Source organism: Pseudomonas sp. 11/12A (assembly GCF_000800055.1).
GTDB lineage: Bacteria > Pseudomonadota > Gammaproteobacteria > Pseudomonadales > Pseudomonadaceae > Aquipseudomonas > Aquipseudomonas mohnii.
This window is the reverse complement of the sequence record NZ_JUGV01000001.1, coordinates 4,358,198-4,585,544: the sequence shown is the minus strand read 5'-3', so window position 1 is coordinate 4,585,544 and position 227,347 is coordinate 4,358,198. Positions and strand designations below refer to the sequence as shown.

Below are 227,347 nucleotides of genomic sequence, written 5' to 3'. Positions count from 1 at the left end.
TGCGCCCTGGGTGTCGTGGCATTGCGTCGAGGCGAGGCGATCAACGCCTTGTGGATTGTGGTCGCTGCCGTGGCCATTTATCTGGTCGCGTATCGCTACTACAGTCTGTTCATCGCTAACAATGTGATGCAACTCGATGCGCGACGGGCCACTCCCGCCGTGCTCAATAACGACGGTCTGGATTACGTCCCCACCAATAAACATATCCTCTTCGGTCACCATTTCGCGGCCATTGCCGGCGCGGGTCCGCTGGTCGGACCGGTGCTGGCGGCGCAAATGGGCTACCTGCCCGGCACGCTATGGCTGATCGCCGGTGTGGTGCTGGCCGGTGCGGTGCAGGACTTCATGGTCCTGTTCATGTCCACCCGCCGCAACGGCCGCTCCCTGGGTGACATGGTCCGTGAAGAAATGGGTCGCATTCCCGGCACCATTGCGCTGTTCGGCTGCTTCCTGATCATGATCATCATCCTCGCGGTGCTGGCGCTGATCGTGGTCAAGGCCCTGGCCGAAAGTCCGTGGGGCATTTTCACGGTGATGGCGACCATCCCGATCGCGATGTTCATGGGCATCTACATGCGCTACATCCGCCCGGGCCGTATCGGTGAAATTTCGGTGATCGGCGTGGTATTGCTCCTGGGTTCGATCTGGCTGGGCGGGCAGATTGCCGCCGATCCAGTATGGGCCAAGGCCTTTTCCTTCACCGGTATCCAGATCACCTGGATGTTGATCGGCTATGGTTTCGTGGCGGCAGTTTTGCCGGTGTGGCTGATCCTGGCGCCGCGCGATTACCTGTCGACCTTCCTGAAAATCGGCACCATCGTCGCCCTGGCCATCGGCATCCTGATCACCATGCCCGAGCTGAAAATGCCGGCAGTGACCCAGTTCATCGACGGCACCGGGCCGGTGTGGAAGGGCGGGCTGTTCCCGTTCCTGTTCATCACCATCGCCTGTGGCGCGGTGTCCGGTTTCCACGCGCTGATCTCCTCCGGCACCACGCCGAAGCTGCTGGATAACGAAACCAACGCCCGCTATATCGGTTACGGCGGCATGCTGATGGAGTCTTTCGTGGCCATCATGGCCATGGTCGCTGCCTCGGTGATCGAGCCAGGCGTGTATTTCGCCATGAACAGCCCGGCCGCCGTGGTCGGCGGTGATGTCGTGGCCGTTGCACAAGCCGTCAGCAGCTGGGGCTTTGCCATTACTCCGGACGCCCTGCAAGCAGTGGCCAAGGACATCGGTGAAACCACCATCCTGGCCCGTGCCGGCGGTGCGCCGACCCTGGCGGTCGGTATCGCACAGATCCTGCACAGCGTGCTGCCGGGTGAAAACACCATGGCATTCTGGTACCACTTCGCGATCCTGTTCGAAGCGCTGTTCATCCTGACGGCGGTCGACGCTGGCACCCGCGCCGGTCGCTTCATGCTGCAGGATCTGCTGGGCTCCTTCGTGCCGGCGCTGCGCCGCACCGAGTCCTGGACCGCCAACCTGATCGCGACCGCCGGTTGCGTGGCAATGTGGGGCTGGCTGTTGTACCAGGGCGTGATCGATCCATTGGGTGGTATCAACACCTTGTGGCCGCTGTTCGGCATCTCCAACCAGATGCTGGCCGGTATCGCGCTGATGCTCGGCACCGTCGTGCTGATCAAGATGAAACGCCAGCGCTACATTTGGGTGACCTTGTTGCCTGCGGCCTGGCTGCTGGTCTGCACTACCACCGCCGGCTTCATCAAGCTGTTCGACGCCAACCCGGCGATCGGCTTCCTGTCCCTGGCTAAAAAATATAGCGATGCGCTGGCCAATGGTCAGATCCTCGCCCCGGCCAAGGACATCACGCAGATGCAGCACGTGATCTTCAACGCCTACACCAACGCAACGCTGACCGCGCTGTTCCTGTTCGTGGTGTTCAGTATCCTGTTCTATGCGCTCAAGGTCGGCATTGCCGCCTGGGGTAAAAAAGAACGTACGGATAAAGAATCGCCATTCCAGGCGCTGCCGGATGCTTGATCGAGGATTGCAGCATGTTCAATGACCTGAGTCGCCTCGGTAAATACCTCGGTCAGGCCGCGCGCCTGATGGTCGGCATGCCCGACTACGACAACTACGTCGAGCACATGCAAACCAAACACCCGGACAAACCGGTGATGAGCTACGAGGCGTTCTTCCGCGAACGCCAGGAAGCCCGTTACGGTGGCAAGGGTGGGCCGAAGTGCTGTTGATCCGGATGGCGGGTTAACGGCAAAACCTGTGGGAGCGAGCTTGCTCGCGATGGCGGACTGTCAATCAACAGTGATGTTGAATGTTAAGCCGCTATCGCGAGCAAGCTCGCTCTCACTTTTGTTTTGTGTTGTTTATCAGTTTTGTGAAACAGGAGATCAATTTTGTCCTCTCCCATCCCCGTCACGATCCTCAGCGGCTTCCTCGGCGCCGGCAAGACCACGCTGTTGCGCCACCTGCTCAAAGCCGAGCACGGTCTGAAAATCGCGGTGATCGAAAACGAATTCAGCGATGCCGGCATCGATACCCAGCTGTTGGGCGACGAGCCGGTACAAGTGATGACGCTGTCCAACGGCTGCGTCTGCTGCACGATTCACACTGACCTGACCAAAGCGTTGTATCTGCTGCTCGAACGCCTGGACAGCGGCGATATCACCTTCGACCGTCTGGTGATCGAATGCACGGGGCTGGCGGATCCGGCCCCGGTGGCGCAAACCTTCTTCATCGACGAAGAGCTGCGCGAGCGCTACATCCTCGATGGCATCATCACCCTGGTCGACGCGGCGCATGCCGAGCTGCACCTGACCCAGACCATTGCCCAGGCGCAGATCGGTTTCGCCGACCGTTTGCTGGTGAGCAAGCGCGACCTGGTGGACGAGCCGACGTTCACCGCGCTGAGCGAGCGCCTGACCCGGATCAATCGTCGCGCGCCGATTCGTGTGGTTGATCACGGCAAGATCGACCTGGCCGAATTGCTTGACGTGCGCGGTTTCAATCTCAATGCCGACCTCGGGGGGGGTGTGAGTTTGCGGCCCGTGACCAAGGCGCGGTCCATCGACCGCATTTCCAGCCTGGTGCTGCGTACCGACAAGCCGCTGGATATCGACAAGCTCAGCGAGTTCATGAATGAACTGCTGGAAGACCATGGCAAGCAATTGCTGCGCTACAAAGGCGTGTTGAACATCCTTGGCGAACCGCGACGCATGGTGTTTCAGGGCGTGCTGAAGCTTTACGGCTTCGACTGGGACACCGAATGGGCCGAGGGCGAATCGCGCGAGAGCGTGATCGTGTTTATTGCCGATGATTTGCCGGAAGAGAAAATCCGTGAAGGGTTTGCGAAGGTGGCGGCGCAGTAAGGGCTGCCATGTTCAGTGAGGCTGGTGTCGCTATCGCGAGCAGGCGCGCTCCCACGGAAGATTTGGGAGCGAGCTTGCTCGCGAAGGTGGTCTAACCGGCAACACGATTCTGGCGGGAAACCGGTTGCGGGTTCAGCAATGCCGCCTCCAAATGATCCAGATACTGGCTCAGCAAAAACTCGGCTTCCCGGGAGTCCCCGCGCTCAACGGTGTCCAGGATGTCTTCATGCGCCTGCCGCCCGCAATAACCTTCCAACTGCGCATCAAATTGCGCAATTGCCAGTGAGGTGAGCGGTATCAGGCTACCGAGAAAATGCGCCAGTGGCGCATTACCCGCCATTTCAGCCAACTGCAAATGAAACGTCCCGGACAGGCGAATCGTCGGGCCGCGCGCGGTGCAGTGGCGCTCGCTATCGACCAGCGCGTGCAGACGTTTCAGCTGTTCTGGCAGAGGCCGCTGACAGGCCAGTCTGACCAGCGTCAGCTCGGTCAGGCGCCGTGCGTGCAGCGTTTGCCGGGTCTGTTCGACATCGGGTGCGGCGACACGGGGGCGATGGTTGGCTCGCAGGATAATGACCTGCTGGTGGGACAGTCGCGTCAGCACGCTGCGAACTTCACTGCGTCGAGCGCCGAACATCTGGCCCAGGCTGTCCTCGGTAAAGCGGCTGCCGGGCAGGAGGCGCTGTTCGAGAATGGCGTCGAAGATCCGGGAGTAAAGATCCTCCGCCGACGGCTGCCCGAGATTTTTTCCAGGGAAGGGCAGGGCAACGAGTGTTTGCGGTGAAGCGAAGCTGTTCATGGCCTGTCTCCAGTTCGAAGCGGTTTCAGCTACCGAAGTTGTCTTCCGGGATGTTCAATTCGATGCCCATCCGCTGGCCCTCACGAAGAATGTGCCGACGCATCTCGGCGCTGGCCTGGGCGCTGTTCTTGCTGCGAATCGCGCGCACCACGGCTTCGTTCTCTTCGAGGCGCTCAGCCAGATGCTCCGGGGAATTGCGTAGCACTTCGGCGCTTTGCTTGAGTGCATTGCTGGTCTGTTGCACCACGCTCTGGAAGATCGGGTTGGACGTCAGCGTGAAGAGCTCTTCATGGAACGCGATGTAGGCGTTGACCCCGGCCTCGCTGTCGTTGGCTTCCAGGGCTTCGCGCATGTCCATCAGCGTCAGGCGCAATTGCCCGACTTCCTTGCTGCTGATCGATTGCGCCACGAGGCCTACGATGAACGGTTCAAGGGTGTAGCGCAGTTGCAGCACGTCTTCCAGGCTTGCCGCCGACACCGCGTTGTCATAACTCTGGCTGTCGCCGGGATTGGCCTCCAGCACCACCACGCCTTTGCCTGGCATGGAACGCACCAGGCCGAGGGTTTCCAGGACGATGACCGCCTCACGCAGGCTCGGACGACTGATACCCAGTTGTTCGGCCAGCTCACGTTGCCCCGGCAGCATTTCGCCGGAGCGCCATTGACCCCGGGCCAGCGCGGCCCGAAGTTTTTCCACGACTGAATTTACAACGGTCGACGAGGTAATCACTGTTCGCTCCCTGAGCATCGAAAGTAGTAGGGGCGTGCCGGCCAGCTGGAGCGGCACGCCGTTGATTCAGAATTCCTGCTGATGCGCCGAAGCGGCCGGTTTTCGCGGCTGGAAGGTATAACCCACCTGACCGGAAAGTACCTTGTTCGCCCGTTGCACATCGATGTCTTTTTCCCAGCGGGCAATGGCCACGGTCGCCACGCAGTTGCCAATCAGGTTGGTCAGCGCCCGGCCGATGCCCATGAACCAGTCCACCGCCAGAACCAGGACCAGGCCCACCACCGGTATGGCTGGAATAGCCGTCAGGGTGGCCGCCAGAATGACCAGTGCCGAACCTGGGATGCCGTGCGCGCCCTTGGACGTGATCAACGACACCAGCAGAATGGTCAGCAGGTCGGTCATGGCCAGCGGTGTGCCGGTGGCGTTGGCGATGAACACGATGGCCAGGGTCAGGTAGATCGAGAAACCGTCGAGATTGAATGAATAACCGGTAGGAATCACCAGCCCGACGGTCGAACTGCCAATGCCCAGGTGCTCAAGCTTGCGCATGATTTGCGGGAGCACGGCGTCTGACGAAGCGGTGCCCATGACGATCAGCAGTTCCTCGCGCAGGTATTTGAGCAGCGGCCACATTCTCAGGCCGGACAAGCGCATCACCAGGCCAAGAATCAACGCCACGAAAGCGGTGCACGTCAGGTAGAACAAACCGACCAGGCTGCCCAGGTGCTGCAGCGAATCGAGGCCATATTTGCTGGTGGTGAAGGCAATGGCGCCGAACACGCCAATCGGCGCCAGGCGCACGATCATGCCCATGATGCGAAAGATCACGTGGCTGAGTTCATTGATCAGCCGCGAAATGCCCGACGCCGCTTCGCCCACCAGATTCAATGCACTGCCGAACAGCACCGAAAACAGCAGGACTTGCAGAATGTTGTTGTCTGCAAAGGCCCCGATCACCGAGGTCGGAATCAGGTCCATCAAAAACTGCGTGGTGGTATGCATGTGCTGGCCGCGCTGGGCAATGTCACCCATGTCGGCAGCGGAAAGCTGATCCAGATGGATGTTCGCGCCGCTGCCGATGCCGGTGCTGAAGGCGAACACCAGGCCGATCACCAGGGCGATGGTGGTCAGCACTTCAAAGTAGATCACTGATTTGAGGCCGATGCGTCCGACCTTCTTCAGGTCGCCGGCACCGCTGATGCCGCTGACCACCACGCAAAACACGATCAGGCCAATGAGCATCTTGATCAGCTTGATAAACCCGTCACCGAGGGGCTTGAGCTGAGCGGAGTATTCAGGAAGGGCCAGCCCGCAGACGATGCCGAGCACCAGTCCGAGAACCACTTGGAGGAAGATTGAACGCGAGCACCATCTGAGCATGGGAGGAATCCTGGTCGGTGTCCTGGCAGTCGTCGCATCAGCGGATCGACGTCAGTACTTAATTATTGTGGTCTTACCGGTATGTCCAGTGCGGGGCCAGTCTAGGCACTGAATGCGGATGATCGCAAGTAAAAATTGAGCGATTGGCTTTACCGGTCTTACCAGTTGAGCGCGATGCCTTGGTTTTGAGCGGTTGGCAGAAAAAATCGGCAGTGGATGCCGATTTTTTCAGGGTGCGGCCGAGGTGACATCGTGTATCAGTGTCCAGACGCCTTCAGGGATGTCGCTTCAGAGGGTGTTTTTTCTGATATTGAAGGATATTTCAGGAACGGGTGTGAGGTACTTTTCTTTGAAGAATACTCAGAATGAAAGTTATCTTTGAGCGCTCTTCGGTTTTGCCAAGATAAACATAGGGCGAGCCATTTAGTTTGAGTCCGCCCAAGTAGTGTTTGTCTTTGATCTTGAGTGAAACTGCAGAGTGAGTGTTGCGTAGATTATCCAGTGTGACAGGTTGACCTTGTTGGTTGACAAGGGTAAAGGCTGTCGGGTCATCAGCGTCCGAGTCAATAACGGCAAAAGTATCCAACGCTTGTTCACTGATGATCTGATTGTAATATTCGCCGGTGTTTTTTATCGAGAGTATGTAGCCATCGGCCGTATGCCGGAAGTGCAGTGTGAGTGGCGCTACCTCACCGATCTGCTCGTTTGGTCGGATGCCAAGTCGCTGGGAGTGGTCGTGGGTCTGCGGCTTTCCAGTGAAGAAACCACCGCTGAAGTGTCTGATGGTGGCCAGCGCGGGTTTGCCATGGAGCTCTTCAAGTAGGTTTACTTTATGGTCAAACATTCTCAACGTTGCGATGAAAGATCTTTCTATATTGCTATTCATGATGTAACCCGTTTATTAAGTTTGTTGGGTGAAACGGGTTTTAGAGTAGGTAGTTTTTATTGGTTTTTGGGATTGCGTATGTTGCAAGGATTTAAATCGGGGGCGGTATTGGAGTGGGTGGCCGGAGTAACTTGTGGGTTGCTTTATTAAATGTGTGCGTTGCTCGTCTTTATTCTGGCAATAAAAAACCGGCCATCTCTGGCCGGTTCTTTTACTGCGGTCTAGCGGGGCTTATCAAGCACCGTATACCGGCAGCTTTTTGCAGATGGCTTTGACTTTCTCACGAACGGCGTCGATCACCGCTTCGTTGTTCAGGTCAGCCAGGATGTCGCAGATCCAGCCGGCCAGTTCCTTGCACTCTGCTTCCTTGAAGCCGCGAGTGGTCACGGCCGGAGTGCCGAAGCGCAGGCCGGAGGTGACGAACGGGGAGCGCGGATCGTTTGGCACGGAGTTCTTGTTCACGGTGATGAACGCCTTGCCCAGCGCGGCGTCAGCGTCTTTACCGGAGATTTCCTGCTTGATCAGCGACAACAGGAACAGGTGGTTTTCGGTACCGCCCGATACAACGTCGAAACCACGCTCGATGAACACACCGGCCATGGCCTTGGCGTTTTTCACCACTTGTTGCTGGTAAGCCTTGAACTCAGGCTGCAGCGCTTCCTTGAAGCAGATCGCCTTGGCTGCGATCACGTGCTCCAGCGGGCCACCCTGGGCGCCAGGGAACACGGCGGAGTTCAGCTTTTTCTCGATGTCGGCGTTGGCGCGAGCCAGGATCAGGCCGCCACGTGGACCGCGCAGGGTCTTGTGGGTGGTGGTGGTCACGACGTCAGCGAAAGGAACCGGGTTCGGGTAGACGCCAGCGGCGACCAGACCGGCCACGTGGGCCATGTCGACGAACAGGTAGGCGCCCACCTTGTCGGCGATTGCGCGGAAACGCGGGAAGTCCAGGATCTGCGAGTAGGCAGAGAAACCGGCCACGATCATTTTCGGCTTGTGCTCAACCGCCAGGCGCTCGACTTCGTCGTAGTCGATCAGGCCGTTGGCATCGATGCCGTACTGGATGGCGTTGTACAGCTTGCCGGAGGACGAAACGCTGGCACCGTGGGTCAGGTGACCACCATGGGCCAGGCTCATGCCCAGGATGGTGTCGCCAGCCGAGAGCAGGGCCAGGTAAACGGCGCTGTTGGCCTGGGAGCCAGCGTGTGGCTGGACGTTGGCGTAATCGGCGCCGAACAGCTCTTTTGCACGGTCGATGGCCAGTTGCTCGACCACATCGACGTACTCGCAGCCACCGTAGTAGCGCTTGCCCGGGTAGCCTTCGGCGTACTTGTTGGTCAGTACCGAGCCTTGAGCTTCCATCACCGCAGGGCTGGTGTAGTTTTCCGAAGCGATCAGCTCAATGTGCTCTTCCTGGCGCTGAGCTTCTTGCTCCATGGCGGCAAAGAGATCGGCGTCGTACTTGGCAATAGTCAAATCACGGCTGAACATGGCGGTCCTCAAGGATCGGGGGCGGAAAAGGGGGGCATTCTAACCCAACCGCTTTTAGAAGGGATATGAAACACAGTCAGGTTGTGGATAAGCGGGCTTCAAGCTGCAAGCAAAAGCCGATTCGCCCTTGCTTGCAGCTTGCAGCTCGCAACTGGTCTTCATGTTTGATTGATTGGAGCTTTGGGCTCCAATCAATCAAACATGAAGAGGGCATCATTGCTGAACTGCGCTGCAAACTTGTTGGCCGGCATCGGGCGGCCGAACAGGTAGCCTTGAACCTCATCGCAACCGTGTTCGCGCAGGAAGTCCAGTTGTTCCTGGGTTTCCACGCCCTCGGCGATCACTGCCAGGTTGAGACTGTGGGCCATAGCGATGATCGCGCGGGCAATCTGTGCATCCTGTTCACCCGAGGGCAGGCCGTCGACGAAGGTTCGGTCGATTTTCAGTACGTCGATCGGGAACTGCTTGAGGTAGTTGAGCGATGAATACCCGGTGCCGAAGTCGTCGACCGCAATGCTCAGGCCGAGGTTCTTCAGGCCGTCGAGGATCTGCATCGCCTCGCAGACTTCGCGCATCAGGATACTCTCGGTCAACTCCAGTTCCAGGCAGGCCGGCGGCAGGCCGGTTTCCTTGAGAATGGTGGCGATCCGCGTACCGAGCTGACCATCCGAGAACTGCCGGGCGGAAATGTTCACCGAGACCTTCGGCACGCGCACCTTGGTCTGGTGCCAGTTTTTCAGCTGGCGACAAGCCTCGCTGATCACCCAGTCGCCGACATCCACCACCAGGCCGAGTTCTTCGAGCACCGGAATGAAGTCCCCCGGCGGCACCAGGCCACGTCGTGGATGGCGCCAGCGCAGCAGGGCTTCGGCGCCGGTCAAGCGTTTGCCGTCGCCACTGAATTGTGGCTGGTAATACAGCACGAATTCGTTTTGCTCCAGGGCGTGGCGCAAGTCGCTTTCCAGCTCCAGACGCTCCAGGGCACTGGCGTTCATGTCCGCCTGGTAGAACTGGAAGTTGTTCTTGCCTCGTTCTTTGGCGTGGTACATCGCGGTGTCGGCGTTCTTCATCAACTGGCTGAGTTCGTTACCGTCCTGCGGGCTGAGGGCGATGCCGATACTGGCGGTCACGAAGAATTCGCGGCCTTCGAGCACAAAGGGCTTCACCAGGCTGGCGAGTATCTGCTCTGCCACATGAATCGCCCGGTTCAAGGCGATTTGGCGGTTGGCTCGCGGTTGCAGGAGCAAGGTGAACTCGTCGCCACCCATGCGCGCCACGGTGTCGTCATCGTCGACGCAGCCGAGCAGGCGCGTGGCCATGTCCTTGAGCATGCGATCGCCTGCGGCATGCCCCAGGGAGTCGTTGATCGGCTTGAAGCGGTCCAGGTCGAGGAACATCAGCACCACCCAGGACTTTTGCCGTTCCGCCGCTTGCAATGCGGTGTGCAGACGGTCCTGGAACAATGTGCGGTTGGGCAGGTGCGTCAGGGCGTCGTAATAGGCGAGGCGGTGAATCCGCTGTTCGCTGGCCTTGCGCTCGCTGATGTCGGTGAAGAAGCACACGTAACTGGCCAGATCGCCCTCATCATCCAGAACGGCGGTGATGCCGACCCAGGCCGGATAGTGCTCACCATTGCGGCGCTTGAGCCAGACTTCGCCTTCCCAGGTGCTGTGCTGGCTCAGTTGCTTGAGTACATAACGCAGATGGGCTTCCTGCTGCTCGTCGACGGTCAGCATGTTCGGCAACTGGTCGAGGACTTGCTCCACCGCATAACCACTGACGCGGCTGAACGCCTCGTTGGCCTGGACGATATAGCCGGCCGGGTCGGTGATCAGGATCGCCGAGGTCGAGTGTTCAAAAACCGTAGCCGCCATGCGCAGGTCTTTCTCGGCGCGGCGTTGCTGGCTGATATCGCGACCGACCCCCAACACGCCTTCAAACGCACCGTGTTCATCCCAGACCAGTACCAGCCGCAACTCGATGGGAATCTTGCGCCCGTCGGCCCGCAGGCAGTCGAACAGGAACAATTGGGTCTGCACCTGGCTGCGCAACAAGGCCAGTTGATCGGGTTTATCCAGCGCTTTGCTGACCCGGTCCATGAGGTGGAATATGCCGGTCAACTGCTGCGGGTTGGCGATGGTCGATTGCCAGCCATTGTGGAAAATCCACTCGACTTCGTAGCCCAGCACCGATTGCACCGACGGGCTGACGTAGTTGAGTGCCATTCGGCTATCGGTGGAGAAAATCACGTCGCTGATGCTTTCAGCGAGCATCCGGTAACGCTGTTCGCTGTCGCGCAGGGATTCACTGGCTTCGATCTGGTCGGTGATGTCCTTGGCCACGCCGATAATCCGCGTGACCTGGTCGTGCTTGTCCCTTGCCAGAGCCTGCTCGCGAATCTCGAAGCGCCGCCATCCGCCGTTGTGGTGACGAAAGCGCAACTGACACTGCATCAATTGCCGATAACCGGCTTGCCTCTGGGCCTGGCGCGAACGGTGATAGAAGTCGGCGTCTTCGGGGTGCAGGAGGATTTCCCAGAAATACTCGCCCATCTGTTGCAGTTCGGTGCGGTTGTATCCCAGCGTCTGGCCCAGATGGTGGTTGCTGAAGATCATTCGTTGGCTGATCACGTCCTGCACGTACAAGTGATCGGGCACGGTTCGCACCACGTCGGACCAGAATCCTTCGCGCTCCAGCAGAGACAGCTCGATGAGTTTACGGCTGGTGATGTCGGTGATGCTCAGGATCACCGCTTTATAGTCCTCGGGATCTTCCGGCAGGCGCAGCACCAGCCACAGATGCTGGTCCCGACCACTGGCGTTCTCCAGTTTGATTTCCAGTTCAAGCTGCTTTTGCTGGTTGAGGACCGCTTCGAGCACCTGATTGCCGATGGCACTGTCCCCAAGCGGGTTGCCGTCGATCAGCAACTTCCAGGCTTGAGCGGAGGTCGTGACGTTGAGCAGTTGCAGTGCAACCTGATTGACTTCGGTTATGCGCAATTCCTGCAACAATTGCCGGCGACTCTGCGGGACCGCCAGCCACGCTTGCAGTTGTTCGGTGTTCTGCAATTGAGCCTTGTCGAATGCGTTTTTAAGGCCGGATATGTTGAGCACGCACAGTGCGACGCCGGTGCCTTCGAAGATCTCCTGATAACGTCGACGCCCTTCATGCAACTGGCGCTGGCGGCGGCGCATGTTCAGCAGGACGATAAACGGCAGCATGGAAAAGGCCAGGCCCAGCAGGCACTTGCCAATGAAGGCCGGCAGCAGTTCTTCAAGTACACGTTGCCGATCGAACAATCCACGTAGTTGCCAGTCGCTGCTGCTCAAGGGCACGGTCAGCACGCTGTTGGCCACATCGTCCTGGGTCAGCGTGCCCGGGTTGACCAGGGGAAGGGCTTCATCGCGACTGATGATCTGGTGGTTGAAGCGGTTTTCCACCAGCCACTGCGGTCGGCCGGTCACGTCAGTCAGATTGGTCAGTGACGAAAGAAACGTCGGCTTCAGGCGCAAGGCCCAGTAGCCGCGGGTACTGCCGCTGGCCTGATGCAACAGCAGATGCACCGCCGAGCCGTCGATGGCATTGCTGAAGTAGTGACGCTGGGCACCGCTGCGACGGACCAGTTCGCTCAGGAAATCGGCGTCTTCGCTGTTGTCGGCGCTGTCATTGAGGATGACTCCGGACGGGCTGAGCAATGCCAGGCTGACCAGGTCGGGCAGGGACTTTTGCAGTTTGCGCAGCAGCTCCTGCTGTTCGTCGGGACTTTGCGGTTGTTCGACGATCGGTAGCAGGTTAAGGGCGATCTGCGCGTTGAGCGCCATGTTCAGGCTGACTTGTGCGGCCAGATCAGCGGTGTAGTCGATGGTGTACTGACGCTGGTTTTTCTGTGTTTCGCGCAACTGATCCAGCAGCTGCCAGAACAGCAACGCGAGCAGCAATAGTACAAGCGTCGCCAACGCGCCTATGAGCGTTCCGCGCAGGGGAGAGCCGGGCGCCGTTAATGGTGCGCTGGTGGTCAGGGGCGAAGGGACGTTGGACAAACTTTGATCCTGCGGTTTGGCTTGACTGGCGCGACGTGCACTATAAGCCGGACGCCCGAAGGGCGGCTAGCATGCCTTGAGTTGTGGCAAAGTGCCAGTCCCGCTCGGCTGGACGGCCATCTGTCATTCAGGTAGCTTTGCCGGTTACGCGGGAGCGTTCCAGCTCCCAGGGCTTTTTCAGCGCGCACCACCTTGAACGCTTTCAATCGGGCGACGCGCACGGCCTGGCCAGGCATCGCCTGAGCCCTGATCATTCATCTGTCACTGACCCTAGGTTCTCCATGGCTCAATACGTATTCACCATGCATCGGCTGGGCAAAGTTGTGCCGCCGAAGCGGGAAATCCTGAAAAACATCTCATTGTCCTTCTTCCCAGGCGCCAAGATCGGCGTGCTCGGCCTCAACGGTTCGGGTAAATCCACGCTGCTGAAAATCATGGCGGGCGTTGACACCGAGTTCGACGGCGAAGCCCGTCCGATGCCGGACCTCAACATCGGCTACCTGCCGCAAGAGCCGCAACTGGATCCGACCAAGACCGTGCGTGAAGTGGTCGAGGAAGCCGTCAGCGTGATCAAGGACGCGCAAGCGCGCCTGGACGAGGTCTACGCCGCCTATGCCGACCCGGATGCCGACTTCGACAAACTGGCTGCCGAACAGGCCAAGCTCGAAGCGATCCTGCAGGCCAGCGACGGTCATAACCTGGAACGCCAACTGGAAGTCGCCGCCGATGCACTGCGCCTGCCGGCCTGGGATGCCAAAGTCGAACACCTGTCCGGTGGTGAAAAGCGCCGTGTGGCGCTGTGCCGCCTGCTGCTGTCCGCCCCCGACATGCTGTTGCTCGACGAACCGACCAACCACCTGGACGCCGATTCCGTCGCCTGGCTGGAGCACTTCCTGCACGACTTCCCGGGCACCGTGGTAGCGATCACGCACGACCGTTACTTCCTGGACAACGTGGCCGGCTGGATCCTCGAGCTCGACCGTGGCGCGGGCATTCCTTACGAGGGCAACTATTCGGGTTGGCTGGAAGCCAAGTCCGATCGTCTGGCCCAGGAATCCAAGCAGCAGTCGGCCCATGAAAAGGCCATGAAGGAAGAACTGGAGTGGGTGCGCAAAGGCGCCAAGGCCCGCCAGTCGAAATCCAAGGCTCGTCTGCAACGCTTCGAGGAAATGCAATCGCAGGAATTCCAGAAGCGCAGCGAAACCAACGAGATCTACATCCCGGCCGGTCCGCGCCTGGGCGACAAGGTCATCGAGTTCAAGAACGTCACCAAGGGCTACGGCGATCGCGTGCTGATCGACAACCTGTCGTTCTCCATGCCTAAAGGCGCCATCGTCGGTGTAATCGGCGGTAACGGTGCCGGTAAGTCGACCCTGTTCCGCATGCTGATGGGCAAGGAAACGCCGGATTCGGGCACCATCGAAGTCGGTGAAACCGTGCAACTGGCGTGCGTCGATCAGAGCCGCGAAGACCTGGACGGCAGCAAGACCGTGTTCCAGCAGATTTCCGATGGCTCCGACCAGATCCGCATCGGCAACTACGAGATCCCGTCGCGTACCTACGTCGGTCGCTTCAACTTCAAGGGCGGCGATCAGCAGAAGTTCGTCAAGGACCTGTCCGGTGGTGAGCGCGGTCGCTTGCACCTGGCCCTGACCCTGAAAGAGGGCGGCAACGTCCTGCTGCTCGACGAACCGTCCAACGACCTCGACGTTGAAACCCTGCGTTCCCTGGAAGAAGCCCTGCTGGACTTCCCGGGCGCTGCCATTGTGATCTCTCACGATCGGTGGTTCCTTGACCGTGTCGCCACTCACATCCTGGCGTACGAAGACGACTCCCAAGCGGTGTTCTTCGAAGGCAACTACACCGAGTACGAAGCCGATCGCAAAAAACGCCTCGGCGAAGCCGCTGCCCAGCCGCATCGGGTACGCCACAAGAAACTGGCCTGATTTGGGTCGGTGGCATGAAAAAGCGGAGCCTTCGGGCTCCGTTTTTTTTTGCCCGGGTTTTTTTCAGGAGTGCCGAGGCGAATTCATCGCTAGCAGGCTATCTCCCACAGGTTTTTTTGGGATGTCCGGGATCAGTGTTCCACCGCCGTCCTCTGTGGGAGCTGGCCTGCCAGCGATAGCGGTGTAGCTGTTGGTGCATGATCTGGATCCTGTCTCCCCATTCAGGTGCAAAATCAGCTCAAAAATCAGTCTTATTTATATCATGCGCACCATTTAATTTCACAAATGCGACATTTTGCGCTGTTCTTGTGCGCGAATCGTTTGTTAAAGTCCGGCCCAAGCGCTTCCTACGACAAAAAATTTGCCGAGACTTTTCCATGATCGAATCCGTCGAATCCTTCCTTGCCCGCCTGAAAAAACGCGACCCGGATCAGCCTGAATTCCACCAGGCCGTTGAAGAAGTCCTGCGCAGTTTGTGGCCCTTTCTCGAAGCCAATCCGCACTATCTGACTTCCGGCATCCTGGAGCGCATGTGCGAGCCGGAGCGCGCGATCGTCTTTCGGGTTTCCTGGGTCGATGATCAGGGCAAGGTCCAGGTCAATCGCGGTTTCCGTATCCAGATGAACAGCGCCATCGGCCCGTACAAGGGCGGCTTGCGTTTCCACCCTTCGGTGAATCTCGGGGTGTTGAAGTTCCTGGCCTTCGAGCAGACCTTCAAGAACTCGCTGACGTCGTTGCCCATGGGTGGCGGCAAGGGGGGCTCGGACTTCGACCCGAAAGGCAAGAGCGACGCGGAGGTCATGCGCTTCTGCCAGGCCTTCATGAGCGAGCTGTACCGCCACATTGGTGCCGACGTTGATGTGCCGGCCGGTGATATCGGCGTCGGTGCCCGCGAGATCGGTTTCCTGTTCGGCCAGTACAAACGCCTGAGCAACCAGTTTACCAGCGTGCTGACCGGCAAGGGGCCGAGCTACGGCGGCAGCCTGATTCGCCCCGAGGCCACCGGTTTCGGTTGCGTGTACTTCGCCGAAGAAATGCTCAAGCGTCGCGGTCAAACCGTTGAAGGCAAACGCGTGGCGATTTCGGGGTCGGGCAACGTCGCGCAGTACGCTGCGCGCAAGGTCATGGATCTGGGCGGCAAGGTGATTTCGCTGTCCGATTCCGAAGGCACGCTGTATTGCGAAAGCGGTTTGACCGAAGCGCAATGGCAAGCGGTGCTTGAACTGAAAAACGTCCAGCGTGGACGCATCAGCGAATTGGCCGGCCGTTTTGGCCTGGAGTTCCTCGCCGGCCAGCACCCTTGGGGGCTGAGCTGCGACATCGCGCTGCCATGCGCCACGCAAAATGAACTGGATGCCGAGGCGGCCCGTGCGCTGTTGCGCAATGGCTGCACCTGTGTGGCGGAAGGGGCGAACATGCCAACCACCCTGGAGGCTGTGGACCTGTTTATCGAGGCGGGCATTTTGTTTGCACCGGGCAAGGCGTCGAACGCCGGTGGCGTCGCGGTGAGCGGGCTGGAGATGTCACAGAACGCCATGCGCCTGCTGTGGACCGGCGGTGAAGTGGACAGCAAGCTTCACGCGATCATGCAGTCGATTCACCATGCGTGCGTGCATTACGGGGAAGAGAACGGCCAGGTCAACTACGTCAAAGGCGCGAACATCGCCGGCTTCGTCAAAGTCGCCGACGCCATGCTCGCCCAAGGTGTGGTTTAAGCCGGTTGAATGCGGATGATCTCGATCAGTTGATCGCCGGCCGGGCGTTGCCACAGCACCTCATCGCCCAGTTGTGCCCCGAGCAACGCGCGGCCCAGCGGTGAAGCCCAGTTGATCAGGCCGACCGTCGCATCGGCCTGGTCCTCGCCCACTATTTGCACCGTTTGCTCGTGATTGTGTTCGTCCGCGAACGTCACCCGGCTGCCGATCTGCACTTTCTTCGTTGAGCTGGCAGGCGGTGCCACTTGAGCGCTTTGCAGGCGCTGGTTGAAATACCTCAAGTCGCGCTGAAGATCAGCTTCGCGCTGCTTGTCGGCCAGCTCACCCAGGGCGTTCAGTTCTCCCAGCAGGGTTTGCAGCTCCGCGACCTTCGCCTGCAACTGGGTCAGGCCTGAGGGCGTAACGTAATTGGGTTGCACACTGACCTGCCGTTCGACCGGCTGATCGGCTTGCGCGGCGGCATTATCTTCATTGACGAAGGCACGACTCATGGTTTTCTCCCGATATAGGGTTTGGGCCATGGTTGCAGGCTTTTAGTTTCGATGAATGTCTGTGAGCGACCTGTGGCGACTGACGGGCCCGGGCAGCACGCTCGTCCACAACGGGGTGGCGCGCTGCCTGTGAGCTAGTAGTGATACCACTTCACCTCAAGCATCACTTCGTTCTCGGGCGTGGCCAGGTGGCTGAATTCGCGCTGGGCGCTCAGGCGCAAGCCCAGGTTGCGCGACAGTTCCCACTGCTGGTTCAGGCTCAGGCCACGACGCACTTCGCCATTGGTGAAGTAATCGCCCTTGGCCTCCAGGCTTAAGTTGCCCAGCGGATTTTTCCACAACAGGCCCGTGTTGAAACCCGCCGCCGGGGCGATAAAACCGGCGAAGTCATTGTTGTGCTCGACCCGCACGGTGCCCAGGGCAAAACCCAGCAGGTCGTCGCCCAGTTGCCAGGTGCCACCGCCGCCGCCGTTGACGTGGCTGACCAGGGTTTCGTCGTCATGTTTGCCCGGGACCCGCTCCAGACCGCCTGTGACCTGCCACGACAGCGGTTGCAGCAACTCATTGCGCGGTGTCAGGGAGCGGATGGTCGCCAGATCCAGTTGCTGTAACTGCCAGTCATTGCCTTCGTACTGGCGCAATTTGAGCTGGAGGATTTCGATCTGCGCGCCGAGGGGGAAACTTTCGGCGTTGTCGTTGAGGTCGTGATAGGCCATGCGCAGGCCGTATTCACCAAACGCCTTGTCGCCCCGGGTGCCGAGACCGGCCTGCCAGGTGCGGGATTCGTGACCGTCCTCCGGCAGGCCGGGTTGCGGGATGTCCAGCTCCGGTGCCGGGTTCTGATTGATCGCCCGCAGCAGTTCGAAGCTGCGCTGGGCCCGTGCGGGATCGCGTTCCTGTCCATTGGCCCGGTAGCGCTCCAATCGATAAGCGGCGTCGATGATCAACGCCTGGCGGTCGCGGGGCTGTGCCTTGAACGCCGGGGCCTGCAATTGTTTCTGGTCGGCGCTGACCTTCAGCACCCACTGTTGCTCTTCATCGGTCAAGGGCGCGGCGCGGCTCAAAAGTTCTCGCTCGCGCGACGGTCGATATTGGATGGACTCCACCAGCCCGGCCTCTTTCACCGCTTTGACGGTGTCGGTGGGAATGGCCGTCAGGGGGAATTGTTCGGTCAGGCGCAGGCTCGGGCGAGCCACTTGCAGCAGCTCCAGCAGGCGATAGGAACAGTTTTCGTCGAAGAAAAAATAGTCGAACTTGATCTGTTTCAGTTCCCAGACGTGCTCGACCATGCGCGCCGTTTCTGCCTGGGTCAGGTTCAGCCGGTATTCCCACAGGTCACGGTTTTCCAGACTACGGTATTCCGAGAGTTTTTCCTGGTACGGCACCAGCGCAAAGAGGCCCGGATACCCGCCCATCAGGCCTTTCCAGGCATAGAGGATGCTGTTATCCGAGCCTTCGATGTAGGCGCCGAAGTTGATCGCGTAGCTGAGCAGTGAGGTCTTGTCGCTCTGTACGTCGGCCTGATCGATGCGCAACAGGGTGTGGCCGAACATCGAAGATGGACTGTTCAGGTAGGCAGCCGGGAAGATCATCACCGCGCTGTGGGGCGAAACATCCTTGAACCACTGCTTGAACTCAGCGCAGTCCTCGGTCGGCAGATCCGTCAGGTTGAGCTGCGCTTTCAGCCAGCGGGTGCGGGCCGGGTAAACGCATTGGGCATGCTGTTCGCCAGCACTGGCCGGGGCATACAGCGCTTGCACGGTGGCCGCCAGTTCGTGATCAGGGTGTTCATTGCCATCGGCGGCGAGGAAGAATTTTTTGTCACTGACGTAGCTGCGCCAGCCGCCGAGCTTGGCGGTTTCGTAATGACCCAGGGAAATCCAGAAAGGGTCGTTGGCCAGTTGCTGCAAACGTTGTGGATCGACTTGAGACGCGGCGGACAGCGGGGCGCAGATACTGAGCGCCAGCCAGGCAAGGCGTTTGAGCATAAGTGGCAACTTAATTCGAAAAAAAACAAAGACCCAAAGAGGGGCAGGTCCAAAAAACAAAACCCGCTTCCCTGAAGAAGCGGGGTGGAGTCGAGCTTAAGCTTGAGTGGCGTACTTGGCCAGACGAGGGTCGTTTTTCAGAACGGCCAGGGTGTTGGTATGAACATCTTCAGCGGTCACGTCAGCTTTGCTGAAGATCTGTTGGAAGTGCTCGTGAGTGACGGCGGCGAAGTGCGCACGGTCTTCCGGCGCCACGCCCAGTACCACGGCGTAAGTGGTCAGCGCTTCGCCCTGACCTTTAGCCATGTCTTCGGACAGCTCGTTCATCATGCCATTCATGGCGAACCAGGATTTGCCGCCATAGGTCAGCGAAGCGTTGGTCGCGCAACCGTTGGTCCCGGAAGTCATGCCGAAGGTTGCGTTACCGGAAGTGCCGTTGGTGGTGGATGCCAGGAAGTGAGCCGGAGTACCACGCTGACCTTCGAACAGCATGTTGCCCCAACCGCAATCCGGACCGCCTGGCGCTTGAGCCATGGCGTTGAGGGATGCAACGGTGAAGAGAGTACCGAGAAGAATCCGTTTCATAGCTTTGTTCTCTTTTAGATGCGTACCAATGGAAAAGGGGGTTTGGCCCGTTCCGGCGCCAGTTGGGCCGGTTATTAGTCCAGCCGCGCAGTTTGGAGTTTAGGCACGATCAAGCGGTTCCGTGATTTTTTGCAAAACATTCGTTGAAAACAGTGAATTGGCGCGGCTCTGTACAGGGGTTTCGAGTTCTCTATGCTTTGGTTAAGGCGCTCCTTGCCAGTCGGGCATGGGCAGCGCCAGAATGCCGCTATCTGCCCCGCCTGATGTAAGGAAGCCCGATGCCTGATCCTGTTGCTGCCAGCTTGCGTCTAGCGCCTGAAGCGCTGACCCGTCCGTTTTCCGCTGAACAGTTCAGCTTCTCTACCACTAATGATCTGGAGCCCTTCCGCGGTGTGCTTGGCCAGGAACGTGCGGTCGAAGCCTTGCAGTTCGGTGTGGCCATGCCACGCCCCGGTTACAACGTGTTCGTCATGGGTGAACCCGGCACCGGCCGGTTTTCGTTCGTCAAACGCTACCTGAAGGCCGAAGCCAAACGCCAGCAGACCCCGGCGGACTGGGTCTACGTCAATAATTTCGATGAGCCGCGCGAGCCCCGCGCACTGGAATTGCCGTCGGGCACCGCCGGCGCCTTCATCGGCGACATCAACGGCTTGATCGACAACCTGCTGGCCACTTTTCCAGCGGTGTTCGAGCACCCGTCCTATCAACAAAAGAAAAGTGCCATCGACCGCGCCTTCAACCAGCGCTACGACAAGGCGCTGGATATCATCGAGCGTCTGGCCCTGGAGAAGGATGTCGCGCTCTACCGAGACAGCAGCAACATCGCCTTCACCCCGATGGCCGAGGGCAAGGCGCTGGACGAGGCGGAGTTCGCCCAGTTGCCGGAAGCCGAGCGTGAACGCTTCCATGACGACATTTCCGCTCTGGAAGAGCGTCTGAACGAAGAGCTGGCCAGCCTGCCGCAATGGAAGCGCGAGTCGAGCAATCAGCTGCGCCACCTCAACGAAGAAACCATCACCCTGGCCTTGCAGCCGTTGCTTTCGCCGTTGTCGGAAAAGTACGCAGAGAACGCCGCCGTGTGCGGTTACCTGCAAGCCATGCAGGTGTACCTGCTCAAGACCGTGGTCGAGCAACTGGTGGACGACAGCAAGACTGACGCCGTCGCCCGCAAACTGCTGGAAGAACAGTACGCGCCGAGCCTGGTGGTCGGTCATGCCTCCAGTGGCGGTGCGCCCGTGGTGTTTGAGCCGCACCCGACTTACGAAAACCTGTTTGGCCGCATCGAATACAGCACTGACCAAGGCGCGCTGTACACGACCTATCGGCAGCTGCGGCCGGGGGCGTTGCATCGGGCCAACGGCGGCTTCCTGATCCTTGAAGCGGAAAAAATGCTCAGCGAGCCGTTTGTATGGGACGCGCTGAAACGCGCCCTGCAATCGCGCAAGCTGAAAATGGAATCGCCGCTGGGTGAACTGGGGCGCCTGGCCACCGTGACCCTGACCCCGCAAAACATTCCGTTGCAGGTCAAAGTCGTGATCATCGGCGCCCGTTCGCTCTACTACACGCTGCAGGACCTCGATCCGGACTTCCAGGAGATGTTCCGTGTCCTGGTGGATTTCGATGAAGATATCCCGATGGTCGACGAGAGCCTGGAGCAGTTCGCTCAGTTGCTCAAAACCCGCACTTCGGAAGAAGGCATGGCGCCGTTGACCGCCGATGCGGTGGCGCGGCTGGCGACTTACAGTGCTCGCCTGGCCGAGCATCAGGGGCGTTTGTCGGCACGCATTGGCGATCTGTTCCAACTGGTCAGCGAGGCGGATTTCATTCGTCATCTGGCGAGTGATGAAATGACCGATGCCGGTCACATCGAACGAGCGCTCAAGGCCAAGGCCACCCGTACCGGGCGTGTGTCGGCGCGGATTCTCGACGACATGCTGGCCGGGATCATCCTGATCGACACCGATGGCGCGGCCGTCGGCAAGTGCAACGGATTGACGGTGCTGGAAGTCGGCGATTCGGCCTTCGGTGTGCCGGCGCGGATTTCTGCCACGGTGTATCCGGGCGGCAGCGGTATCGTCGATATCGAACGTGAGGTCAACCTGGGTCAGCCGATTCACTCCAAAGGCGTGATGATCCTCACCGGCTATCTGGGCAGTCGTTATGCCCAGGAATTCCCATTGGCGATTTCCGCGAGTATTGCGCTGGAACAATCCTACGGTTATGTCGATGGCGACAGTGCGTCGCTGGGCGAGGCGTGCACGCTGATCTCGGCACTGTCGAAAACCCCACTCAAGCAGTGTTTTGCAATCACCGGTTCGATCAACCAGTTCGGTGAAGTGCAGGCGGTGGGTGGGGTCAACGAGAAGATCGAAGGGTTCTTCCGTCTCTGCGAAGCCCGTGGGCTGACCGGCGAGCAAGGGGCAATCATTCCCCATGCCAACGTCGCGACGCTGATGCTCGACGAAAAAGTGCTGGCGGCGGTGCGCGCAGGGCTGTTCCATGTCTACGCGGTGCGCCAGGCGGACGAGGCCTTGAGCTTGCTGGTAGGCGAGCCGGCGGGTGAGCCGGATGAGAATGGCGAGTTTCCTGAAGGCAGTGTCAACGCGCGGGTGGTTGAGCGCTTGCGGGTCATCGCGGAAATGATCAGCGAAGACGATCTGAAGGAAGCCGAGAAAGAGGCGGCGCAGGAGGCACTGGTCGAAGCCAAACCGGCCTGATACAAAACAATCCAGGGATTAAACCGTTCCACTGTGGGAGCGAGCCTGCTCGCGATGACGGATTAACATTCAGCATGTTTGTTGACTGTCAGTCTGTTATCGCGAGCAGGCTCGCTCCCACATTTGTTTGTGTGTATCCCAAAGTGCCATCACTCTGACGTCAATATTCACACAATGACCATTCGGCGCCTTCTGGTCTTGCCTGACGTGCTAGTCAGACTTTTCTTCTATTCTCTGCTCAAGGATATCGACAGTAATCACTGGATCGAGACAGCCTTCGCTTGGGGGCTGAATACCGGATCTAACGAGGGTCGCCGCCATGTCGCGCAACCTCTGCCTCACCCGTCAATGCCTGGGTCTTGTGACCCGTATCGAATGCGCCATCAAACCGTTGGCGGGCGATACGGGCATGTGGACCTTACTCTTCGCTGCCGGAATGGCGGGCGAACAACCTTCAGCCATCAAGGCTCAAGGCCCGTTTCATGGACCTTTTGTCGCTGAGTCGATACTCGACACTATTGTTGAAAGCCTGACCTTGCATGGTTATGAACTGGCCGATGACCCGCAGATCTGGTGCCTGCATCTGCAAGCCCAGTTGCGGGAAATCAACGGTGGTCGTTGCCGCAGCGTCGGTGGCTTCGAGTTCCGGCCCGAGCATTAAGCGCTATTGGACCAGATGGGACGTGTCGGCCTTGTCGAGCTTGACCTCGAAACCGTATTGCACGGTGGTGAGGTCAGTTCGCTGATAGGTTTCCAACTGCGTGGGTTGCCCGTAGAAGTAATGCACGGCAAATAATCCGGGGCCTTCTGCACTCGCATCATGGTTGACCGCCAGAATTTCCTTCAGGTAGTTGCCGCTGTCATCCTTGGCGAAAAAACGCCAGTCCTGATCGGGAAACACTTTCAGATCCACCACCAGTGCATTGCCCTTTAGCTCGAGCCCCTTGGGCAGTTGATGGGCGTCGAGGGGCTTTTTCTCGACCGTGGCCAGGAACAGCGGCATGGAGCCCACCACGTAAGCCGGTGTTTCCGGAAACAGGTTCAGGTCATAGGTGATGGTGCCGCGCAGTGGATCGACCTGGTAGGCCTCTGCGGGTAGTTCGATGGGCTCGTCGCGTTTGCCGCGACTGTCCTCGGTGAAGAAACTGACGGGGCTGTCGCCGGGGTTGAAGGACGAGCCGAGCAGTTCGTCATTGAAGCTCTTGAGGTGACTGAATTCGACCCTTGCAGCGCTGGGGTCATCGACCGATTGACTGATGTTGACCCCTTTCTTCAGTTGTTCCTCCGTCAATGCGGCGCCCTTGAGCCAGGTCGACGCCTGGTCGTCATACACCACCACAGGAAAGCTCAGTGGCTGGATGGTTTTCTCCGTGGTGTGACGGTCGAAGCGTCGGATCGGCAGGTTCAGGTCCTTGCGCGTTACGGTGGCTCCGGAAAAATCCAGCAGGCTGACTTCGAGGGTTTCGATCGGCCCGTTGAAGTACACCTTCGAGTAATGGTGGGTTTGTTGCTTTTCAAAGGCGCGCTGTTCTTCGTCGAGTTGTTTGCCGAACGCGTCGGTCCAGGTTTTCTGCTGCTGCATTTTTGCCAGCTGTTGTTGATAGAAGGCGATTTGCGAGGCGGTTTCGTTGATTGACCCCGAGCGCGTGAGAAATTGCCCGGTGGCGTCCCTGGCCTGGACGATCAGCGGGTTCAGTGGGGTTTCGTCAATCTCGGGTGCAAGCGGTGCGTTGTTGTTGAACTCTATTTCGGCGTAGTTGTGGGTCAGCTTGAGCAAGGTGACGCTGAGGTTGTCGTTGGTGCGAGTCTGGCCAACGTCCTTTTTCGTCAAGTCGAAGCTGTAGAGCCGGCGCGGTGCAATGACTTCCAGCTTGCCTTGCAGGCTCACCGGTTGTGGCTGGTTCTTGTGGTCGATGTCCAGGCCTTCGATGAACGGGTAGGTCACGGTCAGGTCATCCGGGCTGGTCAGGTTGGAGCTCGACGGGCTCAATTGAATGCCCGGATCGGTTTCCGACCATTCCGGCTGGAAAGCGATGACGCGTTTGTTGTTCAGGGTGACCGACTGCCATTCCAGTCCATGGGGAAACAGGAACGCGGCGGGAATGTTGAAATTGAAGGGGAACACCGGTTGCAGATCGATCAGGTAGTCGGAACTGGAGTCTTTGCGCAGCACGAACAGGCCGTTGATATAGGTATCGACCAGGGCCTGGGGCGTGGGGTAGTGCTTGAGTACGGCGAGGGCGTCGTCGCCGTACTCGGTTTCCACGGGTTTGCTGTCCAGCTTGAGCTGCGCGCGTTCCAGCAGCAACAGCGAGCCGCCCAGTTCAGCCACGGCTTCCTTGAGTTTAGGGTCGGTGATGGCGTCCAGGGATTTTTCGAACTGCGCGGTCTTTTCCTCGAGGCTGACCTGACGTTTCTCTTCGCCGGGTGAGCAGGCGCCCAGCAACAGGGCCAGGCAAACTCCAGCACTCGTTAACGTTAGTCGCACATCCATTTCCACTCTTCCTGTCCGATATCACGCGGCTGTCAATAGTTTGGACACTAGCAGAAAAAATTTGACACATACGCGCAGGTGGCGGATTTCTCAACGGTTTCTGGCGGCTTTTGGGCATACACAGGCGACTGTTATACTCGCGGCCATTTCAGACCACGTGTGAGATTCAATGGAACGCTTTATCGAAAATGCAATGTATGCATCCCGCTGGCTGCTGGCTCCGATCTATTTCGGGCTGTCCCTGGGACTGTTGGCGCTAGCACTGAAATTCTTCCAGGAAGTCTTCCACGTCATTCCCAACGTCTTTTCGATGGCCGAGTCGGACCTGATCCTGGTGCTGCTGTCGCTGATCGACATGGCACTGGTGGGCGGTTTGCTGGTGATGGTGATGATTTCCGGCTACGAGAACTTCGTTTCCCAACTGGATATCGACGAACACAAGGAAAAGCTCAATTGGCTGGGCACCATGGATTCGTCTTCATTGAAGATGAAGGTGGCGGCGTCCATCGTGGCCATTTCCTCCATCCACTTGCTGCGGATTTTCATGGACGCCAAAAACGTCGATCCCGAGCATTTGAAGTGGTACGTGATCATTCACATGACGTTCGTGGTGTCGGCGTTTGCCATGGGTTATCTGGATAAGCTGACCAAGCACTGACACCAGGCATGCTCCCTGCGGCGAGCAAGCTCGTTCGCCACAGGGGGTTTTGCCCAAACAGACGGGCGGCATCGTTTGTGGCTTGTGCTTTGACGCGCCGAGGCATATCCCTGTAGATGTCTTGGCTCGCCAATGCGTGAGGTGCGTTCATGAACCTGCAAGAGTTGAATGCCTATGCCGTCGCCGGGAAGGTCGATGAGCTGAACCTGATTTCCATGGAAGGCGGTATCTACCTGCTGGAAGCGCGGATGCATGGCGCGGCGTATCCGTTGAGCGATGCTCGCGGGCAGATGTTTCACGTGCGTTCAGTCGAGCACGCGCGTGAAGTGCTGCACTCCTTTCCCAAGTTGAATTTCAACCTCGTGCACACCTTGGTCCATGACGAGATGTGCGGGCTGGGTGACGTCGAAGAACACCTGAAGGTGCCGATCGACCTTGGTTATTCGCGACAGGGCTGACGTCCCTCATCAACCCGTGGCAACTGTGCTAGTCTGCTGGCCCTTTTGGTTCCGGGCGCTCCGGGACGCGCTGTGCACGCACGGCAAGTTCCAGGGCCGTCCGCACAGCGGAGCAGTGTCATGTCCGAAGTAAATCTGTCCACCGACGAAACCCGCGTCAGCTACGGTATTGGCCGTCAGTTGGGCGACCAGCTGCGTGATAACCCGCCACCGGGCGTTAGCCTGGACGCGATCCTTGCCGGTCTGACCGACGCATTCGCCGGTAAGCCGAGCCGTGTGGGCCAGGAAGAAATGTCCGCCAGCTTCAAGGTCATCCGCGAAATCATGCAAGCCGAAGCGGCAGCCAAGGCTGAAGCGGCTGCTGGCGAAGGCCTGGCCTTCCTGGCCGAGAACGCCAAGCGTGAAGGCATCACCACCCTGGCTTCCGGTCTGCAGTTCGAAGTGCTGACTGCCGGTGAAGGCGCCAAGCCATCCCGTGAAGACACCGTGCGTACCCACTACCACGGCACCCTGATCGACGGCACTGTATTCGACAGCTCCTATGAGCGTGGTCAGCCTGCAGAATTCCCGGTCGGCGGCGTGATCGCTGGCTGGACCGAAGCCCTGCAACTGATGAATGCCGGCAGCAAATGGCGTCTGTACGTGCCGAGCGAGCTGGCTTACGGCGCGCAAGGCGTTGGCAGCATTCCGCCGCACAGCGTACTGGTATTCGACGTCGAGCTGCTCGACGTTCTGTAAGACCTGCTGATTACCTGTAGGAGCGAGCCTGCTCGCGATGGGCGACAACGGTAGCGCGGCCATTCTCAATGAACGCGGTGTCTTTGAGTTTTTCGCGAGCAGGCTCGCTCCTACAGGGTCTTGCGGCGTTTTTCATAATTCGATTTTATGGTGCGGTTCAGTGTGCGGGCGTAAGGCCCGGGCATAGCAGAACAGAAACAGATTGCGCACCAGTTCCTTGAGCACCATCGGCTCGCAGGAGCTCAGGCCATTGACGTCCAGATCACCCTGATCCTGCAGTTCGCTCAAGGCTTCCTCTTCAAGCACCGCACAGACTTCCCCGGTTTCCCGATGCAGGATTCGCAGGTAAGGGTGTGGGCGGTCCAGCCAGGCATCGATCAAATAAGTCATGTGTCATCTCCATTGAAAAGGGTTTCAATGAGAATAATTCTTATTATCGGAATAGCAAGCGTCTATCGACGGATTGTGGCTTTAACGGGGTAAAGACTGCGCAAGGTCAAAACGGCTAGCGACTGGCTACTGCGAGAGAGGCGGGACGGGGGAGGGCGAAGCACCATCCCACGCTTGGCGCGGGATGGAATACAGCGGAATCAGACTTTTCTGACGAACTCGGATTTGAGTTTCATCGGGCCGATACCGTCGATCTTGCAGTCGATATCGTGATCGCCATCGCACAGGCGAATGTTCTTGACCTTGGTGCCGACCTTGACCACCAGGGATGTGCCCTTGACCTTTAGGTCCTTGATCACGGTGATGGTGTCGCCGTCCTGCAGGACATTGCCGACCGAATCCTTTTTAACGGTGTCATCGGACACGGCTTCGGCTTCACCGTTGGCGGACCACTCGTGGGCGCACTCGGGGCAAATCAGTTGGGCGCCATCTTCGTAGGTGTATTCGGAATTGCATTTCGGGCAGGGTGGCAACGTGCTCACTAAGGCTCCTTTGGATTCAGGATCGCTAAAAAGCGCACATTGTATAGGGTTTTAGGCGGGAGCGGGCACCGCGCAGGAAAACCTGTGGGGATCAAGCCTGTGAGAGCGAGCTTGCTCGCGATAGCGTCCTTTCAGGCAACAAGAATGTTGAATGTAAGTACCTAATCGCGAGCAAGCTCGCTCCGACATTGTTTTGCAGTGTTTGTCAGTGCGTGCGGGCGACCGCGAACTCGCTCAGCTCGACCAAGGCATCGCGGTATTCGCTGGCAGGCAGCGCCTCGAGGCATTTGATCGCGCGGGCCACGTAGTCGCGGGCCAGTTGCGCGGTGTAGTCCAGGGAACCCGAGGCTTCCACGGCTTCGCGGATGCTTTCCAGGTCTTCGATACCCCCTTTCTGGATCGCCTTGCGCACCAGTGCAGCTTGTTCCGGCGTGCCCTCGCGCATGGTGTAGATCAGCGGCAGGGTCGGCTTGCCTTCAGCCAGATCGTCACCGACGTTCTTGCCCAGGGTTTCTGCGTCGCCCTTGTAGTCCAGCAAGTCGTCGACCAACTGGAAGGCTACGCCCAGATGATCGCCGAACGTGCGCATGGCTTCAGCCTGCTCCGGCGTGGCTTCGCACAGGGCTGCGGCACTGTGGGTCGAGGCCTCGAAGAGCATCGCGGTCTTGCCGCGGATGACTTCCATATAGGTTTCTTCGGTGGTGCTGGCGTCACGGACCTTCGACAGCTGCAGCACTTCGCCTTCGGCGATGATGCGCGTGGCTTGCGAGAGGATCTTCATCACCGGCATGGAGCCGAGCTCGACCATCATTTCGAAGGAGCGCGAATACAGGAAGTCGCCCACCAGCACGCTGGGGGCGTTGCCCCACATCGCGTTGGCGGTCGAGCGACCACGGCGCATGCCGGACATGTCCACCACGTCATCGTGCAACAGGGTCGCTGTATGCAGGAATTCGATGGTGGCTGCCAGCAGGCGCAGGTCATCGCCTTCGCGACCCAGTGCCTTGCCGCACAACAAGACTAATAAAGGACGCAGGCGTTTGCCGCCGGCCGAGGTGATGTAATCGCCGATTTTCGATACCAGCGGCACTCGGGAAGTCAGCTGCTTCTTGATGATGCCGTCGACGGCGCTAAAATCGTCCGCCACCGCGCGGTAGAAAGCTTGGGGTTGCATCAGCGACAGTTGCTCCAGAAGGGTTGCGCGGCATGCTAGGACCCGCGTCGGCAGGTGTCAAGGCGCGATGGACGGCCTATTGCAAGGCGCTCGTGCCTTGCGTACAATCGCGCACCCTGAACTTCCTGGGCAGCACCTGCCTTACGCAATTGCAAGCGGGCCTTCCAGCCCCATGCAGCCATGCCAGCCAATACCTCTTCTTATAAAGAGCTGGGTGAGCAGGATTATCGGAGAAATACCATGTCTTATGCAGTAATCGTTACTGGCGGCAAGCAGTACAAAGTCGCCCCAGGTGAATACCTGAAGATCGAAAAACTGGAAGTCGCTACCGGCGAATCCGTTACCTTTGATCGCGTTCTGTTGGTTGCCAATGGTGACGACGTGAATATCGGTGCTCCAGTTGTTGCTGGCGCTACCGTTGTGGCTGAAGTGATCTCCCAAGGTCGTCACGATAAAGTCCGCATCATCAAGTTCCGTCGCCGTAAGCACCACATGAAGCGTATGGGCCACCGCCAGTGGTACACCGAGATCAAAATCACCGGTATTCAGGCTTAATTACAGCCTAATTCCTCACTAGGAGAATTGAACTCATGGCACACAAAAAAGCTGGTGGTAGTACCCGTAACGGTCGCGACTCAGAAGCCAAACGCCTTGGCGTGAAGATGTATGGCGGCCAGGCTATCAAAGCAGGCAACATCATCGTGCGTCAGCGCGGCACCCAATTCCACGCTGGCTACGGCGTTGGCATGGGTAAAGATCACACCCTCTTCGCTAAAGTCGAAGGCGTGATCAAGTTCGAAGTAAAAGGCGCCTTCGGTCGTCGTTATGTGAGCGTAGTCGCAGCTTAATTGCGCGATCGCTGGAAAAGCCCTGTCTCGCGACGGGGCTTTTTCGTTTGTGGGGTGAGTCTCTTGCAAAACTGTTTGTATGGGCTGTCGGCGCGCTGGATTGTGCGGTCGTTGATTGAGGTCGCTGCGCTCATTTTTGCAAGAGTCTTATGTCTTAGTGTTTTTCGGCTCGTCCGTATGGCGAGAGGCGTTGTGTTATGAAGTTTGTTGATGAAGTATCGATTCGAGTAAAGGCTGGCGACGGCGGTAACGGTTGCATGAGTTTCCGGCGCGAGAAATTCATCGAGAACGGTGGTCCGAACGGTGGTGATGGCGGTGATGGCGGCTCGGTCTACATGATCGCCGACGAAAACCTCAATACCCTGGTGGATTACCGTTACACCCGGCACTTCGATGCCGAGCGTGGCTCCAATGGTGGCAGCACCGACTGCACCGGCAAGAAGGGTGAGGATCTGGTTCTGCGCGTTCCGGTCGGCACCACCGTGATCGATTCCGCGACTCAGGAAGTGATCGGTGACCTGACCAAGGCTGGCCAGAAGCTGCTGGTGGCCCATGGCGGCTGGCACGGTCTGGGTAACACGCGTTTCAAATCCAGTACCAACCGTGCACCGCGCCAGACTACGCCGGGCAAGCCGGGCGAGCAGCGTGATCTCAAGCTGGAAATGAAAGTGCTGGCGGACGTGGGTCTGCTGGGCTTGCCGAACGCTGGCAAAAGTACCTTTATCCGTTCGGTATCGGCGGCCAAGCCGAAAGTTGCCGACTACCCGTTCACCACGCTGGTGCCAAACCTCGGCGTGGTCAGCGTCGATCGCTGGAAAAGCTTCGTGGTTGCGGACATTCCGGGCCTGATCGAAGGTGCTTCCGAAGGCGCGGGTCTGGGTATTCGCTTCCTCAAGCACTTGTCGCGTACCCGTCTGCTGCTGCACCTCGTCGACATGGCGCCGCTGGATGACACCAGTGCTCCGGACGCCGCAGAAGTCATCGTTAACGAATTGACCAAGTTCAGTCCGTCCCTGGCTGAGCGTGATCGTTGGTTGGTCCTGAACAAATGCGACCAGATTCTTGAAGAAGAGCATGATGCACGCGTCAAGGAAATCGTTGATCGCCTGGAGTGGACGGGTCCGGTCTATGTGATTTCGGCCATCGCCAAGCAGAACACCGAGCGCTTGTGCCACGACATCATGCGCTATCTGGAAGATCGTGCCGATCGTCTGGCCAATGATCCCGCCTACCGGGAGGAGCTGGCAGAGCTCGATCAGCGCATTGAGGATGAGGCGCGTGCCCAGCTGCAAGCGCTGGACGATCAGCGTGCCCTGCGTCGCAGCGGCGTGAAGTCGGTCCACGACATCGGCGACGATGATTGGGATGAAGAAGACGTGGATGACGAAGACGGTCCGGAAATCATTTACGTGCGTGACTGATTCGTTGCGATAAACTTAAGCGCCGCTCAATTGAGCGGCGTTTTGGTATCTGGAAATCGATCGTTGGTCACGAATAACCACGAATAACGTCACGGGCAGTGCTAGGTCGCGTTGCCCTCAAGCTAAGGTTGAAGATGATGCGGAGCAAGGTGACAGGTGCGCGGCGTTGGGTCGTGAAGATCGGCAGCGCTTTGCTGACGGCGGACGGCAAGGGCCTGGATCGCGCGGCAATGAGTGTCTGGGTTGAGCAGATGGTGGCTTTGCATGAGGCGGGCGTCGAGCTGGTGCTGGTGTCCTCCGGGGCGGTGGCGGCCGGCATGAGTCGTCTGGGCTGGACTGCGCGACCCAGTGCGATGCACGAGCTTCAGGCCGCCGCTGCAATCGGCCAGATGGGGCTGGTGCAGGCCTGGGAGTCGAGCTTTGCCGAGCACGGCCGGCACACGGCGCAGATTCTCCTGACTCACGACGACCTGTCCGACCGCAAGCGCTACCTGAATGCCCGCAGTACCTTGCGTGCGCTGGTGGAGCTGAAGGTTATTCCGGTGATCAACGAGAATGACACCGTGGTCACCGATGAAATCCGTTTCGGCGATAACGATACCCTGGCGGCATTGGTGGCCAACCTGGTCGAGGCTGATCTGCTGGTGATCCTGACCGATCGCGATGGCATGTTCGACGCCGACCCGCGCAACAATCCCGATGCCAAATTGATTTACGAAGCGCGTGCCGATGATCCGGCGCTCGATGCGGTAGCGGGTGGCACTGGTGGTGCGCTGGGGCGTGGCGGCATGCAGACCAAATTGCGCGCGGCGCGTCTGGCGGCGCGTTCGGGTGCTCATACGATCATCGTAGGTGGGCGCCTTGAGCGCGTGCTGGATCGCCTGAAGGCGGGCGAGCGCATCGGCACCTTGCTCTCGCCTGAGCGCGGCATGTTGGCGGCGCGCAAACAATGGCTGGCCGGGCATCTGCAAACCCGCGGCACATTGGTGCTGGATGCAGGGGCGGTGGTGGCGTTGTCCCAAGGTAACAAGAGCTTGCTGCCGGTCGGGGTCAAGCTGGTTCAGGGCAGCTTCCGTCGCGGTGAGATGGTGGTGTGCGTGGCGCCGGACGGTCGTGAAATCGCCCGTGGCCTGGCCAACTACAGTGCGCTGGAAGCACAAAAAATCATCGGTCAGTCGTCCGAGGCGATTGTCGGTCTATTGGGTTACATGGCGGAGCCGGAGCTGGTTCACCGCGATAACCTGATTCTGGTCTGAAGGAATATCTGAATGCGCGTGGCAAAAGGATTGTTGGGCTTGCTGTTGGCGATGCCCTTGCTGGCTTCGGCGGAAGAAATCGGTCAGGTCTCGACGGTGTTCAAGTTCGTCGGGCCAAATGACCGGATCGTGGTCGAGGCCTTTGATGATCCCAAGGTCGATGGCGTGACCTGCTATCTCTCACGCGCCAAGACCGGCGGTGTGAAGGGTGGTCTTGGATTGGCCGAGGATCGTGCCGAGGCGTCCATCGCTTGCCGGCAGGTCGGGCCGATCAGCTTCAAGGGTGAGCTCAAGGATGGCGACGAAGTATTCAAGGAGCGCACTTCGCTGGTTTTCAAGACCATGCAGGTGGTGCGTTTCCTCGACAAGAAGCGCAATACGCTGGTGTATCTGGTGTACAGCGACCGTTTGATCGAGGGTAGCCCGCAGAATGCCGTCACGGCGATTCCGATTCTTCCTTGGGCGAACACCCAATAATCTGACCCAATCAGAACTGTGGGGGTGAGCAGGCTCGCCCCCACAGTTTTTTGTGTGTTCATCAAATTGCAGGCAATAAAAAACCGACCCTGAGGTCGGTTTTTTAATGAGCGTGTCGCTTAGGCAGCAGCGGCAACGTTCAGGGCCTTGACGTGGCCATTCAGGCGGCTCTTATGGCGAGCGGCTTTGTTCTTGTGGATGATGCCTTTATCGGCCATACGGTCGATAACTGGCACGGCCAGAACGTAAGCAGCTTGAGCTTTTTCAGCGTCTTTTGCGTCGATTGCCTTAACTACATTCTTGATGTAGGTACGAACCATGGAACGCAGGCTGGCGTTGTGGCTGCGACGCTTCTCAGCCTGTTTTGCACGTTTTTTGGCGGAAGGTGAGTTGGCCACCGTCGAGCTCCTCGAAAGACTTTTAGGAAATAGCAATCAAAATAGGCCGCGAATCATGCCGATGAGTTGCAGTGTTGTCAAGGGCGGAGGAAACGTTCCGCTAAGTGGTAGGTCCCGACCCCTTGAAAACTACTGTGCTCGGCAATACAGCGTTGAAAACAGTCTCGAAATGCTCATTGACGTTCGTCAACTCCGCTTTCTCGCCTGTTTTCGCCTTGTCTTGCCTTCGCTCGTCACGTTTTCATGAGGTCGGTGGCACAGAATATTTCTTTCCGGCGTGCGACCTGTAAACTCGCGAGCTTTGGCTCTGTGCTGTTGCGGCGCGGAGTATCGCATAAGTAGGCGCTCAGTTCGCCTGCTGTTTATCGACAGGCACAAACTCTTTCAATGAATCTGCTCAAATCGTTGGCCGCCGTCAGCTCTATCACGATGCTTTCCCGGATCCTGGGCTTCGTTCGTGACACCCTCATTGCACGCATATTTGGTGCGGGAATGGCGACCGACGCGTTCTTCATCGCCTTCAAATTGCCCAATCTGTTGCGGCGTATCTTCGCGGAGGGCGCGTTCTCCCAGGCTTTTGTGCCGATTCTTGCCGAATACAAAAGCCAGAAGGGCGAGGAAGCGACGCGAACGTTTATTGCTTACGTCTCGGGTCTGCTGACGCTGGTGCTGGCCGTGGTGACTGCGCTGGGGATGATTGCCGCCCCCTGGGTCATCTGGGTGACGGCGCCGGGCTTTACCGATACGCCGGAAAAATTCGAGCTGACCTCCAGCCTGCTGCGGGTGACCTTTCCTTACATCCTGCTGATTTCCCTGTCCTCGCTGGCGGGCGCGATCCTCAACACCTGGAACCGCTTTTCGGTGCCAGCCTTTGTGCCGACCCTGTTGAACGTCAGCATGATCATTTTTGCGGTGTTCCTGACGCCGTACTTCGACCCGCCGGTGATGGCGCTTGGCTGGGCGGTTCTGGCCGGCGGCCTGGCGCAGCTGTTGTATCAGCTGCCACACCTGAAAAAGATCGGCATGCTGGTGCTGCCGCGCCTGAATCTGCGTGATACGGGGGTCTGGCGGGTCATGAAGCAGATGCTGCCGGCGATTCTCGGGGTGTCCGTGAGTCAGATCTCGCTGATCATCAACACTATTTTCGCTTCGTTCCTGGTCGCCGGTTCCGTGTCCTGGATGTACTACGCCGACCGTTTGATGGAGCTGCCGTCCGGCGTGCTGGGCGTGGCATTGGGCACGATCCTGTTGCCGACCCTGGCCAAGACCTACGCCAACAAGGATCGACATGAATATTCGCGAATCCTCGATTGGGGCCTGCGCCTGTGCTTCGTGCTGGTGTTGCCATGTTCCCTGGCGTTGGGGATTCTGGCCGAGCCGTTGACGGTTTCGCTGTTTCAGTACGGTCAATTCAATGCATTTGATGCGGCCATGACCCAGCGTGCGTTGATCGCCTATTCGGTCGGGTTGCTCGGGATCATCGTGATTAAAGTGCTAGCACCGGGCTTTTATGCGCAACAAAACATCCGCACGCCGGTAAAGATCGCAATTTTCACCTTGATCATCACCCAGCTGTTCAACCTCATGCTGATCGGTCCGCTGGCTCACGCTGGTTTGGCGCTCGCCATCAGTGGCGGTGCCTGTATCAACGCCGGGTTGCTCTTCTATCAACTGCGCAAGCAGCAGATGTACCAGCCACAACCGGGCTGGGGGGTATTCGGCTTGAAGCTGGTGATCGCGGTGACGGTGATGTCAGGCGTGTTGCTGGGTGCGATGCACTTTATGCCAGCCTGGGATCAAGGGCATATGCTTGAGCGGTTCCTGCGCCTGGGGGCATTGGTGGTCGCCGGTGTGGTGGCGTATTTCGGGATGTTAGTGTTGATGGGTTTTCGCTTGCGCGACTTTAATCGCAAGGCGTTGGGCTAAGGCCCGGGCCTCGATAAACACGGGTGGGCCGGCGTTTTTGTCGGCTCGATCACTTTGGGATACGGTGTTGCCTGTCGTCGGCCGCCGGGTGTGGTTATAATCGACCACTTTATGAGCAAGAAGCGCGTTATGCAGCTGGTTCGAGGCCTCCAAAATCTGCGCCCCCAGCATCGGGGCTGTGTCGCCACTATTGGCAACTTTGACGGTGTACACCGTGGCCACCAGGCTATCCTGGCGCGACTGCGTGAGCGTGCGCTTGAATTGGGCGTGCCCAGCTGCGTGGTGATTTTCGAGCCGCAGCCGCGTGAGTTTTTCGCGCCGGACACGGCACCGGCCCGTTTGGCGCGCCTGCGCGACAAGTTGCAGCTGCTCGCTGCCGAAGGCGTTGACCGGGTCTTGTGCCTCGCCTTCAACCAGCGTCTGAGCAAGCTCAGCGCCAGCGAGTTTGTAGACACCATTCTGGTGGATGGCCTGGGCGTGCAGCACCTTGAAGTCGGCGACGACTTCCGTTTCGGCTGTGACCGGGTAGGGGATTTCGATTTCCTGCAACAGGCCGGCGTCATGCAGGGCTTTACCGTTGAAGCGGCGCAGACTGTCGAACTCGACGGTATCCGGGTCAGCAGCACACAGGTGCGTAATGCGCTGGCGGCTGCTGACTTTGCCCTTGCCGAACGTCTGCTTGGCCGCCCGTACCGGATTGCCGGGCGGGTGTTGCATGGCCAGAAACTGGCGCGTCAGTTGGGTACGCCAACGGCCAACATTCAACTCAAGCGCCGTCGCGTGCCGTTTACCGGGGTTTACCTGGTCAGCGTTGACCTCGACGGCAAGACCTGGCCAGGCGTCGCCAATATCGGCGTTCGACCTACGGTCCAGGGAGATGGCAAAGCCCACCTCGAAGTCCATCTTTTAGATTTTGCCGGCGATCTGTATGACCGGCGTATGACGGTGGTTTTCCACCAAAAGCTGCGTGAAGAGCAGCGTTTCGCCTCTCTGGAGGCGCTTAAGACGGCGATCAATGCGGATGTCGCCGCCGCCCGTGCCCTGTCGCACCTAGCGCCAATCGCTAATGAAGAGCCTTAAATGACCGACTATAAAGCCACGCTAAACCTTCCGGACACCGCCTTCCCAATGAAGGCCGGCCTGCCACAGCGCGAACCGCAGATTCTGCAGCGCTGGGACAGTATTGGCCTGTACGGAAAGTTGCGCGAGATTGGCAAGGATCGTCCGAAGTTCGTACTGCACGACGGTCCTCCGTACGCCAACGGCACGATTCACATCGGTCATGCGCTGAACAAGATTCTCAAGGACATGATCATCCGCTCGAAGACCCTGTCGGGCTTTGACGCGCCTTATGTTCCGGGCTGGGACTGCCACGGTCTGCCGATCGAGCACAAAGTCGAAGTGACCCACGGCAAGAACCTGGGCGCGGACAAGACCCGTGAACTCTGCCGGGCGTATGCCACCGAGCAGATCGAAGGCCAGAAGTCCGAATTCATCCGTCTGGGCGTGTTGGGCGATTTCGCCAACCCCTACAAGACCATGGACTTCAAGAACGAGGCCGGTGAAATCCGCGCCCTGGCAGAAATCGTCAAGGGCGGTTTCGTGTTCAAGGGCCTCAAGCCTGTGAACTGGTGCTTCGATTGCGGCTCGGCCCTGGCCGAAGCGGAAGTCGAGTACGAGAACAAGAAGTCCTCGACCATCGACGTGGCCTTCCCGATTGCCGATGAAGCCAAGCTGGCTGCCGCATTCGGTCTGCCATCGCTGGCCAAACCGGCTTCGATCGTGATCTGGACCACGACCCCGTGGACCATCCCGGCCAACCAGGCGCTGAACGTTCACCCGGAATTCAACTACGCCCTGGTCGATGTCGGCGACAAATTGCTGGTGCTGGCTGAAGAGCTGGTCGAGTCGTGCCTGGCACGTTACTCGCTGGAAGGCTCGGTGATCGCCACTGCCACCGGTTCCGACCTGGAGCTGATCAACTTCCGTCACCCGTTCTACGACCGTCTGTCGCCGGTTTACCTGGCCGATTACGTCGAACTGGGCGCTGGTACTGGCGTGGTTCACTCTGCACCGGCCTACGGCGTCGACGACTTCGTGACCTGCAAGAAATACGGCATGGTCAACGACGACATCCTCAATCCGGTACAAAGCAACGGCGTTTATGTGCCATCGCTGGAATTCTTCGGCGGCCAGTTCATCTGGAAGGCCAACCCGGCCATCGTCGACAAGCTGACCGAAGTGGGTGCGCTGCTGCACACCACCATCATCGAGCACAGCTACATGCACTGCTGGCGCCACAAGACGCCACTGATCTACCGTGCCACCGCGCAGTGGTTCATCGGCATGGACAAGCAGCCAACCACCGGGGACACCCTGCGCCAGCGCTCGCTCAAAGCCATCGAAGAGACCAAGTTCGTGCCGGCCTGGGGCCAGGCGCGACTGCACTCGATGATCGCCAACCGTCCGGACTGGTGCATCTCCCGTCAGCGCAACTGGGGGGTACCGATCCCGTTCTTCCTGAATAAGGAAAGCGGCGAGCTGCACCCACGTACCGTCGAGCTGATGGAAGAAGTCGCCAAGCGCGTCGAAGTCGAAGGCATCGAAGCCTGGTTCAAGCTGGATGCCGCCGAGCTGCTCGGTGATGAAGCGCCACAGTACGACAAGATCAGCGACACCCTGGACGTCTGGTTCGACTCGGGCACCACGCATTGGCATGTCCTGCGCGGTTCGCACCCGATGGGCCACGAAACCGGGCCACGCGCCGACCTGTACCTGGAAGGCTCGGACCAGCACCGTGGCTGGTTCCACTCGTCGCTGCTGACCGGTTGCGCCATCGACAACCACGCGCCGTACCGCGAACTGCTGACCCACGGTTTTACCGTCGACGAGTCCGGCCGCAAGATGTCCAAGTCCTTGGGCAACGTCATTGCACCGCAGAAAGTCAACGACACCCTGGGCGCCGACATCATGCGTCTGTGGGTCGCGTCGACCGATTACTCGGGTGAAATGGCGGTTTCCGAGCAGATCCTGCAACGCAGTGCGGACGCCTACCGGCGTATCCGTAACACCGCGCGTTTCCTGCTCTCGAACCTGACCGGCTTCAACCCGGCCACCGACCTGCTGCCGGCCGAAGAAATGCTGGCACTGGACCGTTGGGCCGTGGATCGCACCTTGCTGCTGCAACGCGAGCTGCAAGAGCACTACGGTGAATACCGCTTCTGGAACGTCTACTCCAAGATCCACAACTTCTGCGTGCAGGAGTTGGGCGGTTTCTACCTGGACATCATCAAGGACCGCCAGTACACCACCGGCGCCGACAGCAAGGCCCGTCGTTCGTGCCAGACCGCGTTGTTCCACATCTCCGAAGCGCTGGTGCGCTGGATCGCGCCGATCCTGGCGTTCACCGCCGACGAGCTGTGGCAATACCTGCCGGGCGAGCGCAACGAATCGGTGATGCTCAACACCTGGTACGAAGGCCTGACAGAATTGCCGGAAGGTTTCGAACTCGGTCGCGCCTACTGGGATCGCATCATGGAAGTGAAGGTTGCGGTCAACAAAGAGATGGAAATCCAGCGCGCGGCGAAAGCCGTCGGTGGCAACCTGCAGGCTGAAGTGACGCTGTTCGCCGAAGACGCGCTGAGCGCCGACCTGGCCAAACTGAGCAACGAACTGCGTTTCGTGCTGATCACCTCCACCGCCAGCGTCGCACCTTTCGTGCAGGCGCCGGCCGATGCCGTGGTCACCGAAGTCAGCGGCCTGAAGTTGAAGATCGTCAAGTCGGCCTTCGCCAAGTGCGCCCGTTGCTGGCACTGCCGTGAAGACGTCGGCGTGAATCCGGAGCATCCGGAAATCTGCGGTCGTTGCGTCGACAACATCAGCGGCGCTGGCGAGGTTCGTCACTATGCCTAATGCCGTTGGCCGTTTCGGACGGCTGAGCTGGCTCTGGTTGAGTTTGCTGGTCCTGGTCATCGACCAGGCCAGCAAGTTCTACTTCGAAGGCAAGCTTGCGATGTACCAGCAAATCGTGGTGATCCCCGATTACTTCAGCTGGACCCTGGCCTACAACACTGGCGCGGCGTTCAGCTTCCTGGCTGACAGTTCCGGTTGGCAGCGCTGGCTGTTTGCACTGATCGCGGTGCTGGTCAGTGCGGTGCTGGTGGTCTGGCTCAAGCGCCTGGGGCGCAACGAAACCTGGCTGGCCATCGCCCTGGCGTTGGTGCTCGGTGGTGCGTTGGGCAATCTGTATGACCGCATTGCCTTGGGGCATGTGATCGATTTCATCCTGGTGCATTGGCAGAACCGCTGGTATTTCCCGGCGTTCAACTTTGCCGACAGTGCAATTACCGTCGGTGCCGTGATGTTGGCACTGGATATGTTCAAAAGTAAAAAGACCGGAGAAGCCGTTCATGACTGAACAGGTATTGGCTGAGCAACGCATTGGCCAGAACACGGAAGTCACCTTGCATTTCGCATTGCGCCTGGAGAATGGCGACACGGTGGACAGCACCTTCGACAAAGCCCCGGCGACCTTCAAGGTCGGTGACGGCAACCTGTTGCCAGGTTTCGAAGCGGCGTTGTTCGGTTTCAAGGCTGGCGACAAGCGTACTCTGAGCATCGAGCCGGAAAACGCCTTCGGCCAGCCCAACCCGCAAAATGTACAGATCATTCCGCGCTCTCAGTTCCAGGACATGGAGCTGTCGCCTGGTCTGTTGGTGATCTTCAATGATGCGGCCAATACTGAATTGCCAGGTGTGGTGAAAGAGTTCGATGATGCTCAAGTGACCATCGACTTCAACCACCCGCTGGCAGGCAAGACGCTGACCTTTGACGTGGAAATCATTTCCGTCACAGCGCTGTAACTGACCAAACCGGCCCGTTGTAGGCGCGAGCCCGCTCGCGAAGGACTCAAAGACACCGCTTTCATTCAGAATGATCGCATTGTCGTTGACGCCCATCGCGAGCGGGCTCGCTCCTACAGGGCAAGACACGAGGCACAGCATGCAAATCAAACTCGCCAACCCCCGTGGCTTCTGCGCCGGTGTGGACCGCGCGATCGAAATCGTCAACCGCGCCCTGGAAGTGTTCGGTCCTCCGATCTACGTACGCCACGAAGTGGTCCATAACAAATTCGTCGTCGAAGACCTGCGCGCGCGCGGGGCGATTTTCGTCGAGGAACTGGATCAGGTGCCGGACGATGTGATCGTGATCTTCAGTGCCCACGGTGTTTCCCAGGCCGTTCGCACTGAAGCTGCCGGGCGGGGCCTGAAAGTGTTCGACGCCACCTGCCCACTGGTGACCAAGGTGCACATCGAAGTGGCGCGCTACAGCCGCGACGGTCGCGAGTGCATTCTCATCGGCCACGCCGGTCACCCGGAAGTCGAAGGCACCATGGGCCAATACGACGCGAGCAATGGTGGTGCGATCTATCTGGTCGAGGACGAAAAAGACGTCGCCGAACTGCAAGTGCACAACCCCGAGAAACTGGCGTTCGTCACCCAGACCACCCTGTCCATGGACGACACCAGCCGTGTCATCGACGCCTTGCGTACGCGTTTCCCGGCCATCGGTGGTCCGCGCAAGGACGACATCTGCTACGCCACGCAAAACCGTCAGGATGCGGTCAAGCAACTGGCCGACGAATGCGATGTCGTGTTGGTGGTTGGCAGTCCGAACAGCTCCAACTCCAATCGCCTGCGTGAGCTCGCCGAGCGCATGGCGACCCCGGCCTACCTGATCGACGGTGCTGAAGACCTGCAAAAAAGCTGGTTCGACGGCGTCGAGCGCATCGGCATCACGGCAGGCGCTTCTGCACCGGAAGTCCTGGTGCGTGGCGTGATCCAGCAGTTGCAAGCCTGGGGCGCTACTGGTGCTGATGAACTGGCCGGCCGCGAGGAGAACATCACATTCTCCATGCCTAAAGAGTTGCGCGTTCGTTCCCTGCTCTGATTCCTTCCCCTCCTGCGCATAATGCCTGTTCAGCTTTTTCGCTGCGCAGGCTGACGCGACCGGTGGACGCCAGCACCACCTGGTGCCGGCTCACTGGTTCGCGGCTGGCGCAAACGTGTAGTGTCCCCGATTGAAGGCCTTTTTTCGCCGGTTCGCCCAAATGACTGAAGCGTACTGACGTCCTGACATGTTGATTGCCGAACACCGGCACTCGGTTTCCGCTGCGGTGCTCCATCAGTAGCGGATTGCTGATGTCCTCATGCCCCTTGCCGCTGACATCCAGGACGATTCGCCAGCCCTGGCTCCAGTCATCGTTTATGCCATGAATGACGACGGACTGGTTTCGTGTGATCGCGGCGACTCTTGCGCTACGCATTCCGCTGGCAAGTGACTTCGCTGTCTCCTCGCGATAGGTCGATTCTGACAGTGCCGCAAACGCCGGACTGACCAAGTGCAGAACAATCCCGACAATTGTCAGTCCCATGAGCAGTTCGATCAGGCTGAAACCGCGCTGATGCATGACATTTCCCTCCCTGAAGTTTTCTCGGCCGAGCAATCCATGCGCGGGCGATGGCAATGCAACCGGGATTTGGCGGTCGCATGTTCTGGCGAGCAACAGCAGGTATAGCCAACGGCAGCAAAGGGCACCGATGCAACATCGTTCAAATGGTTTCACGTTGCTGGAGTTGCTGGTGGCGATTGCGGTCTTTCTGGTCCTGATCACCCTGGCTGTACCGGCGCTTACGCGTTCGGCGCAAATCACCAGGGCCGATACCGAAATCGGTGATCTGCAACATGCTCTTAACTTCGCACGACTGGAGGCGATCAATCGCGGAGTGACGACCCGCGTGCGCCCGACGGCGGGTGGCAGCGCATGGACCGGGGAGTTGTCGGTGTATCACGGAACCAGTACGCCGGCGAATGTATTGCGGGTTGTGCCGGCGATGAGCAGTGGCGCGACGCTGACGCTAACCTCGGGTGTGTCGGCCATCGATTTCAACAATCTGGGAGGGTTGTCGTCACCGTCCACGGCGGTGGTGATCAGTTATGTATTGGGTGCGCAAAGCAGGACGTTGAACCTGTGTTTGAACGGACGAATTCTATTGGGTGGAAGTTGCGGATGAGGCAATGGCGCAAAGGTGCACAGGAGGGCATGACACTGATCGAAGTCCTGGTTGCATTGTTGATTCTGAGCGTGGGTCTGTTGGGGGCGGCGGCATTGCAGCTGAATGCACTCAAGTACACGGACAGTGCGCGCATGACCAGCCAGGCCAGTTTTATCGCCTACGACATGATGGACCGCATTCGCGCCAACGCGGCCGCCGACTACACCGTTACGCCACCGGCCTCGGGCAATCCGAACGTTGCCCGGGACCAGGATCTCTACGATTTCACCAGTAACATCATTGGTTTTGGCGGCCCCAGTGCGACCGGCAGCATCAGCCTCAATCAGCGCGTGTACACCATCACCATTTCCTGGGACGACTCGCGGGCCGCCAACAGCGCCGAATCCCGTCGCAGCTTTGTCCTGAGCAGCCGGGCCACTGTCGACCCGGTGGATACGCCATGAATCGATCCAGTCGAGGGTTTGGACTGATCGAATTGCTCATCGCCCTGGCGTTGAGCCTGGTAGTGGTGTTGGGCGTGGTGCAGGTGTTCATCGCCGCCAAAAACACTTACGTCAGTCAGAGCGCCGCCGCAGCCATGCAGGAAGATGCGCGTTTCGTGCTGAGCAAAATGATTCAGGAAATCCGTATGGTCGGCATGTTCGGCTGTCTGGAGACCATCACCGCGGAGGGTTCGGCGGGTGATTTCAATGCCAGTCGGATAACGCCGATCAGTTGGGACAATGCCCGCCAAAGCCTGACGCTGGTGACGGCGGATGTCGGCAGTAACGGTGGGACGCCGACATGGACCGTGATCTCCGATTGCCGGACCAGTGCGACGGCTTACAGTGAGTCGCGTACGCCTGGTCCCGGCCAACTGGCATTTCCGATCCGGCGGATAGCCTATGGCTTGAGAAAGGATCAGCTAACGATTGCCGTCGGCAATGGCGCACCGCTCCGGCAGCCGCTGGTGGATAACGTCAAAGCCTTCAACGTGAGCTTCGGCATTGCCAGCTCTGCCACGGATATCGCCGCGTCCAGCTATAGCAGCAATCCGTCTGACCCGGCACGCATTCGCAGCGTGCGGCTGAGCCTGACGCTCTTCGATCCTCACCATCGGGTGAGCGATCAAACCTTCAACGTGGTTGCCGCTCTGCGCAATCGCCTGCCATGAAGGGAAGGGCGATGAGTTATTCATCCGTGATTTCTTATCACCAGCGCGGGATGGCGTTGCTGGTCAGTCTGGTATTCCTGTTGTTGCTGACGCTGATCGGTATCTCTTCGATGCAGAACGCCACCCTGCAGGAAAAAATGGCCGGCAGCGTGAGCCTGCGCAATCAGTCGTTTCAAGGCGCCGAGGCTGCGTTGCGAGTGGGCGAAAGCGTGGTGCAACGGGGCGGTTTTGCGCTGCCGGATTGCAGCGGGCACCTTCAATGCGCTCCACCGGCCGAGTCGCTGACCATTACGTCTGCGGGTTTCAACGCTACCTCTGGAGTGATGTGGGTGGCGTCGGGCAAGGGCTTTTATGGCGTGCAAAACATCGGCGTCAGCCGCGACGCCGTGAATGTGCCGATCAATACACAGGCAACCTTGTACCGGATAACGGCGGTAGGCATCGCGGGCCATTCTCGCAGTGTGGTGGAGAGCATTTATGCCAAGTACTGAGCGGCCTGCCAGGTTCTGGCCGTTGCTGTGCGGTGTGATCGTCGCGCTGAACCTATCGGTGCCGGCCCAGGCCATCACGCCGCCGGATTCACCGGCGCTGGACCGGCGAGCCTGTCTGGCCAATGGCAACTGGTACGGTTTTTATCGCAACAATCATGGGCTGATACCCATCTGCCTCAAGCTGCCCGAAGCGATCAGCGCTAAGATGCTCGACAGCAACGACGATGGCGTGGTCGACGGCAACGATTTGCTTTCGAACGGCGTGACCTTCATCGGAGAGAACTCGCCCCGGGACGCCGATGACAATGGCGCGGAGGCGCACGAATCCATTGGCGACGATACCCCGGGGCTGGAAAAATCCGGCGGCAGCCGTCGCATCATGTGGCGACAAATTCAGTAAGTGAGAGTTGAGGCATGCACAGATCCAACCGCGGTTTTACCCTGATCGAAATCATGATCGTGATTGCAATCATCGGGATTGTCATGACCATTGCTGCCCCGAGCTTCACCGAATACCTGAACAAGGGCCGCCGTACCGAAGTGGCCAGTCTGCTTTCCGAGCAGGCGCAAATCCTTGAGCGCTTCTATTCGCAAAAAAATGTCTACACCGATGCCACCGGTCTGAGCGCCGGCAACGATTACTACACCATTACCCCGACTCTGACCGATCAGACGTTCCTGCTGACCGCCGTGCGCAAGCCGGGCACGAGCATGGCTGCGGACAAGTGCGGAGATTTCACTATGACCAATACCGGTGTCCGTGGCATGGTCAACGCCACGGCCGGCCTGACCGCCAAGGATTGCTGGGGTCGCTGAGTTTACTTTTCGGACGCCCCTTTGCGTCCACTGTCTATTTATCGGTTGGATCAGAACATGACCAGGCAACAGCAAGTGGTGATTGTCGGCGGCGGGGTAATCGGGCTGCTGACGGCATTCAATCTCGCGTCCGAGGTGCAGAGCGTTGTGCTGCTGGATCGCTCGAATGTGGGCCGGGAATCCTCCTGGGCAGGCGGCGGGATTGTTTCGCCGCTTTATCCATGGCGTTACAGCCCGGCGGTCACCGCATTGGCCCATTGGTCCCAGGATTTTTATCCACAGCTGGGTGAGCGCCTGTTTGCGGCCACCGGGGTTGATCCCGAGGTGCACATCACCGGTCTGTACTGGCTGGATCTGGATGACGAGGCCGAGGCGCTGGCGTGGGCTGCACGAGAGAGCCGTCCATTGCGGGCTGTGGATATCTCGGCGGCACACGATGCGGTGCCGGTGCTGGGCGGCGGTTTTTCCCGGGCGATCTACATGGCTGATGTGGCCAACGTGCGCAATCCACGGCTGGTGAAGTCGCTCAAGGCTGCGTTGTCGGCGCTGCCGAACGTGACGATCCACGAGCAGTGTGAAGTCAGCGGATTTCTCCGTGAAGGCGATAAAGTCGTTGGTGTGCACACCTCGACAGGGAGTGTCCATGCGGATCAGGTGGTCCTGACGGCGGGCGCCTGGAGCGGCGACTTGCTCAAGGGGCTGGGGCTGGAGTTGCCGGTCGAGCCGGTAAAAGGCCAGATGATTCTCTACAAGTGCGCCGCTGACTTTCTGCCGAGCATGGTGCTGGCCAAGGGGCGTTACGCGATTCCGCGGCGCGACGGACACATTCTGATTGGCAGTACCCTGGAGCATGAAGGCTATGACAAGACGCCGACCGAGTCGGCCCTGGAGAGCCTCAAGGCATCGGCGGTGGAGTTGATTCCGGCGCTGGCGGATGCAGAAGTGGTGGGGCATTGGGCCGGATTGCGCCCAGGTTCGCCGGAAGGCATTCCTTATATTGGTCGGGTGCCTGGATTTGATGGGTTGTGGCTCAACTGCGGGCACTACCGTAACGGTCTGGTACTGGCGCCGGCGTCGTGTCAGTTGTTCGCTGATGTGATGTTGGGGCGAGAACCTATTATTGATCCTGCACCCTATGCGCCGACCGGTCGGATCTGAGACAAGATCAAGAGCCGTTCAATCCAGGCCGAATTTCTTCAGCCTGTAGCGCATCGACCGGAACGACAAATTCAACCGCTGAGCCGCTGCCGTGCGGTTCCAGCGGGTTTCTTCCAGGGCCTGGAGAATGAGCTGGCGCTCGACGTTTTCCAGGTACGCTTCCAGGTTGTCGATCTGTGTCAGATCGAGCAAGCCCCCTTCAGCGGCGCAGTTGCCCTCGGCCAGACGCAGGTCGCTGGCCTCGATTTGTTTGTTTTCGCACAGGGTATGAGCCCGTTCGAGCATGTTCTCCAGTTCCCGCACATTGCCTGGAAAGCGGTAGCTTTTCAGGGCGTCGAGGGCGTGCGGGTGGAGTTTTGCCGCCGGTTGCCCGGTGTCGGCGGCCAGGCGCATGAGCACGTGGCTGGCCAGCGGTTCTATGTCGTCGCGGCGCTCGCGCAGCGGCGGAACCCGCAGCTCGATCACATTCAAGCGGTAGTACAAGTCCTGGCGAAAGCGTTCACTGGCGACTTCGGCATCGAGGTCTTTGTGGGTGGCGCAAAGGATGCGCACATCGACGACCTCTTCCTGTTGCCCGCCGACGCTGCGTACGGCTTTCTCCTGAATCGCGCGTAGCAGTTTGACCTGCATCGGCAGCGGCAGATCAGCCACTTCGTCAAGGAACAGGGTGCCGCCGTGCGCGGCCTGGAACAGTCCGGGTTTGTCTTCGATGGCACCGCTGAAGCTGCCTTTGCGATGGCCGAAAAACTCGCTTTCCATCAACTCCGATGGAATCGCTCCGCAGTTGACCGGCACGAAGGGGTGATTGGCCCGTGGTCCTCGCTCATGGATCAGGCGCGCAACCAGTTCCTTGCCGCTGCCGGACTCGCCGCTGATGTAAACCGGTGCCTGGCTGCGCGCCAGTTTGTCGATCTGTTTGCGCAGGTTGCGCATGGGCAATGAATCACCCAGCAGACGACGATCGATAGCGCTGCCGGGAACAGCAAGCAGCAGGGCGCTGGCGACCAGTTCCCGCAGGCGGCCAAGGTCCACCGGTTTGCTCAGGAAGTCGAAGGCGCCGGCCTTCAGTGCATTGATCGCCGTTTCGACATTGCCGTAGGCGGTGATCATGGCCACCGGAACTTGCGGGTAACGTTGCTGGATGTGCTGCACCAGCTCAAGGCCGTTGCCGTCCGGCAGGCGCATGTCGGTGAGGCACAGATCGAACGTTTCGCGCTTGAGCAGGCCCAGGGCCTCGCCCACATCGCGGGCACTGTAGGTGTCGAGTTTCATCCTTCCCAGGGTAATTTCCAGGAGTTCGCGGATGTCCGGTTCATCGTCGACGATCAGGACTTTTTGCCGTGATTTCTTGTTCAACCTTGTTTCCGTCCGTGAGCAAAGGTAATGCGAAAGCAGCCGCCATCCTGGCGTGGCTTGAAGTCCAGGCGAGCTTGATTGCTTTCGCACAGCTCACGGGACAGGTAGAGGCCCAGGCCAGTGCCGTGCTGACTGGTGGTGAAGAAGGGTTCGAATAGTTGCGCTTGATGGTCCGGGGGTACACCGGGACCGTCGTCGATTATTTCCAGGATCGGCAACTGGCTGTTTGGATCGATAAACAGGTCCAGCCAGACCTGCGCCTGCTCGCGGCGCAAGCCACTGTGGCGCCATGCGTTGCCTATCAGGTTGTCGAGAATCTGCCGCAATTGGTCGGGATCCATCAGGGTCTTGAAGTCTGCACCAGTGGTGTGCAAGTGAATCTGCTGGCGTGCGGTTGCCGCCTCGCGGGTTTCGCCCACGAATTGTTCCAGCCACGGTTTCAAGTCGAGTCGTTGCGGCACGGTTTGCTGGCGGCGGGACAGTTGCAGGACGTTTTCGATTACCCGATTCATTCGCTCAGAGTGGTCTTGAATGATCTGCGTCAGACGTCGATCCGCGCCGTTCAGTTCCTCCGATTCTCGTAATAGCTGCGCGGCATGACTGATGGCGCCCAGCGGATTGCGGATTTCATGGGCGATGCCGGCGGTCAGGCGACCCAGGGCCACCAGTTTCAATTGCTGCGCCTGTTGCGCGATCTGGGCGAGGTCCTCGAGAAAGACCAGGGTCTGGTGGTTCGGGCTGATGCCCAAGGCGATGAAGCTGGGTCGCAGTTCCAGGCCGCTGCCGGTGATCTTCAAGCTGTGGGGACGCAGCGTCGGATTCTTGCGCCAAAGGCCCAGGCGCTCGATCAGGGCAGGGCAGTGCTCGTCAATCACGAGGCCTTCGAGATGCTCGCAATCGAGCAGGGCCAGGGCGCTGTGGTTGGCGAGCTGCACTCGTCTGCACTCGTCGAGCACCAGTATGCCGGTGCGCATCCGTTGCAGGATCAGCGCATTGAGGGTTTCCAGGCCGATGACTTCGCTGGCCTTTTGCTCGGCCAGGGTTTCGCTGACCTCCAGGCGTCGGGTCAGGCCTTGCACCAATAACGCTGCGGCAAAACACAGGGTGCCAAGGGCTCCTGCCTGCAAGTAATCGTTGGGACTGGAAGGGTGGCTGAAGCTCAGCAGGAAACTCAAGCCGACGATGCCGAGCGCGCCGACAGCGGCAATCAACAGCCCGATGCGCCTTCGCAACAAGGTGTTGCCGATGGCTACCGATACGATCAACAGGTTGCCAACGGCGCTGGCCACGCCACCTGCGGCATAAAACAGGCCGCACAACAGCAGCACGTCAGCCAGCGCCAGGCTGAACAATTGCGCCGGCCGGCGTGTGTCCTCGAAGAACACAACCAGCAGAATGTTCAGTATCAGGTACAACCAGCTGCCACCACGCAGCAACGCGTCATTGCCGGACGTCAGCAACTGATTGTCCATGTCGCTGGAAATCAAAAGCACCAGGATGATGCCGACGCTCAAACGGTAGAGGTGATAAAGGCGCAGCAGTCGCTGGGCCTGTTTGCCGCCGGGACTTTGAGTCTCAGCGACCACTGGACCCTGGGCCTTGCTCGAGGTGAGCCTGGCTGCAATACCACTGTTGTTGAAGACTCAGCGCCCGGTCGCGGGGCAGGTGCACGCCGCAATGGGCGCATCGGACCATCGGTGCCGCTTCCAGCTCGGCGGTGGACTTGGGCACGGAAGCCTGGCCCTTGTATTTACGCCAGAACCACACCGCAGCGGCAATAACGGCGATCCAGAATATTAAACGAAGCATGGTGAGCTGCTTTTTGGTTGATGAAGCGCCAGTTTAGCCGGGGACATCGCAGCCGCACAGCGCAATGCTCCTTATAAAAAATGGCGCAATAAAAAAGGGAGACTCGAGAGTCTCCCTTTTGGGCCCGTGCGGGGTGTCAGTCGAACACACCGAACGTCATGTAGCTGAACCACGAGCGGTCGCTGTTGTTGCCTTCCGCTTCGTGATTTTCTTCTTCGATCACATCGCCGTTGGTGTCTTTTGGCTTGAGTTCGTTCGGAATCGCATCCTTGGCGTCCTGGAACTGCTTCTGCACGTCCTGGTTGGCGCGGGTTTCTCCCGGTGGCAGCGGAGGACGGGATTCGATCATGCCCAGGGTGGCCTTGCTCAGCCACGAACGGTTATCGGCTTCGGCCACCGACGGTACGAACTGACCGTCGACCAGGCTTGGGTGGTTCGGGTAGTTGAGCTTCAAGGTTTCGAGGCTGGTGGCGGCCAGCTCATCCAGGTGCAGGCGCTGGTAGGCTTCGGTCATCACCGCTAGGCCGTCGCCGACCGATGGGGTTTCCTGGAAGTTTTCCACCACGTAACGGCCACGGTTCGCGGCAGCCACATAGGCCTGACGGGTCAGGTAGTAGTCGGCAACGTGAATTTCATACGCCGCCAGCAGGTTGCGCAGGTAGATCATGCGCTGCTTGGCATCCGGCGCGTAACGGCTGTTCGGGAAGCGGCTGGTCAGCTGGGCGAACTCGTTGTAGGAGTCGCGGGCGGCGCCGGGGTCACGCTTGGTCATGTCCAGTGGCAGGAAGCGCGCCAGCAGTCCGACGTCCTGGTCGAACGACGTCAGGCCCTTGAGGTAGTAGGCGTAGTCGACGTTCGGATGCTGTGGATGCAGACGAATGAAGCGCTCGGCCGCGGCTTTTGCAGCCTCGGGCTCGGCGTTCTTGTAGTTGGCGTAGATGAGCTCGAGTTGGGCCTGATCGGCATAACGACCGAACGGATAACGCGATTCCAGAGCCTTCAGCTTGGCGGTGGCGCTGTTGTAGCTGTTGTTGTCCAGATCGGTCTGAGCCTGTTGGTACAACTCGACTTCACTCAGGTTTTCGTCTACGACTTCCTTCGATGAGCAAGCAGCGGTCAATGCGAGGATGGCGATCAGCAGCAGGTGTTTCACTTGCATGGCGGCTTGCGTCCCTATGACGGCCGCTGTCTTGGGCGTGGCCGTCCTGTTATGATGAGCGCCCCGTTGAATAGCCTCGGGGCAAAAGACGCCGTATTTAACCACAAGCGCGCAGCCGAAACCAAAGGCTGTGCCGACGCCTAGTCTGAGCATGTCCGATAAAATTGAACTTCGCGCAGAGGTGCCGTCCGAATTGGGCGGCCAACGCCTCGATCAAGTCGCCGCACAATTATTCGCTGAGCACTCGCGCTCGCGCCTTTCCGCCTGGATCAAAGACGGCCGCCTGACTGTGGATGGGGCGGTTATCCGCCCGCGAGACATCGTTCACGGTGGCGCCATTCTTGAACTCACTGCCGAGCAGGAAGCTCAGGGCGAATGGGTCGCTCAAGACATTGCCCTGGACATCGTCTATGAAGATGACGACATCCTGGTGATCAACAAGCCTGCGGGCCTGGTGGTGCATCCGGCTGCCGGTCACGCTGATGGCACCTTGCTCAACGCCTTGCTCCACCACGTGCCTGACATCGTCAACGTGCCGCGCGCCGGTATCGTGCACCGCCTGGACAAGGACACCACCGGTCTGATGGTGGTGGCCAAGACCATTCAGGCGCAGACGCAGTTGGTGACACAATTGCAGAGCCGCAGTGTCAGCCGGATCTACGAATGCATCGTGATCGGCGTGGTGACGGCTGGCGGCAAGATCAATGCGCCGATCGGTCGTCATGGTCAGCAGCGCCAGCGCATGGCGGTGATGGAGGGGGGCAAGCAAGCCGTCAGCCATTACCGCGTGCTCGAGCGTTTCCGTTCCCACACGCACGTGCGGGTGAAGCTCGAAACCGGTCGTACGCACCAGATTCGCGTGCATATGGCGCACATCAACTTCCCGTTGGTCGGAGATCCTGCCTACGGCGGTCGCTTCCGTATTCCGCCGGCAGCGAACCCGACGATGGTCGAATCGCTGAAAAACTTCCCGCGCCAGGCGCTGCACGCGCGTTTCCTGGAGCTGGATCATCCGACCACCGGTCAACGGATGAGCTGGGAGTCGCCGTTGCCGGAAGATTTCGTCTGGTTGCTGACCCTGCTCAAGCAAGATCGCGAGGCGTTCATCGGATGAGTGACTGGCTGATTCCTGACTGGCCCGCGCCGGCCGGGGTCAAAGCCTGTGTGACCACTCGTGCGGGCGGCGTCAGTCTGGCGCCGTTCGACAGCCTCAATCTGGGCGATCACGTCGACGACAGCCCTGAAGCTGTCGCCGAAAATCGCCGTCGCCTCACCGATCATTTCTCCATTCAACCGGCCTGGCTGCAGCAGGTCCACGGCATCGTCGTGGCCCATGCCGACCCAGGCCGAGTGGTCACTGCCGACGCCAGTTGGACGGCGACGCCGGGCATCGCTTGCGCGGCCATGACCGCCGACTGCCTGCCGGCGTTGTTTTGCGACCGTGCCGGCACTCGCGTCGCGGCGGCCCATGCGGGTTGGCGCGGGTTGGCGGCTGGCGTGCTGGAAGCCACTCTGGACAGCCTGGATGTGCCCGCTGCCGACACATTGGTATGGCTCGGCCCGGCCATTGGCCCGCAAGCCTTTGAAGTCGGCCCGGAAGTACGCGAAACCTTCGTGCAGCAACTGCCGCAAGCGGCTGAGGCCTTTGTGCCGAGCCACAACCCCGGCAAGTTCATGGCTGACATCTATAAGCTGGCGCGTCTGCGCCTGGCGGCTCGCGGTGTCACCGCCGTTTATGGTGGCGGTTTCTGCACCGTGACCGATCCGCGCTTCTTTTCTTACCGCCGCAGTCCGAAAACCGGCCGGTTTGCCTCCCTTATCTGGCTGTAGCGTCCTGTCTCACGAGTACTGTTACTCGCAAGAAAGGGCGCTAGCGCTAGACTTGTCTGATCTGCATCAACATCACGACGCTTGAATCTCCCAGAATCGACCGCATCTATTGTGCTATCTGGCAGGTTTCTTCATTCAGGATGTTTTATTGGTCCGACCTGCTCAAAAGGAAGGTGACCCATGCGTATAGATCGTTTAACAAGCAAATTGCAATTAGCCTTGTCCGATGCCCAGTCTCTGGCCGTCGGTCACGACCATCCGGCCATTGAGCCGGCGCATTTGATGCAGGCTCTGCTCGAACAGCAGGGTGGCTCGATCAAGCCTCTGCTGATGCAAACAGGCTTCGACATCAACAGCCTGCGTAAAGAGCTGACCAAAGAGCTCGACCAGCTGCCTAAAATCCAGAATCCGACCGGCGACGTCAACATGTCGCAGGATCTGGCGCGTCTGCTCAACCAGGCTGATCGCCTGGCCCAGCAGAAGGGCGACCAGTTCATCTCCAGCGAGCTGGTGTTGCTCGCCGCCATGGACGAGAACAGCAAGCTCGGCAAATTGTTGCTCGGTCAGGGCGTGAGTAAGAAAGCGCTGGAAAATGCGATCAACAACCTGCGCGGTGGCGAGGCGGTCAATGACCCTAACCACGAAGAGTCGCGCCAGGCGCTGGATAAATACACTGTCGATATGACCAAGCGCGCCGAAGAGGGCAAGCTCGACCCGGTGATCGGTCGTGACGACGAAATTCGCCGGACCATTCAGGTGTTGCAACGCCGCACCAAGAACAACCCGGTATTGATCGGTGAGCCTGGTGTCGGTAAGACCGCCATCGTTGAAGGCCTGGCCCAGCGCATCATCAACGGTGAAGTGCCGGATGGCCTCAAGGGCAAGCGTCTGCTGTCCCTCGACATGGGGGCGCTGATTGCCGGTGCCAAGTATCGCGGCGAATTCGAAGAGCGCCTCAAATCCTTGCTCAATGAACTGTCGAAGCAAGAAGGGCAGATCATTCTGTTCATCGACGAACTGCACACCATGGTCGGTGCCGGCAAGGGCGAAGGCTCGATGGATGCGGGCAACATGCTCAAGCCAGCATTGGCTCGCGGCGAGCTGCATTGCGTCGGCGCCACCACGCTCAATGAGTACCGCCAATATATAGAGAAGGACGCCGCCCTCGAGCGACGCTTCCAGAAAGTGTTGGTGGAGGAGCCGAGTGAAGAAGACACCATCGCGATCCTGCGGGGCCTGAAAGAACGCTACGAGGTTCACCACAAGGTGGCGATCACCGATGGTGCGATCATTGCCGCGGCCAAGCTCAGCCATCGCTATATCACTGATCGTCAGTTGCCGGACAAGGCCATCGACCTGATCGACGAAGCCGCCAGCCGTATCCGCATGGAGATCGACTCCAAGCCGGAAGTGCTGGACCGTCTGGAACGTCGCTTGATTCAGTTGAAGGTGGAATCCCAGGCGCTGAAGAAAGAGAGCGACGACGCAGCGAAGAAACGTCTGGAAAAACTCCAGGAAGAAATCGTGCGCCTTGAGCGTGAGTACTCGGATCTCGAAGAAATCTGGAACTCGGAAAAGGCCGAGGTACAGGGTTCAGCGCAGATTCAGCAGAAGATCGAGCAGTCCCGCCAGGAACTGGAAACCGCACGCCGTAAAGGCGATCTGAACCGCATGGCCGAGTTGCAGTATGGGGTGATCCCGGACCTGGAGCGCAGCTTGCAGATGGTCGACCAGCACGGCAAGAGCGAAAACCAGTTGCTGCGCAGCAAGGTGACTGAAGAAGAGATCGCGGAAGTCGTGTCGAAGTGGACCGGTATTCCCGTGTCGAAAATGCTCGAAGGCGAGCGCGACAAGCTGATGAAGATGGAAAGCCTGTTGCACCAGCGTGTGATCGGGCAGGACGAAGCGGTGGTGGCGGTTTCCAACGCCGTGCGGCGTTCCCGTGCCGGTTTGGCTGATCCGAACCGACCAAGCGGTTCGTTCATGTTCCTCGGCCCGACCGGTGTCGGTAAAACCGAGCTGTGCAAGGCGCTGGCGGAGTTCTTGTTCGACACCGAAGAAGCGATGGTGCGCATCGATATGTCCGAGTTCATGGAGAAACATTCCGTGGCTCGCCTGATTGGCGCACCACCGGGCTATGTAGGCTATGAAGAAGGCGGTTACCTGACCGAGGCCGTGCGTCGCAAGCCTTACTCGGTGATCCTGCTGGACGAGGTCGAGAAGGCGCACCCGGATGTGTTCAACATCCTGCTGCAAGTGCTGGAAGATGGCCGGTTGACCGACAGCCATGGCCGCACGGTGGACTTCAAAAATACCGTGATTGTCATGACGTCCAACCTCGGTTCGGTGCAGATCCAGGAGTTGGTCGGTGATCGCGAGGCCCAGCGTGCGGCAGTAATGGACGCGATTTCTTCGCACTTCCGGCCGGAGTTCATCAACCGGGTCGACGAAGTGGTGATCTTCGAGCCATTGGCACGGGATCAGATCGCCGGCATTACCGAGATCCAGTTGGGTCGTCTGCGCAGTCGTCTGACCGAGCGGGAGCTGAAGCTGGAACTCAGCCCTGAGGCCATGGATAAGCTGATCGCGGTAGGGTACGACCCGGTGTATGGCGCTCGGCCGCTGAAACGAGCGATCCAGCGCTGGATCGAAAACCCGCTGGCACAGCTGATTCTGTCGGGTCGTTTCATGCCCGGCGATACTGCCAAGGGCGTTGTGGAGAACGACGAAATCGTCTTCGTTTGATCCACTGTAGGAGCGAGCCTGCTCGCGATGGTCGTTAACGATAACGCGTGTTATCAGGCTAAACGCAGCGCTCAAGAGGTCTTCGCGAGGAAGCGAGCTCCTACAAAAATGTGTAGTTGAACAGGAGGCCTCGCATTGCGAGGCCTTTTTTTCGTTAGGCTGTTGAACTTAAAGGAAAAGGCTTGTAAAGTGCGCCCCGCAGTCAGTCACCCCCCAGGGTTTCCGCTCCCCAAGCAGGAATCCAAAATAAGTTGCAAATCATTAACTTGAAAGCAATTTAGGGGGTTGACAGAGGTGCTGAAGATTGTAGAATAGCGCGCCTCAGACACACGAACGCAGTGATGCGAACGGGTCGAAGAGAACGCAGTAAAGCTTCACCGTTGTAAATTGAAATATGTAGTTCCGTGATAGCTCAGTCGGTAGAGCAAATGACTGTTAATCATTGGGTCCCAGGTTCGAGTCCTGGTCACGGAGCCAATTTCAAACCGGGGTATAGCGCAGTCCGGTAGCGCGCCTGCTTTGGGAGCAGGATGTCAGGAGTTCGAATCCCCTTACCCCGACCATTTTAGGGTCGTTAGCTCAGTTGGTAGAGCAGTTGGCTTTTAACCAATTGGTCGTAGGTTCGAATCCCACACGACCCACCATTTTTGAAACCAGTTAACGCTGGAATCAAATCTTAAGATCAGACGCCAAAAGCGCTGTTCGCAAAAGGTACCTTTCAAAGGTGCCTTTTTTTTACCGGGGTATAGCGCAGTCCGGTAGCGCGCCTGCTTTGGGAGCAGGATGTCAGGAGTTCGAATCCCCTTACCCCGACCATATTAAAAACCCTCGTATCGAAAGATACGGGGATTTTTTTTGTCTGCAAAAAAACACTTCGCTTCAAGTCATCGTACAACTTGCCGATAACGAGCTGTCGGGGCACAGCCCCCGCTCAAGCCCACAACAAGAAAGGCACTCGTTATGTTTCTTCGACAGTTGAATATTGCCCCCCGTGCTGCGTTGGGTTTCGCCTTGATTGCGGTGCTTGTCGCGCTGCTCGGGATATTTGCACTGGGGCAAATGTCGAGCATCCGCGAGAGTGAAGTGGCGGTGGAAAAACAATGGCTACCGAGTATTCGTGGCGGTGACGAGATCCGCGAGATCATGCTGCGCATTCGCACGATTTCCCTGCGGATGGCCCTGGATCAGGACCCGAAGAACATTGCGCAATACCGCAGCCAAATGGATACCCGCGACAAGGAACTGAGCGAAAAGATTGCCGCCTACGACAAGCTGGTTACCACGGCTGAAGGCAAGGCGCTGTACGAGCAGTTCAAAAGTACCTTCGCGGCCTATCGCACTGGCATTGCCCAATCGTTCACCCTGGCTGAACAGGGGCGTCGCGACGAACTGACCAAATTGTTGCTGGTGGACATGAAGACCGTGGTCGACGGTTCCGGCAAACAGCTCAGTGATCTGGCTGAGCTGTTCGCCAAACAAGTCGCGGCGGAAAGCGACAAGTCCAAAGACCACTACGACACTTCACGCTCCATCGTGAGCGTATTCATCGCCCTCGCGGCATTGGCCACGGTTGGCCTGGCGATGTTGCTGACACGCAGCATCGTGCGTCCGTTGAGTGAAGCGGTGAGCGCTGCAGAGCATGTGGCTCAGGGTGATCTGACCCGTCCGATCGAAACCCATGGCAATGACGAAGTCAGTCGTTTGCTCAAAGCGTTGGCGACCATGCAGCAAAACCTGCGGGAAACCCTGCAGGGCATCAGCGGGTCGGCCACGCAATTGGCCACGGCGGCCGATGAATTGAGCGCCGTGACCCTCGATAGCACTCAGGGCCTGCAACAACAGAACAACGAGATTGAGCAAGCGGCCACGGCGGTCAATGAAATGACCATTGCCGTGGAAGAGGTCGCGCGCAACGCAGTCTCCACGTCCGATGCCACTCGCCAGTCCAGTGAGTCAGCGCATCAAGGGCAGGAGAGGGTCAGCGAAACCGCCAGTTCGATCAGTGCACTGGCCGACGACGTGCAGAGCACCGGTGAGCTGGTGCAATCGCTGGCCAACCAATCCCAGGATATCGGCAAGGTGCTGGATGTGATTCGCGCCATTGCCGAACAAACCAACTTGCTGGCGCTCAATGCTGCGATTGAAGCCGCGCGTGCGGGGGAGAGTGGTCGCGGGTTTGCGGTGGTGGCCGATGAAGTGCGCGCGCTGGCCTATCGCACGCAGCAATCGACCCAGGAAATCGAACAAATGGTGCAGGGTATGCGCAACGGTTCGAGCCTGGCCCTGGAGGCCATGAACGCCAGCACCTCCCGTGCCGCCAGCACGTTGTTGCTGGCCGAGAAGGCAGGTGAGGCGCTGCAAACCATCACGGCGTCGGTGCATCAGATTCACGAGCGAAACCTGGTGATCGCCAGTGCAGCCGAGGAACAGGCCCAAGTGGCGCGCGAGGTCGATCGCAACCTGGTGAATATCCGTGACCTGTCTGTGCGTTCGGCCGCCGGGGCCGATCAGACCAGTGCATCGAGCCATGAGCTGTCGCAGTTGGCGAATGCCCTGCAGGGGATGGTGCGGCGCTTCCGGGTGTAATGTTCTCGGATAAAACTGTGGGAGCGAGCCTGCTCGCTCCCACAGTGGTCGGGCGGTATCAGTGCAACTTGAGCCGTGGCTCGGTGCCACGCCCGATCTTACTGCCCAGCATCAACATTGCCGTGCGGAACGGCCCGTACAGCGCCATCTGGTGCATGCGGTACAGCGACACGTAAAACATCCGCGCCAGCCAACCTTCGAGCATCACGCTGCCAGTGAGGTTGCCCATCAAGTTACCCACAGCAGAAAAACGCGACAGCGAGATCAGCGAGCCGTAGTCGGTGTATTTGTATTCAGGCAATGCCTTGCCTTCAATCCGAAGTTTCAGCGACTTGGCCAGCAATGAGGCCTGTTGATGCGCGGCTTGTGCGCGCGGCGGCACGTTGCGATCGGTACCCGGTTGCGGGCAGGCCGCGCAGTCACCGAAGGCGAAGATATTTTCGTCACGGGTGGTTTGCAGGGTCGGCAGCACTTGCAGCTGATTGATGCGGTTGGTTTCCAGGCCATCGATGTCCTTGAGGAAACCCGGTGCGCGAATCCCTGCGGCCCAGACTTTCAGGCTGGCCTTGATCACGTTGCCATCGGTGGTGATCAGGCTGTCTGCCGTCACTTCGCTGACCGCTGCGTTGGTCATGACATTGACCCCGAGTTTCTCCAGGGTTTTATGCACAGGCCCGCCGATTCGCTCTGGCAGCGCAGGCAGAACCCGTGGTCCCGCTTCGATCAGGGTGATGTGCATGTTTTCCGGCTTGATCCGGTCCAGGCCATAGGCTGCCAGTTCGTGGGCGGCATTGTGCAGTTCGGCGGCCAGTTCGACCCCGGTGGCACCGGCGCCGACGATGGCAACGCTGATCTGTTCAACCTTGTCGGTCTGCCCGGCATGGGCACGCAGGTAGTGGTTGAGCAATTGCTGGTGGAAGCGCTCGGCCTGTTTGCGGGTGTCGAGGAACAGGCAATGCTGGGCTGCACCCTGGGTACCGAAATCGTTGGTGGTGCTGCCGACGGAAATCACCAGCGAGTCGTAAGCCACTTCCCGCGCCGGAACCAGCTCAAGGCCGGCCTCGTCATAAGTGGCGGCCAACTGGATTTTCTTTTGTGCGCGATCGAGCCCGCTCATGCGTCCCAGCTGGAACTCGAAGTGGTTCCATTTGGCCTGGGCAACATAGTTGAGTTCATCTTCGGAGGAGTTCAGGGAACCGGCCGCCACCTCGTGCAACAGCGGTTTCCAGATGTGGGTCAGGTTCGCGTCGACCAGCATTACACTGGCGATGCCGCGTTTACCCAGAGTCTTACCCAGACGGGTAGCCAACTCCAGACCGCCGGCGCCGCCGCCAGCGATGACAATACGATGAGTCATGGGGATATCTCACAAGGCTAAAAGAAATCGGTGCAGTCGCGAAGCGGCTCATAGCGTCAGGTAACTGATAAGTCGGCTCAAAAGGCCAAGACCAATGGTCACTGCCAACACCAGCACAAGGAGCATCCACGGCCGGAAGGGCCGGCGCTCGACTCGGTGCTGGGACAGATGCAGGTACTCTTCGACATGCTTCTGGTCGTCGGGGTTCAGGCGGCTGGTCATATCGGGCCTCGTCAGGGGTAGACGTTGCTGATTGCGGAGAGGTTACAAGTCGATTTAACGAACGTTGAACGGAGCATAGCCGCTGTCCGGAATGGGCTCGACGCTCACCGTATCGTCCAGGCGAATGATTCCACTTTGTAACACTCGGGCGGTGATTCCGCCATGTCCGCGAACGGCTTGAAAGGTCCCGGGGCCGAGGTTGTTTTGCAGGCGTGCGCAAGGCTGGCACCAGCCAGTGGTTTCGAAAATCGCCTGGCCAATTCTGAAGCGACGCCCCTTGAGGCTGAACAGGTTGATACCGCTGATAACGAGATTGCGCCGTAACTCATCAGGCAGCACCGGTTTATCGTGCGGGCGGCCCATCAGCGAACTGATCACCGCCAGATGCTCCCATTGGATCAACGTCACTTGCCGCGCATTGCGTACGCCTGGCCGGGCTCGATCACCGGTCAAGCCAGCCTCCAGTCGCGCTTCCACGGCTTCCAGTTCGATCATCGGCACATGAGGTTGCGGGCGCACGCCAATCCAGCGTACGCGACCGATTTGCGGGACATCAGCTATCAGTTCCTGCAATGGGCTCACAGACTGATACCGACGTCGAAAACGATGCTGCGCCCCAGGTTGCTGCGCAGGAAGTCCGGTGCATCCGGATGCGCGAAGAGCACGCGGGCGAAAGTCGGGCCGACCAATGACAACGAGCGCCAGCCTTGGCGCAGGTATTCGGTAGGCGGCGGGAAATGGCTGTTGAGGTCCAGCACTTCGCGCTTGAGGCTGGCGAAGGCGATGATGTCCAGGTCGCCGAGATCCATGCCGCGTTCTTTGTAGTTATGCGCTTTTTTGCGCAAGGTCGGCGCCAGTCGCAGCAAGAATTCGTTGGCCGGGATGCGCCGCGGCTTGGCCTCGCGCCGGACCAGTTGGCTCAGGGAGAATGCGCTGCGGCGGCGTTGCAGCTCATCGCGCCATTCGTCGTTGAGGCGCCGGCCTTCGTCGAGGACGAAGAACACCTCGAAGCTGGCATCGCGAAACAACACGTCCGGCGGTTCGCCGGCCGGGGCGAATTCGTCGGCACGATAAGGAATGTTCAAGCCTTGAAGCAGGCGCTGGCAGACCCAACGCTCACGCTCCCATTTGCGGGCATTGGACAGGAACGCGTTGGCTTGCTCGGCCGCGATGGTCAGCAAGCGTAAGTAATCTGAGTCATCCATAGGCCCAAGCTTAGCGTTCAATTGCGACAAGCAGAAAGCGTTAAGCGGTAAACAGTGTCACTGGGCACCGGGAAGCGCCGGTGTAAACTGCTGGCCACTACCCATGCGATTGAGCGAGGAATTGAACGTGAAGTATTGGTCAGTGTTACTGCTCGGGCTTTTGCCACTGTGGGCCCATGCGCTGGAAGTGGGTGAGCGATTGGCGCCATGGACGCTGCTCGATCAGTTCGATCAGGCCTTTACCCTCGACAATCGCACTCAGACGCTGCTGGTGGCGCGCAGCATGGAAGGCGCCAAGTTGGTCAATGCTGCGTTGCAGGGCCAGCCCAAAGGCTATCTGGAGGCCCGTCATGCAGTATTTCTCGCGGATATCCAGCGCATGCCACGGCTGATCGCCAAAATGTTCGCCGTGCCGGCCATGCGCGATTATTCCTACCGGGTCATGCTGGATCGCGATGGCCGCGTTGCACCGAAGTATCCCGGTGCTGTGGATAGCGTGCTGTGGTTACAGCTCAAGGACGGCCAGTTGGTGGCGCAGCGCGAGTACGCCACGGCTGCGCAGTTGCGTGAGGCGCTGGAGACGTCTCGCCCATGATCGGTGCCGAGCTGCTGTCATCTCAGAGTCTGACAGTCGGCTGGCTGATTTATGTGCCGGTGTTGCTCTGGGCGATCTGGCGTGCGCCGTGGGTTGAGCTGTTCACCGATAGCCGTCGCCAGCATTTACTGTTCGGCACGGTGTTCGCGCTGTTTATGTTGTGGTTGGTGCGGCGGGATTTCGATACCGGCGTGTCCTATCACTTCATTGGCATGACAGCGGTAACGCTGTTGCTGGATTGGCCGCTGGCGATCATCGGCGGACTGGTGGCGCAGTTGGGGCTGGTGTCGCTCGGGCGGCAGGATTTGATGGCGGTCGGGGTCAACGGCGCGTTGTTGATTCTGTTGCCGGTGCTGGTGACCGAATGCTGCGCGATCCTGGTGGAACGCGCGCAGCCACGAAATCCCTTTGTGTATATCTTCGTTTCCGGATTTTTTGCCGCGGCACTGTCGGCGTTGCTGTGTCTGCTGCTGGCGCTTTGGCTGTTGTGGTTCGACGAGCGTTTTGAGATGCCGTACTGGCTGGAGGATTTTGTCGGTTACCTGTGGTTGCTGATTTTTCCCGAGGCCTTTATCAACGGCATGGTGGTCAGTGCTCTGGTGGTGTTCTGCCCGGAATGGCTGGAGACCTTCAACCGCACGCGCTACCTTTCGGCGCCCTGGAAGGACGACGATCCGAAGCCTTGATTCACATCAAACCCTGAAAGCGCTGGTGATCCCATGCTCGGCAAAACCTTCAGGAGTTTCGTCATGAGTGTTTATGAGTGGGCAAGGCAGGAATTGCGCCAGAGTCTGGATTCGGCGCAAGCGGAAGGATTTGATCCTGGGTTGAGCCTGCGCGCCTTGCTCAGTGCCGTGGTGCAGCAGAGCAAGGCCGTACGCAGTGCGGAGGATCTGGCCGACGAGTTGCATTTCCTGGCGGAAAACCTCGACGACGGTCAGGACTACGGCTTCATGCGGCCCTGACGACGGGCATCAGTGACGCGGATCGAAGTCGCCGCTGAACAACTCATCCTCGGCATCGGGAGCCACGGGAATCTTGTGTTCTTCCGACGCCCAGGCCCCCAGGTCGATCAGTTTGCAACGGTCCGAACAGAACGGGCGGAATTTGCTTTCGGGACTCCATTCGACAGGGGCTCCGCAAGTCGGGCATTCGACGGTTGGGGTTTGGCTCATGACTGGCCTCCACGCAAAGTAAGGTAAAAGTGATGCAGGCGTTCAACCTCGCTGTGCAGCCAGGCGAGGTCGCGGTCGTTGACCACCACGTCGTTGGCATGTCTCAGGCGATCCTGGCGGCTGGATTGGGCCTTGAGGATCGCCTGGACCTGCTGTTCGCTAGTCTGGTCACGCAGCAGCGTGCGTTCGATCTGTAGCTGTTCGGGGGCATCGATCACCAGCACCCGTTGGGTCATGGCGTACTGCCCGGACTCGATCAGCAGCGGCGAAACCAGAATCGCATAAGGCGATTTTGCCAGCGCCAGATGTCGAGCGATTTCCTCGGCGATCAGCGGATGCAGTAACGCTTCGAGCCAGCGACGTTCTTCCGGCACCTCGAAGATCCGTTTGCGCAGCGCGGCGCGGTCCAGTTGCCCGTCGGCGAGTAACACATCCGGTCCGAAGTGTTCGACGATCTTCGCCAGCGCCGGCCGCCCCGGTTCGACCACCCAACGGGCGGCATGATCGGCGTCGACCACATGTACGCCGAGGTCGATGAAATGTTGGGCCGCCGCGCTTTTTCCGCTGCCGATGCCGCCGGTGAGGCCGAGAATCCAGGGTTTTTCCACAGGGGTATTCATTTCAAACCGACAAACTGCCAATAGAAGTCGGTTATTTGAACACCCCAGAGCAAGGCAATCCAGCCAGCAATGGCCAGATAGGGCCCGAAGGGGATCGGGGTCGAGGTTTTTGCCTTGCGCAGGCGCAGGATAATCAAGCCAATCACGGCACCCGCCAGGGAGGAGAGGAGGATGGTCAGCGGTAATATTTGCCAGCCACCCCAGGCGCCAAACATCGCCAGCAATTTGAAATCGCCATGGCCCATGCCTTCCTTGCCGGTGATCAGTTTGAACAACCAAAACACCGACCACAGCGCCATATAGCCGGTGATCGCGCCCCACAATGCATCCTGCAACGGCACGAACAGGCCGAGGCTGTTGACGATCAGCCCCAGCCACATCAGCGGCAGCACCAGCACGTCCGGCAACAATTGATGTTCAACGTCGATCAGGCTCATGGCCAGCAGGCCCCACGTCAGTAGCAGGGTCATGCCGGCTGGCCAGCCGAAACCGAAGTGCCAGGCAATGAACGCCGACAACAGGCCGCAGGCGAGTTCGGTCAATGGGTATCGTTTGCTGATCGGTGTCGTGCAAGACGAGCAGCGTCCGCGCAGCAGCAGGAAGCTGAGCAGCGGAATATTTTCCCAGGCCCGAATCCGGTGACCGCAGTTCGGGCACTGGGAATGGGGCAGCAGCAGGTTGTAGGTCGGCAGCGGTGTTTCGCCGGGCAGCCCGAGAGTGTCATGGGCCTGCAGGCGCCACTCGCGCTCGAGCATTTTCGGCAGGCGCCAGATCAGCACGTTAAGAAAGCTGCCGACCAGCAGGCCGATCACCCCGGTGATGACGACAAAGGCTAGCGGGTAGTGGGTGAGAATTTCGTTCAAGGGCATATCAGATCGCTGAGCCGAGTTGGAAGATGGGCAGGTACATCGCGACGACCAGGCCACCGACGATAACACCCAGCACCACCATGATGAACGGTTCCATCAGGCTGGTCAGATTATCGACCATGTTATCGACTTCGTCTTCGTAGAAACCCGCGACCTTGTCGAGCATGCCGTCCAGCGCGCCGGACTCCTCGCCAATGGCGGTCATCTGGATGGCCATGTTCGGAAAGATGCCCGAGGTGCGCATGGCGAAATTCAGCTGCATACCCGTCGAAACATCCTGCTTGATCCGCTGCACTGCGCGCTTGAACACAATGTTGCCGGTCGCGCCCGCCACTGACTCAAGAGCTTCCACCAGCGGCACACCGGCGGCGAACGTGGTCGCCAGCGTACGGGCGAAACGGGCCACGGCGGATTTGTACATCAAGGTGCCCACCAGCGGCAGTTTCAACAACCCGGTGTCCATTCGGTCGCGAAAAGCCTGGGACGTCCTGAAGGCATGGCGCATGGCGAACGACCCTGCGACCAGCACCCCGAGCATCATCCACCACGTGTCTTGCATGAACCGCGACAAGCCAATGACCATCACAGTGAAAGCGGGTAACTCGGCTCCGAATCCCTGGAATACCGACTGGAATTGCGGCACCACTTTGACCAGAAGAATCCCGGTGACGATGATCGCGACAAACACCACCACCAGCGGGTAGGTCATGGCTTTCTTGATCTTGGCCTTGAGGCTTTCGCTCTTTTCCTTATAAGTCGCCACCCGTTCCAGCAGCGTATCCAGCGCCCCGGCCTGTTCGCCGGCGTCCACCAGATTGCAGTACAGCTCATCGAAATACCGGGGCTTTTTGCGCAGGGCCGCGGCAAAGCTGTTGCCCGCCGCGACGTCCTGTTTCACCTCGTCCACCAGCGTGCGCATGGCCGGGTTATCGAAGCCTTCGCCGATGATGTCGAACGACTGCAGTAGCGGCACCCCGGCTTTCATCATGGTTGCCATTTGTCGGGTGAACAGGGCAATGTCCCGGGCCTTGATGTGGTTGCCCAGGTTGAGCAGCGAGGGGGTTTTCTTGCGAACCTTGCCGGGGGTGATGCCTTGCTTGCGTAATTGCGCCTTGATCAGTGCCGGGTTATGTCCGCTCAGCTCGCCGGTTATTCGGGTGCCTTGGCGATCAGTGCCTTCCCAGGCATACACACTGATTTTTGCTGCTTTGACCGCCATGTTCTGTCCTTGGTGACCTGGTTGAATTCTTCAAGGCTGGGGATGCAGTGTTGGCACCCCCGGGCTCATAGATCGTGGATATGCCGATGTGTTCCTCGCAGATACCTCTCATTGGCTGGGCCCCGCGGGGAGTCTGCGCCGCTCAGGGCCCATTGTTTGGCCTGGCTGTTGGAGGCGATGCCATGCCTCGGAGTGCCGGACACACGACTCATAGCCTAGTCAAACGGAGGGACCAAGCCGCCAAGGAGGAGGTGACAAAAACTGTCAGATAGTGCGGATTCTGGGGGTAGGAAAGGGTGTTGTGGCGGTCGTGCACCCCGCCAACAGGGCGCGCGGGGCCTGGCATGGGCTGTGCTGCGACAGCTTCAGATCATGAGATTTCGACTCATGCACGGAGGCTGTCAATGCACAAACAAAGAGGCTTTACCCTGATCGAGCTACTGATAGTGGTCGCAATCATCGGGATTCTGGCGACGTTCGCCATTCCTGCGTACTCCAAATACCAGGCGCGGGCCAAAGTGACGGCGGGGCTGGCTGAGATTTCGGCCTTGAAGGTGCCGTTCGAAGACGTCATCAATCAAGGCGACGATCCGGATCTGGCTAAGGTAACCGGGACACCGGTCACCTCTAACTGCACAATGACAGCGACCGGTAACGCTGCGGAGGGTGCTGGCACTATTGTCTGCACCCTTGTGAATGCACCGGGCCCCGTGCTGAATAAGACCATCACCTTGTCGCGAACGCTGACGGGGTGGACGTGCGCCACCACAGTCGATCAGGACTACGCGCCCAAAGGTTGCACGGGCGTTGCCCCGAAAGTCTGATCCATGAGCTGATTGCCAATACCCCGCCGTTCGCGGGGTATTTTTTTGTCCGGCTTCACAGCAAATGAGGCTTGAAGAAAAACTGCGTTAATTCATGGCCTTAGGCCTGCGGCAAAACCCGCAACTTGCATGTAGAGATTTTCAAAGTCATGCATTTTGCATGATTCCGGAATATGGCAAATTTTATAAGTAATTGATTTATATCGGTTTATTGTCTGTTTCAAAGTTGGCATAGCGTTCGCACTCTCTCTGGTAACCCTGCTGAAAAGAAATCCAGCAGACTTTCCAGAAAAACAGGAGTTACTCGTATGAAGAAGTTCGCTATCGCTGCCGCCACTGTTACCGCGCTGACCCTGACCATGGCCAATGCTGCATTTGCACAGACTCAAGCCACCCAGGCACCCATGATGCTGGCGGCCGGTGAGATGACCAAAGCCGAGGAAGCTACTTCCGATACCTGGATTACTACCAAAGTCAAAAGTGACCTGCTCACCGAAAAAGGCATCCCTGGCACCGACATCAAAGTTGAAACCAATAAGGGTGTCGTGTCTCTGTCATCCACCGTTGCGGTGACTGACGCTCAGAAAGCCACTGCCGTGGCGATCACCAAAAAAATCAAAGGCGTCAAAGCGGTCTCCGCTGACGGCCTGAAAGCCGAATAAGGCACGACTTCTCGCCTGGACTGGGAGAAGGCGCGGCAGGCGGGCCGAGCTATACGCCTGTCGCCTCTGAGGAGTTCATGCGAACGGCCATACGGATGTGGCCATTACAGGCCCCGGCACTCGTGTCGGGGCCTGTTCTATTGTGGCGTCGCAAACGAACGGGAGATCGGTTCTTGCGTTGTCTTTGCTTCACTCGGCGTCCAGATGCAGTGGCGTAACGACCTTGCCGTCCTTTTCTGCTTCGCCCAGTTGGGCATCGATAAAGTACACGCGGTCATCGGCGAGTTGACCCTTGTCGACCAGATAATCCTTGATGCTGCTGGCGCGATCCTGCCCCAGCTGACGCAATAGCACGTCGCTGGTACTCCAGAATTTGATCACGTCGGCGCGCATCTTCGCCGTGCGTTCCTCCTTGCCCAGATCCTTCCATTCGGCGGGTGGCTGGGTCTTCAGGCGGGTGCGGTAGATCCCTTCCAGCAGCGGGCCCTTCTCGTTGTCCGGCACCACCAGCATCGAAGCCTGGGCGGGCACTTTGTCGCCGCGGCGCTGGAGCATTTTGTAGTAGTTGTACTGGTATTCCCGTTCCAGGCGTTGTTCGGCGATCAATGGGCCGTCGCTGCTTTGCGCCGCCGTGCCTTCGATCTCCAGACGCAGGGCCGGACGCTCCTTGAGCGCGTTGGACAGTTTGACCAACGCCGCTTCAGCGTCCTTGCCCAGGTCGCTTGAGCCAGGTGCAAAAGACACACTACCCAGGTCTTCCGAGCCACCGCCGCTGACCAGCCCGCCAATCAGTTTGAAGGGAGCCGCCGCCGCTTTCACGATCAGGTTGCGCAAGGTCTGCCAGACGATTGGCATGACGCTGAACTGCGGATTATTGAGGTCGCCGGTGACCGGCAGTTCGATAGAAATCTTGCCGTCGACGTCCTTGAGCAAGGCAATCGCCAGTTTCAGCGGCAGGCTCACGGCGTCGGGGCTGTCGACTTTTTCGCCCAGTTGCAGTTGTTCGACCACCACTTTGTTCTCGGCTTTTAGCTGGCCTTTGGTGATCAGGTAATGCAGGTCAAGATTGAGTCGGCCCTTGCGGATACGGTAACCGGCGAACTTGCCGGAGTAGGGCGTCAGCGTGGTCAGTTCCACGCGTTTGAAGCTGGTGGCGATGTCGAGGCTGGCCATCGGGTCGAACGGATTGACCGCTCCCTTGATGGTCACCGGTGCATAGCGGTCGACCTTGCCCTTGACGTCGACACTGGCGGGTTTGGCCTGGCGGCTGTCGATGGTGCCGATTTGCCCGTTGAGTTGTTGAACGGCGGTTGCAAAGTTTGGTGTCAGGCTGAAGTCGGCGAAATTGGCCGAACCGTCATTGATGGCAATCCCGCCGATATGAATACCCAGTGGCTTGTCCTTGCTGGCGGCGGGTTTGGCGGCAGCAGTCCTGGCGCCGGAATCGGCCGGTTGCGGGATCAGCAGATCATCGATGTTGGTGGTGCGGTCATCGTTGATCATGAATCGCACATAGGGCTGCATCAGGTTGATTCTGTCGATCGAGAGGCTATCACCGTGTTGATAGTTCAGGCCTTCGACCATGACCTGCTGCCATTTGAGAAAGTCGCGGGTTTTCAGGGTGTCGAGCGTATGCAGCTGATCAACCTGGGCGCGCCCGGTTACGCTGAAGGCCAAGGGTTCGGTGCTTTTCAGGTTGACCGCCAGATCGCTGCCGAGCATGCCGCTGCGCAGTTCCAGGCGTATGAATGGCGTGATGTAGGACTGGGCGACCCGTAGGTCGATGTCCTTGGTCTGGACATTGAGTCTGGCGCTGATCGGGGCCAGATTGACCTCCCCGTCTGCCAAAAGCTTGCCTTGTTTGCCAACGCCAGTATCGAGTTTGAGCGTAAAAGGCGAGCCATTGAGACTGTCGAACTTCTGAAGGTCGAGATTCAATGGTCCCAATTCCAGCGCGACGGGAGGTTGTGCCTTGCGGTCGGCCAGATGCACCTGATAGTCACGCAGTTGCACGTCGTTGAGCAGGACCTGCCACGGTTTGCTCGCTGGAGCAGGGGCGGGCTTGGGTGAATCGGCTGCTGCCGGCGTGCTGGCCGGTTCGGCCTTGGCCTTGGCGGCGGGTTTGGATGGCTGGCTGGCGAACAGCTTCTGCCAATCGAGTTGGCCATCAGCCTCCAGTGCCGCCCAGGTTTCCAGTTTACGGCTGCGGATCTTGCCGACCACCACCTGCTGTTTGGCCAGGTCCACGGTGGTATCGCTGATGTCCAGTCGCTCAAGCTTCACCAGTGGCCGTCCATCCGGCGCCTTGATGGAGAAGGGCGCAACGCTGACCGCGACATTGCTCAGCAGCAACTCGGTCTGCTTGGACAGGTTGAGTTTGTAGTCGGTGCTGATATTGACCACACCGCTTTCCAGGTCCAGGGGCACTGCGTCGCGCACGTAGGGCCAGAAGGATTTCATCTTGCCGTCAGTGATTTTCAGCTTACCTTCGGAGGCAATCGGGATCAGGCTGAAGTTACCCGTCCAGTCGACCTGTCCGCCGCCCGGGCCGATGGCGACCAATGTCATGTCGGCACTGTCTTCGGGCCGGGTACTGAGGTTTTTCAGCTCGAAATCGAGTTTGTCGTAGATAAATTCGATGGGTTCGCTGGGGCGCTCATCCTTGAAGTGCACGACACCACCGGCCAGATTGATCCGGTCTATGCGTAGCGGGAACGGTTTTGCATCGGGATCGGCGGGCGTCGGTTCGCTCTGTGGCAGTTTGAACAACCCGAGCAGGTTGAGTTTGCCGTCCTTGCCGAAGAGGATCTCGGTCTTGGATTTTTCCAGTTCGATATCGGACAGATGCAGCGTCTTGGTCCAGAGGCTATCGAGTTGCAGGTTGGCGTACAGGCGTTCGAAGCCGATCTGCTCCTTGCCGGGCTCGCCGATACTCAAGCCCCAAAGTGTCACTTCAAGGCTGAACGGGTTGAGTTCGATCCGCTGGAGAGTGGCGGGCATCGTGGCGTAGTTGGCCAGTTGCTGGTTGGCAATACGCAGGGCGATGCCCGGTAAAATCAGAAACCCCAGCAGACTGTAGAGCGCCAGAGCAGTCAACAAGGCGCCAATGGCGCGAATCAATCCTTTGTACATGTGTGGCTTCATCTGTCTGAATCGGAGTGCCTTGGAGTATGGCACGCGATTCCGGTTCCGAAGCAAACAGCCTGCTCAGGATTTTTCAGATTTGTCTGACACGGATCAAAGCTGCAGGATCAGGGTTTTCAGTGGCGGTTGCTGATCCATCGACGGGAAATCGGCCCCGGGTTTCATCACCGTCCACTCTCGCACCGGCCGCCCGGCTTTCTCGGCACAACGTAAAACCTGTTCACGCCAGTCGTCCATGCTGACTTTTGCCAGGTTGTTGCAGCAGATCAGCACGCCATTGTCGGCGGTGGTCAACAGGGCGGGTTTGAGCAGGCTCTGGTAGTCGCGCAGCAGGTCGACGGTGCCGAAAGCACTCTTGGCCCAGGCCGGTGGATCGAGCAATACCAGATCATATTGGCGCTGTTCCAGGCGCTGATAGCTTGGCAGTTTCTGCCCGCGTCGCTGGCTGATCGGCAGGCCGGCCAATTGGCGGATGGCCGGGAAGTAATCGGACTGAATGAACGTCATGGTCGGCAATTGCGGGTTGAGCAGGCCATTTTCACGACCGACTGCTAGATTGCCTTCGGCGAAGTCCAGGTTGCACACCTCGCTGGCGCCACCGGCCGCGGCACTGAGGCCGACCCCACAGGTGTAGGCGAACAGGTTCAGCACACTTTTGTTTTTGCTGTGGTCCTTGACCCAGCCGCGCGTGTTGCGCAAGTCGAGGAACAGCAAAGGGTCTTGCCCGGCGTGGCGTCCGCGGACCCGGTAATTGAGCCCCCACTCGTGGCCGACCAGATCTTGCAGGGCCGCTTCGTCGGCGCGGTAGACGGTGTCTTCGCGATCGATACGCGAGTTGCCACGGGAGCGGTCGTTGTAGACCAGCAGCAAGTCGAGGCCCAGATGCTGGCTGACGATTTCATGCAGTTGCAGCAGCGCCTCGCGTTCCAGCGACTGGTGGAAGCTTTGCACCAACAGTTGCGGGCCGTAGCGGTCAATCGTCAGGCCCCCGGCGCCTTCCTGGCTGCCATGGAACAGGCGATAGCAGTCGGTGCCTTGCTGGTGCAGTTCGGCCAGCAGGTCCTGGCGATGTTCAAGGGCGGCGCGCAGCGCCTGATTCAAGGAAGACATGCTGGGCGCCTTGCAGGAGAGAATTTGGCGCGGGAGTTTAGCAGTTACTGAGGTTGAAGCTTCAAGCTTCAAGCTTCAAGTTTGCGGCTTGCAGCTTGCAGCTTGCAGCTTGCGGCTTGCAGCTCTGAGCATCAGGTCAATAACCCCATCCGTCGCTTGGCACGTTGCACCGAGCCATTGCGCACCGCCCAACGCAGCATCGGTGCGCTGCGATTGACGCTGGCGCGGATCAGCTTGCGTTGCAACGGGCTCTGGCTGACGCCGAGCAGGTCACTGGCCCAGTCCGGTAGCAGATCGATCCCGGCCTGCATCATCATCCCCCCGAAAGGCTTGGCCAAACGGCTGGGAGAGGGGGCGTTCAAGAGCAGCCGCAAGACTTCGCGACTGCGTTCGTCGCACAACAGTTGCGGGCGGATTTGCTCCAGATACTCGGCCACGGCCCGCCGGGAACGGGGCACATCGCGGGCCCCCAGGCGTTCGGCGACCAGGGCGATTTCAGCGTAGTAGCTATCCTGATCGGCTGGAGAAAGGTGCGGGTTGCGATAGCGCAGGTGCGCGGCGAGGAAGTTGCTGACTTCGGCCACATGCACCCAGGTCAGCAGGTCGGGGTCGCTGGCGGCATAGGGGCGCCCATCGGGCGCCGTGCCGGTCACTTGCAGATGAATGGTGCGGACCTTCTCGATCAGCCAGTCAGCGTCCTGTCGCGAACCGAAGGTGGTGCCGGAAATAAACTGTCCGGTGCGGCGCAGGCGACCGAGCATGTCCTCGCGAAAATTCGAATGGTCCCACACTCCGGCCAGTGCCAGCGGATGCAAGGCTTGCAGCATCAGGGCGCTAATACCGCCGATGAGCATGCTGCTGAAGTCGCCGTGAACCTGCCAACTCACCGAGTCAGGCCCGAACAGGCCCGGATCGCCTTTGGGGTTTTCCAGGTCGAGCTTGCCCAGGGACAGACCGGTCAGGCTCATGATTTGGCTTTCGATACGGCTGCGGATGAATTCCATGGGGGCTCAGTAAGTTTCTGTAGGAGCGAGCTTGCTCCTACAAAGGTTCGTTATGGGTTCAGGCGTTTGTCGATCAAGCCCTGCACTACGCTTGGGTCGGCCAGGGTCGAGGTATCCCCCAGGCTGTCCAGTTCGTTGCAGGCGATCTTGCGCAGGATACGCCGCATGATCTTGCCCGAACGGGTTTTCGGCAAGGCTGGCGCCCACTGAATCAGGTCCGGCTTGGCGAAGCTGCCGATTTCCTTGCTGACATGGGCCAGTAATTCCTTTCTCAGTTCTTCGTCAGGCGTAATGCCGTCCATGGGGGTGACGAAGGCATAGATGCCTTGGCCCTTGACGTCATGGGGATAACCGACCACCGCGGCCTCGGCAATGCTGTCGTGCAGCACCAACGCGCTTTCCACCTCGGCGGTGCCGATACGATGCCCGGAAACGTTGATCACGTCGTCAATTCGCCCGGTAATCCAATAGTCGCCATCTTCGTCGCGGCGTGCGCCGTCACCGGTGAAGTAATAGCCGGGGTAGGGCTTGAAGTAGGTGTCGACCATTCGTTGCGGGTCGCGGTAGACGCTGCGGATCTGCGCTGGCCAACTCGATTTTATGGCCAGGACACCGCTGCCGGCGCCTTTGATTTCCTTGCCGTGCTCGTCGAGCAGCACCGGCTGCACGCCGAACATCGGTTGGGTGGCGCAGCCGGGTTTGATCCGTTGCGCGCTGACCAAGGGGCTGAGCATGATGCCGCCGGTTTCGGTCTGCCACCAGGTGTCGACGATCGGGCAACGCTCTTCGCCGACCACATGGAAGTACCACTCCCACGCTTCCGGGTTGATCGGCTCACCGACGCTGCCCAGCAGTCTGAGGCTTGCCCGCGAAGTGTCCTGCAACGGCCCGGCGCCTTCACGCATCAGTGCGCGCAGGGCCGTGGGGGCGGTGTAGAAGATGTTGACCTTGTGTTTATCGATCACTTGCCAGAAGCGCGAAGTGCTCGGGTAGCTCGGCACGCCTTCGAATATCAGTGTGGTCGCGCCATTGGCCAGCGGGCCATAGACGATGTAGCTGTGTCCGGTCACCCAGCCGACATCGGCGGTGCACCAGAACACTTCGCCATCGCGGTAGTCCAGCACGTATTTGAAGGTCATCGCTGCTTGCAGCAGATACCCACCGGTGGTGTGCAACACCCCCTTGGGTTTGCCGGTGCTGCCAGAGGTGTAGAGGATGAACAGTGGATCTTCGGCGTCCATCGGTTCGGGTGGGCAGTCGTCCGTGACATCGCGCAACGCCTGGTGGTACCAGATATCCCGGCCTTCGACCCAGTTCACCTGATTCTGTGTGCGCTCGACCACGATCACTGTGCTGACGCCAGGGCAACTTTGCAGCGCCTTGTCGACATTCTGTTTGAGTGGCACGAACTTGCCGCCGCGCACGCCTTCATCGGCGGTGATCACGGTGCGGCAGTCGGCGTCGAGAATCCGGTCGCGCAATGAATCGGGGGAGAAACCGCCGAACACGACGGAGTGCACCGCGCCGATGCGGGTACAGGCGAGCATGGCGAACGCCGCTTCGGGAATCATCGGCATGTAGATGCACACCCGGTCGCCTTTTTTTACGCCACGGCTTTTGAGCACGTTGGCCAGGCGACAGACGTTGTGATGCAATTTTTTGTAGGTGATCTGTGTGGATTCGGCGGGGTCGTCGCCTTCCCAGATAATCGCGGTTTGATCGCCGCGCTTTTCCAGATGACGGTCGATGCAGTTGTAACTGACGTTCAACTGGCCGCCGGCAAACCAACTGGCCTCACCGGTTTTCAGGTCATAGCGCTGGACGGTCTGCCAGGGTGCGCTCCAGTCGAGAAAACGGTTGGCCTGTTCGGCCCAGAAGGTACTGGGGTGTTCAATGGATTCGCGGTAAAGACGATGGTATTCGTCCTGACTCAACTGTGCAGCCCGGCGGACGGCATCGGCCTTGGGAAACGTGCTGATATCGAACATGACGGTTCCTCATTCTTGTTTTTGCGACAAGAGGGGAGCTGCGCGACCCTCGTAGAAGCTGGCAAGCCAGCTCCTACAAGGTTAGTACCACATGCAGGAATAGCGTCAAATCAGCCGCGGTGACGACCACGGAAGTAGTTGATCAAGCCTTGTGTGGACGCGTCGTCAGCCGGCGCTTCTTCGCTGCCAACCAGACGGTTGTAGACGCCCTTGCCCAACTCCTTGCCCAGCTCCACGCCCCACTGGTCGAAGGCGTTGATGCCCCAGATCACGCTTTGTACAAAGACCTTGTGCTCGTACATCGCCACCAGTGCGCCGAGGCGGCGCGGGCTGATGCGCTCGACCACCAGGGTGTTGCTCGGACGGTTGCCCGGGATCACTTTGTGTGGCGCGAGTCGTTGCACTTCGGCTTCGCTCATGCCCTTGTCACGCAGCTCGGCTTGCGCCTCGGCGAGGGTTTTGCCCAGCATCAGCGCCTGGCTTTGCGACAGGCAGTTGGCGTACAGCCACTGGTGGTGGTCGGCCACCGGGTTGAAGCTGACGATCGGCACAATGAAGTCGGCCGGAATCAATTGGGTGCCCTGGTGCAGCAACTGGTGGTAAGCGTGCTGACCGTTGCAACCCACGCCGCCCCAGATCACCGGGCCGGTATCGGTAGAAACGGCGGTGCCATCCTGGCGCACGCTCTTGCCGTTGGATTCCATGTCCAGCTGTTGCAAGTGCTTGGTGATGTTGCGCAGGTAGTGGTCGTACGGCAGGATCGCGTGGCTCTGGGCACCCCAAAAATTGCCATACCACACGCCGAGCAAGGCCAGCAGCACGGGCATGTTCTGTTCGAACGGCGCGGTCAGGAAGTGCTGGTCCATAGTGTAGGCACCGGACAGCAGTTCCTTGAAGTTCGACATGCCGATGGCCAGGGCAATCGGCAGACCAATGGCCGACCACAGCGAGTAACGCCCGCCCACCCAGTCCCACATCGGGAAGATGTTCTCTTCGCGGATACCGAAGGCCACGGCGGCAGCGTTGTTGCTTGAAACCGCGATGAAGTGACGATGCAGCTCGGCTTCCGAACCACCCTGGGCCAGGTACCAGGCGCGGGCGGCCTGGGCGTTTTTCAGGGTTTCGAGGGTGTTGAAGGATTTCGACGAGACGATGAACAGCGTGGTCTCGGCGCGCAATTTCATGGCCAGTTCGTGGAACTCGCTGCCGTCGATGTTTGCGAGGTAGTGGCAACGCACGCCTTTCTGGGCGTAGGCCAGCAGTGCCTCTGACACCAGTTCAGGGCCGAGGAACGAGCCACCGATGCCGATGTTCACCACATCGGTGATCGGTTTTTCGGTGTAACCGCGCCACAGACCGTCGTGGATGCGGCCGACGAGGTCAGTGATCTGGTTCAGCACCTTGTGCACTTCCGGCATCACGTTGACGCCGTTGACCGACAGCTTGTCGCCAACCGGGCGACGCAGGGCGGTGTGCAGGGCAGGGCGGCCTTCGGAGGCATTGACGATTTCGCCGTCGAACAGCGACTTGATCGCGCCCTTGAGGTCGACTTCGTTGGCCAGGCCAACCAGCAGCTTGCGGGTCTCGGCGTTGATCAGGTTTTTCGAATAATCGAGAAACAGGCCGCAGCTGCTGAGGGTGAATTGGGTAAAGCGCTGCGGGTCGGCATTGAAGGCCTCGCGCATGCTGAAATCCTGCATGGCCTGGCGGTGGTCATTCAACGCTTGCCAGGCAGGCAGAGCGGTAACGTCATGAGGGGTGCGGTAGTACGCCATCGCTGCGGGTTTCCTTTTTACTTGAACGGCTTTTATGACACTGAAAGTCCCGGAATGTCTCGGCCACATTGTGGACGAAGTCCGGTCAGCCTGCGTGCACACGATTAAATAGCGCAGACCGGTAACAGTAAACCTCGCGGGTTGATCTGTCTTGGCTTTGTCTGACCTGCGACCGGTACTTTTTTATACCGGTACGGCAGGCGAGGACAATAGAGAGGGGTCCGGGGTGGAGAATGGCGGGTTCGATCAGGCGACCTGAACCGGAATGGCGTTGCTGGTGTGGCTCAGTTCATTGCCTGGCGCCATGTAGAGCATGCGCGGCTTGAAATTGAGCAATTCGGCTTCGCTGTAATGGGCGTAAGCGCAGATGATCACGCGATCGCCGACCTTGGCCTTGTGCGCGGCGGCACCGTTAACCGAGATCATGCGCGAACCTTCTTCGCCACGGATGGCGTAGGTGGTGAAGCGCTCGCCGTTGTCGACGTTGTAAATCTGGATCTGTTCGTACTCACGAATGCCGGACAAATCCAGCCATTCGCCGTCGATGGCGCAGGAGCCTTCGTAATCGAGTACCGCATGGGTGACTTCGGCGCGGTGCAGCTTGGCTTTGAGCATGATGGCGTGCATGAGTGTTTCCCGGGTCGGAATCGAACGGCGGGCAGTTTGCCCGATGGCGTTGGGGGCGACAATACAGCTTGGAATTCAATTGACGGAGCAGTCGGAAACTCTGTGGGAGGGGGCCTGCTCGCGATGCCTGACCGTCAGCCAACACAGCTGTTGAATGTCAGTCCGTTATCGCGAGCAAGCTCGCTCCCACAGCAATGGAGGTGCTCGGAATTATGCGTCGAGATTCAGGTGCAGGTTGTCGATCAACCGCGTCGTGCCCAGGAATGCCGCGACCAGAATCACCAGATCGCGGTCCTCGGGCGTTGCCGGACGCAAGGTCAACGCATGGCGAATTTCCAGGTAATCCGGACGCAGGCCTGCCGTTTCGAGCTTTTGCAGTTGTGCGCGGATCAGGGTCGGATAATCGCGTTCACCCTGCTTGATCGACTCGGCGATCTCGCTCAGTGTGCGATACACCACCGGCGCAACGGCCCGCTGGTCTTCGTTGAGGAAACCGTTGCGCGACGACAGGGCCAGGCCGTCGGCCGCACGAACGGTCGGCTCGCCGATGATCTGGATCGGCATGTTCAGGTCATGGGCCAGCGCACGAATCACCGCCAGTTGCTGGAAGTCTTTCTGACCGAAGATCGCCAGGTCCGGCTGGACCATGTTGAACAGCTTGCTGACCACTGTCGCCACGCCCTCGAAATGCCCCGGACGACTGGCGCCGCACAGGCCTTCGGACAGTTGTGGGACGCTGACGCGGGTCTGGCCCGCCATGCCGTCGGGGTACATCTCTTCAACGGTGGGTGCGAACAGCAAGTGGCAGCCGGCCTGGAGCAGTTTCTCCTGATCGGCGGCGAGGGTGCGCGGGTACTTGTCGAGGTCTTCGCCGGCACCGAACTGCAACGGGTTGACGAAAATGCTCGCGACCACGAAATCCGCTCGTTGCGAGGCTTTGGTCACCAGTGCGATATGACCACTGTGCAGGTTGCCCATGGTCGGCACGAAGGCGATGCGCTTGCCTTCGCTGCGGGCGCGAGCCACGGCGGCTCGCAGTTCGCGTACGGTTTTTACGGTGTTCATGCAGAGAATCCGTGTTCGATGCCGGGGAATGTTGCTGCTTTGACTTCAGTGACGTAGGCACTCAAGGCTGCATGGATGCTCTCTTGGCCGGCCATGAAGTTCTTCACGAATTTGGGGACGCGGCCAGTCATGGACAGGCCCAGCATGTCGTGCAGGACCAGTACCTGACCGTCGGTGCGATGGCCGGCGCCGATGCCGATCACCGGAATCTTTACCGCCTGGGTGATTTCCTCGGCCAGTTCGCTGGGAACGCACTCGAGCAGCAGCATTGCCGCGCCGGCCTGTTCCAGCGAAATCGCATCGGCACGCATCTGCCGCGCCTGGTTTTCGTTACGGCCCTGGACTTTGTAGCCGCCGAGGATGTTCACCGATTGTGGCGTCAGGCCCATGTGCGCGCACACCGGGATGCCGCGTTCGGCGAGCAGACGGATCGAATCCGCCAACCACAACGCGCCTTCGACCTTGACCATGTGCGCGCCAGCCTGCATCAACAGGGCGCTGTTGGTCATGGCCTGTTCGGTGGTGGCATAGGCCATGAATGGCAGGTCGGCGAGGATCAACGCATCGGTGTTACCGCGTTTGACCGCGGCCACATGGTAAGCCATTTCGGCGGTCGTGACCGGCAGGGTGCTGTCGTGACCTTGCAAAACCATGCCGAGGGAGTCGCCCACCAGCAAAACTTCAACGCCAGCCTGATTGCAGGCGTGGGCGAAGGTCGCGTCATAGCAGGTCAGCATGGTGATTTTTTCACCTTTTTGCTTGAGACCTTGCAGCGTGGTCAGGGTGATGGCTGGCATGAAAAGTTCCTCATTCAGGCGCTGTGGAAACTACTGCGAGTAACGCGCGTGATTCTTCGTTAAATACAGGCGCACGTTCTTTTGTCGTGCTTGTAAGGCCTGGATTGCGCCCTTCAACGCCGTGTTGACGGCAACGGGACGCCTATAGTCGTGAGGAGAACTCGGGAAGTCAATTGGGTGTGTTACCGCCTTGTTACGTCTGGGGTGTTACCGGGGTTACTGATGCGATTCAGCAAGTTCTGTAGGACTGACACCGCACCAATGTAGGAACGAGCTCGCTCCCACAGGGGTATTGGGGTCAATTTGGGGGCAGGCGTTCCAGGCCGACGAACGGGCATGCGGCGAGCAGTTCGCTGAGGCAGCGACCATCGGCCAAACGCAGATCGGCTGGCGCCAACTCCGCCAGCGGATACAGGACAAAGGCTCGTTCCTGCATATGGTAGTGCGGCACCTTCAGGCGAGGCTCATCGATCAGCCGATCACCGAACAGCACGATATCGAGATCCAGGGTGCGTGGCCCCCAGCGTTCAAGGCGTTCGCGGCCTTGCTCGTTCTCGATGGCTTGCAGCGCATCCAGCAGCTCCAGCGGTGCCAGGGCACTGTCGAGGGCGGCGACCGCGTTGGTGTAGCGCGGTTGTCCAGGAAGCAGCGAGTCGCTTTGATAAAACCCGGAAACACCGACCAGTACCGATCGCGGCAGCCGGGCCAGTGCGGCGACGGCACTGCGCAACTGTTCGGCGGGGGCCGCCAGATTGCTGCCCATGCCGATGTAGATGCGTTCCATGGATTATTCGCCCGTGTTGCTCGAGGCGCCCGCGGCGCGCTTGCGCTTGGAGCCACCACTGCGGCGACGCTTGCGCGGTGCGCCGGTGCCGTCATCCTTGCCGCTGAGGTCGCGGATCATGTCGCGACGCTCGCTTTCATTGGCATCCTGATAATCCGTCCACCATTCGCCCAGGCCATCAGTCTGCTCGCCCGCGCTTTCGCGTAGCAGCAGGAAGTCGTAACCGGCACGGAATCGTGGGTTGTCCAGCAGCAGGTCGGCACGTTTACCGCTGCGACGGGGCAGACGCTCCTGCATGTCCCAGATTTCGCGGATCGGCATGGTGAAGCGTTTTGGAATGGCGATGCGCTGGCATTGTTCGGCAATCAACTCGTGGGCCGCTTCCTGCATCGCCGGAATCGGCGGCATGCCACGTTCCTGCAGGCGCAACACGCGCGCAGGCAGCGCAGGCCAGAGCAGCGCGGCAAACAGGAACGCCGGCGTCACCGGTTTGTTCTGCTTGATACGCAGATCAGTATTGATCAGCGCTTCGCTGATCAATGTGTGGGTGTAGGTCGGATTGTATTCCAGCGCTTCGGCACTGGCCGGGAACAGGGGGTCGAACAATTGCAGGTCGACCAGCATCTCGAAGGTGTCCGCAGCATGGCCGGAGAGGAACAGCTTGAGCACTTCTTCGAACAGGCGGGCTGACGGAATTTCGCGCAGCATCGGTGCCAGATCGCGGATGGGCACGGCGCTGTGTTTCTCGATGCCGAAATTCAACTTCGCTGCAAAACGCACGGCCCGCAGCATACGGACCGGGTCTTCCTGGTAGCGTTGCTTCGGATCGCCGATCAGGCGGATCAGATGATTGCGAATGTCGTGTACGCCATTGGCGTAGTCGAGGATGCGTTCGCTGACCGGATCGTAGTAAAGGGCATTGATGGTGAAGTCGCGGCGTTGTGCGTCTTCTTCCAGGGTGCCGTAGACGTTGTCGCGCAGGATGCGCCCGCTTTCGTTGCGGGAAGACTGATTGCTGTCTTCCTCTTCGTCGTTTTGCGGGTGATTGGCGCGGAAGGTCGCGACTTCGATGATTTCGCGGCCGAAGTGGATGTGCACCAATTTGAACCGACGCCCGATGATCCGCGCATTGCGGAATTCGGCCCGTACCTGTTCAGGGGTGGCGCTGGTGGCGACATCGAAGTCTTTCGGCGTGATGCCTAGCAGCATGTCGCGCACACAGCCGCCGACCAGGTATGCCTGGTAGCCGGCGCCCTGCAGGCGTTCGACGATATTCACCGCGTAACGGCTGAATTGCGCCTTTTGCAGCGAGTGTTGGCCGCTGTTAAGCACTTCAGGTGTGCTGCGGATGTGTTGCGTACGACGCAGGGGAGTACGGAATGACTGGAACAGCTTCTTCAGCATGGGATGCACTGTTTGAAGGAATGTTCGGCCAAAAACGAAGAATGACCGCATGATGGGCCGGGATTCTAGCATTTAGTCGGGGGATGGTGTAGGAAGCTGCAAAAGCGCTTGAAGGAGATGTCGTTGTCTGGGCTGAACGCCAGAAACTACAAGGGGAGCCGAAGCTCCCCAAGAAGTAGTTGCATGCTCTGTTTTTATTATTGGTTTCGGGCTTTTTGTTTTTGTTAAGTGCCCTCGCCATGAAGTTTTCCTTCATGACCCTCCCAATCGGGAGCCAAGAGCAAACGGATTGCTTTGGTCGCTGTGTTGCGTTGATCTTGCGATCCAACCAGTACAGGCTCTGTCTTAAGACAGTTTTTTGTTGTTCTCGGCCTGGTCGTGGGGCAAGCCCCAAATACAACGCCTCTCCAAAAGAATCAGTTAGCTGCGCCTCTCGCCGTCTTGTTTTTATTGTGCGTGAGTCGATTCGTCTTATTTTTATTGTCTTGTGCATTGCTTGTTATTGTTCTTGTACCAAACATATAGCAGGGTGCGTGCCAACTTTTACAAACCCCAGTAAAACAAGGGCTTGCCTGTACTGGTGGGGTGGCTGAAGGCCAAAAAAAGCCGGGGCTTCGTTACCGTAAGCCCCGGCTTCTGTTACGTGAAAAACCTGAGGTAACAGTTTCTTCACAAAATCATGTGTTACCCGCACATGAGACAGGTGGGGTTCAGCTTTCGCTGGCAACCCCGGTCTTGCGCCGTGGGATGCCCAGGCGCTGACGGCGTTCCCACAGGCATTTGCGGCTTACCCCGAGTTTGCGTGCCAGCTCGGTTTCGGTCATGTGGTCCTGATGTTCAAGGACGAAGTGCTGGAAGTAGTCTTCCAGGGACAGGTCTTCGGTCGGCTCGTGGCTGTTGTTGGCGGCACTGTTGCCTTGTTGCGGTGCCAGGCCGATGAATTCGTCGTCTTCCAGATCACTCAGCTCAATGTCGATGCCCAGCAGCTCGGCGGATATTTCCGGGCTCTCGCTCAGGATGACCGCGCGCTCGACGGCGTTTTCCAGTTCTCGAACGTTACCGGGCCATGAGTAATGGCGAATGGCTTGCTCGGCATCCGGGGCAAACTTCAGGTCGGTGCGGTTGATCCGCGCGCTCTGCCGCGCCAGGAATGCATTGGCGATTTCGTTGACGTCGGCACCGCGCTCACGCAGGGCCGGCAGTTTCAGCGCGATCACGTGGAGGCGGTAATACAAGTCTTCACGGAACTGGCCGACTTTCGCCAGGCTCTTGAGGTCGCGGTGAGTCGCGGCGATCAGGCGCACATCGACTTTCTGCGACTGTACCGAGCCCACCCGGCGAATTTCGCCTTCCTGCAGTACGCGCAGCAGGCGGGCCTGTGCTTCAAGTGGCAGTTCGCCGATTTCATCGAGGAACAGGGTGCCGCCGTCCGCCGCTTCCACCAGGCCGGCACGCCCGGCGCTCGCACCGGTGAACGCACCTTTTTCGTGACCGAACAGTTCGGACTCGATCAGGCTTTCCGGAATGGCCGCGCAGTTCACCGAGATCATCGGCGCCTTGGCGCGTTTCGACAGGTTGTGCAGGGCGCGCGCCACCAGCTCTTTACCGGTGCCGGACTCGCCCTGGATCAGGACATTGGAATCGGTCGGCGCCACTTTGCGGATCTTGCCATACAGGTCCTGCATCGGCGGGCAGGAGCCGATGATGCCGATTTCGCCGTTGCTGTTGTCGGTACCCGGTTTTGCCGCGCCGTTGGCGACTTTACCGGCAACCGGTTCACCGCTGGCAGGCGTCGATTGCCGGTCACGCAGGATGCGTGCGACGGCCTGGAGCATTTCGTCGTGATCGAAAGGCTTGGCGATGTAGTCCACCGCGCCCATCTTCATCGAGTCGACCGCCGAGCGCAGGCTGGCGTAGCTGGTCATGATCAGCACCGGAGTGCCTTGGCCGAGTTTGATCAGCTCGGTGCCCGGTGCGCCAGGCAAGCGCAAGTCACTGACGATCAGGTCGAACGTGGGAATGGTGAAGCGTTCTTGTGCTTCCTGCACTGAACCGGCTTCGCTGACCTGATACTGGTTGCGTTCCAGCAGGCGGCGCAAGGCGGAGCGGATAATCGTTTCGTCTTCGACGATCAAAATGTGCGGCATTGATTCGATACTCTCGACGGTCTCAGTTCACAGCGGACGTCGCTTCGACATGACGCGGTAATGTCACCCGAATACGGGTGCCGCGTTGGCTCTGAACATCAGCCGGGCTGTCGATGGTGATTTGTCCATAATGCTCTTCAACGATGGAATAGACCAGTGCAAGGCCCAGGCCGGTACCTTCACCCGGGTCCTTGGTGGTGAAGAAAGGTTCGAACAATCGGTCCATGATGCTCGAAGGTATTCCGCTGCCTTCGTCTTCCACGATCAGGTCGACCGTGTGCTCGCCGGCTTCGCTTTTGACGCGCACCGCGCTGCCGGGAGGCGAGGCGTCGCGGGCGTTTGAGAGCAGATTGATCAACACCTGTGCCAGACGCTGCGGGTCGCCTTCGACCCAGTGGTCCGGATCGCACAGGTTGTAGAACTGCACTTCGAAATTGCGTCGGTTCAATGCCAGCAGGCCAATGGCGTCCTGGGCGACTTCGGCCAGGCAGACGGGCTCGTCGCTGTGCTGATGGCTGCCGGCATGGGCGAAGCTCATCAGCGACTGGACAATGCGCGATACGCGTTTGGTCTGCTCGAGGATCTGACCACTGATTTCCTTGAGTTCGCCATCTTCTTCGCGCTCTTCGCGCAGGTTCTGCGCCAGGCAGGCGATCCCGGTGATCGGGTTGCCGATTTCATGGGCCACGCCAGCCGCGAGGCGACCGATGCTGGCCAGGCGCTCCGAGTGCACCAGTTTGTCTTCGAGCATCTGGGTTTCGGTCAGGTCTTCCACCAGTAACACCAGGCCACTGTTACCCGGTGCAAGCGGTTCGTCGATCGCCGCCTTGTGCAGGTTCAGCCAGCGGGTTTGACCGTCGAGGGCCAGATGCTGCTTGTGCAAGTGTTCGTCCGGTACGTTGATGAAGCCCTGCAGCAGTTCTTTCCACGGGGCCGCAATGGTGCTCAAGCGCGAACCGACCACGCGTTGCGCGGCGATCCCGGTCAACTCCTCCATGGCTTTGTTCCACATGAGGATTTCCTGGTCCTTGGCCAGGGAGCAGACGCCCATCGGCAATTCCTGCAGGGTCTGTCGGTGATAGCGGCGCAGCGCATCGAGCTCGGCGGCCAGGCCGGTCAGGCGAGAGTGGTAGTCCTCGAGGCGGCTTTCGATGAAGTGGATGTCTTCGGTGACGTAGTTTTCACCGCCCGCCTTATAAGGCAGGAACGTCTCGACCATGTCCTGGGCCACGCTCGGTCCCATCAGGCCCGAGAGGTTGGCTTCGATCCGGTCGCGCAAGCGGCGCAAGGCGTAAGGCCGACGCTCGTCGAATGGCAGGTAGAGGTCACGCAGGGCTTGCTCGACCTCTTTCTGCGCGGCCTTGGCGCCCAAGGGCTTGGCCAGTTGCGTGGCGAATTCCTGGGGGGAGGCGGCGTGCAGTTCACGGCGCTGCGGGCGACGCACGTTGTCTACGGCGCAGGCTTCGGCGGCGCTGGCCTCTTCGGTGCTGGCGTTGGTGAACAGCGAGATCAGGGTGAACATCAGTACGTTGGCCGCCAGCGAGGCGATTGCGGCCATGTGCCAGCTCGTATCGTCCAGCACATAGATCATGTTCAGCAGCGGAATGTAGAAGCCCTGCAGGTTGCCGACCAGCGGCAGCAGCATGGTCACCAGCCATACCAGAATCCCCGCCAGCAACCCGGCGATGAAACCGCGGCGGTTGGCAGTCGGCCAGTACAGGACCGAGAGTACGCCCGGCAAGAACTGCAAGGTGGCCACAAAGGCGACGATGCCGAGGTTGGCCAGGTCTTGTTCGGCGCCCAGCAGCAGGTAGAAGCCATAGCCAGCCATGATGATCGCGACGATCAGCGCCCGGCGCGTCCATTTCAGCCAGCGGTAGATGTTGCCTTCGGCCGGAGGCTGGTACAGCGGCAATACCAGATGGTTCAGGGCCATCCCCGACAGCGCCAGGGTGGTAACGATGATCAGGCCGCTGGCGGCGGACAATCCGCCGATATAGGCCAGCAGCGCCAGGGCCTTGCTGTTGGCGGCGATGCCGATACCCAGCGTGAAGTATTCCGGGTTGGTGGTGGCGCCAAGTTTCAGGCCGGCCCAGAGAATCAGCGGAACTGCCAGGCTCATCAGCAACAGGAACAGCGGCAGGCCCCAGCTTGCGCTGACCAGCGAGCGCGGGTTGAGGTTTTCGGTGAAGGTCATGTGGTACATGTGCGGCATCACGATCGCCGAAGCGAAGAACACCAGCAGCAGCGTACGCCACGGGCCTTCCTGCAGCGGTGTATGCAAGGCGGCGAGGGCGGTCTGGTTTTGCAGCAGCCACAGTTCGAGCTGTTGCGGACCGTCGAATACGCCATAAAGCGCATACAGACCAACGCCGCCGATGGCGATCAGCTTGATCACCGATTCGAAGGCAATCGCGAACACCAGGCCTTCGTGCTTCTCGCGAGTGGCAATGTGCCGGGAGCCGAAGAAAATCGTGAACAGGGTGATCAGGGCGCAGAAACTCAGGGCCACGCGATGTTGCACCGGTTCGCGAGTGAGGATCCCGATGGAGTCGGCTACCGCCTGAATCTGCAGCGCCAGCAATGGCAGCACGCCGATCAGCATGAAAATCGTGGTCAGCGCGCCGGCCCAGGTGCTGCGGAAGCGAAACGCGAACAGGTCCGCGAGGGACGACAGCTGATAGGTGCGAGTGATTTTCAGGATCGGATACAGCAACACCGGCGCCAGCAGGAATGCCCCGGACACACCGAGGTAGCTGGACAGGAATCCGTATCCGTACTGATAGGCCAGGCCCACGGTGCCGTAAAACGCCCAGGCGCTGGCATAGACGCCCAGCGACAGGGTGTAGGTGAGCGGGTGGCGAATGATCGCCCGCGGGATCATGCCCCGTTCGCTGATCCAGGCTACGCCAAACAGCACCGCCAGGTATGCGGCACTGATCAGGATCATCTGGGTCAGGCTAAAGCTCATCGGCATCTTTTTGGCTCTGCAGGATGAAGGTCACGACGATCAGGATCAGCCAGAGCAAATAAGGCCGGTACCAGGCGCCAGTGGCGTCGATCCACCAATCCATGATGGCCGGGGAAAACAGGTAAATCCCCACTACCAGGAGCAGGACCAAGCGATAGATGTACATCCCGGCCTCTCTTTTTTATGCGCGTGCCCGAAAACGTGCGGCGATGGTAACGGATGGGTGCGCCACTGCAAGCAAGATCACTGTAGCTGTGCCTCGGGCAGGCTCAGTGTGCGCGGGATCAACATGGCATCCCAGTGGGCGATGCCCCAGTTCAGCACTTCCCGTGGCGTGGCGTAAGCCAGTTCGTTGCCGGGGTTCTGCCCGAGTGCGCGCAAGGCACGCAGCAGCAACGGCGTGGCCTGGTCTGCGGTGAGCGGTGGAGAGCGATAGGATTTGCCGAGTTTGTTGCCATCGGGCTGGGTGATCAGCGGGATGTGCAGGTAACGCGGTTGCCGCAGGCCGAGCAACTCCTGCAGATAGAGCTGGCGCGGGGTGGAGTCGAGCAGGTCGGCGCCACGCACGATGTCAGTGATGCCTTGCCAGGCATCGTCCAGCACCACGGCCAGTTGATAAGCGTATAGCCCGTCGCGGCGACGGATCACAAAATCACCGACATCCCGGCCCAGGTACTGGTGGAATTCTCCCTGCACCCGGTCGATGAAGTGGTAGTCCAGTTCAGGTACGCGAATCCGAATCGCCGCATCTTCGGTGCCGTGCCCAGCATTGCGGCACAGTCCCGGATAGATGCCGTGGTAGTGCTCCAATTGTTTGCGCGAGCAGGTGCAAGCGTAGGCCAGGCCCTGACTGAACAGGCGATTGAGTACTTCGGCGTAGGCATCGTGGCGGTCGCTCTGGCGGACCATCTCGCCATCCCACTCGAACCCGTAACTCTCCAGAGCCTTGAGAATCGCCGCCTGAGCGCCGGGTTCTTCACGGGGAGGGTCGAGATCTTCCATGCGCATCAGCCAGCGGCCGCCGACCGAGCGCGCATCGAGATACGAGGCCAGCGCCGCGACCAGCGAACCGAAATGCAAGTGGCCACTGGGCGTGGGGGCAAAGCGCCCGATGTAGGTGGGGGAGGTGATGACGGTCATATGGGCGATGTTATTTGGTCGGGAGAGGCGCATATCAAGCTGCAGGAGTGAGCTTGCTCGCGAAAAAACGTCTGTACACCGCGAGTCGTCAAGCGGCGCGCGTTATCGTTGTCGTCCATTGCGAGCAAGCTCGCTCCTGTACAGAAACAAAAACGGAGCGTTCGCACGCTCCGTTTTTCGTTCAAGTCGCAATTACTTGCCGACTTGCTTTTCCTTGATTTCCGCCAGTGTCTTGCAGTCGATGCACAAGTCAGCGGTAGGGCGTGCCTCAAGGCGCTTGACGCCGATCTCGATGCCGCAGGATTCACACCAGCCGTACTCTTCGTCTTCGATCAGTTGCAGCGTCTTGTCGATCTTCTTGATCAACTTGCGCTCACGATCGCGGGCTCGAAGCTCGAGAGCGAACTCTTCTTCCTGGCTGGCACGGTCTGCCGGGTCAGGGAAGTTGGCCGCTTCGTCCTTCATGTGGTCCACAGTCTTGTCGACACCTTCCATCAGCTCTTTTTTCCACTGGTTCAGAACCTTGATGAAGTGCTTGCGCATGGGCTCGCCCATGTACTCTTCGCCAGCTTTCTGAACATAGGGCTCGAAGCCGCTGATCGCCTGATTCGCTTGTTGCTTTGCTTGGGTGGACATGAAATAGACCGCCTCTACTCTTGTAATCCATCTGCGCAGGATTGCTCCATCACCGACACCTGCCGGCCCTGCGGCTGCAAGCGGGCGAACTTACCAGATCAAATCAGACCGCGCTACTCCCGGATGTCGAGCCTGCGGCCCGTGGGGCTTGCAAAGGCCGGCAAAGCGCGGTCTGGTGGTTCTGGAGCGCTGCTCAAGTAATGATTTTAGTCAAACCCTGGGGGCTCGTATGAGTTGTTTTTGGCCTGGTTGTATGGCGTGTGACCGCTTTAGGTTCTCGCTCGTTCCTGTGCTTGGGTAGAATCGGTTCTTTTCCCCGTTGAAGGAAGGCCAATGGCTCAGTCCTACAGTGCCCGCAGTCGTGCGATCGAACCTTTCCATGTCATGGCGTTGCTGGCGCGTGCCAATGAATTGCAAGCGGCCGGTCATGATGTGATTCACCTGGAAATCGGTGAGCCGGACTTCACCACCGCCGAGCCGATCATTCGCGCCGGCCAGGCAGCGCTGACAGCGGGGAAGACCCGTTACACCGCCGCACGCGGCATTCCCGAATTGCGTGAGGCCATTTCGGGCTTTTATCAGCAGCGTTATGGCCTGAACATCGACCCGCGGCGGATCCTCATCACGCCCGGCGGCTCTGGTGCGTTGTTGCTGGCCAGTGCGTTGCTGGTCGACCCGGGCAAGCATTGGCTGCTGGCGGACCCGGGTTACCCGTGCAACCGGCATTTCCTGCGCTTGGTGGAAGGCGCCGCGCAGCTTGTTCCAGTCGGCCCTGAGGTGCGTTATCAACTGACCCCGGGTCTGGTCGAGCGGCATTGGGATCATGACAGTGTCGGCGCGCTGGTAGCGTCACCGGCCAACCCGACCGGGACTATTTTGACCCGCGACGAGTTGGCCGCGCTGTCGACCTCGATCAAGGAGCGTCACGGTCATCTGGTGGTGGACGAGATCTATCACGGCCTGACCTATGGCACCGATGCGGCCAGTGTGCTGGAAGTCGATGACAGTGCCTTTGTCCTTAATAGTTTTTCGAAATATTTCGGCATGACCGGTTGGCGTCTCGGCTGGCTGGTCGCGCCGGATGCCGCCGTCGGTGAGCTGGAAAAACTCGCCCAGAACCTCTACATCAGTGCTCCGAGCATGGCGCAGCACGCTGCGCTGGCATGCTTCGAGCCTGCAACCATTGAGATTCTGGAAGAACGCCGCGCCGAGTTTGGTCGTCGTCGGGATTTCCTGCTTCCCGCCCTGCGGGAACTCGGCTTCGGGATTGCCGTTGAGCCGGAAGGGGCGTTCTATTTGTATGCCGATATCAGCAAGTTCGGCGGTGATGCCTTCGCGTTCTGTCGCCACTTCCTCGAAACCGAACATGTTGCGTTTACTCCGGGGCTGGATTTCGGTCGTTACCAAGCCGGGCATCATGTGCGATTCGCCTACACACAAAATCTTGAGCGTTTGCACGAGGCGGTCCAACGGATTGCTCGCGGTTTGCGGAGCTGGCAAGGCTGATGCGTTTCCATCCGCCACTCGAAGAAGGTCGACTGATTCGTCGTTACAAGCGTTTTCTCGCCGATATCGAAACCGTTAGCGGCGAGTTGTTGACCATTCATTGTCCGAACACGGGTTCGATGCTCAATTGTCAGGTCGAAGGCGGGCAGGTCTGGTTCAGCCGCTCCAATGATCCCAAACGCAAGTTGCCGGGAACATGGGAAGTGGGCGAAACCCCACACGGACGGCTGTTTTGCGTGAATACCGCGCGGGCCAACGGACTGGTGGAGGAGGCGCTTCGCGGCGGAGTCATCGCTGAGCTGGACGGCTTCACCGGTCTTAAGCGCGAGGTTGCCTACGGCCAGGAAAACAGCCGGATCGACTTTCGTCTTGATTACCCGGGTGGACCGGCCTTTGTGGAAGTCAAAAGTGTCACGCTGGGTTTCGACGGCTCATCGGTAGCCGCGTTTCCCGATGCAGTGACGCAGCGAGGGGCCAAGCATTTGCGTGAATTGGCGCATTTGGCCCGAGACGGAGTTCGGGCTGTGCAGTTGTACTGCGTGAACTTGACCGGTATCGATGCTGTACGTCCGGCTGAAGAAATCGATTCTGCTTACGCCGCGGCGCTGCGTGAGGCCGTGGCGTGCGGGGTCGAGGTGCTGGCGTACGGTGTGCGATTGACTCACGAGGAAATGAGGGTTGATCGGCGTCTGGAGGTGTTGCTCGGTGATTAAAGGCTGATCCAGAGGCCTTGTGCGTCCTCGCGGCAATCGATGCGCTTCAGCGATTGTCCCGCACAAGGCCCGGCCACGCATTCGCCGTTCTCGATCAGAAACAGGGCGCCATGAGTGGCACACTGGATCAAGCTGTTGCTGGGGTCGAGAAACTGGTCCGGGGTCCATTCCAGCCCGACGCCGCGGTGCGGGCAGCGATTGACATAGACGTATACCTGGCCGGCCCGGCGTACGGCGAAGAGCTTCTGGCCATCGATTTCGAACCCGCGGCTGGAGGCATCGGCCAGCTCGGTACTGGCACAAAGAAATTTCATGTCCATCCTCAGGTTTTGTCGCTCATGTGCAGATAGACCCGAGCCGACGTTCAAAAATGCAAACAACTGATCAAGTGGCGCATGTCTATGCCTGATGCAGTGGCTTGCTGCCTAGGATACTGGGTAGCTCCTGCTTTCTCCCAGGCAAAAAAAGACCCGGCATGAGCCGGGTCAAATAACCGTGATTAGCCTGATGAGGAGATAATCTGAGAGTCCGAACCAAGGGCTGTCCAGAATATCGACCAGTCTCGCGACCAGTTGCGTTAATAATATCGATTATCATTATCAAGTCAACCGGTCATTTCTCATTTGTTTGAATCCTGTCGATTGCCTGCTGTAAATCCCGATAAACGTTCAGCTTTAATGTGGCGTTTTCAGCGCGCTCAACTGTGCGACCTGCTTGTTAAGCAGGTCGATTCGTCGGGCCATGCTGTTGATCAGGCTGCTGGCGATTTTTGGATTGCTCTGGGCCAGGCTCATGAACTGATCCTTGGGAATACGCATGATGGTGCTCGGCTCACTGGTGACAACGCTGGCGTTGCGCCTCTCACCGGTGAATACCGCCATGGCACCGAAAATTTCTTCCTTGGGCACTTCGCCGACTTTCAGTCCGTCGACAAACGCTTCGGCATGCCCCTCAATGATCACGAGGACGTGGTCCGCCTCGTCGCCTTGCCGGATCAATGCTTCGCCACTGGCGACACGCTGGAAACCATGAGTGCTGCGAAACTCCGGCTGTTTCAGGCGTGCGACTGCGTCGGACAGCAAAGCGGTCTGCCCTGCCATGTATTGCAAGAACAATTCCGAGCGCCGGGGATCGGCATAGATGTGCTGGAACACCGCGGATCGCAAGTAGGGCGTCAGCACCAGCGGGTTATCACTGCGCAAACGACAGCGCGGCAATTCCATATCCTGACGCAGGCCGATGAGATCCCCCTCGTGAAGATAGAACAGGGCGCGATGGTTGATGCATCCATGCAGTAGCCCGTTCTCCAGCATGAACAGCTGATCGCTGGGTAAGGCGGCGCCAAGGTCTTCGACAGCGGAAAATTCCAGGGAAGGACCGCAAGGAGCCAAGCCTTCCAGTAGCCGAGCAGGAATGTTTTGCAGTCGATTGATCAGTGCGTCGGCGTAGGCCGGTTGTTCCCCGAGTAGGTACATGGCGAGCGGGCTCGTTCAGTTTTTGTGGCGTGACGAGATAGCTTCCAACTGTTTGTTCAGGGCTTCCTTGCGTTCGGCGGGAATGTCGTTCCAATGCACGTCCATCAGGGCGCCTTCGATTGCATATAACAACACCTTCGACGCCCGGAACCCCCGCGTACGCACGGCCCGATAAGCGTCCACCGCCCCCAGGCGACGCAAGTCCGAGGCGCTGTGGATGCCCACGGCATGCAGCCACTGCGCCGACGTCTTGCCAAGATTCTTCAGGTGTTGCAATTCATCATTCATCAAGCCTCCTTGCGATGGCCGAATGGTGCGTAGGTAAGCTTCTGAGGAGTGTAGCCATCAGCAGGAAAAGCGTTATTGTTTGGTCGTTTTCGACGCAAACGCTTCTAAGCGGCAGATAGCTGCAAGGCAGGCATTTGAGTGAGTTCGTCGGGAAAAGACGCGGAACAGGCAGGATTTTCGGTCAATAAACCCACAGTCCAGCGCGAAGCGGGGGCGCTGGACTTGTCAATTTATACGGGCGATCAGCGAGTGCGATAACGCAAGCGTGTGCCGAAATTCATAGACATCAAAATCTCGTCAGCACTCAGTTCTGCCGGAAAGTAAGTCCCGGAGATCTGCGCGTGGGCCAGGCTTGCGCCTTCAAGCGAAGCGTTGCGAAAGTCGATGCCGCGCAAGTCGGCGGAGCGGAAATATGCATCGGTAAAGTCGACGCCGTCGGCGTTCAACTCACGCAGGTCCAACCCTCGGAAATCACCGCCTACCATGTCGATAGGTCCATCCTTGGGGCGCTCTTTGTTGAAGCCCGTGATGTCATCTTTGTGCAGTAAGGCATAAAGCGGGGTGTCGAGAAGTTTGGGATGGCTCATGTCATATCACCTGTTGGTTTTATGACGCCAGTATAGTGCCAGTATTTGACAGCCGTGAAGCCGGCGATGGCTTCACGGCTCAAATACTTCCCTACAGGCCCGGCAAGCGTTGACGAATCTGCTCCACCACGGTGTCCAGGGTTCCGCTTTCATTGGTCTGGACGCGTTTGCTGCAGAGAATTTCTGCCGGCGTCAGTGCTTCGCGACTGGCTTGCTGGGCTTCGATCACGGCCAGCGTAGCGTCAGACGGGTCCTTGTTATCCGCCTGGCGCAGGGCCAGCCAACTTTCGATCACTGCCTGCGGAGCGTTGCAGTCGAGGATCAGAAACGGAGTGCCAGTGGCCTCGGCGACCTTCGCCGCGCTTTCGCGCTGTGCACGCTTGAGGTAAGTGGCATCGATCACTACCGGGAAGCCCGCGTGCAGGATCACGCGGGCAATTTCGTGCAGGCGGCTGTAGGTCGCTGCGCTGGCATCAGCACTATAAATACCGGCCTGCACGTCATTCTGAACGGTCTGCTCGCCGAACAGACGTTTGCGTTCGACGTCCGAACGCAAGCGAATCGCCCCCAGTGCTTCCACCAGGCGCATGGCCACGTGACTTTTGCCGACAGCGGAAACGCCGTGGGTGATGGCCATGAAGCGCGAAGGAATGGTGCTGTAGCTTTCCGCCAGGTTGGCGTAGTTACGGTACTGGCGCAGCGTGGTGGCACGCTGTACCGCAGTGGCGTCGGCCGGCATGCTGAACAGGGCGACCTTGGCGCGAACCAATGCACGGTAGGCTTTATAGAAGTTCAGCAGTTCCAGGCCCTGGTAATCGCCTGTCAGCTCCAGGTATTGGCTGATGAATCGCCGTGCCAGGCTTTTCAGGCCACGGTCCTCGAGGTCCATCGCCAGGAAGCCGGTGTCGGCATACACGTCCGTGAAGCGGAACGGCTCGTTGAATTCGATGCAGTCAAAGATCACGACCTTGCCGTCGATCACCGTGGCGTTGCCCAAGTGGATGTCGCCGTGGCATTCACGGATGAACCCTTCAGCCTTGCGCTGGGCAAACAGCGGCTTGAGGCGTTCGAAGCTGGTTTCAGCCCAGGCTTGCAAAGCTTCCAACTGCTGGAGGTCGGCCTTGTCGCTGAGGAATGGGCGAATTTGTTCGAAGTTTTGTCGTACTGGCGCCATGACGCTGTCCGGTGTGCCTGCGTCGTGTTCGGCAGGGACTTTCGGCGCGTTGAGGTGGAAGCGGGCGATCTGCTCAGCCATTGCATCGATGTGCGCTGGCGTCAGTTCGCCATTGGCTTGCAGGGTGCTGAGCAACTGGCTCTGCGGGAACTGGCGCATCTTCAGGGCGTATTCGACGACCGGACCGTCGCCGCCCAGTTGCGGGGCCTCGGCGCTGCCGGTAATCGGCAACACTTCGAGGTAAAGATCCTGAGTCAGGCGCTGGTTGAGGCGCAGTTCTTCACCACAGAAATGCTTGCGGGCCTCAAGGCTGGTGAAATCGAGGAAGCCGAAGTTCACCGGCTTCTTCACCTTATAGGCATAAGGGCCGGTAAGCAGAACCCAGGAAATGTGGGTCTCGATAAGCTGGAACCCCTCTACAGGATGCGGATAGAGGGCCGGGTTTTGCAGGGCGGCGATCAGGGACTGGCTCACTGGCGATCCTTCAGAGTCTGGAAAAATACAGGCCGTCATTATGGCGGCTGGCCAGCCTAACGCAATCTCGGAGGGCTCCTGTTGAGTATGAATAAAGTGCGTATAATCCGCCGCCATGACTCGTACTCGATCTCCCCGTACCCCTAAAAAACCACCTTCCAGAGGCCTGCGCCCCTGGCTGGGCTGGGCCCTTAAACTCAGTCTGGTCGGCCTGGTGGTGCTGGCCGGGTTCGCGGTTTACCTCGATGCCATTGTGCAGGAGAAGTTTTCCGGCAAGCGCTGGACCATTCCGGCCAAGGTATACGCGCGTCCACTTGAGCTGTTCGTCGGACAAAAGCTGAGCCGGGATGACTTTCTCACCGAACTCGACGCCTTGGGTTATCGCCGTGAAAGCGTGGCCAATGGCCCCGGTGCGGCCTCGGTCAATGGCAACACCGTTGATCTGAATACCCGTGGCTTCCAGTTCTATGAAGGCATGGAGCAGGCGCAACCGGTACGTGTACGTTTTTCCGGCGACTACGTCGCTGAATTGTCGGCGACCAGCGGTGCGAAGCTGTCGGTAGTGCGCCTTGAGCCGTTGCTGATTGGTGGCTTGTACCCGAAAAACCTCGAAGACCGGATTCTGATCAAGATCGATCAGGTGCCGCCGTACTTGCTCGACACCCTGGTGGCCGTTGAGGACCGTGACTTCTATCACCACTTTGGTGTGTCGCCGAAGTCGATTGCCCGTGCAATCTGGGTCAATGGCTCGTCAGGCCGGATGCGCCAGGGCGGCAGTACCCTGACGCAACAATTGGTCAAAAACTTCTACCTGACCAACGAACGCAGCCTGAGCCGAAAACTCACCGAGGCCATGATGGCTTTGCTGCTGGAGCTGCATTACGACAAGCGTGAAATCCTCGAGGCTTATCTGAACGAGGTGTTCATCGGTCAGGACGGCCAGCGTGCGGTGCATGGTTTCGGTCTGGCCAGCCAGTTCTTCTTCAGCCAGCCATTGTCCGAGCTCAAACTGCATCAGGTTGCATTGCTGGTGGGCATGGTCAAGGGGCCTTCGTCCTACAATCCGCGGCGGTACCCGGAGCGCGCGCTCGAGCGACGCAATCTCGTGCTCGATGTCTTGCAGGAGCAGGGAGTCGCCACCGCCGAGCAGGTCGAAGCCGCGAAGAAGATGCCGCTGGGCGTGACCAAGCGTGGCAGCCTTGCGGACAGCTCGTTCCCCGGCTTCCTCGACCTGGTCAAGCGTCAGCTGCGTGAAGACTATCGTGACGAAGACTTGACGGAAGAAGGTCTGCGCATCTTCACCAGTTTCGATCCGATCCTGCAGATGAAAGCCGAAGCCTCGGTCAATGACACCTTCAAACGTCTGGCAGGGCGCAAAGGTTCTGATGATGTCGAGGCGGCCATGGTCGTCACCAATCCGGAAACCGGCGAAGTCCAGGCCATGATTGGCAGTCGTCAGGCCAGTTTCGCCGGGTTCAACCGTGCTCTGGATGCTGTGCGGCCGATTGGCTCGTTGATCAAGCCGGCGGTTTATCTGACAGCGCTGGAGAAGCCGAGCCAGTACACGTTGACCAGTTGGCTGTCGGACGAATCCTTCTCGGTCAAAGGTGCGGACGGTCAGGTCTGGAAACCACAGAACTACGATCGACGGTCTCATGGCACGGTTTTCCTTTATCAGGGGTTGGCGCATTCCTACAACCTGTCGACCGCACGTCTGGGGCTGGCGGTGGGTGTACCCAATGTTCTGAAGACGCTGGGGCGCTTGGGTGTCAGTCGCGAGTTTCCGGCATTCCCGTCCATGCTACTGGGCGCGGGAGGCATGACGCCGATCGAAGTGGCAACCATGTATCAGACCCTGGCCAACGGTGGTTTCAACACGCCGATGCGCGGGATCCGCAGTGTTCTGACCGCCGAAGGCGAACCGCTCAAGCGTTACCCGTTCCAGATTCAGCAGCGTTTCGATCCGGCTTCCATTTACCTGATCCAGAGCGCCATGCAGCGTGTCATGCGTGAAGGCACCGGCAGCTCGGTCTACAACGTGTTGCCGAAAACCTTGACCCTTGCAGGCAAGACCGGCACCAGTAACGATTCGCGGGACAGTTGGTTTGCCGGTTTCAGCCAGGACTTGCTCGCGGTGGTGTGGCTGGGGCGCGATGACAATGGCAAAACGCCGTTTACCGGCGCTACCGGTGCCTTGCAGGTCTGGACCAGCTTTATGCGCAAGGCCGATCCACTCCCACTGGACATGCCGCAGCCGGACAATATCGTTCAGGCCTGGGTCGATTCGCGCACGGGACAGGGCTCTGATGCCAACTGCCCAGGCGCTGTACAGATGCCGTATATTCGCGGCAGCGAACCGCCTCCCGGCGCCGCTTGCGGTGGCGAAAGCCCCGCTTCCGGCGAAACGGTGATGGATTGGGTCAAGGGCTGGATGAATTAAGCAAAGAGGGTATCAAGTGAACAAGTGGTTGATTCCAGCGGTTGCCGCCGTGGCTTTGCTCAGCGGTTGCTCCACCGTACAACGTGGCTCGATTCCGGTAGAAGACGCCGGTACCGCCGTCTCCAACAGCGAGCGAATCTCGAACAATGGCGGTTTCCGTCAGACGACGGTGAAGCGCCCGGCGCAAACCCGCCCGCAGGAAATTCCGCAAGGTGATACCGGTGTTGTCGTGATGGTGCCAGGTGGCGGTGCAACGACTTCAACGCCGATCAGCACCACGCCGATTACGCCAGGCCCGATTACACCGGGCCCGATCGATACCGCACCGGTTCAGTCCGCGCCGATCAATCAAGGCAGCTACAGCATGCCATCGGCGCCGAGCGGGATTCCTTCGGCCAGCGCCGGTGGTCTGTCCGCCGACGAGCAACTGGACGGTCCGGTTCTGGCGCTGTTGACGACTGCGCAGCAACAACAGTCCAGCGGTGATCTCAATGGTGCTTCGTCGAGCCTCGAGCGCGCCCAGCGTGTCGCACCCCGTGAGCCACAAGTGCTTTATCGCCTGGCGCAAGTGCGCATGGCTCAAGGTGATGCGCCGCAGGCCGAGCAATTCGCTCGTCGTGGCCTGACCTTCGCCAACGGTCGCCCGGCACTGCAAGCAAACCTTTGGGAGCTGATCGCTCAGGCGCGTGAGAAGCAGGGTGACTCTGCCGGCGCAGCGCTGGCCCGTCAGAAGGCCAAGGTAACGTCGTGATGGACGAGCGCTTTAACAAAGTTGCCGATCAGTTGCTGTTGATCGAACGTGAACTGCGGATTCAGGGCTGGTGGGACGACGTCATGCCAAGCGCAGAGGCGCTTTCCAGTGTCGAGCCATTTTCGGTCGATACACTGGATTTCGAGCAGTGGTTGCAATGGATCTTCTTGCCACGCATGAAAATGATTCTGGAGCAGGATCTGCCTTTGCCCAGTGCATCGGGGATTCAGGAGATGGCCGAAATGGTCTTCGCTGGCCGTAATGTCCAGGGAAAAGATCGGCAGTTGCAAATGTTGCTCAAAGAGTTCGATGTGCTGATCACAGCTTCTCGCTGAGTTCGATCCCTTGTAGCAACCGGGCTTGTTCGCGATGAGCGCATGCCCGGTTCCTGCATGCCTACTGGTGGTTGTTCGCTATTCGTATCTGCGTCTCACTGGTGCGGCTCCTGCCGTTGAACGTCATCCAGTCGCCGCATCGCTCCCTGTACTTCCTCTCTCCGTTGCGGATTGTCCAATTCCTTGTCTCGGGTTGCGCAATTGAAGCTAACACTCATGCAGTTTCACGGTTTTTTCTTGCTTTCTCATGTGCTTAGTTCAATAAAGCACATAGACGACTTGACTTGCAGGGGACGAAACAGAAGAATCCAAAGTCCGCTGTAGAGGGACTGCCAGAAGCAGACCCACTCAGCAGATCATGAGGCGCACATCCGCGCCGACCTGTTACACCCGCAACGCGTTACCTCGCGCTGGGTGGGAAAGGCCCGCAACACTTGGGACGATCCCAATACTTGCTCAGTCAGTGCTGACGTAGTCGGCGACCACCGTCGCTCATGCTCTGCTGGGAAGTAAACCTATTAAGACCCGTCCCCTTATATGTGGGCGGTATTCTGGCGTTTTAGAGGTGAACAACGTGGAGCTTTTATCTGGCGGTGAAATGATCGTCCGCTTTTTGCGTGACGAGGGCGTTAAGTATATCTATGGGTACCCGGGTGGTGCCGCACTGCATATCTACGATGCACTGTTCAAAGAACCATCCGTTCAGCACATTCTCGTCCGTCATGAGCAGGCTGCCACTCACATGGCTGACGGTTATGCGCGCGCCACTGGCAAGGCCGGTGTCGTACTGGTGACATCCGGACCGGGTGCGACTAACGTCATTACCGGTATCGCCACTGCGTACATGGACTCGATCCCGATGGTGATTCTGACCGCCCAGGTGCCGAGCACCATGGTCGGCACGGATGCATTCCAGGAAACCGACATGATCGGTATCTCCCGGCCGATCGTGAAGCACAGCTTCATGATCAAGCACCCATCGGAAATCCCGGAAGTCATGAAGAAGGCTTTCTACCTGGCGCAATCCGGTCGTCCGGGCCCGGTAGTGGTCGATATCCCGAAAGACATGACCAATCCGGCCGAGAAGTTCGAATACGTCTTCCCGAAAAAAGCCAAGCTGCGTTCCTACAGCCCTGCAGTGCGTGGCCATTCGGGCCAGATCCGCAAAGCCGTGGAAATGCTGTTGGCGGCCAAGCGGCCAATCATCTATGCCGGTGGCGGCGTCATCATGGGCAACGGTTCCGCGCCGTTGACCGAGTTGGCGCAACTGCTGAACGCACCGGTCACCAATACCTTGATGGGCCTTGGCGCCTATCCGGGTAACGACCGCCAGTTCGTCGGCATGCTCGGTATGCATGGCAGCTACACCGCCAACCTGACGATGCACCATGCCGATGTGATCCTTGCAGTCGGCGCGCGCTTCGACGATCGCGTTATCAATGGTGCGTCGAAGTTTTGCCCGAATGCCAAGATCATTCATGTCGACATCGACCCGGCTTCGATCTCCAAGACCATCAAGGCCGACGTTCCTATCGTAGGTCCGGTGGAAAGCGTACTGACCGAAATGGTCGCTACCTTCAAGGAAATCGGCGAGGCCCCGAACAAGGAAGCTGTAGCCACCTGGTGGAAGCAGATTGAAGAGTGGCGTGGTGATCGCGACATGTTCCCTTACAACAAGGGTGATGGCAGCATTATCAAGCCTCAGACTGTGATCGAGACGCTGAGCGAAGTGACCCATGGCGATGCCTATGTGTCCTCCGACGTGGGTCAACATCAGATGTACGCGGCCCAGTACTACCGTTTCAACAAGCCGAATCGCTGGATCAATTCCGGCGGCCTGGGCACGATGGGCTTCGGTTTGCCGGCTGCGATGGGCGTGAAACTGAACTTCCCGGATGCTGAAGTCGCCTGTGTGACCGGCGAGGGCAGCATTCAGATGAACATTCAGGAGTTGTCGACCTGTCTGCAACATGGCTTGCCACTGAAGATCATTCTGCTCAACAACGGCGTGCTCGGCATGGTCCGCCAATGGCAGGACATGAGCTACGGTGCGCGTCACTCGCATTCCTACATGGAATCGTTGCCGGACTTCGTCAAGTTGGCTGAAGCCTATGGTCACGTTGGCATGCGCATCACCGACTTGAAGGATTTGAAGCCGATGATGGAGGAAGCGTTCGCGATGAAGGATCGCCTGGTGTTCCTTGACATCAAGGTCGACGCCAACGAGCACGTCTACCCGATGCAGATCAAAGACGGCTCCATGCGCGATATGTGGCTGAGCAAGACGGAGCGTACTTAATCATGCGGCACATTATTTCCTTGCTTCTGGAAAACGAACCCGGCGCTTTGTCTCGCGTAGTCGGCCTGTTCTCGCAGCGCAACTACAACATCGAAAGCCTGACTGTGGCGCCAACCGAAGACCCGACCCTGTCGCGTCTGACGCTGACCACTGTCGGCCATGATGAGATCATCGAGCAGATCACCAAAAACCTGAACAAGCTGATCGAAGTGGTAAAACTGGTCGACCTGTCGGAGAGTGCTCACATCGAGCGCGAACTGATGCTGGTCAAGGTCAAAGCCACCGGCGCCCAACGCGCCGAGATCAAGCGCACCACCGATATTTACCGTGGGCAGATCGTCGATGTCAGCGCCAGCGTGTATACCGTTCAATTGACCGGTACCAGCGACAAGCTCGACAGCTTCATTCAGTCCATCGGCACCGCCTCGATCCTGGAAACTGTACGCAGTGGCGTCACCGGGATTGCGCGCGGCGACAAAGTACTCAGCATCTAAACCAAATTAGCGAATGGCCTGAACGGCCTGGATATATAGGGGAAATTCATGAAAGTTTTCTACGATAAAGACTGCGACCTGTCGATCATCCAGGGCAAGAAAGTTGCCATCATCGGTTACGGTTCCCAGGGCCACGCCCAAGCGTGCAACCTGAAAGACTCTGGCGTTGACGTTACCGTTGGTCTGCGTAAAGGTTCGGCCACCGTTGCCAAAGCCGAAGCTCACGGCCTGAAAGTGACCGACGTTGCTTCCGCTGTTGCAGCGGCCGACCTGGTCATGATCCTGACCCCGGACGAGTTCCAGTCCTCGCTGTACAAGAACGAAATCGAGCCGAACATCAAGAAAGGCGCCACCCTGGCCTTCTCCCACGGCTTCGCGATCCACTACAACCAGGTAGTGCCGCGCGCTGACCTCGACGTGATCATGATCGCGCCGAAAGCTCCAGGCCACACCGTACGTTCCGAGTTCGTGAAGGGCGGCGGTATCCCTGACCTGATCGCGATCTACCAGGACGCGTCGGGCAACGCCAAGAACGTTGCTCTGTCCTACGCTGCCGGTGTTGGCGGTGGTCGTACCGGCATCATCGAAACCACCTTCAAGGACGAGACTGAAACCGACCTGTTCGGCGAACAAGCCGTTCTGTGCGGCGGTACCGTTGAACTGGTTAAAGCTGGTTTCGAAACGCTGGTTGAAGCTGGCTATGCGCCAGAGATGGCCTACTTCGAATGCCTGCACGAACTGAAGCTGATCGTTGACCTCATGTACGAAGGCGGTATCGCCAACATGAACTACTCGATCTCCAACAACGCCGAATACGGCGAGTACGTGACCGGCCCGGAAGTGATCAACGCCGAATCCCGTCAGGCCATGCGCAACGCCCTGAAACGTATTCAGGACGGCGAATACGCCAAGATGTTCATCAGCGAAGGGGCTACCGGCTATCCTTCGATGACCGCCAAGCGTCGCAACAACGCCGCTCACGGTATCGAAATCATCGGCGAGCAACTGCGCTCCATGATGCCGTGGATCGGTGCCAACAAGATCGTCGACAAAGCCAAAAACTAAGTCACGCCCTTGTACGAAAAACGCGGCCCAGGCCGCGTTTTTTCGTTTGGCGGGCCGGTTCTGGTATAAAGCTGCATCGTTTGCGGTGCGAACCGTTGCCGCAGACATCTGTCGAAACTTTCCACCCCGTTGCAAGGTATTGTCCATGAGCGAACGTCCCGAAGAGCCAAACCAGGCTTCTGACGCCGAAAGCCTGCTGCCCATCGATGAGCATGTTGAAGAAGGGCATGACGCTGAAGGCCGTAAAGTCCGGCATCGTGGTATCTATCTTCTGCCGAATCTGTTCACCACTGCGAATCTGTTCGCAGGGTTTTACTCCATCATTAACTCCATGAGCGCACAGAGCGCCCTGAGTGCGGGTGATTCGATTGGCGCGAGCAAGTATTTTGCTTTCGCAGCCATCGCGATTTTCGTCGCCATGGTGCTCGACGGTCTCGATGGCCGTGTCGCGCGCATGACCAATACCCAGAGTGCCTTCGGTGCCGAGTACGACTCGCTGTCGGACATGGTTGCCTTCGGTGTTGCACCTGCCTTGCTGGCATTTGGTTGGGCGCTGGGCGACATGGGCAAGGTCGGCTGGATGGTGGCTTTCATCTATGTAGCGGGCGCGGCGTTGCGGCTGGCGCGTTTTAACACCCAGGTCGGCACCGCCGATAAGCGCTACTTCATTGGCCTGGCCAGTCCGGCTGCTGCTGGCGTCGTGGCAGGGATTGTCTGGGCGTTCAGTGACTACGGTATCCAGGGATCCAAGATGTCCTTCCTGGTGGCGTTAATGGTCGCGGCTGCGGGCATGCTCATGGTCAGCAACATCAAGTACAACAGCTTCAAGGAGCTGGACCTCAAGGGGCGTGTGCCTTTCGTGGCAATCCTGGCCGTGGTGCTGGTCTTCGCCGTAGTGTTCAGCGATCCTCCGCGCATCCTGCTGCTGGTTTTCCTCGCCTACGCGGCTTCCGGTCCGGTGCAGTACTTGTTACATCTTCGTCGGCGCAAAAGCGTCGAGTGATGTAATTTCCCTCATACTCCGCAGTCTGTTGGTGCATCTGTTCTCCAATGCTGCGGAGTAGCCATGCTGATCAAAATCCCCAAGGCGTCTGACTGTCATGAGTCGGACGTCACGCCTGAATCCTGTTATCTCTCTCGACGTCATGTATTGGGCGCTGCCGTTGGCGGCTTGGCGCTGAGCGGGCTGCCTCGCTGGGCTAGCGCCAATGAGGTGGGGCGTTATTCGGATGTTGAACCTGGCAAGGCGCCTTCCTGGTTCAGCGAAAAACTTCCTTCCGCCCGTTGGGATGCAGTCACCGTGAAGGATGAGGCGATCACGCCTTTCAAGGATGCTACCCATTACAACAACTTCTATGAGTTTGGCACCGACAAAGGTGATCCTGCAGCCAATGCCGGCGCGTTAAAGACTGAGCCCTGGACTGTGGTGGTGGATGGCGAAGTGGGTAAGCCGGGACGCTATGCACTCGAAGACTTCATGAGGCCTTATCAGTTGGAAGAGCGAATCTACCGCCTTCGCTGTGTGGAGGCTTGGTCGATGGTCATTCCATGGATCGGTTTTCCCGTCTCGGCGTTACTCAAGCAAGTAGAGCCAACGTCAAAAGCCAAATTCATTCGTTTTGAAACGCTGCAGGATCCCAAGAACATGCCGGGGCAGCGATCCGAATTCGCCTTGATCGACTGGCCCTATGTAGAAGGGTTGCGCATGGATGAGGCGATGAACCCGTTGGCGATTCTGGCGGTTGGGATGTATGGGCGTGAGTTGCCGAATCAGAACGGGGCGCCGTTGCGTCTGGTAGTGCCATGGAAGTACGGCTTCAAAAGCATCAAGTCCATTGTGCGGATCAGTCTGGTCGATGAGCAGCCCAAAACGACCTGGCAGAGTATTGCCCCGGACGAATATGGCTTCTATGCGAATGTGAATCCCGCGGTTGATCATCCACGCTGGACGCAGGCTCGTGAGCGGCGCTTGCCGAGTGGTCTTTTCAAGCCCAACGTGCGTGATACGCAGATGTTCAATGGCTACGCTGATGAAGTGGCGTCTCTATATAGCGGGCTCGATTTGCGGAAGAATTACTGATGCGGTACCCGCTTTGGCGTGTCGGTGTCTTTATTGTCGCGTTGGTGTGGCCCTTGTTCTGGTTGTATCAAGCCTGGACTGATGCGCTTGGCCCGGACCCGGGGAAAGTATTGGTCGACCGTTTGGGCTTGGGGACCCTTGTTCTTCTGCTCATCACATTAAGCATGACGCCTCTGCAAAAGTTCACCGGTTGGGCGGGGTGGATTGCGGTCAGGCGGCAATTGGGTTTGTGGTGTTTTGCTTATGTAGTTCTGCACCTGAGCGCTTATCTGGCGTTTATCCTCGGATTTGATGGGTCGCAGCTGGGTGTCGAGTTACGCAAACGCCCGTACATTATTGTCGGAGCGCTGGGTGTTTTTTGTTTGCTGGTATTGGCAATGACCTCCAATCGATACAGTCAGCGACGTCTGGGTGTGCACTGGAAGAAATTGCATCGCCTGGTTTATGTGGTTTTGGTGCTTGGATTGCTGCATATGCTCTGGATTGTGCGCGCCGATCTGAGAGAGTGGGCTATATATGCCGCTGTGGGGGCGTTGCTATTAGTATTGCGGCTACCGCCTGTAACCCGGCGAATCCCGCGTTTGATGATGAAAAAGGCCTCTTCTGCCAAAAAAGCGTAATTAGTGGTTGACGGCAGATTCTGGAAGCCTATAATTCGCCCCACTTCCGGCGCAGTCGAAACGGAAAACTCCTTGATAAACAATGAGTTACGCAGTTTTCGGCAGCAGGTTGCTTCAGGTCATCGAAGTCGAAAGGAAGTTGAAAAAGAGGTGTTGACAGCAGCGAGTAACGCTGTAGAATTCGCCTCCCGCTGACGAGAGATCGAAGGCGCAAGTGGTTGAAGTTGTTAAGGAATCCTTGAAAACTTCTGAAAATAATCACTTGACAGCAAATGAGGCTGCTGTAGAATTCGCGCCTCGGTTGAGACGAAAGATCTTAACCAACCGCTCTTTAACAACTGAATCAAGCAATTCGTGTGGGTGCTTGTGGAGTCAGACTGCTAGTCAACAGATTATCAGCATCACAAGTTACTCCGCGAGAAATCAAAGATGTAACCAACGATTGCTGAGCCAAGTTTAGGGTTTTCTCAAAACCCAAAGATGTTTGAACTGAAGAGTTTGATCATGGCTCAGATTGAACGCTGGCGGCAGGCCTAACACATGCAAGTCGAGCGGATGAAGGGAGCTTGCTCCCTGATTCAGCGGCGGACGGGTGAGTAATGCCTAGGAATCTGCCTGGTAGTGGGGGACAACGTCTCGAAAGGGACGCTAATACCGCATACGTCCTACGGGAGAAAGCAGGGGACCTTCGGGCCTTGCGCTATCAGATGAGCCTAGGTCGGATTAGCTAGTTGGTGAGGTAATGGCTCACCAAGGCGACGATCCGTAACTGGTCTGAGAGGATGATCAGTCACACTGGAACTGAGACACGGTCCAGACTCCTACGGGAGGCAGCAGTGGGGAATATTGGACAATGGGCGAAAGCCTGATCCAGCCATGCCGCGTGTGTGAAGAAGGTCTTCGGATTGTAAAGCACTTTAAGTTGGGAGGAAGGGTTGTAGATTAATACTCTGCAATTTTGACGTTACCGACAGAATAAGCACCGGCTAACTCTGTGCCAGCAGCCGCGGTAATACAGAGGGTGCAAGCGTTAATCGGAATTACTGGGCGTAAAGCGCGCGTAGGTGGTTTGTTAAGTTGGATGTGAAAGCCCCGGGCTCAACCTGGGAACTGCATTCAAAACTGACAAGCTAGAGTATGGTAGAGGGTGGTGGAATTTCCTGTGTAGCGGTGAAATGCGTAGATATAGGAAGGAACACCAGTGGCGAAGGCGACCACCTGGACTGATACTGACACTGAGGTGCGAAAGCGTGGGGAGCAAACAGGATTAGATACCCTGGTAGTCCACGCCGTAAACGATGTCAACTAGCCGTTGGGAGCCTTGAGCTCTTAGTGGCGCAGCTAACGCATTAAGTTGACCGCCTGGGGAGTACGGCCGCAAGGTTAAAACTCAAATGAATTGACGGGGGCCCGCACAAGCGGTGGAGCATGTGGTTTAATTCGAAGCAACGCGAAGAACCTTACCAGGCCTTGACATCCAATGAACTTTCCAGAGATGGATTGGTGCCTTCGGGAACATTGAGACAGGTGCTGCATGGCTGTCGTCAGCTCGTGTCGTGAGATGTTGGGTTAAGTCCCGTAACGAGCGCAACCCTTGTCCTTAGTTACCAGCACGTAATGGTGGGCACTCTAAGGAGACTGCCGGTGACAAACCGGAGGAAGGTGGGGATGACGTCAAGTCATCATGGCCCTTACGGCCTGGGCTACACACGTGCTACAATGGTCGGTACAGAGGGTTGCCAAGCCGCGAGGTGGAGCTAATCCCACAAAACCGATCGTAGTCCGGATCGCAGTCTGCAACTCGACTGCGTGAAGTCGGAATCGCTAGTAATCGCGAATCAGAATGTCGCGGTGAATACGTTCCCGGGCCTTGTACACACCGCCCGTCACACCATGGGAGTGGGTTGCACCAGAAGTAGCTAGTCTAACCTTCGGGAGGACGGTTACCACGGTGTGATTCATGACTGGGGTGAAGTCGTAACAAGGTAGCCGTAGGGGAACCTGCGGCTGGATCACCTCCTTAATCGACGACTCAGCTGCTCCATAAGTTCCCACACGAATTGCTTGATTCATTGAAGAAGACGATAGAAGCAGCCCGAAATTGGGTCTGTAGCTCAGTTGGTTAGAGCGCACCCCTGATAAGGGTGAGGTCGGCAGTTCGAATCTGCCCAGACCCACCAATTTTGTGTGGGACACCTGTAGAGATACGGGGCCATAGCTCAGCTGGGAGAGCGCCTGCCTTGCACGCAGGAGGTCAACGGTTCGATCCCGTTTGGCTCCACCACTACTGCTTCTGAAGTTTGAAAGCTTAGAAATGAACATTCCATCGATGGATGGTGAATGTTGATTTCTAGTCTTTGGCTAGATCGTTCTTTAAAAATTTGGGTATGTGATAGAAAGATAGACTGAACGTTACTTTCACTGGTAACGGATCAGGCTAAGGTAAAATTTGTGAGTTGCTCTTAATTGAGTAGCGCGAATTTTCGGCGAATGTCGTCTTCACAGTATAACCAGATTGCTTGGGGTTATATGGTCAAGTGAAGAAGCGCATACGGTGGATGCCTTGGCAGTCAGAGGCGATGAAAGACGTGGTAGCCTGCGAAAAGCTTCGGGGAGTCGGCAAACAGACTTTGATCCGGAGATGTCTGAATGGGGGAACCCAGCCATCATAAGATGGTTATCTTAAGCTGAATACATAGGCTTAAGAGGCGAACCAGGGGAACTGAAACATCTAAGTACCCTGAGGAAAAGAAATCAACCGAGATTCCCTTAGTAGTGGCGAGCGAACGGGGACTAGCCCTTAAGTGGCTTTGAGATTAGCGGAACGCTCTGGAAAGTGCGGCCATAGTGGGTGATAGCCCTGTACGCGAAAATCTCTTGGTCATGAAATCGAGTAGGACGGAGCACGAGAAACTTTGTCTGAATATGGGGGGACCATCCTCCAAGGCTAAATACTACTGACTGACCGATAGTGAACTAGTACCGTGAGGGAAAGGCGAAAAGAACCCCGGAGAGGGGAGTGAAATAGATCCTGAAACCGTATGCGTACAAGCAGTGGGAGCAGACTTTGTTCTGTGACTGCGTACCTTTTGTATAATGGGTCAGCGACTTATTTTCAGTGGCGAGCTTAACCGAATAGGGGAGGCGTAGCGAAAGCGAGTCTTAATAGGGCGTCTAGTCGCTGGGAATAGACCCGAAACCGGGCGATCTATCCATGGGCAGGTTGAAGGTTAGGTAACACTGACTGGAGGACCGAACCGACTACCGTTGAAAAGTTAGCGGATGACCTGTGGATCGGAGTGAAAGGCTAATCAAGCTCGGAGATAGCTGGTTCTCCTCGAAAGCTATTTAGGTAGCGCCTCATGTATCACTGTAGGGGGTAGAGCACTGTTTCGGCTAGGGGGTCATCCCGACTTACCAAACCGATGCAAACTCCGAATACCTACAAGTGCCGAGCATGGGAGACACACGGCGGGTGCTAACGTCCGTCGTGAAAAGGGAAACAACCCAGACCGTCAGCTAAGGTCCCAAAGTTATGGTTAAGTGGGAAACGATGTGGGAAGGCTTAGACAGCTAGGAGGTTGGCTTAGAAGCAGCCACCCTTTAAAGAAAGCGTAATAGCTCACTAGTCGAGTCGGCCTGCGCGGAAGATGTAACGGGGCTCAAACCATACACCGAAGCTACGGGTATCACTTAGGTGATGCGGTAGAGGAGCGTTCTGTAAGCCTGTGAAGGTGAGTTGAGAAGCTTGCTGGAGGTATCAGAAGTGCGAATGCTGACATGAGTAACGACAATGGGTGTGAAAAACACCCACGCCGAAAGACCAAGGTTTCCTGCGCAACGTTAATCGACGCAGGGTTAGTCGGTCCCTAAGGCGAGGCTGAAAAGCGTAGTCGATGGAAAACAGGTTAATATTCCTGTACTTCTGGTTATTGCGATGGAGGGACGGAGAAGGCTAGGCCAGCTTGGCGTTGGTTGTCCAAGTTTAAGGTGGTAGGCTGGAATCTTAGGTAAATCCGGGATTCTAAGGCCGAGAGCTGATGACGAGTGTTCTTTTAGAACACGAAGTGGTTGATGCCATGCTTCCAAGAAAAGCTTCTAAGCTTCAGGTAACCAGGAACCGTACCCCAAACCGACACAGGTGGTTGGGTAGAGAATACCAAGGCGCTTGAGAGAACTCGGGTGAAGGAACTAGGCAAAATGGCACCGTAACTTCGGGAGAAGGTGCGCCGGTGAGGGTGAAGCACTTGCTGCGTAAGCCCACGCCGGTCGAAGATACCAGGCCGCTGCGACTGTTTATTAAAAACACAGCACTCTGCAAACACGAAAGTGGACGTATAGGGTGTGACGCCTGCCCGGTGCCGGAAGGTTAATTGATGGGGTTAGCTAACGCGAAGCTCTTGATCGAAGCCCCGGTAAACGGCGGCCGTAACTATAACGGTCCTAAGGTAGCGAAATTCCTTGTCGGGTAAGTTCCGACCTGCACGAATGGCGTAACGATGGCGGCGCTGTCTCCACCCGAGACTCAGTGAAATTGAAATCGCTGTGAAGATGCAGTGTATCCGCGGCTAGACGGAAAGACCCCGTGAACCTTTACTATAGCTTTGCACTGGACTTTGAATTTGCTTGTGTAGGATAGGTGGGAGGCTTTGAAGCGTGGACGCCAGTTCGCGTGGAGCCATCCTTGAAATACCACCCTGGCAACTTTGAGGTTCTAACTCAGGTCCGTTATCCGGATCGAGGACAGTGTATGGTGGGTAGTTTGACTGGGGCGGTCTCCTCCTAAAGAGTAACGGAGGAGTACGAAGGTGCGCTCAGACCGGTCGGAAATCGGTCGTAGAGTATAAAGGCAAAAGCGCGCTTGACTGCGAGACAGACACGTCGAGCAGGTACGAAAGTAGGTCTTAGTGATCCGGTGGTTCTGTATGGAAGGGCCATCGCTCAACGGATAAAAGGTACTCCGGGGATAACAGGCTGATACCGCCCAAGAGTTCATATCGACGGCGGTGTTTGGCACCTCGATGTCGGCTCATCACATCCTGGGGCTGAAGCCGGTCCCAAGGGTATGGCTGTTCGCCATTTAAAGTGGTACGCGAGCTGGGTTTAGAACGTCGTGAGACAGTTCGGTCCCTATCTGCCGTGGACGTTTGAGATTTGAGAGGGGCTGCTCCTAGTACGAGAGGACCGGAGTGGACGAACCTCTGGTGTTCCGGTTGTCACGCCAGTGGCATTGCCGGGTAGCTATGTTCGGAATAGATAACCGCTGAAAGCATCTAAGCGGGAAACTAGCCTCAAGATGAGATCTCACTGGGACCTTGAGTCCCCTGAAGGGCCGTCGAAGACTACGACGTTGATAGGTTGGGTGTGTAAGCGCTGTGAGGCGTTGAGCTAACCAATACTAATTGCCCGTGAGGCTTGACCATATAACACCCAAGCAATTTGCGTCGAAAGGCCAGATTGCGGTGTGTGAAGACGCAATGAACCGAAAGTTCGCAACGATTCACAAAAGCCGCACAAACTATCGCATACCCAATTTGCTGAAGCGTCGAAAGACGGTTCGGTACCCGAATTTCTTGACGACCATAGAGCATTGGAACCACCTGATCCCATCCCGAACTCAGCAGTGAAACGATGCATCGCCGATGGTAGTGTGGGGTTTCCCCATGTGAGAGTAGGTCATCGTCAAGATTAAATTCCAAAACCCCTATCTGCGTATGCAGGTAGGGGTTTTGTTTTTGGCGCAAGAAAAGCACGATTAATCACCGCAGAAATTTGAACAGTTATTTTTGATTCAGGGCACTAGAATAGGTCCAACTTTTTCGGAGCCAGAGCCCTTATGCCAGATCCGGTTGACGCCTCCGGGCTGTCAGATTTACCACTGGGCGATTTGGTGGCGTGTCATGAATGCGACTTGCTGATGCGCAAGCCCAAGCTTGCCCATGGCGAGAAAGCCCTGTGCCCGCGATGTGGGTACGAGCTATACGCCTATCGACACAACGTGGTGCACCGCAGCCTGGCTTTGGTCATCGCGGCGCTTTTGTTATACGTCCCCGCGAACTTTTTACCCATCATGCAGCTCAATCTACTCGGGCAGTCATCGCAAGATACTGTCTGGAGCGGTGTTTTGGGCTTGTTCAATTCGGGTATGCAAGGCGTTGCCGTGATTGTGTTCCTGTGCAGCATGGGTATACCGCTGCTCAAGCTGCTGTGCCAGCTGACGGTATTACTGAGCATTCATTTTGATGTCGGCCGCAGTTACGGTTTGCTGCTTTACCGTATTTATCACCATTTGAGAGATTGGGGGATGCTCGAGGTTTACCTCATGGGTGTACTCGTCGCCATCGTAAAACTGGCAGATATGGCAGCAATGACGATAGGTATCGGGCTGGCCTGCTTCGTTGCTTTGCTGTTGGTTCAAGTCTGGCTGGAGGTTGTAATGTCGCCTCACCAGATCTGGCAGGCTTTATCAGGAGAGGATGCCCATGCGGGCGATTGATGCAGGCATTCTGATTTGCGCCGAATGCCATGAGTTGAACAAGCAGGAAGCTGATGCCGATGAGCAGGTGTGTACTCGCTGTGGTGCCATAGTGCATGCCCGCCGTCCGAATAGCCTGATGCGCACTTGGGCGTTGCTGATTACTGCTGCCATTCTCTATATACCTGCCAATGTGCTGCCGATCATGACCGTGAGTTCGCTGGGCAAGGGTGACCCCAGCACTATCATGTCCGGCGTGATCCAATTGGTTCAGCACGGCATGATCCCTATTGCCGCCGTGGTTTTTATCGCCAGTATCCTGGTACCCACGTTCAAACTGGTGGGCATTGCACTGCTGCTGTATTCCGTACAGCGTCGTCAGCCACTTTCAGCCCGCCAACGTATATGGATGTACCGCTTCATCGAGTTCATCGGCCGCTGGTCGATGCTCGATATTTTTGTGATCGCCATTCTGGTGGCGGTCGTGAACTTCGGGCGACTGGCCAGCGTCGAAGCCGATCTTGGTGCCATAGCCTTTGCCAGTGTGGTCATCCTGACCATGCTGGCTGCAGTAACTTTCGATCCCCGACTGATTTGGGATAACACGGAGTCGGACGACGACCATGACTGATTTGCCAACAGCGAAAACCCGACCGGCCTCGAACTGGTCAGCCATTTGGGTACTCCCCCTGATCGCCCTGATCATCGGTAGCTGGCTTGGCTGGCGTGCTTATTCCGAGACTGGCATCGAGGTCCAGGTGCGCTTTGAAAGCGGCGAAGGCATTCAGGCCAACAAGACTGAAGTCGTCTACAAAGGCATGCCGGTCGGCAAGGTGAAAACGCTCAAACTCGATGATGAAGGAGCCTCCAAGGGCGTAATTGCCACCGTCGAAATGAATAAGGACGTGGAGCAATACCTGCGGACCAGCACGCGATTCTGGTTGGTCAAGCCGAGCGTAACCCTGGCCGGGATCACTGGCCTGGAGACCCTGGTTTCGGGCAATTACGTCGCGATCAGTCCCGGGGAAGGTGAGCCCGCGCGCAAATTCAAGGCCCTGGCCCAAGAGCCGCCGCTATCCGACGCCCAGCCCGGGCTGCACCTGACGATCAAGGCAGATCGCCTGGGCTCGTTGAACCGCGGTAGCCCGGTGTTCTACAAACAAATAAAGGTCGGCCAGATCAAAAGTTACGTGCTGTCCGAAGATCAGAGCACTGTTGAGCTCAAGGTCTTCATTGAGCCGACCTACGCCAAATTGGTGCGTAAACACACGCGTTTCTGGAACGCCAGCGGCATCAGCATCGATGCCAATCTGTCGGGCGTGAAGGTGCGCAGCGAGTCTCTCGCCAGCATTGTCGCGGGTGGCATTGCGTTCGCCACTCCGGAAAATCGCAGGGACAGCCCGCCCACGGATCCGAGTCTGCCATTCCGTCTCTATGAGGACTTCGATGCCGCTGCGGCCGGTATCAAGGTCAAGGTCAAACTCAGTGACTTCGAAGGTCTGCAGGCCGGTCGTACGCCGGTCATGTACAAGGGCATTCAGGTTGGCACACTCAAGGCGCTCAAGGTTGACGCTGATTTGGCGGCTGCGAGCGCCGAACTGACGCTGGATCCGTTGGCTGAAGACTACCTCGTCGATGGCACTCAGTTCTGGGTGGTCAAGCCGTCGATCTCGCTCGCCGGCATCACGGGGCTTGAGGCGCTGGTCAAAGGTAACTACATCGCCGTGCGTCCCGGGGATAAAGGCGCCGCGCCGCAACGCGAGTTCGTCGCGAGGCCCAAGGCGCCGCCGCTGGATTTGCGTTCGCCGGGTCTGCACCTGGTGTTGTTCACCGAGAACCTTGGTTCGCTGGAAGTCGGCAGCCCTGTTCTGTACAAGCAGGTCAAGGTTGGCTCGGTACAGAGCTATCAGTTTTCACGCAAGAAAAACCAACTGGTGATCGGTGTCCACATCGAGAAGGAATACGAAAACCTGGTCAACGCGTCGACCCGATTCTGGAATGCCAGCGGCATTACCCTGACGGGTGGGCTGACCGGAGGTATTCAAGTCAAAAGTGAGTCGTTGCAAAGCTTGATGGCGGGCGGCATTGCCTTTGAAACGCCGCAGGCCAAGGCGCCTTTGCAAAAGCGGATTCCGCGTTTCCGGTTGTTTGCCAGTCATGATGAGGCTACGCAAAAAGGCGAGGTGATCACGATCAGGGTCGATCGCGCCGATGGCTTGCGCGCCGGTACACCGATTCGTTTCAAAGGGCTGGATGTCGGCAAGATTGAAGGCGTCGACCTCACGGATGACCTGCAATCGGTGCTTATCACCGCGCGACTCACTGAAGTGCCTGAGCGCATCGCCCGCGTCGGTAGCCAATTCTGGGTGGTCAAGCCCGAGCTGGGCTTGATCAAGACCTCTAACCTGGAGACCTTGGTCACCGGGCAATACATCGAGGTCCAGCCAGCACCAAAGAACCTTGGTCCGCAGAAAAACTTCACAGCCCTGGCCAGCCCCCCCGAGAGCGCCAAGGTCGAAGCCGGGTTGAGCCTGGTATTGAGCGCTGCGCGGCGTGGTTCACTGAAAGCCGGTGTGCCGGTGACGTACCGTGAAATCACGGTCGGCAAAGTGACCGGGTATGAACTGGGTCAGACCGCAGACCGCGTGTTGATCCACATTCTGATCGAGCCGAAATACGCGCCATTGGTTCGCAGCGGCACTCGCTTCTGGAACACCAGTGGTTTTGGTCTTGATGTCGGGCTGTTCAAGGGGGCGACTCTTCGTACCGAATCGCTGGAGACCATGATTCAGGGTGGGGTTGCATTTGCCACTCCGGATGGCGAACGCATGGGCACCCCGGCGCGGGCGGAGCAGACGTTCCCGCTGTTCGACAAGTTCGAAGAGGAATGGCTGACCTGGGCGCCGAAGATCTCTCTCGGTAAGTAGTCTGGATCTGCCTTAACCCTGTGCCCGAATGAAAAGGCCGCGATCCTGAGGATCGCGGCCTTTTTGTTGCCATCAATTCAAACGTCAGACCGCATCCAGCTCCGGCTCGTCCGCTTCAGCATTGATGGTCGCCTTCACCTGATCATGACGACGGATGTACTTCCAGTCCGCCTCGTCGATGTAGATGCCAGCGGGGCCGCTGCCGCCTTCCAGGTCGATAGCGACACTGGCGCAGACCTGCGGCTTCACGCTCGCCAGGATCGGTACGAAGCCCAGTTGCAGGCTGGTTTCCAGCAACGCTGCCTGGTTCTTCTCGTCGATGTCCGCCGCCTCGTCGAGGTAGTACGGCAAGCGCACACGGCCGGCCAGGTCGCGGTCCATCAAGTGCAGCAACAAGTACATGTTGGTCAGCGCCTTGATGGTCATCGTGGTGCCGTTGGACGCGGCGCCGTCGATGTCGGTGTGGATCACCGGTTGACCGTTGACCTTGGTGATCTCGAACGCCAGTTCGAACAAGTCCTTGAGGCCGAGCTGGTTGTGGTTCGCCGCCACCAGGCGTGCCAAGTATTCCTTGGCCTCTTCGTTCTTGTTGTCCTGTTCTGCGCTCTGGCTCAGATCGAACACCGACAGGGTTTCGCCTTCTTCGTATTGACCGGCGCTATGGATGATCTGGTCGATGTGCTTGAGCGCTTCCTTGTTCGGCGCGAGCACGATGCGGAAGCTCTGCAGGTTCGACACCTGGCGTTTGTTGATCTCGCGGTTGAACAACGCCAACTGGTGCTCGAGGCTGTCGTAGTCGCTGCGGATGTTGCGCAGGGTGCGGGCGATGTCGGTAACAGCGGCGCGACGTGCCTTGCCCAGGGTCAGGGCTTCGTCGGTGCGGTGCGCGTAAGCGTTGATCAACAATTGCAGGCGCCGCTCCATATCGTCTTCGCTGTCGAACTTGGCTACGCCCTTGAGACGCACCTGCGCGTACAGCGCTTCGATCTGGCCGTCGGCGCGAAGCAGACCTTGCCAACTGTCCTGATAATCGTTGAGCAGCGGCAACAGGTTATCCATGGAATCGTCGACCGGGTCCATGAACGGCGTGCCGAAAGGCAGGTCCGCCGGCAGCAACTGACGGCGGCGCAGGGCGTCATCGAGCGTGCGTTGCTTGGCTTCCATGTCGGCGATCTGCCGGCCGACCAGTTGCAGCTTGGCCGACAGTTGCTGGACGCGTTCGGTAAAGGCATCGCTGGAGCGCTTCAATTCGTCCTGCGCGGCTTCCATTTGAGCCAGCTGCTCAAGCTTGTCGCCTTCTTCGGCGCTCAGGGTTTGCGCGCGACGGAAGTCTTCCAGGGCCTTCTGCGCATCCAGCACTTGCTGGTACAGCGCTTCGGTCTGGGTCTTGCTCGCGGCGCGGTCAGCGGCCACGGCTTGCTGGGTTTTCAGTTGCTTGAGTTCTTTGTCCAGGCGCTCTTTCTGGTCGCGCAGTGCCGCACGGTCAGCCAGGGCCTGCAAGGCCGGCGGCTCGATGTGGGAGATGTCGATGGACAGCCCGGGCACTTCGAAACGCTCGCCTTTGAAGCCGTCGAGGATCAGTTCTACGGATTTGACCCAGTCGCCGTTGTCGTCCAGCGCAATGCCGTGCTCGCCCAGGGGCAGGCTGAACAGCGCGCTGTTGAACAGGCGCATCAAGCGTTCGACGTCCTGCTGCGAGAACTCTTCGCGCAAGCGGGCGTAGCTGTTGTTGTCGGCGTGATCGAGTTGCTGCTTGACCGACTTCAGACGTTTTTCCAGATCCCGCAGACGCTCTTCCAGATCCTCGGCGCTGAATTGTCGCGACTGCGCCAGCGCACCGGCCAGTTCATCGTGGGCGTCCTTGGCCGCGAGCAATTGCTGCTCCAGCACCTTGACGTCATCGACCAGGGCAAAGCGATGCTTGAGCACCGACAGCTCGCCGAGCCAGCGCTGGATGCCGGTAATTTCCCGCTCCAGACGCATCAGTTCCTGAGTGCCGCCGCGTTGATCGTTTTGCAGTTCGTCCTGCTCGCGACGGTAGTGTTCGGCCTGGATCGTCAGCTCTTCCTTGCGTGCGCCAGCGTAGTCTGACCAAGTGCCGAGCAAAGAGTCGAGCAAAGGCGAAATCCGGTGCAGTTTGCCACGCAGGATGTCGCGCTGTTTCACGCCGTTGGCCAAGGCTTCGACCAATGGGCCGGCGGCGACCAGCGAGTTGTAGTCCTGCTCCATGCGTCGTACATCGCGGAAGGCTTCTTCGCACGCCGCAATGTAATCCACGCTACCGGAACGCAGGCTGTGTTCGAAGGCATCCAGGAACAATTGCTTGAGCTTGGCCGCTGTGATTTCACGCATGTGCAGCAAGTTGATGAACAGGGCGCGGAAGGTCTTCAGGCTCTGCTCGCTGGTGGAGCGCAGAGGGATCAGCGTCAAGTCCAGGGGGATCGAGGTATGGCCACCGACCAGCAAGCGACGCAATTCATCCGGCTTGAGCTCGTAGGCTTTCAGGCCCTCGCGTTCAAGGTTGGTGAACAGTTCCTTCTGACGCAGGCAGGTATCGTTTTTCTGATAATGGGCCAGGTCCAGTTTGCCGGCATAGGCGAAGAACTGGTGACCGAAACCGCCGCCCGGACCACGACCGACCACGCCGATCACGTGCGGACCGTGGGGCAGGTTCACTTCGACGAGGATGTAACTGGTGTCCGAAGCAAAATAGAAGCGCCGGGATTGTTCCAGGCTGTACTTGCCGAAACTCATGTCCGACATGCGCGCCAGGATCGGGAACTGCAAGGCGTTGATCGAGGCGGATTTGCCCAGGTTGTTCGCGCCGTAGACCGACAGCGGTTCTTCCAGCGGGAACAGCCCGAGGCTGTAGCCGGCGGTGTTCAGTAGGGCAAAGCGGCGGATGCCGTAGCGTTCCTTGCTCATGCGTCGAGCTCCTGTTCTTCGGCGATGGCACGGGCCAGTGCGTCTTCTTCGCTTTCACCATCGAATTCGCTCAAATCGAGCGGGTCGTCGGTCTGCAGCAGCTTTTCATCGCTGTCTTCGTCGATCAGCACCGGCGCCGGCAGTGGCAGCACGCTGTGCAGGCTGGCCGCCAGATCACGGTCCTGTTGAACCGACAGGCACACATCGAGGAAGCGGTGCATCGGCGGCAGGAAGCGGTAGACGCCGTTTTCTTCACTGGCGAAGCCGAGCTGGGTCATGCGGCGCATGATTTTTTCTTCCAGTTCGTCCTGGGTCTGCACTTCAGCCTGGATGAACAGGTCGCGATACTTCTCGAGCAACGATGGCAGTTCATCACGGCCGAGGCTGCCGCCGTCGAGCACGGCGATCGGGTCGCGGCCCTGGTCGGCCAGGTGCTCGACGAGGATGAAGGTGAACAGTGCCAGGCGCTGGGCCGTCTTGTTCACCGCCGCCGCAGCGAGGTCCGGCACGAAGTAGTAGAAACCACGGGTGTCGCAGATCAGTTCAAAGCCCAGCGCCTTGAACAGCGTGCGGTACTGGTCCTGAAAATTCGACAACTGCGCGTACAGCTCTGGATCGCGACGGCTGACGTGGTAGCCCTTGAACAGCTCGCGAAAGATCGGCGCCAGCTGAGACAGTTCGGATAGATCAAGTTGCATGGGGAGTACTGGCATGGAGGGTGCTCGCAGAATTCTCGGAGGCATCAGGACCGGCCGAGAGCAGGGCGAAGGAGCGCAGGCTGACCTGGTGCTCGTGTGTGAAGTAATCGCGGCGTTCCAGACGTTCGCGCTTGAAGCGTTTTTCCCGCGACAGGCGCGAGAACCAATACAGCAGCTCGTCGGTGGCGCCGTCCGGTTCCTGCTCCAGCAGCCAGGTCATCAGGTCCGGCATCGGCAGGGCGTCTTCGCACCGGTCGAGCATCTCCCGGACCGTGCGTGGCGCACGCGGGGCATCGCCGCCCTTGTGGGTCTTGTGTGCCTTGGGGAAACGCGCCGGTTTCGGCTCGAAACGGGCCAGGGCGTAAACATAGGCCTCGACCTGACTGGCGCTGCCGAGGAATGTGCTTTGCGGCCGGGTGAACATCGGCATCGCGGCTTGTGGCACGGCGTCGATACCCTTGCGGCGAATCATCGACAGGGCCAGCGCCGCACCACGGGTCACGGCGTTGTGACGGCGGGCTTCTTCACGCAGCGGCAGCAGCAGTTCGCGGGCGTGACGCAGGGTCAGTTGCGCACTGGTCTGCATTTCGAGGATTCGCGCGTGGGTGCGCAGCAGCATGTCGTCATCAACCAGATGGCCGAGGCGTTGCTGCTCGGTGAGCATGCGCAGCAGCACGTTTTCGACCTTGCGCACACCCTGTTCGAAGGCGCCGTCGGCGTTGACCAACTGAATCATCGGCTCGACGTATTCGTCCCAGGTCGCCAGGACTTCAGCGTAACGCTGGCGCAGCGGGATCTGCCGGTCGCTGGTCTTGGCCCGCTCGGCAACGGCCACCAGGGCCTGTTCGTCGTTGGCGAGCTTTTTCAATACATCGCGTACGCGCATGTCCAGCAGACGCAGTTGGCGCGCCAGATCATTGCCGTCGCGGATGTCGAAGGCGTCCTGGATGTAGCCGGCCAGGCGTTCGAGATGACGCAAATAGGCTTCGATCTCCAGACACAGGCCCAGACGGTGTTCACGGCGCAGGTAAGCGAGGAAGTCGTGGATCTGCGCGTTGAGCTCGAACCGGTTCGGGCTTTTCGCCACGGGAACCAGAATGTCGAGGCGAATCCACACGTCCAGCAGACTGGTGATGTCCTGCGGCGTACTGTCGAGTTGCTGGGCGGCCAGCTGTGAACGCAGTTCGTTGAGGCTCAGTGTGCCTTGGTCGAAGTGCTCGCACAGTGGCTCCAGAAGTGCCCAGTGTTCAGCGAGGGCGCGCAAGACGCGCTTGGGTTCGATCATCGGAATGGCCGGCTGGTTGGCGATTAAAAGCCGAGATTGTACTGCATCGGGACCGATGCGATTCACTCTCGGGACGGACTGTCGCTTTTCTAACGATCAACTGCGGGCGATCTTGAGCGAAGGGCGGTAGAATCACCGCACTTTAGTTATCCACAAGTGGCCGACCTTTGCTTATCGAGTCTCGCCGCCGCGCCTATTTGAACGCCATGCAGGTGGTCAATTGGCTGCCGCGCACCGAATTGCCCTTTGCTGCGCCGTCGCGGCCCGAACTGCTGGAGCTGCCCGAGCCGTTGCCCGTCGCCCCGGCAGTGCCGGCATCTGCGGCCCAGGCGCCTGTGGAACCGCAGGCCAAACCGGCCGAGCGGGTGAAAATCGAAGTACCACGGCCATCGTTGGCAAGCACGCGCACCGGGGCCAAACCGGTGGAAGAAGTCGTAGAAGCGCCGGTCGTCACCAGGGTCGCCCCCGTACCGCCACCTCGTTTTGCCCTGCAGTTGCTGCGGGCAGGGCGTTGCCTGCTGCTGGTGGAGTTACCCACAGGCGAGGCGTTCCAGGCCCGCGATCCCGCTTATCTGTTGCTCAAGGACATGTTGCGCGCAGCCGGCCTGCCGGACAGCCCGCAGATCATCGGCGAGCCGGTGCGCTGGCCGCTGCTGGCCCGAGGCACCATGGATCAGGGCCCGGAAGCGGCCCGTGACTTCGTGCAGGGCTTTATCTCGGCCCGGCTGGAAGACGCGCCGTGCGTCTGTCTATGGCTGATCGGCCTGCCTGCCGTGCGTTTTGCCGGTGAGGCCAATGCCGAATCCTTCAATCGCGAACTCCAGGTCGAAGGCCTGGGCTCGGTCTGGGCCTTGCCTGGCCTGGAATTATTAATGGAAGAGCCACAGCGTAAGGCTGATGTCTGGCAAGCCATGCGTCGGCTGATGGCGCGCTGGAAAGAATCGAATGAGTGACGCTGTATCGTTCCGCCCGATGACCGAGGCGGACCTGGAAGCTGTACTGAAAATCGAATACGCGGCCTACAGCCATCCCTGGACCCGCGGGATTTTTCTCGATGGCCTGGGCAAGTACCAGATCTGGGTGATGTTCGAAGGGCAGCAGCAGGTGGGCCACGGTGTGGTGCAGATCATTCTCGATGAGGCGCACCTGCTGAACATCACCGTCAAACCGGAAAACCAGGGCCGTGGCCTGGGTTTGACGCTGCTGGAGCATTTGATGTCGATTGCCTACAAGGCCCATGCCCGGGAATGTTTCCTGGAGGTGCGTGACAGCAACACGGCGGCGTTCAAGTTGTATGAGCGGTATGGCTTCAACGAGATCGGACGTCGGCGGGATTACTACCCGGCGGTGGGCGGACGCGAAGATGCGGTGGTCATGGCCTGTACGCTGGTAGATTGAACATCTTTGTTACAACTTAAATGCCGATTGCTGGGCAGGAGCCGCCGCAGGCTCCTGTCCAGGATCGATCAACGCTTGTGGTCCAGCGGATCGCGCCGGGCCATTTCCTCTTCATCCAGCCCATTGCCCCCGCCGATGTCGTCCTCATCGACAATGCTCAAGTCCCAATCAGCCTGATCCCCTTTACCCGCTTCATGGGCATCCCGGGCGCCGTCTTCGCGGATCAGGGTTTCCGGACTCAAGTCATCATCCGTGGGCTCGTGGTCAGCGGTCGATGCACCGGTCATGCCGGCTTCGCGCACGCGCCGACGGGACATCAGTTGCGCTCGCTCGCTGTCCGGCAACTCGTCGCCGATCCTGGCATCGGGTTCTTCGTCGTCGAAATCCAGCTCATGCATCGATCCCATGCGATCTTCGTTATCATCAATAGGTTCTGGTTGCACCGCATCATACGGACGTCGTGGATCAGTCATGGCAATTCCTCATACTGTGGGCCTTACTTAGGGTGGACCCACTGGGTTACCGAGAATTCCACCGGCATGGAGCGCCATTTACGAGCTTGCGGTGGCATGTGCATAAAGCGCGTGACCTCGACGGGCGGTTGTCTGTCAAAGCAGCGCATCATTCTCGAGGCTTCATTGCATGAACGAACTACAAGATCTGATCGACAACAACGAGCGCTGGGCTGACGCGATCACCAAAGAAGATCCTGACTTCTTCGCCAAGCTGGCTCGCCAACAGACTCCCGAGTACCTGTGGATCGGCTGTTCCGATGCCCGGGTGCCGGCCAACGAGATCGTCGGCATGCTGCCGGGCGATTTGTTCGTACACCGCAACGTGGCCAACGTGGTGCTGCACACCGACCTCAACTGCCTGTCGGTGATTCAATACGCGGTTGACGTACTCAAGGTCAAACACATTCTGGTCACCGGCCACTATGGTTGCGGTGGTGTTCGAGCCTCGATGCAGGATCGCCAGTTCGGCCTGATCGACGGCTGGCTGCGTTCAATTCGCGATCTTTACTACGAGAAGCGCGAAGAGCTCGCCAAACTGGCCACCGAAGAGGAGCAGGTCGACCGCCTCTGCGAACTCAACGTGATTCAGCAAGTGGCCAACGTCGCCCATACCAGCATCGTGCAAAACGCCTGGCACCGTGGACAGAGCCTGTCGATCCACGGTTGCATCTACGGCATCAAGGACGGTCGATGGAAAAGCCTGAACACTACGATCAGTGGCTTCGAGCAATTGCCGCCGCAGTACCGCCTGCGTCCGGTCGAAGCGCAGTAACGCATTCAGTCGAACAGATGCCGACGCCAGCGCTGTAAAAAGGCCTGGCCGTCGGCGTTTGGCGATTCATTGTAGCCGGTGATCCAGCCGCGACATTTGTACGAACCGCATTGACAGGCGAACTGACGCAACAGTTTGTCTTCGGTGGCGGCGTAGTCGATCGTCAGCCAGTCACCTTTCTGTATGTCCTTCAGCGCCCAAAGCCATAGTTCGCTCATGTCGAGAAAAACATTCGGGTCGCAAGCGTGTTGCAGCAATCCACAGAAGCGTGGGTCGAAGACGTGCACGCCGGGAGCGAGTTGCCGGGTATATCGGCAGCGATAGGGTAGTAGTTGCCCCGATGTCCTGCAGATTCGACTGATACGGGGAAACTCGCGCAAGGCAGCTATGGCAATCGCTGTGCCTTGGTCGTTGGCGATGATCTCGAAGTCTGCCCGGGAGGGGAATCCCAGGCGAGTCGGCAGCTGCGCATAGGGATAGACACCGGCGGGCGGCGCGGCGAGAGAGTTGCGAGGGGCATTGGCTTTCATAACGATCCTTGTTGGCTGGATGCTGCGACTTCCTTCATCTGACGATCCTGTCAGCGCTGCAACATGGTTTCGCCCAAGCCTCTCGCAGATGAGTCGGCGGGTCTACTGTCATAACTGACAGCGAGACCGACCGTTCATCGGTTCTTTGATCTAAAACGCTGGAGCGGGAAGTGCGGTTTCCGGTGCAGGCGCCTTGAGTTGTTTGAGCTGGGCCTGGATCGTTGCCGACGCGCATTTGCCTGCGGCTTGTTGAGGCGTCAGATTGCGGATCGAGGTGTAGAACAGCTCGCAGGTTTTATCTTTCTGGGCCACTTGCCAGGTTTGCGTGCAACTTCTGAGCTCAATATCAGCATTGCTGTCAGTCTCGCGGCCCATGGCGGCCTGCCAGCACGCGGCGCTCAGGTCCTGTCCCATGACTTTCAGTCCCGCTGCATCGGCTTTGGCCTTGGCATCGGTGCCGGTGTAGTTTGCCGGGTCGGCGGCGTACCAAATGTAGCTCGGGTGGTTGGCACCCAGAACGGGTACTTTCAGCCCTTCGTTCGGGCTGATATTCACCAGGCCCAGTACATTCACTGTCGGCCCGTACTGCTGTTTGATCCAGTCACGCACCGGTGAACCAAACGCAACCATCGGCACGGCCTCGCCGCTGGCATTTCGGCTGAGGTTCTTGACCATGGTGGTCTGGTAGTCCTTGAAATAATCGTAGACACCTTCCAGGTCCTTGCCGGCGTTGGACGGCGCGGCAATCGGAGCGATGTCGATGATCGTCTGGTAGCTCGGCGTCTGCTCGGCCGGGACGCCATTGATCGTCAGTAATGAGGCCCAGCGATCCGTCGTGGCTGACTTGAGGTAATCCTGGGCCTGGGTCAATGAATAGTCGGGCGGGAAATGCAGCAGTTGGACGCTTCTGCGGTGTTCCAGGGCCATGCCCAGCGGCAGGAAAAAATACCAGTTATAGGCCCACTTGCCGTCGGCATTCAGTTTGCTGGCGCCGGTGTAAGCTAGATCGCCGGCGTCGAGTAGCGCCGTCAAGGGTTTTTGATAGTCGGCGGGTACGCCGCTGATGACAGTGAAGAGCTGACCATTATCGGTTTTGACCAGAACCTTCGCGGTGCCGTAGCCATCGCGCTGCACGCTTTGGGTCAGGTAATGCTCGACCGTTTGCTCGAGTGTCCAGTTGCGAAAGCAAATCACGTTGCAGTTGTTGGGATAAGCAAAAAGACGCGTGAGGCGTTCGGTGCTGCCCAGGTTCAGGGTCACATCGGCGTGGGCGGCGGCGCTCAGGGTGAGTGCCGCGAGAGTCAGTCCTGCGAGTTTGATCATGCTCAGATCCTTTTTAGCCTATGGGTCCGTTGGCGGGTACAGCATGCGGCTCATGACACCTCTCAAATGTGGGAGCTGCACCGCCTCCCACAAAAGTTCCAGCGGTCTACGGCATTACCGGCGGCGTATACGCCAGCGTCGTTCCCAGCGCCCAGAGCAACAGCAACACCAACGGCGTGTGCACCAGCAGTTGCACGAACGAAAATCCGATCAGGTCCCGCGCCTTCAGCCCGAGCACGCCCAGCAGCGGCAGCATGTAGAACGGGTTGATCAGGTTGGGCAGGGCTTCGGCGGCGTTGTAGATCTGCACGGCCCAACCCAGGTGGTAGTTCAGATCCGTGGCGACTTGCATCACATACGGCGCCTCGATGATCCACTTGCCGCCACCGGACGGAATGAAGAAGCCGAGGATCGCCGAGTACACGCCCATCAGCAGCGCATAGGTATCGTGGGAAGCGATGCTGACGAAGAAGGTCGAGATGTGATGGGCCAGGGTCTGGGCATCAGCGCCTTTGACCGTGGTCATCAACGCGGCGATCGAGCCGTACAGGGGGAACTGGATCAGCACGCCGGTGGTGGTCGGTACCGCACGGGCCACGGCGTCGAGGAAGCTGCGCGGGCGCCAGTGCAGCAGCGCACCGAGCATGATGAACAGGAAGTTGTAAGTGTTAAGGCCGGAGATCGCACTGATCGCCGGTTTGGTCGAAAACTCATGGAACAGCCATCCGGCGGCCAGCAGCACCAAAAGTATGATGAGCAGCGGACTGTGCTCCAGCCATTCGCCGGGACGGGTGCGTGGTTGCAGGGGCGGTAGATTGAAACTCGGGTCGACCCCGCAGGCTTTGGCGTCACGTGCCGAATTAGGGCCGGGGGCGGTCGCGTAGGCGATGATGATCGAGACGACGACCAGCGCCAGCAACATCACACCCGACTGCCAGAGAAAGATGGTCTGGGTGAAGGGAATGACCCCGGTGATCGACAGAATCGACGGCGGCAGACTGGCCGGGTTGGCCTGCAATTGCGCCGCGGACGATGACAAGCCCAAGGCCCACACCGCGCCAAGGCCCAGGTATGCTGCGGCTCCGGCGGCGCGATAGTCCATCTTCAGGTCGGTACGGCGGGCGAGGGCGCGCACCAGCAAGCCGCCGAACACCAGCGACAGGCCCCAGTTCAGCAGCGATGCAACCATGGAGATCAGCGCCACCCAGGCCACGGCGGAGCGGCCGTTTTTCGGGATTTTCGCCAGACGGTCGATCAGCTTGACTGCCGGTGGCGAGCTGGCGACCACATACCCGCCGATCACCACGAAAGCCATTTGCATGGTGAACGGGATCAGGCTCCAGAAACCGTCGCCGAACGCCATGGCCGCGTCGGTGGGTTTGGCGCCCATGGCCATGGTGGCGAGGGCGACGATAATCACGGCCAGCGCGGCAAACACCCAGGAATCGGGGAACCAGCGTTCGGCAAAACTTGAGCAGCGCAGGGCAAAGCGGGCGGAGCGGCTATCTTCGATATCAGCGGCCACGGGAGTACCTCGAATTATTATGTTTATTGTGGTCTTCGGGGCGGTAGCGGCCCGTTCGGACAGACATCGACATTAATTCACCCGAAAGTTTTGTGCGGGGCTGTTTTGCGACTATGCGACTTTAGTCTAGCGGGTTGTCCGCTGGCGCGTTTGCGTAGACCATGGGCGCCTTGGTTTTTGCCTGCACCAGAGTTCTTTTCATGACTGCCAACACCGATTCACCCCCGACGCCCTTCAACCGCTCGGACTACAAAACCTTGGGGCTTGCCGCCCTCGGCGGCGCGCTGGAAATCTACGATTTCATCATCTTCGTATTTTTCGCGCTGACCCTGAGCCAGTTGTTCTTCCCGCCGGAAATGCCTGAATGGCTGCGCTTGCTGCAAAGCTTCGGCATCTTCGTCACCGGCTATCTGGCACGTCCTCTGGGCGGGATCCTGATGGCACATTTCGCCGACCGTTTGGGCCGCAAAAGAGTCTTCAGCCTGAGCATCCTGATGATGGCGTTGCCCTGTCTGCTGATCGGAATCATGCCGACCTACGCGCAAATCGGCTATTTCGCCCCGCTGTTGCTGTTGCTCCTGAGAGTGTTTCAAGGGGCGGCCGTGGGCGGTGAAGTGCCGAGCGCCTGGGTGTTCGTCGCCGAGCATGCGCCTGCGGGCCATCGGGGCTATGCCCTGGGTTTTTTGCAGGCAGGACTGACCTTCGGTTATCTGCTCGGTGCCTTGACGGCCACCTTCCTGGCGCAGGCCTTCACCCCGGGCGAAATCCTCGATTACGCCTGGCGTTACCCGTTTCTGCTGGGCGGCGTGTTTGGTGTGATCGGCGTCTGGCTGCGCCGCTGGCTCAGTGAAACGCCGGTGTTCATGGCCATGCAGGGGCGGCGCGAGCAAACCGTGGAGCTGCCGCTGCGCAGTGTCCTGCGTGAACATCGCCTGGCCATGCTGCCGGCAATGATCCTCACCTGTGTGTTGACGTCGGCGGTGGTGGTGTTCGTGGTCATCACGCCAACCATGATGCAGAAAACCTTCGGCATGACCGCCAGTCACACCTTCGCCCTGAGCGCATTGGGCATTGTTTTTTTGAACATTGGCTGCGTGCTCGCCGGGTTACTGGTCGATCGCATCGGCGCCTGGCGCACGGTGATGTTGTATAGCCTGCTGCTGCCGTTGGGTATCGGCGTGCTTTACACCTGTCTGATCAGCGGCGGCGACTGGGTCGGTCTGGCCTACGCGGTGGCGGGGCTCGGTTGCGGAGTGGTCGGTGCGGTGCCCTCGGTGATGGTCAGCCTGTTCCCGGCGCGGATTCGTGTGTCGGGCATCTCGTTCACCTACAACATTGCCTACGCGGCCTGGGCCAGTATCACACCGCTGCTGTTGATCGGTCTGATGCCGTGGAGTCCGTGGATCTGTGTGATTTTCTGCGCTGTGATGGGGGCGGTGGGCGTAAGCAGCGCGGCATACTTCGGTACGCGGATGCCGAAAATCGCAAGTTGTTCGACCGTTGGCGCTGCGTGAATCAACAACACGATGGGGGTGCCTGAACTATTTTTGTAGGACAAAGCTGAAACACTCTTCAGAAAAGATCCGCAAGGCCGATGGTTAGGCTGTAAATCGCTTTCTACCCCAGTCCATCGGTGCATCCCCATGTTCAATAAACGCTTGAAGCAGGAGCTATCGGCTCTTCGCGAAGAACTCTCCAGCCTTCAGCAAGTGAAGGAAAGCCTGGAAAGCGAGATGCTTGTGTTGACCCTCGATACAGATGGGCGGGTCCAATCGGTCAATCAGAATTTCCTCAGCGAAATGCATTACAAGAGCGACGAGCTGATTGGCCGGCGCATCGAAGAAATCGTTCCCGAGCATGTGAGAAACGACGAATTCCAGTTGCGTTTCAAGGCTGCGATGAGCCGTGGCGAGCACTTTGCCGGCGCGGTGCGCCTGTTGCGGGGCACCGGCCAGGAAGCATGGTTGCGTTCGATCCTGCAGCCAGTGCGCTCGGCCAATGGCCAGATCAAGCATTTTTCGATTTTCTCCAGCGACCTGACCCGCACCATCGAGACCTCCCGTGAACACGAAAACCTGATCGGCGCGCTGATGCGTTCGACGGCGGTGATCGAGTTCGATCTCAATGGTAATGTGTTGACCGCCAACGACCGCTTTCTCAGCGGCATGGGTTACAGCCTGGCGCAGATCAAGGGCAAGCATCACCGCATGTTTTGCCTGCCGGAAGAGGCCAACAGTGCCGAGTATCAGGACTTCTGGCGTCGACTGAACGCGGGTGAGTATGTGGTTGATCGCTTCAAGCGCGTCGATAGCCATGGTCGTACGGTATGGCTGGAGGCCTCTTACAATCCGGTGGTCGATGCCAATAACAAACTTTACAAAGTGGTGAAGTTCGCCACGGTGGTCACCGATCAGGTCAATCAGGAGCAAGCCGTCGCCGAAGCAGCGAACATCGCCTACAGCACCTCGCAGCAAACCGATCAGAGCGCCCAGCGAGGCAGTACCGTGGTCAATCAGGCGGTGGAAGTGATGCGTGATCTGGCCAAGCACATGCAAACCGCAGGTGATGGCATTGAGGCGCTCAATGAGCAGTCGCTGGTGATTGGCACTATCGTCAAAACCATCAGCGGCATCGCCGAACAAACCAACCTGCTGGCGCTCAACGCGGCCATCGAAGCGGCACGCGCCGGTGAGCAGGGCCGCGGGTTTGCCGTGGTGGCGGATGAGGTCCGGCAACTGGCTTCGCGGACCAGCCAGGCCACCGACGAAATTGTTGTGGTGGTGCGACAGAACCAGGATATGGCGCGCAACGCCGTGGCCCTGGTCACCGACGGCAAGCTGCAGGCCGAGCACGGGCTGACGCTGGCGGCGGAAGCCGGCACGGTGATTGTCGAGATCCAGGACGGTGCGCAGAAAGTGGTGAATGCCGTGGGGCAGTTTGCCAATCAGTTGGCGACCTGATCCGTTAAAAGATCGCTGCTTTCGGGTTCACATCCGGTGTCGACGCGGAGCAGGCTCTGATCCTTACACCTGATCAAGCCAGCTCTCGCCAGATGTCGTTACAATCGGCTCTTTCCCCCAGGAGCAGACATCCATGAGCGTTTCTCACCGTCGTCCGGTCCCGTTGTCCAAAGCCTACCGTCTGCTCAATCATGGGCCCACCGTTCTGGTTAGCGCGGCCCATGACGGTCAGCGCAATATCATGGCGGCGGCCTGGGCCATGCCGCTGGATTTCGAACCGCCGAAAATCGCTGTGGTGCTGGACAAGTCCACCTGGACCCGACAGCTGCTGGAAGCCTCCGGGACCTTCGTACTGAACGTTCCTTGCGCAGCCCAGGCCGATATCGTCCAAACCGTTGGCTCGACGTCTGGCCTGGAGCTGACGCGGGAGCAAGGGCGCGACAAATTCCAGATCTATGACTTGCCGACGTTCGACGCCGAACTGATCGACGCGCCGATGCTCGAAGGCTGCGTTGCCTGGCTTGAATGCCGGCTGCTGCCGGAGCCCGACAATCATCAGCAGTACGATCTGTTTCTGGCGCAGGTGATTGCCGCTCAGGCCGACGAGCGCGTGTTCAGTGACGGACGTTGGCACTTTGAGGGCCAGGACGCGTTGCGCACCCTGCACCACGTCGCCGGTGGGCACTTTCTGACCATCGGCAACCCGGTGGATGGCAAAACCTTACAGCCCTGAGTGGGCTGCTACCCTAGCCATAAAGAGATTCACGAAGAGGTCAGGCAATGAGCAAGTTGCGGGTAGGGATTGTTTTCGGGGGCCGGTCGGCAGAGCACGAAGTGTCGTTGCAGTCGGCGAAAAACATCGTCGATGCGCTGGATCGTTCGCGCTTCGAACCGGTGTTGATCGGTATCGATAAACAAGGCCACTGGCACCTTAATGACCCGTCGAATTTCCTGCTGAATCAGGAAAACCCGGCGCTGATCGCCCTCAATCAGTCCAATCGCGAATTGGCCGTCGTGCCGGGCAAGGTCAGCCAGCAATTGGTTGAAACCTCCAGTCAGGAATTGTTGGGCCATGTCGATGTGATCTTCCCGATTGTCCACGGGACCCTCGGTGAAGACGGCTGCCTGCAAGGGCTGTTGCGCATGGCCGACCTGCCGTTTGTCGGCTCCGATGTGCTCGGTTCGGCGGTGTGCATGGACAAGGACATCAGCAAACGTCTGCTGCGCGATGCCGGGCTGGCGGTCACGCCCTTCGTGACCCTGACCCGAGCTACCGTGGCGCGCAACGGATTCGCCGAGGTGGCGGACAAGCTCGGTTTGCCGTTGTTCGTCAAACCGGCAAACCAGGGCTCTTCCGTGGGGGTGAGCAAAGTCAACGACGAAGCCGAATACACCGCGGCCGTCGAGCTGGCATTGAGTTTCGATGCCAAAGTGCTGGTCGAGTCTGCCGTCAGTGGTCGCGAGATCGAATGCGCGGTGCTCGGTAACGAAGACGCCATCGCCAGCGGTTGTGGCGAAATCGTGGTGCACAGCGGGTTTTATTCCTACGACAGCAAGTACATCGATGACAAGGCCGCTGAAGTGGTGGTGCCGGCCAGCATCAGTCACGAGGCCAGCGAACGTATTCGTGCCATGGCCGTCGAAGCGTTCCACGTCCTGGGCTGTTCCGGGCTGGCGCGGGTCGATGTGTTTCTGACCGACAGCGGTGAAGTGCTGATCAACGAAATCAATTCGCTGCCCGGATTCACCCGCATCAGCATGTACCCGAAACTGTGGCAGGCCGCTGGCATGACCTACAGTGAACTGGTCACGCGGTTGATCGAACTGGCGCTGGAGAAACACCGGAGTCGGCAGGCACTGAAAATCAGTCGATAAGCCGGCGTGACGGCGGTGATCAAGGGTTCGCCTGTCATTCCGGGTGTGGCCAGCCTGATCTCAAGTTGCAAACAAGGGCCCAGCTCTCGGTAGGCCCTTTCTCATCTGTGCGCAAGGCTCAATCCCCCAGCGCTTCTCCCTCACGCCGTGGGTCGGCTCCACCGGTCAGCGATACTTTGCCCTGTGCATCCCAGGCCCGAACAATCGCCTGGGTGCCGCTGGTCATGTCGATTTCATTCACCTCGTGCCCTTTGGCTTTCAACGCCTGAATCAACGCCGGGCTGAACTGCCCGCGTTCCAGCTCGGTGGGGCCATTGCGGCTGCCGAAGTTGGGCAGGTTGATGGCTTGCTGCGCATCGAGGTTCCAGTCGAGCAGGCCGATGGTGGACTTGGCGACGTATTCGATGATTTGAGAACCACCGGGTGAGCCGATGGTGGCGAGGAATTCACCGCTCTGGCGGTCGAAGATCAAGGTCGGGGCCATGGACGAGCGTGGGCGCTTGCCGGGTTCGACACGGTTGGCGACTTTTTGTCCGTTCTCTTCGGGGATGAACGAGAAGTCTGTCATCTCATTGTTGAGCAGGAATCCTTGAACCATCAGGTGCGAACCAAAGGCAGACTCGATGGTGGTGGTCATGGACACAGCGCCGCCTTCGTCGTCGACGGCGACCACCTGAGAGGTGGAGATGCGCAACGGCGACCGGTCCGGCGCGTAGGCAACCTGAATGCCTGGAGGCGTGCCCGGTTCAGCCGTGCCCATGCTGCGCTCACCGATCAGGGCGGCGCGGCTGGCCAGATAACCCGGGTCTACCAGGCCCTTGACCGGAACCGGCACGAAGTCCGTATCCGCCACGTACTGCGCGCGATCGGCATAGGTCAGGCGCTCGGCTTCGGAAATCAGGTGCACGGCTTGCGGGTCGGGTTCAATCCCCGCCGGCGCGTTGGTTTTTAGCGGTTTCAACGGCGCCAGGGCGTAGTGTTTGTCGCGTGCCTCCAAGGCTTGCAGCGTACCGAGGATCTGCGCCACGGCGATGCCGCCCGACGACGGTGGCGGCATGCCGCAGACCTGCCAGCGCTGATAGTCGGTGCACAGTGGCGCACGCTCCTTGGCGGTATAGCCCTTGAGGTCGTTCAGTGACAGGCTGCCGGGGTTGGCGTGGCCCTGAACCTTTCTCACGATCTCCTGCGCGACGACACCCCGGTACAGCGCATCCGGCCCTTCGTTGGCGATGCGTTGCAGTACGGCGGCCAATGCCGGGTTTTTCAGGCGGGTGCCAATGGCTTTCGGGCTGCCATCGGCATTCAGGAAGTAGGCCACCATGTCGGGCGAACTGCGCAGCGACGAATCCGACGCGATCAACTGGTGCAGGCGTGGCGAAATGGCGAAGCCATGCTCCGCCAGTTTGATCGCCGGTTCGAACAGCTGCGCCCAAGGCAAGCGACCGTGTTTTTCGTGGGCCAGTTCAAGAGCGCGCAACACGCCTGGCGTCCCCACGGAGCGACCGCCAATCTGCGCCCGGGTGAAAGGCATGGGAGTACCATCGGCTTGCAGGAAAAGCCTTTCCGTGGCGCCGGCCGGTGCCGTTTCTCGTCCGTCATAAGTGCGCACGTTTTTGCCGTCCCACAGCATGATCAACGCGCCACCGCCAATGCCGGAAGATTGCGGCTCGACCAGCGTCAATACCGCTTGCATCGCAATTGCTGCATCGATGGCCGAACCGCCAAGACGCAGCATCTCCCGCCCGGCCTCGGCCGCCAGCGGGTTGGCGGCCGCTGCCATGTGCCTGGAGGCGTGCCGGGCTTGCAGGTCGGTGCGATAACCGGACGCGCTTTCCGGCGCGACGGGCAGCGTCGAGACCGATGGCGCGTTGCAGGCGGTCAGGGCTAAAGCCGCAGTGATCAGCGGCAACGCTGACAGGCGCATGCGCCTCAAGTGGAAGGCTGAGAACACGCGGGGCACTCCGTCCGTGGGATAAAGGGTTGGTGGACTTTATCGGCCACCACCCGGTGACGCAAACGTGTCCCACGGCCAGGACGCTTTTATCCTTCATCATTGGATGGATTTTCTGTAGGGTCGATGCCACCACGCAGGCCAGAAGATCAACAAGAGGCAGACATGCAGACCGAGTTCCCGTCCCAGCCAAGCTACCGCTCCCAGCGTGAACAATTCCTCGCGGCGGCCACCACGGCCGGGGCGACGCTGACCGAGTATCCACACCCGCTCACAGGCCCCTTCGGCGAGGCCTTGGGTACCGATGTAGCGGTCCTCGGCGATCCCGGCGCCAAGCGTCTGCTGATCGCGCTCAGCGGCACCCATGGGGTCGAAGGCTTCTATGGCTCGGGGTGTCAGATCAAGTGGCTGCAGGAGCTCGGCAAGCGTTCGCTGCCGGCCGATGTCGCTGTGGTGATGATCCATCTGATCAACCCCTGGGGGACGGCGTGGCTGCGTCGGGTCAACGAAGACAACATCGACCTGAACCGCAATCACCTGAACTTCGAACGACCGCTGCCGGATAACCAGGCGTATGAGGGGTTGCACGAAATCTACGCCTGCACCCAGTTGCAAGGTCCCGAGCGTGAGCGCACGGACGCCTTGCTGGATGCGCAGATTCGCGAACACGGCTGGCCGGCGGTCATGTCGATTGTCGAAGGCGGGCAGCATGCGCATCCCGATGGGTTGTTCTATGGCGGGCTCGCGCCGAGCTGGTCGAATCGCACGTTGCACCAGATCATCCAGAAGCATGTCGCCCATGCCGATGTCGCCATGTGTTTCGACTTGCACACCGGTGCCGGCGAATACGGTCATCCGATGCTGCTGACGATTACCGAAGCAGCCTATCCGGCGCTGGCCGATGCGCAGGCGCTTTATGGTCCGTGGCTCTACACCCTGCACACCGGTGCCGACACCCTGAGTGAAACCGGTGTGGCGGCCACCGCGACTGGCTACACCTCGCAGGCATTGATCAATGCCCTGCCGCAGGTGCGGTTGATGCCATTCGTCATTGAGTGCGGAACGTATCCGGGGCCGCAGGTGCATCGTCATCTGCGGGACGATCACTGGCTTCATCTGCACGGCAATCCCGCCGATGCGGTGGGGCGGCAGATCAAATTGAATCTGCTGGAGCAGTTCTATCCGGCCGACAACGACTGGCAGGCGATGGTGTGGCTGCGCACCTGGCAGATATGGGAGCGGGCGTTGTCGGCGTTGGCGACGGTTCGAGTCTGAGGCCGCTGTTTTATGTAGGAGCGAGCCTGCTCGCGATGAATCCAAAGACGCTGCGGGGTATCAGGCTCGCCGCGTCATCGTTGACGACCATCGCGAGCAAGCTCGCTCCTACGGCAGGCATAAAAAGCAGGCATAAAAAAACGGCTTACCTTGCGGTAAGCCGTTTTTAGTACTTGGTGGCTACACAGGGACTTGAACCCCGGACCCCAGCATTATGAATGCTATGCTCTAACCAACTGAGCTATGTAGCCAAGTGGCGCGCATTATTCACCGGTAACGGGGATGCGTCAAGCATAAATCTAAAATATTTCTCTACGCTTTCAACCGCTTATCCTCCTGACCCGAAAAAACGGGTCAGGGGAGGGCATCATTTGAGCTGAAATCTGCCGGTATTGGCGCTCAAAGCCTTGCTGCCCTGGCTCAAGGTGTCTGCCGCAAGGTTCACGGCCCGAGCGCCTTCGAGCAAGCGGACCGCCGCCTGATCGACTTGCTGGATGTTGCCGCTGACTTCATCGGCGGTGCTCGCTTGCTCATCGACCGCCGTGGCGATCTGCGCCAGGGTGTCGGTGACCCCCTGAACGGCGCTGGCAATTTCCCCCAATCGTTCGCCGAGGCGGGTGACGGCTTGCGCATCGGTCTGAGCTTGCCCGCAAGCCGCTTCCATGAGACTGACGGCTTCGTTCACGGTGCTGCGCAGGCTGTCGACGGTGCCGGCGATTTGCGCAGTCGAAGACTGGGTGCGCTGCGACAGGCTGCGCACTTCATCGGCCACCACGGCGAAACCGCGTCCCTGTTCGCCGGCGCGAGCCGCTTCGATGGCGGCATTGAGCGCCAGCAGGTTGGTCTGTTCGGCGACGCCGCGAATGGTATCGACCACCAGTTGAATCTGTTGCCCCTGCTCACTGACCCGCCCCAGCGCCGCCGCCGTGTCATTCAGGCGTTGATTGAGTTGTTGGATGCTGGCCGTCGTGCGTTGGCTGTCACGGCTGCTGTCGGCGGCGATACGCTGAGTTTGCTGGGCACTGCCGGACGCTCGTTCGCAGCTGTTGGAGACCCCTTGGGAGGTCGCGGCCAGTTGTGTCGCCGCCGCCGCAATCTGGCTGATTTGCAGTTGCTGGGTTTCGACCTCGCCCAAGGCGTCGGCGGAGTGATGGTTGAGGGTTTGCACGGCGTTGCTCAGTTGCAGGGTTTCGTGATCGACCCCCAGCAGGCTGGCGCGCAACTGCACCACCGCAACGTTGAGGGCGGTGCTGATGGCTGCCAGTTCGTCGCGGCCGTGCACTGGCACTTGCAAGCTCAGGTTGCCATCGCGCAAGGCCTCGGCCAGCAAGGTGATACCGCTGGCGCTGCGACGGATCGACGCCTGCAAACAGATAAACAGGTACAGCGCTGCCAGCAGCAGGCAGCCCAATATGCTCGCCGCCACAATGAACTGGCGTATGGCCGAACCCTGGTAGTCATCCAGGCGATGATCCAGTGAAACCAACGATTGCTGGCGCAATGCGGCGAGGTCGGAAAGCAGCGCATCGAGGCTGCGTTCGAAGTCTTCGGGCTTGAGGGTGATGCTGCCACCGAACACACCGTCGTCCAGGACTTTCAGGCCGGCGTCGAGATGCTTGAGGCTGTCATGGTATTGCCCGGTCCAGGCTTGCAGGGCGCTGGGCAGCCGCGCTTCAAGTAAACCTGCCGTCTTGACCAGTTGTTCCCGGGCATCGCCAATGCGGCTGCGCAAGTCGCGCAGTTGCAGGCGACTTTGCAGCGTGAATTGCCCGGACACCACCGAGGCCTGACCGACACTGGCCAGGCGGCCGACGCGTTCGATCAGGTCGGGCGCGTGCTGGGTGGAGATCTGCGTCAGCAGGTAGGTTTCCAGCCAGGGGGCCAGCGTCAGGCGATTATCCATGGCGATCTGTTCGCGCAAGGCTTGCAGGGCGCTCAGGGCGTTGGTGAAGCGATCATAGCCATCCGGCCACCATCCGACACTGCTCAGGCTCTTCGAGTCCAGGCCGTTGAGGGCATTTTGCAGCGCTTGAAAACGGGTCAGGGTTTCGCCTTCCGCGCCCTCCTTTTGCAGGGCGCTGTTCAGTGCTGAGGTGGCTTGGGCGACAGCAGGCTGGACCGCGTCGAATGCGGCCATGGCGCTGAGGGTTGCCGGCGTTGGCTGGCGATTGGTTTCGGTGGCGCGCCAGCGAGCGGCACGGTCACGCTGGGCCTCCAGCAAGTTATCGAGCGCATCGAGGGCGAGTAACTGGCGAACCCCGGCCCGTTCGCCGGAGATCAGGTTCAGTTTGTCTCGGTAGTCCAGACCAATCATCCATAGACTGCCGGCCAGCGGCAGGATAAACAGCAGAAACAACAGCTGAAATTTGCGTGCGAAGCCAAAGCGCCCCAGCAGCCTGATCCCCGGTGATAAAAAAGCCTGCATGCCCCATGACTCCTTCGGACACCACGCGCCATCGGCGTGTATCGAGGTCTTTGCGACCGCGACCTGTGTCCCCGTAAACGGCCTCGAAAGTTCACCTTTGCCAGCTGTGTAAGCCAACTCTGTGGTGAAACTTCCCATTCTCGGTCCCCTTTGTAAGGGGCCGCGTTGAAGCGCAAGAGCGAGGCAAGATTCAGACCATGGCGTTGGGCTATCACCGTCTTTCCGATGAATATAAAAGTCGTTAGCAGGCTAAGGGGATGGCGCTGTCGCACCGAAAAATGGCACATTGACGCACCTGCCTGTGCGCACTTACTTGTTGTCCGGAAATTCTCATGGCTATCAGCAATGTTCAGTCCGCCGCTGCATCGGCGCCTGCTCCTTCACAAAGCAGTCCTCTGGTCATGCGAGTCATCGGCGCAGTCGCGCTGGCGCACCTGATCAATGACCTGATCCAGTCGGTATTGCCGTCGATTTATCCAATGCTCAAGGCCAATTACGGCCTGACGTTCACCCAGGTCGGCTTGATCACCCTGACGTTTCAACTGACCGCTTCGCTATTGCAGCCTTGGGTCGGTTATCACACCGATCGCCATCCCAAGCCATGGCTATTGCCCGCCGGCACTGTCTGCACCCTGGTCGGGATTCTGATGATGTCGGTGGTCGGCAGCTTTCCGTTGATTCTGCTGGCGGCGGGGCTGATCGGTATCGGTTCCTCGACCTTTCACCCGGAGGCTTCGCGCGTGGCGCGACTGGCCTCGGGCGGGCGGTTCGGGCTGGCGCAATCGACCTTTCAGGTCGGCGGCAACGCAGGCTCGGCCTTCGGTCCCTTGCTGGCGGCAGCGATCATCATTCCCTATGGCCAGGGGCACGTGGCCTGGTTCGGTCTGTTCGCCGTGTTTGCGCTGTTCGTGCTCTACCGGATCAGCCGCTGGTACGCCAATCACTTGAGTCTGTTCAAGCTCAAACAGGGTCAGGCCGCGACGCATGGCTTGTCCAGGGGCAGGGTAATCAGTGCGTTGGTGGTGCTGGGTCTGCTGGTGTTCTCCAAGTATTTCTACATGGCCAGTTTCACCAGTTACTTCACCTTCTACCTGATCGAAAAGTTCGATCTGTCGGTGGCCAGCTCGCAACTGCACCTGTTCCTGTTTCTCGGTGCGGTCGCGGCGGGGACCTTCTTCGGTGGGCCGATCGGCGACAAGATCGGGCGCAAGGCGGTGATCTGGGTTTCGATCCTGGGTGTCGCGCCGTTCACCCTGGTTTTGCCGCACGTCGATCTGTTCTGGACCAGCATTCTCAGCGTGGTCATCGGTTTCATTCTGGCTTCGGCGTTCTCGGCCATCGTGGTATACGCCCAGGAACTGGTCCCGGGTAATGTCGGGATGATTGCCGGGGTGTTCTTCGGTCTGATGTTCGGGTTTGGTGGTATTGGTGCGGCATTACTGGGCCATCTGGCGGATATTCGCGGTATCGAATACGTGTATTGGCTGTGTTCGTTCCTGCCGCTATTGGGTGTCCTGGCGATTTTTTTGCCGCGAACCAAAAAGGCCTGATACAACCTGATCCGCCGGGCAAACAGGTCGGTATTTCATGTCCAGTCGTGAAACAGGTTTACACCGGTTTCATCCTGACGCCCGATGCGGTGCATCGGGCGTCGTGCATTTCAAGGGCTGTTGCGTTGCGCTCGACAGGCCGCACTCGCCAGGGTGGCAACGTTCAACACACGTCTATTCGCTGGACGGGAGCTCACCATAGCTTCCATGTGTAATCGACGTTTACCCGTAGCTCATTGTCATCCCTGTGACTGGCCCGCGCGGCGAAATCATTGCGGTACCACGCGTTGCGCACGCGCAGAGCCAGGCCTTTGAGGGGGGTGCCCTGCAGCACGTAGTTGACCTCGATATCCTTCTCACTCTCTTTCAGATTGGAGCCTCCCAGCTTGGGCAGCTCGATATTGTCGCCACTCACATAGCGCAGCATGCCGTTGAGCCCGGGCAAGCCAATGGCTATGAAGTTGTAGTCATAGCGCACCTGCCAGCTGCGCTCCTTGGGGTTAAGAAACTCGGAGCTCAGCGTGCCTTCGGTGATGACTAACGGCTCGGTGCCGAACAGGTAGGGCATTGCGGTCTTGCCGGTCAGTTGCATGTAGCCGGCACCGAATTTGTGGGCACCCAAGGCATAGGTCAGCATCAGTGCCGCATTGCGGTTGTCCACGGGGCCCGCCTTGGCCGCGCCGTCCTCGCCAGTGACGAACAGGCGGAAGTCGCTTTTCAGGCTGCCGGGGCCGATCGGACGATTGTCGACGAAGCCGAAGAAGTCCTTGCGGTAAAGGTCAGCCAGTTCGGCGTGGTAGTACTTCAACGTCAGTTGCGGCGACCAGGCATAGTCGCCGCCGAGGAAGGTAAAACGGTCGGATTCGGCAGCGCCATTGAAGCGGCCGTTAGGCGAGGCTACCGACATTTTCTGGTAGTTGGTGGAATCGCGCAGGTTGATGCGATCGAGCCAGCCGGCATGCAGGGTCAGGTTGTCGATTTCCTGGGACTTGAGGTACGTGCCTCGGAAGGTCTGCGGCAGCAAGCGGGTAGGGCTGGCAAAGGCGATAGGCAGAAACGTGCTGATGGTACCCAGTTGCAACTCACTCTTCGACGCCCGGGCCTTGGCAGTCAGGCCCAGCTCCGAATATTCGCTGGCCGGCTCGCGGGTGGTGGGGTCGTACGGCAGCAGGCCGGTCCCGGTACGGTCAGGCGATGAGTCCAGGCGCACCCCCAGCAATCCCTGGGCGTCCAGGCCGAAGCCGACAGGCCCTTCGGTATAACCCGACCGCATGTTGAGAATGAAGCCCTGCGCCCACTCGCGAGCAGCCGCCTGAGGCGTGGCGTTGATGTAATTGCGATCGAAGTAATAGTTGCGCATCACCAGATCGGCATGGCTGTCGTCGACAAAACCGGCGGCGCAAGCCTGGCCAATGGACAAAACGCAGGTGCAGGCGCTGAAGGCCCGAAGAAAATTCCTGAGCATGGCAGTGTTCACTTTTATTGTTGTAGGGATAACGCCCCGCGCCATCGAGGCGCGGGGGGAAGAGAGCGGATGAGTCAGTCAGCGGGGGAGCGGTTGCGGCGTACTGACAGGTAAAACACCGCCAGCGCCGCCATGACGATGCCCGGTGCCGAGGCCATCATCACGCCGGTAGTGCCAGTGCCCAGTGCCAGCATTTTGCCGGCCACCAGCGGGCCGCTCATCGCGCCCAGCCGGCCGATGGCGACGGCGCTGCCGACACCCGTGGCGCGAATTGACGGACGATAGAAATGCGGTGCCAAGGCATACAGCACACATTGCCCGCCCGTGGCGAAGAAACCGGCGACGAAGCCGGCCACCAGCATGCTTTGCAATTGACTGACCATGCCCAGGGCGGTCAGGGACGCGAGAATGCCGAGGTAAATCAACGCCGACAATGCCCAGGCCGGCAGACGATCCATGACCCAGCCCAGCAACAACGTGCCTGCCGCCGCGCCAAATTGCAGCGCCAGCATCACCCAGCTTGCTTGAACCCCACTGAAGCCCTGGCCGATCAACAGGCTCGGCAGCCAGTTGATCAGGATGTAAACCACCATGAGCGTAAAGAAATAGCTGACCCAGATCATCACGGTCGGCAATGCCGCGCCGTTGCGGAACAGGCCGCTGACCACGCCGACCGGAGCGGCGTCGCGGACGCTGCGAAACGCCGCTGATTCCGGCAGATAAAGTCCCAGCAGTGGCACGATCAGCAACGGCACGACGCCGCCGACGTAGAACACCACTTGCCAGCCACCGGCCAGTTGGGCAATGCCAATGCTTGCAGCCAGCGCTGCGCCCAGGGGCACGCCGCAATACATCAGGCTCACGGCCGTGCCACGCAGGCGCGGGCCAGCCACTTCACTGCTCAGCGCGATCAGGTTAGGCAATGCGGCGCCCAGGCCGACGCCCGTGAGGCAGCGGGCAACCAATAGGCTGTTGAAGTCCCAGGCCATGGTCGTGACCAGCGAGAACAGTCCGAACAGGGCGACCGACGCCATCAGCACACGTTTACGGCCAATGCGATCGGCCAGCAAACCGCCGAGAAATGCACCGGGCAGCAGGCCGAAAATGCCCGCGCTGAAGACCCAGCCCATGTGTAATTTATCCAGTTGGAAAGCCGCCGCCATACCTTGGGCGGCGATCCCCGAGGCCTGCAGGTCCAGGCCTTCCATCAGGGCAACGAGGAAACACAGACCGATGGTCCGTGCCATGTATAACGGTGTCAGGGCGTTAAGCGATGTCATGGGAAATACCCGTTTTATTGTTGTAATGGGCAAAGCAAGCCCTTCCGGCCGCTGCGTGGGCGGCCAGTCGGGGTTGAAGCAGGGTTCAGCGCTTGAGCAAATCCAGCGCCACGTCGACGATCATGTCTTCCTGGCCTCCGACCATCCGGCGCTTGCCCAGCTCGACGAGGATGTCGAGGGTCTTGAGGCCGTACTTCGCCGCGGCGATTTCGGCGTGGCGCAGGAAGCTCGAATAGACCCCGGCATAACCCAGGGCCAGGGTTTCGCGGTCGACCCGCACCGGCCGATCCTGCAACGGGCGCACGATGTCGTCCGCGGCGTCCATCAGCGTGTACAGGTCGGTGCCGTGGTTCCAGCCCAGGCGCTCGGCGGCGGCGATGAACACTTCCAGCGGCGCGTTGCCGGCCCCCGCCCCCATGCCGGCAAGACTGGCGTCGATGCGGTCGCAGCCTTCCTCGACGGCCGTGATCGAGTTGGCCACGCCGAGCGACAGGTTGTGGTGCGCGTGCATGCCGGTTTCGGTTTCCGGTTTGAGCACGGCTTTAAAGGCACGGAAGCGATCACGGATGTCCTGCATGTTCATCGCGCCGCCCGAGTCGGCCATGTACACGCAGGTCGCGCCGTAGCTTTCCATCAACTTGGCCTGGGCGGCGAGCTGCTCGGCCGGGATCATGTGGCTCATCATCAGGAAACCGACGGTGTCCATGCCCAGCTCGCGGGCGTATTCGATGTGCTGTTTCGACACGTCGGCTTCGGTGCAATGGGTGGCGATGCGCACCACTCGGGCTCCGGCGTTGTAGGCCGCCTTCAGGTCATGCACCGTGCCGATGCCAGGCAGCAGCAACGTCGTGATTTTCGCGTGACTGATCACATCGGCCGCCGCTTCGATCCATTCCAGATCGGTGTGCGCGGCGAAGCCATAGTTGAAGCTCGACCCTTGCAGGCCATCGCCGTGGGCGACTTCGATCGAGTCGACTTTCGCCTTGTCCAGGGCGCGCGCAATGTCCTGCACGTTTTGCAGGGAATACTGATGACGCACCGCATGGCTGCCGTCGCGCAGGGTCACGTCGGAGATGTAGATTTTCTTACCGTTCATGTCGCTCTCCTCAGGCCTGTTGCATCGACTGCGCCATGCGCTCGGCGGTGGCCAAGGCAGCGGAGGTCATGATGTCGAGATTACCGGCGTAGGCCGGCAGGTAATGGGCGGCGCCTTCGACTTCGAGGAACACCGAGGTCTTCAGGCCGGAGAATGTTCCGAGGCCGGGGATGTTCAACGGTGCGTCGTCGGGAATCACGTCGAACTGCACTTTTTGCTTGAGGCGATAACCCGGCACGTAGGCCTGCACGGCGGCCGCCATTTCGACGATGGACGCTTCGACCAGTGCCTGATCCGCTGCTTCGGACAACACGAACACCGTGTCGCGCATGATCAGCGGCGGCTCGGCCGGGTTCATCACGATGATCGCCTTGCCCTTGGCCGCGCCGCCGATGACTTCGATGGCCTTGGAGGTGGTTTCGGTGAATTCGTCGATGTTGGCGCGGGTGCCGGGACCGGCGGATTTGCTGGCGATCGAGGCGACGATTTCGGCGTAATGCACCTTGGCCACCCGCGACACCGCCGCGACCATCGGGATGGTCGCCTGGCCGCCGCAGGTGACCATGTTGACGTTGAGCTGATCCAGATTCTGCTCCAGATTGACCACCGGCACGCAGTACGGGCCGATGGCGGCGGGCGTCAGGTCAATCAGGCGAATGCCGGGGTTGATCGAGCGCAGGAACGCGTCGTTCTTCACGTGGGCACCGGCCGAGGTGGCATCGAAGACGAAGTCGATGTCCTTGAACACGTCCATGCGGGTCAGGCCTTCGACGCCTTCGTGGGTGGTGGCCACGCCCATGCGCTGGGCGCGGGCCAAACCGTCGGAGGCCGGGTCGATGCCGACCATCACCGCCATTTCCAGGTGCTTGGCGTTACGCAGGATCTTGATCATCAGGTCGGTGCCGATGTTGCCGGAGCCGATGATGGCGACTTTGAGTTTGTTCATTATTGTTGCCTCATGTGCACGCAAGTCGCCGATCACTCGGCGCGACTGTCTACCGAGAAATTCACACCGACCCGGCCGATGCCTTCGATCTCGGCCTCGAACCGATCACCGGCGGCTACTGCGACCATCGGCCCCAGCGCACCGGTGAGAATGATGTCGCCCGCCCGTAGCGGATCGTCCAGGCGAGCCATGGTGCAGGCCAGCCAGACGGCCGCATTGAGCGGATGGCCGAGGCATTCGGCACCGCTGCCGCTGGACACGTCTTCACCATTGCGGGTCATGCGCATGCTGGCCTGGCGCAGGTCGAGCCCATCGATACGTCGAGCCGGCCCACCCAGGACGAAGCAGCCGCTGGAGGCGTTGTCAGCCACGGTATCGACGAAGCGGATGTTCCAGCCCTGGACCCGACTGCCGACGATTTCCAGCGCCGGGACGACCCAGCCTGTGGCCGCCATCACGTCGGCAAAGGTGGTGTCGGCGCGGGGCAGATCGTGTTCGAGGATCAGGGCGATTTCAGCCTCGATCTTTGGTTGCAGCACGCGGCCCACTGGCACGGTTTCATTGTCGCCGTAGCACATGTCAGCGAAGAGCGTACCGAAGTCTGGCTGGCCCACGCCCAGCTGGGCCTGGACCTTGGGATTGGTCAGGCCGATCTTGCGGCCAACCACGCGGCGCCCGTTGGCCACGCCGTGGTCGACGTTGAGGCGCTGGATGGCATACGCGGCTTCGGCGTTGTCTTCACCGATCTGCTCGCGCAGCGGCCCGATGGCTTCGCCATGGGCTTCGGCCTGGCGCAGATCAGCGGCGAGTTGTTGCAGTGTGTCTTGAGTCAGATTCATTTCAGCCTCGATGATCAGTGGGTCAGGAAGTCCAGGACCATACGGTTGAACTTCTCGGCGTGTTCCCACTGCGCCCAGTGGCCGCAACGGTTGAATACATGCAACTGCGCCTTGGGCAGGCCGGCCAGCAGGCGCAAGCCAGTGTCCATGGGCACGAAGCGGTCCTCGCGGCCCCAGACAAGCAGAGTGTCGGCGCTGATTTCGTGCAGGCGGTGGCTGAAATCCGGAAATTGCTTGGGGTTGATCGTGCTGCTCTTGACGAAGTTTTCCAGGTGATCGCGGCGCGACAGAATGTTGTCCAGGCGGGTCTGGAACAGTTCGTCGGTCAGGCCGCTGGCATCGAAAACGAAGACGTTCATCATCTTCTTCAAGTTCTCGATGGTCGGATCGCGGTACAGCGCGCCGATCAGTTTGATGCCTTCGGTGGGCTGGGGAACGAAGGCGCTCGGGCCGCCGGTGCCGCCGCCCATCAGGATCAGTTTGCCGATCCGCTCAGGGTATTCCAGGGCGAAGGCCACGGTGCTGTGGGCGCCCATCGAGTTGCCGATGATGTGCACGCGGTCCAGGTCCAGCACATCGAGCAGGCCCTTGAGCGCTTGTGCATTGAGGTTCGAGCGCGAGCCTTCACTGATGATCGTGTCGCTTTTGCTCCAGCCCGGGCAGTCCATCAGGATCACGCGGAAACCGGCATTCACCAGCGGCTCGATATTGCGATTGAAGTTGGCCCAGCCGCTGGCGCCCGGCCCGGAGCCGTGCAGCATGACCACGGTTTCGGCACCTTCGCCAAGGTCGTTGTAGTGCAGTTGCAGGTCCAGGTCGCCTTCCTTGATACGGGCAAAGCGGCTGGTGGAAGCTTCACTGAATGCAGTGGCTGTCATGGCAGTGTTCCTTGAATTCATTAGTGATTGTTCAGCGGCTGTGCGCCAAGGGCACCGAAGCCTGCAATCCACTCGGGAATCGGGCGGTAGTAGCGGCCTTCGGTCTGATAGGGGCCGAAAGCACTGAGGGCGCAGAAGGCGGCGACCCAGGTTTTCACTTCGTGGGTAGACTTGCCGGCCAGCGCCGACAATTCGTCATTGCTCAGGCTGTCGAGGTCGCTCATACGGCCCTGTTCGAGGGTGTCGAGAAACTGCTGATCCCACGTCGGGTTCAGGGGGTGCAGGCTGTGCGGGTCTTCGACGAAGTCTCGGGCGGCTTGAATGACCCGGTTCTGGCGTGCCTGTCGTTCATCGGCGGGTAGCTGACGCCCGCTGCCCATCAGACGGTCAGCCATACGCGCATCGACCTTGGCCAGTTCCGGTACCGGTGGCTGATGGGACAGGCCGCCGGAGGCCAGAAACAGCACGCGCTTATTCAACGACTTCGCCCATTGGCCAATCGCCTCACCCAGCATTCGGGCGCGATTGAAGCCAGGCAGGGGCACGGCCACGGAGTTGATAAACACCGGAATCACCGGACAGCCCTGCAAGCCGCCGAGCAACAGTTCCAGCGGCTGCGCGAAGGCATGGTCGACCTGCATGCGATAAGACACCGCAGCGTCGACACCGGCATCCAGCACAGCCTTGGCGCAAGATTCAGCCAGCGCTTTAGGCACGTCCAGGGGGCCGGCGGCGGTGTCGAAATCACCGATGGCGTCGGCCGCCATGCCGATGCAAAAGGCCGGCATCACGTCGTAGAAAAAGCCGTTGTAATGGTCCGGTCCGAACAACACCACCAGCTGCGGGTCGAAGCGGGCGATGCGTTCGCGAGCATCGCTGATCACGGCATCGACTTCGGCCAACACGTGCGGTTCAGGATCGACGTAGCCCACCAATGGCGTGTGAGACAAACAATGCAGATAGGCGCTCATCTCAAGCGACCTTGCTGACAACAGCGTTCGCAGCGGTTTGTGGCAGGACTTTGAGCGCCCGGGCCAATTCATCGCAGGCCTGGCCAACGGTTTGGGGGATGGCCACTCCGGCGACGAAGCGGTCGGGGCGTACCAGGGCGATGGACGAATTGCCGCGAGCGAACCATTCTCTCAACCGGCCGCTGCTGTCACCCACGCGGATCACGTCGTCGCCGGCATCGCTCGGAGCTCTGAGCTGGACGTCCGGCAACACTTGAATAAAGCGCGTGCCCAGGTTTTTCCATTGCGTAATTTGCGCTGCCGTCAGGCCCCAGGTCGGATCGCAGCCCCAGGCGATAATCGCAAAGTTTTCGCCGATCACTTCATCCAGCAACACCGTGGTGCCGGCGTCGGTCAACACCTGCGGTTGAATGAACATCTTGCCTGTTGGCGAGCCCTTTTCACTCGGCACGATCAAGGCGCCCCGGGTGTATTGCGGCATTGGTTTGAAGCGCATTTCCAGGAAGTAACGTTTGACCGGCGGCACGTAATTGAGCAGCCAGGACACACCATCGCGCAGGGTGCCTTGCCAGCGTTTCGGCGGCGCCAGCACATGGCCGGCGAGCACCGAAAGGTCGATCATCGCCTTGGCATGGTCGCGGCGTTCCTGTTCGTAGCTGTCGAGCAGGCTGTCGGCGGCCAGGCCCTTGATCACCAGCGACAGTTTCCACGCCAGGTTGGACGCGTCGCGCATGCCGCTGTTGTAACCCTGGCCTTGCCATACCGGCATGATGTGCGCGGCATCGCCGGCCAGCAGCACCCGGCCCTGACGGAACCGACCGGCCAGACGAGCGTTATGGGTATAGACGCGGCTGCGGATCAGTTCGATGTTGTCCGGGTTCGGCAGCACCTTGCCCAGCAGCTTGCGCATGTTTTCCGGTTTGCTCAGCTCGGCTTCGGTTTCACCGGGCATGACCATGAACTCGAAACGACGCACGCCATGGGGCAGGGCGGCGGAAACGTAAGGGCGCACCGGGTCGCAGCACAGATAAACGTGGGGTGTGCTCAACGGGTCATTGGCAATGTCGACGACGATCCATTGATTCGGCGCGGTCTTGCCTTCGAAGCTGATGTCCAGGCTGCGCCGCACCAGGCTGTTACCGCCGTCGCAACCGATCAGGTAACGGGCATTCAGGCGTTCGTTGCGGCCGTTCTGATCCGTGAGGTTGAGCACCACCGCGCTGTCGCTTTGCTCAAAACTGCTGAGCTCACGGCTGAACAGTACCTTGACGTTGTTGAAACGCTGCAGGCCTTCGAACAGTACCCGGTCGGCCAAGGGTTGAATGAACGCGTTGCGCCGAGACCAGCCGAACTCGTCGGTTTTAGGTTGAATATCGGCAAAGCAGCGACCCTTGGGCGTCAGGAAACGCATGGCGTGCCAGGGCGTGGTATGCGGCAGCACCTTGTCGGCCAGACTGACGGACTGGAAAGAACGCAGGCTTTCATCGTCCAGGCCGATGGCACGGGGGTAGTCGATCAGGCTGTCGAGCTTTTCCACCAATGTGACGTTCACGCCACATTGCCCCAGGTAATTGGCAATCATCAGGCCGACAGGGCCGGCGCCGACGATGGCAACGTCGGTGCTCAGCTCCACCGTGGAAGGAGTGGGTGCAAGACTCATGGGTATCTCCGTACAGCGCTTTTGGATTTCTTGTTGGGCGCAGTATGGAAATCAGGTAGCTGGTGGACAACGAAAACCCTTGCTAGTGTGCACCAGGTGCACAGCCTTGATTGATAGAAAAATGGAGCCTCCATGAGCGAAACAGAATACAAGGCCGTTCGTGGGCTAATGCGCGGTTTGGCCCTGATCAATGGCTTGAATCGTTTCGATGGCGGGGCTACTACGGCGCAGTTGGCCGAGCAAAGCGGGCTACATCGCACCACGGTTCGTCGATTGCTGGAGACCTTGCAAACCGAGGGTTACGTGCGACGCAGTGAGTCGGATGACAGCTATCGCCTGACGTTGAAAGTCCGCGAGCTGAGCGAGGGATTTCGCGACGAGCAATGGATCTCTTCGATTGCCGCACCGCTGCTTGGCGAGCTGCTGCAACAAGTTGTCTGGCCAACCGACCTGTGCACGCTGGACGGCGACGCCATGGTGATTCGCGAGACCACTCATCGATTCAGTCGCCTGTCATTTCACCGCTCCATGGTCGGTCGGCGCTTACCGTTGCTCATGACGGCCACTGGGCGTGCGTACTTTGCGTTCTGCCCCCCGGCTGAGCGCGAAGAGCTGATTGAGTTGATGATCAGCCGCGAAGATGAGCAGTCGGCGCTGGCGGCGGATCGTGGCTTTGTCGACCGGTTGGTGGAGCACACTCTCGGCAAGGGCTATGGCGAAAACAATTCCCACTGGGGCCAGGAACGCAAAATTGCTGCCATCGCGATTCCGGTTGAGCACGAGGAGCGGGTGATGGGTTGCCTGAATCTGGTTTATATCGCCAAGGCGATGTCGGTTGAGGAAGCCGCCCGCCGGTATCTGCCGGCGATGCAAGGCGTGGTGCAAAAAATCAGGGCTCAATTGGCGTAGTGTGGGGGCGCTCTGCGTGCTCTGCGGTGCTGCTCGATTCAGCCCTTACAAGACGCAAAAATCCCCGTATCAGCGAGTGATTACGGGGATTTTTCGTCTATCGAGTTCCGTGGATATCCACGGCACCCATTACACGTTGAAGCGGAAGTGCATCACGTCGCCGTCCTTGACGATGTAGTCCTTGCCTTCCAGGCGCCATTTACCAGCTTCCTTGGCACCGGCCTCACCCTTGTACTGGATGAAGTCGTTGTAGGCGATGACTTCGGCACGGATGAAGCCTTTTTCGAAGTCGGTGTGGATCACGCCAGCCGCTTGCGGAGCGGTGGCACCGACGCGGACGGTCCAGGCGCGGACTTCTTCGACACCGGCGGTGAAGTAGGTCTGCAGGTGCAGCATCTCGTAGCCAGCGCGGATCACGCGGTTCAGGCCTGGCTCTTCGAGGCCCAGGGCTTCGAGGAACATGTCTTTCTCTTCACCGTCTTCAAGTTCGGCGATTTCTGCTTCGATCTTGTTGCAGACCGGTACAACCATGGCGCCTTCTTCTTCGGCAATGGCTTTCACCACGTCCAGGTGCGGGTTGTTTTCGAAACCGTCTTCAGCAACGTTGGCGATGTACATGACCGGCTTGGTGGTCAGCAGGTGGAAGCCCTTGATGACCGCCTTTTCGTCGGTGCTCATGTTCTTCATCAGGCTGCGCGCAGGCTTGCCCAGGGTGAAGTGAGCGATCAATTGCTCCAGCAGGCCTTTCTGGACCACAGCGTCCTTGTCACCACCCTTGGCGTTGCGCGCGACTTTCTGCAGTTGCTTCTCGCAGCTGTCGAGGTCGGCGAAGATCAGTTCCAGGTCGATGATTTCGATGTCGCGTTTCGGGTCGACGCTGTTGGAGACGTGAATCACGTTCTCGTCTTCGAAGCAGCGGACCACGTGGGCGATGGCATCGGTTTCGCGGATGTTGGCCAGGAATTTGTTGCCCAGGCCTTCACCTTTCGACGCACCAGCCACCAGGCCGGCGATATCGACGAATTCCATGGTGGTCGGCAGGATGCGCTTCGGATTGACGATCGCGGCCAGGGCTTCCAGGCGCGGGTCAGGCATCGGCACGATACCGCTGTTGGGCTCGATGGTGCAGAAGGGGAAGTTCTCGGCCGCGATACCGGATTTGGTCAGGGCGTTGAACAGGGTGGACTTGCCGACGTTAGGCAGGCCGACGATGCCGCAATTGAATCCCATGGTGTTTCCCCTCGGATAAGAGTCAGGCCTTCTGGCTGTGCAGGTTTTTCATCGCGCGGTTCCATTCACCGGCGAGGATATCCGGCAGCACGCCGAGGGCAAAGTCGATGCTGGCATCGAGTTTTTCCTGTTCGGCGCGTGGCGCACGACCCAGGACGAAATTTGAAACCATACTGGCAACGCCCGGGTGGCCAATGCCAAGCCGCAAGCGGTGAAAGGTATTCTGATTGCCCAGTTGCGCGATGATGTCGCGCAACCCGTTGTGACCGCCATGGCCGCCGCCCTGTTTGAGCTTGGCGACGCCCGGAGGCAGGTCGAGTTCGTCGTGCGCCACCAGGATCTCTTCGGGCTTGATGCGGAAGAATCCGGCGAGTGCCGCTACGGCCTGGCCGCTACGGTTCATGTAGGTGGTGGGAATCAGCAGACGAACATCCTGACCCTGGTGCGTATAGCGCCCGGTCAGGCCGAAATATTTGCGATCGGCCACAAGGTTTACGCCTTGTGCGTTCGCGATGCGCTCAACAAAAAGGGCCCCTGCGTTATGCCGGGTCTGTTCGTATTCTGCGCCTGGATTTCCCAAGCCAACGATCAGTTTAATGGCAGTCACGATAGGGGCCCTTCCTAGGAGTGGTGGATAACATCGCCGCAAGTGGAGAGCGCGGCGAAAGTGGACGAAAGTTGCTCATTTACCATTATGTAAACTCCGCGTTCTCGCCCGCTTTCTCGCTACGTTCCAGTCCGCGATGTTTCCGTCACTCCGGCGAACAGAGTGAAATTACTCTGCTGCGCCTTCTTCGGTAGCTTCTGGAGCAACACGTGGAGCGTGAACGTTGGCAACAGCCAGGTCGTTACCGTGAGCCAGAGCAACGAACTCAACGCCTTTAGGAGCGCTGATGTCGGACAGGTGAATGATCGAGCCGACTTCGGCGTTAGCCAGGTCAACTTCGATGAATTCAGGCAGGTCTTTTGGCAGGCAGGACACTTCGATTTCAGCAACAACGTGCGAAATCTCGCCGCCTTTCTTCACCGGGGCAGCTTCGTTGATGAAGTGCACTGGAACGACAGCAGTCAGCTTCTGGCCGGCCACTACGCGTACGAAGTCAGCGTGCATCACGTGGCCTTTGGCCGGGTGACGCTGCAGAGCCTTGATGATTACGTTTTGCTTGGTGCCACCAACGTTCAGCTCGATGATGTGGCTGTAAGCCGCTTCGTTTTCGAGCAGTTTGGCAACTTCTTTAGCCAGCATGCTGATGGATTCAGGGGCTTTTTCGCCACCGTAAACTACAGCTGGAACCAGGCTTGCGAGACGACGCAGGCGGCGGCTCGCACCTTTCCCCAGGTCGGAACGCACTTCAGCATTCAGAGTAAAATCGTTCATGTTGTATCTCCAAAATAACCACATTCGCCCCAGCGTTTGCGACCAGCGCTAAAGGCGATATGGGCAAAAAAGCCCCGCCCCGACAGGAATGCCGGGGCGGGGCGCTTTTCGTCAACGAGATGTTCGAGAAGGGCAGGGCCCTTAGCGGAACATCGCGCTGATCGATTCTTCATTGCTGATGCGGCGTACCGCCTCGGCAACTACCGGTGCGATATCCAGTTGACGGATACGCGCACAGGCTTGTGCTGCAGCGGACAGCGGAATGGTGTTGGTCACCACCAGCTCGTCCAGCACGGAATTTTCAATGTTTTCGATCGCCCGACCCGACAGCACAGGGTGCGTGCAGTAGGCGAAAACCTTGGCAGCGCCATGCTCTTTCAGGGCCTTGGCCGCGTGGCACAGGGTGCCGGCGGTATCGACCATGTCATCGACCAGAATACAGGTACGCCCTTCGACATCACCGATGATATGCATCACTTCAGAGTGATTGGCTTTCTCACGGCGTTTGTCGATGATTCCGAGATCCACGCCCAGGGATTTGGCAACGGCACGTGCACGCACGACGCCACCAATGTCCGGGGACACGATCATCAGGTTTTCGAAGCGCTGATCTTCAATGTCATCCACCAGAACCGGGGAGCCGTAGATGTTATCTACCGGAATATCGAAGAAACCCTGGATTTGGTCAGCATGCAGATCAACCGTGAGAACACGGTCGATGCCGACTACGGTAAGCATGTCAGCGACGACTTTCGCGCTGATAGCCACACGTGCGGAACGCGGACGGCGATCCTGACGGGCATAACCAAAGTAAGGAATAACAGCAGTGATACGAGTAGCCGAGGAGCGGCGGAAGGCATCAGCCATCACTACCAGTTCCATCAGGTTATCGTTGGTCGGAGCGCAAGTCGGCTGAATAATGAAAACGTCTTTACCGCGGACGTTTTCATTGATCTCGGCTGTAATTTCGCCGTCGGAAAATTTACCGACAGAGATGTCACCGAGAGGGATATGCAGCTGACGTACGACACGCCGAGCCAGATCGGGGTTAGCGTTCCCCGTAAAGACCATCATCTTGGACACGCGCAGTACCTGAAGGCTGAGGGTAACCTGGATGAGTATAGGAAAATGGCAGGGGCGGCTGGATTCGAACCAACGCATGGCAGGATCAAAACCTGCTGCCTTACCGCTTGGCGACGCCCCTGTATCTGTTGCAACGATTACCCAGTAATCGATTCCTTTAGAGCAGACTTTGCAGCTTGCGATGCAACATCGAAACGTTGCTTCCTTTTGCTACAAACCCTGTAAGGGTCTCTGTAAGAAGGGCCGAGACTTTATCAGCTTCAGCTTTGCTTGGGAAGCCCCCAAACACACAACTTCCAGTTCCGGTGAGTTTTGCTTCGGTAAAATTACCTAACAAATTCAATGCGTTACGTACCTCTGGATAACGCCTTGCTACTACCGGCAAGCAGTCATTTCGACTGTTTCCCTTGGGAACGGGGCGCACTTTAATGGGCGGCGAGTTACGTGTCAACAACGGATCGGAAAAAATTTCTGCCGTACTTACAGATACTTGCGGCACCAGCACCAGATACCACGGTTCTTCCGGGTCTACCGGGGTCAGTTTCTCCCCCACGCCTTCGGCGAAAGCCGCGTGGCCGCGCACGAAAACCGGGACATCGGCGCCCAGTGTCAGGCCCAGTGCGGCCAGCCGATCTTCATCCCAGCCCAATTGCCAGAGATGATTGAGGCCAAGCAAGGTCGTCGCGGCATTCGAACTGCCGCCACCGATTCCACCGCCCATGGGCAAAACTTTGTCGATCCAGATATCAATGCCGAGCGTGCAACCGGATTGCTCCTGAAGTTTTTTCGCCGCTTTGACGATCAGGTTGCTGTCATGGGGGACACCTTCGAACGCGGTGTGCAAATGAATGACGCCGTCATCGCGCACGGCGAAGGTGATTTCATCGCCATAGTCGAGAAACTGAAACAGCGTCTGCAACTCGTGGTAGCCGTCTTCGCGGCGACCGAGAATGTGCAACATCAGGTTGAGCTTGGCCGGGGAGGGCAGGGTCAGGCGACTGGCAGGCATGTCATTGCCCCAGCTTGCGTGGTTGCCAGGCCTTGATCACCAGCGTGACATCGAGGTCGGTGCCGTGCAGCTTGATGCGCTCGGGCAGCCAGTAGCCGTTTTGCTCGGTGTAGGCGGTGTACTCGACCTGCCAGCCATCTTGTTCAAGACTGGCCAGGCGGCTGTCGCCATCCAGGGTCAGGCGGCTCTTGCTGTCCGGAGCCGGAAGCCCGCGAACCCACCAGGCCAGATTGGACACCGGCAACTTCCAGCCCAGCTGTTCTTCAAGCAGGACTTCCGGGCTTGGCGCTTCATAGCGACCCTGGTTGGCAACTTCCAGAGAAACCTTGCCGGGCCGCCCGGTCAGGCGTGCCGCACCGCGACCCAGGGGGCCGGAAAGGCGGATGTCGTAATAGTCCTGGCGCTGCAGCCAGAACAGCGTGCCGCTACCCGAATCTTTTGGCGCGCGAATGCCGATCTTGCCGTCGATCTGCCAGCCATCCAGGGCGGCAAGCTGCTGTTTGTGCTCGCGCCATTGGGCGGGGTTACCGTGGCCCTCGACGGATTCGCGGGCACCGAAGCCCGCGCAACCGGCGAGCAGGGCGATGAAACTGAAAACGATGATGTGGCGCAAAAACATAATCTTAAAGAGTCTCTGATCCGGTCAGGCGCTTGATGGTACCGCGCAGTGTTGGGCTGTCAGGCTGTTCCTTGAGGAACTTGCCCCATATTTGCCTGGCTTCGCGCTGTTTGCCATTGGCCCACAGGACTTCACCCAGGTGTGCGGCGACTTCCTGATCGGGGAAGCGTTGCAATGCCTGGCGCAGCAGGCGTTCGGCTTCGTCGAGGTTGCCCATGCGGAAATTCACCCAGCCGAGGCTGTCGAGCACCGCCGGGTCTTCCGGATTGATCTGGTGAGCCTGTTCGATCAGGGCCTTGGCTTCGGCGTAACGTGTCGTGCGGTCGGACAGGGTGTAGCCCAGGGCGTTGAGCGCCATGGCATTGGCCGGGTCGTGCTTGATGATCAGTCGCAGGTCTTTTTCCATCTGCGCCAGGTCATTGCGTTTTTCCGCCAGCATGGCACGGGTGTAAAGCAGGTTCAGGTCGTCGGGGTATTGCTGCAGGGCTTTTTCCAGCACATTCCAGGCTTTGTCGCCCTGTTTGTTGGCGGACAGGGTTTCCGCCTCGATCAGGTACAGCTGGATCGCGTAGTCCGGTTGCTCGTCGCGTTCCGTCGCCAGGCGGGATTGGGCTTCGGCGGTCCTGCCGTTGTTCATCAGAATATCGGCCTGACGCAATTGTGCCGGCAGGTAATCGTTGCCCGGACCCACCTGGGCGTACTCGATCAACGCGCCCTGCGGGTCATTGCGTTCTTCGGCGATCCGGCCGAGGTTCAGGTGTGCCGAATCGACATGGCTTTCCCGGGCGATCAAGTCTTCCAGATAGCCCTTGGCCTCGTTCCAGGCCTTGGCTTCCAGGCAAACCAGCGCCAGGGAGTAACGCAATTCGTCGTCTTCGGGATATTGCTGGACCAGGCTCGAGAACTCGGCTTTGGCGTCGTCCATCCGGTCCTGTTCAACCAGCATGCGCGCATAAGTCAGGCGCAGGCGTTTGTCGTCCGGATATTTCTTGATGCTTTTTTGTAGCAGCGGCAAGGCCTCGTCACCGCGATCGAGGGTTTGCAGCAGGCGTGCGCGCAGCAGAATCGGGGCAATTTCGCCGTCGTCGGGCGGATTGTCTTCGAGCAGGGTCAGCGCACCTTTGGCGTCGCCGTCCTGTTGCATCAGCAAGGCCTTGCCGAAAATCAGCTGACTATTGTGCGGATGGCGCTGCAATAAACGGTCGAAACTCTTCATCAAACCGTTGCGCGTATCCTGGTCGGTGTCGGACGCGGACAAGGCCAGGAAGTCGAAGTGGGTGTCGCCCTTGCCTTGCAGGACTTTCTCCATATAGACCATGGAGTCGTCGTAGCGCCCGGCGCGGGCCAGTTGTACGGCGGCGGCCCGTTGCGCCTCGAGGTCGTCCGGGGCGTTCCTGGCCCAGATCAGTGCGGTGTCCAGGGCGGCCTGATCGGCGCCCAGGTACTCGGCGATGCGGAATGCCCGCTCGGAAATGCCCGGATCCTGGGTATTGATGGCCTGGGTCACATAGTTGTCCAGGGCAATGTCGAAACGATTGCGCTGGCCAGCCAGTTCGGCGCTCAGCAGGCTGAAGACCGTGTCTTCGCTGAATGAGCTGTAAACCTTGGGCTTTTCAGGCGCCGGAGTGCTGTCTTCGGCCGGCGACGTACTGTCCGACGATACGGGTGCCAAGGCCTGGCAGCCGCTGAGGAAGACAAAAGCGAGGAGCAACGCGGAGGATCTATTCATATAGGAAGAGGACGACTAACCTGCGGTCGGATCATCATGACACAAGCCTTGGGTCAAACATAACCGGCCTGCCATTTTCGCATGCGCACACCTGTAAACGAGAATGTCTCGCAGTACGGACAGATGCCCGCCATGGCAATAGATATCGAATAGTTGTTCTGATTCCGTCGAAGTAGGACAATTGCCGGCTTCACGTCACCATCAGCGACTTTGAATGGCCTTCCTTGCACTCGGTATTAACCATAAGACTGCTTCAGTAGACGTCCGCGAGCGCGTGGCCTTTACCCCTGAGCAGCTGGTGGAGGCCTTGCAGCAGCTCTGCCGACTCACCGACAGCCGCGAAGCTGCGATCCTCTCCACCTGCAATCGCAGTGAGCTCTATATAGAACAGGATCACCTGTCGGCGGATATCGTCCTGCGCTGGCTGGCCGAATACCATCATTTGAGCCTCGAGGAACTGCGCGCGAGCGCCTATGTGCACGAAGATGATGCGGCAGTTCGTCACATGATGCGGGTGGCCTCCGGGCTCGATTCGCTGGTGTTGGGCGAACCGCAGATTCTCGGCCAGATGAAATCGGCCTACGCCGTGGCTCGGGAGGCCGGCACCATAGGCCCGTTGCTCGGACGCCTGTTCCAGGCCACGTTCAATGCCGCCAAGCAGGTGCGCACCGACACCGCCATCGGTGAAAACCCGGTGTCCGTGGCGTTCGCCGCGGTCAGCCTGGCGAAACAGATTTTCAGCGACTTGCAACGCAGTCAGGCCTTGCTGATCGGCGCTGGCGAGACCATCACCCTGGTCGCCCGCCATCTGCATGACCTCGGCGTAAAGCGAATCGTGGTCGCCAATCGCACGCTGGAGCGGGCGAGCCTGCTGGCCGAGCAGTTCGGTGCCCATGCGGTGTTGCTGTCGGACATCCCCGCGGAACTGGTGTGCAGCGACATCGTCATCAGTTCCACCGCCAGCCAATTGCCGATCCTCGGCAAGGGCGCCGTGGAAAGTGCCCTGAAACTGCGCAAGCACAAACCCATTTTCATGGTGGATATCGCCGTTCCGCGGGATATCGAACCAGAAGTCGGCGAGTTGGACGACGTTTACCTGTATAGCGTCGACGATCTGCATGAGGTGGTCGCCGAGAACCTCAAGAGCCGGCAAGGCGCTGCGCAAGCGGCTGAAGAGATGGTGTCGGTCGGTGCCGAAGATTTCATGGTCCGCCTGCGCGAATTGGCGGCGGTGGACGTGCTCAAGGCCTATCGTCAACAAAGCGAACGCTTGCGCGACGAAGAATTGCAAAAAGCCCAGCGTCTGCTGGCCAACGGTGCCAGTGCCGAAGATGTGCTGCTGCAACTGGCCCGTGGCCTGACCAACAAATTGATGCACGCACCCAGCGTGCAGTTGAAAAAGCTCTCTGCCGAAGGTCGCCTCGATGCGCTGGCGATGGCCCAGGAACTCTTTGCCCTCGGTGAGGGCTCATCGGAAAGCTTTTCGGATAAGAAACCGCAATGAAAGCGTCACTGCTCAATAAGCTGGACATCCTCCAGGACCGTTTCGAGGAATTGACCGCCTTGCTTGGCGATGGCGAGGTCATTTCCGATCAGAACAAATTCCGCACCTATTCCAAGGAATACGCGGAAGTCGAGCCGATCGTCGAGACCTATAAACAGTTGCTCAAAGTGCAGGGCGACCTGGAAGGCGCCCAGGCATTGCTCAAGGACAGCGACCCGGACATGCGCGAAATGGCCGTGGAAGAAGTCCGCGAAGCCAAGGAGCGCCTGGTCGAACTGGAAGCCAGCCTGCAACGCATGCTGCTGCCCAAGGACCCGAATGACGGGCGTAACGTGTTTCTGGAAATCCGGGCGGGTACGGGCGGTGACGAGGCGGCGATTTTCTCCGGCGACCTGTTCCGCATGTATTCGCGTTACGCCGAGCGTCGCGGCTGGCGGGTGGAAATCCTCTCCGAGAACGAGGGTGAGCACGGCGGCTATAAAGAAGTGATTGCGCGCGTGGAAGGCGACAACGTCTACGGCAAGCTGAAATTCGAGTCCGGTGCGCACCGCGTGCAGCGGGTTCCGGCCACCGAATCTCAAGGGCGCATCCATACCTCGGCCTGCACAGTGGCCGTATTGCCCGAGCCGGATGAGCAGGAAGCGATCGAGATCAACCCGGCGGACCTGCGGATCGACACTTATCGTTCCTCCGGTGCCGGCGGTCAGCACGTCAACAAGACCGACTCGGCGATCCGTATCACCCACTTGCCGTCGGGCATCGTGGTCGAGTGCCAGGAAGAACGTTCCCAGCACAAGAACCGTGCGCGGGCGATGTCCTGGCTGTCGGCCAAGCTCAACGATCAGCAGACCAGTGCCGCCGCCAATGCCATTGCCAGCGAACGTAAATTGCTGGTGGGCTCGGGTGATCGCTCCGAACGCATTCGCACCTACAACTTCGCCCAGGGCCGGGTCACCGATCACCGGGTCAACCTGACGCTGTATTCCCTCGACGAAATCCTCGCCGGCGGCGTCGATGCGGTGATCGAGCCGTTGCTGGCCGAGTATCAGGCCGATCAACTGGCGGCGATAGGTGAGTAAATGACGATCATCGCCAGTTTGTTGCGCGCTGCCGATCTGCCCGATTCGCCCACGGCGCGTTTGGATGCCGAATTGTTGCTGGCGGCGGCGTTGGGCAAGTCCCGCAGTTTTCTGCACACCTGGCCGGAGCGCATCGTTCCGAGCGAAGCGGTGCTGACGTTCACTGAATACCTTCAGCGCCGCCGCAGCGGTGAGCCGGTGGCCTACATTCTGGGTCAGCAGGGTTTCTGGAAGCTCGACCTGGAAGTGGCGCCGCACACGCTGATCCCGCGTCCGGACACCGAGCTGTTGGTGGAAGCCGCGCTCGAACTGTTGCCGGCCACACCGTGCACAGTCCTCGACCTTGGCACCGGCAGCGGTGCCATTGCCCTGGCCCTGGCCAGTGAGCGTCCGGTGTGGAAGGTCACTGCCGTCGATCGCGTGCCGGAGGCCGTGGCTCTGGCCGAACGCAATCGCCAGCGTCTGAACCTGAACAACGCCACAGTGTTGAGCAGTCATTGGTTCAGCGCTCTGGAAGGTCAGCGTTTTCAGTTGATCATCAGCAATCCGCCCTACATCGCGGCAGCCGATCCGCACCTGGTGGAAGGCGATGTGCGCTTCGAGCCGGCCAGTGCCCTGGTGGCCGGTGTCGACGGGCTCGACGATCTGCGTTTGATCGTCGCCCAGGCGCCGGAGCATCTGGACGCCGGTGGCTGGCTGATGCTTGAACACGGTTACGACCAGGCCGAGGCGGTGCGTGATTTGCTGCTGACCCGTGGCTTTGAAGAAGTCCACAGCCGCACCGATCTGGGCGGTCATCAACGCATCAGTCTGGGGCGCCTGCCATGCTGAATGATCAGGAATTGCTGCGCTACAGCCGGCAAATTCTGTTGCACCACATCGATATCGACGGCCAGTTGCGCTTGAAAGAAAGCCGCGTGCTGATTGTCGGCCTCGGTGGGTTGGGTGCGCCGGTGGCGTTGTATCTGGCCGCGGCGGGTGTCGGCGAGTTGCATCTGGCGGACTTCGATACAGTCGACCTGACCAACCTGCAGCGCCAGATCATTCATGACACCGACAGTGTCGGCATGAGCAAGGTCGATTCGGCGATCCAGCGTCTGACGGCAATCAATCCCGAGGTTCAACTGGTCGCCCACCGCACGGCGCTGGATGAAGATTCCCTGGCGGCTGCGGTGGCGGGTGTGGACCTGGTTCTCGACTGTTCGGACAATTTCTCCACCCGTGAAGCGGTCAATGCCGCTTGCGTGGCCGCCGCAAAGCCGCTGGTCAGTGGCGCGGCGATTCGCCTTGAAGGGCAGTTGTCGGTGTTCGACCCGCGTCGTCCTGAAAGTCCGTGCTACCACTGTTTATACGGACACGGCAGCGAGGCCGAACTGACCTGCAGCGAGGCCGGGGTGGTCGGTCCGCTGGTGGGCCTGGTCGGCAGCCTGCAAGCCCTTGAAGCGCTGAAGCTGCTGGCGGGTTTCGGCGAGCCGCTGGTAGGGCGCCTGTTGTTGATCGATGCCTTGGGCTCACGCTTTCGTGAATTGCGAGTCAAGCGGGACCCGGGTTGCAGCGTTTGTGGGCCAAAGCATGCGTGAAGCGCCGATTGGCGTGTTCGACTCTGGCGTCGGTGGGCTGTCGGTGCTGGCCGAGATCCAGCGTTTGTTGCCCAACGAGTCACTGCTGTACGTCGCCGATTGCGGCAATATTCCCTACGGCGAGAAAACCCCGGAATTCATCCAGCAGCGTTGTCGCGTCATGGCCGGTTTCTTTCAACAGCAGGGCGCCAAGGCCCTGGTGCTGGCCTGCAACACTGCCACCGTAGCGGGCGTTGCCGACCTGCGACGCGATTACCCGCAATGGCCTATCGTCGGCATGGAGCCGGCGGTCAAGCCGGCCGCTGCCGCGACCCGCAGTGGCGTGGTCGGCGTGCTGGCCACGACGGGTACATTGCAGAGTGCCAAGTTCGCGGCATTGCTCGATCGTTTCGCCACGGATGTGCGCGTGATCACCCAGCCTTGTCCAGGGCTGGTGGAGCTGATTGAAAAGGGTGACCTGCACAGTCCCGCACTGCGTCAGTTGTTGGCCGGTTACGTCGAGCCCCTGCTTGCCGAAGGTGCTGACACCATCATCCTGGGCTGCACCCATTACCCTTTCCTCAAGCCGATGCTCAAGCAGATGATCCCCGATGACATCAGCTTGATTGACACCGGCGCCGCTGTTGCGCGCCAACTTCAGCGTCTGCTGGCCGAGCGCAATTTGCTCGCTCGAGGCCCTGCTCGTGCGGCGCAATTCTGGACCAGTGCCGATCCCCTACACTTCGCAAATATTTTGCCGATACTGTGGAATACCGCTGGCGTTGTGCAAAGCTTCAACGAGTAAGAAGGTTGTGGGGCAAGCGAATAATTGGGGTGAACTTCTGATAAATCGCCGACTTCTATAGCTGTGCGTGTCGAGCAACAAAAAAAACCAAACGTAATCGTTCGGAAAAGGAAGTTTCTAATGAAGCGACTATTCTGCTTGGCCGCGATTGCGGCCGCACTGATGGGGCACAGTTTTACCGCACAAGCGGCAGGTGTGGAATTCGGGATCGGCCAGACCAGTGACTCGACCATGACTTATCGATTGGGGATGCAGTTCGATTGGGACAAGAGTTGGTGGCAGAGCGATGTTGGCCACCTGACCGGTTACTGGAGTGGCGCCTACACCTACTGGAAAGGCGACAAGAGTGCCAGTAACAACAGTCTTTCGTTCTCGCCAGTGTTCGTTTACGAGTTTGCCGGCCAGAGCGTCAAACCGTACGTGGAACTGGGGGTAGGCGTGGCGTTGTTCTCCAACACCCAGGTCGAAGACAATCACCTGGGCAGCGCCTTCCAGTTTGAGGACCGCTTGGGTTTTGGTCTGCGTTTTGCCGGCGGGCATGAAGTCGGTATTCGGGCCACGCATTATTCCAACGCAGGGATGACCAACCCGAACGACGGCACAGAGAGTTACGCGTTGCACTATACGATGCCGTTGTAACGATCACGGCCTGGACAATTTGTCGTGGCCCTCTGTGGGAGCCAACTGGCCCCCACAGAGCGCACATTCAGCGATACGCCGTGGAAATGCCCTGGCGCTCATCGATGCATTCAGGCGCGCCCATCTCGAATTCCCGGCAGATCAGCGGGCGCTTTTCGTAGATGGTGCACATCATCGTGTTGCGATCCAGCGCGGCGCACCAGCCGTCGTCCAGGCGCAGCATGACTTCCCCACCCCAGTCATCGGTATCGATAAACCGCTCGGGCACGCCTGTGTCGGTGATCAGCATGACTTCGAGCTGGCAGCAGCAGGCTGCACAGGTCGAGCACGTGACGGCCGGTTCGGCGATTTGCGTGTGAGGTATGGTTTTCATGGCGCGCAGTGTAAGTCAGTCGCCCGCCGCTGTGTGAACACTCAGACGGGACGCCCAGTCATCAAGCATCGAAGCGACCCAACAGCGGCGCCGTGATTGCCGAAGGCTTGGCCAGCAGCAGTTGCGCGGTGCCAATGGTGCGCTCCATAAAGCCGCCTTCGCAGTAGCACAGGTAAAACTCCCACAGTCGCAGGAAATAGTCGTCGTAACCCAGCTCACTCAAGCGACCCTGGGCGCGGCGAAAATTCTCACGCCACATGCGTAGGGTCCGGGCGTAATGCAGGCCGAAGTCCTCCATGTGCAGCAGGTTCATGTCGGTGTCGCGACTCACGATCTCCAGCATCTTCTGGACACAGGGCAAGGCGCCACCGGGGAAGATGTAGCGTTGAATGAAATCGACGCTGTTCTTGGCCTGTTCATAGCGCTGCTCGCGGATGGTGATGGCTTGCAACAGCATCAGACCGTTGCTCTTGAGCAGCTGAGCGCACTGCTTGAAGTAGGTCGGCAGGAAGCGATGGCCGACAGCCTCGATCATCTCGATCGACACCAGTTTGTCGTATTGGCCGGTGAGGTCGCGGTAGTCCTTGAGCAGCAACGTGACCTGATCTTGCAGTCCGAGGGCATCGATACGTTGTGCGGTGAAGGCATATTGCTCTTTGGACAAGGTGGTGGTGGTGACTTTGCAGCCATAGTGTTGGGCCGCGTACAGCGCCATGCTGCCCCAGCCGGTGCCGATCTCCAGCAAGTGATCCGTTGGTTTGAGGGCAAGCTTCTGGCAAATCCGCTGCAGTTTGTTCAACTGCGCCTGTTCAAGGCTGTCCTCATCGGTCAAAAACTGCGCCGCCGAATACATCATTGTCGGGTCGAGAAACTGTTCAAACAGGTCGTTGCCCAAGTCGTAGTGGGCGGCGATGTTTTTCTGCGAGCCCTTGCGAGTGTTGCGATTAAGCCAGTGCAGGCCCTGAATCAGCGGCCGACCGAGTTTCGCCAGGCCACCTTCGAGGCCATCGAGCACTTCAAGATTGCTAACGAACACCCGCACCACCGAGGTCAGGTCCGGCGAACTCCAGTAGCCATGGATAAACGCTTCGCCCGCGCCAATCGAACCGTTGCTCGCCACCATTCCCCAGGCCGCGGCATCGAGGATATGGATCTCCCCCAGCAATTCATGGCTGGAACTGCCGAACACATGGCGTACGCCGTCTTCGATCAGCACCAACTGTCCGTGTTTGAGTTGCGTCAATTGCCGAAGCACGCCGCGACGCAGCAGCGATCCGGTCAGGCCCTGGGTGTTTAACAAGTTAGCTTTGGCCGAGAAGCTAGAGGCTTTCATGGTGGCGATCCTTGGGCAGGGTGGTGGCGATCTGAACGTTGCCGTCGGCCTTCTGATGAGCAAACAACGGTACGCGCTTGAGCAACAGGCGCAGGGCTTGCCAATAGATGGCCAGGGCAGTTTTCGCGGTCATCCATGGAAAGCGCCGCAAGTAACGGTGCAGGCTGGCGCGATCGAGGGGTTCGCGTTCGAGCGTGAGCGTGGCGTCGAACAGTTTTTCTTCGCCCTGCCAGTCGGCCAAGTGCACGCCAAGTCGCTTGGCCACCGGACTGAAGCTCATGCGGTACTGGATATCGCGCGGCAGGAAGGGCGATACGTGAAAAGCCTTGGGCACGGCAAAGTGTTGATGGAAATCCAACAGGTCCTGCGGTGCCTTGGCAGGCAGCACGTAGTGATAGCGCTCGCGCCAAGGCGTGTTGCTGACTTCGCAGACGATTGCCGCCAGTTGCCCATCGGCTTCATGGCAATAGAAAAAACTCACCGGATTGAACGACAAGCCCCAACTGCGCGGTTGGGTCAGCAGGCAGATCGAGCCTTGTGGCACATGGCCGATGGCTTCGCTGACCAGTTGGCGTACGGCGTCGATCAGGCGCATGCCGTTGCCGGTGTACGCCTTGAGGTAATCGCGTTCACGAAATGAAAACGGCGCAAAACGGCTGACCCCCGCCAATCCTGACAGGCCGAGCACCGCATCCTGTTCATCGAGGTCCAGGTACAGCAGGCCGATCCGATAGCGGAAGGCGTGGTGCCGAGGGGCAAAGCGCCGATGGGCGATCCAGCCGCTGTAAAGGGCGCTGTTCACAGGTGTTCTCCAAAGGCGCGGGCCACATGCAGGGCGCTGACCACGCCGTCTTCATGGAAACCGTTGGCCCAGTACGCGCCGCAGTACCAGGTGTGCTGCTGCCCGTCCAATTCTCCCCGGCGCGCCTGGGCCGCCACCGCCGCCAGGCTGTATTGCGGGTGGGCGTAGGTGTATTTGGCGAGCACTTTGAACGGGTTGATGGCGGCGCTCTGGTTGAGGCTGACGCAGAACGTCGTGTCGCTCTGGATGCCTTGCAGGATATTCATGTCATAGGTGACGGCGGCAGGTGTATGGCCAGGGCCGCCGAGACGAAAGTTCCAACTGGCCCAGGCGAGTTTTCGCTGTGGAAGCAGGCGCGTGTCCGTGTGCAACACCACCTCATTGTCGGCATAGGGCAGGGCGCCGAGGATCGATTGTTCGGCTTCGCTGGGCGCTGCCAGCAGGTGCAAGGCCTGATCGCTGTGGCAGGCGAACACCACCTTGTCAAAGCGCTCGCTCCCGGCGTGGCTGTGGATAACGACACCATCCGCATCGCGTTCGACCCGTGTCACTGGGCAGTTGAGGCGGATTTTCTCGCGGAAACTGGCGGTCAATGGCGCGATGTAGGCGCTTGAACCGCCTTCGATGACCTGCCATTGCGGGCGATTGCTCACGGACAGCAAGCCGTGATTCTTGAAAAACCTGACGAACGATTGCAGCGGGAAGGCCAGCATGTCAGCCATGGGCATCGACCAGATCGCCGAGCCCATCGGCACGATGTAGTGCAGGATGAAACGCTCGCCGTAGCCGCCGGCTTTCAAGTAGTCGTCCAGTGTGGTATCGGGCTTGATCCGCTGTTCTTCCAGGTCACGCAGGGCTTGTTTGTTGAAGCGCAGGATATCGCGCAGCATGCCCCAGAACCCCGGCGACAGCAGGTTGCGGCGCTGGGCGAACAGGCTGTTGAGGTTGTTGCCGTTGTATTCCAGGCCGCTGTCGGGGTCAGTGACCGAGAAGCTCATTTCGGTGGGCTTGAAGCCCACGCCGATCTGGCCCAGCAGACGAATGAAATTCGGATAGGTCCAGTCATTGAAGACGATGAAACCGGTGTCTACGGCATAGCGGTGGCCATCGACGGTCACGTCCACCGTGTGGGTGTGGCCGCCGATCCAGTCGCTGGCCTCGAACAGGGTGATCTCGTGACTGCGATTGAGTAGATACGCACAGGTCAGCCCCGAGATACCGCTGCCGATAATGGCAATGTTCACGGCTCGTCCTTGATCGGTGGATGGCTGCGAACCATGCGTTTGCCGATCGCCAACTTCACTCGGCCGGGCAACTTCGACAAGGGCCAGAGGGCGGCCATGAACAACCCTGGAAACGCGATTTCCAGCGGTCGATCCTTGAGTTTGGCGAAAATGTGCCGCGCGGCTTTATCCGCCGGCCAGCTGAGGGGCATGGGAAAATCGTTTTTTGCGGTCAGGGGGGTGTCGACGAATCCGGGGCTGACCACGGTGACTGCGATGCCTTCCGGTGCCAGATCGATACGCAGCGATTCGAACAAATAACGCATCCCGGCCTTTGAGGCGCCGTAGGCTTCGGCCCGGGGCAACGGCAGGTAGGTCACGGAACTGGCCACGCCCACCAGGTGCGGCGCAGTACCCGCCCGCAACAGTGGCAGCGCGGCTTCGATGCAATAGCTGCTGGCAAGCAGGTTGGTGCGCACCACATGTTCGATGATCGAGGCATCGAACTGCCGGGCATCCACGTACTCGCAGGTGCCGGCGTTGAGGATCACCGTATCCAGCGAGCCCCAGTCCTCGGCAATCTGTTCGCCGATTTCACGCACGGTCTGGCTGTTGGTCAGGTCTCCCGCCACCACCAGCACTTGTCCCGGATAACGTTGGGACAAGACTTTCAACGGGGCCACCGAGCGTGAGCTGACCGCCAGGTGGGCGCCGGTCTTGAGGATTTCTTCGGCCAACGCGGCGCCAATACCGCTGCTGGCGCCGGTCAGCCAGTATCTTCGTGGAGGTGTAATGCTCATCCCATTCTCCTTTTCAGCCAGGCAATCGCCCGGCCCAATACCGGTAGATGTTCATAAAGCAGTGCCCCGGCATCGAAGTAATCCCGGTGGCAATAAACCTTGTCGCGCCAGCGCAGGTGCGAACAACCGTCGACCCGGATCAGCCGGCCGCCCGCCAGGCGCGGATGGCGGTAACTCATGACCCAGCGTAAATAGCCTTCGCCTTCAGCGATCTGGTCGAAACCATGAAAGTCGAAGCGCAGCTCGCTGACGTTGGCGTAAAGCTCGGCGAAGTAGCCGCGCAGTTGCCCGAGACCCTGCACTTCGTGCAGCGGATCGGTGAAGCGCACGTCGTCGGTGTACAACTCGCCGAGGCGTTGCAGATTGTCTTTATCCAATTGCGCAAACCGCTGGGCGAACTGGCGCAGGAAGCTACTCATCCTGACCTCCGGCGTTCTGGCGCGACGGCAGGTTCTTGAATGCCGCCAGTGCGCGAGCACGGGACGCGCTCAGGTCGACGATCGGGGACGGATAATCCGCCACGCCGAACAAGCCGCCGAGTTTCGCCGGGTTGTGCACTTCCTTTTTGTTCAGCCCGGCCAGTTCCGGCAACCAGTGCTTGATGAACACGCCTTCGGCGTCGAATTTTTCCGACTGGCTCAGCGGGTTGAAAATCCGGAAGTAGGGCGCCGAATCGGTGCCGGTCGATGAACTCCATTGCCAGCCGCCGTTGTTCGCGGCCAGGTCACCATCGATCAGGTGACGCATGAAAAAGCGTTCGCCCTCGCGCCAGTCGATCAACAGGTTCTTGGTCAGGAACATCGCCACCACCATGCGCAGGCGGTTGTGCATCCATCCGGTTTCCAGCAATTGGCGCATGGCCGCGTCGATGATGGGTACGCCGGTACGCGCTTCTTGCCAGGCCGCCAGTTCTTCTGGAGCGTCGCGCCAGGCCAGGGCTTCGGTTTCCGGGCGGAAGGCGCGGTGACGGGAGACCCGTGGGTAGCCCACCAGAATGTGTTTGTAGAACTCGCGCCACAGCAGCTCATTGATCCAGGTGACAGCGCCGACCTTGCCGCTTTCGAATTCGCCCTGATTGCTTTGCAGCGCCGCGTGCAGGCACTGGCGAGGGGAAATCACCCCGGCGGCGAGGTACGCCGAGAGTTGGCTGGTGCCGGGTTTTGCCGGGAAGTCACGCTCGCTCTGGTAGTAGTCGATCTGGGCATCGGCGAAGGTGTCGAGGCGGCGGCGGGCTTCGATTTCACCGGCCGGCCACAGTGTGCGCAGGCGTTCGCCGGGTGTATCGAAACCCTGGATCTGTGCCGGGATCGCGTCGCTGATGATGTTCAGCGGCGCTTGGGCCATTGGTGCGCTGACCAGGCGGGGCAATGATCGATGCAGGCGTTCGTAGCACACCTTGCGGAATTGGCTGAAGACCTGGAAGTAGCTGCCCGTCTTGGTCAGTACGCTGCCTGGCTTGAACAGCAGTTGATCCAGGTAACGGCGGGCGTCGATGCCTTGGGCCTTGAGCCGATCGGCCACCGCGGCATCGCGGCGGGTTTCATGCAGGCCGTACTCTTCGTTGAAGTGCACGGCGTCGACGTTCAACTGCCGGCACAGGTCCAGCAGCACCTGGGGTGCATCGTCCCAGCGCGGGGCGTTGCGGATCAGCAGTGGAATGTTCAGTTCGCCCAAAGCCTGGCTCAGCGTCTTCAGGTTACGTAACCAGAAGTCGACTTTGCACGGCGCGTCATCGTGTTCCAGCCATTGCTCCGGGCTCGGCAGATATACCGCCACGCAGGGGCCAGCCGCAGCGGCGGCCGAAAGTGCGGTGTTGTCGTTCACGCGCAAGTCACTGCGCAACCAGATCAATTGCATGGGAGTGCCCGCATTAAATAAGCCCGCGCTGAACCAGTACTTGATGAGCTGCCAAAGGATCTTCAGCCACGTACAGATCAGCGATCTCTGATGTTTTTACGGACAACTCGGCGTGGTGGATGCATACCGTTGGTCCGGCGATTATTTTTGGGCAACTGACGCCATTGAAAAGTTTCGGCAACTGCGAAGGGTTTATGGCTTTGCTGGAATACAGCAGGACGCCACGGGGTTGCAGATGATCGACCGCCAGCGCCAGTTCGCCGGCGGGTAGGGGCCAGTCGAACACTTCCACCGGGCAATCGGCACTGCTGATCAGCCACGCGGTCAGCCACAGGTGAGGTTCCAGGGGCAGGTCCGAGTGGTTGATCAACATCAACGGCGCGGTGTGTAGCTGACGATTGTTATGGTAGATGCGCGCGCCGAATTTGCTGCGCAGCCAGGAATAAACAAACACTCGCTCCATTTGCGCACCGAACTGGCCTTGCCAGCGTTGCTCCAGCTCGGTGAGCAATGGCATCAGCAGTTGCTCGCACAAGGTCCGCGGTGGATACAGGGCCATGACCTGGTTGACGGTGTCATCCAGTGTGCGCTCGGACAACGTCGCAACGGCTTGCAACAAGGTCTGGCGAAGACGCTGCCAATCGTTCTCCGCGGACTCGCTGAAGTCTTGCGGGGTGTCGAGCAATTGCTTGACCTGGCTGACGGCTACGCCGCGATTGAGCCAGGTGAGGATGGTCAGGATGCGTTGCACATGTTCGGTCGAGAACAGTCGATGCCCCTTGGGCGTGCGTTGCGGCACGATCAGGCCATAGCGTCGCTCCCAGGCGCGCAAGGTGATGGCGTTAACCCCGGTTTGCCGGGCCACTTCGCGGATCGGCAGCCAGCCCTCATCCAGGGCTTTCTTGAAATCGGCGCCAAGGTCTTCGCTGGCGCTACTGTCGAGTGGGGCTTTCATCAGATGGCGTTTCGCAGGCTGAGGTTTTCCGGGTGCGGTTGCAGGTAAACCTGCTGCGCGATGTACGGGTCCGGGTGCTGGCGAAAGTAGTGCTTGAGCAGCGTCAGCGGCACCACCAATGGCACGATGCCGTGGCGGTACTGGCCAATGACGTGTTGCACTTCCTGTTTATCCTCGGCGCTGATTGCCTGTTTCAAGTAACCGCTGATGTGATGCAGAACGTTGGTGTGGGTGCGGCGGGTCGCGCATTTTTTCAGGGCCGCCATCAACTCGCTGAAATAGCGCGGGCCAAGCACCTTCGGGTCGGTGCGGCCCATGCTGCCCAGCAGATTGCCCAGGGTTTTGTATTGCACCGGGTTGTGGGCCATCAGCAGGTATTTGTAGCGCGAGTGGAAGTCTGTGAGACCGCGTCGAGTCAGGCCTTCTTTCAGCAATTGCTGCCATTCGCTGTAGGCGAATACACGGGTGAGAAAGTTTTCGCGCAGCACCGGGTCGTTGAGTCGGCCGTCTTCTTCCACCGGCAAATCCGGATGCAAAGCGCAAAACGCCTGGGCATAGATGCCTTGGCCGCCACCGTCCTGCGGTGCGCCATTGGCGCGGTAGACCTTGACCCGCTCCAGTCCGCAGGACGGCGATTTCTGCATAAAGATGTAGCCACAGATATCGCTCAGCTCTGCTGCCATCGTCCGGCCGTAATCGGCCAGCGGTCGGGTGACATTGATCTCGCGGTTGATCGTGCCGACGGCTTCGGGTTGATTCGGATCACCCACCAGCCGGATCGGTTCCCGGGGAATGCCCAGGCCAATCGCGACTTCCGGGCAGACCGGCACGAAATCGAAGTAGTCGGTGAGGACACGGCTGCACAGTCGCGATTCCTTGTGCCCGCCGTTGTAGCGCACTTCTGCGCCCATCAGGCAGGCGCTGATGGCGATTTTTGGTTTGGCAGGAGATGGGAGCATTGGAGCACCTCAAAATCAAAACCTATACAGACGTCGCGATCTGTACAACATAGGTTCATCATAGATTCAAAGGTGTACAAGTCAAACAATTTGCACAAGTTTTTCCGAGGAGTGCCTACAACCAGCCGAACTTCCAGTGATCCTTATCGCAAAGGGCCTGCCATTTGAGCTGTTCGCTGCGTTTGGTCAACACCGCTTGCAACTCGACCTCCAGCACCTCCCCTTCGTCGTTGCGGATCAGCTCGGTCACCAGAAAGTGTTTCTCGCGGTTTTGCGGATGGGCTGCTGTCCATTTCGACAGCAGCAACTTGTTTGGGTTGATGCGGTTCACTGGAGGTGCTCATGCAAGCGGCGGGCGGCTTCCTGACCGCTGAGCCAGGCGCCTTCCACGCGTCCGGACAGGCACCAGTCGCCACACGCATACAGGCCCAGGTCGGCATCGGCCAGGGTGCCCCACTCATGGCTGCTCGCGGGACGGGCATAGAGCCAGCGGTGGGCGAGGCTGAAGCTCGGGGCGGGCATGGCACTGTGCAGCAGCTCGGCGAAGGCGCCGTGCAGTTGTTCGATCACGGCTTCTTTCGGCAGGTCGATGTGTTGGCGACTCCAGGCGCTGGTGGCATGCAACACCCAGGTATCGAGGGTGTTGTCGCGGCCCGGTTTACTGCGGTTGCGTGCCAGCCAGTCCAGCGGACTGTCCTGCACGAAACAGCCTTCCATGGGGGTGTCCAGCGGGGTTTCGAACGCCAGTGCGACCGCCCAGGTAGGGTCCATTTTGACCCCGGCGGCGGCACCGGCAAGCTTCGGCGCGGAGGCCAGCAACGCGGTTGCCTGAGGCGCCGGCGTGGCGATTACCACATGGCTGAAGGGGCCATGGGTGAAGCCTTCGGCGTCTTGCAGGTGCCAGTGTTCTTCGCCGCGATAGACCTCGGTGATGCGACAGGCGAAATGCACTTCCAGGTCGCCGAGCAAAGCGCGGGTTATGGCGCTCATGCGCGGCGTACCGACCCAACGGGTCTGTTCGTCCGGGGACAGGTTGAGCTGGCCGCCATGAAAGGTGTACAGCTGCGGCGTCCATTCGGCGACCCAGCCGTTGGCTTGCCAGCGCTGCACTTCGGTGACGAAGCGGCGATCGCGAGCGGTGAAATATTGTGCGCCCATGTCCAGGGCGCCCGCGTCGCTACGCTTGCTCGACATGCGTCCGCCACTGCCGCGGCTTTTATCGAAAAGTTGAACGACATGCCCTGCATCCGTCAGGGCTTGTGCGGCGGATAATCCGGCAATGCCGGTGCCGATGATCGCGATAGGTACAGTCATAAGGGCCTCGTTTACCTTTCTGTACAGACTACGCCGGGGTTTAAACCTGTACAATATTGTTTTTTGGTATAACTTTTAGCGTTCTCGTTCTGACAGCTTGGCCTATTGTTAAACACAGAGCCTGCCCGATACCAAAAGATCCCTTGCTTATAAAAATAGACTAGTGATCAGGGTAAAACGCCACGTGAGGAAGATGTCATGCACATATTGCTGACCGGCGGTACTGGTTTGATAGGACGTCAGCTCTGCCGACACTGGTCGAGTCAGGGGCATCGCCTGACAGTCTGGAGCCGGACGCCTGAAAAAGTCGCGAAAATCTGTGGCGATCAAGTGCGTGGAATCGCGCGGCTCGAAGACCTGGGCGCCGCCCCCGTCGATGCCGTGGTGAACCTCGCCGGTGCACCGATCGCGGACCGTCCATGGACTCACAAACGCAAAGCCTTGTTGTGGAGCAGCCGTATCACCCTCACTGAAACCTTGCTGACCTGGCTTGAAGGCCGTGAGCACAAGCCACAGGTATTGATTTCCGGGTCGGCGGTCGGCTGGTACGGTGATGGTGGCGAGCGCGAGCTGACCGAGGAATCGCCACCGGTCAACGAAGATTTCGCCAGTCAGTTGTGCATCGCCTGGGAGGAAACCGCGCAGCGCGCCGAGGCTTTGGGGATTCGTGTGATCCTTATACGCACCGGGCTGGTGTTGTCGGCCGAAGGCGGCTTTTTGTCGCGGCTGTTGTTGCCATTCAAATCAGGGTTGGGCGGCCCGATTGGCAATGGTCGCCAGTGGATGCCATGGATCCATATCAACGACCAAATCGCCCTGATTGATTTTCTTCTGCATCGCAATGAAGCCAGCGGTCCATATAATGCCTGCGCACCGAAGCCGGTGCGCAATCGCGAATTTGCCAAAACGTTGGGCAGCGTCCTCCACCGCCCGGCGTTCATGCCGTTGCCGGCCTTTGTATTGAAGATCGGCCTGGGCGAGTTGTCATTGTTACTGCTGGGCGGTCAGCGAGCCACTCCGGTTCGTTTGCTACAGGCGGGTTTCACTTTCCAGTTCACTGATTTGCGCGCGGCCCTGGACGATCTGTCCGGCCGCCTCTGAAATAGGATGTTGCATGACGGATCACGCATTGCTTCTGGTCAACCTGGGCTCGCCAGCCTCCACCTCGGTGGCGGATGTACGCAGCTACCTCAATCAGTTTTTGATGGACCCGTATGTGATCGACCTGCCATGGCCGGTTCGGCGCTTGTTGGTGTCGCTGATCCTGATCAAGCGCCCCGAGCAATCGGCCCATGCCTATGCCTCGATCTGGTGGGAGGAGGGCTCGCCACTGGTGGTGCTCAGCCGTCGCCTGCAACAGGCCGTGACTGCCCACTGGAAGCATGGCCCGGTGGAGCTGGCGATGCGTTATGGCGAACCGTCCATTGAGTCGTCGCTGCTGCGTCTGGTGGCGGCGGGAATCAAGCGAATCACCCTGGCGCCGCTTTATCCACAGTTCGCCGACAGCACCACCACCACTGTGATCGAAGAAGCCAGGCGGGTGGTGCGCGAGAAGAAACTCGATGTGCAACTGTCGGTGCTCCAGCCGTTTTACGATCAGCCGGAATACCTCGACGCCCTGGTGGCCAGCGCCAAACCTTATCTGCAACAGGACTACGATCACCTGTTGTTGAGCTTTCACGGATTGCCTGAGCGCCACCTGACCAAGCTCGATCCGACCGGCCAGCATTGCTTCAAGAATGACGATTGCTGCAGGAATGCTTCGCCGGCCTCCCTGACGACCTGTTACCGCGCCCAATGCCTGCGCAGCGCGGCTGAATTTGCCAAGCGCATGGGCTTGCCGGACGGCAAGTGGTCGGTGTCATTTCAATCGCGACTGGGCCGTGCGAAATGGATTGAACCCTACACCGAAGCGCGCCTCGACGAACTGGCCAAGAGTGGCGTGAAAAAGGTGCTGGTGATGTGCCCGGCGTTCGTCGCTGACTGCATCGAGACACTGGAGGAGATCGGTGATCGCGGACGGGAGCAATTCCTCGAAGCGGGCGGTGAGGAGTTGGTATTGGTGCCGTGCCTCAACGATGACCCGCAGTGGGCGCGGGCGTTGAGTACGTTGTGCGAGCGAGCGCCGTTGGCGCTGTAGGAACACAACCTGTGGCGAGGGAGCGAGCGCCCTCGCCACAGGGGATCATCTGTTACAGCAGCGGCTCATCCGCCTTCTTGTGCTTCCAGCTGTCATTGCCCGGCAGAATCAGGTTCAGCGCAATCGCCACCACCGCGCACAGCGCGATGCCTTTGAGGCCGAAGTCATCGGGGCCAGTGCCGGTGCCGACCAGTACGCCGCCAATCCCGAACACTAGGGTCACCGACACGATCACCAGGTTGCGTGCTTCGCCCAGGTCGATCTTGTGGCGAATCAGCGTGTTCATGCCCACGGCCGCGATCGAGCCGAACAACAGGCAGAGAATCCCGCCCATCACCGGCACCGGAATGCTTTGCAGCAGTGCGCCGAACTTGCCGATGAACGCCAGGCTGATGGCGAAGATTGCCGCCCAGGTCATGATTTTCGGGTTGTAGTTCTTGGTCAGCATCACGGCGCCGGTGACTTCGGCGTAGGTGGTGTTCGGTGGACCGCCGAACAGGCCGGCAGCAGTGGTGGCAATGCCATCGCCGAGCAGGGTGCGATGCAGGCCGGGTTTTTTCAGGTAATCGCGACCGGTCACGCTACCCACGGCAATCACACCGCCAATGTGCTCGATGGCCGGAGCCAGCGCCACGGGAACGATGAACAGGATCGCCTGCCAGTTGAATTCCGGCGCAGTGAAGTGCGGGATGGCGAACCAGGGTGCGGCGGCAATTTTCGCGGTATCGACCACGCCAAAGTAGAACGCCATGGCAAACCCCACCAGCACGCCGGAAATGATCGGCACCAGGCGGAAAATGCCTTTGCCGAACACCGCGACGATCAGGGTGGTCAGCAACGCTGGCATCGAGATCATCATCGCCGTCTGGTAATGAATCAGCTCAGTGCCGTCACCGGCCTTGCCCATCGCCATGTTGGCGGCAATCGGCGCCATGGCCAGGCCAATGGAGATGATCACCGGGCCGATGACCACGGGCGGCAGCAAACGGTCGATGAAACCGGTGCCTTTGATCTTCACGGCCAGGCCGAGGAAGGTGTAGACGAAACCGGCCGCCATCACGCCGCCCATGGTCGCGGCCAGGCCGAACTGGCCTTTGGCGAGGATGATCGGGGTGATGAAGGCAAAGCTCGAGGCCAGGAACACCGGCACCTGACGCCCGGTGACGATCTGGAACAGAATCGTCCCCAGGCCGGCGGTAAACAGCGCCACGTTCGGGTCCAGGCCGGTGATCAGCGGCATCAGCACCAAGGCGCCGAAGGCCACGAACAGCATCTGTGCACCGGACAGTACCGTGCGCCAGAGCGGATCGTTGAACTCATCCTGCATGGTCAAGCGTCCTTCTGCTTGGTGCCGAAGATCTTGTCACCGGCATCGCCCAGGCCCGGGATGATATAACCGTGCTCGTTCAATTTTTCATCGATGGAAGCGGTGTAGATGGTCACGTCCGGGTGAGCTTTCTCGACCACGGCGATGCCTTCCGGCGCGGCCACCAGCACCATGGCGCGGATGTCCTTGCAGCCCGCTTTCTTGAGCAGGTCGATGGTGGCGACCATCGAGCCGCCGGTGGCGAGCATCGGGTCGATGATCATCGCGAGCCGTTCGTCGATTTCAGGTACGAGTTTTTCCAGATAGGTGTGGGCTTCGAGGGTTTCCTCGTTGCGGGCCACGCCCACGGCGCTGACTTTGGCGCCCGGGATCAGGCTCAGCACGCCTTCGAGCATGCCGATGCCGGCGCGCAGGATCGGTACTACAGTAATTTTCTTGCCGGCGATTTTCTCGACCGACACGGTGCCGCACCAACCTTCGATATCGTAGGTTTCCAGCGGCAGGTCTTTGGTGGCTTCATAGGTCAGCAGGGCGCCGACTTCCTGAGCGAGCTCACGGAAATTCTTGGTGCTGATGTCTGCGCGGCGCATCAGGCCAAGTTTATGACGGATCAGCGGATGGCGGATCTCGAGGATGGGCATGGGAAAGGCTCCGGCGGCGGGCAAAAAAACCGGCCTAGATTAATCTATCCGAGGGTGTTGTCCTATAGACATTCAGTACGTTAGTCCACAAACGCTTGATCTGGCCTCGCTTGATGCGTACCTTTGCCCGCTTTTCCCGAATCCGTCACCCCCTGGAGAGCACCATGTCCGCTGATCTCGAGCATATCCGTCAAATCATGCGAGAGGCTGACTGCCTGTACACCGAAGCTGAAGTCGAGGCGGCCATCGCTCGCGTCGGTGCGCACATCAACGAACAACTGGCAGACAGCAATCCGGTGGTGTTCTGTGTGATGAACGGCGGGCTGATTTTCGCCGGCAAACTGCTGACCCATCTGCATTTCCCGCTAGAAGCCTCCTACCTGCACGCCACCCGCTATCGCAACGAAACCAGCGGCGGCGAGCTGTTCTGGAAGGCCAAGCCGGAAGTGTCGTTCATCGACCGCGACGTGCTGATCATCGATGACATCCTCGACGAAGGTCACACCCTGGGCGCGATCATCGACTTCTGCAAACACGCCGGCGCGCGCAAAGTGCACACCGCCGTGCTGATCGACAAGGACCATGACCGCAAGGCGCGTCCGGATCTCAAGGCCGATTTCGTGGGGCTGCCATGCATCGACCGTTACATCTTCGGCTACGGCATGGACTACAAAGGCTACTGGCGCAACGCCAATGGGATTTTTGCCGTTAAAGGTATGTAAGACCATGACCAACGCGAGCTTTCTTGATCAAACGCTGTTCGCTGAACTGGCCGAGAAAGCCGCGGCTAATCCTCGCGGGCGCCAACATCACAATTTCCACCAGATGGAAGAGGCTTGTCACCGCATGGCGGTGGGTTTGCAGCCCACCACCTATATCCCGCCTCACCGGCACCTGGGGGAAACAAGGCTGAAACCTTGCTGGTGCTCAAGGGGAAGCTGGGCTTGTTGATCTTCGACGAATCCGGTGCAGTGCTGAGCAGGTCGGTCCTGCAGGCCGGTGGTGATTGCGTTGGCGTGGACCTGCCAGCTGGCGTGTTCCATGGTCTGGTGGCGCTGGAGGCCGACAGCCTGATGTTCGAATGCAAGGCCGGTCCTTACCGCCCGGTGGGTGAAGGCGAGCAGGCCCACTGGGCACCGCGTGAAGGTGAACCGGGTGTCGCGGAGTATCACGCCTGGATGCGCGCGCAGTTCGACTGAACCATGACCTGCAGGAGCGAGCCTGCAAGAGATGTGTTCACCCCTCCAGTCCTGTTAGCTCATGCTAGAGTGCTCAGCCCCGATTCCGGAGCCTGTCATGAGCCGTTCGATCCGCTGCTGCGCCGCCCTGTTGCTGACCCTCAGCCTTCCCCTGGCCGCCGCCCCGGCGTCGATGCATGCGCAGTTCCTGCCACCGGATGACCTGACCCTGCGCGATGCCGCGCCTGAGCAGCAACAACTGATGCAGGTCACCGACTATTCAGTGGTGGTTGGTGCGCAACGCCAATCCAACCAGCAACCGATTCCGGTCACCTCGCCGCTGTCGATCCGCCTCAAGGGCAAATCCTTGAACAAGGGCGCCACGATCAATCAGGTGCTGGTCAACTTCGACGGCGAAAGCAAAAGCCTGAAAAAACCGGCCTACGACGACAAGAGCAAGACCCTGACGCTCTATTACCCCCTGGCTCATTACCGGGTGGTGATGGACTTGCTGCGCAATGACACGGTGTATTGCCAGTTCCTCAGTTATGCCAATGGCCATATCTGGGCCGATCTTCACACTGGCAGTGTTCGTCCGCGTTGAGTGCCGGGCCCGCGCAGGGGTAAACTGCCCGCCCCGTGAAATGTCTGCGAGCTGGAGTCGGCAATGCGTAAAGATAAGAAACAAGTGATTGGTGACGAGATCGGCGATGAGCAGATCAAGTTGTTCCTCGATTTCGAACCGGTCGACGCCACTTCGCCTTCGTTGCACAAACTGATCAAGGCTTATCGTGGCCTGCGTATCGATGATTTCGAGCGTTTTCTGACGTTCTTCGTCGAGGCCGGTCTGGACCTGAACGGCAAGGACGAGCACGGCAATGATTTTGTCGCCCTGATCAAGGATCAGCGCAACGCAGCGGATTACATCGAGCTGATCGAGAAAGCGCGCGGCTGATTTGTAGCGAGGGAGCAAGCTCCGTCGCTACAACGATAGGTTGACCGCCCATAAAAAAAACGCCCCGCTCTCAATGAGAACGGGGCGTTTTTTGTGTGGCTCAATCAAGCGTAGCTTTCGGTTTCGCTGCTTGCTTCAACCAGTTCCAGCGCGACGTTGTTCTGCGCGTTGATCTTGCGATACAGCGCAGCGTCGGTTTCCAGGACTTTCTCACGGGCCGGGAAGATTTCTGCCAGTTTGGCAGCCCATTCGCCCTTGGCTTTGCCCGGGAAGCATTTTTCGATCAGCTCGATCATGATCGAAACGGTCACCGAGGCACCCGGCGAAGCGCCGAGCAGCGCGGCCAGGGAACCGTCCTTGGCGGCGACCAGTTCGGTGCCGAATTGCAGGACGCCACCTTTCTTCGGGTCTTTCTTGATGATCTGTACCCGTTGGCCAGCCACTTCCAGGCGCCAGTCTTCGGCTTTCGCCTCCGGGTAGAAGCGGCGCAGGGATTCCAGACGCTGTTCCATCGATTGCATCACTTCGCTGACCAGGTACTTGGTCAGGTCCATGTTGTTTTTCGCCACGGCGAGCATCGGGCCGATGTTGCCGGCGCGAACCGACATCGGCAGGTCCATGAAGGAACCGTGCTTGAGGAACTTGGTGGTGAAACCGGCATAAGGTCCGAACAGCAGGGACTTCTTGCCATCGACGACCCGGGTGTCCAGGTGCGGTACGGACATCGGTGGCGAACCCACGGCAGCCTGGCTGTAGACCTTGGCCTGGTGATGCTTGACCACTTCCGGGTTGTCGCAACGCAGCCATTGGCCACTGATCGGGAAGCCGCCGAAGCCTTTGCTCTCTTCGATGCCCGAAGCTTGCAGCAGTGGCAACGCCGCGCCGCCAGCACCGAGGAAAACGAATTTGGCATCGACATCACGGGAACTGCCGCTGTTGACGTCCTTGATGCTGACGGTCCAGCCGCCGTTATTGCGCTTCAGGCCGGTCACACGCTTGCAGTACTTGACCTGGGCATCGGGTGCGCTGGTCAGGTGCTTGAGCAACTGGTTGGTCAGGGCGCCGAAGTTGACGTCGGTGCCATTGATCACGCGGGTGGCGGCGAGGGTTTCGCCAGGGTCGCGGCCAGGCATCATCAATGGCATCCACTCTGCCATTTTAGCCTTGTCTTCGGTGTACTCCATGCTGGAGAAGGCGTGGTGCTTGCTCAGCACCTTGAAGCGTTCCTTGAGGAACGACACACCACTTTCACCCTGCACGAAGCTCAGGTGTGGAACCGGGCTGATGAATGATTTGCATGAGCCGAACGTGCCTTTCTTGGTCAGGTACGACCAGAATTGCTTCGACACCTCGAACTGGGTGTTGATGTGCACGGCCTTCTTGATGTCGACGGTGCCATCGGCAGCCTGCGGCGTGTAGTTCAACTCGCACAGGCCAGCGTGACCGGTGCCGGCGTTGTTCCAAGGGTTTGAACTTTCCGCAGCACCGGAATCCATCAGCTCGACGACTTCCAGCTTGATCGCGGGGTCGAGCTCTTTGAGCAGTACCGCGAGGGTGGCACTCATGATGCCGGCCCCAACCAGTACTACGTCGACTGCTTCGTTATGCGCCATTTAACGCGTCTCCAAAATCTGCAGCACCAAATTGACGGCATGGCTGCCAGGCGTTCCGGGGCGTGTCAGTGATGCCCCAGGTACTCATGGCCAGGATTGCCATGTCCGAATCTTCGCAATTTTTCGCAACTTCGACGGACGCTACCTGCCGGGCCTATGAGCCATATGAACTCATTTCAGCGCGCGGGAGGCAATTCGACTTATGGTCGATACTTCCGTTTGTGCAACCAAATCCGTAGCGGACAGGCTTCAGGCTCCGGTGTTCGAGGAGTACTCGATCCTGTGTCGTTGGGCTGTTGTAGACGCTAATGGTGCATGTTCAGACGCAAAACTATTCATTTGCTCGCCACACTCTTGTGAAGTTGTGAAAACCCGTTTTTTTCACGCTCTTTTGAAGACGTGAACCTCAAAAAAGGGCTGTCCCAGCCTGGCACCGTGCCCGGATGGCTTGCCGCCAGGGAAACCATGGCAGGCAAAACGGGCAAACAGCTCAGTGACCGAGCGTAATGACAGCTCTACAGATTCGCGGTAAGTGGAGGTTTTGCCGAAGAAAACAGCAAGCGCGCCAGCTTCACTCGATCTGTGTGGGCGGCTCTCTGTGGGCGGTGCGGGGTGCCAATACCTGGGCATTGACGATGCTGCGAGGCCCGATCAGGAGACGTCCTTATAATCGGGGGGAGATTGTATCTAAGAAATGCAGGGAAATGGTCGTGTTTAATGACTTTTATTAGGCGTCTGGTCAGGTCGTTAGCAGATGTTGCACCCGCGAACGGGATTGATGCTGACTGATGCGGGCGCCAGCGGGCAGAGGTCGGTGCAACCAGTTGAGGCGAATTTCTTCGATTTCGACCCAGCCATCGCCCATCGGTTGAAGGCTGCATTGCTTGAATGCCTGGCAATGGCCCTTGCTGTCGAGCAGGGCAAAGCTGCGGTGGCGCGGACGTGGGGTGAACAGCGAAACGAGAAAACGCATGGCGGATTACCTTTTGGGTGGTTACCGACAAAGTTGACAGCCAGTCGTGACACGCAAGTGAATGGCGGATGAAAAATGTGTGACAGGAACCGCGTGGGCGAGGGTGTGTCAGAGATTTCAGTAATCGTTGCATGACCCTAGTTAGCCGCAGTGGCGCACCGCTATACTGCCGGCCTGTTTGTGCCTGATTCTGGAGAGAAGAGCATGTTGCAACGCCTGTTGTTCGGTTTGATCACTGTGACCAGCTTGACGCTGGTCGGCTGCGCCCACAGTCCGCAACAACTGAGCCCGGAACCCAAGCTCACCGCTCAACTGGCGCCGGTAGGCCACGGTCAGCCGGTGGTGGTGCGTGTGGTGGACGGCCGTCCGTCGCCGACCCTGGGCACCCGTGGTGGCCTGTACCCGGAAACCAGCGCGATTACCGTGCAAGGCCAGCAGATCCTGCCGAAGTTGCAGGCTCAAGCCGAAGCCGCCGTGCGCCTGCTGGGCTTCACCCCGACAACCAACGCGATGAATGCGCCACAACTGACCGTGACCCTGACCGAGCTGAAGTATCAGTCGCCTAAAGAAGGCATGTATGTGACCGAGGCAACCATCGGCGCGACCTTCCGCTCCGATGTGCAGAACGCCAATCGTCGCTACAGCGGTCGTTATGGTTCATCCCTGGACCAGCGTTTCGGCATGGCGCCGAACCAGGAAACCAACACCAAGCTGGTCAGCGACGTGTTGAGCGATGCCTTGACCCGACTGTTCAAGGATCCGACCGTGGGGCAGATTCTCGGCGAGTAATGCGAGCCCCTGTAGGAGCGAGCCTGCTCGCGATGGACTTGAGGACGCCGCGGGGCATCAGATACCCCGCGTAATCGTTAACGACCATCGCGAGCAGGCTCGCTCCTACAGGGGGACGTGGTATCAAGCTGCTTGCGAGTAAAAATCCAGCACACTGACGCCTGTCAGCAAATCCGCTTCGGGCAAGTCCGCATGTTGATGGCCGCCCAGCGCGCAATACACCAGCCAATGGCGGTCCTGAACGTTGAAAGCGAGGCTGCCGACGAGGGCTTGTTGTTCGTCGCTGTGATTGATGAGGTAGAGGCGATCCTGGTTTTCTGCGTGCAACATGACACGGTCCCTGTCGGTTTCGAGGGGCGACAGACTGACCGATACAGATGACGGTGTCGTGACGCAGGACAACCGTTGGTCAAATGCTTGTTATTTGTCGGAAAGAGCGGGCAGACGCCCAGGCTTTCGGTAGAATTCGCGCGCGGTCGTCGGTTCGGCGTCTGCCACATCTGTTTCCCCCGAGGCCCATGATGTCGCTGCATTTGATGACGCTGTTTACCTCCCATCCCGCCAAATTGATCAATCTGCTGGCCTTGCTCTTTGCTTGCCCCGGCGGATGGCTGCTGCACGCGACCCGCCGCCGCGAGCAGCGCGCGATGGCCAGCCTCGAGGCGCAGAGCCAGAGTCGTCGCATCGATGAGCCCATGTTGTTTCTTGATGGCGCGACCGTGCGCATGAACCGGTTTTTCTACAGCTTCGGTTTTGCCTGCCTGGGGTTGGCGTTGCTGGTGTCGTGGATCAGCACGCGGGTCTGAAGTTGACCTGAACCCTGTGTGGGTTGATCAGAAAAAACAAACGGCGCCCAAAGGCGCCGTTGTCGTATCCGCGAACAGCTTTACAGCGGCAATCCTGCCTTCACACGGTACTGATTGCGTACCGGCGTCGCATATTGCACCACCAGGAAGGGGCGGTGCTCCTCGGGGCAGGCGTCCAGGCGCTGTTGCCATTGCTCCTGGGCCTTGGCCAGTTCGTCGGCCGGGAATATCTTGGCGGCGCTCGGTACCTGCAATTGCGGGTCGGCGTCCTTCCATTGCGCATAGGCGAGGTAGTGCACCGGGAACAGGCGATAGCCGCCGAGGATTTGCTTGTCCATTTCGACGGCCAGTTGCTTGGTGTCTTCGAACAGCTCGGTGATCGGTGCGGCAAAGTTCACATGGACCCGACCCTTGTAGCCGGTAATGCCCTTGGCGATGCTGACGTCGTCCTCGCCCGGCACTTTGGTGTAGCTGCCGGTGGTGGCTCGGATATACAGCTCACGGGCCTTGGCCAGGTCGCACGGGTCGTATTCGTAGCTGATCGACACCGGAGTGAGGTTCAGCGAGCGAATGACTTCGCCAAATGGCTCGTCCTTGCGGCTCATGTGGAACATCTTGAGGATGGCCGACTCGGTACGGTCGTCGCCGTCCTTGGCCCGGCCCTCGGCCTGGGCGATCCAGATCGAGGCGCAATCGTTGCGGATCGAATGATTGATGTACGCGGAGAGCAGTTGGTACGCCGCCATCTTCTCGCGGCGACCGCTGATCGAGCGGTGCACGATGAAGCTTTTGTTCAGGCGCATCAGGTCGCTGACGAAGGGCTTTTGCAGCAGGTTGTCGCCAATGGCGATGCGTGGGGTCGGCAGGCCGGCGTGGTACACGGCGTAGTTGACGAAAGCCGGGTCCATCACGATGTCGCGGTGGTTGGCGATGAACACGTAGGCGCTGCCGGACTTGAACTGCTCGACGCCGGTGTACGTCACACCGTCCGTGGCCCTCTCGATGGTGTGGTCGACATACACCTCGACTTTGTCCTGCAACGAGGCGACCGAATTGACGCCGGCGAACTCACGACGCAGCCGATGAGCTATAAGAGGTTTGAGCGCCCAGCCTAAAGCGCCAGCGAAACGCGGGAAGCGGAAGTGGGTGAGGATATCTAGAAACGCCTTGTCGCCGAGCAACCGTGCCAGCACCGCTGGGACTTCGCTGTCGTCGTAAGGTCGGATGGCATCGAATTCGCCCATCATGCTCTCTTGTTGGAAACGGCTAGGGTAAGTAAAGGTTTTGATCGAAAACCGACGGGGCACGGTCTGAAAAGTAGTCAGACAAAAATAGCCCTGCAAATAGACCGGCGATTATACGCACAAGTCACCTGGGAGACCGCGATGCTGGAAACCGAGCATTATCAATGTCCGTATTGTGGTGAAGTTTGCGAGGCGGTTCTGGACTTGTCTGGCGGTGATCAGCAGTACATTGAGGACTGTCCAGTGTGTTGTCGGCCGATTGTGTTCACGCTGCAAACCGATGGTCAGGAATGGATGCTCGACGTGCATGGCGAAAACGAGTGAGAACCCTTTATGCAGCGCATCTACGAACCGGAAAACCTGATGGAAGGCGAGTTGCTGCAAAGCATGCTGGCCAGTGAGGGCATCGCGGCGCATCTGGTCGGTCGGGATCTGGTGGGCGGCACCGGCGAACTGCCGATCTTCGGCCTGCTGGGATTGGCGGTGGAGAACGATCAGGCGCAATACGCCCGGGAGCTGATCACCGCGTACAATGCCGCGCTGCCGCTGTCCGGCGATGAACCGGAAAGTTTTCCAGGCACGCTGGTCTGTTAGGCTGGCGTTCGTTTGATCAAGAGTCGTGTTGCCCCATGTGTGGACGTTATGCCCTGTTTCGCTGGAATCCCGCCTTCGCGGCCCTGCCCGGTTTTCCCGCCGATCAGCAGGCGCAGTGGAACATTTCCCCCAATGATTCGGTGTTGATGCTGCGTGCCGGTGCGGACGGTCAGCGCGAGTTGGCCCGTGCCCGTTGGGGCCTGACGCCGCCCTGGCTGACCGATCTGTCGCGCACTCCGGCCCACGCCCGCGCCGAAACCGTTGCCGAACAACCGATGTTTCGCCAGGCCTTGCGCGAACGCCGCTGCCTGTTGCCGGCCAACGGTTTCTACGAATGGCGCGGCACCACGCGCAAGCGCCCGTACTGGTTGACGCCTGGGGAGGGCTCATCGTTGTTTTTCGCGGCCATCTGGGAGGCGTATCCGGTGCAGGAGCAGGTGTGGTTGAGCACGGCCGTGATTACCCAACCAGCCGCCAGTCAGCGCCGACCGTTGATTCTCGATGCGGCGGCGCAGGACATCTGGCTCGACCCCGAAACGCCGTTGCATGCCTTGCAGGCATTGCTGGCCAGCGAGCCCGCAGCCTTGCGCGAACGGGTACTGGCGAACATGGTCAATGATCCGAAGCTCAATGGGCCGGAGTGTTTGACGCCGGGTTGAGTTCTTTGGCGACTGGACCGGCCCCGTCGCTGGCAAGCCAGCTCCCACAGTGGATTTGTGAACACCACAGGTCTGTGTGGGAGCTGGCTTGCCAGCGATGAGGGCCCTCGAATCAAACCCTGAACTGATTGATCAACCGCCGCTGCTGTTCGGCCAGCTTGGTCAGATCCGCACTGGCCGCGCTCGATTCATCCGCGCCGCCGGCCACTTCATTGGCCACTTGGCCGATGTTGATCACGTTCCGGTTGATGTCGTCGGCCACCGCACTTTGCTCCTCGGCGGCGCTGGCGATCTGGGTGTTCATGTCATTGATTACCGACACCGCTTTGGTGATGGTTTCCAGCGCCTCCGCCGCTTTTGCCGCGTGTTGCACGCTTTCGTCCGTGCGATTCTGGCTATCTTCCATGACCCGCACCACATCCCGCGTGCCTTGTTGCAACTGCTGGATCATGGTCTGGATTTCTTCCGTGGCTTTCTGGGTCTTCTGCGCCAGATTGCGCACTTCGTCAGCCACCACCGCGAAACCGCGCCCCTGTTCACCGGCCCGTGCCGCCTCAATGGCGGCGTTCAAGGCCAGCAGGTTGGTCTGCTCGGCGATCCCGCGAATGGCGGTGAGGATTGCGTTGATGTTCTCGCTGTCCTTGGCCAGGGTCTGTACGACACCGACCGCGCGCCCGATTTCCAGCGCAAGTGCGCCGATGGAGGTCGAGGTGTCGCGGACGATTTGCATGCCTTGGCTGGCAGCCTGATCCGCGTGGCTGGCGGCTTGCGCAGCCTGGGTCGCATTGCGCGCCACGTCTTGGGCGGTGGCGGTCATTTCGTGCACCGCCGTGGCAACCTGGTCGATCTCGGCCATCTGCTTGTGCACCCCGGTGTTGGTGCGAATGGCGATGTCGGCGGTGTGTTCCGACGAGTCGCTGACGCTCTGCACCGACGCCACCACCTGTGTGATCATCGCCTGCAACTTGGCCAGGAAGGTGTTGAAGCCTTTGGCAATCGAACCCAGTTCGTCGGCACGGTCGCTGGTCAGGCGGCGGGTCAGGTCGCCTTCGCCCTGGGCGATGTCGTCGAGCATGGCGACCATTTGCTTGAGTGGGCGAGCAATGCCGTGGCCCACCAGCCAGATCACCAGCAAACCGATACCGGCAATCAACAGGCCGACCATGGCCATGCCGAAGGTGTCGGATTTGCGTTGGGTATTGAGGTCAGCCTGAAGCTTTTGTAGATCGGCCATCACCGCGTCCAGCGGTAGTTGCAGCATCAGGGTCCAGCGCGCGTCGGTCTGGCCGATGCCGAAGGGCAGGTACAGCTCGATCCGGCCCTGGTTTTTGTCGACGGTATAGGTGACTTCGCCGCGCTTGAGATTGGCCATGTTGGCGATCTGCTTGCTGTCGAGGATGTCGCTGACCTTTTCGCCGAACTTGGTCGAGTCCTTGGTATAGGCGACGATCCGGCCGTTGCCGCCGATCAGGGCCATTTCACCAGCACCGCTGTAGAGCTTCTGGTTGGCGCCCAGAAGCATCTCCTGAATGAAGTTCACCGACAGGTCAGCGCCGACGATACCCTGGAACGCACCGTTGAGCATGATCGGTTCGATAAAGGAGGCGAGCATGACGATCTTGTCGCCGACCTTGTAGGGCGCCGGATCAATCACGCAGGATTTTTTGGTTTCCTTCGAGCACAGGTAGTACTCGCTGGCGCGCACGCCGGTGGACAGGGTTTTCTGGTCGTCGACATCCACCAGTTTGTCGAGGCCGAGGCTGCCGTCCTCGTTGCGGAACCACCACGGCAGGAAGCGCCCGTTGGCGGGGTCGATGCCGACGACTTTGGTCCCGATGTAGGCCGCATCGTTGTGATCCAGTGCGTCCTTTTCCCAGCCGATGTAGGTGCCGAGGATTTTCGGGTTCCTGGCGACGTTTTCCTTGATCAAGCCGATCAACTGCTCACGGCTGAGGCTCAGTGAAGGCTGGCCATCGGCACCCGGCGTACCGATGAGTGCATTGACCCGCACCAGTCCGCCTGCGATCAGCAGTGGCGCTTCGAGTTCGCGCTGAATCTGGCTGACCTGGGTCTGCGCCAGTGAGGTCAGGCGTTGTTCGATCACCTGCTCGAATTGCGCCTGGGTCCGCTCCTGGACCATGTCTTGCGTCCGTGCCCCGGAAAACAGTGCATAAACAACCAGTGCTGCGACGACACTTAAAACAATGGCGCCGGCAAGGGCTGCCACGGAAAACTGGATTGACTTGAATTTCATGGGGGCTCCGCACGCGAGAAGACGACTGCGGAGGTGTATCGGCAGGAGGTGGAGCGGGCATTAGCAGCTGTTACCGAAATGACTGTTTTGGCGTGTTCGAGGTCGTAATTGGATAAGGGCGAAACCTTATTGGCCGTGGCGTGCGCAGGTTTGTGAATTTTTTCCTGCAGTGGTGAGCGCTTTGCACGAAATCGGCGTCTTATATCCATTGTATCTGGCGTCGATACATTTGCGCGCATAGGATACGGGCATGTTTTTACGGAGCTTTTTGATGAACAAGACATTGGTGTTGTGTGGGCTGAGCGCGAGTCTGCTGCTTGCCGGCTGTCAGTCGGTCAACACGACCAGCGGTGGGGCCGTAGGTGTTGAACGCAAGCAATACATGTTCAGCATGTTGTCCACCGATGAGGTTAATCAGATGTACGCCCAGTCTTATCAAAAGACGGTAGGCGAGGCGAGCACTCAGGGTGTGCTGGACAAGACCAGTAACGATGCCAAGCGGATTCAGGCGATCTCCGATCGACTGATTGCCCAGGCTCCGGTGTTTCGTCCGGATTCGGCCCAGTGGAAGTGGGAAGTCAATCTGATCAAGAGCGATGAGCTCAACGCCAACTGCGGGCCGGGTGGCAAGATCATTTTCTACACGGGCCTGATGGACAGCCTGAAACTGACCGACGACGAAATCGCCGCCATCCTCGGCCATGAAATCGCCCACGCCCTGCGCGAGCACGGTCGCGAGGCGATGTCCAAGGCCTATGGCATCGAAATGGCCAAGCAGGGCGCCGGTGCCTTGCTCGGATTGAGCCAGGACAGCCTGGCACTGGCCGACACCGTGGCCAACTACGGCATGACCTTGCCCAACAGCCGCGCCAATGAAAACGAGGCGGACTTGATTGGTCTCGAACTGGCCGCGCGCGCCGGTTACAACCCGAATGCCGCGATCACCCTGTGGAACAAGATGAGCAAGGCTTCGGAAGGTGCCCCACCGGAATTCATGAGCACCCACCCGGCTTCGTCGAGTCGTATTGCGTCCTTGCAGGCGGCCATCCCGAAAGTCATGCCGCTTTACGAGCAGGCCAAGAAGTCCTGATCGGATTCAACAAAAGCTGCATGTTTTCAGCTTTTGTGGCGAGGGAGCAAGCTCCCTCGCCACAGTTCCTGGATACCGATCTAACGCGTCAGACCCAGCCGCTGCTCTGCATCGCCTTGTACACCGCCACGATGGCGAGGATGAAAAAGGCCGAAGCCGCGAGCCGACGAATCAGCGTCAGTGGCAATTTTTCAGCGGCAAAGTTACCCGCCAGAACCACGGGTACGTTGGCAATCAACATGCCCAGCGTGGTGCCGATAATCACCAGCCACAGCTCCGGATATTGCGCGGCGAGCATCACCGTCGCGATCTGAGTCTTGTCGCCGATTTCGGCGAGGAAGAACGCAATCAACGTGGTCAGGAACGGTCCGAACTTGCGGGCGGTGCTGGCTTCGTCGTCATCCATCTTGTCCGGCACGAGGGTCCACAGCGCAGTGGCGGTGAAGCTCGCCGCGAGGATCCAGTGCAGCATCGTATTCGAGAAGAAACTTCCCACCCAGGCGCCTACCGCGCCGGCTGCCGCGTGGTTGGCCAGGGTCGCGGCGATGATCCCGGCGATGATTGGCCAGGGTTTGCGGAAGCGAGCGGCGAGAATGAGCGCGAGCAGTTGCGTCTTGTCGCCGATTTCGGCCAAGGCAACGATTGCGGTAGGTACGAGTAGTGAATCCAGCATCAGGGGTTTTCCTAAGGGGCGGGTCGACACGGCTATGACACGTACAGCCTTCCCGCCCCGGGTAAGGTGTTCGTGTCATAGGTCTTGTCAAACCCCGGCGATCCATCTGATGTGGACGCTTGGGTCGCATACGCCATGGTCTGAGGACCAAGTATGTTGACGTATGCCGGACGAGCGTGGCGCTCGTGGGAGACTACTCCCCTAGGACGGAGCGGATTCTGCCTAGGCAAAATCCATTCGGCAAGCAGAAATTTCTTAACCGCGCTTGGCCCGGTAGATTCTGAAGCCCTGTCCCTCGGCCTTGATCGCGCACACGCCCAGATGCTCTTCGATCAGTGGTTGATACTTCAGGAAACTGTTCGCCACCAAGCGCAGTTCGCCGCCGTTTTTCAGATGTTTTGCGGCTTTTCGCAGCAAGTTCTCGGTGGCGAAGTAGTCGGTATGGACGCCGACGTGGAACGGCGGGTTACTCAGAATCGCACTCAAACCCATAGGCGCGGCGTCGATGCCGTCACCGGTAATGACGTCTGCTTCCAGACCGTTGGCAGCCAGGGTCAAGCGACTGCTGGCGGCGGCGAACGCATCCACGTCCAGCAAAGTGACCTGGTTGTGCGGGTAGCGACGTTTGACCGCCGCCCCCAGCACACCGGCGCCGCAGCCGAAATCCAGCAAATGGCCGCTCGGCAGTTTGTCCAGATGCTCCAGCAACAGCGCGCTGCCGCGATCCAGGCGACCATGGCTGAACACGCCCGGCAGGCTGATGACCTTGAGCGGGCCTTCCGCCAGCGGCAATTCGTATTCCTGGGCCAGGCTTTCCAGCGGTTTGGCTGCCGGTGCATTGACCACGGTGACTTGCCAGAGCTGGCAATGGCGCGCGCTGTCGAGTTTGCGTGGCTTGCCGAACGGGTTCAGTTGCTTGGCCGCCCCCTCGATACCGCTTTTTTTCTCGCCGACCAGATACACCTCACGGCCTTCCAGGCGCGAAGCCACGGCGTTGAGGATGTAATCGGTCAGGTCCTTGGACTTGGGCAGGAACACCACCGCGCTGTCGAACTCGCGCTGCGGGACATTCACGCCAAAATGGCTGCGCTCGGCAAAGCGCGCATCCAGGGCCGCCTGGTCGCCGGCGTGCCAGCACCAGCCGTGAGCGGCCGGCAGGCGACCGAGCAAGTCGTCGGCGGGCAAACCGGCCAGCAGCACCGAACCCTGAAATAACTCGGCCTGACGAAGCAGTACTTCACTGCGCGGATCCATAACTGCTCCTGTGGAAAAAAGTGCCGCAGTTTATCAACTGACGACCCGCAGCGCCTTACCGCTGAAGTACGCCAGAGCGTTTTCCGTGACTTGACCCACGATTCGTTGCCGCGCTTCGCGACTGCCCCAGGCGTTATGCGGGGTGACGATCAGTCGCGGGATGTCGTGGGCCAGCAGCGGATTGCCATGGGTCGGCGGTTCGACGCTCAAAACATCGGTGGCGGCGCCGCCCAGATGGCCGTTGCGCAAGGCATCGGCCAACGCCTGCTCGTCGATCAGGCCGCCACGGGCGGTGTTGACCACGAAAGCGCCGGGTTTCATCGAGGCGAGTTCGCGGGCGCCGATGAAATGACGGGTGTGTTCGTTGAGCGGGCAGTGCAGGGTCAGCGCGTCGATCTGCGGCAGCAGTTCTTCCAGCGGCAGGCGATCCGGGCGGGCAGGACGGCCTGGAATCTGACCCAACAGCACGCGCATGCCAAAGGCTTCGGCCAGGCGCGCGACCGCGCCGCCGAGTTCGCCGTGACCGAGCAAACCGAGGGTTTTGCCTTCCAGTTCGACGATTGGGTAGTCCAGCAGGCAGAACTGTTTGGCCTGTTGCCAGCGACCTTCGCCGACAGCTTTCTGATAGTCCGCCAGGCGTGTGGCCAGATTGAGCAGCAACATGAGGGTGTGCTGGGCCACCGATGGCGTGCCGTAGCCCTGGCAGTTGCACACGCTAATCCCGTGGGCGCGGGCGGCAGCGAGATCGACGTTGTTGGTACCGGTCGCCGTGATGAGGATCAGCTTCAGCTCGGGGCTGGCGGCCATGGCGGCGGCGTCGATCTGGATTTTATTGGTGATGGCGACAGTGGCGCCCTTGAGATGCTCGATCACCTGATCCGGCAGGGTCTGGGGGTATAGCTGCAACTCGCTGAAACAATCGCGTAACGGGCTGAGGTCGAGGTCGCCCAGATCCAGGGACGGGTGGTCGAGGAAAACGGCGCGGCGAATGTTCGTCATCAACTGTACCTTTTGTGCAATGAACTGAAGGCGTAATCTGCGAGCCTACCAGATGAAACAACCAGTTACGCTTGTCCAAAAGGAGCCTTCATGTACTGGACAGAGTTCTTGACCGTTGCCCTGATTCACCTGCTGGCCGTGGCCAGCCCCGGCCCGGACTTTGCCGTGGTGGTGCGTGAGAGTGTGACCCACGGTCGTCGTGCCGGCATCTGGACGGCGCTCGGTGTCGGCACCGCGATTTTCTTGCACGTCGGCTATTCGCTGCTGGGCATCGGCCTGATCGTGTCGCAGTCGATCGTGCTGTTCAATGCCTTGAAGTGGGCCGCTGCCGCTTACTTGCTCTACATCGGCTTCAAGGCCCTGCGGGCGCAACCGGCCAAACCGGTGGCGGATGATCTGCACAAGGAAGCGGGCGAACGCACGGCCCGTGGCGCGTTCACTTCGGGTTTCGTGACCAATGGCCTCAATCCGAAAGCCACGCTGTTTTTCCTGTCGCTGTTCACCGTCGTGATCAATCCTCACACACCGCTGATGGTGCAAGCCGGCTACGGCATTTACCTGGCCGCCGCGACCGCGACCTGGTTCTGCCTGGTGGCGATGCTGTTCAGCCAGCAACGTGTGCGCGCCGGTTTTGCTCGCATGGGGCACTGGTTCGACCGCACCATGGGCGCCGTACTGATTGCAATCGGTGTGAAGCTCGCGTTTACCGAGATGCACTGATCCTACGTGGCGCCGAGTTCGCTCAGCTTGTTCAGGGTGTTCAGGTATTGCCGGGGATTTTCTCCCAGCAAACGACGGAACATCGCGCTGAACGCGCGGGCGCTGCCGTAACCCAGGTCCTGCGCCACGCTCTGCACGCTTTCCCCGGCGAGCAGGCGGGGCAGGGCTTCCATCAAGCGCAGCTGCTGGCGCCAGTCATTGAAATTCATCTTGAGCTGTTGCTGAAACAGTCGTGCCAGAGTGCGTGAACTGGCGCCGACCTGCTGTGCCCAGTCCTCCAGCGTGTTGAGGTGATCAGGTTTTTGCAGCAGTGCCAGACAGATACTCTGCAAGCGCCGGTCCTCGGGCATGGGTATGTGCAGCGCAAGGTTTTCCAGGCTGGCCAGCTCTTGCAGCATCAGTTGCTGAATCAAAGGATTTTCAGCGTACTGCGGGCCTTGCACTGCCCGCACGATCAGCTCGCGCAGCAGCGGCGTGACCGCCAGCACACAGCACTGCTGCAGGTTCGCCGGCGACAGTTCGGCGTCGATGAAGAGCGAGCGCATGCGCACCTCCCCGGACATGAAAATCTCATGTTCCACCCTTGGCGGAATCCACACGGCGCGGGTCGGTGGAATGATCCACGCACCCTGCGCCGTCACCACTCGCATCATCCCGCACACGGCATACAGTAACTGCGCTTCGCGATGTTGATGAAGTTCCTGGTGTGCGCCATCCACGTAATCTCGGGGATAGGCACTGACCGGCCCGTGCTGGAAATGGCTGATTAACATGTCAGATCCGATGACTTTGTTGTCAGGAATGCGCTTTTTCGCCAACTTAGCATAGGTCGCTCACTCCAACGTAAAGCGTGCCGCGATGAACCAGTCCAGAAACGTAATCCGCTACATCAATGCCGCCCATGTGATCGACCACATGTTCATGCTCATATTTCCCGCCGCGGTGCTCGGCATGACGCAGGCGTTTGCCCTCGATTTCGCGGCGCTGATCGGCTTGTCCCTGGGCGGATTCATCGCCTTTGGCGCTTGTTCCTTGCCGGCCGGTTGGCTGGGGGATCACTGGAGCCGACGGCGAATGATGCTGGTTTTTTTCTTCGGCATTGGCGCTTCAGCGATTTTTACCGGCTTGAGCCACAACGCACCAATGTTGGTGCTTGGTCTGACGCTGATCGGGATTTTTGCAGCGATCTACCATCCGGTGGGCACCGCGATGCTGGTGGCCTACGCACAAAACCGTGGCCGGGAGATCGGCATCAATGGCATGTGGGGCAACCTGGGCGTGGCGTTTTCAGCGCTGATCACGGGGTTGCTGGTGGCGCATTTCGGCTGGCGTGCGGCGTTCATTCTGCCGGGTGTGGTGGCGATGGTGCTGGGCGTCGGGTTCGCCTTGCAGGTGCGTGAGGAGCCTGTCCCCCAGCGTCCCCACACGCCGCTCAAAGGGGCGGGCGGTCAGCGAATCTCCATGGCAGTGGTGTTCGGCGTGCTGGCATTGGCTACGGCGACCGGCGGCGTGGTGTTCAACGCGACGACGATGACTTATCCGAAATTGTTCCAGGAGCGGTTGCACGAGTTGTTCGCGTCGCCGCAAACCTTGGGTGTCGTGGTCAGCCTGGCTTATGCCTTTGGCGCCGTGGCTCAGTTGAGCATTGGCCGGGTATTGCATCGCGTCAGTCTCAAGTGGCCGTTTGTGGTGCTGACGATGTGCCAGGCGCCGCTGCTCTACGCACTCGCCTATGGCGAAGGCTGGGGCGTGATTGCGTTGGGGGCGGCGTTCATGTTCGTGGTGTTCGGCCAAGTCACGGTCAACGATGCGATGGTTGCCAATTTCGTTGCGCCTCAATGGCAGTCACGAGTCTTTGCGTTGCGTTACTGCCTGTCTTTCGGCGCCAGCGCCACCGCCATTCCTCTGATCGCCTACGTCGAACCGCTCCAGGGATTGGTCGGGCTCTATCTGATTTTGGCGGCGATTGCGGCATTGACCTTCATGGCGGCCCTGGTCTTCCCGCGGACGCCCTCGGAGGCTTTGGCAGGACAAACGGCCTGAGCGCTGTGCATACCGACAAATGCTGGCGCAACGCTAGCATTTGTGCGGCTCTGCAAATCATTCCTTTGGCTGATTTGGCTGGCGATCAAGGGCACTAAAGTGCTTGCTTTCAGCCACGACCGTGCAGTCAGAAAAGGGATTCTTATGTTGCAGACTCGCGTTATCCCCCCAGCCGAAGGCGCCTACCAGTATCCGCTGCTGATCAAACGGCTGCTGATGTCCGGGGCGCGCTATGAGAAAACGCGCGAGATCGTTTACCGCGACCAGTTGCGCTACAGCTATCCGACCTTGATCGAACGGGTCGCTCGGTTGGCCAATGTGCTGACAGAGGCCGGGGTCAAGCCTGGGGACACCGTGGCGGTGATGGATTGGGACAGCCATCGTTATCTGGAATGCATGTTTGCCATTCCGATGATCGGCGCGGTCATCCACACCATCAACGTGCGCCTGTCGCCGGAACAGATCCTCTACACCATGAACCACGCCGTGGACCGCTTTGTACTGGTCAACAGCGAGTTCGTGGGGCTGTACAACGCGATTGCCGGGCACCTGACCACGGTCGAGAAAACCCTGCTGCTGACCGACCTGCCGGAAAAGACCGCCGACCTGCCGAACCTGGTCGGCGAGTACGAGCAACTACTGGCGGCCGCGAGCCCGCAATACGACTTCCAGGATTTCGACGAAAACTCGGTCGCAACGACTTTCTACACCACCGGTACCACCGGTAATCCCAAAGGCGTTTACTTCAGCCATCGACAACTGGTGCTGCACACCATGGGCGTGTCGACCATCATGGGCGCGATCGACAGCGTGCGCCTGCTGGGCACCAACGACGTGTACATGCCGATCACGCCGATGTTCCATGTACATGCCTGGGGCCTGCCCTATGTGGCGACCATGCTCGGGCTCAAGCAGGTTTATCCCGGGCGCTATGACCCGGAGTTTCTGGTGGAGCTGTGGCGCAAGGAAAAGGTCTCTTTCTCTCATTGTGTGCCGACCATCCTGCAAATGGTCCTCAATGCCAAGGCAGCGCAAAACACCGATTTCGCTGGCTGGAAAATCGTCATCGGCGGCAGTGCACTCAATCGTGCCCTGTACGAAGCGGCGAAGGCCAAGGGCATTCAGTTGACGGCCGCTTATGGCATGTCGGAAACCGGGCCGCTGATCTCCTGCGCGCACCTCAACGACGAGTTGATGGCCGGCACCGAAGACGAGCGCACCACCTACCGGATCAAGGCTGGCGTGCCGGGGCCACTGGTGGAAGCGGCGATCATCGACGCCGACGGCAATTTCCTGCCCGCCGATGGCGAGACCCAGGGCGAGCTGGTGCTGCGTGCGCCGTGGCTGACCGAGGGGTATTTCAAAGAGTCGCAGAAGGGCGCCGAGCTCTGGGCCGGGGGCTGGCTGCACACGGGTGACGTGGCGACCCTGGACGGCATGGGCGTGATCGACATTCGCGACCGGATCAAGGACGTGATCAAGACCGGCGGCGAGTGGGTGTCCTCCCTGGACCTGGAAGACCTGATCAGTCGCCATGTGGCGGTACGCGAAGTAGCAGTGGTGGGCATTGCCGATCCGCAGTGGGGCGAGCGGCCGTTTGCCTTGCTGGTGGTCCGCGAAGGCCATGTTATCGATGCCCGGGAACTCAAGGAACACCTCAAACCGTTCGTGGAACTGGGGCACCTGAGCAAGTGGGCGATCCCGAGTCAGATCGCTCTTGTTACTGAAATTCCCAAGACCAGCGTCGGCAAGCTCGACAAGAAGCGAATTCGCGTCGATATCACCGAATGGCAAGCCAACAACAGTACCTTCCTTTCCACGCTTTAAGCGTGCTCCGGCGTGCCCACAAGGGCACGCCGGCCCCACCAAGCAAGCGCTTGGCTTGTCAAATCAGAAAATTAAGCCATCCTTGCCCTGCCGACGGGCGTCGGTCTGGCAAAAGGACTGTTCCAGAGTGGCTGACAGGTGCAAATCACACTTTAGAGGGATCAAGCACTACTACCTGCTGGCTATAGTCCGCTCAAGGATTTTTAAGAACGGAGCAAACGCACAAAACGGGGCGATGCAATTTTGGAATGACTTCGGGATGCCTTGGCTCCCCGTCATCCACAACGTTTTTAGAAGTGCTCACTGCCATAACAATAAAATGCACATGGAGTAGCGTCGATGACATCAGTAAATCAGTTCTGGCGCCGGGCGAAACTGCCTCTGGCCGTCAGTCTTGCCTCTACGCTCGCCGGGCCAGCATTCGGCGTCAGTTTCAACGTTGGTGAAATCGAAGGCCAGTTCGACTCGTCCCTGTCCATTGGTGCCAGTTGGTCTACCCAGCAGCCGAACAAGAACCTCATCGGCGTCAACAACGGCGGCCATGGCCTGTCCCAGACTTCCGATGACGGTCACCTGAACTTCAAGAGCGGTGAAACCTTCTCGAAGATCTTCAAAGGCATCCATGACCTGGAACTGAAGTACGGCGATACCGGCGTGTTCGTCCGGGGCAAATACTGGTACGACTTCGAGCTCAAGGACGAGAGCCGTCCGTTCAAGGACATCAGCGACGACAATCGCAAGGAAGGCGCCAAGTCCGCTGGTGGCCAGATCCTCGATGCCTTCGTTTATCACAACTATTCCATTGCCGATCAGCCAGGTTCCGTGCGTCTGGGCAAGCAGGTGGTGAGCTGGGGTGAAAGTACCTTCATCGGCGGCGGCATCAACTCCATCAACCCGATCGACGTGTCCGCGTTCCGTCGTCCGGGTGCCGAGATCAAGGAAGGCCTGATCCCGGTCAACATGTTCTACGTGTCCCAGAGCCTCACCGAAAACCTGTCGGCCGAAGCGTTCTACCAGCTGGAATGGGACCAGACCGTCGTTGACAACTGCGGCACCTTCTTCTCTCAGCCGGACATCATTGCCGACGGCTGCGACAACAACCTGCGTGTGCTGAACAAACGTTCGACCATTCCGGCCGCAGCCTTGCCTACGCTGACCCGACTGGGCGTCGACGTCGACAACGAAGGTGTGCTGGTGCGTCGTGCCGGCGACCGCGATGCACGGGACAGCGGCCAATGGGGCGCGTCCTTCAAGTACATGTTCGATCCGCTGGACACCGAATTCGGTGCCTATTTCATGAACTACCACAGCCGTGCGCCGATCTTCAGCGCCACCGGTGCTCCTGCGTCGACCTTTGCCGGGGTCAGGGCGCTGCCGGCGCAGTTGCAAGCACTGGCGCCGCTGATTGTCGCGGGTAACTCGAGCTACTTCGTCGAATACCCGGAAGACATTCGCCTGTACGGCTTGAGCTTCTCCACCACCCTGCCTACCGGTACGGCGTGGAGCGGTGAAGTCAGCTACCGTCCGAACGCACCGGTGCAGCTCAACTCCACCGACATCCTGTTCGCCGGCGTACGTCCTTTGGGCGGCGCGCTGACCAACGCTTCGCTGCTTTCCGCACCACCGGGCACGGATCTGCACGGCTATCGCCGTAAGGAAATCACCCAGTTCCAGACCACCCTGACGCACTTCTTCGATCAGGTCATGGGCGCCAGCCGTCTGACCCTGGTCGGTGAAGTGGGCGTGACCCACGTCGGCGGCCTGGAAAGCACCTCCGACGTCCGCTACGGCCGTGATCCGGTCTACGGGCCAGGCGAGCTGCCTGCCACCGGCGGCCAGAACACCTGCGTGGCGCTCAACACCAGCACCATCAACGGTGCTGGTCCAGGTGCTGCAACCAACAACCGCAGCCGCAACTGTAACGATGACGGCTTCACTACCGCCACTTCCTGGGGTTATCGCGGTCGGGCCATCTGGGAATACAACGACGTATTCGCCGGCGTGAACCTCAAGCCCAACGTCGCCTGGTCCCATGACGTGAGCGGTTACTCCCCTGGCCCTGGCGGCAACTTCGAGGAAGGTCGCAAAGCGGTCAGCCTGGGTCTGGACGCCGAGTACCAGAACACCTACACCGCGAGCCTGGCTTACACCAACTTCTTCGACGGCAAGTACACCACCGTGGATGACCGCGACTTCGTTGCGCTCAGCTTCGGCGTGAACTTCTAAGCACTGTATTTTCAGGACGAACGCACATATGAAAATAACAAAGAGTCTGTTCCACGCCGGTGTTCTGGGGCTTTCGCTGCTGGCGACCAGTGTCATGGCGGCGGTCCCGGCAGCCGAGGCGGACAAGCTGGGCAAGAGCCTGACCCCCATGGGGGCCGAAATGGCGGGTAACGCCGACGGTTCGATCCCGGCCTGGAAACCCATGCCGAAGAACGCCGGTTCCGTCGACAGCAAAGGTTTCCTGTCCAATCCGTACGCCAGCGAAAAACCGCTGTTCATCATCACGGCGCAGAACGTCGAGCAGTACAAGGACAAGCTCGCCCCGGGCCAGTACGCGATGTTCAAGCGTTACCCGGAAACCTTCAAGATGCCGGTTTACCCGTCCCATCGTGGCGCTACCGTGCCGGATGACGTGTTCGCCGCCATCAAGCGCAACGCCACCAATACCAATCTGGTATCCGGCGGCAACGGTCTGGAAAACTTCGAAACCGCAGTGCCGTTCCCGATTCCGAAAAGCGGCGTTGAAGTCATCTGGAACCACATCACCCGCTATCGCGGCGGCAGCGTAACCCGCCTGGTCACCCAGGCTACGCCGCAGCCAAACGGCTCGTTCAGCCTGGTGTACTTCCAGGACCAGTTCGTGTTCCGCGACAAGATGAAGGATTACGACCCGAAAAACCCGGGCAACATCCTGTTCTACTTCAAGCAGAAAGTGACCGCTCCGGCACGTCTGGCCGGTGGTGTGCTGCTGGTTCACGAAACCCTCGACCAGGTTAAGGAACCGCGTTCGGCCTGGGTCTACAACGCCGGTCAGCGCCGTGTGCGTCGTGCGCCGCAAGTGTCCTATGACGGGCCGGGTACCGCAGCCGATGGCCTGCGTACCTCCGACAACCTGGACATGTACAACGGTGCGCCGGATCGTTACGACTGGAAACTCGAAGGCAAGAAAGAGATGTACATCGCCTCCGACGCCTACAAGCTCGACGACCCGAATCTGAAGTACACCGACATCATCAAGGCCGGTCACATCAACCAGGACCTGGCGCGTTACGAGCTGCGCCGCGTCTGGCATGTGGTCGCCACCTTGAAGGAAGGTCAGCGCCATATCTATGCCAAGCGTGACTTCTACATCGACGAAGACACCTGGCAAGCAGCGGTGATCGATCACTACGACGGTCGTAACCAACTGTGGCGTGTCGCCGAGGCTCATGCCGAGAACTACTACGACAAGCAAGTACCGTGGTATGCGCTGGAAGCCTTGTACGACCTGCAATCGGGCCGTTACCTGGCATTGGGCATGAAGAACGAAGAAAAGTCCGCGTACGACTTCGGCTTTACGGCCACCACCAGCGACTTCACCCCGGCGGCCTTGCGTCAGGATGGTGTTCGCTAACGTGCACTGAACAGAGGCCGCATCCTCTAGAAACGCCCCGACTGGTTCGGGGCGTTTTTTTTGTGCGTTGATAAAGCTGGCGGCCTCATTTCAACGTCGGCGCCATGGAGTGAAACGAGGCTGTGATCTTTTGTTCGTAGACTTTTTGTAGTCATTTGTAGCAACAACCTTCATAACCACTTCGTTTACCGCTAGTCTGCGGACATCTGCAACGCCGCCATCCGCAATTCAAACAAGAGCCGGCCATGACTGATCTGTTCCCTCCACCAGGTCCTGCAAGCGTTGCCGTCGCCACGCTGGCCGGGCGTTTTTTCCGGCCACCCTTGCCCGACGGCCATGTGCTGCGGCCTCGTCTTTGCGAGCGTCTGAGTACGGGGCTCAATGGTCGGCTGTTACTGGTCAGTGCACCGGCAGGGTTCGGGAAAAGTTCGTTGGCGGTGGAGTTCTGTCAGTCGCTGCCGGCCCATTGGCAAAGCCTTTGGCTGGGATTGAGCCCGCGAGACAGTGATCCGGGTCGATTCCTCGAACGCTTGCTCGAAGGCCTTCAGGACTATTTTCCACAACTGGGCAGGCAGTCCCTGGGGCTGTTGAAGATGCGCCAGCGGCATCAACCGTTTGCTTTCGAGGAATGGCTGGACGGCTTGCTCGACGAGCTGGCGGTGCACCTTTCGACAGCGACGCCGCTGTTACTCGTGCTCGATGACTATCATCTGGCCCAGGGGCCGGTGCTTGATCGCTGCCTGCAGTTTTTCCTCAACCATTTGCCCGACGGCTTGCTGGTCATGGTCACCAGTCGCCAGCGCCCTGACTGGCATCTGGCGCGGCTGCGCTTGTCGCGGCAACTGCTTGAGCTGAATGAGCAGGACTTGCGCCTGACCCACGACGAAGCCTTGACCTTGCTCGACCGGCACAGCAGTTCATTGCGCGGTGAGGCCCTGGAGAGCCTGATTCAGCGCAGCGAAGGTTGGGTAGCCGGGTTGCGCTTCTGGTTGCTGGCGGCCTCGGAGGCAGGCAGCCAAGGAGCATTGCCCCAGGCGCTGCACGGCGGAGAGGGACTGATCCGCGATTACCTGCTTGAAGAAGTGATCGATTGCCTGCCCGCCGAGGTTCAATCGTTCCTTTACGACACGGCGCCCCAGGAACGTTTTTGCAGTGAGCTGTGCGACGCCATTCGCGACGCGCATGACAGCGCCGAGATCCTGCGTTTTCTGGCTGCACACCAGGTTTTTCTGGTGCCACTGGACGAACACGGCCACTGGTATCGTTATCACCATCTGTTCTCCGATCTGCTGCGCACGCGGCCTACCGCACAGCCAGTGGTGCCGGCCGCGAGCCTGCACCTGCGTGCCTGTCGCTGGTTCAATGCCCAGGGTTTGCTCGACGAAGCGGTGGAGCAGGCCTTGCGCGCCGGACACCTGGATGTGGCGGCGAACCTGGTACAAAACCTTTCCGAAGAGCAATTGCTGGCCGAGCAAAACGTCGGCATGTTGCTGCGCTGGAAAATGGACTTGCCCGACAGCTTGCTCATCAGCACGCCGCGCCTGATCGTCCTCTACAGCTGGGCGTTGGGGCTGGCCTGTCAACTGGATGCGGCCGAGGAGCTGTCGAGCCATTTGAGCCGCTTCCTGCCGGCCCCGTCGGCCACGGCGCAGAAGTCCATGCTGGCGCAGTGGCTGGCACTGAGCGGGATCATCGCTCGCGGGCGCGGCAATCGCGAGCTAACGCTGCTCTATTGCAGCGAGGCGTTGGAAAGCCTTCCGTGCAAACGCTACGGGCAGCGTTTGATGTGCCTCTCGACCCTGTCCAATCTCGCCATCGCCGATGGCGACTTGTGGCGTGCACGCGAGTTGAACCGGGATTCTCTGGAGTTGGCACAGCGGGTTGGCAATCCGTTGTTCGAAGCGCTGGCCCACTACGACCGCGCCCGAGTGCTGCAGGCGCGCGGGGAAATCCTTCGTTCACTGGATGAAGTCCGTCAAGGGTTGCAACGTCTGCAAGGTTTATCGGCGCAACGGCTTTATGCGGTACGCGCGAGACTGGCCTTGTACGAAGGATTTCTGCTGGCGCAGCGCCTGCAACCACAAGCGGCGAAGGCGCGATTGCAGGTCGGGTTGAGCGAGGCACGTGCATGCCGCGACATCAGCGTGCTGATCGGCCACTGCGTGATCGCGCGGCTGGAAGGCAGCAGTGGCGAGTTCGCCAAGGCCTTTGCCGAGCTGGCCGAAGCCGAACGGCTGATGCACATTTGGGATGTGCCGCCCATCTACTATCTGGCGATGATCACGCTGGTCAAATGCGAACTCTGGCTGGCGCAGGGGCGCACCGATCTGGCCGAAGCATGGCTGACGAGATTGAGCCAGACCTACAACGGCGAACACCCGGCGGCGCCTCCTGAATTCCACCCGCAACTGCCACTGCACATCGAGCTGCAGCAAGCTTTGCTGGAGGTTATTCAGGGCCAACCGATGCTGGCCGAGGGGCGTTTGAATGCTCTGCTCGAACGTGGTCAGCAAACCGGTCGGCAGTTGCTCAGTACGATGGCACTGACGCAAATAACCTCGTTGTTGCTGAGCACTGGACGCGAACCCGAGGCTCGAAAGGCCTTGGGACAGGCCTTAGAGGCGGCTGCCGGTGGCGTGCTGCAACCGTTTGACAGGTTGTTGGCCGAGCACCCGGACTGGCTGCGTGGACAGCTTCAACTCTGTGCGCCGACGACCGTTTGCCAGGACCTGGCCGAGAAACTTCCGACGCCCGTGGTCCGCCCGGCGCTGGAATCCACCGCAGCGGCAGAACAGCTCAGTACGCGTGAACTGTCTGTGCTGCGCCTGATCGCCCAAGGCTGTTCGAACCAGGAAATCAGTGATCAGCTGTTTATTTCCCTGCACACGGTCAAGACCCACGCCAGCCACATCAACAGCAAGCTCGGGGTGGAGCGGCGTACGCAGGCGGTTGCACGGGCGAAGGAGTTGGGGGTGTTGGGTTAAGGGTGAAACTAAAGTTACACAGGGCGGTAAATTGCCGGGCGCCGATTTGTGCGAACATTACCCATCCCTGTTGATTGAGCCCTCTGCGATGTCCCCGCCAACCACCCTCATTCGAGAAACCTTCCCCGTCGGCCCTTTGCAGTGCAACTGCACGATCATCGGCGATCCGGTAACGAAAAAGGCCATTGTCGTCGACCCGGGAGGCAACCATGAGTTGATCCTGGCTCGGCTCGATGCGTTGGGCCTCAAAGTGGTCAGCATCATTCACACTCACGCGCATCTCGATCACTTCCTGGCCTCCGGTCAGTTGAAGGAGAAAACCGGCGCCACCTTGCACCTGCACAAAGAAGATCAATTCCTCTGGGACAACCTGGAGATGCAGTGCCAGATGTTCGGCGTGCCCTACACGCCAGTGCCATCACCGGACCGTTGGCTGGCCGATGATGAAGAGTTGGCTTGCGGTTGCGGTGTGGCGCTGCACACGCCGGGGCATACGCCGGGATCCATGAGCTTCTGGTTTTCCGATGCGAAGCTGTTGATTGCCGGCGATACCCTGTTTCGCCGCGGAGTGGGGCGCACGGATTTGTGGGGCGGCGATCAGGCGACTATCGTGCGCTCGATCAAGCAGCGTCTGTACACCCTCGACGAGGAGGCCACGGTGGTGGCCGGCCATGGTCCCGATACCCGACTCGGCGATGAAATGCGCGAAAATCCTTTTGTTCGGGCTTGAATTGTAACGGGCGGAATTTTTGTCCGGCGAGACGATCCAACGCCCGCAATGGTTCGATGCTTAAGTTCGTTGCACCACAGAATGTAAAAAGTAGGAGCTCTACATGTTCACCACGCGTCGTTTGATTATTGTTGCTACAGCCGTGGCGCTGTTGTCCGGTTGTGCCTCGCCCAACCCGTACGACGGCCAGGGTCAGGCGGATAGCGGCTCCACGGGTATGAGCAAAACCGCCAAATACGGTGGTCTCGGCGCTCTGGCAGGTGCTGTGGCGGGTGCGGCCATCAACCACGATAACCGTGGCAAAGGGGCATTGATCGGCGCGGCGCTGGGCGGTGCCTCCGCTGCCGGTTACGGCTACTACGCCGACCAGCAGGAGAAAAAACTGCGGGCCAGCATGGCCAATACCGGTGTTGAAGTGCAGCGCCAGGGCGATCAGATCAAACTGATCATGCCGGGCAACATCACGTTCGCCACCGATTCGGCGAACATCGCCCCGAGCTTCTACCAGCCACTGAACAACCTGGCCGGCTCGCTGAAAGAGTTCAACCAGAACCAGATCGAGATCGTCGGTTATACCGATAGCACCGGCAGCCGTCAGCACAACATGGACCTGTCCCAGCGTCGTGCGCAGAGCGTGGCGACCTACCTGACGTCGCAAGGCGTGAGCGGTGCCAACCTGAGCGCCCGTGGCGCCGGCCCGGATAACCCGATTGCCAGCAACGGCGACGTCAATGGCCGTGCGCAGAACCGCCGTGTCGAGGTCAACCTCAAGGCGATTCCGGGTCAGCAGTATGGCGGCCAGCAACAAGGCACCGTCCAGCAATACCCTTGATCGCCTGACTGAATCCCAGGCGTGAAAGAGCCGCCCGATCCTGAAAAGATCGGGCGGCTTTTTTTGTCGTTGAATCCGGCCCCATCGCGAGCAGGCTCGCTCCCACAGTTCAAGCGGCCCTTCTGTGGGAGCGAGCCTGCTCGCGATGGGGGCAGGCCGGGCAAAGAAGAGTTCAAAAACAAAAAAAAGCCCTCGGACAATCACTCGTCCGGGGGCTTTTTCATACCTGAAACCAGATTACTTCTTCAGGCCGTAATGCTCGTCGAGCATGCCCGGTGCGTTCGGGGCTTTAGGCGCGTAGTCACGCGGTGGTTCCTGATTGCGCGGCGGCGTCAGGCGTTCCCGTGGAGCCTGCGCCGCGTCGGCGTGCAGAGAGGCCAGCAGGCGTTGGCGGGTCTGCTCGTCCAGGGCCAGGCGGTTGGCGCCTTCGGCGAGATGATCCTGCACTTCCTGGTAGCTCTGAGTCAGTTTCTTGACCAGTGTTGCAGTGCTGTTGAAGTGGGTCACCACCTCATTCTGATAACTGTCGAAACGTTCCTGAATATCGTCCAGCTGACGTTGCGTGCTGCTAGGCGCGGCATTCGGCGCAAGGCGAGCGATCAGGAATCCAATGGCGACACCCACAACCAGGGCAAGAGTCGGCAACAACCAAACTAAGAGCGAGTGTTCCACGAGTCCTTCCTCTATAAACGGCTTTGCTTTACGTTAACGGCTCGAACCTGCGCTGTATACCGCGATTCACTCGCAATAGACAGCGACAGACAATTTGCTAGACGAGTCGACCCGATTCGAGGTCACGGAGTTCCTTCCTTGCTTATGCGTGAAACCCCTGTAGTGATTGATGGCCCGGTCGGTCAACTGGAAGCACTTTACCTGGATAACGAGCAGCCGCGCGGCCTGGCGCTGATCTGCCATCCGAACCCGGTGCAGGGCGGCACCATGCTCAACAAAGTGGTCTCGACCCTGCAGCGCACCGCGCGCGATGCCGGTTTGATTACCTTGCGTTTCAATTACCGTGGCGTCGGTGCCAGCGAAGGCTCCCACGACATGGGCACGGGCGAAGTCGATGATGCCCAGGCCGTGGCCAAGTGGTTTCGGGCCCGGCACCCGGATTTGCCACTGAACCTCTTCGGTTTTTCCTTCGGCGGTTTTGTCGCCGCCAGTCTCGGCGGGCGCCTGGAAGCGCAGGGCGAGCGTCTCAAGCATCTGTTCATGGTCGCGCCGGCGGTCATGCGCCTGGGGGATCAGGATCAGTTGCCGCAGAACGGCGAACTGACCCTGATTCAGCCGGAAACCGACGAAGTCATCGATCCGCAGCTCGTTTACCAATGGTCCGACAAGCTCGAACGTCCCCATGAGCTGCTGAAAGTGGCAGAATGCGGACACTTTTTTCATGGCAAGCTGACCGATCTCAAGGATCTGATCCTGCCGCGTCTTTCGAAATGATTGCAGTCTGACAAGCGATTACCCATGACGACTCGTACCCGTATCCTCACCGGCATCACCACCACCGGCACGCCGCACCTGGGCAACTACGCCGGCGCCATCCGTCCGGCGATCGTCGCCAGCCGTGACAGCAATGCCGATTCGTTCTACTTCCTGGCGGACTACCACGCCCTGATCAAATGCGATGACCCGCTGCGCATCCAGCGCTCGCGTCTGGAAATCGCCGCGACCTGGTTGGCCGGTGGCCTGGATGTGGACCGCGTGACTTTCTACCGCCAGTCCGACATCCCGGAAATCCCTGAACTGACCTGGCTGCTGACCTGCGTTGCCGCCAAGGGCCTGCTCAACCGTGCCCACGCCTACAAGGCATCGGTGGACAAGAATGTCGAGACCGGCGAAGACCCGGACGCCGGCATCACCATGGGCCTGTACAGCTACCCGGTGCTGATGGCGGCGGACATTCTGATGTTCAACGCGCACAAGGTGCCGGTCGGTCGCGACCAGATCCAGCACGTGGAAATGGCCCGGGATATCGGTCAGCGCTTCAACCACCTGTTCGGCCAGGGCAAAGAATTCTTCACCATGCCCGAGGCACTGATCGAGGAAAGCGTTGCCACGCTGCCAGGCCTCGACGGTCGCAAGATGTCGAAAAGCTACGACAACACCATCCCGTTGTTCAGCAGCGCCAAAGAGATGAAGGACGCGATTTCGCGGATCGTCACTGACTCCCGTGCGCCGGGCGAAGCGAAGGATCCGGACAATTCGCACTTGTTCACATTGTTCCAGGCGTTCGCCACACCGGCGCAATCCGACGAGTTCCGCAGCGAACTGCTGCAGGGCCTGGGTTGGGGCGAGGCGAAGAACCGCCTGTTCCAGTTGCTGGACAATGAATTGGGCGAGTCGCGCGAACGCTATCACCAGTTGATCGAGCGCCCGGCGGACCTGGAAGACATCCTGCAGCACGGCGCGAAAAAGGCCCGCTCAGTGGCGACACCGTTCCTCAACGAACTGCGTGAGGCGGTGGGTCTGCGTTCGTTCGTTGCCCAAACCCAGGTTGCAGCGACCACCAAGAAAAAAGCGGCAAAAGCTGCACGTTTTGTCAGCTTCCGCGAAGACGACGGCAGTTTCCGCTTCCGTCTGCTGGCGGCCGATGGCGAGCAACTGCTGCTGTCGCGCAACTTCGCTGACGGTAAAACCGCCGGCCAGGTGACCAAGCAGCTGCAATCGGGCCAGCCACTGGACGTGCGCAATGAAGACCTGAGCTTCGGCGTCTGGCTGGAAGGCGACTGTGTCGCCCAGAGCCCAGCCTTCGCCGACAGCGCTGCGCGCGATGCTGCAATCGAAGCATTGCGGATCGCTTTGACGCCGGTTCAGGAATAATCAACGGCACGGCCCGACCAAGGGCTGATTGCCATTCCCACGGGCCATCGCTACAGTGACGGCCCGTTTTTGTTGCCTTGCTAACGAATTATGACGCCCCTAGAACGATATCAAGCTGATCTGAAACGCCCGGAATTCTTCCATGACGCTGCGCAGGAAACGGCTGTGCGTCATTTGCAGCGCCTGTATGACGATCTGGTCGCAGCCGAGCAGAACAAACCGGGCCTGCTGGGCAAACTGTTTGGCAAGAAGGATCAGACCCCGGTCAAAGGCCTGTACTTCTGGGGTGGCGTGGGTCGCGGCAAGACTTACCTGGTCGACACCTTCTTCGAGGCGCTGCCGTTCAAGGAAAAGTCCCGCACTCACTTCCACCGCTTCATGAAGCGCGTGCACGAAGAGATGAAGACCCTGGGCGGCGAGAAAAACCCGCTGACCATCATCGCCAAGCGTTTCTCCGCCGAAGCCCGGGTGATCTGCTTCGATGAGTTCTTCGTTTCCGACATCACCGACGCCATGATCCTTGGCACCTTGATGGAAGAACTGTTCAAGAACGGCGTGACCCTGGTTGCGACCTCGAACATCGTGCCGGACGGCCTGTACAAGGACGGCTTGCAGCGCGCTCGCTTCTTGCCGGCCATTGCGCTGATCAAGCAGAACACCGAAATCGTCAACGTCGACAGCGGCGTCGATTACCGTCTGCGCCACCTCGAACAAGCGGAGCTGTTCCACTATCCGCTCGACGAAGCGTCCCACGAAAGCCTGCGCAAAAGCTTCCGTGCGCTGACGCCAGAGTGCACGGCAGCGATCGAGAATGATGTGCTGATGATCGAAAACCGCGAAATCCGTGCCCTGCGCACCTGCGATGACGTGGCCTGGTTCGACTTCCGCGAACTCTGCGACGGCCCGCGCAGCCAGAACGACTACATCGAACTGGGCAAGATCTTCCACGCTGTGTTGCTCAGCGGTGTCGAGCAGATGAGCGTCACCACCGACGACATCGCCCGACGCTTCATCAACATGGTCGACGAGTTCTACGACCGTAACGTGAAACTGATCATTTCTGCCGAAGTTGAGCTCAAGGATCTCTACACCGGCGGTCGCCTGAACTTTGAATTTCAGCGCACCCTCAGCCGCCTGCTGGAAATGCAGTCCCACGAATTCCTGTCGCGTCCGCACAAGCCGTAGGATATTTCGGAATACAAAAAGGGCCTGCACATGCAGGCCCTTTTTTTATGCCTTCTGACTCGCCACAAACCCTGTGGGAGCGAGCTTGCTCACACATTGGCGTTGGCTTGACGTTCAGGCCTAGGCCGCCTGCTGAAACTGCTGCCGATACTGGTTCGGCGACAGCTCAGTGTGCTGGCGGAACAGGCGTGCGAAGAAGCTCGCATCGTCGTAGCCGACTTCGTAGCTGATGGTCTTGATGCTCTTGCGGCTCCCGGACAGCAGCCCCTTGGCGGTTTCGATGCGCAGGCGTTGCAGGTAGTGCAGGGGCTTGTCGCCGGTGGCGGTCTGGAAGCGGCGCATGAAGTTGCGGATGCTCATGCCGTGTTCGCGGGCGACATCTTCGAAGCGGAACTTGTCGGCAAAGTGTTCTTCGAGCCAATGCTGGATCTGCAGGATGATCACGTCTTGATGCAGCTTTTGTCCGCCAAAGCCGATGCGACCCGGTGAGTAGCTGCGCTGGACTTCATAAAGAATGTCCCGTGCCACGGCTTGGGACACATTGGCGCCGCAGAAACGCTCGATCAGATAGATATAGAGGTCACACGCCGATGTGGTGCCGCCGGCGCAGTAGAGGTTGTCAGCGTCGGTCAGATGTTTGTCCTGGTTGAGCTGGACCTGCGGGAAGCGTTCGGCGAAGGCATTGAAGAAGCGCCAGTAGGTGGTCGCTTCCTTGCCGTTGAGCAGTCCGGCCTCGGCCAGCCAGAACACGCCGGTCGCTTCGCCACAGAGCACCGCGCCACGGGCATGTTGCTGGCGCAGCCAGGGCAGGACCTGTGGATAACGTTTGCTCAGGGTGTCGAAATCGTCCCAGAAGGCCGGAATGACAATGATGTCGGCATTTTCCAGGCCGCCGTCTACCGGGATCTTCACATCACTGAACGTGTTGACCGACTGGCCGTCGGGGCTGACCAGGCGTGTTTCGAACGCCGGTGTCAGGCCGTGGCCCAGCTGTTTGCCGTAGCGCAGGCTGGCGAGGTGGAAGAAATCCTTGGCTTGCATGAGGGTGGAAGCGAAAACCCGGTCGATAGCCAGGATGCTGACGCGCCGCAGGGGCGTGGAGGCTTGGTTAGACATAATTCAACTTTATTCTTATAGGGGAAAGTGGTCACCAGACGGCTGGATCGTCTTATTTTTTGTCGGATGTGTCCAGTGTCCTGTATCGGACGCGGGGCTTAGTCTCTGAAGGTTCATTCCTGCCAATACCAAGAAAGGTGCCGCATGATTCCCAGAACCTTGTTCAGTTCCGAGCACGAACTTTTTCGTGACAGTGTGCGAACGTTCCTCGAAAAAGAGGCCGTGCCGTTCCACGGACAATGGGAAAAACAGGGCTACATCGACCGTCAACTGTGGAACAAGGCAGGGGAGGCGGGAATGTTGTGCTCGCATCTGCCGGAGGAATACGGCGGGTTGGGCGCAGACTTTCTCTACAGTGCGGTGGTGATCGAAGAGGTGGGGCGCCTGGGGTTGACCGGCATCGGTTTTTCCCTGCATTCGGACATCGTGGCGCCCTACATCCTGCATTACGGCAGTGAAATGTTGAAACACAAATACCTGCCGAAACTGGTTTCCGGGGAGCTGGTCACCGCCATCGCCATGACCGAACCTGGCGCCGGTTCCGACCTCCAGGGCGTCAAGACCACGGCGGTGCTGGACGGCGACGAATACGTGATCAACGGCTCGAAGACCTTTATCACCAACGGTTTTCTCGCCGATCTGGTGATTGTCGTCGCCAAGACCGATCCCAAGGCTGGCGCGAAAGGCACCAGCCTGTTCTTGGTAGAAGCCAATACGCCCGGCTTTGAAAAGGGCAAGCGCCTGGAAAAGGTCGGCATGAAGGCCCAGGACACCTCGGAATTGTTTTTCCAGGACGTGCGGGTGCCCAAGGAAAACCTGCTGGGCCAGGCCGGGATGGGGTTTGCGTACCTGATGCAGGAATTGCCCCAGGAGCGCCTCACCGTGGCCATCGGCGGCCTCGCTTCGGCCGAAGCGGCATTGCAATGGACGCTGGAGTACACCCGCGAGCGCAAGGCGTTCGGCAAGGCGATTGCGGACTTCCAGAACACCCGCTTCAAGCTGGCGGAGATGGCGACAGAAATCCAGATCGGTCGGGTTTTTGTGGATCGCTGCCTGGAGTTGCATCTGCAAGGCAAGCTCGACGTGCCAACCGCTGCGATGGCCAAGTACTGGGGCACTGACCTGCAATGCAAGGTCCTCGACGAGTGCGTGCAGTTGCATGGCGGTTACGGCTTCATGTGGGAATACCCGATCGCCCGGGCGTGGGCGGATGCGCGGGTGCAGCGGATCTATGCCGGGACCAATGAAATCATGAAGGAGATTATTGCCAGATCGCTTTGATCGGCGTTGGCAGGGTGGACGCTATCGCGGGCAAGCGCTCCCACAGGCTCAATGACGCCGGTGGAATAGGCTTGCCCGTGATGGGTTCTACGATTCGATCAAGGCGCAGGGTTCGGCTGATCCTTGTGGATCGCTTCGATCCCTTCCAGCACTTCCTCCGACAGCTTCAGATCGAAACTGGCGATGTTGCTGTCCAGTTGCTCAAGTGTGGTCGCGCCAATGATGTTGCTGGTCACGAACGGCTGCTGTGTCACGAACGCCAGGGCCATTTGCGCCGGGTCCAGGCCGTGTTCTCGAGCCAGCGCCACATAACGGCTGCAAGCAGCTTCCGACTGCGGGTTGAAGTACCGGCTGAAGCGGCTGTAGAGACTCAAGCGACCTTTTGGTGGGCGCGCGCCTCCTTCGTATTTGCCGGACAGAAACCCGAACGCCAGCGGTGAATAGGCGAGCAGGCCGCACTGTTCACGAATGGCGATCTCCGCCAGGCCGACCTCGAAGCTGCGATTGAGCAGGTTGTAAGGGTTCTGGATCGACACCGCGCGTGGCCAGCCTCGTGCTTCGGCCAGGGCGAGGAAGCGCATGGTGCCCCAGGGTGTCTCGTTGGACAGGCCGATGTGGCGGATCTTGCCGGCCTTGACCTGCTCGTCCAGTGCTTCGAGGGTGTCTTCCAGTGGCGTCAGGTTGGCTTCGATCTTGTGCTTGTAACCCAGTTGACCGAAGAAATTGGTGCTGCGCTCCGGCCAGTGCAACTGGTACAGGTCGATGTAATCGGTCTGCAGGCGTTTCAGGCTGCCATCCACGGCTTCGGTGATGTGCTGTCGATTGTGCCGCAGGTTCTTGTCGCGGATGTAGTCGATGGTATTGCCCGGTCCGGCGATCTTGCTGGCCAGGATCCAGTCGGCACGGTCGCCGCGGCTTTTGAAGTAATTACCGATGTAGCGTTCGGTGGTGGCGTAGGTTTCGGCCTTGGGAGGCACCGGATACATTTCGGCGGTGTCGATGAAGTTGATCCCGGCATTCTTGGCCCGTTCAATCTGCGCGAAGGCTTCAGCCTCGCTGTTTTGCTCGCCCCAGGTCATGGTTCCGAGGCAGATGGCACTCACGTTGAGATTGGTCCGGCCTAACTGGCGATAGTCCATCGGGTGCTCCTTGGGCAAAACAATCATAAAAGCAGGTTGAATTATTTTTCGCAATCTGCATAATTGCGCACCTCTTTCTGCAGTGGAAGTGATGCGCCGCCGCCGAAGAATCTTGCCGTTGAACGGACGCGCCGACCCGAGCCCCCGAAAGCGTCTGTATCCGGCTGCCTTTGACTTGTCAAAGTACGCACTATTCAGTAAGATCCGCCGTCTAATTTACAGGGCGGCCCCTGAGGCTATAAAGAATGAAAACTTTTACTGCTAAACCGGAAACAGTAAAGCGCGACTGGTTTGTCGTCGACGCTGCTGGTCAGACCCTGGGTCGTCTGGCCACCGAAATCGCGAGCCGTCTGCGTGGCAAGCACAAGCCTGAGTACACTCCTCACGTTGACACCGGCGACTACATCGTCGTAATCAACGCTGAGCAGATCCGTGTTACCGGTGCTAAAACCACTGACAAAATGTACTACTCCCACTCCGGTTTCCCGGGCGGCATCAAGTCGATCAACTTTGAAAAGCTGATCGCCAAAGCCCCTGAGCGCGTGATCGAGACCGCGGTCAAAGGCATGCTGCCTAAGAACCCGCTGGGTCGCGACATGTACCGTAAGCTGAAAGTCTATGCGGGCGCTGCACACCCTCATACTGCTCAGCAGCCCCAAGAACTGAAGATTTAACGGAATAGTTCATTATGTCGGCGACTCAAAATTACGGCACTGGCCGTCGCAAGACCGCAACCGCACGCGTTTTCCTGCGTCCGGGTACTGGTAACATCTCCATCAACAACCGTTCGCTGGATAATTTCTTCGGCCGCGAAACTGCCCGCATGGTAGTTCGTCAGCCGCTGGAATTGACTGAGACTGTCGAGAAGTTCGACATCTACGTCACCGTGATCGGTGGTGGTGTAAGTGGTCAAGCTGGCGCAATCCGCCACGGCATCACTCGCGCTCTGATGGATTACGACGAGACTCTGCGCAGCGCTCTGCGTAAAGCCGGCTTCGTAACCCGCGATGCACGTGAAGTTGAACGTAAGAAAGTTGGTCTGCGTAAAGCGCGTAAGCGTCCGCAGTACTCGAAGCGTTAATTCGCTTCCACGTTCAAAAAAAGAACGCCCAGTTTCCTCACGGAGCTGGGCGTTTTTTTATGCGTGCGATTTATCAAAGAATTGCTCTGTGACAACTTGCCACACGCGCAGAGCCCCTATACTACAAGGCTTGGGAGTGGGGCCCTCAGGTAATTACCTTGTCAGAATTGGGGGTTTTCATTACCATTCGGCAAAATTTTTATAAGTACAGAGTTTTACTTAGTAGATGCCTGATTTAACAGGCCACAAAGCTGATGGGAGAGGACTGAATGAGCAATGACGGCGTGAATGCAGGCCGGCGTCGCTTCTTGGTAGCAGCCACATCCGTGGTGGGTGCTGCAGGAGCGGTGGGGGCTGCGGTCCCGTTCGTGGGGTCATGGTTTCCCAGTGCCAAGGCGAAAGCCGCAGGTGCACCGGTGAAAGTGAATGTCAGCAAAATCGAGCCAGGCCAGCAGATGATTGCTGAGTGGCGCGGTCAGCCGGTATTCATCGTCCGCCGTACGCAGGAAATCCTGGGGAATCTGAAGAAGATCGAGGGCCAGTTGTCTGACCCTACCTCCAAGAACTCGACTCAACCGACCTATGTAGATCCGGAAACCCGTTCGATCAAACCTGAGGTTCTGCTGCTGATTGGTATCTGCACGCACCTCGGTTGCTCGCCGACTTTCCGTCCGGAAGTCGCTCCCGCGGATCTTGGCAAAGACTGGGTAGGTGGCTATTTCTGCCCATGCCACGGCTCCCACTACGACCTGGCTGGCCGCGTCTACAAGTCGCAACCCGCGCCTTTGAACCTGCCAGTTCCCCCGCATTCCTATGAGACCGATGACATCATTGTCATTGGCGTCGATACGGAGAAAGCGTGATGAGCAAGTTCATGGATTGGGTTGATGCGCGCTTTCCCGCGACCAAGATGTGGGAAGACCATCTCAGCAAGTACTACGCCCCGAAAAACTTCAACTTCTTCTATTTCTTTGGCTCCCTGGCCCTGCTCGTTCTGGTCAACCAGATCGTTACCGGTGTCTGGCTGACCATGAGCTACACCCCGTCGGCGGAAGAGGCGTTTGCTTCCGTCGAATACATCATGCGCGACGTCGAGTACGGCTCGATCCTGCGTCTGCTGCACTCCACCGGCGCTTCGGCGTTCTTCATCGTGGTCTATCTGCACATGTTCCGTGGCTTGCTCTACGGTTCGTACCAGAAGCCGCGTGAGCTGGTGTGGGTCTTCGGCATGCTGATTTACCTGGCGCTGATGGCTGAAGCCTTCATGGGTTACCTGCTGCCATGGGGCCAGATGTCCTACTGGGGTGCCCAGGTGATCATCTCGCTGTTCGGTGCGATCCCGGTCATCGGTAACGACCTGACCCAGTGGATCCGTGGTGACTACCTGATTTCGGGTATTACGCTGAACCGCTTCTTCGCCTTGCACGTGGTTGCCTTGCCGATCGTTATTCTCGGCCTGGTCGTGCTGCACGTTCTGGCATTGCACGAAGTCGGTTCGAACAACCCGGACGGCGTGGACATCAAGAAGCACAAGGACGAAAACGGTGTACCGCTGGACGGCATTGCCTTCCACCCGTACTACACCGTGAAAGATATCGTCGGCGTGGTGGTGTTCCTGTTCATCTTCTGTTCGATCGTGTTCTTCTTCCCGGAAATGGGTGGTTACTTCCTCGAGAAGCCGAACTTTGAACCGGCAAACGCTTTCAAAACGCCTGCGCATATTGCTCCGGTTTGGTATTTCACTCCGTTCTACGCGATCCTTCGGGCTGTTCCTGACAAGCTCCTGGGTGTAATCGCGATGGGGGCTGCCATTGCTGTGCTGTTCGTCCTGCCTTGGCTGGACCGTAGTCCGGTCAAGTCGATGCGCTACAAGGGCTGGCTGAGCAAGATCTGGCTCTGGGTGTTCTGCATCGCGTTCGTGATCCTGGGCGTTCTGGGCGTTCTGGCTCCAACCCCTGAGCGGACGCTGCTGTCGCAGGTATGTACCTTCCTGTACTTCGCCTACTTCATTCTGATGCCGTTCTACACCAGGCTTGAGAAGACCAAACCGGTTCCGGAAAGGGTGACTGGCTGATGAAAAAGTTATTTGCAGTTTTGATTCTTGCTGCGCTTCCTGTCGTGTCTTTTGCCAACGCTCTTGAGCCTGAGCTCGAAAAGGTTGAGATCGACGTTGCTGACAAAGTCGCCTTGCAAGATGGTGCGCGTACATTCACCAACTATTGCATGGGCTGTCACAGCGCGAAATACCAGCGCTATGAGCGAGTGGCCAATGATCTGGATATCCCTGCGGATCTGATGCAAAGCCATTTGATATTCACTGGCGCCAAGATTGGCGACCACATGAGCATCGGCATGCAGCCAGCTGACGCCAAGACCTGGTTCGGCGCGGCTCCGCCCGACCTGACGCTGGTTGCCCGCGTTCGTGGTACTGACTGGCTCTATGGCTACCTGAAGTCGTTCTATGAAGATCCGGCGCGCCCATGGGGTGTGAATAACAAGGTCTTCCCGAATGTTGGCATGCCAAACGTCCTGGTCGGCCTGCAAGGTCGTCAGGTTGTCGGTTGCAAACAGGTTCAGATCGTCGAAGACGGCAAGAAGCAATTTGATCCGCTCACCGGTACGCCGCTGACACATGAGGCGTGCGATGAGCTGACGATTGTGCCGAAAAGTGGTGCTTTGACCGAAGAGCAGTTCGATGAGAAGGTCAAGAATCTGGTAACCTTCCTGGCTTACTCGGCTAACCCGGTTAAGCTGCAGCATCAGCGCATCGGTACGTATGTATTGCTGTACCTGGCGTTCTTCTTCGTATTCGCCTACTTGCTCAAGCGCGAATACTGGAAAGATGTGCACTGATAAAGCTTTAAGCATTTGCTGTTAATCGCGCGCGCCCAAGGGCGTCTCTGAAAGTGTAACGAGTCTGGTGATCCAGGCGTTACGGGAGGCGCCCTCTGGGCGCGCTCGTTTTTCCGCTTCCGATAATTTCTACAAGCGAGGAGGATCGCCATGGGCGTGACCAATCGGTTGGCCTGTTACTCCGACCCCGCCGACCACTATTCCCACCGAGTGCGAATCGTACTGGCAGAGAAGGGTGTAAGCGCCGAGATCATTTACGTGGAAGCTGGCCGTCAGCCGCCTAAACTGATCGAAGTGAACCCTTATGGCAGCTTGCCCACCCTGGTCGATCGTGACCTGGCGTTGTGGGAGTCAACGGTGGTGATGGAATACCTGGATGAGCGTTATCCGCACCCGCCACTACTGCCGGTTTATCCGGTGGCGCGTGCCAACAGTCGTTTGCTGATTCATCGTATTCAGCGTGACTGGTGCGGTCTCGTGGATCTGATCCTGGATTCGCGGACCAAAGAGGCCGCTCGCGTCGTAGCGCGTAAAGAACTGCGCGAAAGCCTGACCGGCGTGTCGCCATTGTTTGCCGACAAGCCGTTTTTCCTCAGCGAGGAACAAAGCCTGGTGGATTGCTGCCTATTGCCAATACTCTGGCGATTGCCGATTCTGGGTATAGAACTGCCGCGGCCAGCCAAGCCGCTGCTTGATTACATGGAGCGCCAGTTTGCGCGTGAGGCTTTCCAGGCGAGTCTGTCTGGTGTCGAACGCGATATGCGCTAAGGCTTAAGGAGCCGCTATGAACTCCAGTCGACCTTATCTGGTCCGCGCGCTCTATGAGTGGATTGTGGACAACGATTGCACCCCGCACATGCTGGTCAATTCCGAGTATCCGTCGGTGCAGGTGCCGCAGGGTTTTGCCAGTGATGGACAGATTGTCCTGAATGTATCGCCGCAAGCCGTGCGTCATTTGCACATGGATAACGAAGCGGTCAGTTTCGAGGGGCGCTTCGGCGGTGTACCACACACGCTGTACGTGCCTATCGCATCGATCCTGGGTATCTATGCCCGGGAGAATGGTCAGGGTATGGTGTTCGACCTGGAGTCGCCCATGGAAGACGATGAAGGGCTCGAGCCGGATGACGATATTCCGCCACCCGACAGCGAGCCGCCGCGTCCCAGCGGTCGACCTAGTTTGAAAGTGGTGAAATAAAAAAAGGGTGATCCGCAAGGATCACCCTTTTTATTTCAGCGCCTTCAAACGATGTAGGAGCGAGCCTGCTCGCGATGGGCGTGAACGATAACGCGGGCTGTCTGAATGAACGTATTCACCGGACGTTTTCGCGAGCAGGCTCGCTCCTGCAGGTCTTAATCGATGTATTCGAACAGCTTGACGATCTTCTGCACACCAGAAACGCTTTGCACCAAATTGGTCGCCTGAGCGGCTTCCTGTTTGGTTAGAAGGCCCAGCAGGTAGACGATGCCGTTCTCGGTGACAACCTTGATGCGCGAGCCGGGGATGTTCGGATCGGTGAGCATCTGGGCCTTGATCTTGGAGGTCAGCCAGGTGTCGTTCTGGCGGGCAAGGAAACCGGAGGGTGGCAGGATCTGCAGTTCGTTGTGGACCGTCTTCACGCGCTGAACGGCGGCAGCGGCCTGTTCGGCCTTGGCCTTGAGGTCGGCACGCGGGGTTTGCCCGGCAAGCAGTACCACGCCGTTGAAGCTGGTGACGACGATATGCGAGTCGTTGTCCAGGGCCGGATCGGCCTTGGCGATGTTCACCCCGACCTTGGTGTCGATCAGCGAGTCATCGATCTTGCTGCCGAAGGTGCGGGTGCCGCGGTCATCTTCGATCGGTGCTTCACGGCTGGCATTCACCACAGAGGTGCAGCCGCTGATGCCGAGGCACAGGGTCAGGGCCAGTAGGCCGAGGCGATTAGGGGTCATTCTTCACTCCCGAACAGTTGGCTGTCGATCAAGTCGCATAGGCAATGGATCGCCAGCAGGTGGACTTCCTGGATACGTGCGGTGACGTTGGCCGGTACGCGAATCTCGACGTCCTCGGGCAATAGCAGCGACGCCATGCCGCCGCCATCGCGACCGGTCAATGCTACGACAATCATTTCGCGATCATGTGCGGCCTGGATCGCTTGAATAATGTTTGCCGAGTTGCCACTGGTGGAAATTGCCAGCAAAACGTCACCCGGTTGACCAAGGGCGCGGATCTGTTTGGAGAATATTTCGTTGTAGCTGTAGTCGTTGGCGATCGAGGTGATCGTCGAGCTGTCAGTGGTCAGTGCAATGGCTGGCAGGCTCGGGCGCTCGCGCTCGAAGCGGTTGAGCAGCTCGGACGAAAAGTGCTGGGCGTCGCCTGCAGAGCCGCCGTTGCCGCAGGAAAGCATTTTGCCTTCGTTCAGCAGGGCATTGACCATCACCTGGCTGGCTTGCTCGATGTGCGGTGCAAGTACGTCCATCGCCTGTTGCTTGGTGTCGATACTGGCCTGAAAAAGCTGGCGAATTCGGGATTGCATGTCCATCTGTGTGACCTTAATGAGCGCGGCTGTCCGGCACGTGAATGTGCAGCCCGCAAAACAAAGAGCAAAAATGTTGTCGGGTGTCCGGTTCGGAGCGTAAACGATCAGCCGTCGAAAGCATTCTGCAACCAGTTCAACTGATCGAGTTTACTGTCGATGGCAACCACGTCGAAACGGCAAGGGGAATTGGCCCAGCGCGACTCGCACTGAAGAAAATACTGCGCGGCAAAAATCAGTTTCTGCCGTTTGCGCTCATCGATGCTATCGAGCGCGCCACCCCATTGAGTGTTTTTTCTGTAGCGAACTTCAACGAATACTACTGTATCGCCATCAAGCATGACCAGATCAAGCTCGCCGCGTTTACACAACCAGTTCTGCGCCAGCAGGCGCAGACCTTGTTGTTGAAGATGCTCGAGCGCATGGCGCTCGGCATCCTTACCGCTTTGCTGGCGTGACCTGTCAGGCATCAGCGTGGAGTGTCCGGCAGGCGTTGAACCTGGCCATTGACGAACTGGGCCCATGGCAACTGCCTTACGATGCGCTGGTTCTGCGTCATGCCCAGGCTGCCCGATTGACCTTCGACACGGCTTTCAGGCAAGGCCTTGAGTTGGCCCAGGCGTGGAGCCAGGCGATAGGCGTCGACGCCCATCGCATACAGGCGCCCCAGGCTGCCGGCCGCCTGTGGCCATTGCGCGGTGACCTGGCGACGCAGCGGATCATTAGCCTCCAGCAGCCATGGGGTTTCGCAGAAGCGAATGCCGTTCATGTCGTTGTACTGGTTCACATCGCCGCTGGCACTGAAGACGTGGGAAGTGGCGTAAACCGGAACATCACCCGCGTACTGGAAGTTCAGGGTCGGTTTGATTTGTTGGGCCTGTTGCGGGGTGGCAGCCAGGAAGATGAATTCGATGTCCTGACGGCGGGAAGGTTGGGCGGCAACCTGCGAGCCTATGGTGCTTTGCAGGCTCTTGGCGCGACCTTCGCTCTGACGCAGCTGGAACATGTCGGCAATTTGCTGGGCCAGTTGCACTGGCTGGTCGACGCGTTCGGTGGCGACGACGCTGCCGCCGTTGGCTTGCCAGTCCTGGCTGAAAGCCTTGAGGACGCGATCGCCCCATTCACCTTTCGGCACCATGATGGCGGCGCGATGCAGGCCGTCGGCGCGAGCGCGGCGCGATACTTCGCGTGCCTCGTCTTCCGCTGCAAGACCAAACTGGAACAGTTGGGCCGGACCTTGCTCGCCTTCGCTGTAGTTCAGTGCCAGGGTGGTGATCGGCAGTTGTGGGCGAGTGCTGAGTTGTTTGACCAGTGGCTTTTCCAGTGGGCCGACGACCAGCTGCACGCCATCGGCCTGGGCCTTGCGGTAGAACTCGTCGAGATTGGTCAGGCGCGAACTGTCATAGAACTCGATGGCTGGCGGCTTTTGTCCGGCCTGTTGCGCCTGATAGTGGGCGGCCATGAAACCTTCACGCAGTGCCTTGCCAACCGACGCCAGCGGGCCGTCTTGAGGTAGCAGCAGGGCAATCTTGCTCAAGGGTTGGCTGGCCAGTTGCTTGAGGTTGGTCAATGGCAATGGCAGTTGGATAGCGGCGGGGTGCTTCGGGTTCTGGGCGCGCCAGTTGTCGATCGCGGCCTGCTGCTGTTCCAGGGTGCCGGCCGATTTTACGGCCAGCGCCAGCGCCATCCAGCCGCCGAGGTCATCGGTAGTGTTTGGCTGCAGTTGATCGGTTGGCAGCGAAGCGATCAGTGCCCAGATGGCTTCGTGGTTTTTGCGAGCGGCGTCGCCGTTCAGCATCGGCGCGATAAAGATCCGTTCCTTTGCGGCGGCCAGCGTCTGACCATCGGCTTCAAGGGCGCGGGCGTGAACCGTGCCGGTGCGGACCTGTTGCTCGGCAGGCATTTCGCTCAGGCGCTGCAGGCTGGGGTGGCTCAAGGCGCTCAGCGCGGCTTTGGGCTGATTGCGGGTCATGGCCAGTTCCGCCGCCAGGGTGCTGGCGAAGATCTGTTGCCCCGGCTTGAGTTGTTCGACCGGAACCTGTTGCAGGATCTGCGCGGACTGGCCGGCATTGCCTTGGTGGTAGGCCAGGTCTGCTGCGCTCAGGCGAAACAGTGCAGCTTCTTCCGGTGTTTTGCTTTGAGCCGCTTTTTCAAGCAGTTGCTCAATGCTGGCATCCGGGGTTCGTGGGAGTTCGCCAAGGCTGGAGGAGGGCGAACTGGCGCAAGCGGCCAGCAAGGCAGCGAGGCAGAGGGCAGTGAACAGCCGCAGGCAAGCGATCATGTAAGCGTTCCTGATACTCGATCAAATTAGCGTGGAATTGTACCCAAGCGCTGGCCGGGGCGCGATGTTACTGGCGTGAATCGATCAATTTAGCTCGTACAAATGTTGCGCGAGGGCACAAGAGGTCGCAAAGGCGAGTGTTCCTTGCGCGTATCGCGGGCGTCGCGACGCGTTACAATGGCGACTTTATCGATCATGAGGTGTGCGTTTTGACTGCTCCAGGTGCTTTGAATTCCGCTGCGGGCTCGCTTTATGTGGTGGCGACGCCCATCGGCAACCTGGACGACATCAGTGCGCGTGCGCTGAAGATTCTGCGCGAGGTCGCACTGATCGCCGCCGAAGACACCCGGCATTCCCAGAGGCTGATGCAACACTTCGGCATCGCGACGCCGCTGGCTGCCTGTCATGAGCACAACGAACGGGATGAAGGTAGCCGCTTTATTACCCGGCTGCTGGCCGGTGATGATGTGGCGCTGATTTCCGATGCGGGTACGCCGCTGATTTCCGATCCTGGCTATCACTTGGTGCGTCAGGCTCGTGCGGCAGGCATTAACGTAGTGCCAGTGCCGGGCGCCTGTGCATTGATCGCAGCGCTGTCGGCGGCGGGGTTGCCATCGGATCGTTTCATTTTCGAGGGGTTTCTGCCGGCCAAGGCCGTGGGGCGGCGCGCACGCCTCGAACTCGTCAAGGAGGAACCGCGTACGTTGATATTCTACGAGGCGCCACACCGTATCCTCGAATGTCTGCAGGACATGGAGCTGGTATTCGGTGGCGAGCGTCCGGCGTTATTGGCGCGTGAACTGACCAAGACCTTTGAAACACTCAAAGGCTTGCCATTAGCCGAGCTGCGTGAGTTCGTTGAGTCGGACAGCAATCAGCAGCGTGGCGAATGCGTAGTGCTGGTGGCGGGGTGGACGGCTCCCGAGAGTGAGGACGCTGTCAGCAGCGAGGCGATGCGCGTGCTTAACCTGTTGCTCGAAGAAATGCCGCTCAAGCGTGCTGCCGCATTGGCTGCGCAAATTACCGGCGAGCGTAAAAATGTTCTGTACCAGGTCGCGCTGGATAAACAGAAGGGCGAATAAAACCCGACGCGCAGGCGCGGTAAAAGGCGTTTAGCGCTTGTTCTTCGGGCGCTCTGCCGTTAACCTTCGCGCCGGAGAGTCGATCGGACAGTCGCTGCCCTCTATGAAAATTAGGGGGGGGAGGAAAGTCCGGGCTCCATAGGGCGAAGTGCCAGGTAATGCCTGGGAGGCGTGAGCCTACGGAAAGTGCCACAGAAAATAACCGCCTAAGCGCTTCGGCGCCGGTAAGGGTGAAAAGGTGCGGTAAGAGCGCACCGCACGTCTGGCAACAGTTCGTGGCTAGGTAAACCCCACTTGGAGCAAGACCAAATAGGGTCCCAAGGCGTGGCCCGCGCTGGGACCGGGTAGGTTGCTAAAGATGTCCAGTGATGGCCATCGTAGACGAATGACTGTTCAAGACAGAACCCGGCTTACAGATCGACTCTCCACCTTTTTCTCCCCTCCTGCTTAAATCATTGAGCAGGGTGTGGATGGTGAAAATGTTGTCATGCGGCGTTGTCAGTAGAAGGGGTTGCGTGATATCAATTTGCCTGTGCTGGTGATGAACGCCTAAACTCGATGCAGCACCGATTTTCCCTCCTCTCAGAATCGTCAGCAGAAGCACTTTCGTAATACCGAAAAAATCTTACTCTTAATAAATTACTTTAACTTCCGAATGCAGCCTTCTGTGCTGGTTCAAGTTATCGGGCAGTTTCATCTGCCAGATTCTCGTTACCCCTCCTTTTATGCTCCTAAATCTCAGTTTCGTAAGGGTTTTCCTTTACGCCGCGCCTTGACGGTGTGGTGGGCGCATTCCTATAGTGTGCGCAAGTGGCGGAAAGTGGCATGAAGTGGGTTTTTTGAGCGCAAAACGCTAATATTTGGAGAAACGCTGACGTGTTTCGCGGAGCCAACGCTATCAGTCTCGATGCAAAGGGCCGTCTCGCCATGCCGAGCCGGTACCGTGACGAGCTTGTTTCGCGTAGTTCCGGTCAGTTAATCGTCACAATTGATGCCGTTGATCCGTGCTTGTGTGTTTACCCCCTCGACGAGTGGGAAATCATTGAAACCAAACTGCGCGCACTGCCTTCGCTACGCGAAGAGAACCGCCGCCTGCAACGTTTACTGATTGGTAATGCCGTCGACCTCGAGCTCGATGGCAGTGGTCGATTTCTGGTTCCGCCGCGTCTTCGTGAATATGCCAAGTTGGATAAACGCGCGATGTTGGTAGGCCAGTTGAACAAGTTCCAATTGTGGGATGAGGATGCCTGGGATGCGGTTTCTGCCGCTGATCTGGCTGCTATTCAAGAACCGGGCGCGATGCCTGACGAACTGCGTGATTTGATCCTGTGACTATAGATAGCGGCTTTAACCACATCACCGTACTGCTTGACGAAGCCGTAGAGGCTCTCGCCGTACGTCCTGATGGCTGCTATCTGGACGGTACGTTCGGGCGCGGCGGGCACAGCCGGTTGATCCTCAGTCAGCTCGGTCCCGATGGTCGGTTGCTTGGATTCGATAAAGATCCACAGGCGATTGCCACCGGGCAGACGCTAGCGGCCGAAGACGGCCGCTTTGTCGTTGTGCAGCGCAGCTTTGCCGAGCTCGGTTCGGAAGTCGCGGATCGCGGTTTGCACGGCAAGGTCAGCGGCGTTTTGCTCGATCTGGGCGTGTCTTCGCCACAGCTTGACGATCCTGAGCGTGGCTTCAGTTTCCTCAACGACGGTCCGCTGGACATGCGCATGGACCCGTCCCGCGGGATCAGCGCCGCCGAATTCGTCAATACCGCGCCGGTGGAAGAAATTGCCCGCGTGTTCAAGGAATATGGCGAAGAGCGTTTCTCCGGTCGCATGGCCCGTGCCGTGGCCGAGCGTCGCGATATCAAGCCTTTCGAGCGCACGGCTGACCTGGCCGAAGTCCTCAAAGTCGCCAACCCGGCGTGGGAAAAGGGCAAGAACCCGGCAACCCGCGCCTTTCAGGGTTTGCGTATTCACGTCAATAACGAACTGGGTGATCTGGAAGCCGGCCTCGAAGCCGCTCTGGACTGCCTGGAAGTGGGCGGTCGTCTGGTCGTGATCAGCTTCCACTCGCTGGAAGATCGCATCGTCAAACTGTTCATGCGCAAACTGGTGAAAGGCGAAGCCGATAACCTGCCGCGCAACCTGCCGGTTCGGCATGTCGCTTTCGAACCGAAAATCAAAATCCATGGCAAAGCGCAGACGGCCTCCGATGCCGAGCTCAAGGCCAACCCACGTTCCCGTAGCGCTGTCATGCGTGTGGCGGAGAAGCTGCGGTGAGCAAGCTTTTCGCCAAGCCACTGCCCGGCGGAAGCTTTTTCATGCTGCTGCTGTTTATCGGCGTGCTCGTGTCGGCGATCGGCGTGTCCTATAGCGCGCACTGGAATCGTCAGCTGCTGAACTCGCTGTACAACGAGTTGAGCGTGCGCGACAAGGCGCAGGCCGAGTGGGGGCGGTTGATTCTTGAGCAAAGCACCTGGACTGCCCACAGCCGAATCGAAGTGTTGGCCACCGAACAACTGAAAATGCACATTCCCGGTGCCGCCGAAGTGCAGATGGTGGCGCCATGATGAAACTCGAAGGCGCACTCTTTCCATGGCGATTCCGTGTGGTGCTGGGTTTGCTCGGCGTCATGGTGATCGCGATTTGCTGGCGCATCATCGATCTGCAAGTTGTCGACCGTGACTTCCTCAAAGGTCAGGGGGACGCTCGCAGCGTTCGTCATATTCCGATCCCGGCGCACCGCGGCCTGATCACCGACCGCAACGGCGAGCCATTGGCTGTCAGTACGCCGGTGACCACCCTGTGGGCCAACGCCAAGGAAATGCAGCTGGCCAAAGAGAAGTGGCCCGCGCTGGCCGCTGCCCTGGGGCAAGACCCGAAAGCCCTGGCCGAGCGTCTTGAGGCTCAAGCCAATAAAGAATTCATTTACCTGGTGCGCGGGCTGACGCCTGAGCAAGGTCAGGCAGTGCTCGATCTGAAAGTACCGGGTGTCTACGGTATTGAAGAGTTCCGGCGTTTTTATCCGGCCGGTGAAGTGACCGCCCATATGGTCGGTTTTACCGATATCGATGACCACGGTCGTGAAGGTGTCGAGCTCGCTTATGACGAATGGCTGGCCGGAGTGCCCGGCAAACGCCAGGTCATCAAGGACCGGCGCGGCAGGTTGATCAAGGATGTTCAGGTCACCAAAAACGCCAAGGCCGGAAAGCCCTTGGCGTTGTCCATTGACTTGCGCCTGCAATATCTGGCCAACCGCGAACTGCGCAACGCGATCATCGAGAACGGTGCGAAGGCCGGTAGCCTGGTGATCATGGACGTCAAGACCGGCGAGATCCTCGCCATGGTCAACCAGCCGACCTACAACCCGAACAACCGCCGCAACCTGCAACCGGCGATGATGCGCAACCGCGCGATGATCGACGTGTTCGAACCGGGTTCGACCATGAAGGCGATCTCCATGAGCGCCGCCATCGAAACCGGGCGCTGGAAGCCGAGCGATACCGTCGAGGTGTACCCGGGCTCCTTGCAGATTGGTAAGTACACCATCAAGGACGTATCCAAGACCGAAGGTCCGGTACTCGACCTGACCGGTATTCTGATCAATTCCAGTAACGTCGGCATGAGTAAGGTCGCGTTCGATATCGGCGGCGAGACGATTTTCCGGCTGGCGCAGAAAGTCGGTCTCGGTCAGGACACCGGTCTGGGTTTCCCCGGCGAACGTGTCGGCAACCTGCCGAACTACCGCGAATGGCGCAAGGCCGAAACCGCCACGCTGTCCTACGGCTACGGTATTTCGGTGACGGCGATCCAGTTGGTTCACGCGTTTTCGGCACTGGCCAACAATGGCCGTCTCGCGCCACTGACCCTGATCAAAACCGACAAGGCTCCGCAAACGACCCAGGTGTTGCCGGAAGCGGTCGCGAAGACGATGCAAGGCATGCTGCAGCAAGTGATCGAAGCCCCGCGCGGTGTGTTCCGTGCTCAGGTGCCGGCGTATCACGTGGGCGGCAAATCGGGTACCGCGCGTAAAACATCGGTGGGTACCAAAGGCTATGCCGAGAACTCCTACCGTTCGCTGTTCGCCGGCTTCGGCCCGATGAGCGATCCGCGTTACGCCATCGTGGTCGTTATCGATGAGCCGACCAAGGCCGGTTACTTTGGTGGTCTGGTATCGGCGCCGGTGTTCAGTCGCGTGATGTCCGGCACCCTGCGCCTGATGAACGTCACTCCGGATAACCTGCCGCCCACTCAACAAGCGAACGCAACGCCGGTTGTTCCACTGAAAGCCAATGGAGGGCGCGGCTGATGTCATTAAGTCTGAACAAGATTTTCCCCCACGCCGGCCACGATCTGTTGATCCGTGAATTGGCGCTGGACAGTCGTAACGTCCGCGCCGGTGACCTGTTCCTCGCGGTACCGGGCGGTAAATTCGACGGTCGTGCACACATCGCCGACGCTCTGGCGCGCGGCGCTGCCGCCGTGGCTTATGAAGTGGAAGGCGCCACCGTGCTGCCGATCACCGAAGTGCCATTGATTCCGGTCAAAGGCCTGGCGGCACAACTTTCGGACATCGCCGGGCGTTTTTACGGTGAGCCGAGTCATCATCTGAACCTGATCGGCGTGACCGGTACCAACGGCAAAACCAGTGTGACTCAGCTGGTTGCCCAGGCGCTGGACCTGCTCGGCCAGCACTGCGGTATCGTTGGCACCCTGGGTACCGGTTTCTACGGCGCGCTGCAAAGCGGCCTGCATACCACGCCGAATCCAATCGCCATGCAAGCCACCCTGGCTGACCTTAAAAAGGCCGGGGCCAAAGCCGTGGCGATGGAAGTCTCTTCCCATGGTCTGGATCAGGGCCGTGTGACTGCTTTGGCGTTCGATGTGGCCGTGATGACCAATCTGTCCCGGGATCACCTAGATTACCACGGCACCATGCAGGCCTACGGCGACGCCAAGGCCAAGCTGTTTGCCTGGAACGACTTGAAGTGCCGGGTCGTTAACCTTGATGACGACTTCGGCCGGCAACTGGCGGCCGAAAAACGTGAGTCGCGGTTGATCACCTACAGCCTCGAAGACTCCAGTGCCTATCTGTATTGCCGCGAAGCGCAATTCGACGACGAAGGTGTGCGCGCCACACTGGTTACCCCACAAGGCGAGCACCACCTGCGCAGCACGCTGCTTGGCCGTTTCAACCTGAGCAACGTGCTGGCGGCGGTTGGCGCCTTGCTCGGCCTGGATTACGCGCTGGACGAAATTCTCAAGGTTCTGCCGAAGCTCGAAGGTCCGGCCGGTCGCATGCAGCGCCTGGGTGGCGGGACTCAGCCGTTGGTCGTGGTCGATTATGCCCACACCCCGGATGCGCTGGAAAAAGTCCTGACAGCCCTGCGTCCGCATGTCAAAGGACGGCTGCTATGCCTGTTCGGCTGCGGCGGCGACCGCGATCGCGGCAAGCGTCCGCTGATGGCTGAAGTGGTCGAGCGTCTGGCCGATGGTGTGCTGGTGACCGATGACAACCCGCGCACGGAAGACCCTTCGGTGATTTTCGATGACATCCGCGCCGGTTTCACGGCTGTGGATAACGTGACCTTCGTCGCCGGTCGTGGCCAGGCCATTGCCCAGGCGATTGCCAGTGCCTCGGCGGATGACGTGATCGTGCTGGCCGGTAAAGGTCACGAGGACTATCAGGAAATCAATGGCGAGCGTCACGCCTTCTCTGATCTGGTCGAGGCTGATCATGCCTTGACCGCGTGGGAGGTGGCCCATGCTTAAGGCCTTGAAACTCAGCGAACTGACGGGCGCGCTGAATGCTCGCCTGGTCGGTGCCGATGTCAGCTTCGACGGCGTCAGCATCGACAGTCGCGCGATCAAGCCGGGGCAACTGTTTATTGCGCTGACAGGCCCGCGTTTCGATGGTCATGACTATCTGAATGATGTCGCGGCAAAAGGCGCGGTTGCAGCACTGGTCGAGCGCGAAATCGCCCACAGCACGCTGCCGCAATTGGTGGTCAGCGATACCCGTCAGGCGTTGGGTCAACTGGGCGCGCTCAACCGTGCGGCCTACACCCATCCAGTCGCCGCCGTCACCGGTTCCAGCGGCAAGACCACGGTCAAGGAAATGCTCGCGAGCATCCTGCGTACCCGTGGTCCGGTGCTGGCAACCCGTGGCAACTTGAACAACGACCTCGGCGTACCGTTGACCCTGCTGGAACTGGCGCCGGAACACACGGCTGCCGTGATCGAACTCGGTGCTTCGCGTCTCGGCGAAATTGCCTACACCGTCGGCATGACCAAGCCGCATGTGGCCATTCTCAACAATGCCGGGACCGCCCATGTCGGCGAGTTCGGCGGGCCGGAAAAAATCGTCGAGGCCAAGGGCGAGATTATTGAAGGTCTCGATGCCGATGGCGTCGCCGTTCTGAATCTGGACGACAAGGCTTTCGACATCTGGAAGGCTCGCGCCGCTGGTCGCAAAGTGCTGACGTTTGCCCTGAGCAACGTTAACGCAGACTTCCATGCGAGCGACCTTGGCCATGATGCTCGCGGCTGCCCGGCATTCAATCTGCACAGCCCCGAAGGCGTGGAGCACGTTCAACTGAACCTGCTCGGCACCCATAACGTCGCCAATGCCATGGCCGCTGCGGCCGCCGCCCATGCCTTGGGCGTTTCGCTGTTCGGCATTGCGACAGGCCTCGGCGCGGTACAGCCGGTCAAGGGCCGGACCGTCGCGCAACTGGCCAGCAATGGCATGCGCGTGATCGATGACACTTACAACGCGAACCCCACCTCGATGTGCGCGGCGGTTGATATACTCGCCGGCTTTTCCGGTCGCACCGTTCTGGTGCTCGGAGATATCGGCGAGTTGGGCGACTGGGCGGAGCAGGGGCACCGCGACGTGGGCGAATACGCCCGTGGCAAGGTTTCTGCGCTGTACGCCGTCGGGCCGATGATGGTCCACGCCGTCAACGCCTTCGGTCCTCAAGCCTTTCACTTCAGCACGCAGGCTGAACTGATCAAGGCCCTGGACGCAGAGCAAGACACAAACACCACCATTTTGATCAAGGGCTCGCGCAGCGCCGCGATGGAAAACATCGTTGCCGCCTTGTGCGGGACCCGTCTGGAGAAACATTAATGCTGCTGCTGCTAGCGGAGTATCTGCAACAGTTCTACAAAGGCTTCGCGGTCTTCCAGTACCTGACCCTGCGCGGGATCCTCGGTGTGCTGACCGCGCTGGTTTTGTCGCTGTGCTATGGCCCGTGGATGATCCGCACCTTGCAGAACCGTCAGATCGGTCAATCCGTTCGCAACGATGGTCCGCAATCGCACCTGTCCAAATCGGGCACGCCGACCATGGGCGGTGCACTGATTCTTTCGTCCATCGGCGTCAGCACGCTGCTGTGGGCTGACCTGACCAACCGTTATGTCTGGGTGGTGTTGCTGGTGACGTTGCTGTTCGGCGCCATCGGCTGGGTCGACGACTACCGCAAAGTGATCGAGAAGAACTCCCGCGGCTTGCCAAGCCGCTGGAAGTATTTCTGGCAATCGGTATTCGGCCTCGGCGCGGCGATCTTCCTTTACATGACTGCCGCCACTCCGGTGGAAACCACCCTGATCCTGCCGATGCTCAAGGACTACAGCATTCCGCTGGGCGCAGGCTTCATCGTCCTGACCTACTTCGTGATCGTCGGATCGAGCAACGCGGTTAACCTGACCGATGGTCTCGACGGCCTGGCGATCATGCCGACCGTGATGGTCGGCGGCGGCCTTGGGATCTTCTGCTACCTGTCGGGTAACGTGAAGTTCGCCGAATACCTGCTGATTCCCTACGTACCGGGGGCGGGTGAGCTGATCGTCTTTTGCGGCGCGCTGATCGGTGCCGGCCTGGGTTTCCTCTGGTTCAACACCTATCCGGCCCAGGTCTTCATGGGCGACGTCGGCGCGCTGGCACTGGGCGCGGCCCTGGGCACCATCGCCGTGATCGTCCGTCAGGAGATCGTCCTGTTCATCATGGGCGGCGTGTTCGTGATGGAAACCCTGTCAGTCGTCATTCAGGTTGCCTCTTTTAAACTGACCGGTCGCCGTGTATTCCGCATGGCGCCGATTCACCACCACTTTGAACTCAAGGGCTGGCCCGAGCCGCGCGTGATCGTCCGTTTCTGGATCATCACCGTGATTCTCGTGCTGATCGGCCTTGCCACCCTGAAGCTGAGGTAGAACGAGTGTCTCTGATCGCTTCTGACCACTTCCGCATCGTTGTCGGCCTCGGCAAGAGCGGCATGTCCCTGGTTCGCTTCCTGGCGAACCGGGGCGTGGCCTTTGCCGTGGCCGATACGCGGGAAAATCCACCGGAATTGGCCACGCTCAAGCGTGACTATCCGCACGTGGAAGTGCGTTGTGGCGAGCTGGACGTGGAATTCCTGTGCCGTGCCGACGAGCTTTACGTGAGCCCCGGCCTGGCGCTGGCGACCCCGGCCCTGCAGGCCGCCGCCGCCCGTGGCGTAAAATTGTCCGGCGACATCGAGCTGTTCGCGCGTAACGCGAAGGCACCGATCGTAGCCATCAGCGGTTCCAACGCGAAAAGCACCGTGACCACCCTGGTCGGCGAGATGGCGGCAGCGGCCGGCAAGCGTGTCGCCGTTGGCGGCAACCTGGGCACACCGGCGCTGGACCTGCTCAGCGATGACATCGAGCTGTACGTGATGGAACTGTCGAGCTTCCAGCTCGAAACCACCGATCAACTCGATGCTGAAGTGGCGACCGTACTCAACATCAGCGAAGACCATATGGACCGCTACAGCGGTCTGCCGGCTTATCACCTGGCCAAGCACCGGATTTTCCGTGGTGCCAGACAGTTCGTGGTCAACCGTCAGGATGCCTTGAGCCGTCCCCTGATGGGCGAGGGGCAGCCGTGCTGGACCTTCGGTTTGAGCAAGCCCGATTTCAAGGGCTTTGGTATCCGCGAGGAAAACGGCGAGAAGTACCTGGCCTTCGAATTCCAGAACCTGATGCCGGTGCGCGAGCTCAAGATTCGGGGCGCCCATAACCAGTCCAACGCCTTGGCGGCCTTGGCGCTGGGACACGCCGTCGGTCTGCCCTTCGATGCCATGCTGTCGAGCCTGCGTACTTTCGCTGGCCTCGAGCACCGCTGCCAATGGGTCCGCGATCTCGATGGCGTAAGTTATTACAACGATTCCAAAGCCACCAACGTCGGCGCTGCACTGGCCGCGATTGAAGGTCTGGGCGCGGACATCGACGGTAAACTCGTGCTGATCGCCGGTGGCGATGGCAAGGGTGCCGAGTTCAAGGACCTGCGTGATCCCGTGGCGGCCAACTGCCGCGCCGTGATCCTGATGGGTCGCGATTCCGACAAGATCGGTGAGGCCATCGGCGATGCCGTGCCGCTGATTCGTGTCGGTTCGCTGATCGAAGCGGTCGAGCATTGCCGTGCTGTCGCCGAACCGGGCGACGCAGTGTTGCTGTCTCCGGCCTGCGCCAGTTTCGACATGTTCAAGAACTACGAAGACCGTGGTCACCAGTTCGTCCGCGCTGTGGAGGAACTGGCATGAGCCTGAGAAACATCATCAAGCCGTACCCGTCGCCGATCATCACCGGACGCGGAATCGACCTCGATTTTCCGATGCTCGCCGGCTGCCTGACATTGCTCGGTCTCGGGTTGATCATGATTGCCTCGGCATCGACCGAAGTGGCGGCGGTGCAGTCGGGCAGCGCTCTGTATTACATGATTCGCCACCTTATCTACGTCGTACTCGGCCTTGGCGCCTGCATCGTCACCATGATGATCCCGATCGCGACCTGGCAACGCCTGGGCTGGCTCATGCTGATCGGCGCATTCGGTTTGCTGGTGATGGTGATCATTCCGGGCATCGGCCGTGAAGTGAACGGTTCGATGCGCTGGATCGGCTTCAGCTTCTTCAACGTTCAGCCTTCCGAGATCGCCAAGGTGTTCGTGGTGATCTACCTCGCCGGTTATCTGGTGCGTCGCCAGAAAGAAGTGCGTGAAAGCTGGATGGGCTTCTTCAAGCCATTCATCGTTCTGTTGCCGATGGCCGGCCTGTTGCTGATGGAGCCGGACTTCGGGGCCACTGTCGTGATGATGGGGGCTGCTGCGGCGATGCTGTTCCTCGGCGGAGTGGGGCTGTTCCGTTTCTCCCTGATGGTCGTGCTGGCCGTCGGCGCGGTGGTGTTGCTGATCCAGATGCAGCCTTATCGAATGGCGCGACTGACCAACTTTGCCGACCCGTGGGCCGACCAGTTCGGTGCCGGTTATCAGTTGTCCCAGGCATTGATCGCCTTCGGTCGCGGCGAATGGCTGGGTGTTGGCCTGGGCAATAGCGTACAGAAACAGTTCTACCTGCCGGAGGCCCACACCGACTTCGTGTTTTCGGTCCTGGCCGAAGAGCTGGGTGCCGTGGGTTCGTTGTGCACGGTGGCGCTGTTCGTGTTCGTCTGTATTCGCGGTATGTACATCGGCTTGTGGGCCGAGAAGGCCAAGCAGTTCTTCGCGGCCTATGTCGCCTACGGTTTGTCGTTCCTGTGGATCGGTCAGTTCCTGATCAATATCGGCGTGAACGTCGGTCTGCTGCCGACCAAAGGCCTGACGCTGCCGTT

General features: G+C 59.3%; 206 protein-coding genes, 8 tRNA genes, 3 rRNA genes, 1 other RNA gene, 5 pseudogenes and 1 riboswitch (2 of these 224 cut by a window edge). Of the genes and pseudogenes, 120 read left to right on the top strand and 103 right to left on the bottom strand.

Features of this window, described 5'->3' with window-relative positions; genetic code table 11:
- From GQ39_RS21090 to yjiA, 3 genes are all read left to right on the top strand, one after another.
- A protein-coding gene (locus tag GQ39_RS21090) for a carbon starvation CstA family protein (RefSeq protein WP_047533519.1) crosses the window boundary here: on the top strand, positions 1-2,004 show its 3' portion. Its footprint begins 63 nt before the window's first position; the window shows 2,004 of its 2,067 coding nt (coding positions 64-2,067); its start codon lies beyond the left edge, outside the window; the stop codon is at positions 2,002-2,004.
- A gap of 14 nt (positions 2,005-2,018) precedes the next feature.
- Entirely contained in the window at positions 2,019-2,216 is a 198-nt protein-coding gene (locus tag GQ39_RS21085) for a YbdD/YjiX family protein (protein WP_007937254.1), read from the top strand.
- A gap of 162 nt (positions 2,217-2,378) precedes the next feature.
- Positions 2,379-3,350, top strand: a complete 972-nt coding sequence (gene yjiA, locus GQ39_RS21080; protein ID WP_047533514.1) for a GTPase — start codon at positions 2,379-2,381, stop codon at positions 3,348-3,350.
- A 91-nt stretch (positions 3,351-3,441) separates the two neighbouring features.
- On the opposite strand, the gene GQ39_RS21075 is transcribed toward yjiA, so the two are convergent.
- The 6 genes and pseudogenes from GQ39_RS21075 to GQ39_RS21050 form a co-directional block, all read right to left on the bottom strand.
- Positions 3,442-4,149: a GntR family transcriptional regulator gene (locus GQ39_RS21075; protein ID WP_047533513.1), complete on the bottom strand. Its 708-nt coding sequence runs from the start codon at positions 4,147-4,149 to the stop codon at positions 3,442-3,444.
- Positions 4,150-4,174: 25 nt separating this feature from the next.
- Entirely contained in the window at positions 4,175-4,879 is a 705-nt protein-coding gene (locus GQ39_RS21070) for a FadR/GntR family transcriptional regulator (protein WP_047533511.1), read from the bottom strand.
- A pseudogene (locus GQ39_RS21065) lies at positions 4,876-6,259 on the bottom strand (C4-dicarboxylate transporter DctA). Before GQ39_RS21065 ends, GQ39_RS21070 begins: the two are co-directional and overlap by 4 nt.
- 322 nt (positions 6,260-6,581) lie before the next feature.
- Positions 6,582-7,145 (bottom strand): hypothetical protein, encoded by a 564-nt coding sequence (locus GQ39_RS31710; RefSeq protein WP_081997948.1) that lies wholly within the window; start codon positions 7,143-7,145, stop codon positions 6,582-6,584.
- Between the two features lie 234 nt (positions 7,146-7,379).
- A complete protein-coding gene (gene glyA / locus GQ39_RS21055) occupies positions 7,380-8,633 on the bottom strand; it encodes a serine hydroxymethyltransferase (protein ID WP_047533504.1) in 1,254 nt (417 codons plus the stop codon).
- Positions 8,634-8,824: 191 nt separating this feature from the next.
- Positions 8,825-12,673 (bottom strand): sensor domain-containing protein, encoded by a 3,849-nt coding sequence (locus GQ39_RS21050; protein WP_047533502.1) that lies wholly within the window; start codon positions 12,671-12,673, stop codon positions 8,825-8,827.
- Between the two features lie 281 nt (positions 12,674-12,954).
- Here GQ39_RS21050 and ettA point away from each other — a divergent pair, with 281 nt between their 5' ends.
- Both ettA and gdhA read left to right on the top strand, forming a co-directional pair.
- A complete protein-coding gene (gene ettA, locus GQ39_RS21045) occupies positions 12,955-14,619 on the top strand; it encodes an energy-dependent translational throttle protein EttA (RefSeq protein WP_047533499.1) in 1,665 nt (554 codons plus the stop codon).
- A gap of 377 nt (positions 14,620-14,996) precedes the next feature.
- The gene (gene gdhA / locus GQ39_RS21040; RefSeq protein WP_047533496.1) at positions 14,997-16,334 is read left to right on the top strand and encodes an NADP-specific glutamate dehydrogenase; all 1,338 of its coding nucleotides are present in this window, start codon (positions 14,997-14,999) and stop codon (positions 16,332-16,334) included.
- Here gdhA and GQ39_RS21035 read toward each other — a convergent pair.
- From GQ39_RS21035 to GQ39_RS21025, 3 genes are all read right to left on the bottom strand, one after another.
- Positions 16,331-16,825 carry a GreA/GreB family elongation factor gene (locus GQ39_RS21035; RefSeq protein WP_047533488.1) on the bottom strand — a complete coding sequence of 165 codons (495 nt, stop codon included), beginning with the start codon at positions 16,823-16,825 and terminating at the stop codon, positions 16,331-16,333. The genes gdhA and GQ39_RS21035 overlap by 4 nt on opposite strands.
- Before the next feature lie 134 nt (positions 16,826-16,959).
- Positions 16,960-18,813, bottom strand: a complete 1,854-nt coding sequence (locus tag GQ39_RS21030) for an Lnb N-terminal periplasmic domain-containing protein (protein ID WP_047533485.1) — start codon at positions 18,811-18,813, stop codon at positions 16,960-16,962.
- A gap of 96 nt (positions 18,814-18,909) precedes the next feature.
- On the bottom strand, positions 18,910-19,398 hold the full coding sequence (locus GQ39_RS21025) for a DUF3015 domain-containing protein (protein WP_047533482.1): 489 nt from the start codon (positions 19,396-19,398) through the stop codon (positions 18,910-18,912).
- Positions 19,399-19,676: 278 nt separating this feature from the next.
- On the opposite strand from GQ39_RS21025, the gene GQ39_RS21020 reads away from it, so the two are divergent.
- Positions 19,677-22,115 carry a Lon protease family protein gene (locus tag GQ39_RS21020; protein WP_047533479.1) on the top strand — a complete coding sequence of 813 codons (2,439 nt, stop codon included), beginning with the start codon at positions 19,677-19,679 and terminating at the stop codon, positions 22,113-22,115.
- 319 nt (positions 22,116-22,434) lie between these two features.
- Positions 22,435-22,776 (top strand): PA4575 family protein, encoded by a 342-nt coding sequence (locus tag GQ39_RS21015; RefSeq protein ID WP_047533476.1) that lies wholly within the window; start codon positions 22,435-22,437, stop codon positions 22,774-22,776.
- Positions 22,777-22,779: 3 nt separating this feature from the next.
- On the opposite strand, the gene GQ39_RS21010 is transcribed toward GQ39_RS21015, so the two are convergent.
- Complete coding sequence (locus GQ39_RS21010) at positions 22,780-24,609, bottom strand: hypothetical protein (RefSeq protein ID WP_047533473.1); 1,830 nt, start codon at positions 24,607-24,609, stop codon at positions 22,780-22,782.
- A 169-nt stretch (positions 24,610-24,778) separates the two neighbouring features.
- Here GQ39_RS21010 and GQ39_RS21005 point away from each other — a divergent pair, with 169 nt between their 5' ends.
- The 3 genes from GQ39_RS21005 to GQ39_RS20995 all read left to right on the top strand — a co-directional run bounded on the left by GQ39_RS21005 (position 24,779) and on the right by GQ39_RS20995 (position 26,463).
- Complete coding sequence (locus GQ39_RS21005) at positions 24,779-25,267, top strand: TIGR00645 family protein (protein ID WP_047533470.1); 489 nt, start codon at positions 24,779-24,781, stop codon at positions 25,265-25,267.
- Between the two features lie 149 nt (positions 25,268-25,416).
- Positions 25,417-25,725, top strand: a complete 309-nt coding sequence (locus GQ39_RS21000; protein WP_047533468.1) for a DUF6482 family protein — start codon at positions 25,417-25,419, stop codon at positions 25,723-25,725.
- Positions 25,726-25,845: 120 nt separating this feature from the next.
- Complete coding sequence (locus tag GQ39_RS20995; RefSeq protein WP_047533466.1) at positions 25,846-26,463, top strand: FKBP-type peptidyl-prolyl cis-trans isomerase; 618 nt, start codon at positions 25,846-25,848, stop codon at positions 26,461-26,463.
- Positions 26,464-26,595: 132 nt separating this feature from the next.
- Here GQ39_RS20995 and GQ39_RS20990 read toward each other — a convergent pair whose 3' ends face one another.
- The 3 genes from GQ39_RS20990 to GQ39_RS20980 form a co-directional block, all read right to left on the bottom strand.
- On the bottom strand, positions 26,596-26,853 hold the full coding sequence (locus tag GQ39_RS20990) for a PA4570 family protein (RefSeq protein WP_047533465.1): 258 nt from the start codon (positions 26,851-26,853) through the stop codon (positions 26,596-26,598).
- A gap of 200 nt (positions 26,854-27,053) precedes the next feature.
- The gene (locus GQ39_RS20985) at positions 27,054-27,395 is read right to left on the bottom strand and encodes a zinc ribbon domain-containing protein YjdM (protein ID WP_047533463.1); all 342 of its coding nucleotides are present in this window, start codon (positions 27,393-27,395) and stop codon (positions 27,054-27,056) included.
- Between the two features lie 205 nt (positions 27,396-27,600).
- The gene (locus tag GQ39_RS20980) at positions 27,601-28,569 is read right to left on the bottom strand and encodes a polyprenyl synthetase family protein (RefSeq protein ID WP_047533460.1); all 969 of its coding nucleotides are present in this window, start codon (positions 28,567-28,569) and stop codon (positions 27,601-27,603) included.
- A gap of 240 nt (positions 28,570-28,809) precedes the next feature.
- On the opposite strand from GQ39_RS20980, the gene rplU reads away from it, so the two are divergent.
- The 5 genes from rplU (at position 28,810) to GQ39_RS20955 (ending at position 32,571) form a co-directional block, all read left to right on the top strand.
- The gene (gene rplU, locus GQ39_RS20975) at positions 28,810-29,124 is read left to right on the top strand and encodes a 50S ribosomal protein L21 (protein WP_007950961.1); all 315 of its coding nucleotides are present in this window, start codon (positions 28,810-28,812) and stop codon (positions 29,122-29,124) included.
- A gap of 35 nt (positions 29,125-29,159) precedes the next feature.
- Positions 29,160-29,417: a 50S ribosomal protein L27 gene (rpmA, locus tag GQ39_RS20970; protein WP_003281574.1), complete on the top strand. Its 258-nt coding sequence runs from the start codon at positions 29,160-29,162 to the stop codon at positions 29,415-29,417.
- A 197-nt stretch (positions 29,418-29,614) separates the two neighbouring features.
- Entirely contained in the window at positions 29,615-30,838 is a 1,224-nt protein-coding gene (gene cgtA / locus GQ39_RS20965; RefSeq protein WP_047533450.1) for an Obg family GTPase CgtA, read from the top strand.
- 137 nt (positions 30,839-30,975) lie between these two features.
- Positions 30,976-32,094, top strand: coding sequence for a glutamate 5-kinase (proB, locus tag GQ39_RS20960; protein ID WP_047533447.1), 1,119 nt, complete (start codon positions 30,976-30,978; stop codon positions 32,092-32,094).
- 12 nt (positions 32,095-32,106) lie between these two features.
- On the top strand, positions 32,107-32,571 hold the full coding sequence (locus tag GQ39_RS20955) for a CreA family protein (RefSeq protein WP_047533442.1): 465 nt from the start codon (positions 32,107-32,109) through the stop codon (positions 32,569-32,571).
- A 119-nt stretch (positions 32,572-32,690) separates the two neighbouring features.
- On the opposite strand, the gene rpsT is transcribed toward GQ39_RS20955, so the two are convergent.
- Entirely contained in the window at positions 32,691-32,969 is a 279-nt protein-coding gene (gene rpsT / locus GQ39_RS20950; RefSeq protein ID WP_020798646.1) for a 30S ribosomal protein S20, read from the bottom strand.
- Positions 32,970-33,356: 387 nt separating this feature from the next.
- Between rpsT and murJ the strand changes: the two genes are divergently transcribed.
- From murJ to ispH, 6 genes are all read left to right on the top strand, one after another.
- On the top strand, positions 33,357-34,895 hold the full coding sequence (murJ, locus tag GQ39_RS20945) for a murein biosynthesis integral membrane protein MurJ (protein ID WP_047533437.1): 1,539 nt from the start codon (positions 33,357-33,359) through the stop codon (positions 34,893-34,895).
- A gap of 129 nt (positions 34,896-35,024) precedes the next feature.
- Positions 35,025-35,975, top strand: coding sequence for a bifunctional riboflavin kinase/FAD synthetase (gene ribF / locus GQ39_RS20940; RefSeq protein ID WP_047533434.1), 951 nt, complete (start codon positions 35,025-35,027; stop codon positions 35,973-35,975).
- Complete coding sequence (gene ileS / locus GQ39_RS20935; protein ID WP_047533431.1) at positions 35,976-38,807, top strand: isoleucine--tRNA ligase; 2,832 nt, start codon at positions 35,976-35,978, stop codon at positions 38,805-38,807. It abuts the gene before it with no gap.
- Positions 38,800-39,312, top strand: coding sequence for a signal peptidase II (lspA, locus tag GQ39_RS20930; RefSeq protein WP_047533428.1), 513 nt, complete (start codon positions 38,800-38,802; stop codon positions 39,310-39,312). The genes ileS and lspA overlap by 8 nt, the downstream gene beginning before the upstream one ends.
- Entirely contained in the window at positions 39,305-39,757 is a 453-nt protein-coding gene (fkpB, locus tag GQ39_RS20925; RefSeq protein WP_047533425.1) for an FKBP-type peptidyl-prolyl cis-trans isomerase, read from the top strand. Before lspA ends, fkpB begins: the two co-directional genes overlap by 8 nt.
- Positions 39,758-39,896: 139 nt before the next feature.
- Positions 39,897-40,844 (top strand): 4-hydroxy-3-methylbut-2-enyl diphosphate reductase, encoded by a 948-nt coding sequence (gene ispH / locus GQ39_RS20920; RefSeq protein WP_047533422.1) that lies wholly within the window; start codon positions 39,897-39,899, stop codon positions 40,842-40,844.
- Here ispH and GQ39_RS20915 read toward each other — a convergent pair.
- Positions 40,813-41,364 carry a GspH/FimT family pseudopilin gene (locus GQ39_RS20915; protein ID WP_047533419.1) on the bottom strand — a complete coding sequence of 184 codons (552 nt, stop codon included), beginning with the start codon at positions 41,362-41,364 and terminating at the stop codon, positions 40,813-40,815. The two genes, ispH and GQ39_RS20915, sit on opposite strands and share 32 nt — an antisense overlap.
- Before the next feature lie 130 nt (positions 41,365-41,494).
- Between GQ39_RS20915 and GQ39_RS20910 the strand changes: the two genes are divergently transcribed.
- The 7 genes from GQ39_RS20910 to thiO are packed head-to-tail and all read left to right on the top strand — an operon-like array spanning position 41,495 to position 45,589.
- Positions 41,495-41,968: a GspH/FimT family pseudopilin gene (locus tag GQ39_RS20910; protein WP_047533416.1), complete on the top strand. Its 474-nt coding sequence runs from the start codon at positions 41,495-41,497 to the stop codon at positions 41,966-41,968.
- Positions 41,965-42,414 (top strand): type IV pilus modification protein PilV, encoded by a 450-nt coding sequence (gene pilV, locus GQ39_RS20905; protein ID WP_047533413.1) that lies wholly within the window; start codon positions 41,965-41,967, stop codon positions 42,412-42,414. Before GQ39_RS20910 ends, pilV begins: the two co-directional genes overlap by 4 nt.
- Positions 42,411-43,124: a prepilin-type N-terminal cleavage/methylation domain-containing protein gene (locus GQ39_RS20900; protein WP_047533410.1), complete on the top strand. Its 714-nt coding sequence runs from the start codon at positions 42,411-42,413 to the stop codon at positions 43,122-43,124. Before pilV ends, GQ39_RS20900 begins: the two co-directional genes overlap by 4 nt.
- Positions 43,125-43,135: 11 nt before the next feature.
- Positions 43,136-43,615, top strand: a complete 480-nt coding sequence (locus tag GQ39_RS20895) for a pilus assembly PilX family protein (protein WP_047533407.1) — start codon at positions 43,136-43,138, stop codon at positions 43,613-43,615.
- Positions 43,602-44,015, top strand: a complete 414-nt coding sequence (locus tag GQ39_RS20890) for a hypothetical protein (protein ID WP_047533406.1) — start codon at positions 43,602-43,604, stop codon at positions 44,013-44,015. The genes GQ39_RS20895 and GQ39_RS20890 overlap by 14 nt, the downstream gene beginning before the upstream one ends.
- A 14-nt stretch (positions 44,016-44,029) precedes the next feature.
- A complete protein-coding gene (locus GQ39_RS20885; RefSeq protein ID WP_047533404.1) occupies positions 44,030-44,431 on the top strand; it encodes a type IV pilin protein in 402 nt (133 codons plus the stop codon).
- Between the two features lie 57 nt (positions 44,432-44,488).
- Positions 44,489-45,589 carry a glycine oxidase ThiO gene (thiO, locus tag GQ39_RS20880; protein ID WP_047533402.1) on the top strand — a complete coding sequence of 367 codons (1,101 nt, stop codon included), beginning with the start codon at positions 44,489-44,491 and terminating at the stop codon, positions 45,587-45,589.
- Between the two features lie 18 nt (positions 45,590-45,607).
- On the opposite strand, the gene GQ39_RS20875 is transcribed toward thiO, so the two are convergent.
- The 4 genes from GQ39_RS20875 to GQ39_RS20860 form a co-directional block, all read right to left on the bottom strand.
- Positions 45,608-46,945 (bottom strand): sigma-54-dependent transcriptional regulator, encoded by a 1,338-nt coding sequence (locus tag GQ39_RS20875; RefSeq protein ID WP_047533401.1) that lies wholly within the window; start codon positions 46,943-46,945, stop codon positions 45,608-45,610.
- On the bottom strand, positions 46,942-48,531 hold the full coding sequence (locus tag GQ39_RS20870; RefSeq protein ID WP_047533400.1) for an ATP-binding protein: 1,590 nt from the start codon (positions 48,529-48,531) through the stop codon (positions 46,942-46,944). Before GQ39_RS20870 ends, GQ39_RS20875 begins: the two co-directional genes overlap by 4 nt.
- Positions 48,521-48,754, bottom strand: a complete 234-nt coding sequence (locus tag GQ39_RS20865; RefSeq protein WP_047533398.1) for a PP0621 family protein — start codon at positions 48,752-48,754, stop codon at positions 48,521-48,523. Before GQ39_RS20865 ends, GQ39_RS20870 begins: the two co-directional genes overlap by 11 nt.
- Positions 48,755-48,890: 136 nt before the next feature.
- Positions 48,891-49,913, bottom strand: coding sequence for an outer membrane protein assembly factor BamD (locus GQ39_RS20860; protein WP_047533396.1), 1,023 nt, complete (start codon positions 49,911-49,913; stop codon positions 48,891-48,893).
- 151 nt (positions 49,914-50,064) lie between these two features.
- Between GQ39_RS20860 and rluD the strand changes: the two genes are divergently transcribed.
- From rluD to GQ39_RS33840, 9 genes and pseudogenes are all read left to right on the top strand, one after another.
- Positions 50,065-51,027, top strand: coding sequence for a 23S rRNA pseudouridine(1911/1915/1917) synthase RluD (rluD, locus tag GQ39_RS20855; RefSeq protein ID WP_047533394.1), 963 nt, complete (start codon positions 50,065-50,067; stop codon positions 51,025-51,027).
- On the top strand, positions 51,024-51,743 hold the full coding sequence (pgeF, locus tag GQ39_RS20850; RefSeq protein ID WP_047533392.1) for a peptidoglycan editing factor PgeF: 720 nt from the start codon (positions 51,024-51,026) through the stop codon (positions 51,741-51,743). Before rluD ends, pgeF begins: the two co-directional genes overlap by 4 nt.
- 180 nt (positions 51,744-51,923) lie before the next feature.
- A complete protein-coding gene (gene clpB / locus GQ39_RS20845) occupies positions 51,924-54,488 on the top strand; it encodes an ATP-dependent chaperone ClpB (protein WP_047533390.1) in 2,565 nt (854 codons plus the stop codon).
- 401 nt (positions 54,489-54,889) lie between these two features.
- Positions 54,890-54,965 (top strand) — tRNA-Asn (locus GQ39_RS20840).
- Positions 54,966-54,974: 9 nt separating this feature from the next.
- Positions 54,975-55,051, top strand: a tRNA-Pro gene (locus GQ39_RS20835).
- A 5-nt stretch (positions 55,052-55,056) separates the two neighbouring features.
- Positions 55,057-55,132 (top strand) — tRNA-Lys (locus GQ39_RS20830).
- A 95-nt stretch (positions 55,133-55,227) separates the two neighbouring features.
- Positions 55,228-55,304: transfer RNA gene (locus GQ39_RS20825), tRNA-Pro, on the top strand.
- Between the two features lie 144 nt (positions 55,305-55,448).
- A pseudogene (locus GQ39_RS33845) lies at positions 55,449-56,219 on the top strand (MCP four helix bundle domain-containing protein); the annotation flags it as partial.
- The gene (locus GQ39_RS33840; RefSeq protein ID WP_422626030.1) at positions 56,211-57,074 is read left to right on the top strand and encodes a methyl-accepting chemotaxis protein; all 864 of its coding nucleotides are present in this window, start codon (positions 56,211-56,213) and stop codon (positions 57,072-57,074) included. The pseudogene GQ39_RS33845 and the gene GQ39_RS33840, both read left to right, overlap by 9 nt.
- Positions 57,075-57,132: 58 nt before the next feature.
- Here the strand turns inward: GQ39_RS33840 and GQ39_RS20815 are convergent, their stop codons facing one another.
- Genes GQ39_RS20815 through GQ39_RS20800 form a run of 4 tightly spaced genes read right to left on the bottom strand, consistent with a single transcriptional unit; the run spans position 57,133 to position 59,858 of the window.
- The gene (locus GQ39_RS20815) at positions 57,133-58,431 is read right to left on the bottom strand and encodes an NAD(P)/FAD-dependent oxidoreductase (RefSeq protein WP_047533385.1); all 1,299 of its coding nucleotides are present in this window, start codon (positions 58,429-58,431) and stop codon (positions 57,133-57,135) included.
- Positions 58,432-58,479: 48 nt separating this feature from the next.
- Positions 58,480-58,653, bottom strand: coding sequence for a DUF3094 family protein (locus GQ39_RS20810; RefSeq protein ID WP_047533382.1), 174 nt, complete (start codon positions 58,651-58,653; stop codon positions 58,480-58,482).
- 54 nt (positions 58,654-58,707) lie between these two features.
- Positions 58,708-59,235 carry an MOSC domain-containing protein gene (locus tag GQ39_RS20805; protein WP_047533379.1) on the bottom strand — a complete coding sequence of 176 codons (528 nt, stop codon included), beginning with the start codon at positions 59,233-59,235 and terminating at the stop codon, positions 58,708-58,710.
- Positions 59,232-59,858: a DUF1780 domain-containing protein gene (locus GQ39_RS20800; protein WP_047533376.1), complete on the bottom strand. Its 627-nt coding sequence runs from the start codon at positions 59,856-59,858 to the stop codon at positions 59,232-59,234. Before GQ39_RS20800 ends, GQ39_RS20805 begins: the two co-directional genes overlap by 4 nt.
- A gap of 127 nt (positions 59,859-59,985) precedes the next feature.
- Here GQ39_RS20800 and GQ39_RS20795 point away from each other — a divergent pair, with 127 nt between their 5' ends.
- The 3 genes from GQ39_RS20795 (at position 59,986) to GQ39_RS20785 (ending at position 61,418) form a co-directional block, all read left to right on the top strand.
- Positions 59,986-60,453, top strand: a complete 468-nt coding sequence (locus tag GQ39_RS20795) for a hypothetical protein (RefSeq protein ID WP_047539076.1) — start codon at positions 59,986-59,988, stop codon at positions 60,451-60,453.
- Positions 60,450-61,139: an energy-coupling factor ABC transporter permease gene (locus GQ39_RS20790; protein ID WP_047533373.1), complete on the top strand. Its 690-nt coding sequence runs from the start codon at positions 60,450-60,452 to the stop codon at positions 61,137-61,139. The genes GQ39_RS20795 and GQ39_RS20790 overlap by 4 nt, the downstream gene beginning before the upstream one ends.
- A 63-nt stretch (positions 61,140-61,202) precedes the next feature.
- On the top strand, positions 61,203-61,418 hold the full coding sequence (locus tag GQ39_RS20785) for a hypothetical protein (protein ID WP_047533370.1): 216 nt from the start codon (positions 61,203-61,205) through the stop codon (positions 61,416-61,418).
- 9 nt (positions 61,419-61,427) lie between these two features.
- Here the strand turns inward: GQ39_RS20785 and yacG are convergent, their stop codons facing one another.
- From yacG to GQ39_RS20765, 4 genes are read right to left on the bottom strand one after another with little or no spacing between them, the layout of a single operon-like run.
- A complete protein-coding gene (yacG, locus tag GQ39_RS20780; protein ID WP_008058361.1) occupies positions 61,428-61,628 on the bottom strand; it encodes a DNA gyrase inhibitor YacG in 201 nt (66 codons plus the stop codon).
- A complete protein-coding gene (gene coaE / locus GQ39_RS20775; RefSeq protein WP_047533366.1) occupies positions 61,625-62,248 on the bottom strand; it encodes a dephospho-CoA kinase in 624 nt (207 codons plus the stop codon). The genes yacG and coaE overlap by 4 nt, the downstream gene beginning before the upstream one ends.
- A complete protein-coding gene (locus GQ39_RS20770; protein WP_047533363.1) occupies positions 62,245-63,117 on the bottom strand; it encodes a prepilin peptidase in 873 nt (290 codons plus the stop codon). Before GQ39_RS20770 ends, coaE begins: the two co-directional genes overlap by 4 nt.
- Position 63,118: 1 nt before the next feature.
- A complete protein-coding gene (locus GQ39_RS20765) occupies positions 63,119-64,336 on the bottom strand; it encodes a type II secretion system F family protein (protein WP_047533360.1) in 1,218 nt (405 codons plus the stop codon).
- Between the two features lie 404 nt (positions 64,337-64,740).
- On the opposite strand from GQ39_RS20765, the gene GQ39_RS20760 reads away from it, so the two are divergent.
- Positions 64,741-65,160, top strand: a complete 420-nt coding sequence (locus GQ39_RS20760; protein WP_047533357.1) for a pilin — start codon at positions 64,741-64,743, stop codon at positions 65,158-65,160.
- 308 nt (positions 65,161-65,468) lie between these two features.
- The gene (locus GQ39_RS20755; RefSeq protein WP_047533355.1) at positions 65,469-65,822 is read left to right on the top strand and encodes a BON domain-containing protein; all 354 of its coding nucleotides are present in this window, start codon (positions 65,469-65,471) and stop codon (positions 65,820-65,822) included.
- Positions 65,823-66,011: 189 nt separating this feature from the next.
- On the opposite strand, the gene GQ39_RS20750 is transcribed toward GQ39_RS20755, so the two are convergent.
- The 15 genes from GQ39_RS20750 to dksA form a co-directional block, all read right to left on the bottom strand.
- Positions 66,012-68,966, bottom strand: coding sequence for a DUF748 domain-containing protein (locus GQ39_RS20750; RefSeq protein WP_047533353.1), 2,955 nt, complete (start codon positions 68,964-68,966; stop codon positions 66,012-66,014).
- Between the two features lie 93 nt (positions 68,967-69,059).
- Positions 69,060-70,076: a class I SAM-dependent rRNA methyltransferase gene (locus tag GQ39_RS20745; RefSeq protein WP_047533351.1), complete on the bottom strand. Its 1,017-nt coding sequence runs from the start codon at positions 70,074-70,076 to the stop codon at positions 69,060-69,062.
- 131 nt (positions 70,077-70,207) lie between these two features.
- The gene (locus GQ39_RS20740; RefSeq protein WP_047533348.1) at positions 70,208-71,080 is read right to left on the bottom strand and encodes an oxygenase MpaB family protein; all 873 of its coding nucleotides are present in this window, start codon (positions 71,078-71,080) and stop codon (positions 70,208-70,210) included.
- Between the two features lie 50 nt (positions 71,081-71,130).
- Positions 71,131-73,068 carry an acetate--CoA ligase gene (acs, locus tag GQ39_RS20735; RefSeq protein ID WP_047533345.1) on the bottom strand — a complete coding sequence of 646 codons (1,938 nt, stop codon included), beginning with the start codon at positions 73,066-73,068 and terminating at the stop codon, positions 71,131-71,133.
- A gap of 110 nt (positions 73,069-73,178) precedes the next feature.
- A complete protein-coding gene (pgi, locus tag GQ39_RS20730; protein WP_047533342.1) occupies positions 73,179-74,843 on the bottom strand; it encodes a glucose-6-phosphate isomerase in 1,665 nt (554 codons plus the stop codon).
- A 246-nt stretch (positions 74,844-75,089) separates the two neighbouring features.
- Positions 75,090-75,470 (bottom strand): aspartate 1-decarboxylase, encoded by a 381-nt coding sequence (gene panD, locus GQ39_RS20725; RefSeq protein WP_003228271.1) that lies wholly within the window; start codon positions 75,468-75,470, stop codon positions 75,090-75,092.
- A gap of 210 nt (positions 75,471-75,680) precedes the next feature.
- Positions 75,681-76,535 (bottom strand): pantoate--beta-alanine ligase, encoded by an 855-nt coding sequence (gene panC, locus GQ39_RS20720; RefSeq protein ID WP_047533340.1) that lies wholly within the window; start codon positions 76,533-76,535, stop codon positions 75,681-75,683.
- Positions 76,532-77,332, bottom strand: coding sequence for a 3-methyl-2-oxobutanoate hydroxymethyltransferase (gene panB / locus GQ39_RS20715; protein ID WP_047533338.1), 801 nt, complete (start codon positions 77,330-77,332; stop codon positions 76,532-76,534). Before panB ends, panC begins: the two co-directional genes overlap by 4 nt.
- Before the next feature lie 298 nt (positions 77,333-77,630).
- Positions 77,631-78,116: a 2-amino-4-hydroxy-6-hydroxymethyldihydropteridine diphosphokinase gene (gene folK, locus GQ39_RS20710; RefSeq protein ID WP_047533336.1), complete on the bottom strand. Its 486-nt coding sequence runs from the start codon at positions 78,114-78,116 to the stop codon at positions 77,631-77,633.
- A 3-nt stretch (positions 78,117-78,119) separates the two neighbouring features.
- The gene (locus tag GQ39_RS20705) at positions 78,120-79,520 is read right to left on the bottom strand and encodes a polynucleotide adenylyltransferase PcnB (RefSeq protein ID WP_047533333.1); all 1,401 of its coding nucleotides are present in this window, start codon (positions 79,518-79,520) and stop codon (positions 78,120-78,122) included.
- A 710-nt stretch (positions 79,521-80,230) separates the two neighbouring features.
- Positions 80,231-81,667, bottom strand: coding sequence for a sigma-54-dependent transcriptional regulator (locus GQ39_RS20700; protein ID WP_047533330.1), 1,437 nt, complete (start codon positions 81,665-81,667; stop codon positions 80,231-80,233).
- A 22-nt stretch (positions 81,668-81,689) separates the two neighbouring features.
- Positions 81,690-84,644: a sensor histidine kinase gene (locus GQ39_RS20695; RefSeq protein ID WP_161793941.1), complete on the bottom strand. Its 2,955-nt coding sequence runs from the start codon at positions 84,642-84,644 to the stop codon at positions 81,690-81,692.
- Positions 84,628-84,804: a hypothetical protein gene (locus GQ39_RS32600; RefSeq protein WP_003176118.1), complete on the bottom strand. Its 177-nt coding sequence runs from the start codon at positions 84,802-84,804 to the stop codon at positions 84,628-84,630. The genes GQ39_RS20695 and GQ39_RS32600 overlap by 17 nt, the downstream gene beginning before the upstream one ends.
- 77 nt (positions 84,805-84,881) lie before the next feature.
- A complete protein-coding gene (gene gluQRS, locus GQ39_RS20685; RefSeq protein WP_047533313.1) occupies positions 84,882-85,778 on the bottom strand; it encodes a tRNA glutamyl-Q(34) synthetase GluQRS in 897 nt (298 codons plus the stop codon).
- 192 nt (positions 85,779-85,970) lie between these two features.
- Entirely contained in the window at positions 85,971-86,414 is a 444-nt protein-coding gene (gene dksA, locus GQ39_RS20680) for an RNA polymerase-binding protein DksA (protein WP_047533311.1), read from the bottom strand.
- A gap of 333 nt (positions 86,415-86,747) precedes the next feature.
- Here dksA and GQ39_RS20675 point away from each other — a divergent pair, with 333 nt between their 5' ends.
- Positions 86,748-87,920 (top strand): pyridoxal phosphate-dependent aminotransferase, encoded by a 1,173-nt coding sequence (locus GQ39_RS20675; RefSeq protein ID WP_047533308.1) that lies wholly within the window; start codon positions 86,748-86,750, stop codon positions 87,918-87,920.
- Complete coding sequence (gene sfsA, locus GQ39_RS20670) at positions 87,920-88,633, top strand: DNA/RNA nuclease SfsA (protein WP_047533304.1); 714 nt, start codon at positions 87,920-87,922, stop codon at positions 88,631-88,633. The genes GQ39_RS20675 and sfsA overlap by 1 nt, the downstream gene beginning before the upstream one ends.
- Here the strand turns inward: sfsA and GQ39_RS20665 are convergent.
- The 5 genes from GQ39_RS20665 to GQ39_RS20645 form a co-directional block, all read right to left on the bottom strand.
- Positions 88,630-88,947 carry a Rieske (2Fe-2S) protein gene (locus GQ39_RS20665; RefSeq protein ID WP_047539073.1) on the bottom strand — a complete coding sequence of 106 codons (318 nt, stop codon included), beginning with the start codon at positions 88,945-88,947 and terminating at the stop codon, positions 88,630-88,632. The genes sfsA and GQ39_RS20665 overlap by 4 nt on opposite strands.
- Before the next feature lie 360 nt (positions 88,948-89,307).
- On the bottom strand, positions 89,308-90,108 hold the full coding sequence (locus GQ39_RS20660; RefSeq protein WP_047533301.1) for a Crp/Fnr family transcriptional regulator: 801 nt from the start codon (positions 90,106-90,108) through the stop codon (positions 89,308-89,310).
- Between the two features lie 15 nt (positions 90,109-90,123).
- Entirely contained in the window at positions 90,124-90,396 is a 273-nt protein-coding gene (locus tag GQ39_RS20655) for a TfoX/Sxy family protein (RefSeq protein WP_007971093.1), read from the bottom strand.
- A gap of 242 nt (positions 90,397-90,638) precedes the next feature.
- Positions 90,639-90,983 carry a pentapeptide repeat-containing protein gene (locus GQ39_RS20650; RefSeq protein ID WP_047533298.1) on the bottom strand — a complete coding sequence of 115 codons (345 nt, stop codon included), beginning with the start codon at positions 90,981-90,983 and terminating at the stop codon, positions 90,639-90,641.
- A 91-nt stretch (positions 90,984-91,074) separates the two neighbouring features.
- Complete coding sequence (locus GQ39_RS20645; RefSeq protein ID WP_047533295.1) at positions 91,075-92,631, bottom strand: bifunctional aminoglycoside phosphotransferase/ATP-binding protein; 1,557 nt, start codon at positions 92,629-92,631, stop codon at positions 91,075-91,077.
- A 115-nt stretch (positions 92,632-92,746) separates the two neighbouring features.
- Here GQ39_RS20645 and mrcB point away from each other — a divergent pair, with 115 nt between their 5' ends.
- The 17 genes from mrcB to GQ39_RS20560 all read left to right on the top strand — a co-directional run bounded on the left by mrcB (position 92,747) and on the right by GQ39_RS20560 (position 112,117).
- Entirely contained in the window at positions 92,747-95,071 is a 2,325-nt protein-coding gene (gene mrcB / locus GQ39_RS20640) for a penicillin-binding protein 1B (protein WP_047533292.1), read from the top strand.
- 16 nt (positions 95,072-95,087) lie between these two features.
- A complete protein-coding gene (locus tag GQ39_RS20635) occupies positions 95,088-95,822 on the top strand; it encodes a tetratricopeptide repeat protein (protein ID WP_047533289.1) in 735 nt (244 codons plus the stop codon).
- Positions 95,822-96,157, top strand: a complete 336-nt coding sequence (locus GQ39_RS20630; protein WP_047533287.1) for a YqcC family protein — start codon at positions 95,822-95,824, stop codon at positions 96,155-96,157. The genes GQ39_RS20635 and GQ39_RS20630 overlap by 1 nt, the downstream gene beginning before the upstream one ends.
- A 574-nt stretch (positions 96,158-96,731) precedes the next feature.
- Entirely contained in the window at positions 96,732-98,456 is a 1,725-nt protein-coding gene (locus GQ39_RS20625; protein ID WP_047539072.1) for an acetolactate synthase 3 large subunit, read from the top strand.
- A 2-nt stretch (positions 98,457-98,458) separates the two neighbouring features.
- Complete coding sequence (gene ilvN / locus GQ39_RS20620; RefSeq protein ID WP_003205610.1) at positions 98,459-98,950, top strand: acetolactate synthase small subunit; 492 nt, start codon at positions 98,459-98,461, stop codon at positions 98,948-98,950.
- A 48-nt stretch (positions 98,951-98,998) separates the two neighbouring features.
- Entirely contained in the window at positions 98,999-100,015 is a 1,017-nt protein-coding gene (ilvC, locus tag GQ39_RS20615; protein WP_003228216.1) for a ketol-acid reductoisomerase, read from the top strand.
- Between the two features lie 145 nt (positions 100,016-100,160).
- On the top strand, positions 100,161-101,018 hold the full coding sequence (pssA, locus tag GQ39_RS20610) for a CDP-diacylglycerol--serine O-phosphatidyltransferase (protein WP_047533271.1): 858 nt from the start codon (positions 100,161-100,163) through the stop codon (positions 101,016-101,018).
- 63 nt (positions 101,019-101,081) lie between these two features.
- A complete protein-coding gene (gene msrP / locus GQ39_RS20605; protein ID WP_047533268.1) occupies positions 101,082-102,095 on the top strand; it encodes a protein-methionine-sulfoxide reductase catalytic subunit MsrP in 1,014 nt (337 codons plus the stop codon).
- On the top strand, positions 102,095-102,715 hold the full coding sequence (msrQ, locus tag GQ39_RS20600) for a protein-methionine-sulfoxide reductase heme-binding subunit MsrQ (RefSeq protein WP_047533265.1): 621 nt from the start codon (positions 102,095-102,097) through the stop codon (positions 102,713-102,715). Before msrP ends, msrQ begins: the two co-directional genes overlap by 1 nt.
- Before the next feature lie 486 nt (positions 102,716-103,201).
- Positions 103,202-104,738 (top strand): 16S ribosomal RNA (locus GQ39_RS20595).
- A gap of 80 nt (positions 104,739-104,818) precedes the next feature.
- Positions 104,819-104,895 (top strand) — tRNA-Ile (locus GQ39_RS20590).
- 28 nt (positions 104,896-104,923) lie between these two features.
- Positions 104,924-104,999, top strand: a tRNA-Ala gene (locus tag GQ39_RS20585).
- A gap of 247 nt (positions 105,000-105,246) precedes the next feature.
- Positions 105,247-108,138 (top strand): 23S ribosomal RNA (locus tag GQ39_RS20580).
- A gap of 149 nt (positions 108,139-108,287) precedes the next feature.
- Positions 108,288-108,403 (top strand): 5S ribosomal RNA (gene rrf / locus GQ39_RS20575).
- The 16S, 23S and 5S rRNA genes sit together here with 2 tRNA genes alongside, the layout of an rRNA operon.
- A 148-nt stretch (positions 108,404-108,551) precedes the next feature.
- Positions 108,552-109,211, top strand: coding sequence for a paraquat-inducible protein A (locus GQ39_RS20570; protein ID WP_047533263.1), 660 nt, complete (start codon positions 108,552-108,554; stop codon positions 109,209-109,211).
- Entirely contained in the window at positions 109,198-109,821 is a 624-nt protein-coding gene (locus GQ39_RS20565; RefSeq protein WP_047533260.1) for a paraquat-inducible protein A, read from the top strand. The genes GQ39_RS20570 and GQ39_RS20565 overlap by 14 nt, the downstream gene beginning before the upstream one ends.
- Entirely contained in the window at positions 109,814-112,117 is a 2,304-nt protein-coding gene (locus tag GQ39_RS20560) for a PqiB family protein (protein ID WP_047533257.1), read from the top strand. The genes GQ39_RS20565 and GQ39_RS20560 overlap by 8 nt, the downstream gene beginning before the upstream one ends.
- 84 nt (positions 112,118-112,201) lie before the next feature.
- On the opposite strand, the gene mksF is transcribed toward GQ39_RS20560, so the two are convergent.
- From mksF to mksB, 3 genes are read right to left on the bottom strand one after another with little or no spacing between them, the layout of a single operon-like run.
- A complete protein-coding gene (mksF, locus tag GQ39_RS20555; protein WP_047533255.1) occupies positions 112,202-115,042 on the bottom strand; it encodes an Mks condensin complex protein MksF in 2,841 nt (946 codons plus the stop codon).
- Positions 115,039-115,740, bottom strand: coding sequence for an Mks condensin complex protein MksE (gene mksE, locus GQ39_RS20550; RefSeq protein WP_047533252.1), 702 nt, complete (start codon positions 115,738-115,740; stop codon positions 115,039-115,041). Before mksE ends, mksF begins: the two co-directional genes overlap by 4 nt.
- Complete coding sequence (gene mksB, locus GQ39_RS20545) at positions 115,730-117,025, bottom strand: Mks condensin complex protein MksB (protein ID WP_047533249.1); 1,296 nt, start codon at positions 117,023-117,025, stop codon at positions 115,730-115,732. The genes mksE and mksB overlap by 11 nt, the downstream gene beginning before the upstream one ends.
- Positions 117,026-117,231: 206 nt before the next feature.
- Between mksB and GQ39_RS20540 the strand changes: the two genes are divergently transcribed.
- Both GQ39_RS20540 and rimI read left to right on the top strand, forming a co-directional pair.
- Positions 117,232-117,978, top strand: a complete 747-nt coding sequence (locus GQ39_RS20540) for a hypothetical protein (RefSeq protein ID WP_047533246.1) — start codon at positions 117,232-117,234, stop codon at positions 117,976-117,978.
- Positions 117,971-118,423 carry a ribosomal protein S18-alanine N-acetyltransferase gene (gene rimI / locus GQ39_RS20535; protein WP_047533242.1) on the top strand — a complete coding sequence of 151 codons (453 nt, stop codon included), beginning with the start codon at positions 117,971-117,973 and terminating at the stop codon, positions 118,421-118,423. Before GQ39_RS20540 ends, rimI begins: the two co-directional genes overlap by 8 nt.
- A 68-nt stretch (positions 118,424-118,491) precedes the next feature.
- On the opposite strand, the gene GQ39_RS20530 is transcribed toward rimI, so the two are convergent.
- Entirely contained in the window at positions 118,492-118,896 is a 405-nt protein-coding gene (locus tag GQ39_RS20530; RefSeq protein WP_047533239.1) for a hypothetical protein, read from the bottom strand.
- Between the two features lie 169 nt (positions 118,897-119,065).
- Here GQ39_RS20530 and can point away from each other — a divergent pair, with 169 nt between their 5' ends.
- Positions 119,066-119,710, top strand: coding sequence for a carbonate dehydratase (gene can, locus GQ39_RS20525; RefSeq protein WP_047533236.1), 645 nt, complete (start codon positions 119,066-119,068; stop codon positions 119,708-119,710).
- Between the two features lie 5 nt (positions 119,711-119,715).
- Here the strand turns inward: can and GQ39_RS20520 are convergent, their stop codons facing one another.
- The 3 genes from GQ39_RS20520 to GQ39_RS20510 form a co-directional block, all read right to left on the bottom strand.
- On the bottom strand, positions 119,716-120,240 hold the full coding sequence (locus GQ39_RS20520) for an SET domain-containing protein-lysine N-methyltransferase (RefSeq protein WP_047533233.1): 525 nt from the start codon (positions 120,238-120,240) through the stop codon (positions 119,716-119,718).
- A gap of 150 nt (positions 120,241-120,390) precedes the next feature.
- Positions 120,391-121,563: a hypothetical protein gene (locus GQ39_RS20515; protein ID WP_047533230.1), complete on the bottom strand. Its 1,173-nt coding sequence runs from the start codon at positions 121,561-121,563 to the stop codon at positions 120,391-120,393.
- Positions 121,564-121,669: 106 nt separating this feature from the next.
- Positions 121,670-123,088 (bottom strand): short-chain fatty acid transporter, encoded by a 1,419-nt coding sequence (locus tag GQ39_RS20510; protein WP_047533227.1) that lies wholly within the window; start codon positions 123,086-123,088, stop codon positions 121,670-121,672.
- Between the two features lie 200 nt (positions 123,089-123,288).
- Between GQ39_RS20510 and GQ39_RS20505 the strand changes: the two genes are divergently transcribed.
- The 5 genes and pseudogenes from GQ39_RS20505 (at position 123,289) to ddlA (ending at position 127,923) form a co-directional block, all read left to right on the top strand.
- On the top strand, positions 123,289-124,602 hold the full coding sequence (locus tag GQ39_RS20505) for an MFS transporter (RefSeq protein WP_047533225.1): 1,314 nt from the start codon (positions 123,289-123,291) through the stop codon (positions 124,600-124,602).
- Between the two features lie 129 nt (positions 124,603-124,731).
- Positions 124,732-125,460, top strand: a pseudogene (locus GQ39_RS33835) (PAS domain-containing protein); the annotation flags it as partial.
- A complete protein-coding gene (locus GQ39_RS33830) occupies positions 125,440-126,048 on the top strand; it encodes a methyl-accepting chemotaxis protein (protein WP_404943289.1) in 609 nt (202 codons plus the stop codon). The pseudogene GQ39_RS33835 and the gene GQ39_RS33830, both read left to right, overlap by 21 nt.
- Before the next feature lie 133 nt (positions 126,049-126,181).
- The gene (locus GQ39_RS20495) at positions 126,182-126,781 is read left to right on the top strand and encodes a flavin reductase family protein (RefSeq protein WP_047533219.1); all 600 of its coding nucleotides are present in this window, start codon (positions 126,182-126,184) and stop codon (positions 126,779-126,781) included.
- Positions 126,782-126,828: 47 nt separating this feature from the next.
- Positions 126,829-127,923, top strand: a complete 1,095-nt coding sequence (gene ddlA, locus GQ39_RS20490; RefSeq protein ID WP_047533216.1) for a D-alanine--D-alanine ligase — start codon at positions 126,829-126,831, stop codon at positions 127,921-127,923.
- A 118-nt stretch (positions 127,924-128,041) separates the two neighbouring features.
- Here the strand turns inward: ddlA and ggt are convergent, their stop codons facing one another.
- Positions 128,042-129,874: a gamma-glutamyltransferase gene (ggt, locus tag GQ39_RS20485; protein ID WP_047533213.1), complete on the bottom strand. Its 1,833-nt coding sequence runs from the start codon at positions 129,872-129,874 to the stop codon at positions 128,042-128,044.
- A 165-nt stretch (positions 129,875-130,039) separates the two neighbouring features.
- Here ggt and GQ39_RS20480 point away from each other — a divergent pair, with 165 nt between their 5' ends.
- A complete protein-coding gene (locus GQ39_RS20480; RefSeq protein WP_047533210.1) occupies positions 130,040-131,149 on the top strand; it encodes a DUF2817 domain-containing protein in 1,110 nt (369 codons plus the stop codon).
- A 174-nt stretch (positions 131,150-131,323) separates the two neighbouring features.
- Here GQ39_RS20480 and GQ39_RS20475 read toward each other — a convergent pair.
- Both GQ39_RS20475 and GQ39_RS20470 read right to left on the bottom strand, forming a co-directional pair.
- Positions 131,324-131,400: transfer RNA gene (locus GQ39_RS20475), tRNA-Met, on the bottom strand.
- Positions 131,401-131,516: 116 nt separating this feature from the next.
- Positions 131,517-133,574 carry a methyl-accepting chemotaxis protein gene (locus tag GQ39_RS20470; RefSeq protein WP_047533206.1) on the bottom strand — a complete coding sequence of 686 codons (2,058 nt, stop codon included), beginning with the start codon at positions 133,572-133,574 and terminating at the stop codon, positions 131,517-131,519.
- A 332-nt stretch (positions 133,575-133,906) separates the two neighbouring features.
- Here GQ39_RS20470 and GQ39_RS20465 point away from each other — a divergent pair, with 332 nt between their 5' ends.
- The gene (locus tag GQ39_RS20465) at positions 133,907-135,124 is read left to right on the top strand and encodes an MFS transporter (protein ID WP_047533203.1); all 1,218 of its coding nucleotides are present in this window, start codon (positions 133,907-133,909) and stop codon (positions 135,122-135,124) included.
- Between the two features lie 193 nt (positions 135,125-135,317).
- Here GQ39_RS20465 and GQ39_RS20460 read toward each other — a convergent pair whose 3' ends face one another.
- From GQ39_RS20460 to GQ39_RS20425, 8 genes are all read right to left on the bottom strand, one after another.
- Entirely contained in the window at positions 135,318-136,589 is a 1,272-nt protein-coding gene (locus GQ39_RS20460) for an OprD family porin (protein WP_047533200.1), read from the bottom strand.
- Between the two features lie 74 nt (positions 136,590-136,663).
- Positions 136,664-137,869, bottom strand: coding sequence for a 3-(3-hydroxy-phenyl)propionate transporter MhpT (gene mhpT, locus GQ39_RS20455; RefSeq protein WP_047533197.1), 1,206 nt, complete (start codon positions 137,867-137,869; stop codon positions 136,664-136,666).
- 85 nt (positions 137,870-137,954) lie between these two features.
- Positions 137,955-138,965, bottom strand: a complete 1,011-nt coding sequence (gene dmpG, locus GQ39_RS20450; protein ID WP_047528997.1) for a 4-hydroxy-2-oxovalerate aldolase — start codon at positions 138,963-138,965, stop codon at positions 137,955-137,957.
- A gap of 10 nt (positions 138,966-138,975) precedes the next feature.
- On the bottom strand, positions 138,976-139,911 hold the full coding sequence (locus tag GQ39_RS20445; RefSeq protein WP_167361793.1) for an acetaldehyde dehydrogenase (acetylating): 936 nt from the start codon (positions 139,909-139,911) through the stop codon (positions 138,976-138,978).
- A gap of 32 nt (positions 139,912-139,943) precedes the next feature.
- A complete protein-coding gene (mhpD, locus tag GQ39_RS20440; RefSeq protein ID WP_047533195.1) occupies positions 139,944-140,750 on the bottom strand; it encodes a 2-keto-4-pentenoate hydratase in 807 nt (268 codons plus the stop codon).
- A 14-nt stretch (positions 140,751-140,764) separates the two neighbouring features.
- Positions 140,765-141,628: an alpha/beta fold hydrolase gene (locus GQ39_RS20435; RefSeq protein WP_047533193.1), complete on the bottom strand. Its 864-nt coding sequence runs from the start codon at positions 141,626-141,628 to the stop codon at positions 140,765-140,767.
- 20 nt (positions 141,629-141,648) lie between these two features.
- On the bottom strand, positions 141,649-142,599 hold the full coding sequence (gene mhpB, locus GQ39_RS20430) for a 3-carboxyethylcatechol 2,3-dioxygenase (protein ID WP_047533191.1): 951 nt from the start codon (positions 142,597-142,599) through the stop codon (positions 141,649-141,651).
- A 1-nt stretch (position 142,600) separates the two neighbouring features.
- Positions 142,601-144,259, bottom strand: a complete 1,659-nt coding sequence (locus GQ39_RS20425) for a bifunctional 3-(3-hydroxy-phenyl)propionate/3-hydroxycinnamic acid hydroxylase (RefSeq protein WP_047533189.1) — start codon at positions 144,257-144,259, stop codon at positions 142,601-142,603.
- Positions 144,260-144,391: 132 nt separating this feature from the next.
- Between GQ39_RS20425 and GQ39_RS20420 the strand changes: the two genes are divergently transcribed.
- Positions 144,392-145,168 (top strand): DNA-binding transcriptional regulator, encoded by a 777-nt coding sequence (locus GQ39_RS20420; RefSeq protein WP_047533187.1) that lies wholly within the window; start codon positions 144,392-144,394, stop codon positions 145,166-145,168.
- Positions 145,169-145,297: 129 nt separating this feature from the next.
- On the opposite strand, the gene ychF is transcribed toward GQ39_RS20420, so the two are convergent.
- The 8 genes from ychF to GQ39_RS20380 form a co-directional block, all read right to left on the bottom strand.
- Entirely contained in the window at positions 145,298-146,398 is a 1,101-nt protein-coding gene (gene ychF / locus GQ39_RS20415) for a redox-regulated ATPase YchF (protein WP_047533184.1), read from the bottom strand.
- A 22-nt stretch (positions 146,399-146,420) separates the two neighbouring features.
- Positions 146,421-147,005: an aminoacyl-tRNA hydrolase gene (gene pth / locus GQ39_RS20410; RefSeq protein WP_047533182.1), complete on the bottom strand. Its 585-nt coding sequence runs from the start codon at positions 147,003-147,005 to the stop codon at positions 146,421-146,423.
- Positions 147,006-147,173: 168 nt separating this feature from the next.
- Complete coding sequence (locus tag GQ39_RS20405) at positions 147,174-147,776, bottom strand: 50S ribosomal protein L25/general stress protein Ctc (protein WP_047533180.1); 603 nt, start codon at positions 147,774-147,776, stop codon at positions 147,174-147,176.
- A 141-nt stretch (positions 147,777-147,917) separates the two neighbouring features.
- Entirely contained in the window at positions 147,918-148,859 is a 942-nt protein-coding gene (locus tag GQ39_RS20400; protein WP_003171603.1) for a ribose-phosphate pyrophosphokinase, read from the bottom strand.
- A gap of 46 nt (positions 148,860-148,905) precedes the next feature.
- A tRNA-Gln gene (locus GQ39_RS20395) sits at positions 148,906-148,980 on the bottom strand.
- A gap of 36 nt (positions 148,981-149,016) precedes the next feature.
- Positions 149,017-149,868 carry a 4-(cytidine 5'-diphospho)-2-C-methyl-D-erythritol kinase gene (gene ispE, locus GQ39_RS20390; protein WP_047533178.1) on the bottom strand — a complete coding sequence of 284 codons (852 nt, stop codon included), beginning with the start codon at positions 149,866-149,868 and terminating at the stop codon, positions 149,017-149,019.
- Position 149,869: 1 nt separating this feature from the next.
- A complete protein-coding gene (gene lolB / locus GQ39_RS20385; protein ID WP_047533176.1) occupies positions 149,870-150,487 on the bottom strand; it encodes a lipoprotein insertase outer membrane protein LolB in 618 nt (205 codons plus the stop codon).
- A 4-nt stretch (positions 150,488-150,491) separates the two neighbouring features.
- Positions 150,492-152,216: a tetratricopeptide repeat protein gene (locus tag GQ39_RS20380; protein WP_047533174.1), complete on the bottom strand. Its 1,725-nt coding sequence runs from the start codon at positions 152,214-152,216 to the stop codon at positions 150,492-150,494.
- A gap of 214 nt (positions 152,217-152,430) precedes the next feature.
- On the opposite strand from GQ39_RS20380, the gene hemA reads away from it, so the two are divergent.
- The 6 genes from hemA to GQ39_RS20350 all read left to right on the top strand — a co-directional run bounded on the left by hemA (position 152,431) and on the right by GQ39_RS20350 (position 157,802).
- Positions 152,431-153,720: a glutamyl-tRNA reductase gene (gene hemA, locus GQ39_RS20375; protein WP_047533171.1), complete on the top strand. Its 1,290-nt coding sequence runs from the start codon at positions 152,431-152,433 to the stop codon at positions 153,718-153,720.
- On the top strand, positions 153,717-154,799 hold the full coding sequence (gene prfA, locus GQ39_RS20370) for a peptide chain release factor 1 (RefSeq protein WP_047533169.1): 1,083 nt from the start codon (positions 153,717-153,719) through the stop codon (positions 154,797-154,799). Before hemA ends, prfA begins: the two co-directional genes overlap by 4 nt.
- Positions 154,800-155,630, top strand: coding sequence for a peptide chain release factor N(5)-glutamine methyltransferase (prmC, locus tag GQ39_RS20365; RefSeq protein ID WP_047533166.1), 831 nt, complete (start codon positions 154,800-154,802; stop codon positions 155,628-155,630). It abuts the gene before it with no gap.
- Positions 155,624-156,379, top strand: coding sequence for a molybdopterin-synthase adenylyltransferase MoeB (locus GQ39_RS20360; protein WP_047533163.1), 756 nt, complete (start codon positions 155,624-155,626; stop codon positions 156,377-156,379). The genes prmC and GQ39_RS20360 overlap by 7 nt, the downstream gene beginning before the upstream one ends.
- Positions 156,372-157,163 (top strand): glutamate racemase, encoded by a 792-nt coding sequence (gene murI / locus GQ39_RS20355; RefSeq protein WP_047533160.1) that lies wholly within the window; start codon positions 156,372-156,374, stop codon positions 157,161-157,163. Before GQ39_RS20360 ends, murI begins: the two co-directional genes overlap by 8 nt.
- A gap of 120 nt (positions 157,164-157,283) precedes the next feature.
- Complete coding sequence (locus GQ39_RS20350) at positions 157,284-157,802, top strand: acyloxyacyl hydrolase (RefSeq protein ID WP_047533158.1); 519 nt, start codon at positions 157,284-157,286, stop codon at positions 157,800-157,802.
- 67 nt (positions 157,803-157,869) lie between these two features.
- Here the strand turns inward: GQ39_RS20350 and GQ39_RS20345 are convergent, their stop codons facing one another.
- The 11 genes from GQ39_RS20345 to GQ39_RS20295 form a co-directional block, all read right to left on the bottom strand.
- Positions 157,870-158,175, bottom strand: coding sequence for a YkgJ family cysteine cluster protein (locus GQ39_RS20345; RefSeq protein WP_007981864.1), 306 nt, complete (start codon positions 158,173-158,175; stop codon positions 157,870-157,872).
- A gap of 61 nt (positions 158,176-158,236) precedes the next feature.
- Positions 158,237-159,508 (bottom strand): SAM-dependent methyltransferase, encoded by a 1,272-nt coding sequence (locus GQ39_RS20340; RefSeq protein WP_047533155.1) that lies wholly within the window; start codon positions 159,506-159,508, stop codon positions 158,237-158,239.
- The gene (locus tag GQ39_RS20335) at positions 159,495-160,310 is read right to left on the bottom strand and encodes a DUF1365 domain-containing protein (protein ID WP_047533151.1); all 816 of its coding nucleotides are present in this window, start codon (positions 160,308-160,310) and stop codon (positions 159,495-159,497) included. Before GQ39_RS20335 ends, GQ39_RS20340 begins: the two co-directional genes overlap by 14 nt.
- Positions 160,307-161,554: an NAD(P)/FAD-dependent oxidoreductase gene (locus GQ39_RS20330; RefSeq protein ID WP_047533148.1), complete on the bottom strand. Its 1,248-nt coding sequence runs from the start codon at positions 161,552-161,554 to the stop codon at positions 160,307-160,309. Before GQ39_RS20330 ends, GQ39_RS20335 begins: the two co-directional genes overlap by 4 nt.
- Positions 161,551-162,333: an SDR family NAD(P)-dependent oxidoreductase gene (locus GQ39_RS20325; protein WP_047533145.1), complete on the bottom strand. Its 783-nt coding sequence runs from the start codon at positions 162,331-162,333 to the stop codon at positions 161,551-161,553. Before GQ39_RS20325 ends, GQ39_RS20330 begins: the two co-directional genes overlap by 4 nt.
- Entirely contained in the window at positions 162,330-162,752 is a 423-nt protein-coding gene (locus GQ39_RS20320; RefSeq protein WP_047533142.1) for a nuclear transport factor 2 family protein, read from the bottom strand. Before GQ39_RS20320 ends, GQ39_RS20325 begins: the two co-directional genes overlap by 4 nt.
- On the bottom strand, positions 162,745-164,190 hold the full coding sequence (gene phrB, locus GQ39_RS20315; RefSeq protein ID WP_047533139.1) for a deoxyribodipyrimidine photo-lyase: 1,446 nt from the start codon (positions 164,188-164,190) through the stop codon (positions 162,745-162,747). Before phrB ends, GQ39_RS20320 begins: the two co-directional genes overlap by 8 nt.
- A gap of 13 nt (positions 164,191-164,203) precedes the next feature.
- Positions 164,204-165,145, bottom strand: coding sequence for a MerR family transcriptional regulator (locus GQ39_RS20310; protein ID WP_047533136.1), 942 nt, complete (start codon positions 165,143-165,145; stop codon positions 164,204-164,206).
- Positions 165,145-166,104 (bottom strand): YbgA family protein, encoded by a 960-nt coding sequence (locus GQ39_RS20305; RefSeq protein ID WP_047533131.1) that lies wholly within the window; start codon positions 166,102-166,104, stop codon positions 165,145-165,147. The genes GQ39_RS20310 and GQ39_RS20305 overlap by 1 nt, the downstream gene beginning before the upstream one ends.
- A 115-nt stretch (positions 166,105-166,219) precedes the next feature.
- Positions 166,220-166,435 carry a TIGR02450 family Trp-rich protein gene (locus GQ39_RS20300; protein WP_047533127.1) on the bottom strand — a complete coding sequence of 72 codons (216 nt, stop codon included), beginning with the start codon at positions 166,433-166,435 and terminating at the stop codon, positions 166,220-166,222.
- A complete protein-coding gene (locus GQ39_RS20295; protein ID WP_047533123.1) occupies positions 166,432-167,418 on the bottom strand; it encodes an NAD(P)/FAD-dependent oxidoreductase in 987 nt (328 codons plus the stop codon). The genes GQ39_RS20300 and GQ39_RS20295 overlap by 4 nt, the downstream gene beginning before the upstream one ends.
- A gap of 198 nt (positions 167,419-167,616) precedes the next feature.
- Here GQ39_RS20295 and GQ39_RS20290 point away from each other — a divergent pair, with 198 nt between their 5' ends.
- Together GQ39_RS20290 and hemH are read left to right on the top strand one after the other, a co-directional pair.
- Entirely contained in the window at positions 167,617-168,519 is a 903-nt protein-coding gene (locus GQ39_RS20290) for a TIGR01777 family oxidoreductase (protein ID WP_047533118.1), read from the top strand.
- Positions 168,520-168,532: 13 nt separating this feature from the next.
- Positions 168,533-169,558 (top strand): ferrochelatase, encoded by a 1,026-nt coding sequence (hemH, locus tag GQ39_RS20285; protein ID WP_047533115.1) that lies wholly within the window; start codon positions 168,533-168,535, stop codon positions 169,556-169,558.
- 52 nt (positions 169,559-169,610) lie between these two features.
- On the opposite strand, the gene GQ39_RS20280 is transcribed toward hemH, so the two are convergent.
- Both GQ39_RS20280 and upp read right to left on the bottom strand, forming a co-directional pair.
- On the bottom strand, positions 169,611-170,885 hold the full coding sequence (locus GQ39_RS20280; protein ID WP_047533114.1) for a uracil-xanthine permease family protein: 1,275 nt from the start codon (positions 170,883-170,885) through the stop codon (positions 169,611-169,613).
- 2 nt (positions 170,886-170,887) lie between these two features.
- On the bottom strand, positions 170,888-171,526 hold the full coding sequence (gene upp / locus GQ39_RS20275) for a uracil phosphoribosyltransferase (protein ID WP_047533111.1): 639 nt from the start codon (positions 171,524-171,526) through the stop codon (positions 170,888-170,890).
- 164 nt (positions 171,527-171,690) lie between these two features.
- Here upp and GQ39_RS20270 point away from each other — a divergent pair, with 164 nt between their 5' ends.
- The 4 genes and pseudogenes from GQ39_RS20270 (at position 171,691) to GQ39_RS20255 (ending at position 173,659) form a co-directional block, all read left to right on the top strand.
- Entirely contained in the window at positions 171,691-172,248 is a 558-nt protein-coding gene (locus tag GQ39_RS20270; RefSeq protein ID WP_047533108.1) for a hypoxanthine-guanine phosphoribosyltransferase, read from the top strand.
- Positions 172,249-172,252: 4 nt separating this feature from the next.
- Positions 172,253-172,725: pseudogene (locus tag GQ39_RS20265) on the top strand (WbuC family cupin fold metalloprotein).
- Positions 172,726-172,822: 97 nt separating this feature from the next.
- Complete coding sequence (locus tag GQ39_RS20260; RefSeq protein WP_047533106.1) at positions 172,823-173,308, top strand: hypothetical protein; 486 nt, start codon at positions 172,823-172,825, stop codon at positions 173,306-173,308.
- 63 nt (positions 173,309-173,371) lie between these two features.
- Positions 173,372-173,659, top strand: a complete 288-nt coding sequence (locus GQ39_RS20255) for a PA4642 family protein (RefSeq protein ID WP_047533104.1) — start codon at positions 173,372-173,374, stop codon at positions 173,657-173,659.
- 104 nt (positions 173,660-173,763) lie between these two features.
- On the opposite strand, the gene mqo is transcribed toward GQ39_RS20255, so the two are convergent.
- The gene (gene mqo, locus GQ39_RS20250) at positions 173,764-175,272 is read right to left on the bottom strand and encodes a malate dehydrogenase (quinone) (RefSeq protein ID WP_047533102.1); all 1,509 of its coding nucleotides are present in this window, start codon (positions 175,270-175,272) and stop codon (positions 173,764-173,766) included.
- Between the two features lie 739 nt (positions 175,273-176,011).
- Positions 176,012-176,245, bottom strand: a complete 234-nt coding sequence (locus GQ39_RS20245; protein WP_047533099.1) for a hypothetical protein — start codon at positions 176,243-176,245, stop codon at positions 176,012-176,014.
- 204 nt (positions 176,246-176,449) lie between these two features.
- Between GQ39_RS20245 and GQ39_RS20240 the strand changes: the two genes are divergently transcribed.
- The gene (locus GQ39_RS20240) at positions 176,450-177,034 is read left to right on the top strand and encodes a YajG family lipoprotein (RefSeq protein WP_047533097.1); all 585 of its coding nucleotides are present in this window, start codon (positions 176,450-176,452) and stop codon (positions 177,032-177,034) included.
- Between the two features lie 123 nt (positions 177,035-177,157).
- Here the strand turns inward: GQ39_RS20240 and GQ39_RS20235 are convergent, their stop codons facing one another.
- Entirely contained in the window at positions 177,158-177,364 is a 207-nt protein-coding gene (locus tag GQ39_RS20235; RefSeq protein WP_047533094.1) for a hypothetical protein, read from the bottom strand.
- 191 nt (positions 177,365-177,555) lie between these two features.
- On the opposite strand from GQ39_RS20235, the gene GQ39_RS20230 reads away from it, so the two are divergent.
- On the top strand, positions 177,556-177,840 hold the full coding sequence (locus GQ39_RS20230; protein WP_047533091.1) for a hypothetical protein: 285 nt from the start codon (positions 177,556-177,558) through the stop codon (positions 177,838-177,840).
- 80 nt (positions 177,841-177,920) lie between these two features.
- Here the strand turns inward: GQ39_RS20230 and GQ39_RS20225 are convergent, their stop codons facing one another.
- Positions 177,921-179,084 carry a 1-acyl-sn-glycerol-3-phosphate acyltransferase gene (locus GQ39_RS20225; protein ID WP_177329333.1) on the bottom strand — a complete coding sequence of 388 codons (1,164 nt, stop codon included), beginning with the start codon at positions 179,082-179,084 and terminating at the stop codon, positions 177,921-177,923.
- A gap of 141 nt (positions 179,085-179,225) precedes the next feature.
- On the opposite strand from GQ39_RS20225, the gene GQ39_RS20220 reads away from it, so the two are divergent.
- The 3 genes from GQ39_RS20220 to GQ39_RS20210 are packed head-to-tail and all read left to right on the top strand — an operon-like array spanning position 179,226 to position 180,337.
- Positions 179,226-179,408, top strand: coding sequence for a CPXCG motif-containing cysteine-rich protein (locus GQ39_RS20220; RefSeq protein WP_047533087.1), 183 nt, complete (start codon positions 179,226-179,228; stop codon positions 179,406-179,408).
- A 9-nt stretch (positions 179,409-179,417) separates the two neighbouring features.
- Positions 179,418-179,678, top strand: coding sequence for a putative signal transducing protein (locus GQ39_RS20215; RefSeq protein ID WP_047533085.1), 261 nt, complete (start codon positions 179,418-179,420; stop codon positions 179,676-179,678).
- A 35-nt stretch (positions 179,679-179,713) separates the two neighbouring features.
- The gene (locus tag GQ39_RS20210) at positions 179,714-180,337 is read left to right on the top strand and encodes an SOS response-associated peptidase (RefSeq protein WP_047533082.1); all 624 of its coding nucleotides are present in this window, start codon (positions 179,714-179,716) and stop codon (positions 180,335-180,337) included.
- A gap of 112 nt (positions 180,338-180,449) precedes the next feature.
- Here the strand turns inward: GQ39_RS20210 and GQ39_RS33825 are convergent, their stop codons facing one another.
- Complete coding sequence (locus tag GQ39_RS33825; RefSeq protein WP_404943288.1) at positions 180,450-181,193, bottom strand: methyl-accepting chemotaxis protein; 744 nt, start codon at positions 181,191-181,193, stop codon at positions 180,450-180,452.
- Between the two features lie 111 nt (positions 181,194-181,304).
- Positions 181,305-181,502 (bottom strand): annotated as a pseudogene (locus GQ39_RS33820) (HAMP domain-containing protein); the annotation flags it as partial.
- Positions 181,503-182,862: 1,360 nt separating this feature from the next.
- Here GQ39_RS33820 and GQ39_RS20200 point away from each other — a divergent pair.
- The gene (locus tag GQ39_RS20200; protein WP_047533076.1) at positions 182,863-183,681 is read left to right on the top strand and encodes a M48 family metallopeptidase; all 819 of its coding nucleotides are present in this window, start codon (positions 182,863-182,865) and stop codon (positions 183,679-183,681) included.
- Between the two features lie 88 nt (positions 183,682-183,769).
- Here the strand turns inward: GQ39_RS20200 and GQ39_RS20195 are convergent, their stop codons facing one another.
- The 3 genes from GQ39_RS20195 to GQ39_RS20185 form a co-directional block, all read right to left on the bottom strand.
- Positions 183,770-184,354, bottom strand: a complete 585-nt coding sequence (locus GQ39_RS20195; protein ID WP_047533074.1) for a TMEM165/GDT1 family protein — start codon at positions 184,352-184,354, stop codon at positions 183,770-183,772.
- An 89-nt stretch (positions 184,355-184,443) separates the two neighbouring features.
- Positions 184,444-184,569: riboswitch (yybP-ykoY riboswitch) on the bottom strand.
- A 40-nt stretch (positions 184,570-184,609) separates the two neighbouring features.
- The gene (locus GQ39_RS20190; RefSeq protein ID WP_047533071.1) at positions 184,610-185,608 is read right to left on the bottom strand and encodes a class I SAM-dependent methyltransferase; all 999 of its coding nucleotides are present in this window, start codon (positions 185,606-185,608) and stop codon (positions 184,610-184,612) included.
- Positions 185,609-185,641: 33 nt separating this feature from the next.
- Entirely contained in the window at positions 185,642-186,607 is a 966-nt protein-coding gene (locus tag GQ39_RS20185; protein WP_047533068.1) for a 2-hydroxyacid dehydrogenase, read from the bottom strand.
- A gap of 90 nt (positions 186,608-186,697) precedes the next feature.
- Between GQ39_RS20185 and GQ39_RS20180 the strand changes: the two genes are divergently transcribed.
- A complete protein-coding gene (locus tag GQ39_RS20180) occupies positions 186,698-187,327 on the top strand; it encodes a LysE family translocator (protein ID WP_047533066.1) in 630 nt (209 codons plus the stop codon).
- 2 nt (positions 187,328-187,329) lie between these two features.
- On the opposite strand, the gene GQ39_RS20175 is transcribed toward GQ39_RS20180, so the two are convergent.
- Positions 187,330-188,100, bottom strand: a complete 771-nt coding sequence (locus GQ39_RS20175) for an AraC family transcriptional regulator (RefSeq protein WP_047539060.1) — start codon at positions 188,098-188,100, stop codon at positions 187,330-187,332.
- A gap of 85 nt (positions 188,101-188,185) precedes the next feature.
- Here GQ39_RS20175 and GQ39_RS20170 point away from each other — a divergent pair, with 85 nt between their 5' ends.
- The 7 genes from GQ39_RS20170 to GQ39_RS20140 all read left to right on the top strand — a co-directional run bounded on the left by GQ39_RS20170 (position 188,186) and on the right by GQ39_RS20140 (position 199,362).
- Complete coding sequence (locus tag GQ39_RS20170) at positions 188,186-189,370, top strand: MFS transporter (protein ID WP_047533063.1); 1,185 nt, start codon at positions 188,186-188,188, stop codon at positions 189,368-189,370.
- 144 nt (positions 189,371-189,514) lie between these two features.
- Positions 189,515-191,197 (top strand): fatty acid--CoA ligase, encoded by a 1,683-nt coding sequence (locus tag GQ39_RS20165; protein WP_047533060.1) that lies wholly within the window; start codon positions 189,515-189,517, stop codon positions 191,195-191,197.
- Between the two features lie 339 nt (positions 191,198-191,536).
- Positions 191,537-193,423, top strand: coding sequence for a DUF1302 domain-containing protein (locus GQ39_RS20160; RefSeq protein ID WP_047533057.1), 1,887 nt, complete (start codon positions 191,537-191,539; stop codon positions 193,421-193,423).
- Between the two features lie 28 nt (positions 193,424-193,451).
- The gene (locus GQ39_RS20155) at positions 193,452-194,816 is read left to right on the top strand and encodes a DUF1329 domain-containing protein (protein WP_047533054.1); all 1,365 of its coding nucleotides are present in this window, start codon (positions 193,452-193,454) and stop codon (positions 194,814-194,816) included.
- A gap of 245 nt (positions 194,817-195,061) precedes the next feature.
- A complete protein-coding gene (locus GQ39_RS20150) occupies positions 195,062-197,800 on the top strand; it encodes a LuxR C-terminal-related transcriptional regulator (protein WP_047533051.1) in 2,739 nt (912 codons plus the stop codon).
- Positions 197,801-197,888: 88 nt separating this feature from the next.
- Positions 197,889-198,530, top strand: coding sequence for an MBL fold metallo-hydrolase (locus tag GQ39_RS20145; protein ID WP_047533048.1), 642 nt, complete (start codon positions 197,889-197,891; stop codon positions 198,528-198,530).
- Positions 198,531-198,633: 103 nt separating this feature from the next.
- Positions 198,634-199,362 (top strand): OmpA family protein, encoded by a 729-nt coding sequence (locus GQ39_RS20140; RefSeq protein ID WP_047533045.1) that lies wholly within the window; start codon positions 198,634-198,636, stop codon positions 199,360-199,362.
- Between the two features lie 237 nt (positions 199,363-199,599).
- Here GQ39_RS20140 and GQ39_RS20135 read toward each other — a convergent pair whose 3' ends face one another.
- The gene (locus GQ39_RS20135; protein ID WP_047533043.1) at positions 199,600-200,034 is read right to left on the bottom strand and encodes a YhcB family protein; all 435 of its coding nucleotides are present in this window, start codon (positions 200,032-200,034) and stop codon (positions 199,600-199,602) included.
- A gap of 144 nt (positions 200,035-200,178) precedes the next feature.
- Here GQ39_RS20135 and GQ39_RS20130 point away from each other — a divergent pair, with 144 nt between their 5' ends.
- The 3 genes from GQ39_RS20130 (at position 200,179) to zapE (ending at position 203,373) form a co-directional block, all read left to right on the top strand.
- Entirely contained in the window at positions 200,179-200,808 is a 630-nt protein-coding gene (locus GQ39_RS20130; protein ID WP_047533040.1) for an alpha/beta hydrolase, read from the top strand.
- Between the two features lie 24 nt (positions 200,809-200,832).
- Positions 200,833-202,188 (top strand): tryptophan--tRNA ligase, encoded by a 1,356-nt coding sequence (locus GQ39_RS20125; protein ID WP_047533037.1) that lies wholly within the window; start codon positions 200,833-200,835, stop codon positions 202,186-202,188.
- 90 nt (positions 202,189-202,278) lie between these two features.
- Entirely contained in the window at positions 202,279-203,373 is a 1,095-nt protein-coding gene (gene zapE, locus GQ39_RS20120) for a cell division protein ZapE (RefSeq protein ID WP_047533035.1), read from the top strand.
- 120 nt (positions 203,374-203,493) lie between these two features.
- On the opposite strand, the gene GQ39_RS20115 is transcribed toward zapE, so the two are convergent.
- Positions 203,494-204,414: a GlxA family transcriptional regulator gene (locus GQ39_RS20115; protein ID WP_174552506.1), complete on the bottom strand. Its 921-nt coding sequence runs from the start codon at positions 204,412-204,414 to the stop codon at positions 203,494-203,496.
- A gap of 219 nt (positions 204,415-204,633) precedes the next feature.
- Here GQ39_RS20115 and GQ39_RS20110 point away from each other — a divergent pair, with 219 nt between their 5' ends.
- Positions 204,634-205,770 carry an acyl-CoA dehydrogenase family protein gene (locus GQ39_RS20110; RefSeq protein ID WP_047533029.1) on the top strand — a complete coding sequence of 379 codons (1,137 nt, stop codon included), beginning with the start codon at positions 204,634-204,636 and terminating at the stop codon, positions 205,768-205,770.
- Between the two features lie 98 nt (positions 205,771-205,868).
- On the opposite strand, the gene GQ39_RS20105 is transcribed toward GQ39_RS20110, so the two are convergent.
- Positions 205,869-206,909 carry an NADP(H)-dependent aldo-keto reductase gene (locus GQ39_RS20105; RefSeq protein ID WP_047533026.1) on the bottom strand — a complete coding sequence of 347 codons (1,041 nt, stop codon included), beginning with the start codon at positions 206,907-206,909 and terminating at the stop codon, positions 205,869-205,871.
- A 245-nt stretch (positions 206,910-207,154) separates the two neighbouring features.
- Here GQ39_RS20105 and rplM point away from each other — a divergent pair, with 245 nt between their 5' ends.
- From rplM to GQ39_RS20070, 7 genes are all read left to right on the top strand, one after another.
- The gene (rplM, locus tag GQ39_RS20100; RefSeq protein WP_003228062.1) at positions 207,155-207,583 is read left to right on the top strand and encodes a 50S ribosomal protein L13; all 429 of its coding nucleotides are present in this window, start codon (positions 207,155-207,157) and stop codon (positions 207,581-207,583) included.
- A 14-nt stretch (positions 207,584-207,597) separates the two neighbouring features.
- Positions 207,598-207,990: a 30S ribosomal protein S9 gene (gene rpsI / locus GQ39_RS20095; RefSeq protein ID WP_003228056.1), complete on the top strand. Its 393-nt coding sequence runs from the start codon at positions 207,598-207,600 to the stop codon at positions 207,988-207,990.
- Between the two features lie 269 nt (positions 207,991-208,259).
- Positions 208,260-208,853, top strand: coding sequence for a ubiquinol-cytochrome c reductase iron-sulfur subunit (petA, locus tag GQ39_RS20090; protein ID WP_047533009.1), 594 nt, complete (start codon positions 208,260-208,262; stop codon positions 208,851-208,853).
- A complete protein-coding gene (locus tag GQ39_RS20085; RefSeq protein WP_047533006.1) occupies positions 208,853-210,064 on the top strand; it encodes a cytochrome b in 1,212 nt (403 codons plus the stop codon). The genes petA and GQ39_RS20085 overlap by 1 nt, the downstream gene beginning before the upstream one ends.
- A complete protein-coding gene (locus GQ39_RS20080; protein WP_047533003.1) occupies positions 210,064-210,843 on the top strand; it encodes a cytochrome c1 in 780 nt (259 codons plus the stop codon). Before GQ39_RS20085 ends, GQ39_RS20080 begins: the two co-directional genes overlap by 1 nt.
- Before the next feature lie 150 nt (positions 210,844-210,993).
- Positions 210,994-211,611, top strand: a complete 618-nt coding sequence (locus GQ39_RS20075) for a glutathione S-transferase N-terminal domain-containing protein (RefSeq protein WP_007939828.1) — start codon at positions 210,994-210,996, stop codon at positions 211,609-211,611.
- A gap of 16 nt (positions 211,612-211,627) precedes the next feature.
- Positions 211,628-212,041: a ClpXP protease specificity-enhancing factor gene (locus tag GQ39_RS20070; protein WP_047532998.1), complete on the top strand. Its 414-nt coding sequence runs from the start codon at positions 211,628-211,630 to the stop codon at positions 212,039-212,041.
- 155 nt (positions 212,042-212,196) lie between these two features.
- Here the strand turns inward: GQ39_RS20070 and GQ39_RS20065 are convergent, their stop codons facing one another.
- The 4 genes from GQ39_RS20065 to GQ39_RS20050 all read right to left on the bottom strand — a co-directional run bounded on the left by GQ39_RS20065 (position 212,197) and on the right by GQ39_RS20050 (position 215,640).
- Positions 212,197-212,775: a BON domain-containing protein gene (locus GQ39_RS20065; RefSeq protein ID WP_047532995.1), complete on the bottom strand. Its 579-nt coding sequence runs from the start codon at positions 212,773-212,775 to the stop codon at positions 212,197-212,199.
- Positions 212,772-213,365 carry a phosphoheptose isomerase gene (locus GQ39_RS20060; RefSeq protein WP_007904374.1) on the bottom strand — a complete coding sequence of 198 codons (594 nt, stop codon included), beginning with the start codon at positions 213,363-213,365 and terminating at the stop codon, positions 212,772-212,774. Before GQ39_RS20060 ends, GQ39_RS20065 begins: the two co-directional genes overlap by 4 nt.
- Positions 213,366-213,466: 101 nt before the next feature.
- Positions 213,467-213,829: a YraN family protein gene (locus tag GQ39_RS31685; protein WP_081997945.1), complete on the bottom strand. Its 363-nt coding sequence runs from the start codon at positions 213,827-213,829 to the stop codon at positions 213,467-213,469.
- Positions 213,829-215,640, bottom strand: a complete 1,812-nt coding sequence (locus GQ39_RS20050; RefSeq protein ID WP_047532985.1) for a penicillin-binding protein activator — start codon at positions 215,638-215,640, stop codon at positions 213,829-213,831. The genes GQ39_RS31685 and GQ39_RS20050 overlap by 1 nt, the downstream gene beginning before the upstream one ends.
- Before the next feature lie 209 nt (positions 215,641-215,849).
- Here GQ39_RS20050 and rsmI point away from each other — a divergent pair, with 209 nt between their 5' ends.
- The 11 genes from rsmI to ftsW form a co-directional block, all read left to right on the top strand.
- On the top strand, positions 215,850-216,722 hold the full coding sequence (gene rsmI / locus GQ39_RS20045; protein WP_047539058.1) for a 16S rRNA (cytidine(1402)-2'-O)-methyltransferase: 873 nt from the start codon (positions 215,850-215,852) through the stop codon (positions 216,720-216,722).
- A gap of 75 nt (positions 216,723-216,797) precedes the next feature.
- An RNA gene (rnpB, locus tag GQ39_RS31075) (RNase P RNA component class A) lies at positions 216,798-217,151 on the top strand.
- Between the two features lie 447 nt (positions 217,152-217,598).
- Positions 217,599-218,054 carry a division/cell wall cluster transcriptional repressor MraZ gene (gene mraZ / locus GQ39_RS20040; protein WP_047532982.1) on the top strand — a complete coding sequence of 152 codons (456 nt, stop codon included), beginning with the start codon at positions 217,599-217,601 and terminating at the stop codon, positions 218,052-218,054.
- The gene (gene rsmH, locus GQ39_RS20035) at positions 218,051-218,998 is read left to right on the top strand and encodes a 16S rRNA (cytosine(1402)-N(4))-methyltransferase RsmH (RefSeq protein WP_047532980.1); all 948 of its coding nucleotides are present in this window, start codon (positions 218,051-218,053) and stop codon (positions 218,996-218,998) included. Before mraZ ends, rsmH begins: the two co-directional genes overlap by 4 nt.
- A complete protein-coding gene (ftsL, locus tag GQ39_RS20030; protein ID WP_047532978.1) occupies positions 218,995-219,288 on the top strand; it encodes a cell division protein FtsL in 294 nt (97 codons plus the stop codon). The genes rsmH and ftsL overlap by 4 nt, the downstream gene beginning before the upstream one ends.
- Positions 219,288-221,027 (top strand): peptidoglycan D,D-transpeptidase FtsI family protein, encoded by a 1,740-nt coding sequence (locus GQ39_RS20025; protein ID WP_177329359.1) that lies wholly within the window; start codon positions 219,288-219,290, stop codon positions 221,025-221,027. The genes ftsL and GQ39_RS20025 overlap by 1 nt, the downstream gene beginning before the upstream one ends.
- A complete protein-coding gene (locus GQ39_RS20020; RefSeq protein ID WP_047532974.1) occupies positions 221,027-222,490 on the top strand; it encodes a UDP-N-acetylmuramoyl-L-alanyl-D-glutamate--2,6-diaminopimelate ligase in 1,464 nt (487 codons plus the stop codon). Before GQ39_RS20025 ends, GQ39_RS20020 begins: the two co-directional genes overlap by 1 nt.
- The gene (locus tag GQ39_RS20015; protein ID WP_047532971.1) at positions 222,483-223,850 is read left to right on the top strand and encodes a UDP-N-acetylmuramoyl-tripeptide--D-alanyl-D-alanine ligase; all 1,368 of its coding nucleotides are present in this window, start codon (positions 222,483-222,485) and stop codon (positions 223,848-223,850) included. The genes GQ39_RS20020 and GQ39_RS20015 overlap by 8 nt, the downstream gene beginning before the upstream one ends.
- Positions 223,850-224,932 carry a phospho-N-acetylmuramoyl-pentapeptide-transferase gene (gene mraY / locus GQ39_RS20010; RefSeq protein WP_008016698.1) on the top strand — a complete coding sequence of 361 codons (1,083 nt, stop codon included), beginning with the start codon at positions 223,850-223,852 and terminating at the stop codon, positions 224,930-224,932. The genes GQ39_RS20015 and mraY overlap by 1 nt, the downstream gene beginning before the upstream one ends.
- A 5-nt stretch (positions 224,933-224,937) precedes the next feature.
- A complete protein-coding gene (gene murD, locus GQ39_RS20005; protein ID WP_047532964.1) occupies positions 224,938-226,284 on the top strand; it encodes a UDP-N-acetylmuramoyl-L-alanine--D-glutamate ligase in 1,347 nt (448 codons plus the stop codon).
- Positions 226,281-227,347 carry the 5' portion of a putative lipid II flippase FtsW gene (ftsW, locus tag GQ39_RS20000; protein ID WP_047532961.1) on the top strand. Its footprint extends 151 nt past the window's final position, so 1,067 of the gene's 1,218 nt are visible here — the first part of the coding sequence; its start codon is at positions 226,281-226,283; the stop codon falls past the right edge of the window. Before murD ends, ftsW begins: the two co-directional genes overlap by 4 nt.

Coding starts and splice junctions, on each gene's coding strand:
- GQ39_RS21085 (WP_007937254.1), top strand. CDS start 2,019: ATGTTCAATGACCTGAGTCGCCTCGGTAAATACCTCGGTCAGGCCGCG.
- GQ39_RS21075 (WP_047533513.1), bottom strand. CDS start 4,149: ATGAACAGCTTCGCTTCACCGCAAACACTCGTTGCCCTGCCCTTCCCT.
- GQ39_RS31710 (WP_081997948.1), bottom strand. CDS start 7,145: ATGAATAGCAATATAGAAAGATCTTTCATCGCAACGTTGAGAATGTTT.
- glyA (WP_047533504.1), bottom strand. CDS start 8,633: ATGTTCAGCCGTGATTTGACTATTGCCAAGTACGACGCCGATCTCTTT.
- ettA (WP_047533499.1), top strand. CDS start 12,955: ATGGCTCAATACGTATTCACCATGCATCGGCTGGGCAAAGTTGTGCCG.
- gdhA (WP_047533496.1), top strand. CDS start 14,997: ATGATCGAATCCGTCGAATCCTTCCTTGCCCGCCTGAAAAAACGCGAC.
- GQ39_RS21035 (WP_047533488.1), bottom strand. CDS start 16,825: ATGAGTCGTGCCTTCGTCAATGAAGATAATGCCGCCGCGCAAGCCGAT.
- GQ39_RS21030 (WP_047533485.1), bottom strand. CDS start 18,813: ATGCTCAAACGCCTTGCCTGGCTGGCGCTCAGTATCTGCGCCCCGCTG.
- GQ39_RS21025 (WP_047533482.1), bottom strand. CDS start 19,398: ATGAAACGGATTCTTCTCGGTACTCTCTTCACCGTTGCATCCCTCAAC.
- GQ39_RS21020 (WP_047533479.1), top strand. CDS start 19,677: ATGCCTGATCCTGTTGCTGCCAGCTTGCGTCTAGCGCCTGAAGCGCTG.
- GQ39_RS21015 (WP_047533476.1), top strand. CDS start 22,435: ATGTCGCGCAACCTCTGCCTCACCCGTCAATGCCTGGGTCTTGTGACC.
- GQ39_RS21010 (WP_047533473.1), bottom strand. CDS start 24,609: ATGGATGTGCGACTAACGTTAACGAGTGCTGGAGTTTGCCTGGCCCTG.
- GQ39_RS21005 (WP_047533470.1), top strand. CDS start 24,779: ATGGAACGCTTTATCGAAAATGCAATGTATGCATCCCGCTGGCTGCTG.
- GQ39_RS21000 (WP_047533468.1), top strand. CDS start 25,417: ATGAACCTGCAAGAGTTGAATGCCTATGCCGTCGCCGGGAAGGTCGAT.
- GQ39_RS20995 (WP_047533466.1), top strand. CDS start 25,846: ATGTCCGAAGTAAATCTGTCCACCGACGAAACCCGCGTCAGCTACGGT.
- GQ39_RS20990 (WP_047533465.1), bottom strand. CDS start 26,853: ATGACTTATTTGATCGATGCCTGGCTGGACCGCCCACACCCTTACCTG.
- GQ39_RS20980 (WP_047533460.1), bottom strand. CDS start 28,569: ATGCAACCCCAAGCTTTCTACCGCGCGGTGGCGGACGATTTTAGCGCC.
- rplU (WP_007950961.1), top strand. CDS start 28,810: ATGTCTTATGCAGTAATCGTTACTGGCGGCAAGCAGTACAAAGTCGCC.
- rpmA (WP_003281574.1), top strand. CDS start 29,160: ATGGCACACAAAAAAGCTGGTGGTAGTACCCGTAACGGTCGCGACTCA.
- cgtA (WP_047533450.1), top strand. CDS start 29,615: ATGAAGTTTGTTGATGAAGTATCGATTCGAGTAAAGGCTGGCGACGGC.
- proB (WP_047533447.1), top strand. CDS start 30,976: ATGCGGAGCAAGGTGACAGGTGCGCGGCGTTGGGTCGTGAAGATCGGC.
- GQ39_RS20955 (WP_047533442.1), top strand. CDS start 32,107: ATGCGCGTGGCAAAAGGATTGTTGGGCTTGCTGTTGGCGATGCCCTTG.
- murJ (WP_047533437.1), top strand. CDS start 33,357: ATGAATCTGCTCAAATCGTTGGCCGCCGTCAGCTCTATCACGATGCTT.
- ribF (WP_047533434.1), top strand. CDS start 35,025: ATGCAGCTGGTTCGAGGCCTCCAAAATCTGCGCCCCCAGCATCGGGGC.
- ileS (WP_047533431.1), top strand. CDS start 35,976: ATGACCGACTATAAAGCCACGCTAAACCTTCCGGACACCGCCTTCCCA.
- lspA (WP_047533428.1), top strand. CDS start 38,800: ATGCCTAATGCCGTTGGCCGTTTCGGACGGCTGAGCTGGCTCTGGTTG.
- fkpB (WP_047533425.1), top strand. CDS start 39,305: ATGACTGAACAGGTATTGGCTGAGCAACGCATTGGCCAGAACACGGAA.
- ispH (WP_047533422.1), top strand. CDS start 39,897: ATGCAAATCAAACTCGCCAACCCCCGTGGCTTCTGCGCCGGTGTGGAC.
- GQ39_RS20915 (WP_047533419.1), bottom strand. CDS start 41,364: ATGCATCAGCGCGGTTTCAGCCTGATCGAACTGCTCATGGGACTGACA.
- GQ39_RS20910 (WP_047533416.1), top strand. CDS start 41,495: ATGCAACATCGTTCAAATGGTTTCACGTTGCTGGAGTTGCTGGTGGCG.
- pilV (WP_047533413.1), top strand. CDS start 41,965: ATGAGGCAATGGCGCAAAGGTGCACAGGAGGGCATGACACTGATCGAA.
- GQ39_RS20900 (WP_047533410.1), top strand. CDS start 42,411: ATGAATCGATCCAGTCGAGGGTTTGGACTGATCGAATTGCTCATCGCC.
- GQ39_RS20895 (WP_047533407.1), top strand. CDS start 43,136: ATGAGTTATTCATCCGTGATTTCTTATCACCAGCGCGGGATGGCGTTG.
- GQ39_RS20890 (WP_047533406.1), top strand. CDS start 43,602: ATGCCAAGTACTGAGCGGCCTGCCAGGTTCTGGCCGTTGCTGTGCGGT.
- GQ39_RS20885 (WP_047533404.1), top strand. CDS start 44,030: ATGCACAGATCCAACCGCGGTTTTACCCTGATCGAAATCATGATCGTG.
- thiO (WP_047533402.1), top strand. CDS start 44,489: ATGACCAGGCAACAGCAAGTGGTGATTGTCGGCGGCGGGGTAATCGGG.
- GQ39_RS20865 (WP_047533398.1), bottom strand. CDS start 48,754: ATGCTTCGTTTAATATTCTGGATCGCCGTTATTGCCGCTGCGGTGTGG.
- GQ39_RS20860 (WP_047533396.1), bottom strand. CDS start 49,913: ATGCAAGTGAAACACCTGCTGCTGATCGCCATCCTCGCATTGACCGCT.
- rluD (WP_047533394.1), top strand. CDS start 50,065: ATGTCCGATAAAATTGAACTTCGCGCAGAGGTGCCGTCCGAATTGGGC.
- pgeF (WP_047533392.1), top strand. CDS start 51,024: ATGAGTGACTGGCTGATTCCTGACTGGCCCGCGCCGGCCGGGGTCAAA.
- clpB (WP_047533390.1), top strand. CDS start 51,924: ATGCGTATAGATCGTTTAACAAGCAAATTGCAATTAGCCTTGTCCGAT.
- GQ39_RS33840 (WP_422626030.1), top strand. CDS start 56,211: ATGCAGCAAAACCTGCGGGAAACCCTGCAGGGCATCAGCGGGTCGGCC.
- GQ39_RS20815 (WP_047533385.1), bottom strand. CDS start 58,431: ATGACTCATCGTATTGTCATCGCTGGCGGCGGCGCCGGCGGTCTGGAG.
- GQ39_RS20810 (WP_047533382.1), bottom strand. CDS start 58,653: ATGACCAGCCGCCTGAACCCCGACGACCAGAAGCATGTCGAAGAGTAC.
- GQ39_RS20800 (WP_047533376.1), bottom strand. CDS start 59,858: ATGGATGACTCAGATTACTTACGCTTGCTGACCATCGCGGCCGAGCAA.
- GQ39_RS20790 (WP_047533373.1), top strand. CDS start 60,450: ATGATCGGTGCCGAGCTGCTGTCATCTCAGAGTCTGACAGTCGGCTGG.
- GQ39_RS20785 (WP_047533370.1), top strand. CDS start 61,203: ATGAGTGTTTATGAGTGGGCAAGGCAGGAATTGCGCCAGAGTCTGGAT.
- yacG (WP_008058361.1), bottom strand. CDS start 61,628: ATGAGCCAAACCCCAACCGTCGAATGCCCGACTTGCGGAGCCCCTGTC.
- coaE (WP_047533366.1), bottom strand. CDS start 62,248: ATGAATACCCCTGTGGAAAAACCCTGGATTCTCGGCCTCACCGGCGGC.
- GQ39_RS20770 (WP_047533363.1), bottom strand. CDS start 63,117: ATGCCCTTGAACGAAATTCTCACCCACTACCCGCTAGCCTTTGTCGTC.
- GQ39_RS20765 (WP_047533360.1), bottom strand. CDS start 64,336: ATGGCGGTCAAAGCAGCAAAAATCAGTGTGTATGCCTGGGAAGGCACT.
- GQ39_RS20760 (WP_047533357.1), top strand. CDS start 64,741: ATGCACAAACAAAGAGGCTTTACCCTGATCGAGCTACTGATAGTGGTC.
- GQ39_RS20755 (WP_047533355.1), top strand. CDS start 65,469: ATGAAGAAGTTCGCTATCGCTGCCGCCACTGTTACCGCGCTGACCCTG.
- GQ39_RS20750 (WP_047533353.1), bottom strand. CDS start 68,966: ATGAAGCCACACATGTACAAAGGATTGATTCGCGCCATTGGCGCCTTG.
- GQ39_RS20745 (WP_047533351.1), bottom strand. CDS start 70,076: ATGTCTTCCTTGAATCAGGCGCTGCGCGCCGCCCTTGAACATCGCCAG.
- GQ39_RS20740 (WP_047533348.1), bottom strand. CDS start 71,080: ATGGAATTCATCCGCAGCCGTATCGAAAGCCAAATCATGAGCCTGACC.
- acs (WP_047533345.1), bottom strand. CDS start 73,068: ATGTTCGATATCAGCACGTTTCCCAAGGCCGATGCCGTCCGCCGGGCT.
- pgi (WP_047533342.1), bottom strand. CDS start 74,843: ATGGCGTACTACCGCACCCCTCATGACGTTACCGCTCTGCCTGCCTGG.
- panD (WP_003228271.1), bottom strand. CDS start 75,470: ATGCACGCCATCATGCTCAAAGCCAAGCTGCACCGCGCCGAAGTCACC.
- panC (WP_047533340.1), bottom strand. CDS start 76,535: ATGAACACCGTAAAAACCGTACGCGAACTGCGAGCCGCCGTGGCTCGC.
- panB (WP_047533338.1), bottom strand. CDS start 77,332: ATGCCAGCCATCACCCTGACCACGCTGCAAGGTCTCAAGCAAAAAGGT.
- folK (WP_047533336.1), bottom strand. CDS start 78,116: ATGGAACGCATCTACATCGGCATGGGCAGCAATCTGGCGGCCCCCGCC.
- GQ39_RS20705 (WP_047533333.1), bottom strand. CDS start 79,520: ATGCTGAAGAAGCTGTTCCAGTCATTCCGTACTCCCCTGCGTCGTACG.
- GQ39_RS20700 (WP_047533330.1), bottom strand. CDS start 81,667: ATGCCGCACATTTTGATCGTCGAAGACGAAACGATTATCCGCTCCGCC.
- GQ39_RS20695 (WP_161793941.1), bottom strand. CDS start 84,644: ATGCCGATGAGCTTTAGCCTGACCCAGATGATCCTGATCAGTGCCGCA.
- GQ39_RS32600 (WP_003176118.1), bottom strand. CDS start 84,804: ATGTACATCTATCGCTTGGTCCTGCTCCTGGTAGTGGGGATTTACCTG.
- gluQRS (WP_047533313.1), bottom strand. CDS start 85,778: ATGACCGTCATCACCTCCCCCACCTACATCGGGCGCTTTGCCCCCACG.
- dksA (WP_047533311.1), bottom strand. CDS start 86,414: ATGTCCACCCAAGCAAAGCAACAAGCGAATCAGGCGATCAGCGGCTTC.
- GQ39_RS20675 (WP_047533308.1), top strand. CDS start 86,748: ATGGCTCAGTCCTACAGTGCCCGCAGTCGTGCGATCGAACCTTTCCAT.
- sfsA (WP_047533304.1), top strand. CDS start 87,920: ATGCGTTTCCATCCGCCACTCGAAGAAGGTCGACTGATTCGTCGTTAC.
- GQ39_RS20665 (WP_047539073.1), bottom strand. CDS start 88,947: ATGAAATTTCTTTGTGCCAGTACCGAGCTGGCCGATGCCTCCAGCCGC.
- GQ39_RS20660 (WP_047533301.1), bottom strand. CDS start 90,108: ATGTACCTACTCGGGGAACAACCGGCCTACGCCGACGCACTGATCAAT.
- GQ39_RS20655 (WP_007971093.1), bottom strand. CDS start 90,396: ATGAATGATGAATTGCAACACCTGAAGAATCTTGGCAAGACGTCGGCG.
- GQ39_RS20650 (WP_047533298.1), bottom strand. CDS start 90,983: ATGAGCCATCCCAAACTTCTCGACACCCCGCTTTATGCCTTACTGCAC.
- mrcB (WP_047533292.1), top strand. CDS start 92,747: ATGACTCGTACTCGATCTCCCCGTACCCCTAAAAAACCACCTTCCAGA.
- GQ39_RS20630 (WP_047533287.1), top strand. CDS start 95,822: ATGGACGAGCGCTTTAACAAAGTTGCCGATCAGTTGCTGTTGATCGAA.
- ilvN (WP_003205610.1), top strand. CDS start 98,459: ATGCGGCACATTATTTCCTTGCTTCTGGAAAACGAACCCGGCGCTTTG.
- ilvC (WP_003228216.1), top strand. CDS start 98,999: ATGAAAGTTTTCTACGATAAAGACTGCGACCTGTCGATCATCCAGGGC.
- pssA (WP_047533271.1), top strand. CDS start 100,161: ATGAGCGAACGTCCCGAAGAGCCAAACCAGGCTTCTGACGCCGAAAGC.
- msrP (WP_047533268.1), top strand. CDS start 101,082: ATGCTGATCAAAATCCCCAAGGCGTCTGACTGTCATGAGTCGGACGTC.
- msrQ (WP_047533265.1), top strand. CDS start 102,095: ATGCGGTACCCGCTTTGGCGTGTCGGTGTCTTTATTGTCGCGTTGGTG.
- GQ39_RS20570 (WP_047533263.1), top strand. CDS start 108,552: ATGCCAGATCCGGTTGACGCCTCCGGGCTGTCAGATTTACCACTGGGC.
- GQ39_RS20565 (WP_047533260.1), top strand. CDS start 109,198: ATGCGGGCGATTGATGCAGGCATTCTGATTTGCGCCGAATGCCATGAG.
- GQ39_RS20560 (WP_047533257.1), top strand. CDS start 109,814: ATGACTGATTTGCCAACAGCGAAAACCCGACCGGCCTCGAACTGGTCA.
- mksF (WP_047533255.1), bottom strand. CDS start 115,042: ATGAGCAAGGAACGCTACGGCATCCGCCGCTTTGCCCTACTGAACACC.
- mksE (WP_047533252.1), bottom strand. CDS start 115,740: ATGCAACTTGATCTATCCGAACTGTCTCAGCTGGCGCCGATCTTTCGC.
- mksB (WP_047533249.1), bottom strand. CDS start 117,025: ATGATCGAACCCAAGCGCGTCTTGCGCGCCCTCGCTGAACACTGGGCA.
- GQ39_RS20540 (WP_047533246.1), top strand. CDS start 117,232: ATGCAGGTGGTCAATTGGCTGCCGCGCACCGAATTGCCCTTTGCTGCG.
- rimI (WP_047533242.1), top strand. CDS start 117,971: ATGAGTGACGCTGTATCGTTCCGCCCGATGACCGAGGCGGACCTGGAA.
- GQ39_RS20530 (WP_047533239.1), bottom strand. CDS start 118,896: ATGACTGATCCACGACGTCCGTATGATGCGGTGCAACCAGAACCTATT.
- can (WP_047533236.1), top strand. CDS start 119,066: ATGAACGAACTACAAGATCTGATCGACAACAACGAGCGCTGGGCTGAC.
- GQ39_RS20520 (WP_047533233.1), bottom strand. CDS start 120,240: ATGAAAGCCAATGCCCCTCGCAACTCTCTCGCCGCGCCGCCCGCCGGT.
- GQ39_RS20515 (WP_047533230.1), bottom strand. CDS start 121,563: ATGATCAAACTCGCAGGACTGACTCTCGCGGCACTCACCCTGAGCGCC.
- GQ39_RS20505 (WP_047533225.1), top strand. CDS start 123,289: ATGACTGCCAACACCGATTCACCCCCGACGCCCTTCAACCGCTCGGAC.
- GQ39_RS20495 (WP_047533219.1), top strand. CDS start 126,182: ATGAGCGTTTCTCACCGTCGTCCGGTCCCGTTGTCCAAAGCCTACCGT.
- ddlA (WP_047533216.1), top strand. CDS start 126,829: ATGAGCAAGTTGCGGGTAGGGATTGTTTTCGGGGGCCGGTCGGCAGAG.
- GQ39_RS20480 (WP_047533210.1), top strand. CDS start 130,040: ATGCAGACCGAGTTCCCGTCCCAGCCAAGCTACCGCTCCCAGCGTGAA.
- GQ39_RS20470 (WP_047533206.1), bottom strand. CDS start 133,574: ATGCAGGCTTTTTTATCACCGGGGATCAGGCTGCTGGGGCGCTTTGGC.
- GQ39_RS20465 (WP_047533203.1), top strand. CDS start 133,907: ATGGCTATCAGCAATGTTCAGTCCGCCGCTGCATCGGCGCCTGCTCCT.
- GQ39_RS20460 (WP_047533200.1), bottom strand. CDS start 136,589: ATGCTCAGGAATTTTCTTCGGGCCTTCAGCGCCTGCACCTGCGTTTTG.
- mhpT (WP_047533197.1), bottom strand. CDS start 137,869: ATGACATCGCTTAACGCCCTGACACCGTTATACATGGCACGGACCATC.
- dmpG (WP_047528997.1), bottom strand. CDS start 138,965: ATGAACGGTAAGAAAATCTACATCTCCGACGTGACCCTGCGCGACGGC.
- GQ39_RS20445 (WP_167361793.1), bottom strand. CDS start 139,911: ATGAACAAACTCAAAGTCGCCATCATCGGCTCCGGCAACATCGGCACC.
- mhpD (WP_047533195.1), bottom strand. CDS start 140,750: ATGAATCTGACTCAAGACACACTGCAACAACTCGCCGCTGATCTGCGC.
- GQ39_RS20435 (WP_047533193.1), bottom strand. CDS start 141,628: ATGACAGCCACTGCATTCAGTGAAGCTTCCACCAGCCGCTTTGCCCGT.
- mhpB (WP_047533191.1), bottom strand. CDS start 142,599: ATGAGCGCCTATCTGCATTGTTTGTCTCACACGCCATTGGTGGGCTAC.
- GQ39_RS20425 (WP_047533189.1), bottom strand. CDS start 144,259: ATGAGTCTTGCACCCACTCCTTCCACGGTGGAGCTGAGCACCGACGTT.
- GQ39_RS20420 (WP_047533187.1), top strand. CDS start 144,392: ATGAGCGAAACAGAATACAAGGCCGTTCGTGGGCTAATGCGCGGTTTG.
- ychF (WP_047533184.1), bottom strand. CDS start 146,398: ATGGGATTCAATTGCGGCATCGTCGGCCTGCCTAACGTCGGCAAGTCC.
- GQ39_RS20405 (WP_047533180.1), bottom strand. CDS start 147,776: ATGAACGATTTTACTCTGAATGCTGAAGTGCGTTCCGACCTGGGGAAA.
- ispE (WP_047533178.1), bottom strand. CDS start 149,868: ATGCCTGCCAGTCGCCTGACCCTGCCCTCCCCGGCCAAGCTCAACCTG.
- lolB (WP_047533176.1), bottom strand. CDS start 150,487: ATGTTTTTGCGCCACATCATCGTTTTCAGTTTCATCGCCCTGCTCGCC.
- GQ39_RS20380 (WP_047533174.1), bottom strand. CDS start 152,216: ATGAATAGATCCTCCGCGTTGCTCCTCGCTTTTGTCTTCCTCAGCGGC.
- hemA (WP_047533171.1), top strand. CDS start 152,431: ATGGCCTTCCTTGCACTCGGTATTAACCATAAGACTGCTTCAGTAGAC.
- prfA (WP_047533169.1), top strand. CDS start 153,717: ATGAAAGCGTCACTGCTCAATAAGCTGGACATCCTCCAGGACCGTTTC.
- prmC (WP_047533166.1), top strand. CDS start 154,800: ATGACGATCATCGCCAGTTTGTTGCGCGCTGCCGATCTGCCCGATTCG.
- GQ39_RS20360 (WP_047533163.1), top strand. CDS start 155,624: ATGCTGAATGATCAGGAATTGCTGCGCTACAGCCGGCAAATTCTGTTG.
- murI (WP_047533160.1), top strand. CDS start 156,372: ATGCGTGAAGCGCCGATTGGCGTGTTCGACTCTGGCGTCGGTGGGCTG.
- GQ39_RS20350 (WP_047533158.1), top strand. CDS start 157,284: ATGAAGCGACTATTCTGCTTGGCCGCGATTGCGGCCGCACTGATGGGG.
- GQ39_RS20345 (WP_007981864.1), bottom strand. CDS start 158,175: ATGAAAACCATACCTCACACGCAAATCGCCGAACCGGCCGTCACGTGC.
- GQ39_RS20340 (WP_047533155.1), bottom strand. CDS start 159,508: ATGAAAGCCTCTAGCTTCTCGGCCAAAGCTAACTTGTTAAACACCCAG.
- GQ39_RS20325 (WP_047533145.1), bottom strand. CDS start 162,333: ATGAGCATTACACCTCCACGAAGATACTGGCTGACCGGCGCCAGCAGC.
- GQ39_RS20320 (WP_047533142.1), bottom strand. CDS start 162,752: ATGAGTAGCTTCCTGCGCCAGTTCGCCCAGCGGTTTGCGCAATTGGAT.
- phrB (WP_047533139.1), bottom strand. CDS start 164,190: ATGCAATTGATCTGGTTGCGCAGTGACTTGCGCGTGAACGACAACACC.
- GQ39_RS20310 (WP_047533136.1), bottom strand. CDS start 165,145: ATGAAAGCCCCACTCGACAGTAGCGCCAGCGAAGACCTTGGCGCCGAT.
- GQ39_RS20305 (WP_047533131.1), bottom strand. CDS start 166,104: ATGCTCCCATCTCCTGCCAAACCAAAAATCGCCATCAGCGCCTGCCTG.
- GQ39_RS20295 (WP_047533123.1), bottom strand. CDS start 167,418: ATGACTGTACCTATCGCGATCATCGGCACCGGCATTGCCGGATTATCC.
- GQ39_RS20290 (WP_047533118.1), top strand. CDS start 167,617: ATGCACATATTGCTGACCGGCGGTACTGGTTTGATAGGACGTCAGCTC.
- hemH (WP_047533115.1), top strand. CDS start 168,533: ATGACGGATCACGCATTGCTTCTGGTCAACCTGGGCTCGCCAGCCTCC.
- GQ39_RS20280 (WP_047533114.1), bottom strand. CDS start 170,885: ATGCAGGATGAGTTCAACGATCCGCTCTGGCGCACGGTACTGTCCGGT.
- upp (WP_047533111.1), bottom strand. CDS start 171,526: ATGCCCATCCTCGAGATCCGCCATCCGCTGATCCGTCATAAACTTGGC.
- GQ39_RS20270 (WP_047533108.1), top strand. CDS start 171,691: ATGTCCGCTGATCTCGAGCATATCCGTCAAATCATGCGAGAGGCTGAC.
- GQ39_RS20260 (WP_047533106.1), top strand. CDS start 172,823: ATGAGCCGTTCGATCCGCTGCTGCGCCGCCCTGTTGCTGACCCTCAGC.
- GQ39_RS20255 (WP_047533104.1), top strand. CDS start 173,372: ATGCGTAAAGATAAGAAACAAGTGATTGGTGACGAGATCGGCGATGAG.
- mqo (WP_047533102.1), bottom strand. CDS start 175,272: ATGGCGCATAACGAAGCAGTCGACGTAGTACTGGTTGGGGCCGGCATC.
- GQ39_RS20245 (WP_047533099.1), bottom strand. CDS start 176,245: ATGCGTTTTCTCGTTTCGCTGTTCACCCCACGTCCGCGCCACCGCAGC.
- GQ39_RS20240 (WP_047533097.1), top strand. CDS start 176,450: ATGTTGCAACGCCTGTTGTTCGGTTTGATCACTGTGACCAGCTTGACG.
- GQ39_RS20235 (WP_047533094.1), bottom strand. CDS start 177,364: ATGTTGCACGCAGAAAACCAGGATCGCCTCTACCTCATCAATCACAGC.
- GQ39_RS20230 (WP_047533091.1), top strand. CDS start 177,556: ATGTCGCTGCATTTGATGACGCTGTTTACCTCCCATCCCGCCAAATTG.
- GQ39_RS20225 (WP_177329333.1), bottom strand. CDS start 179,084: ATGGGCGAATTCGATGCCATCCGACCTTACGACGACAGCGAAGTCCCA.
- GQ39_RS20220 (WP_047533087.1), top strand. CDS start 179,226: ATGCTGGAAACCGAGCATTATCAATGTCCGTATTGTGGTGAAGTTTGC.
- GQ39_RS20215 (WP_047533085.1), top strand. CDS start 179,418: ATGCAGCGCATCTACGAACCGGAAAACCTGATGGAAGGCGAGTTGCTG.
- GQ39_RS20210 (WP_047533082.1), top strand. CDS start 179,714: ATGTGTGGACGTTATGCCCTGTTTCGCTGGAATCCCGCCTTCGCGGCC.
- GQ39_RS33825 (WP_404943288.1), bottom strand. CDS start 181,193: ATGGCCGAGATCGACCAGGTTGCCACGGCGGTGCACGAAATGACCGCC.
- GQ39_RS20200 (WP_047533076.1), top strand. CDS start 182,863: ATGAACAAGACATTGGTGTTGTGTGGGCTGAGCGCGAGTCTGCTGCTT.
- GQ39_RS20195 (WP_047533074.1), bottom strand. CDS start 184,354: ATGCTGGATTCACTACTCGTACCTACCGCAATCGTTGCCTTGGCCGAA.
- GQ39_RS20190 (WP_047533071.1), bottom strand. CDS start 185,608: ATGGATCCGCGCAGTGAAGTACTGCTTCGTCAGGCCGAGTTATTTCAG.
- GQ39_RS20185 (WP_047533068.1), bottom strand. CDS start 186,607: ATGACGAACATTCGCCGCGCCGTTTTCCTCGACCACCCGTCCCTGGAT.
- GQ39_RS20180 (WP_047533066.1), top strand. CDS start 186,698: ATGTACTGGACAGAGTTCTTGACCGTTGCCCTGATTCACCTGCTGGCC.
- GQ39_RS20175 (WP_047539060.1), bottom strand. CDS start 188,100: ATGTTAATCAGCCATTTCCAGCACGGGCCGGTCAGTGCCTATCCCCGA.
- GQ39_RS20170 (WP_047533063.1), top strand. CDS start 188,186: ATGAACCAGTCCAGAAACGTAATCCGCTACATCAATGCCGCCCATGTG.
- GQ39_RS20165 (WP_047533060.1), top strand. CDS start 189,515: ATGTTGCAGACTCGCGTTATCCCCCCAGCCGAAGGCGCCTACCAGTAT.
- GQ39_RS20160 (WP_047533057.1), top strand. CDS start 191,537: ATGACATCAGTAAATCAGTTCTGGCGCCGGGCGAAACTGCCTCTGGCC.
- GQ39_RS20155 (WP_047533054.1), top strand. CDS start 193,452: ATGAAAATAACAAAGAGTCTGTTCCACGCCGGTGTTCTGGGGCTTTCG.
- GQ39_RS20150 (WP_047533051.1), top strand. CDS start 195,062: ATGACTGATCTGTTCCCTCCACCAGGTCCTGCAAGCGTTGCCGTCGCC.
- GQ39_RS20145 (WP_047533048.1), top strand. CDS start 197,889: ATGTCCCCGCCAACCACCCTCATTCGAGAAACCTTCCCCGTCGGCCCT.
- GQ39_RS20140 (WP_047533045.1), top strand. CDS start 198,634: ATGTTCACCACGCGTCGTTTGATTATTGTTGCTACAGCCGTGGCGCTG.
- GQ39_RS20130 (WP_047533040.1), top strand. CDS start 200,179: ATGCGTGAAACCCCTGTAGTGATTGATGGCCCGGTCGGTCAACTGGAA.
- GQ39_RS20125 (WP_047533037.1), top strand. CDS start 200,833: ATGACGACTCGTACCCGTATCCTCACCGGCATCACCACCACCGGCACG.
- zapE (WP_047533035.1), top strand. CDS start 202,279: ATGACGCCCCTAGAACGATATCAAGCTGATCTGAAACGCCCGGAATTC.
- GQ39_RS20115 (WP_174552506.1), bottom strand. CDS start 204,414: ATGCAAGCCAAGGATTTCTTCCACCTCGCCAGCCTGCGCTACGGCAAA.
- GQ39_RS20110 (WP_047533029.1), top strand. CDS start 204,634: ATGATTCCCAGAACCTTGTTCAGTTCCGAGCACGAACTTTTTCGTGAC.
- GQ39_RS20105 (WP_047533026.1), bottom strand. CDS start 206,909: ATGGACTATCGCCAGTTAGGCCGGACCAATCTCAACGTGAGTGCCATC.
- rplM (WP_003228062.1), top strand. CDS start 207,155: ATGAAAACTTTTACTGCTAAACCGGAAACAGTAAAGCGCGACTGGTTT.
- rpsI (WP_003228056.1), top strand. CDS start 207,598: ATGTCGGCGACTCAAAATTACGGCACTGGCCGTCGCAAGACCGCAACC.
- petA (WP_047533009.1), top strand. CDS start 208,260: ATGAGCAATGACGGCGTGAATGCAGGCCGGCGTCGCTTCTTGGTAGCA.
- GQ39_RS20085 (WP_047533006.1), top strand. CDS start 208,853: ATGAGCAAGTTCATGGATTGGGTTGATGCGCGCTTTCCCGCGACCAAG.
- GQ39_RS20080 (WP_047533003.1), top strand. CDS start 210,064: ATGAAAAAGTTATTTGCAGTTTTGATTCTTGCTGCGCTTCCTGTCGTG.
- GQ39_RS20075 (WP_007939828.1), top strand. CDS start 210,994: ATGGGCGTGACCAATCGGTTGGCCTGTTACTCCGACCCCGCCGACCAC.
- GQ39_RS20070 (WP_047532998.1), top strand. CDS start 211,628: ATGAACTCCAGTCGACCTTATCTGGTCCGCGCGCTCTATGAGTGGATT.
- GQ39_RS20065 (WP_047532995.1), bottom strand. CDS start 212,775: ATGACCCCTAATCGCCTCGGCCTACTGGCCCTGACCCTGTGCCTCGGC.
- GQ39_RS20060 (WP_007904374.1), bottom strand. CDS start 213,365: ATGGACATGCAATCCCGAATTCGCCAGCTTTTTCAGGCCAGTATCGAC.
- GQ39_RS31685 (WP_081997945.1), bottom strand. CDS start 213,829: ATGCCTGACAGGTCACGCCAGCAAAGCGGTAAGGATGCCGAGCGCCAT.
- GQ39_RS20050 (WP_047532985.1), bottom strand. CDS start 215,640: ATGATCGCTTGCCTGCGGCTGTTCACTGCCCTCTGCCTCGCTGCCTTG.
- GQ39_RS20025 (WP_177329359.1), top strand. CDS start 219,288: ATGAAACTCGAAGGCGCACTCTTTCCATGGCGATTCCGTGTGGTGCTG.
- GQ39_RS20020 (WP_047532974.1), top strand. CDS start 221,027: ATGTCATTAAGTCTGAACAAGATTTTCCCCCACGCCGGCCACGATCTG.
- GQ39_RS20015 (WP_047532971.1), top strand. CDS start 222,483: ATGCTTAAGGCCTTGAAACTCAGCGAACTGACGGGCGCGCTGAATGCT.
- mraY (WP_008016698.1), top strand. CDS start 223,850: ATGCTGCTGCTGCTAGCGGAGTATCTGCAACAGTTCTACAAAGGCTTC.